Origin of the sequence: Pseudomonas sp. CH235, from assembly GCF_004368175.1 — a bacterium.
GTDB lineage: Bacteria > Pseudomonadota > Gammaproteobacteria > Pseudomonadales > Pseudomonadaceae > Aquipseudomonas > Aquipseudomonas paraglycinae.
Genome location: NZ_RRZJ01000001.1, coordinates 288,358 through 517,962 on the forward strand (window position 1 = coordinate 288,358; position 229,605 = coordinate 517,962).

Consider the following 229,605-nt stretch of genomic DNA (forward strand, 5'->3'; position numbering starts at 1 on the left):
CCGTGACGAAATCAGCCGATCAAGAACAGCTTCACCCTGCTCCTCTTTGACGGCAAAAGCGTTGCATATGCATCAAATGGAACAGGCACTGCCACCGTGCTTTTCAAGGTGGCGCTGATGTTCTTCATCTGCCTTTTGAAACTCACCCAGTGGCAGGATCACCGTAGCCACTGGCTTGTCCAACTGGCCACTGGAGTCCAGTTGCTGCCTGGCGACAAGCGCCAGTCGGGCCTGTTCGGCACTGTTGAAAAACAGCGCGGAACGGTATTTCGCCCCGACGTACGCACCCTGCCGGTCGATTGACGTGGGATAATGAAGCTTCCGCTCCCCAGAAACAGCCGGCACCCAATGTCGCCTGCTCTGACAGGACGTCGCCTGAAAAATCACTCATGCGCGGCCTCCTCACCATTTTGATAGTGCAGGTGCAAATGCAACTGGGCGATATGCTCCGGGCCGATTCCACAGCATCCGCCGACAATGCTGGCCCCTGCGGCAACCCATGACTTCGACCAGTCCAGGTAGGACTCGGGGCCCAGATCACGCCGAATTTCCAACAAATCGCTATTGGCCTCGGCTTTGGCACTGACAGGGGGGAAAGCATTGGCATAAACCCCCAGTTCGACAGGATGATCCAGGTTTTCAATCACAGCGCGTGCCTCAATCAAAGCCGCGGCCATCACTTCCGGCTGGCTGCAATTGAAGAGCACCGCCTTGGCCCCCAGCTCAGCCGCCACCCGAACCGCATCGGCAACGGCCTCGTTTGAGCGTAATCGCGGCTCCCGCCCCTCTTCGTCCAACAGCGTGAACGATACCCAAAGTGGCGCGGGATCCGTTCCGAGGGCTTCGGCCACCGCCCGCACTTCAGCAATGGAGCTTTGCGTTTCGGCCAGCCAAACATCGACGTGCGTTCGCAATCCGGCAATCAGTTCGCGGTGGATCGCTACTGAACGCTGATGATCGAACAGATCCGGCCGGTAGGACCCCAACGCCGGCGGCAACGAACCGGCCACGGTGACCGCATCGGTACTTTCGCCGGCGGCCTGCCGCGCCAGCCGTCCGGCGCGCTCAGCCAGCGCTCTTCCCTGCTCGGCAAATCGCTCGTCGCCAATATGAAAAGGCACCACCGCATAGCTGTTGGTGGTGATGATCCGCGCGCCCGCTTTCACGAACGCCTGATGCGCCTGCAGCACATACTCGGGCGCTTCGATCAGCGCGAGGGCCGACCATTCCGGTTGACGGAACGGCGCGCCGATTCGCTTCAACTCCCGCCCCATGCCGCCATCGAGCACACGTACGTTCGCTCTGGTCATTGGGCTGAACTCATTTGCTGCGCCTTTCCTGCAAACCACTGGTCAACAGTAGAAGGGTTGGCTTGAACCCAGGCCTTGGCGGCGACGTCTGCTGGCTGTTTTTCCTTTTCGATCTTCTGGATCAGTCCGTTCAACTGTGCCGGGTCGATGGCGAAATTGTGCAGAAACTCGGCAATTTTCGGTGCGCGCTTTTGCAGTGCGGTGGAAGCCAGGACGTACACCTTGGCATCCGGGAAGGCGCAGGTGATGTGGCTCTTGTTCAGCCAGTCAGGATCGACGGTCGGGCTGACAAATTTCCAGCAGCCATCCGCCTTGTAGAGAGGATCTTCTTTTTTGTTGTCCTGGGCGTAGCCATCGAACGCGGGTTCTTCCAGGCGACGCAGATCATAGGCCGAGAAAATCCAGTCAGGGGTGTAGGCGTAGAACACCACGCCGCGTTGCGCCTTGTAAGCCGAGGCCAGTTTGGCGTAGGTCACCGAGGCTTCCGTCGACACGGACTCGAATTTATCGGCGAAGCCGTAATCCTTGGCCTTGATCTGGCCGATATAGGTCGACTCCCAGCCCGCCGGCCCCACCAGCAGTTCGGCCTTGCCGCCGCCCACTGGCTCGAAGAGCTTGGCCACTTCCGGTTTTTTCAGGTCGTAGATCGATTTGACGCCGTACTTGTCTTGCAGATAACCGGGAATGTAGAAGCCTTGTTCGCCGGCATAAGGGTGAGCATTGGGCACCAGTGAGCGGGTGCCGCCGGTGACGTACTTGGCCCACGCCGCCGACTGATTGGGCAGCCAGATGTCCGTCAGCACATCCACAGAACCGTCGCCCTTGGCCGCCGCACTGAAAAGCACCGGCACGTCCCCGGCCAGATACGACACATCACCGTCCAGACGGGTTTTGATCACCTCACCTAAAATGTGTTGAATGGCGATGGCCCCCGTCCAGTTCTGCTCGCCAATGACAATTTTGTCCTTGGCCATCACGCTGGCCGGCACGATCAGGGAGGCCAGCACTGCAGCCGCACTCAAGTTACGCAATAGATGTTTTGCCACGATAAGTCTCACTGTTCAGTTATGCAGATGGTCTTGCTTGCGCAAGCTCGATTGAATGATTCGATCGGGGATCAATGCACACAGCACGATCGCCACGCCGGCCAGCACGCCCTCGCCGCCCTTGATATTGCGCAACGCCGTCATGACGTCGTAACCCAGTCCTCCAGCGCCGATCAGGGCAGCAACCACGACCATCGACAGGCTCATGACAATGGTCTGATTGATCCCGAGTAACAGAGATCGTCGCGCCAGCGGCAGTTGCACCTTCACCAGGGTTTGCCAAGGGTTCGCTCCATGGGCGATTGCCGCTTCCACGGCATCCTTCGGGACTTCCTGAATGCCCAGGGACGTCAGACGAATCATCGGTGCCAGGGCAAAAATCACCGTCGCAATGACCGCCGGGGTCTTGCCCACCGAAAAGAACGCCACAGCGGGAATCAGATAGACAAAGGTCGGCAGGGTCTGCATGACATCCAGCAAAGGCGTGAGCAGCCTGCGGGCAAACGGCCGCTTCGCCAGCAAAATGCCGGTGGGTACGCCGATCACCAGTGCGATCAGCACCGACGAACCAACCAGCGCCAGCGTGGCAATTGTCCGCTCCCAAAACCCGAACAGGCCGATATACAACAACGCTGCGCTGCTGGTGAGCGCCAGGGCCATGCCCGCCGAGCGCCAGGCCAGCAATACCAGCGCCAGCGCGCAAACCGGCCAAGGCAGCCAACCAAGCAGGGATTCGATTCCTTCAATGACCGTGCGAACCGCAACGATCACGCCGACAAAAGCGCTCTCGAATGTCACCTGTGACCAACCAATAAAATCATCCAGGCTCTGTGCAGTCAGTAACAGCGCCTGGCGGCTGGCCGGGAACTGCAAGAACGCCTGGGTGGTATCGGGCGTCAACACGCGCCAGATCACCAATGCCTGACTGACCAGCAGCACCGCCAGCGGCAACGCCCAACTCGAAACGGCGCGCCGCACCGGTTGACGGCTCAGCGAATACGCGGTGAAACGACTGGCCGCCAGCAAGGCCAATCCCACCACGACCGATATCCAGGATGCGCTCGCGATGCCCTGCACCGCAGTGGCCAGAGCCGCGAGCTCTGCGGCGAACCCGAGCCAGAACAACCCGCCTCGGCCCCGCGCCGCCAGCGCTGCCGGCCCGAGCAACAGGGCTTGCCAGCCGCGCAAGCCCGGCTGAACCGGTTGCTCCTTCGGTGCCGTTTCGGGATCCTGACGTACCGCGCCACCGGCATCGTGCAATACCGGTGCGGCTGGAAGGCAATCGCGGAAAAAATCCGCGACCTCAGCATCGACCGGCGTCTCGAGCAGCTGTTTCGGGGTGCCCGACTGCACCAGACGTCCCTGGCGCAATACCGCTATCCGATCAGCGAGACGGACCGCTTCGGCAGGATCGTGGGTGACCAGCAACGTGGTGATCCCGCGCTCGCGTACCAAGGCCAGAAAATGCCTTTGCAGGTCTCGCCGGATGGTCGGATCCAGTGCGCTGAAAGGCTCGTCCATCAGGAGAATATCCGGATCAGTCACCAATGCCCGCGCAAGACCGACCCTTTGCTGCATACCGCCGGACAACTCGTGGGGATAATGCTCGCCCCATCCCTCAAGGCCCATCGCCTGTAACTGTCGGGTGGCCGCTGCGTGCCGGACGGCCTCGGATTCGCCGCGCAACTCCAGAGGCAGCGCAACGTTGTCCAGCACCGTGCGATGGGGCAAAAGACCAAAATGCTGGAACACCATGCCGATTCGCCGCGAGCGCAAATCCCGCAACGCTTTGTGGCTCAGGCCGCTGATAGCCTGACCTTCAATCAAGACCTCACCGCTGGTGGGTTCGATCAAACGATTGATATGGCGAAGCAAGGTCGATTTGCCGCTGCCGGAGGTGCCCATCAGGCACAGCACTTCGCCGCGCCGGACCTTCAAGCTGACGTGGTTGACAGCCGGCAACGGCGATCCGCCCTTGCGCAGATAAGCTTTAGTGACGCCTCGCAGTTCGAGGACAACATCGCCCTCCTCGGCGCTATCGTCGATGGGTGGGGCCAATCGTTCAGGCAAGTCGATCTGTACCGTTGCCAAAGAGGTTTGAATAAGTGTCACGAGGGCTCCCGGCAACGAACCGCTGACGGCCAGATATGTGGCCGTTCCAGGGTAAAAAATGGACAAAAGCCTCGGGCGATGACCGCGGACAGGGTTGGCCTGAGGCAAAAAAACGCCGCAAGCGAGGCGCTGCACGTTTCTTTTGTTAAAAGCTAAACGATCTTAAAAAGATTAAATAAATATCTTTTTGGAATGAGCTTAGGCCTTCCCGCCCGGTTCCCGGAGGTGCTTTTCAAAGCGATGTGGTTTGTTGCGTGCCGACCGCCGGACGTGCTGCACAGCGACAACGATCCTGTATCGCAGGTCCCGCGTGGTTCATCTGCGGTCCAATCGGGATACGAGGATTTTTCTCGCAAGCATTGGCCATTCGGATGGCCGGGCTTCGCAGATTGACTGACGGTTGGCTGCTTCAGGGAACTGCCGGTGCCAGGCATCGTCCGAGCTTAAGCGTTTAAGCAAACTGCTCGCCACGAGGTTTCCGTTTGAAAGCTGCCATCGTCAAAAAATACCGCCTGATCATCAAGACCCTGGGCTACGTGGGCTGGTCTCTGTTCTGGTTGCTGCTGTGGGACATCGCCGTCACCGTCGACTTCATGCTGTTTCTCAACGCCAAGCTGAACCTGCCGCTGATGCCGCTGACCTTGCTGGGTTCGGCGTTGATTGTATTGATCAGTTTTCGCAACAGCAGCGCCTACAACCGCTGGTGGGAAGCGCGGACGTTGTGGGGGGCGATGATCAACAACTCCCGCAGCTTCGCCCGGCAGGTGCTGACGCTGCTGGACGACGCCGGCGGCGAGGTGAATCCGGTCAAATCCACTCTGCTGCGTCGCCACGTCGCGTATGTGAACTGCCTCGCCGCGCATCTGCAAGGCCAGCCTTGTCCTGACGAGGTGCGGGCGTTTATTCCCGCCGAAGAGTTCGCCCGCAGTGGCACGACCAATAACTTTGCCAACGATATTCTCACCGGCTCCGCGACTTTGCTCGCCAAGGAATACAAGGCCGGGCATCTGGACAGTATTCGCCTGGCGCGGCTCGAGTCGACGCTGGTCGACCTGTCCAACAGTCAGGGCGGCATGGAGCGGATCGCCAATACCCCGCTGCCCTACCCTTACGTCTATTTTCCGCGGCTGTTTATTTCGCTGTTCTGCCTGATCGTGCCGGTGGGACTGGTCGAATCCCTGGGCTGGTTTACGCCGCTGGCGTCGACCGTGGTGGGATTCATGCTGCTGGCCATCGAACGCATCGGCACCGATCTGCAAAGCCCGTTTCGCCACAGCGAACACCAGATTCAAATGGAAGCACTGTGCGAAACCATTGAAAAGAACTTGCAGTCGATGCAACGTGATTCGTTGGGTGATGTGCGCAGGCTTGAAGAGCACGCGTGAGGCGCTGCTTTAGCAGCAGCGCGATAGCGGGTCTCCCCTTTTCCTTATCAGGTGCAGAGCGACTATTGATGAGACGAGCGGATTAACTGACCTGTGTGCGCTCCAGGCCAGCCTTGGTGTTTCAGTTCGCGATCCTCGGCGCCTTCTCTTCATCGTCATAGTGGCGGCGAAGAAATTCGCGGACCAGGACGGCAGTTCGTCCAGCGCTGGTCACCACAAAGAAATGTCCCTCGCCCTCCAGAAGGCGAAGTTCTGAACGTCGGATTGTGCGGCGCAGGATATGGCCGTTGTACGCCTGTATTAACGGATCGCGGTCGCCGGCAAGAATCAGCGTGCGTTGAAGCAGCCGGGACAAGCGAAGCAGGCTTGTCCATCCGATCAAGGCTGCGAGCTGGAAATAGTAGGTTCGCGGATTAACAGAGAGCATGCCTTTCATCACACCGAACCGCAGCAGCGTCTGAACTGAATGGCCGGATCTTTCTTGCTTGTGCGGGATGGGAGGTAAGGGGTCAACCCAAAGCCGTGTCGAGAAACATCATGACCCCGAAACCGAGCATCAACCCCAAGGTTGCAGGTGTCTCATGACCGTTGCGATGGGTCTCGGGAATGACCTCATGGGACACCACAAAAATCATCGCGCCCGCCGCCAGACCGAGCGCTATGGGATATCCCAATGCGAAGCTGCTCGAAATCCCCAAGCCGACGATGGCGCCTATGGGCTCCATCAACCCTGAGCCCACCGCAATAAGCGCAGCGCGAAGCGCTGAAATCCCGGTCACGCGTAACGCAAGGGCCACAGCCAGGCCTTCGGGAATGTCTTGAATGGCGATGGCAGTGGTTAGCGGCAATCCCACCTTCATGTCGCCATTGGTAAAGCTCACTCCAATGGCCATCCCCTCCGGCAGGTTATGCAGCGTGATTGCCAGAACAAACAGCCATACGCGATTGATGCGCTGCACCTCGGGCCCACGGCGACCGCTTTTCTCATGTTCGTGAGGCACGAAGCGATCCAGACCGATCATCAGCGCTACCCCCAATCCCAATCCTGCAACGACGACACAGGCTGCGAGCAGCTGGTTACCGCAGAGCTCCTGGGCGGCTTCGATACCCGGAAGAATGAGCGAAAACGAACTGGCGGCCAGCATCATCCCGGCAGCGAAGCCCAGCATGATGTCCTGCGTTCTGGCGGCGATATCACGTAACGCGATCGCTGCCACCGCACCTATGGCCGTCGCAGCGAAGCCTGACATGCCGCCGAGAAATGCAAAGTGCAGATTTTGTTTGTTGGCGCCGACGAAGGCACCATACCCGCTGATCAGCAAGTAAAGCGTCACGCCAATCAGAATTGACCAGAAGGCTAGCCCGCCCCATCCGGATTTTGAGAACCGAACAAACCGTGAGCGAAGTGTTGCGCCATATGAGGTCAACGGCTCGGACATCGCACCCTCCTGTTGTCTTGAGATGAAAAAACCGCACGCCCTTTGGCGTGCGGTCACGTCGTTAAGGTTGTGGTTCGCCTTTCACACCCGCCCCCAGGTCCGCACCCGTGATCGGATTGCTGTCTGGGTCGGACATCGCCCTGGCTTCGTCGGCAATAGACATGAGCTGAATGACCTCAGTGATAATCCTCACCGGCGACCGCACGCAGATAGGCCGCATCTGCCTCCCTTCTCAGGTCACGCCATTCGGAATCGGTCAACATACCCAACCGATGCATCTCATCAGACTGGCGCAATAGTTCCTCGTGATAGGCATCGGGACACTCCATGCGTAACGCTCGGTTCTCCAATGCACGATGCCAGGCATCCAGGGCTTTCAATCTGGATTCCTGCTCAAGCGTCAGTTGATTCTTGAAAGCATTCATTTCACCCACCCCGTACATTTCCCGGTTGAGCAACAGTTTTCGAATTAGGTTCAAAAGGTCTGACGAAGCACAGCCTTTCGGTAATCTCGATGGAACGTTGCGCCAGGCCCCGTCCTCTATCGCAACACCAGCGAATCTGAGGATTTCATCATGATCGACCCAGCAACCGGTATGAAGGCAGGCGAGCGCTACACCATAGACAGTCTCGAACGCACGCGACATTTCCCGGGTTTCTTCCTCGACGGAAAATATTATCTTGGCCCGGAATTGATGACGGCCATAGGTTGGCTGGAAGGAAAGCAGTTTTATTACGATGAACTTGATCCCACGGGTGAGCCGGTGTTTCCCGATCGACTCGCCGGGACTGTCGAGGACCTCACCCTGACTCTCGCGGACGGTGCGCGTTTGCCCTTGAACGAAATGCCGTACAGGGCAGATGTCGACTCCCCTGCCAGTCCAAGCAGTCTTAATCCATCGCCATCACGGAATCGACCTGCTCCGGCAAGCGATCAACTCGGAGTCGAGGGCGTCCGGATGTCAGGTAAACATCCGTATCCAATCCTCCTGGCGGCAGGCGCTGCGTTAATGCTGGGAATACTGCTTGGAGTCAAACAAGCCAATCGCCTTCCTGCCCGAAAACCTAGATAGCCGTCCTTGCTGAATTTTTGGAGAAGTGCTCTTTGAACGGTCGGAGACAGGAATGCATCCAGTGACACCAGACGGTCGCTACTTTGTTGTCAAAGGCCAGCTATGGCGATGTTCCAACCCGTCTTTGGATGAAGATGTGCGCCAGCGTCTTGTCGATGCGCTTATGGCCGCTCGACGAGAGGTCAAGAACGCTAAGAGTGCGCAAGACGGGTCGCAACTCAAGCGCGCTCGGGAAAAGGTACAAATGGCCAAAGTGGCCCTCGGGGAACGGGGGCCTGTCTGGTGGGCTGATGGAAGCGCTGACTTCAACCGGCGGCTGGTCGTCAACTCCCCTTATGCCGAATGGTTCAGCTCGCTCCAAGAGCCTGATTAACTCTCGGCGTAAGGTGCGATTCGGATGACGTTCCAGTGTTGCTCATGATCGACGAACCGAGGCATTGGATGCACCCAATACAACCGCTGGCCCTCTGGCATTTGTACGACGTAGCCAAGTTAACGCTGCGGTGGCTTGGCATAAGGTGCCCAGCCCTTGACTCAACGCATGCTTAGAGAATTCTCGTCATCAGCGACGTGCAGTCCTTCCGCGAGTTACAACTGACCAGCATCGCGCGCAGCAACGGCAACGGTGGTCGGTGAATCGGAAAGCTTGACGAAGCGCCGAGTTGCACCATCCAGCGCATCGATGCAGCCCGCCTCGATGTCATAGACCCAGCCATGCAAATTCAAGCGTCCTTGCTCAAGCGCAAGCGCCACCGATGGATGGGTGCGCAGGTTCGCCAGTTGTGCGATCACGTTTTCACGAACGAGGCCATCGAGCTTGTCGCGTGGCGTATCGAACTCATGCGCCGCATTGATCGCTTTCGCAGCGTCCGAGTGCCGAAGCCAGTTGGCAACTGCCGGAAGATGATCCAGACACGTGCAGCGTGAAATCGCGCCCATCGCTCCGCAATCCGAGTGGCCGCAGATCACAATGTCCCGTACCCCGAGCACTGCAACCGCATATTCGACGGTAGCCGAAACACCACCCGGTTCAGGACCATATGACGGCACAATGTTGCCGGCGTTGCGGATCACGAACAGCTCACCCGGCTCACGCTGTGTGAGCAGTTCAGGCACTACACGACTGTCCGAGCATGTGACAAACAACGCCTTTGGGTTTTGCTCTGTCGCGAGCTGCCTGAAAAGCTCGACGCGTTGTGGATACACCTCGCGCTGAAACCGCAGAAAGCCATCAATAATGTCACGCATAAAGTCCTCCAAAGCCTGATTCCGGATGCCGAGACGAGCACTCGATGCCTTCGCGCCTCAGTGGGGCGTCATTATCGCAGACGTTGCAGGCGAGTGCGCGACCTCACACCGCTCAAGCTTCGTTTCAAACCTGTCAGGACCAAAACCCTCTGTGCGGTTCAGCGGCCTCCCCCTCCAACATCGGCCCCAGCACGCTGACCTTGCGTTGCCCCTTGGCGAACACTTCGCGGCACGGCAGCGAGAACGTCGGGTTCTCCGGGTGGTCCCCCGTCAAACCCAGCAAGGCATGCTCCGACAAGGCATAGACCACCCGCCCGATCCCCGTCCAATACACGGCGCCGGCGCACATGCAGCAAGGTTCGGCACTGGTGTACAGCGTGCACAGTTCCAACTCCTGCGGCGACAGCAGTTTTGCCGCTGCCGCCGCTGCCACCAACTCGGCGTGCTGCGTCGGATCACCTTCCGGGGGCATCGAGTTGTTCCCCGCTTCGACAATCACCTTGCCGTTGCGGTCGGCCACCAATGCCGCGAACGGATGGCGACCGCGTTGCTTCGATGCCTCGGACAAGGCGATGGTCTGGCGCAGTAATTTCAGATCAAGCGCGCTGATGCCAGCCGGGATGAGATCAGTCAATTGATTCATGGGTAACTCCAGGGCAGTGGAAAACAAAAGTCAGTCGGCCAGTTCAGCCGATGTAGCGCCGATGGTTTCGGTCGATTTTTTTTCATCGTTGAGCAGAACGTTGAGGACGATGGCGGTGATCGCTCCGAGGAAAATTCCACTGTCGAGCACCAGTTTCAGGGTCGGGCCGACGTGTTCGAACAGCGCCGGAAAGGACATCGGCAGCACCCCGACACTCACTGACACGGCGACGATAATGCCGTTGCGCGTACCCTCGAATTGCACCCGTGACAGTTCCTGAATCCCCGCCACCGTGGTCATGCCGAACATCACAATCGCGCAGCCACCGAGCACCGGCGTCGGCACCGCGGCGATCAACGCGCCGAGTTTCGGGAACAGGCCCATCAGCACCATGATTGCCCCGGCAGCGGCCACGACGAAGCGGCTTTTCACGTTGGAAAGCGCAATCAAACCGGTGTTCTGGGTGAAGGCGTTGTAAGGAAAGCTGTTGAACAAGCCACCGAGCATGGTCGACAAGCCGTCGGCGCGAAATGCGTTGCCGAGGGTGTGTTGCGTGGTCGGTTTTCCGGTCAATTTGCCGATCGCCAGGCAGTTGCCGGTGGTCTCGGCCATGATGACCAGCATCGCCAGGGTCATGATCAGAATCGGCACCGGCGCGAACTCCGGCGCGCCGAACGCCATCGGCGCACTCAGCTCAAGCCACGCCGCTTCGCTGACCCGATTGAAGTGAGTCATGCCGCAAGCCGCTGCGATCAGGCTGCCGACAAACAGGCCAATCAGCACGCTGAGGTTGCCGATGAAGCCCTTGAATTTGGCGTAGATCACCAGCGTCACACTGACCGTGGCCAAACCGAGCAACAGGTTTGCGGGATTGCCAAAATCGGCCGCATCGGGATTGCCACCGCCCAGCCAGTTCGCCGCGGCCGGCATCAGCGAGATGCCGATAATGGTGATCAGGCTGCCAATCACCACCGGCGGAAAGAACCGCAGCAATCGGCTGAACACCGGTGCCAGCGCAATGGTGAGAAAACCCGCCGCGATCACCGCGCCGAAAATCTGACTGAGGCCAAACTCCTTGCCGATCATGATCATCGGCGCCAGGGCAATGAACGAACAGCCCTGAATCAGCGGCAGGCGGGCGCCGAACTTCCAGAAACCGAGGGTTTGAATCAGCGTCGCCACACCCGAGGTCAACAGGTTCGCGTTGATCAGCAACACCACCTGTGCCGAGGTCAGCCCCATCGCACTGCCAAGAATCAGCGGCACCGCCACCGCTCCCGCGTACATCACCAGAACATGCTGCAAGCCAAACGTGAACAACTGGCGCAGTGGCAAAACCTCGTCCACCGGATGAATGCGTTGTGTGGTCATTTCACACGCTCCTGAAAGTGCGGCATCTGTTGAGATAGCGGGCATGCTCGGGGCGTTTGAAAGGAGGATCCGCCCCGGAGATCGTTTTGACGCGGGGCCATATTTGAACGTTTATTGCGATGAAACAAATTAGCAACCATCGCTTTTTCCGATGGCATGAATCTGGCATCTGCTAGCCACTCCAAATCTTCATTTCGAACCGGGAGTTCAACGCTTGCGCTTCTCACTCGATCAACTGCAGATGTTCGTCCAAGTGGTCAAAAGCGGATCGTTTTCCGCCGCCGGGCGCAAACTGGGCAAGACCCAATCGACCATCAGCGCAGCGATTGCCAACCTGGAAACCGACCTTGGCGTCGACCTGTTCGATCGCAGCAACCGCAGCCCTGCCCTCACCGCCAGCGGTCACAAATTACTGGTGCAGGCCGAAGCCGTGCTCGAACGCTGCATGACCTTCGAAGCCCACGCCGACTGCCTCTCGGACAACGTAGAGCCCAGCCTGACATTGGCCATTGAAACGCCGTACGGCCCGATCATGCCGGTGCTCAAAGCTTTCGAAGCAGCATTCCCCTTCGTCGACCTGATCATTCGTCATCCGGTCCATGGCGACGTCAGTGAACTGGTCAGCAGCGGCGAAGCGGTACTCGGTGTGGCGTTCTCGCAGCCCGGCTACCCCAAGGAGCTGGCGTTCCAGCAACTGGGCAAACTGATCATGCTGCACGTCTGCCATCCCCGGCACCCATTGGCGCAACTTGAAAACGTCACGTTCGAGGACCTGCACGTCCATCGCCGCCTGGCCTTCAGCGCCCACGCGAGCAAACTGCCGAGCAGCGAATACCTGCGTTCGACCCAGTTGTGGCAGGCTGAAAGCTATCTGGCGTTATTGGAAATGGTCCGCGCCGGACTCGGCTGGGCCACCCTGCCCCGCCAGCTCATTCAACGTGAACTGGCCGAGGGTGAGCTGGTGGAACTGCAGCTCTCGGCGTATCCGCATACGGACTGGCAGATTGGTGTGGATTTGCTTTGGGCGCGGCAGCGGCCGCTGGGTAAGGCGGAGCGGTGGTTGAAGGAAAAATTGCAGGGCAACAAAGTGTATGAACTGGATCGCAACGGGCAGACCACCACGCTTTGAGGTTTGTACATGACGCCCAATACTTCGCCGATCGCGCCAGCATCAGTAACTGAAGTCATGCCCCAACTCACGCTGCATCCATTCCAGAAAACGCCTCACCCGGGGAAACCCCGCATGCGCCCTCGGGAAAACCAGGTGGTGCGCGGTAATCGGGGCACTCAGCCCGGGAATGACTTCAACCAACTCGCCGCGCGCCAGATAGTCCTGCGCCAGCAGCGTGCTTTCCAGTGCAAAACCAAGACCGTGACTGGCGGCCTCGAGGGTCATGTAGGAGCGGTCAAAGCTCAAGGTATAGGGGCTGTCAGGGCGCGACAGCCCGTGTTGAGCAAACAGTTGCGGCCACTTGATCAGCGTCGCTTCCGACAGGATCAGGTTGCAGTCCAGCAAGTCGGCGACGGCGCGGATGGGGCGTTTTTCCAGAAGCTTGGGTGATGCGAGGACTGCGATTTTTTCGTTGCGCAACGTGCGCACTTCGAAACTTGGCCAGTTCGGCATGCCGTGGCGGATGTCCACGTCGATCTTGTCCCGACTGAAGTGCAGCGATTCATAGGAGCATGAGAGATTGAGCTGAATGTCGGGATGGCTCTCGCGAAACTGTTCCAGGCGCGGCATCAGCCACAACAGGCCGAAGCTGGGTGACGAATGCAATCGCAGGCAGTCGAGGCTGACATCACTGGTCGCACGCTCTGTTGCCACCGCCAGGCTGTGCAGGATGCCGGATATCTCGGACAGGTATTGCTCGCCCACGGGCGTCAACGTCACTCCCCTCGCCGTTCTGAGGAACAGCTGTCGCCCGATCATCGCCTCGAGTTTGGCCAGTTGGTGACTGACTGCCGAGGGCGTCAGGTCCAGCACTTCGGCCGCACGTGCGACGTTGCCAAAGCGCGCAGTTTGCTCAAAGGCCTGAATGGCTTTCAGCGGTGGCAGGATCGGCGGTGCTTCGCCAGATGAACTCATGATGATGGTTATTCCGCTGCAAGTGGCTGAGGCCGGGCGTTCGGCTATTCAAACACCGCAATCGCATGTTGGCGAGTGCTGAATTTTTTTCAGCATCCAGTGAAGTTTGCGTTATTGCTCAGGGTCGTTACGGGAGACAAGCTGAGTCATCGGTTCTGCACGGACCGACTCAATAACAACAATCAGAGGTTTTTTCCCATGCTTCTTCAAGGCAAAGTCGCGATCATCACAGGTGCTGCCTCCGCACGTGGTATCGGCCGCGCGACAGCTACGACCTTCGCTCAACATGGCGCCCGGGTGGTGATTCTGGATCTGGACGCATCCGCTGCCCGCGATGCCGCTGCCTCTTTGGGCGAGGGTCATCTCGGCCTGGCTGCCAACGTCGCCGACGAGTCTCAGGTACAGCAGGCTGTCGCCACCATCATCGAACACTTCGGCCGGATCGACATACTGGTCAACAATGCCGGCATCACCCAACCCCTCAAGACCCTCGATATCCGCCACGGTGATTACGACAAGGTGCTGGACGTCAGCCTGCGCGGTACGTTGCTGATGTCCCAGGCGGTGATTCCGCTCATGCGCCAGCAAGCCAACGGCAGCATCGTGTGCATGTCTTCGGTTTCCGCGCAGCGCGGCGGCGGCATTTTTGGCGGGCCTCATTACAGCGCCGCCAAGGCCGGTGTGCTGGGTCTGGCCAAGGCCATGGCGCGTGAACTGGGGCCGGACAACGTACGCGTCAACTCCATTGCTCCCGGCCTGATTCACACCGACATTACTGGCGGCCTGATGCAGGACGAACGCCGCCACGCGATCATCGACGGCATTCCGCTGGGTCGTCTGGGCGAGGCGCAGGATGTGGCCAATGCGGCGCTGTTCCTGGCCAGCGACCTGTCCTCCTATCTCACCGGCATTACCCTGGATGTGAACGGCGGCATGCTGATTCACTGACACACGTGGCGGGCCTCGCGGCCCGTGCGGTTCTGGATCGATGATACGGCCGGGCATTCTTGCCCGGCGGTCAATAAAAACAAGAGATCAGACCATCATGACTACCCTGTCGCTCGAAGCCGTTTCGGCGGTGCGTTCCAACGCCTACCGTAAAACCGCATGGCGCCTGATGCCGTTCCTGATGCTGTGCTACCTGTGCGCCTACCTCGATCGCGTCAACGTCGGCTTTGCCAAACTGCAAATGATGAACGATCTGGCGCTCAGCGAAACAGTCTACGGACTGGGCGCCGGCATGTTCTTCATCGGCTACTTTCTCTGCGAAGTGCCCAGCAACATCATCCTGCACAAGGTCGGCGCGCGAGTGTGGATCGCGCGCATCATGATCACCTGGGGCATTGTCTCCGCCCTCTTCGCCTTCGTCGAAACCGCCTGGCAGTTCTACGCCCTGCGCTTTCTGCTGGGCATTGCCGAAGCCGGCCTGGCGCCGGGTCTGCTGCTGTACCTCACCTATTGGTTTCCGTCCTACCGGCGTGCGCGCATGACGGTGTTGTGGTTCATCGCCATCCCGTTGTCGGGCATGGTCGGCGGTCCGCTCTCCGGGTGGATCATGAACCACTTCGCCGGTATGCACGGCTGGGCCGGCTGGCAATGGATGTTTGTGCTGGAGGCTGTGCCTACCGTGGTTGTCGGCCTGCTGGTGCTCAGCTACCTCAAGGATGGCGTGCATCAGGCCAGTTGGCTCAACGACGATGAAAAAGCCTTGATCGCTCGTGAGCTGGCGGAGGACGACCAGCAGAAAGTGACGCATGCGTCCGTGGGCGAATTCATTCGTGACCGTCGCCTCTGGCTGCTCGCGGGGATCTATTTCTGTGTGGTGATGGGGCAGTACGCAATCACCTTCTGGCTGCCGACCCTTGTGCGTAATGCCGGGGTCTCCGATCCGATGAAGATCGGCCTGCTGACCAGCCTGCCGTACCTCTGTGCCATCGCCGCCATGTTGCTGGTCGGACGCAGTGGCGACAAACATCGCGAACGCCGCTGGCACCTGATCGTGCCGATGATCGCCGGGGCCATCGGCCTGACCCTCGCGGCGCTGATGGGAGGCAATGTGATGCTGTCCATTCTCAGTCTGTGCCTGGCGGCTTCCGGCATCCTGTCCGCGACCTCGCTGTTCTGGATGCTCCCGACCACGCTGCTCGGCGGTGTTTCCGCCGCGGCCGGCATCGCCGCCGTCAACAGCTTCGCCAACCTTGCCGGCTTCTGCTCGCCCTACCTGATTGGCTGGATAACCACACTCACCGGCTCCAGCGCTATCGGCATGTATCTGATCACCGGCGTATTGCTGATCGGCGCCTCGCTGGTTCTGCGCATACCCGCCGCTCTGGTCAATCGTTGATTCACAGGAGAATTCACCATGACTGCCAACCTTTCATTCACAACACCCCAGACGCTGGCCGAGCGCGCCCACAACATTCGCCGCCATGCCTTGCGCATGGGCCAGGTGCAAGGCCAGGGCTACGTCGGTCAGGCCCTCGGTGCCGCCGACCTGCTCGCGGTCGCCTACTTCCATGCGCTGAGCTATCGCCCCGAAGACCCGGCGTGGGAGCCGCGTGATCGTTTCTATCTGTCGATCGGTCACTACGCGATTGCGCTGTACGCGGCGCTGATCGAAGCCGAGATCATTCCGCTCGATGAGCTTGAAACCTACGGCTCGGATGACAGCCGATTGCCGATGTCGGGCATGGCCGCCTACACGCCGGGCATGGAAATCACCGGTGGTTCGCTGGGTCAGGGGCTGGGCATCGCCGTCGGGGCCTGCCTGGGTCTCAAACGCAAGGGCTCGACATCGTTCGTCTACAACCTGCTGTCGGACGGCGAGCTGAACGAAGGTTCGACCTGGGAAGCCGTGATGTCGGCCTCGCACTGGAAGCTCGACAACCTGATCGCCATCGTCGACGTCAACAACCAGCAAGCAGACGGCCATTCCAGCGAGATCCTGTCGTTCGAACCCATCGTGGATCGCTGGCAAGCGTTTGGGTGGTTCACCCAGCGCGTCGACGGCAATGATCTGGGCGCACTGGTCGAAGCCTTCGATGCCGCCCGCCACCACCCTGGCACCCAACCCCGGGTGATCATCTGCGACACCACCATGGGCAAAGGTGTGCCCTTCCTCGAAAACCGCGAAAAGACCCATTTCATCCGCGTGGACGAACACGAATGGGATCTGGCACTGACCACGCTTGAAGAAGGAAAAAACCAATGAGCAACGCCGCCAACACACCGACCTCGACTGGCGAACCGATCAAGAAGCGCCTGACCACCTCGGCGATGATTGCCTCGATTGCCTCCGAAGGCCAAGCCACCCGCTCAGCACCTTTTGGCCATGCATTGACCGCACTGGCGGATCAGCGTCCGGACATCGTCGGCCTCTCCGCTGACCTGTCCAAGTACACCGACCTGCACATTTTTGCCAAGGCCCATCCCGAGCGCTTCTATCAGATGGGCATGGCCGAACAGTTGCTCATGAGTGCGGCCGCAGGCATGGCCCGAGAAGGCTTCGTACCGTTCGCCACCACGTATGCGGTGTTCGCCTCGCGTCGCGCCTACGACTTCATCTGCATGGCGATTGCCGAGGAAAACCTCAACGTCAAAATCGTTTGCGGATTGCCCGGCCTCACCACCGGTTACGGCCCCAGCCACCAGGCCACCGATGACCTGGCGATCTTCCGGGCGATGCCCAACCTGATGATCGTCGACCCTTGTGACGCATTGGAAATCGAACAGGCCGTGCCTGCCATTGCCGCGCATCAGGGACCGGTCTACATGCGGCTGCTGCGCGGCAACGTGCCGCTGGTGCTGGATGAATACGGGTATCAATTCGAGATCGGCAAGGCCAAGACCCTGCGCACCGGCAACGATGTCCTGATCATCTCGACCGGTTTGATGACCATGCGCGCATTGGAGGCCGCCAAGGCGCTGCAGACTGATGGCGTCGATGTCGCCGTGCTACATGTGCCGACGATCAAACCGCTGGATGAACAGACCATTCTCGCCGAGGCCCGCAAGTCTGGCCGGCTGGTGGTTACCGCAGAAAACAGCTCGATTATTGGCGGGCTGGGTGAAGCGGTTGCCGGGGTACTGCTGCGCAACGGAGTGACGCCGACGTTCAGGCAGATCGCGTTGCCCGACGCGTTCCTCGACGCCGGCGCACTGCCGACACTGCATGATCGCTACGGCATTTCCACCGACGCCGTCTGCGCGCAAATCAAGTCCTGGCTTTGACTGCTGGCTGATCGGGGCGCTTACGGATGAGCGCCCCGATCAGCTGGATTCTCTTGGCCGATCCGCCTGGCATCCCTTCGAACCGCCTGCGGCGGAACGCCAAACCCTCGCATGAATACTTCGCGCATGTGGCGACGGTCTCGAAACCCCGTTTCCTTCGCCACGCGATCCAGGCTGTGACGACTTTGCTCGATCATCACGCGAGCGGCCTCCAGACGCAGGCTTTCAACAGCCTTGGCCGGTGACTGGCCTGTCTCGGCAGTAAATACCCGGGTGAATTGTCTGGGACTCAAGTGCACGACGTCGGCAAGTTCCTCCACGCTGAGCGGGCGGTCCAGGTGCGTGCGCGCATACTCCAGCGCACTTTGAATACGGTCCGACTTTGGAGCAAGCGTAAGCAGTTCCGAATGCTGGGACTGCCCACCCGAACGCCGTTGATGCATGACCAGTTTGTGCGCCACCGACCTGGCCATGTCGGTGCCCAGATCCTTTTCCACCATGCCCAACGCCATGTCCAGCGCGGCTGTCATGCCTGCCGACGTCCAGACGGGACCGTCGACGATAAGGCTTCCGGCATTGGCCGCGCTTTGGCCGAGGCATTTCACCAGCGCGGCAATCAGGTCATCATCGCGGGCCGTCGCCAGGCCCTGCTGGATGAGATTGCTCGGGCCAATCCGGGAATCGACACCGTCCAGCTGGACATCAATGACCCGCAGCAAATCAAGGCCGTCGCCCAGGAAGTCATAGAGGAGGACATCTGAAGGCGATAGACGACGAGCGCGCTGAGGACCAAATCAGCAGCAACGCGTCGTGCATTGCCGTCCGCCGTAACGGGCTTTTTGCCGCTCCTCGAAAAACTCTTTGTAGGTCATTACCGGCTCGCCTGGATGACTGGCGGTTCGGAGTGCCACATAGTTATCGTAATCAGGCATGCCCACCATCAAGCGTGCCATCTGGCGTACCCAATTGTTGAAGAGATTCAGCTTGAACTTCATTTGCGCGTTTCCTTCTGGACTGGCGTTGCAGATGTGCCGTCCCATTCTGCAAGGCATTTGTATCTGGCATGTGTCTGAGTGCCAGATCGACACCCCTCTATTCTCGTTCGTGGGTAACGTCCACCAAGGGAATGGGCTCAATCGCCCAAGCGCGAACATGACGACGTTCGGGGCTGGGAACTGCGCACGCCATACGCCCCGTAAACGTGCGCGCAAGACGTTCTTCATCGATTCGCCAGCCACGCAGTTCCAGTGCCTGCACGCCTCTGCGAAAGGCAATTTGCAGCGCATCGGATTTCAATGAAACCTCCTGCTGAAACGAGTCCGGCACGCGCTCGGGCCGAACGTTTTTCAGCACCGCGTGATCTTGCTCGAAAATACGGATATTGCTGGCAATGAACCTGCGATCAAGCAGTCGGGAACGCAGGAATGTTCTGCCCATCATCCACCAGGTTCGCGTGCGATTGGCGTCAATCGGGACATGCGCCGAGACGATGTAGATCCGCCATCCATTGGGTAATTCAAGCTCCAGCGTCGTGCACGGGCCAGAAAAATGAAACCCCGGCACAGTGACCACACTGACAAACTCGGTGGATGATTTTCGCCGTAACAGCCCTTTGCGCGCAGGCCTGCGCATGAGCATTTGTGCGCTGCCGCTCCACATATCGCTTTCGACTTCAAACGATTCAATCTCGGGGTGATCCGGATCGCCGAAGGTTGAGCCATGAACAAACGGCGCATGCGCAAAATCAAGACCGTTTTCAATAATCCGGTCCCAACTGGCCTCCCAGTCAAAATGGCCTGATACCACCCGCACGGCAGGATCGTCGAGCCAGTCGAGTGTGGGTAGCGGCGGACGCTCAGGCTCAGGCAGGTCCCCTAGAAATACCCAGATCCAGCCGTAACGCTCCAGCGTCGGATAGGCGTCCACGCGGGCCTTGGCAGGAATTCGCAGGTCCGGCTGCGCAGGTATATGCGTGCAAACTCCATCCGCACCAAATCGCCAGCCGTGATAGGGGCATTGCACACTGTTGCCCACCCTTCTGCCGCCCGACAACGATCCGCCGCGATGCACGCAAACATCCGAAAGCACGTGAGCGACGCCAGCGTCATCACGGAACGCAACAAAAGGCTGTCCGAGCAAACGAACCGGCATCAGTCCGTCAGTCAACTGCGACGATGGAAGAACGACGTACCAGAGATTGGTGAGCATGAATGCGTGCGACCTGTCAGGTTGGAAAGATAAAACAGAGACAACGTCCGCCCCTGAGATACAGCAGATTATCCCTTGTCGACTTCAAGAACGGCATATTTCGACTGAGCCCTTTTGTTAGCTTATTCAAACCACAGGGCACCGCATGTACCGGTGCCCTGGCGCCGCTCTTCCCTCCCTCCCCCTGCTGTTAACAGCCCCCATCAGTCCTTTAAGGAGCTAGTTGGATGACAACACAATCTTCGAATACCTACCCCGTGGATTCGCATACGTCTCGACAGTTTTATATCAATGGTGGCTGGTGTTCGCCGGCAACGCCTGGCAGTTTGCCCGTGGTCAATCCGGCGACTGAAAGCGTTGTTGCAGAGGTCGCCAGCGGATCGGCCGAAGACGTTGATCGGGCCGTCGCTGCAGCGCGGGCGGCGTTTCCTCGCTGGTCTGCGACTTCCGCCGAAGCGCGCGCGGGTTTTCTTGGCAAGATTTACGACCTGATCCTTGAGCGAAAAGAGTCGCTTGCGCAGGCCCTTTCTCTGGAAATGGGTGCTGCCATCGGTTTTGCCCGAGCGATGCAAGTGCCCTTGGCGGCCGAACACGTTCGGATTGCCCGTGATCTGCTGTCCACCTATCGCTTCCAGACGGTTGAAGGCGGCACCGCGATTGAACGCGAACCCATCGGTGTCTGCGGTCTCATCACCCCCTGGAACTGGCCGCTTTATCAAATCACCGCCAAGATGGCTCCAGCGATTGCGGCCGGATGCACGGTGGTGCTGAAGCCCAGCGAACTGTCACCGTTGAGCGCCCTTCTTTTCGCCCAACTGGTGCATGACGCCGGCCTGCCACCGGGTGTCTTCAACCTGGTCAATGGCACGGGCCCCGAGGTCGGCGGCGCCATGGCTGCGCACCCGGATATCGATATGATTTCGATCACCGGTTCAAACCGCGCAGGTGCGCTGGTCGCACAGGCGGCCGCTCCTACAGTGAAACGCGTCACCCAGGAACTGGGCGGCAAGTCACCCAACGTGCTGCTGCCCGATGCCGACTTCGCCAACGTCGTGTCACTGGGCGTGATGACGGCGTTTCGCAACGTCGGGCAATCCTGCAGCGCCCCGACCAGAATGATCGTACCCAGGGACCGGCTGGCGGAAGTCGAGGCACTGGCCGCCGCAACCGCCAACGCGATCATCGTGGGGGATCCACAATCGGAAGAGACAGTACTCGGCCCAATAGCCAATGAGGCCCAGTTCAAGCGTGTGCAAGCCATGATCGAATCGGGCCTGAATGAAGGGGCCAAACTCGTCTGCGGCGGACCAGGACGGATGCCTGGTCATGAAACGGGCTTCTATGCCCGACCGACGGTATTTTCCGAGGTTGATTCGAGCATGCGCATTGCCCAGGAGGAAATCTTCGGACCAGTGCTGTGCATCATTGCCTATGAAACGCTCGATGAGGCTGTCGCGATAGCCAACGACACCGTGTACGGACTGAGCGCTCACGTTCAATCCCGCGACCTTGATCATGCACGCGCCGTTGCCTCACGCATCCGCGCAGGACAAGTACTGCTCAACCACCCGGCCTGGAATCCCATGGCCCCGTTCGGTGGCTACAAACGATCCGGAAATGGTCGTGAATTCGGTGTCTACGGCTTTGAGGAATATCTGGAAACCAAAGCCATCGTCGGCTTTGGTGGCTAGCACACAATGGGGGACAGTCAGCTGTCCCCCATTGGTTCGCACCTGATGGATGTAGGGAGCTTCAGTGCCGCAACAACTTGCGCAACGGCACACCGTCCTTGAGCACCGGGGACTTGATAACGATGTAGCTGAAGTACTTGGAAATGCCGATGTTTTTATCCAGCAGGCTTTCAATCACTTCCTGATAGTGCTGAATACTGCGCGTCATGAAACGCACCAGATAATCGTAACCACCGCTGATCAAATGGCACTCGAGCACTTCATCCACCAGCCGGATATTCGACTCGAACTTGGCGAAGTCTTCGCGCTTGTGGTCACTCAGGGTGATTTCGGTGAAGACCGTTACCGATTCGGTGATCTTCGCCAGGTTCAGGTGTGCCTTGTAGCTGGAAATGTACCCGGCCGATTCCAGCCGCTTGACCCGTTGCAGACAGGGGCTGGCCGACAATCCCACGGCATCGGCCAGGCTGACATTGGTCATGCGCCCGTCCCTCTGCAACTCAACCAGGATACTGATGTCGATGCGGTCCAGTTTGACTAAACCTTCCATTGCGAACCTCTTGACTGCCATTTGTAGGACAATCTACTAGCAAAATCAGCGCCGTAAACACTGCTGATGCTGTGCGACCAGATCAGCCATGCTGTTGATGCAATAATCCGCAGCGCATGGGGTCGGCTGTTGGCCCCGTTCGCGACCGATCAGACACACATCGCTCAGCGCCGGGCCACGGGCGGCGGGTCGGGTCACCCGCAGAATGTGCTCCGGCTTCAGCTCGTTGGCATTCAACCAGTCCTCGTCCCGCAGCGGATCGCTGGCCAGCGAAATAAAGTCATCGGCCACAATCCCCAGATGCTCGCACAACACGGCGCGATCCTCGGCATCCCGGTCGCCCACCACCAACAGGCGATAAAACTTGCGCAAGTACAGCATCGCTCCCGGTGCGTCTTCGAACAATGACCAGTTGGCAGCAGAGCGCGCGAAACTCATGCCCTCCTCCCAACTGGCTTTCAAGCTCCAGCGCTCGGCCAATTGGCGATGGGCAAAACACAGCAATCCACTGAAGCCCAGTTCGGCAAAGCGCGGATAGAGCCCCTGCACCACCTCGCGAAATTCGCCCAGCACCTGTTCCTTGTCCGGGCGCCCGCCCCGGCTGTCGAGCAACGGCTGCAGCGCTGTCCAGACACCCGAATCACGGTCAACCAGGACTTCGTCGCAATCGATGAGCAGTGCTCGATAATCAGTCAGCCCCATGGTGTACACAGCCTCCGATGATGCGTTTCATCAATCCGTGCGCCAAAAAGGTTCAGCGACGCTGGCCAGCGACCGCGCCGCTGAACCCGGCGGACATCAGTTCAATACCCGTGCCAATGCAGCCTGCAGAATCTGCAACGCTTCGTCGATCTGCGCTTCGGTCGTCACCAGTGGCGCGAGGAAGCGCAGGACGTTGCGATAGACGCCGCACTTGATCACCAGCAAGCCACCTTTGCGCGCTTCATCGATCACCCGCTGGTTCAGATCAGCGTCCGGGGAGCGCGCTTCATCGTCTTTGATCAGCTCGATGGCCAGCATGAAACCGGTGCCGCGTACGTCACCGATCTGCGGGTGGCGGCGCTGCAACTGCAGCAAACCTTCACGCAGACGCTTGCCCAATGCATCGCCACGTTCGAGCAGTTTCTCTTCTTCATAAGCGTCGATCACCGCAAGGGCCGCGGCGCAGGAAAGTGCATTGCCGCCGTAGGTGCCGCCGAGGCCTCCGGGCAGTGGCGAATCCATGATTTCAGATTTGCCGACCACGCCCGACAACGGTAGCCCGCCGGCCAGACTCTTGGCGACGGTGACCAGATCAGGCTGGATGCCGGCGTGCTGGAAACCGAACCACTTGCCGGTGCGGCCGAATCCGGTCTGGATTTCATCGAGGATCAGCACGATGCCGTGCTTGTGGGTCAACTCGCGCAATGCCTGGAGGAATGGTGCCGGCGCCGCAAGGAAACCACCGTCGCCCTGCACGGGTTCAATGATGATCGCCGCAACCCGCTCCGGCGCAACCTGGGTGGCGAGCAACTCGTCCAGCGCCTTGAGCGCCATCTCACTGGTGACGCCGCGATAGGCATTGGGATATGGGGTGTGAAACACCTCCGGCGCGAATGGCCCGAAGTTCTGTTTGTAGGGCTGGCTCATGCCGGTCAGCGTGGTGCCGAGCAAGGTGCGTCCATGGAAACCGCCGCGGAAGGAGATCACCGCAGAGCGGTTGGTGTGAGCGCGGGCGATTTTCACCGCGTTCTCCACGGCTTCGGCGCCAGAGGTGAAGAACGCCGCTTTGTAATGTTCCTCGCCACCTATCATTTCGCACAAACGCTGGGCCAGATCCAGATACGGCTTGTAGGCCACCACCTGAAAGCAGGCGTGCGAGACTTTTTGCAATTGGGCCTGCACCGCTGCAACCACTTTGGGATGGTTATGGCCGATGTTCAGCACGCCGATGCCGCCGACGAAGTCCAGATAACGCTGGCCGTCCACGTCCCACAATTCAGCCCCTTGGGCGCGATCAATCACCAGTGGGTGAGCGGTGACCAGTCCGCGTGGCACGAACTGATCACGCTGACGGAGTAAATGAGGCGTTTGGTCGACTTGGCTGTTCATGGCATTTCCCTTCGTGAGTCCGGCAGCCCGGAGTGAATGCAGGAGGTGGTTACACAGGGTCTTAAGATTAAGACTTGTGCGTAACGAACTACGCCGAACTTGGCCCCTGAGAAATCCGGATCGACTGTTTTCACCCTGCCAAACGGCAGATTCCTTCAGGCCGCCGAATCTGCCGGGCGCGTGCGTATATGAGGTGACGCGCAGTGTTCGCAGCGCTGCTTTCGACAGATCCTGCTCTGGGGTTGGGCGATGATGGGAGCACCTTCAACCTCCTCAGGAATTGACCATGGCCCTGCTCTACAAAGCTGACCCCGTGCGCGGCGAACGGTGGAAAGCACTGTTCGCCGAACATGCCCCGGACATCGAATGGCGCGCCTGGCCGGACATCGGCGATCCCGCAGACATCAAATACCTGGCGGCGTGGCAGGCGCCAGAAGATCTGCAGACGGTGCTGCCGAATCTGCAGGTGTTATTCGCGTTGTCGGCCGGCGTCGATCAACTGGACCTGAGCCGTGTCCCGCCAAGTCTTCCGGTGGTGCGCCTGCTCGATCCCGGGATCACCCAAGGCATGTGCGAGTACGCCAGTTTTGCCGTGCTCGCTTTGCACCGGGACATGTTGCGCTATCGCCAGCAGCAGATCGCGCGGTGTTGGCAGGCGCACCTGCTGCAGCCGGCGCATCAGCGTCGGGTGGGGGTGATGGGCCTCGGTACTCAGGCGCAGCAGATTCTCGCCACCTTGCAGCCCCTGGGCTTTGCCCTCAAGGGCTGGGCGCGCAGTGCGCATCGGATTGCCTGCGTCGAGTGCTTTGCCGGTCGCGAGCAACTGCCGGCGTTTCTGAGCCAGTGCGACATTTTGATTTGCGTATTGCCGCTGACCGAGCAGACCCGTGGCATTCTCAATCGTGAGTTGTTTCGGCAATTACCGCGTGGCGCGGCCCTGATCAACATGGGGCGCGGTGGGCATCTGGTGGAAGAAGACTTGCTCCAGGCGCTGGACAGCGGGCAACTCAGCGGCGCGGTGCTGGATGTGGTGCAGAACGAACCGGCGCCGGCAGATCATCCTTTCTGGGGCCACCCGCAGATTCTGCTGACGCCGCATATCGCGGCAATGACCCAGCCGGAAAGTGCATTTGCTGTCCTGCTGGAAAATATCCGCAGCTTCGAACGCGGCGAGCCCATGAACGGTCAGATCGACCGCAACAAAGGCTACTGATTCAGACCCTCTGCACGAGCGAGCAGGCTCACTCGTGCAGAGGATGACGATGTTTCAGAGGAACTCGGCGATGGCCCTGCCGACATCCTGGGTCGAGCCCTTCCCGCCCAGGTCCGGGGTGATCGGGCCCTCGGCGATCACCCGCTCGATCGCCTGCAGGATCCCATCGTGTGCTGCGCGATAACGCTCGTCACCGTTGCCCAGGAAATCGAGCATCAGCGCCCCGGACCAGATCATCGCAATCGGGTTGGCGATGTTCTGCCCATAGATGTCCGGCGCCGAACCATGCACCGGCTCGAACAGTGACGGAAAGCGTCGCTGCGGATCAAGATTGGCCGACGGCGCAATGCCGATGGTTCCGGCACACGCCGGCCCCAGGTCGGAGAGGATGTCGCCGAACAGGTTCGACGCCACCACCACATCGAACCGATCCGGTTGCAGAACGAAGCGCGCGCACAAGATATCGATGTGCTGCTTGTCCCACGTCACCTGCGGGTACTGCGCGGCCATCAGTGCGGTGCGCTCGTCCCAATAAGGCATGCTGATCGAAATGCCGTTGGACTTGGTCGCTGCGGTCAGGCGCTTGCGTGGCCGGGTCTGGGCCAGGTCGAAGGCAAACTTGAGAATCCGGTCGACACCCCGGCGGGTGAAGACCGATTCCTGCAGCACGAACTCATGCTCGGTGCCTTCGAACATCTTGCCGCCGACCGATGAATACTCGCCTTCGGTGTTCTCGCGAATCACCACGAAATCGATATCCCCCGGTTCGCGTCCGGCCAACGGGCATGGCACCCCGGGGAACAGGCGCACCGGGCGGATATTCACGTACTGGTCGAAGTCGCGACGGAATTTCAGCAGCGATCCCCACAGGGAAATATGGTCCGGCACTTTCTCCGGCCAGCCCACGGCGCCGAAGTAAATCGCGTCGAAGCCCTTGAGCTGCTCGAACCAGTCCTCGGGCATCATCTGCCCGTGTTCCAGGTAATAATCGCAATGCGCCCAGTCGAGCACTTCAATGCTCAAGTCCAGCTGCCATTTTTTCGCGGCCTGCTCCAGAACCCGCAGCCCCTCGGGCAGCACTTCCTTGCCAATCCCGTCGCCGGCAATCGCGGCGATCTTGAAGACCTTGCTCATCAGTTGTGGCTCCCCGTTGTTGTGAAGTTACAAGCCGCCGATGTGGAAGGCTTTGACTTCAAGGTATTCGTCAAGACCGTATTTGCTGCCTTCACGGCCCAGCCCCGATTGCTTGATGCCGCCGAAGGGCGCGACTTCCATGGAGATGATTCCGGTGTTGAGGCCAACCATGCCGAACTCCAGCGCCTCGCCGAAACGCCATGAGCGACGCAAGTCTTGAGTGAAGTAATAGGCACCGAGGCCAAACGGCGTGGCGTTGGCCAGCGCCAAGGCTTCGGCTTCGTCGGTGAACCGCATCAGCGGCGCGACCGGGCCGAAGGTTTCTTCGTTGGCCAGGAGCATGCCGGCATGGGCATCGCCAAGCACCGTCGGTTGGACAAATTGACTGTCACCCTCGGGAACGCCGCCGCAGAGCAACTGCGCGCCCTGGCTCAAGGCATCATTGATGTGGCGGGCCACCTTGCTCACGGCAGCCTTGTTGATCAGCGGGCCAATGGTCACGTTGTCCTGCAGGCCATTGCCGACCTTGAGCTTGCCGACCTCCTCGACCAGACGCTGGGCAAAACGCGGGTAAATGCCGTCCTCTACCAGAATCCGGTTGGCGCAGACGCAGGTCTGCCCGGCGTTGCGAAACTTGCTCAGCATGATGCCGTTAATCGCCTGCTCAAGATCAGCATCATCAAACACAATGAACGGTGCGTTGCCGCCCAGTTCCAGGCTCAATCGCTTGATGTGTTCGGCACTCTGGCGCATCAGCAAACGGCCCACCGCGGTGGAGCCGGTAAAGGAAATCTTGCGCACCGTCGGGTTACCGGTCAGCTCTTCGCCAATCCCGGTGGGCATGCCGGTCAGGACATTGAACACCCCGGCCGGAATGCCGACGCGCTCAGCCAACACCGCCAACGCGAGCGCCGACAGCGGCGTCAGATCCGACGGCTTGACGATGATCGGACACCCTGCCGCCAGGGCCGGTGCACACTTGCGGGTAATCATCGCGTTGGGGAAATTCCACGGTGTGATCGCCGCGCAGACACCCACCGGTTGCTTGAGCGTCAACAGTCGGCGGTCGCCGCTGGGCGCCGGCATGGTTTCGCCGTAAATCCGCCGAGCCTCTTCGGCAAACCATTTGACGAAACCCGCGCCGTAGCGGATTTCACCTTTGGCTTCATTCAGCGGCTTGCCTTGTTCGCAAGTCATGATCAGCGCCAGGTCGTCGAGGTTGTCGATCATCGCCTGATACCAGCGCTCCAGCAGCGCCGCACGTTCGGCGGCCGGTCGTGCCCGCCAGGCGGGCCAGGCCTGTTCGGCGGCGTCGATGGCGCGTCGGGTTTCCACGCCTTGCATGGCGGGCACGCGGCCGATCAATTCGCCGCTGGCCGGGTCGACGACATCCAGGGTCGCGCGGTCATCGGCGCCGATCCACTGGCCGTTCACATAAGCGAGTTCTGCGAGAAGACCGGGGTCTTTCAAACGATTCTTGAGCATGGTCGAGTCCTGATCCGAGACAGATTCCAGTCTAGGGAGACTCGACGGATAAGGATGCTGAAAGCGCGTAGCGGACAGTGTCGGCTGCTGAAATTGGCGGTGGAACAGCAGAATTGCTGTTTCCTATCGTTTCAACGAACCGAGCAAACCCTCCAGAAAGCGCTCCCCCGCTTCCATCTGACTGATCTCGATAAACTCGTCGGGCTTGTGCGCCTGCTCGATCGAACCTGGCCCGCAGACAACCACCGGCACATCCAGACGCTGCTTGAACAACCCGCCTTCCGTACCGAACGAAACCTTGGACGTCGCAGTATCCGGCGCCGCGAAATTTTTCAGGAACCGTACCGCTTCGACGCTCGGATGGGTGTCCAGTCCGGGATAGATGTTGACCGTTTCAATCTCGATGGCTGCCACACTCGAGAGCTTCTGCGCCTCGCGCACGATCACCTCGGCACGCTCCTGCATCTGCGCGAGGATCTGTTCCAGATCATCGGCCGGCAAATTGCGCACTTCAAAATCCACCGTGCACAGATTCGGCACGATATTCAGCGCCCGGCCACCGCCGATCTGGCCCACGTGCACGGTGGTGTAAGGCACGTCGTAATCGGCATCCCGGGCGCCCTGCTCCTGCAGTTGACGCTGGGATTCACGCAACGCTGCAATGAAATCGCAGGCCACGTGGATCGCGTTGACCGAGCGCGGCGCCAGCGAAGAATGCGCCTCCAGCCCCCGACAATAGGTGCGGTACGAGCCCTTGCCCTTGTGCCCCAGCACAAACTGCATGTTGGTCGGTTCGCCGATCAGGCACAGGAACGGCCGCACCGGCGCTAGGTGCAGCACATCGAGCAAACGCCGCACGCCAACGCAGCCGATTTCCTCGTCGTGTGACAGCGCCAGTTGCAGCGGACGGCTGAGGGAATGTTCAGCAGCCTCAAGCATGGCGTCGATGGCCAGCGCGATAAAGCCTTTCATGTCGCAACTGCCGCGCCCGTAAACCCGCCCGTTCTGCTCCGTCACCTGGAACGGTGGAACCGTCCACGCCTGCCCCGCTGCTGGCACCACGTCGGTGTGCCCGGACAGCAGAATGCCCGGTTGGTCTTTCGGGCCGGTGCTGGCAAACAGATTGGCCTTCTTGCCGCTTTCGTCCTTGACGATCAGCGACTCGATGCCCTTGCTCAGCAGCAACTCGCGAACGTACTCGATCAACGCCATGTTCGACTCCGACGACACGGTATCGAACGCAATCAATCGTTTGAGAATCTCCAGTACACGGGGTTTCATGAGGCTTTGCTCCGTTGTTCGGCCAAGGGGGCGAACCGGCGTATGGAAAAGGGTTCGATCAACGTGGAAGTGCTGCCGGTGCTGATCAGCTCAGCCATGACGTCACCGACGCCCGGCCCCAACTGGAAACCATGACCGCAGAAGCCGAACGCGTAATACAGGCCATCGACCGTACCGCTTGGCCCCATGATCGGCAGCGAGTCCGGCAGATAGCTTTCGATGCCGCTCCAGACCCGGATGATGTTCAGATTGCCGACACCCGGCAACAGTCGGCGCATTTGCCGGATCTGGTTGAGGATGCTGCGCGGCTCGACATAAGCGCGGCGATTGAGCATGTCCGGTTTGCTGCGATAGCCGCCGCCAATGATGATGTTGCCGCGCGGAATCTGCCGGAAATAAATGACTTCCTCAGGTATCTTGGTGAACACCCCAATCACCGTCGGCAAGGCGTATGGCACCGGTTCCGTCACCGCCATCTGCGGGCCATGGGTGTCCAGCGGAACCGGTTCGCCGAACTGCGCGGACAGTTTCTCGCCCCAGGCGCCGGCAGTGATCAGCAGTTGTGCGGCGCGATATTGCCGGCCATCGGTGGTGGTGACGCTGAACTCGCTTCCGATTTTCTGCACTTCGGCCACTTCGGTCTGTTCTTCGATACGCGCACCGATCCGCCGCGCCGCCCGAGCGAATGCCGGCGCCGCCAGACGCGGGTTGGCGTGACCGTCGTGCGGCGCGTAGGAGCCCCCCTTCACGTCCGGCCCAAGAAACGGAAAGCGCCGATGCAGTTCAGCGCCGCGATAGACCTGCAGATCCAGTTGGGCCGCCTCCGGTGCAGCGGCATACGCCTCGAGCTCGGCAATTTCGTCTTCGCGGTAACACACACGCATGTGGCCGCTGGCGATGAATTCCAGATCGTCGTCAATCAGCTCCGGCAAGCGCTTCCACAGCGCAAACGAACGGTTGGCCAACTCCAGTTGCCCCAGATAACGACCCTGACGCCGCACGTTGCCGAAGTTGACGCCGCTGGCGTATTGGCCAATCTGGTCGCGCTCGAGCAGCGTCACGGAGTGCCCGCGCTGACGCAGGAAAAACGCTGACGCCGCACCCATGATGCCGCCGCCGATAATCAATACATCACTTTTCTGCGAGTTCATGACGGCTCCTCGATGATGACCATCGGCAACGGTTTGACGGGGGCCTGACCGCGTTGGCGACCGACCTGTTGCACACTCACGCCAGCCGCGGCGGCAATCACTTCGGCGCCGGCCTGCGAGCAGTAGCGGCCCTGGCAACGGCCCATGCCGACCCGACTGAAAGCTTTGGCCCGATTGACTTCGCACGCACCCTTTTCGCTGACCGTACGGCGCAGTTCGCCCGCGCTGATCATCTCGCAGCGACAGACGATCGCCGAATCCGGCAACGCCCCGGCCTGTTCGGCGGGCCAGGGAAATGCCTGCGCCAGACCGAGGCGGAACTGATCCATTACCGCCAGTACGCGCCGTTGCTCTGCGCGAAAACCGGCATCCACCGGTTGTTGCTGATCCTCCAGCAGCGCCATCGCCACCAGGCGTCCGGCATGTTCAGCTGCATCGGCACCGCGAATCTTGGCCCCGTCGCCGGCGGCGTACACACCGCTGACCGAAGTACGGCCCTCTTCATCAAGCGCCAGCCACCACTGGCCGGACGCTTCATCAAAACGCATGCGACACCCGGCCAGATCGGCCAGCTGGGTTTCCGGACGCAAGTGATACCCCAGGGCCACGGCATCGCAATCGATGTCCAGGGTTTCGCCTTTGGCTGAGCGCACGCGCACGCCACTGACGCCGCTAGTGGCATCTCCCGATATGAGCTCCGGCTTGATCCCCAGATGCACCGGTATTTTCGCCTGATACAACTGCGCCAACAGTTTCATCCCGGTGAGCAACACTCCAGGCCGCGCGAGCATCTTCGGCAGCGCGACAATGCGTTTGCTCATCGGCGATGTATCAAGCACCGCAGTGACGTTGGCGCCGGCCTTCACGTACTGGCTGGCCACCAGATACAGCAGCGGACCACTGCCCATGAACACCACGCGATGGCCGATGGAAACCGCCTGCGACTTGAGCGCGATCTGCGCCCCGCCGAGGCTGTAGGTGCCCGCCAGCTGCCAGCCTTCAATGGGCATCAAACGGTCCGTGGCGCCGGTACACAGGATCAACGCGTCGAAGTCCACCGTCGTATGGTGACCCTGACTGACGCAGCTCAACTGCCTGGGCACCAGATTCCACACCAGCGTGTCGGGCCGGTAATCGATGTGTGGGCGCAAGCGCTCGAAACTCTCGTGCAGGTCGCGCGCCTTGGCCGCTTCAGTGCCGTACAGCGCGCGGTAGTCGCGGGTGAAACCTTCGGGTTGGCGACGATAGATCTGGCCGCCGTCGCGGCGATTTTCATCGATCAGGACCGGTTTGATGCCGGCCTTCACCAACGTCTCGGCGCAGCGAATCCCCGCAGGGCCGGCGCCGACGATAACTACCCGTGCAGTGGCCATGTCGCCTCCGGTTGTGTGGTGACGAGATCCAGCCCTTCACGGACTTCATTGGAGCACGCACGCAGACGTTCGCCGCTGCGCGTCCACACCCAGCAATCCTGGCAGGCGCCCATCAGGCAGAACCCGGCACGTCGACCGGCATCGAATTCCGACTGGCGTAGCGCATCGCCCTGAGTGAGCAATGCGACCATCAGTGTGTCGCCCTGCAACGCCTTGATGGGCACGCCATCCACGGTCAACCCGACGGTCACCCGGCCCTGCTCGGCCAGTCTCACAAAACGAGCGCTCATGCATAGGCTCCCTGATTGAAGGTGGTCACGTCCCGCTGGGTTTTCAGCAGTTCGACGCTGTCGTGGTGGCAAAGAATTTCACTGCCACCGTCGATGATTCGGCGGTTGGGTGCCGTACGGTTGCACAGGCCATCGACGCGCACCGGGCAGCGATTGAGGAAGGTGCACAGCTCGGCGACATTGGCTTTGGGCCCGATGGGCGGCAGTTCGCCGCAAGTCGTCCCGCAGGTTTCCAGCCAGCCCTGGCGCAGCTCCGGCACCGAGTGAATCAACAGATCGGTGTAGGGATGGAACGGCGCCTGCGCAAACGACTGGCGGCTGCCGGCCTGAACCTTGTGGCCGCTGTACATCACCACCACGTCATCGCACAGCGCGCGCACGGTGGAGATGTCATGACTGATGAACAGGTAGGACACGCCGAGCTGCTCACGCAAGTCGCGGAGCAATTCAAGAATCGCTGCACCGACCACGGTGTCCAGCGCCGAGGTCACTTCATCGCAAAGGATCAGATCGGGTTTGGCCGCCAGTGCCCGCGCCAGGTTCACCCGCTGTTTCTGCCCGCCGGACAACTCGCTCGGACGACGCTCGGCCAAGGCTCGCGGCAGGCGCACCAGATCCAGCAATTCGCCGATACGCTCGCGCAACGCCGCGCCTTTGAGGTTGAAATACATCTTCAGCGGCCGACTCAGAATCGTGCTGATGCTGTGCATCGGATTGAGCGCCGTGTCGGCGTTCTGGAACACCATCTGGATTCGCCGGAATTGCTCGTCGCTGCGTTCGGACAGACAACCGCCCAGCGGTTGCCCGTCAAAGGTCAGCCCGCCCAATGCCGGCGTCAGCAAGCCGGCCACCACGCGGGCCAGCGTTGACTTGCCCGACCCCGACTCGCCGATCACACCAATCGCCTGGCCCCGGCGCACGGTCAGATCAATGTCTTCCAGTACACGAATGGCCGGCATGCCCTGGGTGTTCTTGTTGCCGTAACCGGCGGTCAGGCCGCGAATGGTCAGCAGCGGAGTTTCTTCGGCAATTCCGCAAGGTGGGCGGATCGTCGTGTCCGGCCGCGCGGCCGCCAGCAGACTGCGGGTGTATTCATGACTCGGGCCTTTGAGGAGCGCCGCCGTAGCGCTTTGTTCGTATATCTGACCGCCATTGAGCACGACGATCTGATCCGCCATTTGCGCCACCACGGCCAGGTCATGGGACACATACACCGCTGTCGCGCCACGGTCACGCACCACGCGCTTGAACGCACGCAACACGTCGATCTGGGTCGTCACATCGAGCGCCGTGGTCGGTTCGTCGAGGATGACCAGCAACGGATCACTGATCAGCGCCATTGCCGCCATCACCCGCTGCAGTTGCCCGCCGGACACCTGATGCGGGTAACGCTGGCCGATGTGATCCGGGTCTGGCAGGGCCAAATCGCGGAACAGCTCAATGGCCTTGGCCTCAAGGGTGGCGCGGGTGCCGAGGCCGTGAATCAAGGCGCCCTCCACCACTTGGTCGATCAGCTTCTTCGCCGGGTTGAAAGCCGCCGCAGCGCTCTGCGCGATATACGACACCCGATTACCGCGCAGGCCCTGCAATTGCTGCTCGCTGAGCGCGAGCATGTCGTGCTCGCCGACCTGTACCACGCCGCCGGACAACCGACAGCCCCGTCGGGCGTACCCCAACAGAGCGAGGGCAATTGTGGTCTTGCCCGAGCCCGATTCGCCGATCAACGCCAGCACTTCACCTTGTTCCAGGGCAAAGCTCACGCCTTTGACGATTTCGGTTTCCCCGTGCTCGCCGCAAGCGACCACGCGCAGGTCTTCAACTCGAATCAATTGGGTCATTTCAATGGCCTCCCGTGCGGCGACTACGTCGCGACGACAATCTGTCGATAAACAGATTCACGCCGATGGTCAGGGTGCCGATGGCCAGCGCCGGGATGACGATGGCCGGGGCGCCCTGATTGAGGCCGCCGATGTTTTCCCGCACCAGCGAACCGAGGTCGGCATCCGGCGGTTGCACGCCCAGCCCGAGAAAACTCATGCCGCTGAGCAGCAGCACGATGAAACCGAACCGCAAGCCCAGGTCAGTCAGCACCGGGTTGAGCATATTCGGCAGGATCTCCACGCAGGCGATGTACAAGCGCCGCTCGCCACGGGTTCGGGCGACCTGCACATACTCCAGCGCTTCGATGTTCACCGCCATGCTGCGGGCGATACGGAACGCGCCCGGGGCGAAGCTCAACACCGCCGTGCTGATCAGCAGGGTCACTGAAGAGCCGAACGCCGAAACCATGATCAACGCGAGCATCTTGCTCGGGATCGAGATAAAAGCGTCCATCAAGCGGCTGATCACTTCGTCCAGCCATTTCGGCGACACCACCGACAGCAGCGCACAACCGGTGCCCAGCGCACTGGCCAGCACCGCCGCAATCAACGCCAGGCCGACAGTGAAGCGCGCGCCGACGAGCACCCGGCTGAGCATGTCGCGGCCCAGATAATCAGTGCCGAACGGGTACACCGCGCTGATGTTGTCAAACACGTTGCCCGAGACCACCTCGCCGACCGGATGCGGCGCCAGCCACGGGCCGAATAACGCAACCAGCAACCAGATAACGCAGATGGCCGCGCCGATGAGTCCCAGCCACACGGGACCGTGAGACACCTTGCCGGCTGACAGATCGGGGGCCGCAGGCGTCGATTTCACAATGAGATTGTTCATTGGTTTCTCAGCCTCGGATTGGACAGAATCGCGCACAGGTCGGCAATCAGCACCAGACCCAGATAAGCCGTACAGAACAACATGGTGCAGGCCTGCACCAGTGCCATGTCACGGTTGGTCACGGCATCGACCATCAGGCTGGCGATGCCGGGATAGTTGAAGATGGTTTCAACAATCACCACCCCGCCGAGCAGATACGACAGGCTCAGCGCAATCGCATTGGCAATCGGCCCGATGGCATTGGGCAAAGCGTGGCGCAGTACGATGCGCATCGGACTGACGCCTTTGAGCCGGGCCATTTCCACGTAGGGGCTGTCGAGCTGGTCGATCACTGCCGCGCGTGTCATCCGCGCCATTTGCGCAACGATCACGCAGCACAGCGTCATCACCGGCAAGGCGTAGGTGCGCATGAATTGCCACGGTGAAGTGATGTCACTGGCATAGGACAGCGCCGACAACCAGCCCAGGTTTACCGCAAAGATCAGCACCGCAAGGGTCGCCACCAGAAACTCCGGCACCGCGACCATGGCCAGGGTGGTGAAACTCAGGACACTGTCGATCCGCCCGCCCCGGCCCATCGCCGAGCCGATGCCGAGAACCAGCGCCACCGGCACCGACACCAGCGCCGTGGCGGCCGCCAGCATCAGGGTGTTGGGCACACGCCCGGCCATCAGCTCGACAACCGGCATCGCGTTCGATACCGACACGCCCATATCGCCACTGAGCAGGCTCATCAACCAGTGCAGGTAACGCACCACACCGGGTTGATCGAGCCCCAGTTTCAGGCGCAGCGCCGCCACCTGCTCCGGGGTGGCAAACTGGCCAAGGGATTGTTGTGCCGCGTCTCCAGGCAGTACCGCCGTGATCGCGAACACGACCATCGATACGATCAACAAAGTCACGATCGCGGCGCCCAGCCGTCGACCGATCAACCACAGTGTGCTGCTATTCATCGCCTACCCTCCTGCACCTGGCTTGCCGTTCATTTCGACGGCTCTGTTCAAGCGTCCAGCCAGACCTGCTCGGCGAACATGTAACCCATGAAGCCGCCGAGCGGGTTGCTGCCGTAGCCCTTGATCCGTTGATCGACGCCGTCGATGTTGCTGATGAACACCGGAATGCCGATGCCACAGTGGTCGTGCACCAGGGTCTGCATGTCTGCGTACATCTTGCCGCGCTTGGCATCGTCGGTTTCGCCGCGGGCGAGCATCAGCAACTGATCGAACTGCTCGTTCTTCCAGCCGGACTCGTTCCACGGCGCCTTCGACTGGAAGAACTGCGAGAACATCACGTCGGCGTTCGGACGTGGGTTGATGTTGCCGAAGCTGATCGGGTGCTTCATCCAGTGGTTGGACCAGTAGCCGTCGCTCGGCAGGCGCTTGACGTCGAGTTTGAGCCCGGCCTGTTTGGCCGACTGCTGCAACAGCACTGCGATATCGACGGAACCCGTTGCGGCAGGCGACGCAAACAGCTCCATGCTGATGTTTTCCATGCCCGCTTTTTTCAGCAGGAACTTGGCTTTTTCCGGGTCGTAGACCGTTTGCGGCAGGTCGCTGTTGTAGTAGCGCGAGCCGGGCGCGATCGGATGATCGTTGCCGACCACGGCAAAGCCGCGAAACACCGCCGACTTGATCTGTTCGCGATCGAGCAGGTACTTCATCGCCTGGGTGAAATCGGCGTTCTGACCGGGCAACTGATCCTGACGGATGATCAAATCAGTGTAGTTGCCCGACGGCGCATCAACGACCCGGTGTTTGGCGCTGGCCTTGATCCGGTCGGTGGAGCGCGGGTTGACCTCATTGATCATGTGCACGTCGCCGGACAGCAGCGCGTTGACCCGCGACGGCTCGTCGCCGATGGCAATGAATTCGATTTCGTCGAGGTACGGCAGGCCAGGCTTCCAGTAGCCGGTGTTGCGTGCGGCCACCGAACGTACGCCCGGTTTGAACTCCTTGACCTTGAACGGTCCGGTACCAATGCCCTGGTTGAAGTCGGTGGTGCCTTCGGGAACGATCAGCAGATGCGAGACGGCCAGAATCGACGGCAATTCGGCGTTCGGTGCAGTCAGGCGAATCTGTACTTCGTTGGCCCCCGTGGCCTTGATTTCGGCGAATTGCTCCATCAGTGGCATGACTTTGGAGCCGGTCAGCGGATCCTTGTGTCGTGACAGCGAGAACACCACGTCGGCCGCGCTGAGGGTTTTGCCGTTGTGGAAAGTCACGTCCTTGCGCAGGGTGATCGTCCACAGGGTCGCGTCGGTGTTGTCGATGCGCTCGGCCAGCTCCAGTTGCGGCACCAGGTGCGCGTCGAAACGGGTCAGGCCGTTATAGAACATGTAGTGCCGCACATAATCGGTGGACAGCGCGCCTTTGGCCGGATCGAGGGTGTCGGCGGTGGAGCTGGACATGCCGGCGACGCGTATCCGCCCACCTGGCTTGCCTCTGCCCGGCGTCGCCGTATCATCGGCCAGCAGTTTGCCGGCAGCACCAAACAGGCTGCCGGCGCCGGCAGCCGCTACGCCGGCCACACCGAGCATTTGTAACGCGTGACGACGTGACATGCCGCGATTGAGGCCTTCGAATACCCGCAGGCTTGCTTCGCCTGAGATCAATGGTGAGTCGTTCTTGTGATCAGTCATTTCAGTGCTACCTGTCGAAATTAAGAAGGCTCAAGTGTTCCGGTTGGCCGGAACGTCCTGGAAACGCAAACGACGGTAAAGCCACAACATCAGCTCAATGCAAATAGTCCTGAAAGCGGTAATAGGCGCCCACGAAAGGCAGGAACCACGGCTTGCCGAAATGCCCGGGGATCGCCGGCCAGTCGAGTTCACGCCAGGGGTTGGCCTCGGCATTGCCGGCCATCACATCGGCCATCACCTGCCCCATGTGCACCGACATCTGCACGCCGTGGCCGCTGTAACCCATCGAGTGGAACACGCCGCCGTGCTGGCCGGCTCGCGGCAAACGGTCGGAGGTCATGTCTACCAGGCCGCCCCAGCAGTAATCGATCCTGACGCCGGCCAGTTGCGGGAACATCTGGACCATCGCCGCCTGCAGCACCTTGCCGCTCTTGGCATCGTTGACACTGTCGGACATGGCAAACCGCGCGCGCCCGCCAAACAGCAAACGGTTATCCGGGGTCAGGCGGAAGTAGTTACCGATCATTCGACTGGTGACATAAGCGCGGCGCCCCGGCAGCAACTGATCGATCAACGCCCGCGGCAGGACCTCGGTGGCAATCACGAAACTGCCCACCGGTACGATTCGCCGCCGATACCAGCCCAGACTACCGTGCTGACAGGCACCGGTCGCCAGCAGAACCTGCCCGGCGTGCAGCGAACCCTTGCTGGTGTTGACCTGATAACCGCCGGCCCGGGCTTTCCAGTCGAGCACCGAGGTGCCCTCATGGATCAGTGCACCGTGACGCACCGCCGCTTCTGCCAGACCGATGCCGAAACGCCCGACGTGCATCTGCACGCCATTGCGCTGCAACAGGCCGCCATGGAACTGCGCAGAGTTGACTTCGGTGCGGGTCTGTTCGGCAGACAGCAATTCAACATCGGCATCGACTTCGTTGCGGATCAGCTCGCAGGTGCGGGCCAGGCCTTCGTAGTGCAACGGTTTTGCCGCCAGTTTCAGCTTGCCGTTGCGCAGCAGGTCACAGGCGATCTGCTCCTGCTCGACCAGCGACACAACGCTTTGCACGGCACTTTCGTAAGCCTGGTAATAGGCTTTCGCCCGGTCGGCACCGAGGCTGGTGCTGAGGCTGGCGTAATCCTGCGCCACCCCCGTGTTGCACTGCCCGCCATTGCGTCCCGAAGCCTCGCCGATCACCCGCCCGGCTTCCAGCACCACCACACTGGCGCCCTTGAGCGCCAGGGCCCGGGCCGCCGCCAGCCCGGTGAAACCGCCACCGACGATGGCCACATCGACTTGCCCGGGCAAACCGCCGAGCTGTGCGCCGGTGAAGGCCGGTGCGCTGTCGAGCCAGTAGGATTCACTGCCCATGTTCAATCCCGCCTTTGCCACTGAGGATGTCGTTACAGGCCGACCAGTGCGGCCAGACCGCCGATGTCCGGGATCTGGTGGTAGCTGTAGAAGGCGTTGCCCGGTACTTCGTGACCACGGGCGACGAAGGCCTTGTTCTTGATCTTCATGTCGTGGGCCGGCATCAGGTCGTAACGGAAGCTGGAGGACACATGCAAGATGTCTTCCGGGCCGCAGTTGAGGTTGTCGAGCATGTACTCGAACGCCGCCAGACGAGGTTTGTAGGCTTGTGCCTGTTCGGCCGTGAAGACTTTGTGAAAAGGTGCGCCGAGTTTTTCGACGTTGGACATGATCTGGCTGTTGCTGGCGTTGGAGAAAATCACCAAGGGAATCTTGTCGGCGATTTTCGACAGGCCGGCCGGTACGTCCGGGTGCGGGCCCCAGGTCGGAACAGCGTCGTAATACAGCTGGCCTTCTTCGCGGTATTCGATTCCCCAACGCTTGCAGGTACGCGCCAGAGCGGTCTTGAGAATCTCGTCATACGGCATCCAGTCGCCCATGACCTGGTCCAGGCGATAGGCCGAGAAATCCTTGACGAACTGATCCATCTGCTCAGCGGGAACGCGATCGGCGAAGAGTTCGCGGGTCATTGTGCCCATGTGGAAATTGGTCAGCGTTCCGTAGCAGTCGAAGGTAATGAATTTGGGGCGAAGAAAGCTCATTGAGTGCGTTCCTGAAGTTCGTTGAGGTCAATGGCGCTACAAGCATTTGCCTGGTTTGCGCAGTAGCGATGCAACGCTGCAGCACACCGTCATTACAACACCGTGAAATCAGCAGATGGCGTTAAAAGCGACCTCCGTTCGATACAAATCACCGTTTTGGTCATTCCACTCAGCAGACTTTGCGGTGCGCTCCAGCCTTGGGCAAAGCCCCTGTTTATGCGCACTTATGGGCCTTTATCTGGCGCTTTTGATTTCCGACAGCGACTTTGCCCGCAGAAACTGCGCCCCATCGCAGCCTTGGCATCAGTTGCTGCGGCGCCTGTCAGCCCGGTTCTGAATCGAGGCGATTGAACCTACATCCTGCGCCTGAGCGACGAGACTCGGTACAAGCCTTTTATAGGGTAAAAAGGCCCAAGCATTTGCTGCCGACACAAGGCCCGGATTAAGTAGTAAGTGTGGTCTTCGGGACCGTGCTTCGCGGAATCTGCCGAATATTCCCTGCCCCCTTGTCAGGCTTTCATCTAGATGGGATACAGGCTTCACCTCGGCGCAAAACCCGGCGCCAGCGCACACTCTTGATCGGAGAATCGCCATGTCCACCCCGCTCCCTTCCTACGTCTATCGGCCGATGACTGCCGACGACCTGCCCAAGGCTCATGCACTGTCCGTGCAATTGAAGTGGCCCCATCGACTTGACGACTGGGCCATGCTGCAACGGGTCAGCAAGGGCTTTGTCGTACTCGATGGCGAGCGTTTGATCGGCACCGCGTTTGCCTGCCCGCAAGGTGATTTCACGACCATTGGCCTGGTCATTGTCAGTGACGAATACCAGGGCCAGGGCATCGGGCGAAAGCTCATGGAACACGCGCTGCAGGTTTGCCAGTCAAGCACGGCGATATTGAATGCAACCGTGGCCGGCGCACCGCTGTACGCCAGTCAGGGTTTTGTCGAGTTTGGCCGGATTCAGCAGCACCAGGGCCAGGCGCAAGCCCCCGTGCCCGGGCCATTGGCAGACGGTGAAGAATGCCGCCCATTGCGCGAGTCGGATCATGCGCGGGTGCTGGAACTGGCCAATGCCGGGAGCGGACTGGATCGGCGAGCGGTGCTTACCGATCTGTTCGCCGTCGTCGAGCATTCGGTGGGCATTGTGCGTGACGGTCAGTTGCAGGCCTTCGCCCTGCTGCGCCCATTCGGTCGCGGTCGTTGCATCGGCCCGCTGATCGCCGAAAACCTTGAGCAAGCCCAACACCTGATCGCCACATTGCTGGCCGGGATACCGGATGCCTTTGTGCGCATTGATATTCCAGCGGATTGTGGCCTTTCCGACTGGCTGGAAGCAGCCGGCCTGAAGAAAGTAGACACCGTGGCACAAATGTCCCGCGGTGCAGCACCGCAAGCAAACAATGGCGTTCGGCAGTTTGCCCTGGTCACTCAAGCCATCGGCTGACTATCGCGCTGGCGCTGGTCGCCCCCCAAGAAATCCCCTCAAGACCTGGAGCTTCACCCGTATGTCCGAACCTTGCATCATGCTGTTGGCTCGTGCCGATGGCAGTCGCGTCGACACCGCTTTCAAACAGCAACCCTTGAACGCCGCAGACCCTTTCCCGACCGGACGTCAGGTTGCCTGGTCAGGGAGCGACGGCATATCTGCAGGCATCGTCGAAGCAGGCGCAAGCCTTGATATCGAGGATTTCCCGCACACCGAGGTGATCGTAGTCCATGCGGGGCATGTGACGTTGAAAACCCGGGAGCGGACGCTGGAACTGGCCGTCGGCGCCAGCGCGGTCATCGGCCGGGGCACGGACGTGCGGATCGAAGCACAGACCGGCACCCGGTGGGCGTTTTGCGCCATGGCCAGCGGAGCCGCGACACCCGGCCTGACGTTGCTTGACCCGCTGGCACACCTGTCTCCCTCCGCCGCGCCGGAGCAACAGATTCTGATCGGTCCGACACCGCAATGCCGGTCACGTAATGCCTTCGAAGACGCCACAACCGATCTGCGTGTCGGCGTGTGGGACTCGACGCCCTATGAACGTCACGGTCGCCCGCACAAGCTCAATGAGTTGATGTACCTGATCGAAGGCAGCGTAACGTTGCAGACGCCTGAGGGTTTGAGCGTGACCGTCAATACCGGCGACAGCGTGTTTGTTGCGCGCGGGGCACCGTGCGCGTGGAAAAGCACGCGCTATGTACGCAAAGTGTATGCGGTCAAATAGCGTCAGCCATGAAGCGCCTTGTCGAAGCGGAACGAAGCCCCATAGGCCGAGGCTGGCAGGTGGCTGGAGTGATCTGCCCGTAACCGCGAACGGACGGTGCCGCTTTGCGGTTGAGTCCGGTACAGCCCACGCTTTTGCAGTTCGGGAATCACCAGTTCGACAAAGTCCTCAAGGCTGCCTGGGCTGATCAACGGGTTGAGCATGTAGCCGCTGGTGCCGGAAATTCGCGCGTGTTCTTCAATGCGATCGGCGACTTGCTGCGGTGTTCCGACGAGAATCAGGTCGCTGCCACGGGTAACGCTGGCGAAGCGCTTTTTCACATCACCCGCCGTCAGCGGCTTGCCACTGCCATCGGGGCGCATCACATAAGAGGTCAGGCCTTCGGTGTGCGTCGAGAGTGCATCGCTGTCGGCGTAGCGGCTGATGTCGATGCCGGTGTCGCCGGCGTAACTGACCAGTTGTGCCTGCAAGTGATAGTTGCTTTGCAACTCGTCGTATTTGCGCTGGGCTTCGATTTCGGTTTTGGCCGTGACGATGCGCAGTACCGTCAACGATTTCACGTCTTCACGTTGACGCCCCCGCGCCTCAGCCTGGGCCCAGATGTCTTCCAGGCCCTGACGGATTTCCTGCGGGTTGGATTTGGCGATGAAGATCAGTTCCGCGTGCTTGGCGGCGAACTCTCGACCGCGTCCCGACCAGCCCGCCTGAATCAGCAACGGGGTGCGCTGCGGGGACGGTGCGGTCAGGTGCGGCCCGGCCACGCGATAGTGCGCACCCTCGTGATTGATCGGTCGCACTCGGTCGCCTCTCGCATACAGATGGCGGGCCTTGTCGGCAACCACGGCGTCATCGGCCCAACTGCCTTCCCAGAGTTTGTACACCACATCGAGAAACTCTTCGGCGCGCTCATAGCGATCGTCATGCTTGATCATTTGCTCCAGCCCGAAATTGCGGGCGGCGCTGGACAGGTAAGAGGTGACGATGTTCCAGCCCACTCGCCCATTGGTGAGGTGATCAAGCGTGCTGAAGCGCCGGGCGTGGGTAAACGGGTGCTCATAACTGGTGGTCACCGTGACACCAAATGCCAGGTTTTCCGTCACGGCCGCCAACGCCGGAATGATCATCAACGGATCGTTGGCCGGTGCTTCCACCGCCCATTTCACTGCCGCATCGGCGTTGCCACCCAGCACATCGTAGAAGCCCAGCACATCACCAAAGAACAACATATCCAGGTGCGCCTGATCGGCAATCCGCGCCAGGTTTGACCAGTAGCCCAGCGAGTTGATCGCCAGGCGTTCGTCAGCCGGGTGCGTCCACAGACTCGGCGCACCGCCGCACCCGACGCTGGCTTGTTCATAGAGTGCAAACAGCAGAGGTTTAGGATCGGACATCTTGGTTCCTGCAAGAAATCATTCAACGGAATGGCTCAGCGCTGATGCTTGAAGCCTCTGCCGTAATGGCGTTCGAGGCGATGCTGGATCAGTTCGAGACCGATGGATAACAGCCAATAGATGGCGGCTGCGGTGGTCAGCATTTCGATGTAACGGTAGGACGAACGCCCGTACGACTGCGCCAGAAACATCACTTCCCAAACACCCATGACCGAAATCAGGGACGAGTCCTTGAGCATCGAAATAAACTGGCTGGTGGTCGGCGGAATGATCGTGCGCATGGCTTGCGGCAGGATGATATGGATGAACGTCGCGGCCGGCCTCAGGCCCAATGCGGCGGCTGCTTCGCGCTGACCCGGGGCAACCGCGAGGATGCCGGCACGAAAAATCTCACTGAGATAAGCCCCGTAGTTGAGCGACAGCGCGATGATCCCGGCGCTGATCGCGCCTGGCACCACGCCCAGCTGCGGCAGCCCCAGATAGATCAACAGGATCTGGATCAACAACGGCGTGCCGCGAAAGAACGAGGCGTAGAAGCTGGCGATACCAAACGCCACGGCGCTGCTCGACAGCCTGGCCAACGCGGTGACAAAGCCCAGCAATAACGAAAACCAGATCGAGCAGAAACACAGAAATATCGTCAGCGCAGCGCCCTGCAAGAACCCGTTCGGCCCCAAATGCAGGCCGACCAGGTTTGGCCACTTCTCCAGAATGATCGAAAACTTCAGATCGAAGCGCATGAAAAACCACACGCCCAGACCCGACAGCGCCGCCCACGTCAGATACAGGCGCGTGCGAAAGCCGAACAGCTGACGTGTCAGTGGCGGCTGCTTTTGCGGGCTGACAGCCACTTTGGCCGGATGCGGATTGATTGCTGTCATTGGCTGATATCAGAACCGATCCACTTGCGGGATATTTTGCTCAGCGTGCCGTCAGTCTTGAGTTGTGCGATGACCTCGGTGACTTTCGCATTCCATTGCGCATCGCCTTTTTCGACCGCCACGACGTTCGGTTCGGCATACAGTGGATCTCCGGCAATCTTGAAGCGCGGATCCTGAGCGATGCGTTCACGCGCGGTGATCAGGTTGGTGACCATAGCGTCCAGGCGCACGCCGGTACCGAGTGCGAGATCCTGGAAGGCGACGGTTTCATTGTCGTAAGGCGCGATCTGGACATTGTCGAACGGATAGCTCAACGGTTTGTCCTCGGCGCCTTCAATGACCAGATCCTTGTTCAGATAGGCCTCATAAGTCGACGCACTGATCACACCGACTTTTTTGCCGGACAAGTCCTTGCCAGTGGCAATGTCCTTGTCCTTTGCATTGACCACGATCACCGCCGGTGACTGGTAATACTCCACGGGAAAATCGAACACTTCGGCCCGCGCCTTGCTCGGCGTCATCGAGCACACGCAGATGTCGTATCGACCGTTCCAGTGCCCGGCGGCAATCACGTCCCAGGAAGGCGTTTCAAGTTTCAGCTTGACCCCAAGGCGCTCGGCCACAGCTTTAGCGACATCCACATCAAAGCCGTCGAGCTGGTTCTGGTCATTGAGAAAAGAGAACGGCGGGTAACTCTCCATCAGGACACCGGTGAGTTCACCTTTTTGCGTCACGCGATCAAGGGTTGGCCCCGCAAATGCTGCAGCGCAACTGACGGCGAGCGCGAGGCCAAGTGTCAAATGTGTCGGGATCTTCAAGTGCGAATGCTCCAATCTGGGAAAGCCTGATTAGATTAAAACGCACTATAAAATTAATATGAACTTCGTTTTATGCATAAAAAGCTTCGCTTGGGCTATATCGATTCCACCACTATGGAGCGAAGGCCTTCATCTCCAAGCTCGACCAGAGCTGGATAATAATTCACTTGTACGATGTCCTATCACGGGCTATTACTGCGTCTCCAAAAAAAAATAAAACCACGGAGATCGCTACATGGACTCATCCCTGTCCGCCAAGCCTGACAACCTCGAACAGGTAAAAGGCAATACACGCCGCAGCTTCCTGAAGAAGTCCCTCGCTGTTTCCGCCACGCTTGCCACCGGCAGCGCCTTGCTGCCCAGTCTCTCTGAAGCTGCCGAACCATTGAGTCAACGCTACCCGGATCCACTGATTCACATCCTCGACGACAGCTTCCTCGACCTGCGTATTTTCAACGCCAGCGTGGAAAAACTCGCCACCGGCATGCGCTGGGCCGAAGGGCCGGTGTGGGTGGGTGACGGCCGCTATTTGCTGGTCAGCGACATCCCCAATAATCGCATCATGCGTTGGGATGAAATCACCGAAACCTTCACCGTGTACCGTGAACACTCGAACTTCTCCAACGGGATGTGCCGGGATCGCCAAGGGCGGCTTATCGTCTGCGAAGGCTCTACCACCACCAGCGAAGGCCGCCGCGTCACGCGCACCGAATACAACGGCACGATCACCGTGCTGGCCGACAGCTTTGATGGCAAGCACTTCAACTCGCCCAACGACATCGTCTGCAAAAGTGACGGATCAATCTGGTTTACCGACCCGCCATTCCAGACTGGCAACAATTACGAAGGCCACAAAATCACCCCGAGCCAACCCCACGCCGTTTACCGCATCGACGGTGAGAGCAGAAAGGTCACCCGGGTCATCGACGACCTTAACGGCCCCAATGGTCTGTGCTTTTCTCCCGACGAGAAAACCCTGTATGTCGTCGAAGGTCGCGCCAAACCCAATCGCCTGATCTGGGCCATTGCCGTGAAGGAAGACGGCGCACTGGGCGAGCGCCGCAAGCACATCGAGGGGCTGGACTACGCTGCAATCGACGGTATCAAGTGCGACGAAGCGGGCAACCTGTGGTGCGGCTGGGGCGGCAATGGTGATCCCAGGGCCGATCTGGAAAAACTCGACGGCGTGCGTGTTTTCAATCCACAGGGCAAGGCCATCGGCCATATTTCGCTGCCAGAGCGCTGCCCGAACCTGTGCTTCGGGGGGCGCGAAGGGAACAGGCTGTTCATGGCAAGCAGTCACTCGATCTACTCGCTTTTTGTGAATACTCGCGGGACTACGTTCGCTGTGTAAAAACGCCGTTCATCTCGCGGTCGCTTCGTGAGTATCGAAACAATATCTCGCCGCGCAGCCAGGGATGCGCGGCATTCAATCCCGCTCGCCATCCCTGAATCAACGAGGCTGCCTGCGGTCTTTCAACCGATAAGTTCCTGAGCCGTTGCTGCCAGCTGACTACCGACGCGGTCTTTCAGGCTATCGATAAAGCGAGTGATTTTTGCATCGACGAACTGTCGTGACGTGTAGACGGCATAAACGTTGCGCTCGTACGTATGGTAGTCAGGCAGAACCCGCACCAATTTTCCGCAGCGCAAATCATCGATGGCAGTAAATCCGGCCAACAAGCCGATTCCGGCCCCTTCCCGAATGGCAATAGCCATCGCGTCCATGTCATTCACGCTGAAGCTCGGTCCGGTGGGAACGAAGGTCGCGTCACCCGATTTGCTCTTGAGCTGCCACTCATCCCGCACATAGTCCACCGTTCCCAGTAGCAAGCATTGATGACCGCTGAGTTCGTCAGGCGTGACCGGGGTTCCGTGCTGCGCCAGATACGCTGGCGACGCTGCCAGTACGCAATGACTGACGCCGATCTTCTGACTGACATACGCTGAATCCGGCAGCGTACGAGCAATCAGGATCGAGACATCCAACTGGTCCTCGAGCAGGTTGGGCATGCGTTGCGAGAGCATCAAATCCACGGTGACGTCCGGAAATTCATTGCGGTACGCCAGCACTGCGCCGGTCACCAGGTGCCGAGCGAGTCCAGGTACGCAGTGCACGCGCAAGGTTCCTCTGGGCTTCAAGGCTGCATTGCTCGCTTCGGCTTCTGCACTTTCCAGGTCAGCCAGGATCTTGATGCATCGCTCGTAGAACCGACGACCCGCGTCGGTCACCGAAAGACGTCGGGTAGATCGTTGCAACAGACGCGCATCGAGCACATTTTCAAGTGCCGAGACGGCGCGCGAGACATTGCCGACAGTGGAGTCCAGATGGTTCGCAACGGCCGTGAAACTGCCCATCTCGACCACTTTTATGTACACCGACATATTTGAAAGTTTATCCATCCTGATCGTCCTTCAGACCTGCAATCCGCTCGAGACAAGTGCGGATGCTACACCCTCCCCCCCGGCAACCGATATTACCTCTGGGGACAACAATGATTCCCTCGTGGCCGGCTAAATCAAGCGACTCACCTTCCATAGACTTGGTTTCACGGAGCGCTTGCCCGTCCCTGACAACCAACCAAAGGCCACACCATGAACAACTCCTACGATCAGCTTTATCTTTTCATCGGTGGTGAATGGATCGATGCGCAAGGTCGCTCTACGGCAGCCGTCGTCAACCCTGCGACCGGGCGTGAAATCGGACGTGTTCCCCTCGCCACTGCGGGCGACCTTGACCGCGCCCTGGAAGTGTCCCGAGTGGGCTTCGAACAATGGCGGCAGACGGTGCCGGACCAGCGCGCGAAAATCCTCAAGCGCGCCGCCGATCTGATCCTGGAACGAGCCCCGCACATTGCAGCGCAGATGACCCTGGAAGAAGGCAAGCCACTGAGCGAAAGCATGGATGAAGTGGTGCGAGCCGCAGAGTATTTCGAATGGTTCGCCGAAAGCGCTCGGCGCATCGACGGCCGTGTTGTACCTGCCAACCGCCCCGGTGTACTGCAACTGGTCAAACGCCAGGCCATTGGCCCGGTCGCAGCTTTCACGCCGTGGAATTTTCCGGCCATCACGCCTGCCCGCAAACTGTCGGCGGCCCTGGCGGCGGGTTGCAGCGTGATTCTCAAACCCGGAGAAGAAAGTCCCTCCACCGCGCTGGCCCTGGCACGGGCGCTGGACGACGCAGGCCTGCCCAAAGGCGTGCTGCAAGTGGTCTTCGGCGTACCGGATCAGGTGTCCAGCCAGCTCATTGCTTCTCCGATCATTCGAAAAGTGACATTCACAGGCTCCGTGCCCATTGGAAGGTTGCTCTCGGCCCGCGCCGCCGAGGGCGTGAAGCCCATTACCCTTGAGCTGGGAGGTCATGGCCCGGTGTTGGTATTCGCCGACGCTGATGTCGAGAAAGCCGCAGTAGAGGGGGTCGCAAACCGCTTTCGCGGTACCGGCCAGGTGTGCATCTCGTCGACCCGGTTCATCGTTCAGCGTGGCGCCTATCAAGCGTTTGTCGATCACTTTGTCGCGGCCACCAAAGCCCTGAAAATCGGCGACGGCTTCGATCCACAGACTCAGGTCGGACCGCTCGCCAACCCAAGGCAGTTGGTCAAGATGGAGCAATTGATAGCCGATGCCGTCGAGAAAGGCGCACGGGTCTTGGTCGGTGGCGAGGCGCTTCCCGGAGACGGCTTTTTCTTCCAGCCCACCGTTTTGGCAGACGTGCCCATGAACGCCCGAATCATGCACGAAGAACCTTTCGGCCCCATCGCCGTGTTGATGCCTTTCGACGAGCTGGCCGACGGCCTGCAAGAAGCGAATCGATTGCCGTATGGCCTTTCGGCCTATGCGTTCACTTCCAATGCACGAACAGCCATCGACGTGGCCGACGGACTGGAAGCCGGAATGATCGGGATAAACCAGTACCGCATCGTCGCCACCGAGCTTCCGTTCGGCGGCATGAAAGAAAGTGGTCACGGCTCCGAAGGCGGTGTTGAAGGCATCGAGCACTACCTCACCCACAAATTCATCAGTCAGGTTTAAGGGAGCTCCCATGTCCACGATCAATTTCAGCAGTCCTCGCGAAGCGGCCCGGGCCTTCACGCCCAAGCTGTCGGATTTCGTCGACGCAACGCTTTATCCGCAGATCTGGGCCGATCCTGCCTTGTCACTCCGCGACCGCAGCCTGATTACCGTGGCGGCGTTGATCGCCGGCGGTCACTCAGAAGAATTGCCCGCTCACTTGCGCCGGGCAATCACCAACGGCGTCAGCCTGGACGAAATTGCCGCAGCGATTACCCACCTGGCGTTTTATGTGGGTTTTCCCGGCGCCATCACTGCATCGGCCATCGCCAATGCCACGTTTTCCGACTCGGAGAAGAACCCGCTATGAAAGCGATCAACATCAGAGAATTCGGCGCCGCAGATGTCCTGGAACTCGTCGATGCGCCCAACCCCGAAGTCCGCCCCACCGACCTTCTGGTGCGGGTTTACGCCGCTGGCGTGAACCGTGCCGACCTGACCCATCGCACCGGTGGTTATGGGCATCCGAATTTCGGTGACTCGCTGATCATCGGACTGGAGATCGCTGGCGAGGTGATCCAGACAGGCAGCGAAGTGACCGGCTACGCCGCAGGAGACCGAGTGATGGGCGTCGTTGGCGGTGGCGCCTATGCCGAACTGGCGCGCATCGACTACCGCATGGCCATGCCGATCCCCGCGCAACTGGATTATGTACACGCAGCGGCTATCCCGGAGGTGTTCGTCACCGCCCATGAAGCGATGATGCACCTGGCTCGCCTCAAGTCCGGCGACTCGGTGTTGATTCATGCGGCGGCCGGCGGTGTCGGCTCCGCAGCCGTGCAACTGGCCTACGCCACCGGCGCCACGGTGTATGCCACCACAGAGGGCAGCAAGTTATCGCGTGTCGAACATCTGGGGGCTGACGTCGCGATTGACTACAAGACCCAGGACTTCGCCCAAGTCATTGCCGACAAGACCGAGGGTCGAGGGGTCGATGTTGTCATCGACTTCATCGGCGAACCCTACTTCGCACGCAACATTGCCTCGCTTGCTCACGGTGGCCGACTGGTGCAAGTCGGGATTCTCGGCGGTGGCGGCCAGGTAAGCGTGGAGCTCGAACACATCCTCTATCGGCATCTGCAAATCATCGGCACGGTGATGAAATCCCGCACACAACCGGAAAAGCACGCCATGATCCAGCGCTTCCGTGAGCATTGGCTCGATCGTTTCGACGGCGCAGGGAGCCTGGAACCGGTGGTGGACAGCACATTTGCGCTAGCGCGGGCTGCCGATGCTCACCGGCGAATGGAGTCTTCAGAGAATGTCGGAAAAATTATCCTGACCATGCGTCCGGAGGATTCGCCGTAACACACCCGAAGCGTTCAAGGATGAACATTCATTCATCGAAAACAGGATTCGATGCGTCTAGTCTGCGGGTTACGACATAGTGACTACAGGAGTAACCCACCATGTTCTCGCACGAAAGCATCCCACTGATCATCCTTTTCACCATCCTGCTGCTCGGCGTACTCACCGCCGTCCTTCATCCCGTGCATGCGTTCTACAGTTGGCTCCAGAGGCGCAGGGAAAGATCCGCTGCCGAGGCTGCGAGCGAGGCCGATTCGCACTGATGTGCATGACTGGCCCGGAGGAATCCGGGCCTTTTTCCGCCTGCTGGCGACAGCACCGCAAACCACAGTGAACACTATTCGCGCCCTCTCCCCGCTACCCAGGCAAGCCTTCAACTTGTGATGTCGGTTCTGCGCATTTGCGCGAAAAAATTGCCGCTTGATTGTCAGGTGGCTTTTTTCCGCCTATCGTGAACAAAACCTATACAGAAATACCGTCCTCGTACAATTATTTGGGGTGCTGATCCGCCATGTCGCGCAACACTGCAGCGGGAAAGCGAAATTAGACGGCCGCAACCCTGTACGCGCGCTTCATGGCGTATAAGAAACCCTCTCCAGCGCGGTCCCTCGACCCCCTCTGCCATCAGGGAGTAAAGCAATGACTCGATTAGTGCTGTTACTGACACTGCTACTCAGCATCGCAAGCTGCACCAGCGTGGATGTCACCCACTATGCCGATCAACAACCGGCACTCGATCTGCAGCGTTTTTTCAGCCAGCCCGTCAAGGCCTGGGGAATGTTTCAGAAGCGCGGCGGCGAAGTGACCAAGCGCTTCGAAGTCAACATTGTCAGCCGTCGCGAAGGCAACAACCTGATTCTCGACGAGCGTTTTCTGTACAGCGATGGCACCCGCCAGCACCGCGTATGGACATTGACGCCCGAGGGCCAGGGACGCTGGAGTGGTCGCGCCGGTGATGTCGTAGGGGTTGCCCAAGGCCAAGTGGCTGGCAACACATTTCACTGGCGTTATCGCCTCAATGTACCGGTCGACGATTCGACCTATGAAATGAGCATGGACGACTGGATGTACCTGATGGACGAGGACACGTTGATCAACCGCACCAGCATGTCCAAGTTCGGTGTGGAAGTCGGCCAGGTGACCTTGTTCTTCCGCCGCCAGGGCGCCGAAGCAAGCCAATGAACCGTAAAATGGACACTACCCGCCGCTTGTGCCTGGTACTGGGCGACCAGTTATCGTTCGACCTGGCTTCCTTACAGGCACTCGATGCCGAGCGCGACACGGTGTTGCTGGTTGAGGTCATGGAAGAAGCCAGCCACGTGCCCCACCACCCGCAGAAGATTGCCCTGATCTTCAGCGCCATGCGCCATTTCGCCCAGGCGTTGCGGGATCAGGGTGTGCGTGTTGAATACGTCAGGCTGGATGATTCGGATAACAGCGGTTCGGTGCCGGGTGAATTACATCGATGGCAAACGCTGTTGCAGGCCGAAGAAGTGCACGTCACCGAGTGTGGCGACTGGCGGCTGGAGCAATCGATGAAGGAATGCGGTTTGCCAATTCACTGGCACGCCGATACGCGTTTTCTGTGCGGTCGCGAAGAGTTCGCCGCTTGGGCCAAGGGCAAGAAACAACTGCGAATGGAGTTTTTCTACCGGGAGATGCGTCGCAAGAGCCGGTTGTTGCTCAATGGCGACGGCTCGCCGGTGGGTGGCGCATGGAACTTCGATGCCGAGAATCGCAAGGCCCTGCCCAAAGGCGTGAAGGCACCCTACCCGGCGCGCTTCAGCAACGACGCAATCACCAGCGAAGTATTGGCACTGGTCAAGGCGCGTTTCAGCCAGCACTACGGTGCGCTCGATGACTTCAACTATCCCGTCACCCATGCCGATGCGCAGGCTCTTTGGGCGTACTTTCTCGATTACGGTCTGGCCGGGTTTGGCGATTACCAGGACGCCATGGCCAGTGATGAGCCGTTCCTGTTCCACGCACGCGTCAGCGCAGCACTCAACATCGGCCTGCTGGATCTGCGCCAATTGTGCAGCGACGTGGAGTCGGCGTACTGGTCCGGCAGCATTGCGCTCAATGCTGCCGAAGGCTTCATCCGGCAATTGATCGGCTGGCGTGAATACGTGCGGGGCGTGTACTGGCTGAAGATGCCTGATTACGCACTGGGCAACTCGTTTGGCAACACCCGGCCGCTGCCCGAGTTCTACTGGACCGGCGACACGCAAATGAACTGCATGCGCCACGCCATCGGGCAAAGTTTGCAACACGCCTACGCGCATCACATTCAGCGGCTGATGGTCACCGGCAACTTCGCCCTGCTCGCCGGCATCGCGCCGAGCCAGATCTGCGAGTGGTATCTGGCGATCTACATGGACGCCTTTGATTGGGTCGAGCTGCCCAACACGCTGGGCATGGTCATGCACGCCGATGGCGGTTATCTCGGTTCCAAACCCTATTGCGCCAGCGGCCAGTACATCAATCGCATGTCGGATTACTGCCGCGGTTGCGCGTACAAGGTCAGCGAAAGCACGGCGGACAATGCCTGCCCGTTCAACTCGTTGTATTGGCATTTCCTGATGCGCCACGGCGAACTGCTGCGCGGCAATCAGCGCATGGCCATGATGTACAGGAACCTCGACCGCATGCCGCAGGCCAAGCAAGAGGCACTGTGGCAACGCGGCCAGTCGTTGCTGGCCCGCCTGGATGACAGCGAATCGATTTGAAATCAGCGTTCACCCAAAACGACCTTGCTCCATCAGTGAAACTTAACGACGAAGCAACCTGTCAACGGATCAGCAGCCACAACGCTTCCCGATATTGACGGCACCTGTCGGGCATGCCCGACACTCTGAATCGGCCCCTGAAAAATTCAACCAAGAAGGCGAGATGGACACCCTCAAACACCTTAGTCGCGAAGCGCTCGAGTCCGAGGTCAAGCGATTACGCGCCGCCTTGCAGAGCACTGAAGCCGACGATGAGCGCGACATCACGGCGCGACTGCAAGCCAGTCAGGCCGCGCTCGCTCGTAGTGAGGCGCGGCAGCGGGCGGTTTTCGAGAGTGCAGTGGATTTCGCGATGGTCGTCACTGACCTTGGCGGATACATCACGGAATGGAACTGCGGCGCGACCAACGTGCTGGGCTGGTCCGCCGAAGAGGTTCGCGGTCAGAGCGCATCCTGCTTTTTCACCCCTGAAGACCGCGCCGCCGGCCGCGTCGAACAGGAAATGCAGCGCGCCCTTGTCGAAGGCCGTGCCTACGATGAGCGATGGCATTTGCGCAAGGACGGCGAGCGATTCTGGGCCTCTGGCGAGCTGATGCCGCTCTACGATGAAGACCAGACTCATTTGGGCTTCGTGAAAATTCTCCGCGACCGTACTCAGGAACATCTGTTCGGGCGCGCCATAATTGAAACCAAGGAACGCTATCGACTGGCCGTCATGGCGACCAGCGATGCGGTGTGGGACTGGGACCTGCAAACCAACCAGATCATCTGGAACCAGGCGTTGCAACAGGCGTACGGTTTCGCGCTGGAGAACGTTGATCCCAGTGGCGACTGGCGGTTCGCGCGGATCCATCCTCAAGATCAGGCGCGGGTGCTGACATCGATCCGCGCCGCCATCGATGGCGACGGCACGACATGGAGCGCGGAGTATCGATTCTGCTGTCAGGATGGCTCCTATGCCGAGGTGCTCGATCGAGGTCACTTGATCCGCAATCAATCCGGCAAGGCCGAACGCATGATCGGCGCGATGCTTGACCTCACGCGCTCGCGCAGTGCCGAAACGGCGTTGCGCGAGAGTGAAGAGCGTTTCAGCACCATTCTGGAAACCATCGAGTCGGCGTTTGCCATCGTCAAAGTCAAATTCGACGCCAACGACGAGCCTGTCGACTACTACTTCGTTGAAGCCAACCCGGCGTTCGAGCGCCAGTGCGGGGTCAACCTGCGCGGTAAATGGGTGACCGAATTCGCGCCCAATCTTGAGCGCTTCTGGTTCGAAACCTACGGCCATGTGGCCAAGACCGGGGAGCCGGCGAACTTCGAGAATTACGCCAATACCTTCGAACGCTGGTTCGATGTGCGTGCCGTGCGGGTCGGCGATCCGGCCGACCGGCAGATCGCGATCCTGTTCAACGACGTCACCGAACGGCGCGACGCCGAGGAGCGCTTGCGCGCCAGTGAGGCGATCGCCCGGGAGAACGTCGAGCGCGTGCAACTGGCCCTCGCCGCCGGCGCCATTATCGGCACCTGGCACTGGGATCTGCTGACCGACCGTTTTGCCATCGACGAAGGCTTCGCCCAGGTGTTCAACCTCGACCCGAGTCTGGGGCGCGAAGGCCTCAGCCTCGAACAGGTGATCACCAGCGTGCACCCCGACGACCGCGATAGCCTGACCACGGCGATCGACGAAGCCATTGGCCGCGGTGGCGCCTATTCCCATCAGTACCGTGTGCGCCGCGCGGACGGCAGATACCAGTGGATCGAAGCCAACGGTCGCGTTGAGTGTGCCGATGACAACAAACCACTGCGCTTCCCCGGCGTACTGATCGACGTCGAGGAACGCCGCACCGTCGAGGCAGAGCGCGACGGGGCTATCGCCGCCTTGCGTGCGCTCAACGACACACTCGAACAACGGGTGTCAGCGCGCACCGCCGAGTTGATGCAAGCGGAGGAAAAACTGCGTCAGTCGCAAAAGATGGAAGCGGTCGGCCAACTGACCGGAGGCCTGGCTCATGACTTCAACAATTTGCTGGCCGGCGTTTCCGGTGCACTGGAATTGATGAGTACGCGGATCAGTCAGGGCCGGTTGAGCGAAGTCGACAAATACATGGTCACCGCACAGGGCGCGGTCAAGCGTGCCGCCGCCCTCACCCACCGCCTGCTGGCGTTCTCCAGACGCCAGACCCTCGATCCGCGACCCACCGACGTCAACATGCTGATGACCGGCATGACCGAACTGATCCAGCGCACCGTGGGCCCGAGCATTCTTCTGGAAACCATTGGCTCGCCGGTGCTCTGGCCGACACTGGTGGATGCCAGTCAGCTGGAAAACGCATTGCTCAACCTGTGCATCAATGCCCGCGATGCGATGCCCGACGGCGGACGCATTACCATCGAAACGGCCAATCGCATCATGGACGCCGAGACCGCCGGCGCGCTGGATATGCCCGAGGGTGAATATGTGTGCCTGTGCGTCAGCGATACCGGCACCGGCATGTCGGCGGATGTGATCGCCAAGGCCTTTGACCCGTTCTTTACCACCAAGCCGCTGGGCCAGGGCACGGGGCTGGGCTTGTCGATGATCTACGGGTTTGCCAAACAGTCCGGCGGTCAGGTGCGCGTGCACTCGCAGGTCGATCGGGGCACCACGATGTGCATCTACCTGCCTCGTCACCGTGGCGATCCCGTGCAGAATCACGATGACAAGCATAACGCGCCGGCGGTAGTACCCAAGGCCAGCGAGACCATTCTGGTGGTGGACGATGAACCGACCGTGCGAGCCTTGTTGACCGAAGTGCTTGGCGATCTCGGCTACAACTTGCTCGAAGCAGGCGACAGCGTCGCCGGGCTGAAGGTGCTGCAATCGAATGTGCATATCGACTTGCTGATCACCGACGTCGGCCTGCCGGGTGGCATGAACGGCCGACAACTGGCAGACGCCGGGAGAGAGATCCGGCCGAATCTGACGACACTTTTCATTACCGGATACGCAGAAAACGCAGTGATCGGCGCCGGCCAGTTGGGGCCCGGCATGCAGGTGCTGACCAAACCTTTCGCGGTCGACACGCTGGTGGCGCGGGTCAGTGAACTGATGTGCTCAAGATCCGAATGAACGACCGCTGCGGCGGAATAAACCAGGCAGACTGGCTGCGGCCAAGGAGTGATAAATGGTGAATTTCCTGATTTTTCTGATCGCCTGCGGTGCAGCGGCCACCACCGGCATGGTTTTCAAGCCCGGCCAATGGTACGCGCAGCTCAACAAACCGAAGTTCACCCCACCCAACTGGGTGTTTCCGGTGGCGTGGACGACGATCTATCTACTGCTGGCCTGGGTCGGTTACCGTTTGACGATGATTCCCGGCAGCGAAATGGTCCTGGCGTTGTGGGCGGCGCAGATTGCCCTGAACACGCTGTGGACGCCGGTGTTTTTCGGTGCGCAGCGGATCGTTGCCGCGATGATCATTCTCGTGCTGTTGTGGTTGGTCGTCGCCGTGATGGTGGTCCTGGCCCTGCGCCTGGATGTGATCACCGGGTTGATCCTGTTTCCTTATCTGGCCTGGCTGTGTGTCGCTGCAGCGCTTAATTTTTCGATCATGCGCAACAACCGGGTGGGTCTCGGCTCATGACCGTAGTCCAGGAGCATAAAGCGCCGCTCAAATCCGATAGTACTGGCGATACCAACTCACAAACTGCGCCACACCCTCTGCAACTTCCACTCGTGGAGAAAACCCGATCCATTGTTCCAATGCCGAAACATCAGCCCAGGTCTTGATGACATCGCCTGCCTGCATCGGCAACAGATTGCGCTGGGCTTTTATGCCCAGTGCCTGCTCGAGGCAGTCGACGAAATCCAGTAACGCGACCGGTTTGCCGCGCCCCAGGTTGAAAATCCGGTTGACGCCACTCGCCTCCTTCTCCGGCGCTGGCGGTTTCGGACACAGGCGGACGATGCTTTCGACAACGTCATCGACGTAAGTAAAGTCCCGCGCCATCTGACCCTGGTTGTAGATGTCGATCGGTCGTCCCTGAAGAATGGCTTCGGTAAATTTGAACAGCGCCATATCCGGCCTGCCCCAGGGCCCGTAAACCGTGAAAAAGCGCAGGCCGCTGGCCTTCAAGCCGTAAAGATGGCAGTAGCTGTCGGCGAGAAGCTCATTGGCTCGCTTGGTGGCGGCATAAAGCGATACAGGGTGCTCGACCGCATCATCGACGCTGTATGGCAACTTGCTGTTGGCCCCATATACCGAGCTGCTCGACGCGTAGACCAGATGCGCGGGCGGATAATGTCGGCAGGCTTCCAGCACATTCAGAAACCCCACCAGGTTCGATTGCGCATAGGCATCCGGGTTGTCGAGCGAATAGCGCACACCCGCCTGAGCGGCCAAATGCACCACCTCGGTGAAATCGTGCGCTTTGAATAACGCCATCAAGGCAGGCTTGTCGACAATATCCAGTGTTTCAAAACTGAAACTCTGCAGACCGCTCAACTGTTCAAGCCGCGCCTGTTTGAGATCCACACTGTAGTAATCGTTAAGGTTGTCGATACCGACAACTTCCTGGCCTTGCTGCACCAATCGTTTGACCGCGTGATACCCGATAAAGCCCGCAGCGCCTGTAACAAGAACGGTCATAATCCCTGCTCCACACAAGCCGACAGGCGATAAGTTATAGCGCTGGATGACTTATTCAGTCCAGGCTTTATAACAGCACCCAATAGTGGGGAAAGCTTTCGATCTAAATAATAGTCGCGACCATAACAGGCAGAAAAAGTTTCTACCGTTCAGCCAAAAGAATAAGTCATTAAAAAACAGTTGGTTATCCATCGGTAGAACCATTACTGGATGGATGGCGTGTTTTTTGACTGCTAACGTTTGACAGACCGTAAAGTCTGGCCGATAACTACCAAGGTTGATTTTTTACAGGGCGCGAGCAATCACTTACTCGCGCCCTGTCGCTTCAGGGACAACTACTTAGTTACCTAACCTTAAGCCTGCATGAACAGACCGTGCGGTAGCTTTGCCTTCTAAAAAGTTGAACCGATAATTCCTCCAGAGGTGCCGCATAACAGAGCAAAACTTCACTGCTCGATGCACACCAATGAAACACTTTGTGATTCAACATTGAAACACTTCACAAACCCATAATAAAAAAAATACTTCCGCTGACTGCCCTTACTTAGCCCTCAATAGAGCTTCTGCCTGCCATAAACTTTCGATCATCAAAGAGTTTACAAGCATGCCAGTCATCAGCTCGGACCAACCTAATTGGTACCTTTTACAATGCAAGCCACGTCAGGATGAGCGTGCCCACCTCAACCTGCTGCAACAGAATTACGTGGTCTTTCACCCCCAACTCGTCAGTGAACGCGTCATTCGCGGGAAACGACAGCGAGTCCAGGAATCCCTCTTTCCCGGATACTTGTTCATCCAACTCAGTCGTGACGACAACTGGGCACCCTTGCGCTCTACTCGGGGAGTCAGTCGTTTCGTCGAATTCAACCATGGTCCCGCAACAGTGGCCGAGCACGTCATCGAACACCTGCGTGCACGTTGCCTCGAATCAACGTTGTCGGAGCCGGATGAAGCGCTGAAACCCGGAGAGAATCTGCAGATCGTCAGCGGCCCGCTCGCGCCACTGGAGGGCGTGTTCCTCGGATTGCACGGAACCGACCGCGTGATGATCCTCCTGCAGTTTCTCAACCGTGAGCAGCCGGTCTGCCTGCCACTCAGCGTGATTGAACGACAACAAGCCGGTTTTCACCCCTACAACTAACGACTTGCCTTATATGCCCTTGCTCAGGAGCTATAACATGGCTTTGAAGTCACGATGCCCCGTCGCACTGATGATGGCCTGTCTCTATCCCGAAATGGCCTGGAGCATCAATCCGCAAGCCATTGATGTGTATGGATTCGACTTCACGCCATCGTTCCTGTTTTCGGAAAGTTATGACGACAACTTTCGCGAACTGGAAAACAGCAAACAGTCCTCCATGGTCACCAAACTGGCGCCTTCTTTCGAGCTCAAGGCCGAGGATCGCAACAGTGCCACGCGACTGATCTGGCAACCCACTCGCTACATTTATCACGACGAGTCGGATGCCTCGAACACGGCACAACGCGTGCGTGCGGACAGCATCATGGAGTTCACTGACCGGCATCGTCTGAAGCTCGACGCTGAATACCGCAAATGGGAGCGCACGTAATCGACGGCAGTCGAAGGCATCAACGACAAACTCAACAACAAACGGGTGGGCGGTCTCTACACCTTCGGGGCGAAAAGCGCTGACAACCAAATCGATCTCGGGGCCAGTTACGCACAACTGCGCTACGACAACGCCGATGGCATCAACGACGACAAGGAACGCAATACCACTGCCCTGACGAGCACCTGGTATCACCGCATCGGCAGCAACACGCGGGGTCTGGTGGAATATAACCACACCGACTTTGATTACCAGCAGGCCAACAGCCCGCGCAGCAGTAAATCCGACGCCGTCATGGCCGGTGCCGTATGGGATTTCACGGCACGCACGACGGGTAAAGTCCGCGTCGGTTACGAGAAAAAGAACTTCGACAACAGTGAATCCAAAGACCTCGACAACCCGACATGGCAAGTCGATCTGCAATGGAAACCGCGGACCTATTCGACATTCACCTTCGTCGCTCGCCAGGCCCTCGCCGAGGGTGACGACGGCGCGGATGCCGTGAAGTCGACGTTTACCCAGGTCGGCTGGCGTCACGGCTGGACTGAACGGATTACTACCGTGGCCCAGGCCGGTTACGGGCGTTATGTCTACGAAGGCCAAAGCCGTACCGACAATCTTCAGGACTACAACCTGGCCGTGGTGTACGCCATGCGCCGTTGGCTGGATATCGAACTGGGCTATCGGTACCGCGACAACGATTCCGATGCCGACAATGAAAGCTTCACCCGCAACGTGTTCCAGATCAGCTTCAACGTCAGCCTTTAAGAGGGTCTCGACATGAACACTCGCACACTTGTCCTTTTGTTCGCGTTGTTTCTCTTGCCCCACACCTATGCGGCAGATCCCGATACGCAATACAAACTCGCTGCCGGCGACGTGTTGCGAATCATCGTTTTCGGTGAGCCGGAATTGAGCATGAAAAAGATCCGGCTCAGTGATGCCGGCACCTTTTCCTACCCGTTCCTCGGCGAAATATCCGCCAAGGGACTGACCCCCGGTCAGGTCGAGAAAATCATCGTCGACGGGCTCAAGCAGGGTTATCTGATAGACCCGAAAGTCAGTCTCAGCCAGATCGAATACCGCTCGTTCTACATCAATGGCGAAGTGAAAAAGCCCGGCAGCTATCCGTTCGTGCCCGGACTGACACTGGAAAAGGCCATCGCGCTGGGCGGTGGCCTGACCGAACGGGCCTCGATGAAGCGAGTGACCATCTTGCGCGGCGATGGTGGCGCCACCGTGACCGACAACATCACGCGAAGCACCACGATCGCCCCCGGCGATACCATTTCCATTGCACAAGGCTTTTTCTGATCATGGACAACAGCCCAAGCAACTACGTCGAACGTCCTCTTCAAGCGCATCTGCATCCTCAGCACGGCGAAGACAAGGACACCCTGGATCTGCTCAATCTGTGGAGGGTCATCTGGCGCGCCAAATGGAGCATCGGCTGGCTGGTTCTGCTGAGCTGCGCACTGGCGGCCGCCGTAGTTTCCAGCATCACGCCGCAATACATCGGCAGCACCACCCTGCTGTTCAACGACAAGACACCTCCGCTGATGTCCTTCCAGCAAGTCAAGGAATCAGGCAGCAGCGGCACTGATTACCTGCAGACCCAGCAGGCACTCCTGCAATCGCGGGACCTTGCCGAACGCGCGGTGAAAAAACTCGGTCTCACCACCCACCCGGTCACCGACCCGCGCCAGCAGCCAAAGCCCTGGTTTGCTCCGCGCCAATGGCTGGCCGATCTGGACCTTGATCAATGGATCCCGGGGCTAGGTCGATATCTACCGCAAAAGAAAGAGCCACTCACTGAAGCAGACGTTTTCAACCAGGTCACGCAGAACCTCATGCTGCACACCAGCGTCAAGTTCGTTGGCAAAAGCCAGTTGCTCGAAATCGAAGTCGAGTTGCCAGACCCTGTTCTCGCAGCGGCGGCGGCCAACGCGCTGGCTCAGGGCTTTACCGACAGCCAGCTCGATACCAGCGAGAAATCGTCGCAAACCACCACGGCCTGGATGAACACACGTCTGATCAAGCTGCGCGACAACCTGCGGGCGGCCGAGAAAAAGCTCCAGGGTTACCGCGAAGAGCAGGGGCTGGTGGATGTTGGCGGTGTTGCCACCATCAGCGCCAACGAACTGGAAATGACCGGTAACCGCATGGTCGACGCCCGGCGCAACCGTGCTGAAGCCGAGAGCGAGTACCGGCAGGCCAAGGCCCTGGGCAACGGCGATCTGAGCCGGCTCTCCAGCGTGCCTGCGGTCTTGAGCAATCCCCTGGTGCAGAAATTCCAGGCCGATCGCGCTGTGGCTCAAGCCAAGGTTGATGAACTGGCGGGCCGCTATGGTCCGAAGCACCCCAGCCTGATTTCCGCACAAACCGAGTTGCGCACCGCCACCACCAGCCTGCAATTGCAGGTGCAGCAAGTGGTGGCCGGTATCGAGCGGCAATACCAGCTCGCCACCGCGAGTGAAGCGTCGCTGCGTCAATCCTTCAACAGCAACAAGGCGCAAATCCAGGACATCGCGCGCAAAGAGTTCCAGTTGCGCGAGTTCCAGCGTGAAGTCGACAGCACGCGCGCACTGTATGAAACCTTCGTCACCCGCCTGAAAGAAACTACGGCCACCGCCGACATGGACTCGACGAAAGTGCGCATCGTCGACCCGGCCATTGTGCCTGTCGACGCCAGCAAGCCCCGCAAGACATTGATTGTCGGGATCGTCGGGCTGATCGCTGCGGTCATCGGCGTCGGGCTGGCACTGCTCTTCGAGAGTCTGAGCAATACCTTCAAAACCGATGAGACGGTCGAGAGCGTGTTGAATGTTCCACTGCTCAGCGTCGTGCCGTTGGTGGTGAAAAAAAGTCGCCGGCAACTGGCGCGCCTTTTCGAAGACAACGACAACCCGCGTTTTTCCGAGACCATTCGCAACCTGCGTACCTGGCTGATGCTGCAAAGCAGCGAAAAGCCCTCACAAGTGGTGCTCGTGACCTCCACGGTTGCCGGCGAGGGCAAAAGCACCATCGCCACCAACCTCGCCAGTTCGCTGACACCGCTGGAACGCGTGTTGCTGATCGATGCCGACATGCGTCAGCCAACCCTGTCGCTGAACTTCGATTTCCCACCGGACAGCCCCGGACTGGCGAATGTCATTGCCGGCACGGCCAGGCTTGAAGACTGCATTGTTTCAGTGGGCAATCTGGACATGCTGCCGGCCGGGAAGGTCTTGCCACCGTCGCTGGATATGTTCGTTGCGCCACGCCTGCCGTCCCCTGGCGATCCGCTCAACCCGGTTCAGCCGCCGCCACAGGATTTGCTCAGCTCGCCGCGCATGGCGCGCATGCTCGAGGCGCTCAGATCAAGGTATCGCCACATCATTATCGACTCACCTCCTGCGGAGATGATCAGTGACGCGCTGTTGCTGGCCAGACATTCCGATGCGGTGATCTATGTCGTCAAGGCTGACAGCACCTCGATCAGCCAGGTTCAGCGAGGGATTGCCATGTTGCAACAAAGCCATGTGCCGGTCTTTGGCACGGTGCTCAATCAGGTCGACCTGCGCAAGGCGCGCAAGTACGGCTACCACCATTCCCGGGCGTTCTATAACTACGATTTCGCGCCCAGGTAACCATCGGGCGCATACGCCCGCCGCTACGCCCTCTTCTGCCAACGCACTACTCGCTTCACCTCCGCCGAGCTACGGAAAAGCCATCGGGAGGCACGCCGTGCCTGCTCGATTCGCGCTGATGCATGAATGCTGCCTTGAGGTTAAGCCCATGACTTCGCTCTATACCGCTCACATGACACACCGCCGAGGCCTGACGTTCTGGGGCCAGTGGCTGTGCGCGCTGTCGCTGGTGACGGCGCTGTTGATGTTGCTCGTGCAGTGGCGCGTCGGCAGTCTGACCAGTGAATACCGCATCCTGATCATTCTGACGGTGCTCGGCTCGGTGCCGATCTACAGCGTGATGCAGGTCTACCACAAACGCCATGGCCTGCTGGTCGGGCTTGGCAGGTTGCTGGCCGGGTGGTTGACCCTGCTGGCCGTACTGGCAGCAATTGCGTTCTTCACCCAGACCAGCGCCATTTATTCACGCCAGGTGATCATGGTCTGGGCGGTGCTGGGTTTCATGGTTCAGGCCTTGAGCTTTCTGCCCCTGCATTACCTGGCCCGCCTGTACTCGCGCAAGGTCTGCAACGGGCGCCGTTCGGTGATCATCGGTACCTGCCCGACGGCCCATGAACTGGCGAAAAAACTGTCCCGACCGAACCGCGCGCTGGTGCTGGGATTCATTGCCGCCGAGGACAGCTGCGGCCCTGCCCCCAGCATTCTGCCGTTGCTCGGCCACGTTTCCGCCATCCGCGAGATCATCACGGGCCAGGAAGTGCGCCGCGTCTATATCGTGCTGCCGATGGCCCATGCCGCCACCATCGAAGCCCTCTACATCGACCTGCTGGACATGAACGTCGACGTGGTGTGGATCCCGGATTTCGGCAGCATGGTGTTGCTCAACCATTCGATCTCGGAAATCGAGCGGATGCCGGCCATCTACCTCAACGAGAGCCTGATCAGCTCGCACCCTGCCAGCCTGTTTTGCAAGGATCTGTTTGAGCGAAGCCTCGCCGCCCTGGCGATTATTCTGCTCAGCCCGGTGCTGTTGGTGGTGGCCATCGCCGTCAAGCTGACCTCCGCCGGCCCGGTGCTGTTCAAGCAGAACCGTCACGGTTGCAACGGCGAAGTGATCAAGGTCTGGAAGTTTCGCTCGATGCACGTCCACGACGACCAGCAGGTACGACAGGCCACCCGCAACGATGACCGGCTGACGCCGATCGGTGGTTTCCTGCGCCGCAGTTCGATCGACGAATTGCCACAGCTGTTCAATGTGCTGTCCGGCCGCATGGCCCTGGTCGGCCCGCGTCCGCACGCCGTCACCCACAACCTTTATTACACCGGCAAGGTGCGCGCCTACATGGCCCGTCATCGCCTCAAGCCGGGGATCACCGGCCTGGCTCAGATCACCGGCCATCGTGGCGAAACCGAGACCGTGGAAAAAATGCAGCTGCGCGTCGCCCAGGACCTCAACTACATCAACCAATGGTCGCTGTGGCTCGACATCAAGATCCTTATCAAGACCCCCTTCACGCTGTTCTCGAAAAACATCTACTGAGCCCTGCCCCGCGCCTGCCGCTCCCCTGCCCGACCGTTGATAACCGTCACGACGACCTGAGGTTCGACCATGAATGTGAGCGTATTCGGTATTGGTTACGTAGGCCTTGTCCAGGGTGCTGCACTGGCCGAGGTCGGCCACAACGTGCTCTGCGTCGACGTCGACGCCGGCAGGGTCGAGGCGCTGAAAGAGGGCACGCTGCCAATCTACGAGCCAGGCCTGAAAAGCCTGGTGCGCGACAACTACCAAAGCGGCCGGCTGCGGTTCGGCACAGACCTGGTGGACGCCGTTCACCATGGCGATGTGCTGTTGATCGCCGTCGGCACACCGCCCGACGAAGACGGTTCAGCGGATCTCCAATACGTGCTGAGCGTGGCGCAGACCATCGCGCTGAACATGGATCGGCACCAGATCATCGTCGACAAATCCACCGTGCCCGTCGGTACGGGCGATCGGGTGCGAGCCTGTATCGAGCAGGTATTGGCCGACAACGGTCGTAGTCACCTGACGTTCGACGTGGTTTCAAACCCGGAATTTCTCAAGGAAGGCTGTGCGGTCGAAGACTGCATGCGCCCGGACCGGATCATCATCGGCACCGACAGCCCGCGTGCCGAAGAAGTCATGCGCGAACTGTATGAGCCGTTCAATCGCAGCCGCGAAAAAATCATTGTCATGGACGTTCGCAGCGCTGAACTGACCAAGTACGCCGCCAATTGCATGCTGGCAACCAAGATCAGCTTCATGAACGAAATGGCCTGCCTCGCTGAAAAGCTCGGCGCCGACATCGAAAAGGTGCGCCACGGCATCGGCGCCGACCCGCGCATCGGTTACCAGTTTATCTACCCAGGTCTGGGCTACGGCGGCTCGTGTTTTCCCAAGGACGTGAAGGCGCTGATACACGCGGCCGACGGTGTCGACATCGACGCCCGGGTGCTCAAGGCCGTGGAGGCGCGCAACCAGGAACAGAAAGCCAGCCTCTATCGCAAAGTATTCGATCACTTCGACGGTCACCTTCGCGGCAAGACGTTTGCCCTGTGGGGGCTGAGTTTCAAACCCAATACCGACGACATGCGCGAGGCCCCCAGCCGGGTACTGATGGAGGCCTTGTGGCAAGCCGGCGCCAGCGTGCAGGCGTTTGACCCGAAAGCCATGGAAGAGGCCCAGCGCCTTTACGGCTCGCGCGATGACCTGACCCTGACAGGCACCAAGGAGGCGGCGCTGAAAAATGCCGACGCCCTGATCATCGTCACCGAGTGGCAATCGTTCCGGGCGCCGGATTTCGACCGGCTCAGCCAGTTGCTCAAACAGCCGTTGATTTTCGACGGACGCAACCTGTTCGATCCGCAGCGCTTGAGCAAACGCGGTTTCACCTACGTCTCCGTGGGTCGGCAGACCCCTTCAGTTCTCTGAAAGGAGCCGCGCCATGTTCAAACTGGAGATAGTCGGGCAGTACTCGGCGAAATTACTGGAGGCCAACCAGGCCTATTCCTTCATCAACTTTGCCTCGATCGGCAGCTTTTTCGAGCAGAACCCGAGCAGCGTTGCCTATTTTTGCGACGGCATGCTGATGTCGACCTTCATGTCTCGCATCACCGGCAGACCGATTGGCCGGGTCAGCTTCGACTTCACCTCGATAGCCGACGTCGTGCTGCGCAGCGCCGAGCAACAGGGCAAACGGGTTTATTTCGTCGGCGCCCGACAAGCCGAACTCGACCTGTTCATCAGCAAGATCAAGAGCCTTTATCCGCAACTGAGCATCGCCGGCTATCACAACGGCTATTTCGACGCTGCCCAGGCCGAAGACATTCGGTACGACATCTGTCGCAGCGCAGCGGACATTCTGATCGTCGGCCTGGGCGCCGGACGGCAAGAGCAGTTCGAGCAGGATGCCCTGCGCGCAGGCTTTCGCGGGGTCGCCTTCAGCTGTGGCGGGTTCATCCGCCAGGAAGCTTTGGCCACGCGGCAGTACTACCCGGCGCTGATCAATCGCCTGCACTTGCGCGCGTTCTATCGCATGTACCGCGAGCCCCACACGATCAAACGCTACCTCATCGATTACCCGAGCAACTTCCTGCACCTGCTGAACATGATCGTTCGACACAAAGTCGCCATCAGCGTTGGGGAATGACCATGCACATCCTGTTTACCCTCAAGGATTTCAAGCCGGGCGGTGGCGTCGAGCGCGTTCAGCAGCGGCTGTCCGAGCAGTTTCTCAAGGACGGCCGGCGCGTGAGCTTTTTCGTCATGAACGCAGACATGCCCGACGCCCGGGACATTCAATGCTTCAGCGGTGGCGGCAGCGGCCTCGTCGGCCTGTTCAAGTCCATCGTTTTGCTGCGCCGGCTCATACGGCGTGAAGGTGTCACCCACCTCATTTCCGCCAAGGAGCAGGCCAACCTCTGCACGTGGTTCGCCACCCTGGGCAGTGCCTGCAAGGTCATCTACAGCCGCCATGCGACCCTCGACTGCAGCGAACAGAAAACCGGCCCCTCAAGCCTGCGTCTGCTCTACGCCTTGTACCTGTGTGGCAGTGGCAAGGTGGTGACGGTGTCCTCGGCGTTGCGCCAGACCCTTGCCGATGCCGTGCCTTGGGGGCGGCAGCGCATCCGTTATTGCCCCAACGCGGTCGTCACCGATCAACTGTTTCAAGCCGCCCGGGCGCCCCGGCCCGCCGACTTGCCCCGCAACTACTGGCTGAGTCTGGGGCGTCTGGTCGAACCCAAAGGGTTTCATCTGCTGCTCGATGCCTACGCGTTGGCGCTGCGCAGCGCGGCGCTGCCGGATCTGGTGATCGTCGGCGATGGCCCATTGCGCGAAGCCTTGGTCACCCAGGCCAGGCAATTGGGTATCGCACAACGGGTGCACTTCAGTGGTTTTCTGAGCAATCCCTATCCCGTGCTCAGGCAGGCCCGACTGTTCATTCTGAGCTCCCTGCAAGAAGGCATGCCGACCGTGCTGATCGAGGCTTTGGCGCTGGGCACGCCGGTGCTGGCCTGCGATTGCGAGACCGGGCCCAGAGAACTGCTGGACCATGGCCGACTCGGTGAACTGGTGATCGTCAACGACGTACAGGCACTGGCCGACGGCATGCTGCGCAACCTGACCTCAGGTCACATCGCTCCCGGCGAAAAGACGCTCACTGCCACCCTGCGCCCGTACACCAGTCAGTACGCGGCGCAGGCGTATTACCAGGTCTGGAATCAATGAAAAAGTTACTGATCATCCTCCATGACCTCAGCGCCGGCGGTGCTGAAAAAATGATGGCGCGGCTCGCCAAGGCACTGGTGGATGCGGGCAATGACGTGACATTGCTGATGCTCACCGGCGGCGGCCTTCACGCAGCGCATCTCGACCCGCGCGTGAAAAAGATTGAATTGCACAGTCCGCGCAGCGTCCGTGCGGTGCCGGCACTCACGCGATTCCTGCGTGCCAATCGCTTTGATGCCCAACTGGCAGCCCTCACCCACGTCAACGTGGTGGCGATCATCGCGGCGGCACTGTCCGGCACGCTGGCCCGGCTGCACGTCAGCGAGCGCAATGCCTTTTCCCATGACCGGCACGTGAACCCCGATTTCATGGTGCGCATGGCATATCGGGTGGCACCGCTGCTGTATCGGCTGATTCCCAATCCGGTGATCTGCGTTTCGCGCGGCGTCGCTCAGGATCTGGTCGATACCACCCTCGCCCGACGCCAGGACGTGACCATTGCTGACAACCCGGTGCTCGACAACGACTTTCGCGAGAGGCCACCGGGACTGCCCCGCCACCGCTGGCTGCTGGAAAAGTCCGGCACGGTGATCGTCGCCGTGGGGCGCCTGGCACCGCAAAAAGGTTTCGACACGCTGATCACAGCATTCGCCGCACTGCCGGATCGCGATGCCCGCCTGATCATTTTTGGCGAAGGCGCCCTCCGGGCCGAACTGCTAGAACAGGCGAAACAGCTGGGGGTGGCGGAGCGCTTCGATCTGCCGGGCTATGCCGATGATCCCCTGACAGAAGTGGCAGCAGCCGACTGCTTCGTACTCTCGTCGCGTTTCGAGGGCAGCCCCAACGCGCTGGTCGAGGCGTTATCCACGGGTACGCCGGTGGTGGCGACCCGCTGCCCCCATGGCCCTCAGGAGATTCTCGGCGGCGGCGTGGTGGCGCCGCTTGTCGCTGTCGATGATCCAATCGCCCTGGCCCAGGCCATCGCCGAGCAACTGTCCATTCCGCGCGATCTGCAGCGTCAGTCACGCCTCGATGCAGCCGCGCGATTCATGAGTGCCAGCGCGGTGCAGACCTACCTTAAAGCGTTGATCGGGAGCCCGTCATCATGAGCACATTGACGATCAGGTATTCGACGTTACGCGACGCCTTCACCGTGTTCGGGATCCTGTTTTACATACAGGTGATCACTTTTGTGCTCGGTCTGGGCAGTGCCGCGAGCTTTGGCGACATCAATAAAGACCTCGAAGGCAACGTCGCCAATCAGGTCTGCGGCCTTATCACGCTGCTGGTGCCGCTGTTCTTTTTCATCCGCAACAAGGTATTCCTCAGCAAAACCTTTTATCGCAGCAACTTCTTCCTGCTGGTTTTTCTGCTCTGCGTCATCGCGTCGATCGGCTGGTCCCACGACCCGATGCTCAGCCTCAAGCGGTTCATCGCCCTGCTCGGCGTGGTGTTTTTCGCCGGTTTTCTTGCCTATAACTACTCCCTTGAAAAAATCACCTTCATGCTCGGTTGCGCCATCGGCATAGCGGCGCTGATCGGGTTGTTGCTCGCTGTGGTCATGCCTGAAGTGGCGTTTTTCTCCGGGGGGATTCGCGACGGCGCATTCAAAGGCGTTTTCGCTGAAAAGAATGCCGGCGCCCGGCTCAACGCGATCGCCATCGTGCTGTTGCTGCCGATGATCCGGCAGCGCAATCGCTGGGCGCTCTTCTGTTCGTTCTTTTCGCTGGTCGCGATCCTGCTTGCCCAGTCAGCCACCGGCGTGGCGCTGATCATTTCCGGCACGATCAGCTACTGGTACTTCCTCACAATGATCCGCCTGGGCATCAATCGCTCACAGCTGCTGTTCCTCGGATGCACCCTGCTTTACCTGCTGGTTTGCCTGTTTCTGTACAGCAACTTTGCGGTGCTGCTGGAAATGGCCGGTCGCGACCCGTCACTGACCGATCGCACCTTGATCTGGGAATTGCTCGCGCCTTTCATCGACAGCCAGTTTCTCAAGGGCTACGGCTTCGGCGCCTTCTGGTCCAGCCCTGATGCCGATGCGTTCATCACCCGCTGGGGTTATATCGGCAACGCCCACAGCGGCTACATGGAGACCCTGCTCAACGGTGGCCTCATCCAGCTGACGGCGCTGGCGCTGATGTTGGGTGAAGCACTGTTCAAGCAATACCGCGCCGTGACGGCGAATCAGGCAGCCCGGTTTCGCGCCAGTGCGCTGGTCATCATCGGCCTGTTCGCCATCACCAATTATGTGGCCTACGTGATTCCCAACTACCGCTCCGCCGAGTTCCTGGTGTTCTGCACGCTGGCCCTGACCTTCCGGCACCACCACGCGACCTATCCCGAATCCTCACCGGCAGCGCTGCGTCAGCGTTCGTCGGGCAGCGCACTACCGCGCGATTCCGCCCGCGCGTAACCCAAGGAGAATCACCGTGCCAAACCAAGCTCCCCGTTCAGCAGATTCAGTGTGCGTCATCATTCCGATGTACAACGGCGCCGAAAGCATCGAGCAGACACTGACCTCCCTGGCCCGGCAAACCCGACTGCCCGATCACGTCATCGTCATCGACGACGGGTCCACCGATGACGGACCACAGCGGGTCAGAGACTTTGTCGCGCCGTTTCGCTTGACGCTGTTACAGCAACCCAACGAAGGCCAGGCCAGCGCCCGTAATCATGGGATGCGGCACTCCGAAGAAACGTTTGTGGCAATGCTCGATGCCGATGACCAATGGCATCCGCGAAAGTTGGAGTTACAGCTGGCACTGTATGACGAACTCACCCGCCAGGGCCGGCCGGTGGGGCTGATCGACTGCTATGCACAAGTCAATTACAGCGATGGCAGGCGCCAGCTGGACGACCGGTTGAAGAACGGCAGGCACTTCTACGATTTCATCCATGCCAACGTCGTCAATGGCGTCTCTACCGCGCTGGTCAAACGTGACGTGATCATGCAACTGGGCGGCTTCGATGCCAGCCTGCGTTATTCCGAAGACCGTTTCATGTGGACCCGGATCGCCGAGCATTGGGAGATCCACACGGTGCCGGAGGTGTTGCTGGAGCGCACGGTCAATGGCGGCAACATGACCGCGAATCCGAAAAAGTACTACCAGAACAAAATCCGCTTCATCGAGGTGTACCTCGCCCGCTACGGCGCGCAGTTGACCCGGCAGCAGCGGATCGATTTCGTGCTGGGCAACCACACCGACTTTCTCGAGGCGTTTTCCCGACGCGGCGAGCATGACCAGGTCCTCGGCGTGTACCGGCGAATGCTGGATTGCTCCTGGCAGGCCCTGATCTTCGCCAGCGGCAAACCGACCTTGCGCTACCTCTATGCCCGCGCCAGAACCTTGCGCAAGGCAACGGCGTCAACCACGGCTCATTGATACGGTATCCGCCATGGCCAACCACCGTCTGACGACATTGACCTGGATCTTCACCGAGAAATTCGGCCTGATCCTGCTGTCGATGATTACCTTTGTCGCCTACGCCAGGCTGCTGTCGCCTGCCGAGCTGGGTGTGGGCACGGTCATCATTGCCATCGTCGAACTGATCGGACTGGTGTACTCGTCGGTGCTGGAAGACCCGCTGGTACGGCTTGAGCGGCTGGAAGACAAGCACATCTGCACCGCCTACTGGGCGGCGGTGCTGGTCAGTCTGGCGAGCATTGGCGTCATTTCGGGCGCGGTCATGCTGTACACCCCCGACCCGGTGCTGCAATGGATGACGGCGATAGCCTCGATAAAGATCCTGTTCACCATGATGGCGCGGGTCTACGTGGCGCAGATGCGCCGCAGCAGCAACTTCAGGATGCTGGCTTCGCGCACATTGCTGGGCAAAGTGGCGGGGGGAGTCGGTGGCATTGCCGTTGCGCTTTGGGGGCTGGGTGCGTGGGCGGTCATTGCCCAGGCGCTGATCATGGAATTGATGTCGATCATTGTGTTGATGCGCGCCGACCCGCGACGTATCCCTTTTTACATCGATGGTCCGATCCTGCGTGAATTGTTGAGGTCAGGCGCACCGGTGGCCATTAACGCACTGAGCTCGCAAACCCTGCAGCGCGGGGTCAACGTGGTGCTGGGCATCACCGCCGGGGCGAACGCTGTCGGCATGTTCAACATGGCGATGCGCATCATCGAACTGCCACGCACCGCAATCTACAACGGCTTGCTGAGCTACGCGCTGCCGGCGTTCTCCCGGCGCAGCGCAGAGCCCAGACGATTGATCGGGATCGTTGGCGATTCTACCGCCGTCAGCGGGTTTGTGTTGACGCCCCTGTTCATCGGACTCGCACTCACGGCAAACGACCTGATCCTGTTGATCTTCGGCGCCAAATGGGCAGAGGCCATCCCGCTGCTGCAAGTACTGGCTTGCACGGCCGCCATCGGCAACAGCGCCATGTACGCCACCACCGCACTGGTGGCGGTCAACCGCAGCCACCTCACGATCAAGGCCGAAGTGCTGACCACCGCGCTGGCCCTGGCGCTGGTCTACACCCTCGGCAACCTGTACGGCGGCATGGCCGCAGCCGTCGCTCTGCTGGCGCGCATGCTGGTCATCACGCCGTTGCAAATCCGCGGCCTGAACACGGCGATCGGCTACAGCTGGCGCGGCTTTTTCGAAGCCAGTTACCGCAGCGTGATCGCTTCCCTGGTCATGGCTGCAACCGTGCTGCTGGTGCTACCGCAGCTGGGTCTCCAGGGTTACCTGCATTTGATCGGCAGCGTCGTGCTCGGCGCACTGAGTTATGCCGTGGGTTACAGCGCCCTGCACCCGCACTGGCCACAGGAATTCAAATCGGTTTTCACCTCCCGCTGAGTTCAGCCCTGAGACAGGAAGGCCTCACCATGCGCAAAACCACGTTGATTACTGGCGGTGCCGGCTACATCGGCTCGCATACGGCTCTGGCCCTCATTAACGCCGGCCACAAGGTGCTGGTGCTCGACAACCTGTGCAACAGCTGTCGAGAGTGCATCCGGCGCCTCGAGCAACTGACCCTGACCCGCGTCGACTTCATCAAGGGCGATATTCGCGACCCGGTCCTGCTCGACGATATCTTCAGCCGATACAACATCGACGCCGTGGTGCACTTTGCCAGTCTCAAATCCGTCGAGGAAAGCGTGCGCAAGCCGCTGGACTACTACGTCAACAACGTTGCCGGCACGCTTGGCCTGTGTCAGGCGATGGCCCGCAATAACGTATTCCGGCTGGTGTTCAGCTCGTCAGCCACGGTGTACGGGGAGCCGACGCGCACGCCGATTGCCGAAGATTTCGGCACCGGCAAACCGGTCAATCCCTATGGCCGCACCAAGCTGATGATCGAGGAGTTGCTGACGGATCTGTGCGACTCCGATCCGCGCTGGAGCATTGGATTGTTGCGTTACTTCAACCCGATCGGCGCCCACGAAAGCGGAATGATCGGCGAAGACCCGCGGGGCCGCCCCAACAACCTGTTGCCGTGCCTGACCCAGGTTGCCATAGGCCGGATACCCGAACTCACGGTGTACGGCAGCGACTATCCCACGGTGGACGGGACCTGCGTGCGCGACTACATCCACGTGGTCGACCTGGCCATCGGTCACCTCAAGGCCCTGCAGGTGCTGCAGCACGCCAACGGCATTCACTACTGGAACCTCGGAACGGGCGTTGGCTACAGCGTGTTGCAAATCATCCACAGCTTCGAAGACATCACCGGCATCAGCATTCCCTACCGTTTCGTCCCTCGACGCGCGGGTGACATCGCCAAGTGCTGGGCCGATCCCGCCAAGGCAGGACGCGAACTGGGCTGGAGCGCGCTGCGTGGCCTGGAACAAATGATCACCGATACCTGGCGCTGGCAGTCGTGCAATCCGCAGGGATATCAATCTTCATTCAAGATTCCGGCACCCATTGCGGTGAAGTGATGCCGATGTTCAAAGAATGTCTGTTGGCCGTGCTGTTTTCAGTTTCGCTGATCAGCAACGCCGCGCAGGCACCTCCTGCGGTGCCGACCACCGGGCTCATGTTGTGGCTGGACGCGGCGGATGCGTCAACAGTGACTCTGGATGCGCAGAACCGTCTCCAGCGCTGGAGCGACAAGTCAGGCAAGGCCAATGACGCGACCGTCGATGGCGCTTCTTCGCCGCCACAACGGATGGAGAACAGCCTCAATGGCCATTCGGTGGTGCGCTTGAGCGGCAACTCTGGATTGCTCGGCCGGACCCTGCGCACGGCGAAAGGGCCTGCGACTGTACTGATCGTGTCCCGGCGGTTGCCGGAACAGGCCGGGGTCGATCCCTGGCAACGTTTGTTCAGTTCACGACCGCAGGCCGCCAGCAACGATAACGTGCTGCCGAATTTCGCCGTGAGCCTTCCGCAAACCGGTGCTTATGAGCCGACGGTTTCTGTCCTTGAGCTGCAGGACGTCCCGCTGGGACCGTATGGCGTGGGGCGCAATGCCGTCGGCAATGCCGAAAACTTTCGCGGCGACATCGCCGAAGTCCTGGTGTATGACCGGCCGTTTGCATCGCTCGCGGAGCGCCAGCGCGTATTTCGGTACCTGGCGGACAAGTGGTCCGTGGCCATACCGGTTCAGGCCGATACCTGGACACGTGTCGGCCCGCTGGACGCTCTGCCGTCCCACATCAATCCGGATCTGCCGTTGTCCGATCAGGCCAATGCCGGCCGGTGGTTGCTCAACACCACGCTGTCCGACGAGTTCGATGGCACCACCCTCGACCGCACGCGCTGGCACGTCAACAATGCTATCGGCAACGAGTCGCTGGGACGCAAGCCGGCGTTGTTCACCGAGCGCAATGCCAGCGTCGGCAACGGCTATCTGAAGATTGTCTTTCGCAAGGAAACCCTGCCGCCGAAATACGTGCAGCTAGGTTTCAAGGATTACACCTCGGCGATGGTTCGTACCCTCGAACGTGGCTTCTACGGCTATTACGAAACACGAGCCAAACCCATGAACTCTGCGGCTTCCAGCGCGTTCTGGCTGGCGTGGACAGGCATGGCCGACAACGCCACCGAAATCGATATCTTTGAAATCGGCGGCAAGACCAAAGAGGCGGCCTCGGACCGCGCCTACAACATGAACGCCCACCTCTGGGCCACGCCACAGAGCACCGAACATATCGCCGACGGCAGCACCTGGACCAGCCCCTGGCGGCTGGCCGGCGACTTTCATGTCTACGGCTTCGACTGGCAGCCCGACACCCTGCGCTGGTACGTCGATGGCGTACTGGTCAGGGAGTCGAAGAACAAACACTTTTTCTACCCCATGCAGATCGTCTTTGACAGTGAGGCCATGTGGAAATGGTTCGGCGTGGTCGACGATGCTGACCTGCCCTCCACGTTCGAAGTCGATTACATCCGCATGTGGCTACGCAGTCCTTGAGCACCCTACGCCGCTTTGGCCTTGAGTCGGATGTCACACGACACAGTCCTCAGTGATCGATCCGCGCTGACGAGTCTGGAGCGCCTGTACATGAACAAGCGACGACTGAACGAACTGGACTTGCTGCGCTTCCTCGCCGCGATCGCCGTGGTGTTTTTTCACTATGCGTTTCGCGGCTATGCGAGGGGCGATATGTCGGTAATGCCCTATCCGCTATTGGCTGACGTTGCCAAATACGGTTACCTGGGCGTCGAACTGTTTTTCATGATCAGCGGATTCGTGATCCTGATGACGGCTTCGAACAACGATCTCAAAGCGTTTTTCATTTCCCGCGTCATCCGCCTCTGCCCGGCTTTCTGGGTGTGCTGCACGATCACTTTTCTCGTCACGCTGGCCATTGGTCAGCCAAGATTTTCGGCTGATTTTTATCAATACATGATCAACATGACATTCCTCGGCGACCTGATCGGTGTCCCACCCATCGACGGGGTCTACTGGTCACTGTTCGTCGAAATAAAGTTCTACCTGATGATCGCCGTCCTGTTGGCCTTCAAGAAGATAGAGAAAATAGAAAACTTCCTTGTGCTCTGGCTGCTGATCTCGGCCGCAGCGGAAGTCTTTGCTTTCGAAAAACTGCGCTCGGTCCTGATCACCGACTACGCGGCCTATTTCATCGCTGGCGCGACGTTCTACATCATCTGGGACAAGGGTTTTACCAAATCCCGTATTTCCCTGCTGGCAGCCGCGCAGGCATTGGCCAGCTTCAACGCGATCAAGTGGGCCGAGTCGATTGAACTGAAATATTCGACCGAATACGATTCCTTGATTATCTGCGGTGTCATTGCCCTGTTCTTCATGACGTTTCTTTTTATCTCGACGCATAAAACGTCAGCCATCGGGAGGTTCGACTGGACAGCGTTGGGCGCCCTGACTTACCCGCTTTACCTGCTGCATCAAATGATCGGCTTCATGATCTTCAATATGGCTTATCCGGCTGTGAATCCTCACGTGCTGCTGTGGGGCACCCTCGCTTTGATGATAGGTGCCTCCCATGTCATCCATAAAGAAATAGAAACCCCGATGGCCAGACTGATGAAAAGATCCCTTTCATCCTCCTTCAAACGTCTCAGAGTTGGTTAGTCGGCTGCGCAACAGGCTTGGCAACATCGGCCTATCGATAAATGAAAAAGACGGGAGAGATTTCGGCGAATACCGAAACCTCTCCCGTCTTTTTTTTGTGGTGCAGAGTGCCCGTCACATCGACGATGAGCGCTTCAAGGTCTCGCTCGGCAACTCCTTGAACATCGCCCGGTAACTGCTTGAAAAACGGCCCAAATGCCAGAACGACCAGTTCATTGCGACCTCCGCCACCGTCGTATCTGCCGGCGAGCGTTTGAGCAATTCCCGCCGCGCACTGTTGAGCCTGCGCAAACGCAGCCAATGGCTCGGCGACATCCCCGTGTACGCCTTGAAGGTCTGCTGCAACTGACGCAGGGAAACCCCGGCCACCCGCGACAGCTCCAGCAGATTGAGGGTTTCTTCCGGTGAATCCGCCGCCCACTCCCCTACGCGTTTGAGGGTGATTCGCTCTTCGGCGCGACGCTGCAAGCCACCACCGTCCAGGCACACGCTCGCGTTGTCGAGTATGAACAGGCAGTCCTCGAGCAATTGCTGGGTCAGCGCTTCTTTGCTTGGCTGATCAAGGGTTTGCGACAACTTCGTGAGAGTGGAGCTTAACCAGCGGCTGAACAATCCATTCTGCGCGCCATTGAGCGGAGCCATGAACAGACCTTCCAGCTTGGCCACGTCCAGGCCGTTGCGCTGGACGAATTCCGGGCCGAACACCACGGCGATTTCCTGATAGTTCTCCGGGGTGATCCAGATGTTGCGGCTCTCTTCATTGAGCAGATAGAGCGCGTTGTCGCTGCGATCGAAACAGAACGCCAGCGAGCCTTCCGGCGCGCTGAAATTCTGCTCGACCCGGGTGTTCATCTGTTCTTCGTAAACCTCCACACCCTGCAAATCCAGATAACGGATCTGCCCGGCGAAATGCCCCGGCGACATCTGCTGGTAATGCTGAACCCAACCCGGCGTGGCGCGGATCTGTTCGGTGACATCGGCGGTATTGAACGCTTGAACCTGTAGCGGATTACACGTTGTCATGGGAGACCTTGCGCACTCTTTTGGTGCGCTTTGGTGCTGCTGAAAGTGGATAGATGGAACGTCAAGGCCCGCCCAAGATAGTCGTCAACGCGCCACAGGGGAAGCCTGCGAAAGATGAAATCGCTTTTCCCCCGCGTCAACAAAACCAACGACGAGGTCTTTATGAATGCCCCTTTCGATCAGCTGTTCACGTGGCTGAAAGATCACAAGATTACCGAAGTGGAATGCGTGGTCAGCGACCTGACCGGCATCGCCCGCGGCAAGATCGCACCGACCAACAAGTTCCTGCATGAGCGAGGCATGCGCCTGCCGGAAAGTGTGCTGCTGCAAACGGTAACCGGGGATTTTGTCGACGACGACATCTACTATGATCTGCTCGACCCGGCCGACATCGACATGGTCTGCAAGCCGGTGAGCGACGCGGTGTACGTGATTCCATGGGCCATCGAGCCGACTGCCATCGTGATCCACGACACCTTCGACAAGTTCGGCAACCCGATCGAACTGTCGCCGCGCAACGTGCTGAAGAAAGTCCTGCAGCTGTACACCGACAAAGGCTGGAAGCCGATCGTGGCGCCGGAAATGGAGTTCTACCTGACCCAGCGCTGCGAAGACCCGGACTTGCCGCTCAAGGCACCGCTGGGCCGTTCCGGTCGCGCCGAAAGCGGTCGTCAGTCGTTCTCCATCGACGCCGCCAACGAATTCGATCCGCTGTTCGAAGACGTCTACGACTGGTGCGAACTGCAAGGCCTGGACCTGGACACGCTGATCCACGAAGACGGCCCGGCGCAGATGGAAATCAACTTCCGCCACGGCGACGCGCTGGATCTGGCCGACCAGATCACCGTGTTCAAACGCACCCTGCGTGAGGCGGCGCTCAAACACAACGTGACCGCGACCTTCATGGCCAAGCCGATCGGCGATGAGCCCGGCAGCGCCATGCACCTGCACCAGAGCGTGGTCGAGATCGCCAGCGGCCAGCCGATTTTCGCCAATGCCGACGGCAGCATGAGTGACCTGTTCCGCCATCACATCGGCGGCCTGCAGAAATACATCCCGAAAGTGCTGCCGATGTTCGCGCCGAACGTGAACTCGTTCCGCCGCTTCCTGCCGGACACCTCGGCACCGGTCAACGTTGAATGGGGCGAAGAAAACCGCACCGTCGGCCTGCGGGTGCCGACCTCCGGCCCTGAGGCGATGCGGGTTGAAAACCGTCTGCCCGGCGCCGACGCCAACCCGTATCTGGCCATCGCCGCGAGCCTGCTGTGCGGCTACATCGGCATGGTCGAAGGCATCGAACCGAGCGCCGCCGTCGAAGGCCGGGCTTACGAGCGCCGCAACCTGCGCCTGCCGATCACCATCGAAGAAGCCCTGACCCAGATGGAAGAGTGCGACACCGTCGCGCAATACCTGGGCAGCAAGTTCGTGCGCGGCTACGTCGCGGTGAAACGCGCCGAGCATGAAAACTTCAAGCGCGTGATCAGCTCCTGGGAGCGGGAGTTCCTGTTGTTGAGCGTGTAACCAACACCCACGTTTCCTGTGGGAGCTGGCTTGCCAGCGATAGCGGTGGGCAGTCTATAGAGATGTTGACTGTGCCGACGTCATCGCTGGCAAGCCAGCTCCCACAAGGACCGTACTCGCCTGAAAAATCCAATAATTCGAAGAGGTGTCGATATGCGTCTGTTGAAATCCATGATCCCCGCCGCGCTGGCCCTGGCGTGCAGTGCCGGTGCCCTCGCCCAACCCCAGGTCAGCGTCTACAACTGGACCGATTACATCGGCGAAACCACCCTCGCCGACTTCCAGTCCTCCAGCGGGATCAAGGTGATCTACGACGTCTTCGATTCCAACGAAACCCTCGAAGGCAAACTGCTCGCCGGGCGCACCGGGTATGACGTGGTGGTGCCGTCCAACCACTTTCTCGCCCGTCAGGTAAAGGCCGGCGCCTTCCTTAAACTGGACCGCTCGCAACTGCCGAACTGGAAAAACCTCGACCCGAAACTGCTGGCCCTGCTTGAGAAGAACGATCCGGGCAACGAGCACTCGGTGCCGTATCTGTGGGGCACCAACGGCATCGGCTACAACGTCGACAAGGTCAAGCAAGTGCTGGGCATCGATCACATCGATTCCTGGGCCGTGCTGTTCGAACCGGAGAACCTGAAGAAACTCACCCAGTGCGGCGTGTCGATGATGGACTCGGCCGATGAAGTGTTCCCGGCGATTCTCAACTACATGGGCATGGACCCGCGCAGCGAGAAACCCGAGGACTACAAGAAGGCCGAAGAGAAATTGCTGAGCATCCGGCCGTACATCACCTATTTCCACTCCTCGAAATACGTGTCCGATCTGGCCAACGGCGACATCTGCGTGGCCTTCGGTTATTCCGGCGACGTGTTCCAGGCCGCCAATCGCGCCAAGGAAGCCAAGAACGGCGTGAACATCGCCTATTCGATTCCCAAGGAAGGCGCGAACCTCTGGTTCGACCTGCTGGCGATTCCCGCCGATGCCGGCAACACCAAGGAAGCCCACGCCTTCATCAATTACCTGCTCGATCCGCAAGTGATCGCCAAGGTCAGCGCCTCGGTGGGTTACGCCAACCCGAACCCGGCGGCCAAGCAATACATGGATCCGGAGCTGGTCAACAATCCCGAGGTCTATCCGTCTCAGGAAGTCCTCGACAAGCTCTACATCTCCTCTACCCCGCCCCAGTCGATCATGCGTCTGATGACCCGGTCCTGGAGCAAAGTGAAGTCGAACAAATGAATCAGTACACCCAGGAACACGCCCGCTCCTATTACGCCGCGTCGGCCCGGGCCAGCACACCTTATCCGGAACTGGCGGGTGACCTGATCGCCGATGTCTGCGTGATCGGTGGCGGTTTCACCGGCGTCAACACGGCGATTGAACTGGCGCAGCGCGGACTCTCGGTGATTCTGCTCGAAGCCCGGCGCATCGGCTGGGGCGCTAGCGGGCGCAATGGCGGGCAGTTGATTCGCGGGATCGGTCATGACGTCGAAGGTTTCGCCCGGCATGTCGGCAGCGAAGGCGTGCGCTACCTGCACCGGGCCGGGATCGATTCGGTGGAGCTGGTGCGCCAGCGCATCACCGACAACGCCATCGAGTGCGACCTGCGCTGGGGCTTCTGCGAGCTGGCCAACACGCCGGCACAGTTCGACGCCTTCAAGGCCGAGCAGGACAGCCTGGCGCAGCTGGGTTACCGCCATGAAACGCGGCTGGTCGCCCCCGAAGACATCCGCCGGCAAGTGGTGAACGCAGGTGTCTACAAGGGAGGCCTGATCGACATGGGCTCCGGCCACTTGCATCCGCTGGATCTGGTGCAGGGTGAAGCGCGGCTGGCGGCGTCCCTCGGGGTGCGGATTTTCGAACAGAGCCCGGTGCTGGAAATCGTCCATGGCGCGACCGTTCAAGTACGCACCCAAAGCGGCACCGTGCGCGCCGGCAGTCTGGTGCTCGGCTGCAATGCGCACCTGGACGAACTCGAACAGCAACTCAGCGGCAAGGTCCTGCCCGCCGGCAGTTACATCATCGCCACCGAACCGCTGTCGGCGGAACGCGCCGCCGAGCTGATTCCGCAAAATCTGGCGCTGTGCGACCAGAAAGTCGGCCTCGATTACTATCGGCTTTCGGCGGACCGGCGCTTGCTGTTCGGCGGCGCCTGCCATTACTCGGGACGGGATCCGGCGGACATCGCCGCCTATATGCGACCGAAGATGCTCAAGGTGTTCCCGCAACTGGCGGATGTGCGCATCGACTATCAATGGGGCGGCAAAATCGGCATCACCGCCAACCGCTTCCCGCAGGTCGGCCGTTTGAAGCAGCACCCGAACGTGTTCTACGCCCAGGGCTATTCCGGCCACGGCCTGAACGTCACTCACTGGTGCGCCAAGCTGCTGGGCGAGGCGATTCATGCCGGCCACAGTCAGGGCATGGATGTGTTCAGCGGCGTGCCGCACATGACCTTCCCCGGCGGCCCGGCGCTGCGCTCGCCGCTGCTGGCACTGGGGATGTTCTGGTATCGCCTGCGGGAACTGCTGGGATGAGGCCTGCCGGTTAAAGCGCCCTGCACATTTGCTCTATCGCGAAGCACTTCTATATTGATGAAGTGCTTTTGCGTTCCTGACGCTCAGTGCCCAACACACCCTGGAGGTCATGGATGGAGTCGTCAGCCGCCGATCAACCGCGAGCGCCCGGCCAGGCGCCGGTCAAGACCCGGCGTTTCAGCATCTCGCTGGTGTGGATCGTGCCGATCATCGCGGTGCTGGTGGGCATCTCGCTGGTGGTGCACAACCTGATGCAGGAAGGCCCCAGCATCATCGTCACCTTTAAAACCGGCAGCGGCTTGACCGCCAACAAGACCGAAGTCAAATACCGCAACGTGGTGATCGGCCAGGTCACGGACGTCGAGCTGAGCGACGATCAGAAAAGCGTCAACGCCACGATCAAACTGGCCAAACAGGCCGAAACCTTTACCCGCGAAGACTCGCAGTTCTGGGTCGTGCGCCCGCGCATCGGTGCAGGTGGCGTCTCAGGCATCGACACGCTGCTGTCCGGTGACTACATCGGTGCAGACATCGGTCAGTCCAATTCGCGCGCCAAACACTTCAAAGGCCTGGAAAACCCGCCGCCGATCACCTACGGCGAACCGGGCAAACGCTTCAACCTGCACGCCTCGGACCTCGGTTCGCTGGACATCGGCTCGCCGGTCTATTACCGCAAGATCCCGGTCGGCCAGGTCGTGGCTTACGCGCTGGACGCCGATGGCAAAGGCGTGAACATCGAAGTGTTCATCCATGCGCCAAACGACGCCTACGTCACGGAAAACACCCGGTTCTGGAACGCCAGCGGGATTGACGTTAACGTCGGCGCCAACGGCTTTGCGGTGAAAACCGAATCGTTGTCGACCTTGCTGGTCGGCGGCATCGCCTTCCGCGCGCCGGAATACAGCCCCAACGATGTCGCCGCCGCCGAAGAAAGAACCTACGACCTGTTCGACGACCAGCAAACCGCCCTCGCCCCGCCCAACGGCAAGGCGCAATACCTGACCCTGCGTTTCGATCAGGCCCTGCGCGGGTTGAAAGTCGGCGCACCGGTGGAGTTTCTCGGCATCGAAATCGGCCGGGTAGTGAGCGTCAACCTGGACTTCGATCCGAAAAAACGCAGCTTCCCGCTCAACGTCGGCATCGTGATCTACCCGCAACGCCTCGGTCAGGCTCACGTCAAGATGCTTAAGGTACTCGAGCACAATCCGGACGACGAAGCCGCCGCCGTGCGCCTGATCGGCACCTTTATCGACAACGGCCTGCGCGCCCAGGCCCGCAGCGGCAACCTGCTGACCGGGCAGTTGTATATCGCGCTGGATTTCTTCCCCAAAGCCGAAAAAGTCGCGTTCGACCCGACCGCCCGCCCGATCAGCGTTCCGACCGTCCCCGGCAGCCTCGAACAGTTGCAGGAAAAACTCGAAGCGATGATCGACAAGCTCAACAAACTGCCGGTGGAACGGATTGCCGGCAACCTCGACAGCAACCTCGTGGAATTGCGCAAAGGCCTGACCCAGTTCAATGCCAGGACCCTGCCCGGCGTGCAGAACACCCTCGCCGACCTGAGCAAGACCCTGCAGTCGGCCAGCTCGACCCTGGCCGAAGATTCGCCGCAACGCGAACAACTGACCGAGACTCTCGACGAGCTTGGGCGCATGTCGCGTTCGTTGCGTGAACTGTCCGATTATCTGGGCCGTCATCCGGAATCGTTGATTCGCGGCCGCCCCGACAACGCCGCGCCGCTGGACCTCAAAGGGCCGCCGCGCAATTGAGCACAGGAGCTGTCCCATGGCTTTACCGCTGAAGTTCACCGTGCTCGCGATCGGCCTGCTGCTGGGCGCCTGTAAAAGCGCCCCGATCAGCTTTCACACCCTGACACCGACGCAACCGATGACCGGCCGCGCCGGTTCGGAAATCGCCATCGAAGGCATCAGCGTGCCGCCGCAGGTCGACCGGCCGCAAATCGTGATCCGCCAGGGCAACAGCGGCCTGGCGATCCTTGAGACCGAATGGTGGGGCGCCAGCCTCAGCGATGAGTTGCGCAGCGCGCTGGTGGATCAGCTCAGTAATGCCGGCGGGCCGCGCAAAACCTCCGTGCGCATTGATGTGCAACGCTTCGATTCGATTCCCGGGCAGTACGGGCTGATCGACGTCAAATGGCGCCTGCGCCAGGCCAACGCCGGAGACGACACCCTGCTCGCCTGCCGCTCGCTGCTGCAAACCCCGTCCGGGCCGACCATCGATGATCTGGTGGTGGCCCAGCAGAACAACGTCAAGCGCCTGGCTGCGTTGATCAGTCAGGCTTCCACCGGCTCACGCGGCTGCCCGCCCGCCTCCTGATCGAAACGCGATGTCTACAAGTCGAAACGATCCACCGCGCGGCGCCGCTCGTTGTCGTCTCGCACGTCGTAATTGGCGGTTGTCTGGATATTGCTGTGATGCGCCAGTTTCTGGGCGATCGACAGGTCATGCTCTTCGATCACCCGAGTGATGAACGAACGGCGGAAATCATGGGGCATGATCTTCACTCCGACCTGAGTACCGCGCTGGCGGGCGATGTAATAGATCGCGTGCTTGGTAATGCGCTCGCGGGTGATATGGCTGCCACGGCGAATACGGTTGAACAGAAACGCGTCGTCGCTCTCGCCTTCCTTGAGTTCCGAGCGACGGAACTCCAGCCAGGCATTGAGTTTGGCGAACGCCCAGGCCGGCGCGTACTTGATCAGTTGTTTATTGCCCTTGGCGGTGACAAAGAGACTGCGTTCGGTGAAGTCGACCTGATTCAGGTCAAGATCCACCGACTCCGACTTGCGCATCCCAGTGCCGTACAACAGCGCAATCACCGCCGCATCACGCAAACCCTGTGGTCGCGGATCGGCCGCGCAGACTTCCATCAATTCATGAATCAGCGTGCGCTTCAGATTGCGCCCCTGAGACAGTCGCGTGCCGCCAATGCCTTTGACCGAGCGCATCTTCAATAGATGGTCCTGGCTGATAAGACTCATGCGCCAGGCTTCATTCATCACACCGCGAATTGCGTTTACATAAAGCGAAGACGTATTCGGCGCGTAATTGTCGGCGCGCAATGCGGCGACTAACGCAACGACATCTTCCGGTTGCAGCCCATGCCAGGGAATGTCCTCAAGGTTCACGTCTTCGAACCCGAGGCGGTCGGCAGCGTCCTGCAACACGTAACGCATGGTCAGTTGGCTGGAGGGCGCCAGGCGCGCCAGATAAACAGTCAGCGGATTGCTGTTGGAGGGTGAGGATTCAGTACTCGACAAGTCAATCAAACGAAACGGCCTTGAATAAGAAACAGTTCAACAAAACAACTAAAAACGGCAACAAAACTTAAATAAGACGGGGCACTTCTGTAGGACTTTTCTACTAAAAACGCCGATGAGCGGAAGAAGTCTGAACGGTGGCTGTATAAGTTTCAGATAGACGATTCGCCAACCGCTTTTTCATGTTCCTTTCACAAAAACGCGCATAACCTTACTTGCATCCAGTGGGCCCCGAATGGCTCACAACGTGCCGTCCGGGGACGCAAAAGTCAATCAGGCATTCCCCGGGTGGTACTTCAAACCCTTGAAAACACGTGTTTTTCAGACAATTGGCTGAAGGAAGGCTGTCGCCCCGAGGTTCTTATGAGTCAAGCGTTTCTCCCGTTTTCCCGCCCCAGTATCGGCGAAGAAGAAATTGCCGCCGTCGAACAAGTATTGCGTTCGGGCTGGATCACCACCGGGCCGAAGAATCAGGCATTGGAAGAACACTTCGGCAACTACGTCCGTAGTCGTCACGCCGTAGCACTTTCCTCGGCCACCGGTGCCATGCATGTAACTTTACTGGCGCTGGGAGTCGGCCCCGGCGATGAAGTCATCACCCCGTCGCAGACCTGGGTGTCCACCGCCAACATGATTTCCCTGCTCGGCGCCACGCCGGTGTTCGTCGATGTCGACCGCGACACCCTGATGACCGACGCCGCGCGCATCGAAGCCGCCATCACGCCGCGCACCAAAGCGATCATTCCCGTGCATTACGCCGGCGCTGCTTTCGATCTCGATCCGCTTTACGCCCTGGCCGACAAGCACGGCATCACCGTGATCGAAGACGCCGCCCACGCCGCCGGCACCCGCTACAAGGGCCGTCACGTTGGCTCGCGAGGCACCGCGATCTTCTCGTTCCACGCGATCAAGAATATGACCTGCGCCGAAGGGGCGATGTTCGTCACCGACGACGAAGCCCTGGCCAACCGTGTGCGCATGCTCAAGTTTCATGGCCTCGGCGTCGATGCCTACGACCGCCTGACCCACGGCCGCAAGCCCCAGGCCCAGGTAATCGAGCCCGGTTTCAAATACAACCTGGCCGACATCAACGCCGCGATTGCCCTGGTGCAACTGGAGCGTCTGGACGCGATCAACGCCCGTCGCACCGAACTGGCCACGCAATACCTGCAAAAACTCGAAGGCCTGCCGGTGCAACCGCTGGCCGTCCCGCCATACGCCCAACAGCACGCCTGGCACCTGTTCATCCTGCGCATCGACAGCGAGCGCTGCGGGATGGACCGCGAAGCCTTCATGAAGGGTTTGCAGGAGCAAGGCATCGGCACCGGCATCCACTTCATCGCCACCCACCTGCACACCTGGTATCGCCAGCGTGACCCGCACCTGTCCCTGCCCGACACCGAGTGGAACTCGGCGCGGCTGTGCTCGATTCCCTTGTTTCCCGACATGACCGACCAGGATCTGGACCGGGTCGTCGGGGCCATTGAACACCTGATGGGGAAACGCCCTTGAGACCTTATCCGATTCATTGCGTGTCGATCGTCATCCCGGTCTACAACGAAGAAGACAGCCTGCCGGAACTGCTGCGCCGCACCCAGGCCGCCTGCCAGCAATTGCGGCATGACTACGAAATCGTGCTGGTCGACGACGGCAGCCGCGACGCCTCCGCGCAATTGCTCGAAGACGCCGCGTCCGTCGTGGACAGTCCGTTCGTGGCGGTCATCCTCAACCGCAACTACGGTCAGCACGCGGCGATCATGGCCGGTTTCGAACAGTGCAAGGGCGACGTGGTGATTACCCTCGACGCCGACCTGCAGAACCCGCCGGAAGAAATCCCGCGGCTGGTGGCCGAGGCCGAAAAGGGCTTTGATGTGGTCGGCACCGTGCGCGGCAATCGCCAGGATTCGGCCCTGCGCCGTTATCCGTCGAAACTCATCAACCTCGCCGTGCAACGCTCCACCGGCGTCGCCATGAGCGACTACGGCTGCATGCTGCGCGCCTACCGCCGCACGATCATCGACGCGATGCTCGCCTGCCGCGAACGCAGCACGTTCATTCCGATCCTCGCCAACAGCTTCGCCCGACACACCACGGAAATCCCCGTGGCCCACGCCGAGCGCGAACACGGCGATTCGAAATACAGCCCGATGCGCCTGATCAACCTGATGTTCGACTTGATCACCTGCATGACCACCACGCCCCTGCGCCTGCTGAGCATCGTCGGCTTCGCCATGGCCGGCCTCGGCGTGCTGTTCGCGGCGGCGCTGATTGTCCTGCGCCTGGCCTTTGGCGCCGGATGGGCCGGCGATGGCCTGTTCGTGCTGTTCGCCGTGCTGTTCGTGTTCACCGGCGGCCAGTTCATCGGCATGGGCCTGCTGGGCGAATACCTGGGGCGCATGTACAGCGATGTGCGCGCCCGCCCGCGTTTTTTCATTGAAAAGGTCCTGCGCGGGCACCCCGCCACGCCGGCCCCCGCCATCACCGTTGACGGCCTTACTTCCAACTCCTCGTCTGATCAGGTTCTCTCATGAGCGCAAAAACCGTTGTCTTCGCCTACCACGATATTGGCTGCGCCGGCATTCAAGCCCTGCTCGACAGCGGCTACGACATTGCGGCGGTGTTCACCCATGCCGATGACCCGCAGGAAAACGCGTTCTACGCCTCGGTGGCGCAACTGTGCGCCAACAAAGGCATCGCGGTTCATGCACCGGAAGACGCCAACCACCCGTTGTGGATCGAGCGGATTGCCAAGCTCGATCCGGATTACATCTTCTCCTTCTACTATCGCAACCTGCTGAGCGAGCCATTGCTGGCCACCGCCAAAAAAGGCGCGTTCAACCTGCACGGCTCCCTGCTGCCGCGCTACCGTGGCCGCGCCCCGGCCAACTGGGTGCTGGTCAACGGCGAAACCGAAACCGGCGTCACCCTGCATCGCATGGTCAAGCGTGCCGACGCCGGCGCCATCCTCGCCCAGCAACGCGTGGCCATCGAACGCAGCGACACCGCGCTGAGCCTGCACGGCAAACTGCGGATCGCCGCCAGCGACCTGCTGCGCGATGCACTGCCGGCGATGCTGCACGGCAAACTGCGGGAAACCCCGCAGGACGAATCCCAGGCCACGGTGTTCGGTCGTCGCACCCCGGCAGACGGCAAACTGGTCTGGGCGCAACCTGCCGAAAAACTGTTCAACCTCGTGCGGGCCGTGACTCAGCCTTACCCGGGCGCCTTCTGCGCCGTGGGCGAGCACAAGCTGATCGTGTGGAACGCCGACGTGGTCAAGGGCAACGAAGGTCAGGCGCCGGGCCGCGTCATCAGTGTCGATCCGCTGCGCATCGCCTGCGGTGAAGACTCGCTGGTGATCAACGCCGGCCAGCGCAACGACAACGGCCTGTACCTTAGCGGCCCGCAACTGGCCAATGAACTCGGTCTGGTGGACGGCTCGCTGCTGCGCGGCGCCGAATCCGGTCGTGGCCCGCGCCGTACACGGGTGCTGATCCTCGGCGTCAACGGTTTCATCGGCAACCACTTGTCCGAGCGTCTGCTGCGTGGCGAGCGCTACGAAGTCTATGGCCTGGACATCGGCTCCGACGCCATCGACCGCCTGCGCAGCCACCCGCGTTTTCACTTCGTCGAAGGCGACATCAGCATTCACTCGGAGTGGATCGAGTACCACATCAAGAAATGCGACGTGGTGCTGCCGCTGGTGGCCATCGCCACGCCGATCGAATACACGCGCAACCCGCTGCGGGTGTTCGAGCTCGACTTCGAAGAAAACCTGAAACTGGTGCGCTACTGCGTCAAATACAACAAGCGCGTGATCTTCCCGTCGACCTCGGAAGTCTATGGCATGTGCCAGGACAAGCACTTCGACGAAGACCGCTCGAACCTGATCGTCGGCCCGATCAACAAGCAGCGCTGGATCTACTCGGTGTCCAAGCAACTGCTGGACCGGGTGATCTGGGCCTACGGCGCCAAGGGCCTGAACTTCACCCTGTTCCGTCCCTTCAACTGGATGGGCCCACGCCTGGATCGCCTTGACTCGGCGCGCATCGGCAGCTCCCGCGCCATCACCCAATTGATCCTCAATCTGGTGGAAGGCACGCCGATCCGCCTGTTCGACGGCGGCGAACAGAAACGCTGCTTCACCGACATCGCCGACGGCGTCGAGGCGCTGGCGCGGATCATCGATAACGACAACGACGTCTGCAACGGCCAGATCATCAACATCGGCAACCCGGACAACGAAGCGAGCATTCGTCAGTTGGGCGAAGAACTGTTGCGCCAGTTCGAGGCTCATCCGCTGCGTTCCAACTTCCCGCCGTTCGCCGGTTTCCGCGACGTGGAAAGCAAGGCGTTCTACGGCGCCGGTTACCAGGACGTCGAGCACCGCAAACCGAGCATCGCCAACGCCAAGCGCCTGCTGGACTGGACGCCGACCGTGGAAATGCGCGAGACCATCGGCAACACGCTGGATTTCTTCCTGCGTGAGGCCATGGCCGAAATCGAGAGCAAGCGCTGATGCAGGCCGGTTTGCGCATCGACGTCGACACCTTTCGCGGCACCCGCGAAGGCGTGCCGCGCTTGCTGGAAATCCTCGATGAAGCGCAGATCAAGGCGACGTTTTTCTTCAGTGTCGGCCCGGACAACATGGGCCGGCATCTGTGGCGCCTGATCCGTCCGCAGTTCCTGTGGAAGATGCTGCGCTCCAACGCCGCCGGCCTGTACGGCTGGGACATCCTGCTGGCCGGCACGGCCTGGCCGGGCAAACCGATCGGCCGCGACCTCGGGCACCTGATGCGTCAGGCCCGGGCCGCCGGCCACGAAGTCGGTCTGCACGCCTGGGATCACCACGGCTGGCAGGCCAATGCCGGGCGCTGGAGCGATGCGCAACTGGTCGAGCAGATCCGTCAGGGCGTCGACACCTTGAGCGACATCCTCGGCGAAAAAGTCATGTGTTCGGCCGCCGCCGGTTGGCGCGCGGACGAGCGTGTGATCGAAGCAAAGCAGGCCTTCGGCTTTCGCTACAACAGCGATTGCCGTGGGCAGCGGTTGTTCCGACCGTTGCTGTCTGACGGTTCGGTCGGTGCGCCGCAGATTCCGGTGGACTTGCCGACCTTCGATGAAGTGGTCGGGCCGAGTGTGGCGGCGAAGGATTTCAACGCCTTCATCCTCGACCGGTTCCGCCCGGACAACCTCAACGTCTACACCATTCACGCCGAAGTAGAAGGGATTCTGATGGCCGAAGATTTTCGTCGACTGCTGGCCGACGCACGCCAGCGAAACATCAACTTTCAACCGCTGGGCGACTTGCTGCCCGAGTTTCTCAACACCCTGCCCGTCGGCCGTGTGCAACGCGGTGCCCTCGAAGGCCGCGAAGGGTGGCTGGGAGTGCAAGGCGCATGAGCAAACGCTGGGCATTGCCGCTGTTGCTGGGGATTTTCCTGCTCGCCTATCTGCTGCCGCTGGGCAGTCATGGCTTGTGGATTCCCGATGAAACCCGTTATGCGCAGATCAGCCAGGAAATGCTGCTGAGCGGCAACTGGGTTTCGCCGCATTTCATGAGCCTGCGTTACTTCGAAAAACCGGCGGCCGGTTACTGGATGATCGCCCTCGGGCAGGCCGTGTTCGGCCAGAACCTGTTCGGCGTGCGGTTTGCCTCGGCCCTGAGCACCGGGCTGAGCGTGCTTCTGTGCTTCCTCATCGCTCGCCGTTTGTGGAATGACCCGCGCAGAAGCTTCGTCTGCGCCCTGCTCTACATGAGTTTCGTCATCGTCGCCGGCCAGGCCGGTTACGCCAACCTCGATCCGCAATTCACCTTTTGGGTCAACCTGAGTCTGGTGGCGCTGTGGTTTGCCCTCGACAGCCGCTCCAACGGTCAGCGGCTGGCCGGTTGGGCAGTGCTGGGACTGGCCTGCGGCATGGGCTTCATGACCAAAGGCTTTCTCGCCTGGCTGCTGCCGGTGCTGATCGCCTTGCCGTGGATGCTCTGGCAAAAGCGCTGGAAAGAATTGCTGCTGTACGGCCCGGTGGCCATCGCGGTAGCGATCATCGTCAGCCTGCCGTGGGTGCTGGCGGTGCACGGTCAGGAACCGGATTACTGGCGGTTCTTCTTCTGGCACGAACACATCCGCCGCTTTGCCGGTGACGATGCCCAGCATGATGCGCCGTGGTGGTTCTATCTGCCGCTGCTGGTGGCGTTCAGTCTGCCGTGGGTCGGGATGTTGCCGGTGGCATTCAAGCAGGCGTGGCAGACCCGCCGCGAAACCGGCATCGCGTTTCTCGGCCTGTGGCTGCTGATGCCGCTGCTGTTCTTCAGCCTGAGCAACGGCAAGTTGCCGACCTACATCCTGCCGTGCCTGCTGCCGCTGGCGTTGCTGCTGGGCCACGCGCTGGCCGATCGCTTGCGTCTGGAGCAAGGCCGGGCGCTGGGCCTCAATGGCCTGCTGAACCTGTTGCTGGGCATCGTCACGCTGATCGGGCTGGTTTACGTGCAGCTCAAGCGTCCGCTGTACGACCACGAACTGCACAGCCTGGTGCTGGTGTTCATCGCCCTGACCGGCTGGATCATCAGCAACCTGCTGCAAGCCTTCCGCCCGTTGCAATGCTGGGCGGCACCGGCGGTGGGCAGCCTGCTGCTGATCGCGCTGCTGCCGGCGGCACTGCCCAAATCGGTGGTGGCGAACAAGATGCCTGACCAGTTCGTGCTCGCCCACCAAACAGAACTGGCGGCCACCACGCACCTGTTGAGCAACGACCTGGGCGCCGCGTCGGCCCTGTCCTGGCGGGTCAAACGCCCGCAGGTGGCGATGTACAACACGATAGGCGAATTGAAATATGGCCTTGCCTATCCTGATGGCATTCAACAGCGGGTTGATACCGATCAGGTGCAACAGTGGATGCGCGAAGCCCGCAAGACCGGTTCGGTCGGCGTGGTGATGCGGGTCAAGGGGCAAGACGAACTGGACGAACTCGACAGACTGCCCAAGGACGGCGTTCGTTATGAGCAAGGCAATCTGGTGATCGTGATTCTTCCGCAGGAGGCGTCATGAGCCTGTGGCTGCTGTTGCTCGCCTGCCTGCTGACCTGCCTGGGCCAGGTCGCGCAGAAATTCGCCGTCGAGAGCTGGCGCGGCGCGAGCTTGCCGTGGTCGCGCAAACTGCGCTCGCCGTGGTTGTGGCTGGCCCTGTTTGCCCTCGGCACCGGTCTGCTGGTGTGGCTGCTGGTGTTGCAGCGCCTGCCCGTCGGCATCGCCTACCCGATGCTCAGCCTCAATTTCGTGATCATCACCCTGATCGCCCGCTTCGTGTTCAAGGAGCCCGTCGACGTTCAACACTGGTTCGGCGTGTTTCTGGTAATCGGTGGCGTGGCGCTTTTGGGGCAACAGTCATGAACCAGGGTCGTGGAATCTTCTTCGCCCTGGCCAGCGTGCTGCTGGTCAGCGTGGCGCAACTGAGCATGCGCTGGAGCATGACACGTCTGCCCCGGCCGGATCAGTGGCTGTCCGTACAAAGCGTCGATTCAGTTGCGCTGGCCGTGGTGCTCGCGGCGATCTTCGCCTATGCGCTGTCGATGCTCTGCTGGCTCGCCGCCCTGCGCGATCTGCCGTTGGGGCGGGCCTATTCGCTGCTGAGCATCAGCTACGCGCTGGTGTACCTGCTGGCGGCCAGTCTGCCGCTGTTCAACGAATCCTTCAGTTTCTCTAAATCACTGGGTGTGGCTCTGGTCATGCTCGGGGTCATCACCATCAACACTCGTCCGGCCCGTGCGCCCGAATTGAGGAGTTCGCCATGAAAATCACAGTGTTTGGTAGCGGTTATGTCGGCCTGGTGCAGGCCGCCGTGCTGGCCGAAGTCGGCCATGACGTGGTGTGCATGGACATCGACGAGAAGAAAGTCGAGCTGCTGCGCCAGGGCCACGTCAGCATCTTCGAGCCGGGGCTGGCCAGCCTGGTCCGCGAGGGCCTGGACGCCGGGCGGCTGCAATTCACCTGCGATGAAAAACTCGCTGTGCAGCACGGCAAGGTCGCGTTCATTGCAGTCGGCACCCCGTCGAAAGAAGACGGCTCGGCAGACCTGCGTTACGTGCTGTCGGTAGGCGACGCCGTGGCCCGGCATCGTGAACAACCGCTGATTCTGGTGGAGAAATCCACCGTACCCGTCGGCACCGGCGACACCTTGCGCACCCACCTGGACAAGGCGCTGATCAAGGCCGGGCGCCTGTTGCAGTTCGATATCGTGTCCAACCCGGAATTTCTGAAGGAAGGTTCGGCGGTCGCCGATTGCCGCCGGCCGGACCGGATCGTCATCGGCTGCGAGCGCGAAGAAGTGCGCGACGTGATGCGCGATCTGTATTCGCCGTTCAACCGCAACCACGACCGCATCATGTTCATGGACCTGCGCAGCGCCGAGCTGACCAAGTACGCCGCCAACTGCATGCTGGCGACCAAGATCAGCTTCATCAATCAGATCGCCGAGCTGGCCGAACACCTGGGCGCGGACATCGAATCGGTGCGCCAGGGCATCGGCGCCGACAGCCGCATCGGCTACCACTTCATCTACCCCGGTTGCGGTTACGGCGGTTCATGCTTCCCCAAAGACATGCGCGCGCTGATCCACAGTGCCGAAGAGGCGCACTGCTCCAGCGATTTGCTGCAAGCGGTGGAAGCGATCAACCAGCGGCAGAAGCACAAGCTGTTTGAACGCATCAACGCATTCTACAAGGGCGAACTGCGCGGCAAGACTTTCGCCCTGTGGGGGCTGGCCTTCAAGCCGAACACCGACGACATGCGCGATGCGCCGAGCCGGGTTCTGCTGGAATCGCTGTGGGCCGCTGGCGCCAATGTGCGGGCGTTCGACCCGGAAGCGATGCAGGAAACCCAGCATCTGTACCCGGACGAATCGAAACTGATGCTGATGGGCACCCCGGAATCGGTACTCGCCGGTTCCGACGCGCTGATCATCTGCACCGAATGGCAGCAGTTCAAGGCGCCGGATTTCGACCTGATCCAGCAACGCCTCAAGGCCCCGGTGATCTTCGACGGTCGTAACCTGTACGACGCCGAACGCCTGGCCCGCAACGGCTTCCATTACTTCCCGATGGGCCGTGGCGAATCGCGCTCCCTGCCGATTCCTTTGCAACAATGGCCACACGCCTCGGACGTGGCTTGATCGGTTTGACCCCTGCCCTGCGCCGGCAGTCCCTGATCGCAGGGCTGCTGGCGTTTCTGCTGTTCATCGCCGGCGTGTACGGGCAGGCGCCCATCGGTTTCGACTCGCGCTTCGTGTTGTTCGCCCAGGAAATGCTGCGGCACGGGCCCAGTATTTTTCCCACCACTTATGGTGAGCCTTACGCCGATTATTCGTCGCTCTCGACCTTGTTCATCTGGCTGTTGTCGTTGCCGTTCGGGACGGTCAACAGCCTGACGGCGTGGCTGCCGAGCGCTGTCGCCGGCGCGGTGATCGTGGCGTTGATGTATCGCTTGCTCGCGCCCGCATCCGTGCGCTGGGCGGTGGTCAGCATCGCGCTGCTGATGCTCACCAGCACCTTCATCAGCGAAACCCGCGCGGTGTCGCAGGACCTGATGCTCGCCGCCGTGGCGTTTTCGGTGTTCTACCTCGGCTATGCCCACGACCATTTCGCTGCCGCTCGACGCTGGCCGCTAGTGTTCATTCTGTTGCTGCTGGGGTTCGGCATTCGCGGGCCGATCGGGCTGGTGGTGCCGACCGGCATGCTGTGCAGTTACTACCTGCTGGATCGCCAATGGTCGCGCCTGTTGACCTTCGGTGTGCTGGCTTCGCTGTTGCTGGCGGCCTGCGTCGGGCTGTTGTTGTGGCTGGCGGAAGTCAGCGGCGGGCCGGCGTTTCGTCAGGACGTGATCCGCATGCAGTTCATGGGGCGCATGGACGGCAGCGAAGGCGTCAGCGGTTCGCTGTATTACTTCACCAGCTCACTGGGCAACTACGCGCTGGCGTATCCGCTGGCCTTGCTGGCACTGGCGGCGGCGTGGCTGAGCAAGCCCCGGCAACGCGGCCCGGCCTTGCGACTGGTGCAGTATTGCGCCGCGGCGGGGTTGATCGTGATGCTCGGGCTGTCGATTCCGCAGGCGAAAAAGGCCCGTTATCTGCTGCCGATGCTGCCCATGGCGGCGATTATTGCGGCGTATCCGTTTCAGGTGTTGCATGGTCGGGTGTTTGCCTGGCTGCGCGTCGGCATGCAGGGATTGTGGTTGTTGATTCCCGCATTGTTGATCGTCCTGTTATGGGTGGCGAAACGACGGTTTCCCGAGTCCTTGACCGACCTGACGCCAGTACTCAGCGTGCTAGGATTGCTGCAACTGGCCGCGTTGTCGCGGTTGTGGCTACCGCGCTGGCGAACCGAAGTCCTCGCGTTCAGCGCTGTTTTGGCGGTCTGGTCGGCGTACGCGCTGGTGTTCGAGCCGGTGGAGCGCCAGCTCTATGACACGCGGACCTTCAGCCAAGCGGCACTGGCGCGGATCCACGAGCAACCCGCGCCGCTGGTGCTGCACGGCATGGGCAAGGACGCCAAGGCGATCAAGTTCATGGTCAACGTCGAGCAGGATCTGCAACCGCTGTTCACTGAAACCACGCAAGCGCTCGAAGCGCTCAAGGGGCCGGCGTGGCTGATGATGGATCGCAGCGACTTCCAGGCGTTGCAAGGCACACCGCTCGGTGCGCTGCAGCCGGTCTTGAGTGGGCGTTTCGACAAAAACGATTATGTGTTGCTGTGGCTGACGCCTTAACCTGCGCGACGTGATTTCGACAGGGACCGCTGACTGATGACCTTTACTGTGCGACAGGCCCTGGCAGCCGATGCCACCGCCCTCCCCGCCATCGAGCGCTCGGCCGCCGCGCTGTTTCGCCTCGACCCTTCATTGGCCTGGCTGGCGGATGCCGCCGTGCCGCAGGCCTCGGCGCATTTACCGGCCATTGAACGGGGTGAAATGTGGATGGCGGAAAACAACGACGGGCAACTTGCAGGTTTTTTAAGGGCGGTGACTGTCGACCAACAGTTGCACATTGAGGAACTGTCCGTCAGCCAACACTTTCAGGGCCGGGGCGTCGGTCGCAAGTTGCTGTTGGCGGCGATTGAACAGGCGCGTCTGTGGCAACTTCGGGCGGTGACGCTGACGACATTTCGCGATTTGCCGTGGAATGCGCCGTTCTATCAACGCATGGGTTTTGCGCTATTGAACACCGAAGACACGGACGCACGTCTGCGCGATGTATTGCGCGATGAAATCACTCACGGATTGCCCGGTGAGCGACGTTGCGCCATGCGCCTGATACTCACGCCGTCGGCTTGAGATCAACCCCCAGTGCCTGGGCGAACGCCTTGACCAACGGACTGCGCACGGTGTTGTGCCGCAGGATCAGATTGAACGGCGTGTCGAAGTGGATCAGCTCCGGGCACACCGCGCGAAACTGCCCGGCGGCCACCAGCGTGGCGGCGTAGTGCCGGGGCAGAAAGCCCACGAAACGCCCGGTCTTGATCAGCAACGCCACCGCTTCGACCTGGGTCGCCGAGGCGGAAAAACTGTCGTAGCGGGCAAAGTTGAGCTTGTCGCGATGGATCGCATAGCGGTGGTTGATGCACTCGTAATCCTGCAGCACGTTGCCACCCATCTGCTCCGCCGGCATCTCGAACAACGGATGGCCGACGGCGCAGTAAGCCTGCGAGCGTTCCTCATAGAGCGGGTAATAATCGAACTCTTCACGCTTTTGATAAACCGGGACTATTCCGGCAACCAAGCGCCCTTCAACTACGCCTCTTTCCACTTCATCCAATTGGGTGGCTTGAAGTTGAAATCTTACTTTCGGCGAATGTTCATTTATCTTTCTGAGCGCAGCAACTAACGGCGAATTATCGTCACTGATCGTATTATCGATCACCCCCACTCCAAGATCGCCGATAAGTTCGTTCTGCGCCGAACTAAGCCGGTCACGAAAGTTGTCGACCGAAGCAAACAGATCGATCGACGCCTGATACACCAGACGCCCTTCTTCGGTCAGGTGAAACCCTTCGCGCCCCCGGGTACACAGGCGCATGCCGATGCGGATTTCCAGGTCGGAGATCTGCTTGCTGATCGCGGCCAGGCCCACGTTCAGCTCGTTTTGCGCCGCGCTGAAGCCACCGGCCTCGACCACCGCCTTGAACACCTTGAGCAGTTTGAAATCCAGTCCGCTGAGGGCCAAAGGTGCCCGGTGAGCGGTTTTGACCGGTGGGTTTCCGGAATTGGAAAGTGGGGTTTCCATAATGCTGATTTACCTCTGGCGCAATGTTCAACAATCTGTGTCCAACAACAAAAACATCGCCGGCTAATAATAATGATCACAGAAAACCAGCCTTGGCAACCGCCAGAAAATTCCGAACATCAGTGCCAACTCACTGATCGCCAAACATTAAAAGCTGACACTTCGATCAGCTCTTGTCTCTTTGCAACTGCCCTCTTGAAAACTGCTTTGGCCTGATTCCGTCTGCTCACTTTTCAGCGTGTTCGACAGGCCTGGCACATCGATTTCAGTTCGCGTTACCGACGAGGAAAACAACAAATGTCTCAAACCACCGACCGTCTCTGGGGTGCCCGTTTCAAAAGCGGCCCGTCCGCAGCCCTGGCGGCCCTGTCCCGTTGCCCCGAGCGCTATTTCCGCCTGACGCCTTACGATCTGGCCGGCTCCAAGGCCCACGCCGGGGAACTGCAACGTGCCGGCCTGCTCGACGAGCAGGAAACCCGCACGATGATCGAAGCCCTGGACGGCATCGGTGCCGATTTCGCTGCCGGGCGCATCGCCCCGACCCTGGACGACGAAGACGTTCACACCTTTATCGAGCGCTTGCTGACCGAGCGCCTCGGCGCACTGGGCGGCAAGCTGCGCGCCGGCCGTTCGCGCAATGACCAGACTGCCAACGACCTGCGCCTGTTCCTGCGGGATCACGTCCGCACCTTGGCCGTGGAAGTGCTGGCCCTGCAAACAGCGCTGGTGGATCAGGCCGAGCAGCACGTCGAGAGCATCTGCCCGGGTTTCACCCACTTGCAGCAGGCGCAACCGATCGTGTTCGCCCATCACCTGCTGGCCCACGCGCAGTCGATGTTGCGTGACGTACAGCGTCTGGTGGATTGGGACGCGCGCACTTCGCTGTCGCCCCTCGGTGCTGCGGCCATGGCCGGTTCCGCGATCGCTCGTCAGCCGCAGCAGTCAGCCAAGGAAATGGGTTACGCCGGGGTCTGCGAAAACTCCATCGACGCCGTGGCCAGCCGCGATCACGTCGCCGAATTCCTGTTCATCGCCAGCATGCTCGGGATCAACATCTCGCGTCTGGCCGAAGAGTTTTGCCTGTGGTCGTCGCGCCAGTTCCGCTGGGTCGATCTGGATGACGCCTACGCCACCGGCAGCTCGATCATGCCGCAGAAGAAAAACCCCGACATCGCCGAACTGGCCCGGGGCAAGGCTGGGCGTCTGATCGGCAACCTGACCGGTCTGCTGTCGACGCTCAAATCCCTGCCGCTGTCGTACAACCGCGACCTGAGCGAAGACAAGAACGGCGTGCTCGACAGCGTCGACACCCTGCTGCTGGTGCTGCCGGCGATGGCCGGGATGGTCGCGACCATGACCGTCAACGTCGAGGAACTGCGCCGTCAGGCACCGCTGGGTTTCACCCTCGCCACCGAAGTTGCCGACTGGCTGGCGGTGCGCGGCGTGCCGTTCAAGGAAGCCCACGAAATCACCGGGGCACTGGTGCAGGCCTGCGAAAAACACGACCTCGAATTGTGGGAAGCCTCGCCGGCGTTGCTGGCCGAAATAGACCCGCGCCTCACGGCAGACGTGCGTGACAGCCTGACCCTGGAAGCCGCCATCGCTGCCCGCAGCGGTTGGGGCGGCACCGCGCCGCAGCAGGTTCGCGAGCAGATCGGCCGCCTGAAAACCGCCCTCGCCGCGCAACAACAGTGGACCGAAAACTACCAGGGCTTCCGCCTCTAAGCCGGGTCCCCCTCCCACCGGGAGGGGGTTGATCGACAAGTACAGTGTACGGAGAAACACCATGAGCCAGACTCAGGCAGAACGACTCCAGGCGGAGCGCAAACTGGCGGAGAACCAGTTCGACATTACCCAGTACCAGCATGTGCCACGGCGTTATTACGGGCGGATCTTCTTCGCCACGTTGATTGTGATCGCCATCATCGGCCTGGTGCGGGCCTTCGCCGAAGGCAAGATCGAATGGTCGTACATCGGCCAGTTCCTCACCTCCGAAGCGATCATGTGGGGCCTGTTCAACACGATCATCATGGCCGTGCTGGCCATGGCGCTGGGCATCGTGTTCGGGGTGATCACCGCGATCATGCGCATGTCGGCCAACCCGATCCTGCGTTACGTGGCAGTGACCTACACCTGGCTGTTTCGCGGTACGCCGCTGATTCTGCAACTGCTGTTGTGGTTCAACCTGGCGCTGATCTTCCCCACCATCGGCATTCCCGGCCTGTTCGAACTCGACACCGTGAGCCTGATGACCCCGTTCGTGGCCGCCCTGCTCGGCTTGAGCATCAACCAGGGCGCCTACACCGCTGAAGTGGTGCGCGCCGGCCTGCTCTCGGTGGACACCGGCCAGTACGAAGCCGCCAAGTCGATCGGCATGCCGCGCCTGCAAGCGCTGCGCCGGATCATCCTGCCCCAGGCCATGCGGATCATCATTCCGCCGGTCGGCAACGAATTCATCGGCATGGTGAAAATGACCTCGCTGGCGAGCGTCATCCAGTACTCGGAACTGCTCTACAACGCCCAGAACATTTACTACGCCAACGCCCGGGTCATGGAGCTGCTGATCGTCGCCGGTATCTGGTACCTGGCCACCGTCACCGTCCTGTCCTTTGGTCAAAGCCGTCTGGAGCGTCGTTTCGCTCGCGGCGCCGGCAAGCGTTCTTGAGGAGTCGAACATGAGAAACATCGTCAAGGCCGTGAGCCTGAACAAATATTACGACCAGTACCACGCGCTCAAGGACATCAACATCGAGGTCGAGCAAGGCGAAGTGCTGTGCATCATCGGCCCGTCCGGCTCGGGCAAGAGCACCCTGCTGCGCTGCGTCAACCAGCTGGAAAAGATCGACAAGGGCGGCCTCTGGGTCGACGGCGAACTGGTCGGCTACCGCGTGGTCGGGCACAAGCTGCACGAACTCAACGAGTCGCAGATCGCCCGCCAGCGCCTGGCCACCGGCATGGTGTTCCAGCGCTTCAACCTGTTTCCGCACATGACTGTGCTGCAAAACATCATCGAAGGCCCGTGCCAGGTGCTCAAGCGTTCGCCCAAGGAGGCGCACGAAGAAGCCCTGGAACTGCTGGCCCGGGTCGGCCTGGCCGACAAACGCAACAGCTACCCGATCGAGTTGTCGGGCGGTCAGCAGCAACGGGTGGCGATTGCCCGCGCACTGGCCATGCGACCCAAGCTGATGCTGTTCGATGAACCCACTTCGGCACTCGACCCGGAACTGGTCGGTGAGGTGCTGTCGGTGATGCGCGATCTGGCGCAGACCGGCATGACCATGATCGTCGTCACCCATGAACTGGGCTTCGCCCGGGAGGTTTCCAACCGCATGGTGTTCATGGACGGCGGGCAGATCGTGGAGGCTGGAAGCCCCGAAGAAATACTAATAAGTCCGCAAAACCCGCGCACCCAAAGCTTCATTTCTGCCGTTCGAACCTGAGGCCCCTTTGGCCTTCACAACACTCATAAGAGAACGTCCATGAAGAACTTCGTCATTCCAGCAGTACTCACCTCCCTCATGTCTTGCGGTTTCGCCGTGGCCGCCGAGTTGCCGGCCAGCATCAAGGAGAAAGGCGAGATCGTCGTCGCGATCATGCCCAACTATCCGCCGATGGATTTCAAGGACCCGGCCACCAACAAGCTCACCGGCCTTGACTATGACCTGGGCAACGCCCTGGCCGAACGCCTCGGGGTGAAGATCAAGTGGCAGGAAACCGGCTTCGAGCAAATGATCAACGCCCTGACCACCGACCGCGTGGACATGGTCCTGTCGGGCATGACCGACACCGCCGAGCGCCAGGCCAGCGTGACCTTCGTCGACTACTTCACAAGCGGCCCGCAGTTCTACACCTTGCAGAAGAACGCAGCGACCAACGAGATCATCGACCTGTGCGGCAAGAAAGTCGGCACCAGCCGCCGCACCACGTTCCCGGCGGAAATCGCCGCGTGGAGCAAGGAAAACTGTGAGGCCGCCGGCAAACCTGCGATCAACGTGATCGGCACCGAAGGCTCGGCCGACGCCCGTGCCCAACTGCGCCAGAGCCGCATCGATGCGGCGATGCAGGGCAGCGAAACCCTGTCGTACCTCAAGACCCAGGAAAAGGACATGTACAAGACGGTCGGCCAACCGATCTCCGTGCAGTTCACCGGCCTGGGTGTGAGCAAGAAGAAGCCTGAGCTGAGTGAAGCGGTGAAGGTGGCGTTGCAGAGCATGGTGGATGACGGCAGCTATAACGCGATTCTGAAGAAGTGGGATCTGGAGTTGGGTGCGATCAAGGATGTGACCATTAACGCGGGCAAGTAAGGCTCGAGATCGCTCCCCCTCACCCCAGCCCTCTCCCCCAGGGGGGCGAGGGGGAAAGGGAGCAGATCTTCATGCTGTTCAAAGCCTGCGTACGACTTGGCTTTTCAGAATCTGAATTTGACTTGATTTTTTCAGGTCCTGAGTTCGATTCGTTTTTTTAGAGCCTGAGTTCAACTCGATTTTTCAGGTCGATGTAACCCTGAAGAACACCCTGATCGGCTCCCTCTCCCTCCGGGCGGTCCGACGTTTCGGGAGGGCTGGGGTGAGGGCTCGATCTGATCAACACCCAGGATCCAACTGACCAAACCCCGGAGCGTCACAACAATGTCCGCCCCCCAACAACCCACCTGGCCCGACCAGCACCACGCCTGCCTCGCCCTGGCCTTCGACCTCGACGGCCCGACCGGCGATGCCATGCTCAACAACTCGATCTGGCACAAACCCGAATACTTCGGCTTCGGCGGCTACGGCCCCTACCGCGCCCTGCCGCGCCTGCTGGATCTGCTCGACGCCTTCAAGATCCCGACCACCTTTTTCGTCCCCGCGTGGGTCGTGGAAAACTGGCCGAAACAATGCCAGGCCATCGTCGAGCGCGGTCATGAAGTCGCCTACCACGGCTACAAACACGAATCCTTCTACGCCCTGACGCTGGACCAGCAGCAGGCCGTGATGAACAAATCCCGCGACGTCTTCTGGCAATACCTGCACATCCGCGCCGAGGGGTTTCGCACTCCGTCTGGCGACTGGCGCGCCGAAACCCCGGCAATGCTGGCCGACAACGGCGTCATCTATTCCAGCAGCATGCGCGGCGACGACCGCCCGTATCTGGTCAACGTCCCCGGCCACGACACGCCACTGGTGGAAATCCCCGGCCGCTGGGAAATGGACGACTACGCCTCCCTCGCCTACACCCGCGCACCGAACTTCCCGTCCGGGCTCGACCGCACCGCCAGCTACGAGCTGACCCTCGACAACTGGCAACGCGAGTACGACGGAGCGATGGACGAAGGCCTGTGCCTGACCACCCTGTTCCACCCGAAAATCACCGGCAAACCGGGGCGCATCCTGTTGCTGGAGAAACTCTTCGAACACATGCGCCAGCGCGATGACGTGTGGTTCGCCACCTGCCGCGACGTCGCCCGCTGGTGGCTGAAGGAGCATCACCATGGCTGACGCTGACAACCTCTGGCCCGCCGGCAAACGCTGCGCGGTGGTGCTGACCGTCGATTACAACGACATCCACGGCATTCTCACCCAGGCCCCGGAAGTCGCCGGGCGCGACAAGACGCTGTCGGTGTGGCGCTACGGCACGCAACGGGGCGTCGAGCGTTTGCTCGGCCTGTTCAGGGAACTCGGGGTGCGCAGCAGCTGGTTCGTGCCCGGCATCGTTGCCGAGGAAAACCCGCAGCACATCGCCGCGATTCTGGCTGACGGCCATGAAATCGCCTGCGCCGGCTACCGGCATCAGGATTACGACACGCTGGATCTGGCGGCGCAAAGTGCGGAAGTCGCCAAGGGTTGTGCAGCGCTGGAAACGTTGACCGGCGTGCGTCCGACCGGTTTCCGGATTCCTGCGGGTAACGGAGCGCCGGGCTTCATCGAAGCCTTGAAAGCTCACGGCATTCTCTGGTCGTCATCTTGGCGTGGCGATGACCTGCCGTTCTTGCATCCAACTGCGCCTGAAGTGGTCGAGTTGCCGCTGCATTACGAACTGGAAGACGAGCCTTACTTCGCATTCAATCTGAGCCCGGCCGTGCCGCCGGCGCAATCGCGGATCGCCTCCTACAGCCATACCCTGGGCAACCTGCAAATGGACTTCGCCGGATTCCACCGTTTCGGCCTGTGCTACGTGCTGCGCCTGCACCCGGAAATCATCGCCACGCCGGGGCGTATCGGTGTGCTGCGGGAATTGCTGCAAGGCATTCAGCAGCATGACGGCGTGTGGATCGCCACCGGTGCCGAAGTCGCGCAGTGGTGGGCGCAAACGGCGGCGCCGGTCGCGCAGGATCATCCGGCGTCGGTGTATGAGCGCCACTATCGGGACTACCTCGTATGACCGAACGCATGCAGCGGCTGGCGCAGTTTTGCGTCGACACACGGTTTGAAGATCTGCCGCCAGCGTTGGTGGAACAGGCCAAGCGACACATTCTCGACACCTTCGGCGCAGCACTGGCCGGGGCCGACAGCGCGGTGGCGCTTCAGGCGCGGCAGGTGTTCGGCGCCGAACCCGGCACTGCGTTGGTCTGGGGTTCATCGTTGCGGGTCGGCGCGGGGCATGCGGCATTGCTCAATGGCATCGCCGCCCATGCGCTGGAGCTGGACGACACCGGCGGTTGCGATCATTCCGGCGCGGTGGTGTTGCCGGCGGTGATGGCGGCGCTGTCGCTGGTGGATAGGCCGGTGGACGGTCGCGAATTCATCACCGCCGTGGTCATCGGCTACGAAATCGGCCGGCGGGTGCTGGAAGCCTGCGGCAGTTATTCGGCGCACAACGGCGCCGGTTGGCATTCGACCGCCACTTGCGGCGTGTTCGGCGCGGCGGCGGCCTGTGCACGGATCTTTGCGCTGGATGTCGGGCAAACCGTGTCGGCACTGGGCATCGCCGGCAGTTTCAGCGGCGGGTTGTGGGCGTTCATCCATGACGGTTCGCAAAGCAAGAAACTGCACAGCGGTCGTGCGGCCGAGGGTGGTTTGCTCGCAGCGCGTTTTGCCCGTGAAGGCGTCAGTGGGCCGTCGGTGTTGTTCGAGAATGTCTGGGGCGGGTTTCTCAAAACCCTGGCGCCGGGCAGCGCGCAGCCGGATGCGCTGGATGCCGAATTGGGAAAGGTGTGGAAACTCGCGCGCTGCTCGATCAAACCCTACGCCGCCTGCCGTGGCACCCATTCGGCCATCGATGCGCTCGGTTTGTTGCTGGAACAATTGCAGGTCGGCGCCGATCAGGTTGAAGACGTCCAGGTGAACCTGTGCGGGTTTCTGCTCGACATGTGCGGCGGTCGCGACACCCAAAGTCTGGCCGCCGCGCAGATGAGCCTGCCCTATGGCCTCGCCGCGCGACTGGTGCATGGTCATTGCCGATTGGAGGCATACGACGAACAGCCGCGCAACGATCCGCGCATCGCTCACTGGCTGACGCGCATTCGCCTTGAAGTGGATGAGCGACTGTCGGAGGATGGCGAGCCAGTGGTCGTTGTACGAACCCGCGACGGGCGTGAGGCGAGTATGTGTGTCGATGTGCCGCTGGGGGCGCCGGGCAATCCGCTGAGCGAGGAGGCGCTGGAGGAGAAGTTTTTCAGTCTGGCGTTGCGGGTCATTTCACCGGTCAAGGCTGAGCCTTTACTGGCGCAGCTGCGGCAACTGCAAACACTGGATTCCGTGCGCGATCTCGAGCACCTGTTAACCGAATAAGGACATTTGATTTTCCGTGGCCACCTACTCGCTCGTTATCCGCCGCCTGATGATCGTCTCGCTGACCATCGTCGTCAGCCGCGCCATCACCAGTCCGTTGCTCACCCTGTTTTTGAGCAACAAGCTCGGCCTCAACCAACAGGATGTCGGGTTGTTGCTGGGCATCGCGGTGTTCATCGCCACCCTGCTCGCACTGTACGGCGGCTACATCATCGACCGGCTGGAAAAGCGCCGGTTGCTGATTCTGGCGATGCTCTCCAGTGCCATCGGCTTCGTGCTACTGACCTTCGCCAAAGACCTGTACCTGACGACCGCCACCCTGGTCATCACTGAAACCGCCTCGGCGTTGTTCCTGATCGGCTCCAAGGCGATCCTCAGTGAAAACCTGCCCATGGGCCAGCGGGCCAAGGCGTTTTCCCTGCGCTATACGCTGACCAACATCGGCTACGCCACCGGCCCGATGCTCGGCGTGGTAATCGCCGGGGTCTACCCGATTGCGCCGTTCCTGATTGCTGCCGGTATCGCTTTCGGCAGCATCTTCCTGATGATCGGCATTCCGAAGGACGCCAGTCCGGTCGCCGCCATCGGCCAACCGCAAAGCTTTCTGAAAACCCTGATCACCCTGAAAAACGACCGCACGCTGATCATGTTCACCTGCGGCTGTCTGCTCAGCACAGTGGTCCATGGCCGCTTCACCCTGTACCTGTCGCAATACCTGCTGGTGGTCGAGGATTCGCAGCGCGCGTTGCAAACCATGGCCGCCCTGCTCGCCTGCAACGCCATCGCGGTGATCCTGCTGCAATACCAGATCGGTCGTTTCCTCAACCGGGAAAAACTGCGCTACTGGATCGCCGCCGGCACCAGCCTGTTCATCCTCGGTTTGATCGGCTTCAGCCTCGCCGACAGCCTGGTGACGTGGTGCATCGCGATGTTCATCTTCACTCTCGGCGAAATGATCATTTACCCGTCGGAATTCCTGTTCGTCGACACCCTGGCCCCGGAAGAACTGCGCGGCAGCTATTACGGCGCGCAGAATCTGGCGGCGCTGGGTGGCGCGCTGAGCCCGGTAATTTGCGGCTTCCTGCTGATGCACACGCCGGCGCCGACCATGTTCTACGCCCTCAGCGCACTGACCGCGATGGGTGGGTTCCTGTGCTTCATGAGCGGGCGACGCGTGGCTTTACTGCATAAATAATGCACTGAAACTGCATTTATATGAATTTGTCAGCATCGTGATTGCTTGGCACACTGTACGCGTTCCTCCCCCAATAGTTGGAACACTTCGAAGGACTTTCCGCGTTTACGGACAAGTCCTTTTTTTTGCCCTGAATTTCGCAAAGGATCGATTCTGCATGCTCGCTCGCTGGTTGCCCGCCGCCATCAACACCCGCCCCACCGAATGGAGCCGCGCCGCCATCGGCATGGCCCTGGGCACGTTGTTCAGCGTGTGGGCATGCAGTCAGGTGTTCGGCATTGAAGTGGCCTACCACCTGATCGGCCCGCTGGGCGCTTCGGCGGTTTTGCTATTCGCGGTGTCGTCCGGCGCCCTCGCCCAGCCATGGTCGATCATCGGCGGCTACCTGTGCGCAGGCGTCGTTGCGTTGCTGGTGGCCCACGTCCTCGGTCGATCCCTCGGCAGTGCGTGCCTCGCCGCCGGCATGGCGCTAATCCTGATGTGCTGGCTGCGCTGCCTGCACCCACCGGCCGGCGCCGTCGCGTTGACCATGGTGCTGGCCGACCCGATGACCATCGCCATGGACTGGAAAGCCCTGGAACCGGTGATGCTCAGCGCCGCGTGCCTGCTGCTGGCCGCACTGGCCTACAACAACCTCACCCGCATCCGCTACCCGAAACGCCCTGCCGAACCCGCGCCGGCTGTGGCCCCGGTGGATATTCAGTCCATCACGGCTGAAGACCTGAAACGGGCGCTGGCGGACATGGAAGCGTTCATCGACGTCACGCCGGAGGATCTGGAGCAGTTGATTCATGCCAGTGAACTGCATGCCAAGCGGCGCAGCATTGGCCAGGTGTTCCGCTGAGTCCGGAGCCAGTCCCTGTCAGCGTTGTCGATTGAAAAGAAGCCGCGATCCCGTGCATTTGGCCTAAGGTAAAAATGCAGACAGCCCGTGCACATATCCCCGTTGTACACGGCAAATTTGCACTGTTACGATCCGGTAACGCTCGCGCGCGAGCTTCTCGAATAAAGACAATAAAAGCAGGGAGTTAGTGATGACTGCTCAGGCTTCATCTCCGCGGACTTCGTCCATGGATGCCACGCCGCACGAAGTGCTGGCCGAGGTTCGCAATCACATCGGTCATCTGACCCTCAACCGCCCCGCCGGCCTCAATGCCCTGACCCTCGACATGGTGCGCCAGCTCCAGCAACACCTGGACGCCTGGGCCGCCGATGCCGATATCCACGCCGTCGTGCTGCGCGGTGCCGGCGAGAAAGCCTTCTGTGCCGGTGGCGACATTCGATCCCTGTACGACAGCCATAAAAGCGGCGACACGCTGCACGAAGATTTCTTCGTCGAGGAATACGCCCTCGACCTGACGATCCACCACTACCGCAAACCGGTGCTGGCGCTGATGGACGGTTTCGTCCTCGGCGGCGGCATGGGTCTGGTGCAAGGCGCCGATCTGCGGGTGGTCACCGAGAAGAGCCGTCTGGCGATGCCGGAAGTGGCGATCGGCTATTTCCCGGATGTCGGCGGCAGTTATTTCCTGCCGCGCATTCCCGGCGAGCTGGGGATTTATCTGGGCGTCAGCGGCGTGCAGATCCGTGCAGCGGATGCGCTGTATTGCGGCCTCGCCGACTGGTATCTGGACAGCAGCAAACTCGGCACTCTCGACGAACAGCTCGATCACCTGGAGTGGCACGACACGCCGCTCAAAGACCTGCAAAACCTGCTGGCCCGCCACGCCGTGCAAACCCTGCCGGATGCGCCGCTTGAGGCCTTGCGCCCGGCCATCGACCATTTCTTCGCCTTGCCTGACGTGCCGAGCATCGTCGAGCAACTGCGCGCCGTCACCGTCGCCGACAGCCACGAATGGGCGACCACCACCGCCGACCTGCTGGAAACCCGCTCGCCGCTGGCCATGGGCGTGACCCTGGAAATGCTGCGTCGCGGCCGGCACCTGAGCCTGGAACACTGCTTCGCCCTCGAACTGCATCTGGATCGCCAATGGTTCGAACGCGGCGACCTGATCGAAGGCGTCCGCGCCTTGCTGATCGACAAAGACAAATCACCACGCTGGAACCCGCCGACCCTGGCTGCACTGCACGCCGAGCAGGTCGAGAGTTTCTTCCACGGTTTCGAAGAGAGCGGGAGCTGAGCCATGCACGATCTCGAATTGACTGAAGACCAGGTAATGATCCGCGACATGGCCCGGGACTTTGCCCGCGGCGAAATCGCCCCCCACGCGCAAGCCTGGGAAAAGGCCGGCTGGATCGATGACGGTCTGGTGGCAAAGATGGGCGAACTCGGCCTGCTGGGCATGGTGGTGCCTGAGGAATGGGGCGGTACTTACGTCGACTACGTGGCCTATGCGCTGGCGGTGGAAGAGATTTCCGCCGGTGACGGCGCCACCGGCGCGTTCATGAGCATCCACAACTCGGTGGGCTGCGGGCCGGTGCTCAACTACGGCAGCGAAGAACAGAAGCAGACCTGGCTGGCGGACCTGGCCAGCGGAGCGGTGATCGGCTGCTTCTGCCTGACCGAGCCCCAGGCCGGCTCCGAAGCACACAACCTGCGCACCCGCGCCGAACTGCGCGACGGGCAATGGGTGATCAACGGCGCCAAGCAATTTGTCAGCAACGGCAAGCGGGCAAAACTGGCGATCGTGTTTGCGGTGACCGATCCGGATCTGGGCAAGCGCGGTATCTCGGCGTTCCTGGTGCCGACCGATACGCCGGGTTTCATCGTTGATCGCACCGAACACAAGATGGGCATCCGCGCCTCCGACACCTGCGCGGTGACGCTGAGTAATTGCAGCATTCCTGAAGCGAATCTGCTGGGTGAACGTGGCAAAGGCCTGGCGATTGCCCTTTCCAACCTGGAAGGCGGACGCATCGGTATTGCCGCGCAAGCATTGGGCATCGCCCGAGCGGCGTTTGAAGCTGCGCTAGGTTACGCCCGTGATCGGGTGCAGTTCGGCAAGGCGATTGTCGAGCACCAGAGCATCGCCAACCTGCTGGCGGACATGCAGATGCAGATCAACGCAGCACGCTTGATGATTTTGCATGCGGCGCGGCTGCGTACGGCGGGCAAACCGTGTCTGTCGGAGGCTTCACAGGCCAAGCTGTTTGCTTCGGAAATGGCCGAGAAGGTGTGTTCGTCAGCGATTCAGATTCATGGCGGGTATGGGTATCTGGAGGATTACCCGGTTGAGAAGTACTACCGGGATGCGCGGATTACCCAAATTTATGAGGGATCTAGCGAGATACAGCGGATGGTGATTGCTCGGGAGTTGAAGAAATATCAGTTGTGACCGTGTCGGCCCCTTTCCCTCACCCCAGCCCTCTCCCGGAGGGAGAGGGAGCCGACCGAGGTGTCTCAGGTCTGACATCGACCTGAAACATCCAGGTCGATTATGGAATTGCCAAACGAAGACACCAATCCCGCGCTATTCAAGCCTGAGTTCAACTCGGTAGCTCAGGTCGGTGCAACTCCCGAAAACAACTCGGTCAGTCCCCTCTCCCTTTGGGAGAGGGTTAGGGTGAGGGGGCTTTTGAGGGCGCCGCGTTATTTGCCTTGAAATTTAGCAGGCCGCTTAGCCACAAACGCCGCCATCCCTTCCTTCTGATCCTGCGTCGCAAACGCCGCATGGAACACCCGGCGCTCAAAGCGCACGCCTTCAGTCAGATTCACTTCAAACGCGCGGTTGACGCTTTCCTTGACCATCATCGCAATCGGCAGCGATTTGCTGGCGATCACCGCCGCGACTTTCAGCGCTTCATCCAGCAACTCGGCAGTCGGCACGATCCGCGCGACGATGCCGCAGCGCTCGGCTTCCACCGCGTCGATCATGCGGCCGCTCAGGCACATTTCCATGGCCTTGGCCTTGCCCACCGCGCGGGTCAGGCGCTGGGTGCCGCCCATGCCCGGCAGCACGCCGAGGTTGATTTCCGGCTGGCCGAATTTGGCGTTGTCGCCGGCCAGGATGAAGTCGCACATCAACGCCAGTTCACAGCCGCCACCCAGGGCAAAACCGTTGACCGCCGCGATGATCGGCTTGCGGCGGTTGGCCACGCGATCGCTGTCGCTGAACAGGTCGTCCATGTAGATCTGCGGGTAGGTCAGATCGGCCATTTCCTTGATGTCGGCGCCGGCGGCGAAGGCTTTGGTCGAGCCGGTGATGACGATACAGCCGATGTTCGCGTCGGCTTCAAAACCATCGAGCGCGCGATTCACTTCGCTGACCAGTTGCGCGTTGAGCGCATTCAGCGCCTGCGGGCGATTGAGGGTGATCAAGCCGACGCGGCCATGGGTTTCCAGCAAAATCGTTTCGTAACTCATGTGCAGATTCCTTCTCAAAGATTGCGCGAAATGACCATGCGCTGAATGTCGCTGGTGCCTTCGTAGATCTGGCAGACCCGCACGTCGCGGTAGATGCGCTCCAGCGGGAAGTCGTTGAGGTAACCGTAACCGCCGAGGGTTTGCAATGCCATGGAGCAGACCTTTTCGGCCATTTCCGAGGCGAACAGTTTGGCCATCGACGCTTCGACCAGCGCTGGTTGGCCGCTGTCGCGCAGGGCGGCGGCGTAATGCACCATCTGCCGCGCCACGGCGATCTGGGTGGCCATGTCCGCCAGGCGGAACGCCACGGCCTGATGCTCGATGATCGGCTTGCCGAAGGTGTCACGTTCACGGGCGTAATCGCGTGCCGCTTCGAACGCGGCGCGGGCCATGCCCACCGATTGCGAAGCGATGCCGACACGGCCGCCTTCGAGGTTGGCCAGGGCGATCTTGTAGCCCTCGCCCTCCTCGCCCAACCGGTTGGCCACCGGCACTTTCACGTCTTCGAACAGAATCTGGCAGGTGTCCGAGGCGTGCTGGCCGAGCTTGTCTTCGATGCGGGCAACTTTGTAGCCCGGCGAGTCGGTCGGCACGATGAATGCGCTGATCCCGCGTTTGCCGGCGCTCGGGTCGGTCACCGCAAACACGATCACGATTCCGGCGTTTTGCCCTGAGGTGATGAACTGTTTGCAGCCGTTGAGCACGTAGTGATCGCCTTCCAGCCGCGCGCGGGTTTTCAGGCTGCTGGCGTCGGAACCGGCCTGTGGTTCGGTCAACGCGAAAGCGCCGAGCATTTCGCCGCTGGCCAGCGGTTTGAGAAAGCGCTCACGCTGGTCGTCGTTGCCGAACTTGAGGATTGGCACGCAACCCACCGAGTTGTGCACGCTCATGATCGTCGAGCACGCGCCGTCGCCGGCGGCGATTTCTTCCAGGGCCATGGCGTAGGCCAGGTAACCGGTGTCGCAACCGCCCCACTGCTCCGGCACCAGCATGCCGAAGAAGCCCAGCCCGGCCATTTCGCCGATGGCTTCTTTCGGGAAGCGGTGCTCGCGATCCCACTCGGCGGCGAACGGTTTCAGCCGTTCCTCGGCAAACTGCCGGGCCATGTCGCGGATTTGTTGCTGGTCGTCATTGGGAATCATGGCAAATCCTTAACTCGGGTTCAGACGCACTCGACGGCCATCGCCGTGGCTTCGCCGCCGCCGATGCAGATCGCCGCGACGCCGCGCTTCAGGCCCTTCTGGCGCAGGGCCGAGAGCAAAGTCACCAGAATCCGCGCGCCGGACGCACCAATCGGATGGCCCAGGGCGCAGGCGCCGCCGTGGATGTTGAGCTTGTCGTGAGGGATTTCCAGGTGGGTCATCGCCGCCATGCCGACCACGGCGAAGGCTTCGTTGACTTCGAACAGATCGACCTGATCCAGCGACCAGCCGGTTTTCTTCATCAGTTTCTTGATCGCGCCAATCGGCGCCACCGGGAACAGGCCCGGAGTATCGGCAAACGCCGCGTGGCCGTGAATCACCGCCAGCGGTTTCAGACCCTGTTTCTGCGCTTGCGACTGACGCATCAGCACCAGCGCAGCGGCGCCGTCGGAAATCGAGCTGGAGTTGGCTGCGGTTACGGTGCCGCCCTCGCGGAACGCCGGTTTCAGCGAGGCGATCTTGTCCAGTTTGGCTTTTGGCGGCTGCTCGTCGTTGCTGATCACAACCTGTTCTTTGCCAACGGTCACGGTCAGCGGAACGATCTCGGCCTTGAAGCTGCCGTCCTTGATCGCCTGCTGGGCGCGGGTGGTCGAGGCAATGGCAAAGGCGTCCTGAGCCTCGCGGCTGAAGTCGTTGGTTTCGGCGCAATCCTCGGCGAAGGTGCCCATCAGGCGGCCCTTGTCGTAGGCGTCTTCGAGGCCGTCGAGGAACATCGAATCCAGCACCCGGCCGTGGCCCATGCGGTAACCGGCACGGGCGCGATCCAGCAGATACGGCGCGTTGGACATGCTTTCCATGCCGCCGGCGATCACCACATCGGCGCTGCCGGCCAGCAGCATGTCGTGGGCCAGAATGGTGGTTTCCATGCCCGAACCGCACATCTTGTTGACCGTGGTGCAGCGGGTGGATTTATCCAGCCCCGCGCCCAGCGCAGCCTGACGCGCAGGCGCCTGGCCGAGACCGGCCGGCAATACGCAGCCGAACAACACTTCATCGACCGCATCGGCGGCCACACCGGCACGTTCGACCGCCGCCTTGATCGCAGCGGCGCCGAGTTGTGGCGCGGTCAGGCTTTTCAGTTCGCCCTGAAAACCGCCCATCGGGGTGCGGACGGCGCTGACGATGACAATCGGATCGTTGGAGATGGTCATGGGAAATCCTCCTTACTTGGCGGCCATGCGCAAGGCACCGTCGAGACGGATCACCTCGCCGTTGAGCATGCTGTTTTCAATGATATGCCGCACCAGCGCGGCGTACTCGGCAGGTTTGCCCAGACGCGGCGGGAACGGCACGCCAGCCGCCAGCGAGTCGCGCACTTCCGGGGTCATGCCGGCCATCATCGGGGTTTCGAAAATGCCCGGGGCGATGGTCATCACGCGGATGCCGAAGCGCGCCAGTTCGCGGGCGGCAGGCAGGGTCAGGCTGGCGATCGCGCCTTTGGATGCAGAGTACGCCGCCTGGCCGATCTGGCCGTCGAACGCAGCGACCGATGCGGTGTTGATGATCACGCCACGTTCGCCGTCAGCGTTGGCTTCGCTTTCGACAATCGCTGCCGCTGCCAGACGCAGCATGTTGAAGCTGCCGATCAGGTTGACGTTGATCACCTGCGCGAAACTGGACAAGGCGTGCGGGCCGTTCTTGCCGAGGATTTTCTCGCCGCGAACGATGCCGGCGCAGTTCACCAGACCATTCAGACTACCGTAGGCTTTAACGGTCGCCTGCACGGCGGCTTCGGCGGCGGCTTCGTTGCTGATGTCGGCCACCACACTCTGCGCACCGAGGCGCTGGGCCTGGGCGGCGACGGCGTCGGCGTTCATGTCCACCAGCATCACTTTGGCGCCGGCGCTCACCAGCAATTCAGCGGTGGCGGCACCCAGGCCGGATGCGCCGCCGGTGACGATAAAAACCTTGTTCTCGATCTGCATGACTGTTTCCTTGGATTCAAGCTGAAACGTTGTGCGCCGCGGCCTCTTGAGCCTTGGCGATTTCCTGGTTGCGCAAGATAAAGCGCTGCAATTTGCCGCTCGGGGTTTTCGGCAACTCGCTGACAAATTCGATTTCACGGGGGTACGAATGCGCGGCCAGACGTTTGCGCACGTGTTGGCGCAGTTCTTCGGCCAGCGCCGGTTCGGCGCGGTATTGCGGGTTGAGCACGACGAAGGCTTTGACCAGTTCGGTGCGCTCCGGATCGGGCTTGCCGACCACTGCTGCCTCGACGACGGCCGGGTGTTCGATCAGTGCACTTTCCACGTCGAACGGGCCGACCCGGTAGCCGGACGTGGTGATCACGTCATCGCTGCGGCCGACGAAGCTGATGCTGCCGTCCGGGTTCCACTCGACGGTGTCGCCGCTCAGGTAGTAATTGCCGACGAAGGCCTTGGTCGGCGCGCCTTGGTAACCGGCGAACCAGCACATCGGCGATTGTGTGCGGTCGATGGCGAGGATGCCGGGCTGGCCGACGCCGAGTTCGTTGTTCTGCTCGTCGAGCACCACGATGCGATGGCCCGGCGAGGCGAAACCGGCGGCGCCGAGGTGGATCGGGTGTTCGAGGCCGTGGTGATTGCACAGGACCATGCCCAGTTCGGTCTGGCCGTAATGATCGTGAATGACCACGCCGAGGTTGTCGGCGAACCAGCGAATCACTTCCGGGTTCAACGGCTCGCCAGCGCTGCTGACGATGCGCAGCTTGCCCTTGATCGACTTGGCGAACTCGTCGCCGCCGGCAATCAGCAGGCGATACGCCGTCGGCGAACCGGTGAGGTTGGTGATTCCGTATTTGTTGATCACCCGGCAGGTGCTTTCGAGGGTGAACGGGCCATCGTAGAACGTGATCGGATGCCCCATCGACAACGGGCCGGTGACACCGAAATAAATGCCGTAGGCCCAGCCCGGGTCGGCGACGTTCCAGAACGCATCTTCCGGGCGCAGATCCACGGCATCGCGGGTGTAGCTCTGGAACGCCACGACGGCCTTGAGCGGCACCGACAGCGCTTTCGACGGGCCGGTGGTGCCCGAGGTGAACATCAGCAGGAACGGGTCTTCGCCGGTCAGCATCACCGGTTCGCAGACATTGGAATGGTTGGGCAGCTCGGCCCAGAAACTGAAATCGCCACGGACGATGCCCTGGCCTTTCGGACCGCCGACGGTGACCAGCGTCGGGCAATCAGCGACTTCGCTGAGTTTCGGCCGGTTGGCGGCGTCGGTCACCACGACTTTGGCGCCGGAGCTGTTCAGGCGATGTTCGAGAGCTTTGGGGCCGAACGCGGTGAACAGCGGTTGATACACCGCGCCGATGCGCCAGGTGGCGAACACGGTGATCAGCAATTCGATGTTGCGCGGCAGCAGGCCGGCGACCTTGTCGCCCTTCTGCACGCCCTGGGCGAGAAGGAAATTGGCGAAACGCGCGGCTTTGTCCTGCAGGTCGCTGAAGGTGTACGTCGCACTGGCGCCGTCGCGGCCTTCCCAGAACAGCGCGATGCGCCCCGGCAGCGCGTGCCGGTCACAACATTCGACGCAGGCGTTGAGCGCCTCGAGCGTGCCGCTGAGGGCGGCGTCCACGGTGTGCTGATAATCAAACTGTGCGGTGGCAGACAAGTAATCGCGCATTGCCAGAATCCCTCTGTTCTTATTAGGTTGGGGAACCGTAAACAACAGAGGAATACTCGCGCCGCACGCCGTCTGCGGCAATGGTCAAAGCCCTCAAAGTGGATGACTGGTTTGGCCAAGGTTTGCGTGGATTCGAGGATGTGATCGTTCCCACGCTCTGCGTGGGAATGCAGCCCGGGACGCTCCGCGTCCCTTCCAGAGCTGGAACGCGGAGCGTCCCTTGAGGCATTCCCACGCAGAGCGTGGGAACGAGAGTTGGCGGTGGGCGGTGAGTCAGCGGTGGATCAGACCGCTTCGTTGAGGATCAAGCTGCGATAGTGCCCAGGATTGGTCCCCGACCACTTGCGAAACGCCTTGTAGAACGAGCTTGCATCGGCAAACCCCAGCCGCGTGGCGATCTCGGCAAAACTGATCGAAGGCTCCGCCAGCCAAGTAATCGCCAGTTCCTTGCGCACGCTGTCCTTGAGGCCCTGATAGGTCTGCCCTTCTTCCGCCAGACGCCGGCGCAGGGTCGAGGCCGACATGCACAACTGCTGGGCCAGCGCGTCGGTTTCCGGCCACTTATCTGCGGATAATTGCCGCAGATCCTGCTTGATCCGGCTCGCAAGGCTTTCCGGGTCGCGGTACTTCACCAGAATGTTGGCCGGGGCATGGGCCAGAAAGCGCTTCAATTCCTCGGCGCTGCGCTTGATCGGCAGATCCAGCACGTCGGCGGCGAAGATCATCCGCGTGCGCGGCCGGTCGAAACGCAGGTTTTCCGAGAACATCACCCGATAGTCATCACAGAAATCCGGCGCCGGGCAGCGCAGCTCGATGGCCAGGATCGGAATCCGCCGCCCCGCCAGCCAGCACGCCACGCCGTGGACGATCATCCAGTAAGTGAAATAGGTGAAGGCGCGGCGCGGTTCCGGGTCGTCTTCCAGCAACACGATTTCCGCCAGACTCTGCTGGTGCACCAGTTGCGCCGGCATGCGCTCGAGCATCAGCGACAGGAAATTCAGACCGCTGCTCAGCCCGGCCGCCAGGTTCGGCTGGGCCATGGCGCTGCGGCAAAGAAACTCCAGGCTGCCGGATTTCAGCTTGCGCGGGTCCATGCCAAAGAATTCGTCATCGCCGCGCCGGGCCAAAAGGCGCCACAACCGCGCGTACTGGCTGGCCGGGACGCGGGCGTCGTCGGTGGCCAGCAACGCCGGATCGATCCCGACCTTGCTCAAGACTTCTTCCGTGGCCACGCCCGGGGCACAACTTTGCAGCAGTGCTTCGCGCACCAGTTGAATGGCGATGGTGTCTTTTTCCGACATGGAACGCGCGCAATCCTGTTGTTGTTCGAGTGGCGGGCATCTTAGCGCAGCTGACTCGGTGGCGTGGATGTTCAGACTCGTTCAGCTCCGGTTCAGCTAAATGTCAATGAATGCCATGTGAGAATGACTTTCATTATGTTACAACTTGTAACCTCATTTCGTTACACAGTGATCGTCGAATGCTCGTTCCCTTTTTGATCATGTTGCGCGAAGGCATCGAAGCCGCGCTGATCGTTGGCATCATCGCCAGCTACCTGCAACAGACCGGCCGTGGCCAGTGGATGCCGGCGGTGTGGATCGGGGTTTTTCTCGCCGCCGCGCTGGCCTTGCTGGTCGGCGGTGGCCTGGAACTGGTCAGTGCCGAATTCCCGCAAAAGCAGCAGGAACTGTTCGAAGGCGTGGTCGGGCTGGTGGCCGTGGGGATTCTCAGCTCAATGGTGTTCTGGATGCGCAAGGTGGCGCGTTCGATCAAGCATTCGCTGCAAGCGTCCCTCGATCATGCGCTGACTTCTTCGAAACATCAGGTCATCGCGCTGATCGCCATGGTGTTCTTTGCCGTGGCCCGGGAAGGTCTGGAAACCGTGTTCTTCCTGCTTGCCGTGTTCCAGCAGAGCGAAGGCGCGGCCGCGCCGATCGGCGCCCTGCTCGGCCTGATCCTGGCGATTGTCGTCGGCTTCCTGATCTACAGCGGCAGCATGCGTTTGAACCTGTCGGCGTTCTTCCGCTGGACCGGGCTGTTCATTCTGGTGGTCGCTGCCGGGATTCTCGCCAACTCGGTACAGGCCCTGCATGAGGCCGGGGTGTGGAACCACCTGCAAACCGTGCTCTTCGACTTCAGCGCGACGCTGCCGATGGATGGCCCGCTGGGCTCGGTGCTGGCCGGCATGTTCGGTTATCAGGACGCGCCGACCGTCAGCACCCTCGGCGCCTACCTGATTTATCTGCTGGTGGCGCTGGTCATGTTCTTCATGCCGGCACCCAAGCCCGCTGCCCAATCGTCTTCCGTTTCCAGCCAATAAGGGCCTTCATGTCAAAGCCTAATACTCCTCAGGCCTCGCCTCCCCGCGCCTTGCGCTGGGCGGTGGCCGGTTCGGTGGTCGTGATGATCGCCGCCGGTGGCCTGTTCTACTACGCCTCGAAAATGGCCGCCGCCAAACGTCAGCACAACCGTGACGAAGTGGTGGTGAACATCCATCCGCACAGTTGCGAGCCGAACGCCCTGACGGTGCCGGCCGGCCACGCCAGCTTTCGCATCGTCAACCGCTCCGACCGGGCGGTGGAATGGGAAATCCTCGACGGCGTGCTGGTGATCGAAGAACGCGAGAACATCGCGCCGGGCCTGAGCCAGGTGATCAACGCCAACCTGCAACCCGGCGACTACGCCATCACTTGCGGCCTGCTGAGCAACCCGCGCGGCACCCTGCGCGTGACGCCGACCGCCGCGTCCGATGCCGCCGCCAAGGCCAAGCCGTCGATGGTTGCCTTCGTCGGGCCGCTGTCGGAGTTCCGCGTGTATCTGGCCAGCCAGGGCAGCGCGCTGATCAAAGCCGTGACGGCGCTGAATCAAGCCATCGACAGCGGCGATCTGGCCCAGGCCCAGGCGTCGTATTTGCCGGCCCGCGCCGCGTACCAGCGTCTGGCCCCCGCCGCACAACGTCTGGCGGAGCTGGACAACAGCATCAACGCCCGCGCCGATTACTTCGAAAAACGCGAGCAGGATCCGGCCTTCGTCGGTTTCCACCGCCTCGAATACGCGCTGTTCCAGCAACGCAAACTCGACGGGCTGACACCGATTGCTCAGGGCTTGCTCGACAACGTCACCACGCTGAAACAACAGCTGCTGGCCCAGTCGCTGCCGCCGGAGCAACTGGTGGAAATCGTCGTGCGCAACCTCAACACCCTCGCCGACGTTCGCGCCGCCAGCGGCGAAGAGGAACGCTACAGCCACAGCGATCTCAACGGCTTCGCGGCCAATCAGGAAACCGCGCACAAAGCCGTCGAACTGCTGCGCCCGCTGCTGAGCAAATCCGCCGCCGACCTGCTGCCGAAAATCGACGGCGCGCTGGCTGATTTCGATACCACGCTCAACGGCTTCAAGGTCAAGGACGGCTACGCCAGTTACGACACCGTCAACGGTGAGCAACGCAAGCAGATCGCCGACAAGGCCAAGGCCCTGGCCGACGCCCTCGACAACATTGATCCCGCCCTCGGCCTCTCCGGCCTGTAGCAGAAGACGAATACCGATGAACGATTCCGAACACTTCAACCTGCAACGTCGCCGAGTACTGATGGGCATGGGCGCCGCTGGCGTCGCACTGGCCGGCACGGCGTTGAGCTGCCCGGCGATGGCTGCTGCCCCTGCGCAAGTCACCGAAGCGCCGAGCAGCGACAAGACCCAGGATCACCACGACTTTCACGGCGTGCACCAGAGCGGCATCGTCACCCCGCGTCCGGCGGCCGGCATGCTGGTGTCGTTCGATGTGCTGGCCAGCGACCGTGAAGACCTGGAGCGGCTGTTCCGCACCCTCAACGAGCGCATCTCATTTCTGATGAAGGGCGGCCCGGTGGCGCAGATCGATCCGAAGCTGCCGCCGCCGGACTCCGGCATCCTCGGCCCGGTGGTGACACCGGACAACCTGACCATCACCGTGTCGGTGGGCGAATCGCTGTTCGACGAGCGCTTCGGCCTCGCGTCCGCCAAACCCAAGCGTCTGGTGCGCATGGTCGGTTTCCCTAACGATGCGCTGGAAGCCGATTGCTGCCACGGCGACCTGAGCCTGCAGTTCTGCTCCAACACCGCCGACACCAACATCCACGCCCTGCGCGACATCGTGAAAAACCTGCCGGACCTGCTGCTGGTGCGCTGGAAACAGGAAGGCAGCGTGCCGCCGCAAGCCCCTGCCAAACCCGGTGTGCCGGCGCAATCGGCGCGCAACTTTCTGGGTTTCCGTGACGGTTCGGCCAACCCGGATTCCAACGACGGCAAGGCCATGGACCGCATCGTCTGGGTGCAACCGGGCAGCGACGAACCGGCCTGGGCGGCCCACGGCAGTTATCAGGCGGTGCGGATCATCCGCAACTTCGTCGAACGCTGGGACCGCACGCCGTTGCAGGAACAGGAAAGCATCATCGGCCGGGTCAAAACCACCGGCGCGCCGATGGGCGCCAGCCATGAAACCGAAGTCCCGGATTACAGCAAGGATCCGGAAGGCAAGCTGACCAAACTCGACGCGCATATCCGCCTGGCCAACCCGCGCACCGCCGCGAGCCAGGCCAACCTGATCCTCCGCCGTCCGTTCAACTACTCCAACGGCGTGAACAAGAATGGCCAGCTCGACATGGGCCTGCTGTTCATCTGCTACCAGGCCGACCTGGAAAAAGGCTTCATCACCGTGCAGACCCGCCTCAACGGCGAGCCGCTGGAGGAATACCTCAAGCCGGTCGGCGGCGGTTACTTCTTCACCCTGCCGGGTGTCACGGGCGACAAGGATTTCATTGGTCGCTCGCTGCTCAACGCTACTCAACCAAAAACAACTGCATAGCATTCAACAGGAGCCGCCCCCATGAAAAAGACGCCACTTGCGTTATTGCTCACCCTAGGTTTGCTCAACACCCCGCTGTCGGCGTTCGCCGCGACCGCGCCTCTGGATCTGGTGGGGCCGGTGTCGGACTACAAGATCTACGTCACCGAACAACTGGATGAACTGGCCAGCCACACCCAGCAGTTCACCGACGCGGTGAAAAAAGGCGACCTGGCCACCGCGCAGAAGCTCTACGCGCCGACCCGCGTTTATTACGAGTCGATCGAGCCGATCGCCGAGCTGTTCAGTGACCTCGACGCCTCCATTGACTCCCGCGTCGATGACCACGAGCAAGGCGTGAAAGCCGAAGACTTCACCGGCTTCCATCGCATCGAATACTCGCTGTTCTCGGAAAAAAGTACCAAGGATCTCGACACCCTGGCCGATGGCCTGAACAAGGACGTGAAAGACCTGCAGACCCGCGTCGCCGGCCTGACCTTCCCGCCGGAAAAAGTCGTCGGCGGCGCCGCTGCGCTGCTCGAAGAAGTCGCCGCAACCAAGATCTCCGGTGAAGAAGACCGCTACAGCCACACCGACCTGTACGACTTCCAGGGCAACATCGACGGTGCGAAGAAAATCGTCGACCTGTTCCGTCCGCAGATCGAGAAACAGGACAAGGCCTTCGTCGCCAAAGTCGACAAGAACTTCGCCACGGTGGACAAGATCCTGGCGAAGTACAAGACCAAGGACGGCGGTTTCGAGACTTACGACAAGGTGAAGGACAACGACCGCAAGGCGCTGGTCGGCCCGGTCAATACCCTGGCCGAAGACCTTTCCACATTGCGTGGCAAACTCGGGCTGAACTGAATCCGCGCATAAAAAAATCCCCCGGACGCGTGCTGCATTCGGGGGATTTTTTGTGGGCCGGTTTTAGAGAATGCGATAGAGCAACCGCTCGACCCGCACCCGGCTCACACGCTTGAGGAACTTGGCCACGCCCGCCGGGTAGTCCGGCAAGGCTTCCAGGTCCTGGAAGCGTGCGATTCGCGTGGTGTGAACGAAGATGTTCTCCAGCTCCGCACGGCGCGGCTCGAGCCACTCGCCTTTCGGGTCATCGATCAGCAAGGCGTTTTCCAGATCGAGACGGAACGCCCGCGGATTGAGGTTGTTGCCGGTCAGCAGCGTATAGCGCTGGTCGATCCACATGCCTTTGAGGTGATAGCTGTTGTCGCCTTCACGCCACAGATGCAGGTTCAACTGGCCGCTGTCGATGTTGCGCTGATGACGCTTGGCGAAACGGCGCAGGCTGATCTCGTACAGATACGGCAGCGCGGCGATCACCTTGAACGGCTCGGTCGGCGGGATGTAGAAGTCGTTGGCGGTCTTGTCGCCGACCACGATGTCGATCTTCACGCCACGCGCCAGCGCCCGGTTGATCTCGCGGATCACCCCCAGCGGCAGGTTAAAGTACGGCGTACAGATGGTCAGTTGCTTCTGCGCGCTGGCGATCAGTTCCAGAATCACCCGGTTCAGCGGGTTGTTCTTGCCCACGCCGAGCAACGGACTGACCGACAGGCCGGTATGCGCCGTGCTGCCGGCACTGGTGTCATACGCCGCGTATTTGAGGCGGCTGCGCAGATCGCCGATGTCGTTGCGCAGGCTGCGGGTGGTCGGCAGGTTCGGCAGGTCAAGGCGATGCACCGCTTTCGATTCGATCAGGCCGTGCTTGACCAGGTGGTGCATCGAGTCCGCCAGTTCGCGGCTTTGCAGCACGTGATAACGGTCGAAACGGTACTTGTCGAACTTGTGCAGGTAGACGTTGTTCAGGCTGGCACCGCTGTAGACCACGCAATCGTCGATCACGAAGCCTTTGAGGTGCAGCACGCCGAACAACTCGCGGGTCTGCACCGGCACGCCGTAGACCGGCACCACGCTCTGGTGGGTGCGGGTCATTTCCTGATACCACGCCGAGTTGCCCGGCTGTTTGCCGGCACCGATCAAGCCGCGCTGGGCCCGCAGCCAGTCGACGACCACCGCGATTTCAAGCTCGGGACGCTTGAGTTTGGCGGCGTGCAAGGCATCGAGGATTTCCTGGCCGGCTTCATCGTTTTGCAGATAAAGCGCGACGAGGTAGATGCGCTGAGTCGCCTGGGCGATTTTCTCCAGCAGGCAACGGCGGAAATCGGCGGCGCCGGGCAGGATCGTCACGGCCTCGGCGGTCAGCGGAAAGCTGCGCAGTTTGGGCAGCAGAGAGCGTTTGAAAAGCAACGGCATAGGGCTCGCAATGGGTCGAATCCGAAGAACCGAGAGCTTACACCATCAACTCCTTCGGGTCTTCCCGCCTGATTGATCGTTCCCACGCTCTGCGTGGGAACGCAGCCCGGGACGCTCCGCGTCCCTTCCAGAGCTGGAAAGCAGAGCGTCCCTTGAGGCATTCCCACGCAGAGCGTGGGAACGATCAAGTAGAACGCGAGAGCGATCATAAAATAACTGCTTGACCAAGGAGAACGATCGTTCTACTGTTCGCCACATGAACGAAATCACCAGCAACGACACGACCCGAGACATCATTCTGGATGTCACCGAAAAGTTGATCTACAAAAGTGGCATCGCTGCCACCGGTATGGATCTTCTGGTGAAAACCGCCGGCGTTTCCAGAAAGAGTATCTACCGCTACTTCGCCAACAAGGAGGAGCTGACCGTCGCCGCCCTGCAACGACGAGACGTGCGCTGGATGCACTGGTACAGAAGCGCCGTCGATCAGGCCGAAACCCCGGCCGATCGTCTGCTCAACCTGTTTACCGTGCTCAAGGGCTGGTTCGCCTCGGAAGGTTTCCGGGGCTGTGCCTTCATCAACACCAGCGGTGAGACCGGCGATCCCGAGGATCCGGTTCGCCTGGTCGCCAAAGACCACAAACAGAAACTGCTCGACTACCTGTGCGAGCTGTGTACCGAACATGGTGCCGAGGATCCGCAACTGTTGGCCAAACAGCTGCTGATACTGATTGACGGTGCCATTACCGTAGCGCTTGTGATGGGTGATCACAGTGCCGCCGATAATGCGCAATGCATGGCGCGAAAGTTATTGGACCTGTAACGCCTTAATAAGCCTGACAAGTTGTTTAACTGTTAATAGATCGGGAGACAAACATGTCTACTGCAGCCGAAGTTCGTCCGCCATTGCCACCGTTCAACCGTGAATCGGCCATTGAAAAAGTTCGTCTGGCCGAGGATGGCTGGAACTCCCGCGACCCGGAGCGCGTGTCGCTGGCCTACACCCTGGACACCAAATGGCGTAACCGCGCCGAATTCGCCAACAACCGCGAAGAAGCCAAGGCTTTCCTGACCCGCAAATGGGCCAAGGAACTGGATTACCGCCTGATCAAGGAACTCTGGGCCTACTCCGACACCCGCATCGCCGTGCGCTACGCCTACGAGTGGCACGACGACTCGGGCAACTGGTTCCGTTCCTACGGCAACGAGAACTGGGAATTCGACGACAACGGCCTGATGTTCCAGCGTTACGCCTGCATCAACGACATGCCGATCAAGGAAAGCGAACGCAAGTTCCACTGGCCGCTGGGCCGGCGCCCGGATGATCATCCGGGATTGTCCGAGCTGGGTCTGTAATTAAGTAGCCGATCCCTCCTGCACAGTGTGCAGGAGGGATTTTCAGGCGAATTCGGCAGTCCGGGCCGATTGCGCTTTAGCCTCAAGTTCCCGCACCAGCGGCAACACCCGCTGACCGAAATACTCCACCTCTTCCTGAAAATGCAGGAACCCCGCCAATACCAGATCAACCCCCACCGCTTTCAACGCGACGATGCGCTCGGCAATCTGCTGCGGCGTGCCGATCAGGTTGGTCTTGAAGCCGTCGTTGTACTGCACCAGATCTTCAAAGGTCGATTTGGCCCAGTTGCCCTCACCTTCCGGCGACGCCCTGCCCGCCTGTTTCGCTGCATCACCGAAGGCATTCACCGCTTCCGGGTCAGCCTGATCGATGATCTGCGCCAGCACCGCTTTGGCTTCTTCTTCGGTATCTCGGGCGATCACAAAAGCATTCACCCCGATTTTTACTGAATGATGGTTTGCCGCCGCTTTGGCGCGAATGTCGTCGACCTGTGCCTTGATGCCCTCGACGCTGTTGCCGTTAGTGAAATACCAATCCGACACCCGCGCCGCCATGTCACGTGCGGCACGGGAGCTGCCGCCCTGAAAGATTTCCGGGCGGCCCAGCGGTTTCGGTTTGAGGCTGTAATTGTCGAAGCGATAGAAATCGCCACGGAAGGTGAAGTTGTCCTGACTCCAGATCCCTCGCAATGAACGGATGAACTCTTCAGAACGACGATAGCGCTCGTCGTGCTCCAGCCAATGCTCGCCAATCGCCTGGAATTCGCCCTTGAACCAGCCGCTGACGATGTTCACCGCAATCCGGCCGTTGGTGAGTTGATCGATGGTCGCCAATTGTTTGGCCGCCAGCGCCGGTTGCCACGGGCCGGGCAAGATGGCGGCGATGACTTTGAGTTGGCTGGTGGCCGCGAGCAGCGCGTGGCTGAAGGCAACCGATTCATGCTGAAACTCGGCGCCGTAACCGGCGGTGAAGCGGATTTGCGTCATGGCATATTCGAAACCCGCCGCCTCGGCCAATTGCGCCAGTTTGCGGTTGTAGTCGATGCCCCAATCGGTGCGTTGCTCGATCTTGCTGACCACCAGGCCACCGCTGACGTTCGGCACCCAGTAGGCAAATTTCACGGCTTGCTGACTCATTGGCGTGTCCTCGGGACAGTTGATGAAGGTGATCAAGCCAGAGCAGCAAGCGTGCCAGCGGCGGGAGACCCGGTTTTATTGGTTTCTCCGGAAATCGGCATGCATGGTGAGAGGGTGAATTGTTGGGTGCGTGTTGGGTGGGCAACAGTTGAGCCGTCGCTGGTCGAGTCTTATGGGTCGCCGCAACATTCGGAAATGAGTAACATGACTGCCCTCCCCGCAGCCCAGCTCTGCGCCCTGCCGAAATAAGCCGATTCCATGCCTTTCGAACTCAGCGTTGACCTCACCACCCTGGCCGTTCTGGCCCTTGTCGCTTTCATTGCCGGATTCATCGACGCCATCGCCGGCGGTGGCGGTCTGTTGACCACGCCTGCGTTGCTCACCGCCGGCCTGCCGCCGCACCTGGTGCTGGGCACTAATAAACTGAGTTCGACCTTCGGTTCGGCCACCGCCAGTTTCACCTTCTACCGACGCAAGCTGTTTCACCCACGGCAGTGGATGCACGCCATCGTCGGCACGCTGGTCGGTGCGCTGACCGGCGCCGTCGTCGCCCATTACCTGCCCGCCGAATGGCTGAACAAGATGCTGCCGGTGATCGTCTTCGCCTGTGGCCTGTACCTGTTGTTTGGCGGCACGCCGAAAGCGCCGCTGGACAGCGACGCACCGATCAAGAAGAAGTGGCAATCGACCCAGGGCTTCAGCCTCGGTTTCTACGACGGCGTAGCCGGCCCCGGCACTGGCGCGTTCTGGACGGTCAGCAGCCTGCTGCTGTACCCGATCGATCTGGTCAAGGCCAGCGGCGTGGCGCGCAGCATGAACTTCGTCAGCAACATTGCGGCGCTGTCGGTGTTCGTGTTTTCCGGGCAGGTGGACTGGATCATCGGCCTGAGCATGGGCCTGTCGGTGATGGTCGGCGCATTCTTCGGGGCGCGCACCGCGATCAGCGGCGGCGCCAAGTTCATTCGTCCGGTGTTCATCACCGTGGTGCTGGGGTTGACCGTGCGTCTAGCCTGGCAGCACTGGTTCAGCGTGGCCTAAGCGCCGCGCCACGTAGACGTCGATCAGATAACGGGCAATCGATTTGGACGCCGGCAACGGCGGCAGATCGTGCACGTTGAACCACTGGGCGTCTTCGATCTCGTCTTCCTGACAGACAATCTCGCCACCGGCATATTCGGCATGGAAGCCGAGCATCATCGAATGCGGGAACGGCCAGCACTGGCTGCCCATGTATTGGATGTTCTTCACCTCGATCTGCACTTCCTCGCGCACTTCGCGAATCAGGCAATCCTCGGCCGACTCACCCGGTTCGGCAAACCCGGCCAGCGTGCTGTAGACCCCGGTGACGAAACGCGGTGAACGCGCCAGCAGCACTTCATCGCCACGGGTCACCAGCACGATCATGCTCGGCGAAATCCGCGGATAACTGCGCAGATCGCAGGGCTGGCAATACATCGCCCGCTCCCGCGGCACCTGGGTCATGGCCTGACCGCAGTTGCCGCAGAAACGGTGTTCGCGCGCCCAAGTACCAATCTGCGCCGCATAACCCAGCACTTTGTAGATCGTGTGATCGCCATCGAGCATGAACGCCCGCAGGCCTTTCCAGCTGCAACCCGGCACCTCGCTGGTGCTGCGCAGTTCCAGCAGATACACCGGCTCGCCATCGAGATGACCGATACCGTGCTCGGCAAGGATCGACAAGTCCTGGCGCTTGAGCCATTCCCGCGGGAACAGCGCGCCGTTGTCATCGAACAGGAAACCCTCGGGGCTGCGCGCCACGGCCCAGCCGCCGGGTTGATCGGTGTCCAGTACTGCAGTGGTCCAGCGAGATGTCATGGTTTCTCAATCCAGAAATTCGGGTTTCTGTTTGCTCATATGGGCGGCCATGGCCACGCGCAAATCGTTGGATTGCAGCATGGCGGCGTTCCAGGTGGCAACGTACTCGAGACCGTCGTCGATGCGATGGTCGCGCATGTAGCTGATCATTTCCTTGGTGCCGGTGACCGCGATCGGCGACTTGCCGGCGATGTCCCGGGCAATGTCCATCACGCCTTCGATAAGGCTGTCCTTGTCGCTGTAGACGCGATTGACCAGACCGATGCTGCGCGCTTCTTCGGCGCCAAAGGTGCGACCGGTGTAAGCCAGCTCACGCAGCATGCCGTCACCGATGATCCGTGGCAACCGTTGCAAAGTGCCTACATCAGCCGCCATGCCGATATCGATTTCTTTAATAGAGAATTGCGCGTCTTCGGCGGCGTAGCGCATGTCGCAGGCTCCGATCAGGTCGATGGCGCCGCCCAGGCAGTAACCCTGGATCGCCGCGAGTACCGGTTTGCGGCAATTGTCGACCGCATTGAAGGATGCTTGCAGGGTCAGGATCTTCTTGCGCAGCAGGCGCGCATTGCGGCCGACGTCCTTGCCCAGCTCATTGGCCACGCCGGCTAGCATCATCAGGTCGATGCCCGAGGAAAAGTGTTTGCCGGCGCCGCTGAGCACCACCACCCGCACTTCGTCGGTGTCGTCGATCCACTGGAACACCTCGACGATTTCGCTCCAGAACGCGGCGTTCATCGAGTTGATCTTTTCCGGACGATTGATCTGCACATGGGCGATGTTGTCGGCCAGTTCGACGCTGAAGGCGGTGTATTGAGTCATGGCAGAAGTCCTTTACCGGGCTGAAAATGAGGCCCGAACTATAACAAGGCATCAGCACGGCGGTTCGGCCAAATGCGGGACTCTAGCCGTTCTTCACCGCGACGAAGGCGGCGGTCTCGTAAGGCACCGTCACCACTTCCCTGCCCCGCAACTGCGGCTCGCCGGCAATCAGTTGAGCAATCTGCTCGTCGATCTTCGCACGTTGTTGGTCACTCAACGCCGCAATGAAACTGGTGGAGCGCACCCGGTTGAAAATCACATCCTCCGGCGAGCCGGTATGGCCATGCTGAAAGTGCTGCGCCTGCAACGGCCCGAACGCCGGATGGGGAAAGGCCTTGCGCCATTCGCCGGTGTAGAAGCGCGGTGTGTCACCTTCCAGCGCATTGACGATGGCGTCCAGCTTGGGCACCCAGTCGATCCGGGTGTCGCGCAGGTTCCAGATCAGGCCCAGCTTGCCTCCCGGTTTAAGGACCCGGGCGATTTCATCCAGCGCTTCTGTGCTGGCAAACCAGTGAAAGGCCTGGGCGCAGACCACGGCATCCACCGAGGCGTCGGGCAGCGGCAAATCCGTCGCCGTACCGCTGACGGCCAGCACCTGCGGCCAGGCCAGCGACAGTTTTTCCAGCATCTGCGCCACCGGTTCCACGGCGATCACCTGGGCGCCGGTCGCCACCAGCCGTCCGGTGAACTTGCCGGTGCCGGCGCCGAGGTCGATAACGGTCTTGTGGCCATCGAGGCCCAGTGTGCCCGTCAGCCATTCACTGACGGCCGGCGGATAGTCGGGCCGGCCTTTGACGTAGGTGTCGGCAGCGGTTTTGTAGCCGCTGGCGGCCGAGTGGTGAACCTGATCTTTCATGGCCAAACTCCCATGGTAGAACTGCAGATCGACAACGAGTGCTGACGAGCATAGCGCCGGAAAAAGGGCTTTCCTTTAACAAAGCCTGACAAAGCAATGAATAAATTTTCACCCTGCGGTGTTCAAAGTGAAACATGACCCCCTGTGGAGCCTTGCCCATGACTATCCGTTCCGTTATGTTCGCCGCCCCGTTGCTGGTGGCCGCCGTTTTCGCGAGCCCCCTCGCCTTCGCCAATGGCGATGAAGAGGCGCCGGTGCAGAAACCCAACTGCCCCAAAGGCCAGGTATTCGACACCAAGACCCAGAAGTGCGTGATGCAGACCAGCCATCTGGTGCCCGACGCCGACCGGACCGACTACGCCTACCGTCTGGCCAAGGCCGGCCGTTATGAAGAAGCCCTGGCCCTGCTCGACACGCTGGAACAACCGAACACCGCCAAGGCCCTCAACTATCGCGGTTACGCCACGCGCAAACTGGGGCGCACCGACGAAGGCATCGGTTACTACCTGCAATCGGTCAAACTTGATCCGCAGTACGCGCAAGTCCGCGAATACCTGGGCGAAGCCTATGTGATCAAGGGCCGCGTCGATCTGGCGCAGGAGCAGTTGCAGCACATCCAGAAGATCTGCGGCACGACCTGCGAGGAATACCGGGACCTGGCCGAAGCCATCAACGATTCATCGAAAACCTGACACGACACGCGGAGGCGAACATTTTCAGCGATCAGGCCTTCAGAGCCGAACTCGGGCAACACCTGGCGCGCCTGTGGCGCTACGGCTTGCTGCTGTCGCGCAATCGGCACGTGGCCGAGGATCTGGTACAAGCCACCTGCGTGCGGGCGCTCGAACGTTCGGGCCAGTACCTGGCCGGCACCCGTATGGATCGCTGGCTGCTGAGCATTCTGCATTCGATCTGGCTCAACGAAGTGCGCGCCCGCCGGGTGCGCCAGGGCCAGGGTGTGGCGGATGCCGAAAGCCAGCTGACATTCGATGGTGAATACGCCGCGCAGACTCATGTGATGGCAGCGCAGGTGATCCGCCGGGTCGATGCGTTGCCGGAAACCCAGCGCGAAACGGTTTATCTGGCCTACGTCGAAGGCCTGTCCTATCGCGAAATCGCCGAGATCCTGCAAGTGCCGATCGGCACGGTCATGAGCCGGCTGGCCACCGCGCGCCTGAAACTGGCCGAATACCCGCCGCTGCAAGCGGTACCGAACACCCCCGCAGGAGACCGGCAATGAATGCGCCTTCCGACGAGCAACTGGTGGCGTATCTGGACGATGAACTTGACCGCGAACAGCGCAGCCAACTCGACAGCCTCATCGCCGACGATCCGCTGCTGAGTTTGCGGGTGCAATGGCTGAGTCGCAGCAACCTGCCATTCAAGGCTGCCTACGACGAACTGGCGCAACAGGCACCGCTTGATCGCTTGCAGGCCCGGCTCGATGCCGCGCCGTCACCGCAGAAGCCCGGTTTGAGCCGGCGCTGGTTCATAGGCGCCGCAGCAGCGGGCGTGGCGCTCGCAGGTGTCGCGGCGGACCGCTTGCTCCTGGCCTGGCAAACGCAGCAATCGCACAACTGGCGCGAGCTGGTGGGCGATTACATGGCGCTGTATGTGCCGCAGACCCTCGAACATCTGCCCACCGACGAAGCCTCGCAACTGGCGCAGCTGCGAACCGTCGATGCGCGGCTGGGCGTGAGCCTGTCGCCGGCGAAACTGAAACTGCCGGGCGCACAGTTCAAACGCGCGCAATTGCTCGAGTATGACGGCGTGCCCATCGCCCAGATGACCTGGCTCGACGCCACCCACGGCCCGCTGGCGCTATGCGTCACGCGCACCAACAGCGGCAGCCAGCCGCTGGCCCATGAACGCCGGCACGGGATGAACGTGGTGTACTGGACCGAACGCGAACACGCCTGGATGCTGATCGGCCACCACCCGGCTTCCGAGCTGGAGGACATGGCAAAAATGTTTAAGACCCGGCTGAACGTTTAAAGAATTTTGTCACTATGCTGCTCGGGTGATTTTCCACGAAGGATGGATTTATGCCGATTTCTCCACGCACAGCCCTGCTGGTCATCGACGTGCAGAACGACTTCATTCCCGGCGGCCAGTTGGCCGTGCCCGAAGGTGACCTTATCGTTCCGCTGATCAACCGGCTCGCCGGGCAGTTCAAGCAAGTGGTCATTGCCCAGGACTGGCACCCGGCCGGGCATGCTTCGTTTGCTTCCAGCCATCCAGGCCGCCAGCCTTACGATGTGATTCAACTGCCGTACGGTGAGCAGACGCTGTGGCCGGATCATTGCATTCAGGGTTCACGCGGTGCCGAGTTTCACTCGGGACTCGATCTGCGCCACGCGCAGTTGGTCATCCGCAAGGGCTGCAACCCGGACATCGACAGCTATTCGGCGTTTCTGGAAGCGGATCGCGTCACGACCACGGGTCTGGCCGGTTATCTGAAGGAACGCGGGATCGAAACGGTTTACATGGTTGGCCTGGCGCTGGATTTCTGCGTGATGTTCTCCGCGCTGGATGCACGGGCGGCGGGGTTCAATGCGTTTGTGGTGCTGGATGCTTGCCGGGCGATTGATTTGAACGGCTCGCTGGCGTCGGCGATCGAGCGGATGCAGGTAGCTGGGGTTGGGTTGATCCAGTCCACTGAACTGCTTTGACCCACTTGCTGATCGTTCCCACGCTCCGCGTGGGAATGCATACGGTGACGCTCTGCGTCACAAAGGACGCGGAGCGTCCTGGGCGGCATTCCCACGCAGAGCGTGGGAACGATCAGCGCTCTGGGTGGGACCTCAGCGATCATCAGGTCGGGGTTGGCAGCCAAAGCCTGAAACGCGCCCCGCCCAATGGCGAACCCTCCACCGTCAACGTCCCGCCCTGCGCTTCCAGCGCCCGCCGGCTGATCGCCAGCCCCAGGCCAAACCCGCCGGTCGCCCGATCGCGACTGCGATCCAGTCGATAGAACGGCTCGAAAATCCGCTCCCGCTCGTCTTCCGGAATGCCGATGCCGTCGTCATCCACCCAGATCTCGCAGCCTTTCGGGCAGACCTGCACACCGATCTGAATGCGTTTCTCGCAGTAGCGCATGGCGTTGCGCAGCAGGTTCTGAATCGCGCGGGCCGTCAGGCGCGGGTCGAGGGAGAAGCGTTCCAGCTGATTGTGCAGCAGCACATCGATGACGATTTCCGGGGATTCCAGTTCTTCATCGACGCTGCCCAGAATGCTGTCGATGAACTCGTCCAGCGACACTTCGACCTGCTCCGGCAACTTCGCCGGATTCTGCAGGCGACTGTAGGACAGCAACTCCAGCACCAATTCATCCAGTTCGCGAATGTGCGCGACCAGCCCCTGCAGGCGTTCGCGGCTGGCTTGCGGCAAGTCATCGGACAGCGCCAGCGCCAGGCCGAAGTCCAGGCGGGTCAGCGGCGTGCGCAATTCGTGGGACACGGCGTTGAGCAGGTCCCGCTGCTGGTTGAGCAGGTTTTCGATATCGCCGGCCATGGTGTCGAACACATTGGCCAGACTGCCGATGTTGGAGCTTGCGCCAATCTGCGTGCGCTCGCTCAAATGGCCCTTGCCGAAACGTTCGGCCGTGCCCTTGAGGCGTTCCAGATCGCGCCAGTGCGGGCGAAACCAGAGCAACAGGCACGCCAGCAGACTGGCGCCGATCAGCACGTTGATGCTCCAGTACAACAGGTTCACGTCCATCGGATCCGGCGGCACCACCATCTGCACCGCCATTTCGTCGTTGAGCGGCGTGACCGCCAGCGTGCGCCAGCCCCAGTCGCCCACCCGCACCATGTTCTCACCACGCCGCAGCCGCTCTTGCTCGATGGCGGTGAAGCCAGGGTCATCAATACGGGCGAGCACGATGTGCAGCGGTTGAAAATCCTTGTCCATCGATGCTGCCAGCGCCGGCCACTGATCCTGCGGCACCGCGCGAAACTGCTTGGTGATCAGCGATTGCAGGCCTCGGGAATAGTCGAGGTTGTAAGTGACGAATCGCTGCTTGAACGCCATCACTACCAGATCCGGCACCAGATAGATCGCCGCACTGTAGGAGACGATCGTCACCAGATAGAGGCGAAACAGGATTCTGAACATCGAATCAGCATTCCCACTCGGAACGGCTGAACAGATAACCCTTGCCCCACACGGTCTTGATCTTGCGCGCCTCGCCGGCGTGGTCGTCGAACTTGCGCCGCAGCTTGGAAATCGCCACGTCCACCGAGCGGTCGGTGCCGTTGAATTCGATGCCGCGCAGGCGTTGCAGGATCTGGTCGCGGCTCAGCACTTCGCCGGCATGACGGGCCAGCACCACCAGCAGGTTGTATTCGCCGCTGGACAGCTCGACCGGTTGCTCGCGCCAGGTCACCGTGCGTTCCGACAGGTCGATGCACAGATTGCCCATCAGGATCCGGTCGTTGGCGGTCATCGGCTCGCCGAGGCTGCTGCGCCGCAGTAAAGTCCGGACCCGCGCCAGCAGGACGCGCGGCTCACAGGGTTTGGTGACGTAATCGTCGGCACCCATTTCCAGGCCCAGCACCTGATCGTGGCTGTCATCGCGAGCGGTGAGCATCAGGATGGGTAGCGTTGCCGAGTCGGCGCGCAGCAATCGACAGACCTGTAAGCCATCCAGGCCCGGCAGCATCAGGTCGAGAATCACCAGATCCGGCGGATTGAGCCGCGCCCGCTCGCGCACATGGTCGCCGCGGCCGATCACGCTGACGGAGTAACCGTTGCGTTCGAGGTAACTGGAGATCAGTTCGGCGAGGGCGGTGTCGTCTTCGACCAGAAGAATGTTGGGCATTGAGGTGATCCAGAAATACAGTGGCGACCCATCGTCCGCTATCGCGAGCAGGCTCGCTCCCACATTTGGAATGCAATCCCTTGTGGGAGCGAGCCTGCTCGCGATGCTTTATCTGTCGCAATAAATATCAAGGCGTAAAGGATATACGCCCTCACTCGTCCCGGAGCAAAACCCTTACACAATTTCACACAGCGCCTACAAAGCTTCACCGCTACCCTCGGCGACTGTCCGTAGGATGCGCAGATCAATATTGGGGGTTGTACATGTCGAAGAATCTGCTGGCCGGGCTCGGCCTGATCGCATTGGCGCTGACGCTGAGTGCCTGTGATAAATCCTCGAACGCCGAGGAACAGGCGCCGCCGGCCACCGTGCGGATCGAAACCCTTGAGGCGCGCCCCCTGTCGATCAGCAGCGAACTCAGCGGGCGGATTGCCGCGCCGCGCATTGCCGAAGTCCGCGCCCGGGTAGCCGGCGTCGTGCTGCAACGCACCTACCGCGAAGGCAGCGACGTGAAAAAGGGCGATGTTTTGTTCCGCATCGATCCGGCACCGTTCAAGGCTGACCTCGATAGCGCCGAAGCCGCCCTGCGCAAGGCCGAGGCCAACGCGTTCCAGGCAAAACTGCAGGAACAGCGCTACGCCCAGTTGATCGACGACAAGGCTATCAGCGCACAGGATTACGACAACGCCCGCGCCAATGCCCGGCAGACTGCCGCCGACGTGGCCGCCAACAAGGCTGCCGTCGAGCGCGCGAAGTTGAATCTGGGGTACGCCACCGTCACCGCGCCGATTTCCGGCCGCGTTGGTCGCGCGCTGGTGACCGAAGGCGCACTGGTGGGCCAGAACGAAACCACGCCCATGGCGCTGATCCAGCAACTGAACCCGATCCACGCCGACCTGACCCAGTCGACCCGCGAACTCAACGAACTGCGCCGGGCATTCCGGTCCGGCCAGTTGCAGCAGGTCGGCCAGGATCAGGTCAAGGCCACGCTGATCCAGGACGACGGCAGCCTTTATCCGTTGCCGGGCAAATTGCTGTTCAGTGACATCACCGTCGATCCGGGCACCGGCCAGATCATCCTGCGCAGCGAGTTTCCCAACCCGGATCTCGATCTGCTGCCCGGCAGCTACGTTCGCGTGCGCCTGGAACAAGGCTTGATCCAGCACGGCCTTACCGTGCCGCAACGCGCGGTGCAGCGCGACAGCGCCGGTGTGGCCCAAGTGCTGACCATCGACGATCAGATGCGCGTCGCCCAGCAGCCGGTTCAGCTTGGTGCCGTGCAGAACGACCGCTGGATCGTCACCGGCGGCCTGAAGGCCGGCGACCGCATTGTCATCGAAGGCCTGCAACACGCCCGTCCGGGCGAAGTGGTGCAGATCGACGACACCCCTCTTCCACTTGCCCAGACCTCTGGTCAGTAAGCAGGACGCTCTTCTATGCCGCAGTTCTTTATCGACCGCCCGGTGTTCGCCTGGGTCGTCGCGCTGTTCATCCTGTTGGCCGGTGCACTGGCCATCCCGCAATTGCCGGTGGCGCAATACCCCGACGTCGCGCCGCCGCAGATCGAAATCTATGCCGTGTACCCGGGCGCCTCGGCGCAGACCGTCGACGAAAGCGTGGTCAGCCTGATCGAGGAAGAGCTCAACGGCGCCGATCACCTGCTGTATTTCGAATCGCAGAGCAGCCTCGGCAGCGCCACCATCAAGGCCACTTTCCAGCCGGGCACCAACCCGGAACTGGCGCAGGTCGATGTGCAAAACCGTCTGAAAGTGGTCGAGTCGCGCCTGCCGCAAGCGGTCAATCAACAAGGCTTGCAGGTGGAAAAAGTCTCCGCCGGTTTCCTGCTGCTGATCACTTTGACCTCCAGCGACGGCAAGCTCGACGACGTGGCGCTCAGCGATTACCTGGCGCGCAACGTGATGAACGAGATCAAGCGCATCGACGGCGTCGGCAAGGCCCAGCTGTATGGCGCCGAACGGGCGATGCGGATCTGGGTCGACCCGCAGAAGCTGATCGGTTTCAACCTGACGCCGGCCGACGTCAACGCCGCCATCGTCGCGCAGAACGCCCAAGTGTCGGCGGGTAGCATCGGCGATTTGCCGAACCCGAGCACTCAGGAAATCACCGCGACGATTCTGGTCAAGGGTCAGCTTTCGACGCCGGAAGAGTTCGCCGACATCGTGCTCAAGGCCAACCCGGACGGCTCCACTGTGCGCATCAAGGATGTGGCGCGGGTCGAGATCGGCAGCCAGGAATACCAGTTCGGCACCCGTCTGAACGGCAAGCCATCCACCGCCGTCGGCGTGCAACTGGCGCCGGGCGCCAACGCGCTCAGCACCGCCACTTTGATCCGGGCGAAGATGGATGAACTGTCGCGCTATTTCCCGGCGGGCGTGGAATACAAGATTCCCTACGACACGTCGCCATTCGTGAAGGTCTCGATCACCAAAGTGATCTATACCCTCGGCGAAGCGATGCTGCTGGTGTTCGCGGTGATGTTCCTGTTCCTGCAGAACATCCGCTACACACTGATTCCGACGCTGGTGGTGCCGGTGGCGTTGATGGGTACTTTTGCGACGATGCTGGCGCTGGGTTTCTCGATCAACGTGCTGACCATGTTCGGCATGGTGCTGGCCATCGGCATTCTGGTGGACGACGCCATCGTGGTGGTGGAGAACGTCGAACGGATTATGGCCACCGAAGGCCTGTCGCCGAAAGAAGCGACGCGTAAGGCGATGACCCAGATCACCGGCGCGATCATCGGCATTACGCTGGTGCTTGTCGCGGTGTTCATTCCGATGGCGTTCATGCAGGGTTCGGTGGGCGTCATCTATCGCCAGTTCTCACTGTCGATGGCCACTTCGATTCTGTTCTCGGCCTTCCTCGCCCTGACCTTGACCCCGGCACTGTGTGCAACCTTGCTCAAGCCGATTGCCAAGGGTGAACACCACGAGAAAACCGGGTTCTTCGGCTGGTTCAACCGTCGCTTCGAGCAACTGACCGATCGCTATCAAGGCTGGGTCGGTTACGCGCTGAAACGCACCGGTCGTTATCTGCTGATCTACGTTGTGTTGCTGGTGGGTCTGGGCCTGTGCTTCGCGCGCCTGCCCTCCTCGTTCCTGCCGGTTGAAGATCAGGGTTACACCATCACCGACATCCAACTGCCGCCCGGTGCGAGCAAGAACCGTACGGTGCAGGTGGTCGAGCAGATCGAAGCGCACAACGCCGGCGAACCGGGCGTGGGCGACAGCACTGTGATTCTCGGTTTCAGCTTCTCCGGCAGCGGGCAGAACGCCGCATTGGCGTTTACCACGCTCAAGGACTGGTCGCAGCGTGGCGGCGACGACTCGGCAAGTTCGATTGCCGACCGCGCCAACATTGCCCTCAGCCAGATCAAGGACGCCGTGGCGTTCGCCGTGCTGCCGCCGCCGGTTGACGGTCTCGGTACGTCCAGCGGCTTCGAGTTCCGCCTGCAGGATCGTGGCGGCCTCGGCCATGCGACCTTGATGGAGGCGCGCACCCAGTTGCTGGAAGCCGCCGAGAAAAGCCCGATCCTGATGAACGTGCGTGAAAGCGCACTGGCCGAAGCGCCGCAAGTGCAACTGGAAGTGGACCGCAAGCAGGCCAACGCCTTGGGGGTTTCGTTCGCCGATGTTGGCAACGTGCTGTCCACCGCCATTGGCTCTTCGTACGTTAACGACTTCCCCAATCAGGGGCGGATGCAACGCGTTGTCGTGCAGGCTGAAGGTGACCGTCGCAGTCAGGTCGATGACCTGCTGAAAATGCATGTGCGCAACGACGCCGGAAAAATGGTGCCCCTGTCGGCGTTCGTCAAAGCCACATGGACCCAGGGCCCGGCGCAGCTGACCCGCTACAACGGCTACCCGGCGATCTCGATTTCCGGTGAGCCGAAACCCGGCCACAGTACCGGCGAAGCCATGGCGGAAATCGAACGGCTGGTCGCTCAGGGGCCGAAAGGCCTGGGTCAGGAATGGACTGGTCTGTCGTTGCAGGAACGTTTGTCCGGCAGTCAGGCGCCGATTCTGCTCGGGCTGTCGCTGCTGATCGTGTTCCTGTGCCTGGCGGCGTTGTACGAAAGCTGGTCGATTCCAACATCGGTGTTGCTGGTTGTACCGCTGGGCGTACTCGGCGCGGTGCTGGCGGTGACTTTGCGCGGGATGCCCAACGACGTGTTCTTCAAGGTCGGCCTGATCACCATCATCGGCCTGTCGGCGAAGAACGCGATCCTGATCATCGAGTTTGCCAAGAGTCTTTATGACGAAGGGCATGACCTGATTGACGCCACGCTGCAAGCAGCGCGCCTGCGGTTGCGGCCGATTGTCATGACTTCGCTGGCGTTCATTCTGGGCGTGGTGCCGCTGGCGATTGCCACCGGCGCAAGTTCGGCGAGCCAGCAGGCGATCGGTACCGGAGTGATTGGCGGGATGATTACCGCGACGTTGGCGGTGATTTTTGTGCCGGTGTTTTTTGTGGTGGTGGTGAAAGCCGTAACCCGATGGGCCGGCAAAAAATGAAGTTTCGCTATAAGTCGATCGGTTTTTACACCTGTCAAAGTTGACAGGTTCGCCAATTGCTCCAAAAACTTAGGCTAGCTCCTGTCACGTTTGACTTAGCGGTTTGACTTGAATCAGGAGCTTCTCATGACGAATGTAAAGGGCAATGCAGATGGCAAATTCACAGCCACCACGAGCGATCCCGAACTCCGGAATTTTAACGCAGAAGAAAAGTTCTACTCATTGGGTATCGGCCGCTCCCTTCAGGGGTGGGCCTCGTTGGTGCAATGGCCGAATGAACGCAGAAACATTGCCCTGAATTTCATAAACAAGGGCGATATGGAAAACCAGACCTTCGATTTCGCCGATCCTGATCGCCAAGCGTCAGGCAGCTGGTGGAAAAGTACATCAAGCTCTGTCGAGGCGCCTTTCTTTGCGCAAAGCGGCACAGTCACTGTCACCGTGGACGCCGCTAAAGATGAAGCCATGGCAACGTTCGACTTCGTTGCGGTGTCGCAGGATGGAAAGGAGAAAGTGACTGTCAACGGAGAACTGCATCTGGTGCCGAACGACCAAGGGAGAGCAAAACCATGAGTGCTGCTCAACCAGTGTCCGAAGGTAGCTTGACCGCTGACGTCGATGGCCTGGAGCCGCCAGTGAAGGATAGCTACACGGCAGAAACGGTTCTCCTCACGACTCAATACGATCAACTTTTCAAACAAGAGGCCTGGTCAGCCAGGGGAGAATGGTGGATTGATGGCCCGAGTCGTCCTCAACGGAGTCTGAGTATTGTTCTGAATGTGGTGCAAACCGCCAGTTTGAATACCCCCTACGACTTGAATACGGATGTCAGTCTGGTCAGAGCGGTTTTCGTGGAAAGACTCGCGCTTGGTATCGATCCTTTTTACAAAGCGATTCAAGGGACAGTCACCTTTCTCAGCTTCCCTGTTGCCGGCTCGGAGAAGGGGCAAATTGAAGCCGAGTTCGACTTCCTCGGCCAGAACGGTGACGCTGTTCCAAAAACCGTGACAGTCTCCAAAGGCAAGCTTCAGATCCATAACTGATCCAGCTTCCCGCCCATCCTTCTGAAACATAAAAACCTTGGGCTTCTTGTCGATGCTGACAGAGTCACAAGGTTTCTTTTTGCAGTCCTCCGCGCCAGCCAGAACCCACACCCATGCTATGGTTTGCTCGACGCCGTCAACAAAGAGCCGCCCATGCGCTTCCTCGCCCGCACCCACCCTCGCCTCTCTGCCGCGTTCCTGGTCGGCCTTGCCGTCGGCCTTCTGGTACCCGCCGATTCCGTCATCAGTAAAATACTCATTGGCTGGAATGCCGGGGTCTGGACCTACCTGGCGCTGATGCTCTGGCTCACCGCCAGGGCCAAGGCGCCGGACGTCAAGCAGATCGCCGTCGTCGAAGATGAAAACGCCGGGCTGGTGCTGTTCGTGGTGTGTATTGCGGCGCTGGCCAGCCTGGCGGCCATCACCCTGGAACTTGTCGGCAGCAAGGATCTGGATACCCACCACAAATTGATGCACTACGGTTTTACCGCACTGACGGTCATTGGCTCATGGCTGCTGATCGGGGTGATTTTCTGCGTTCACTACGCCCGGCTGTTTTACACCTGGGACGGCAAAGAGCCGGCGCTGCGCTTTGCCGAAGGCCTGACGACGCCCAATTACTGGGACTTTCTGTACTTCTCGTTCACCATCGGCGTCGCGGTGCAGACGGCGGATGTCGGCGTGGCCACGCGGGAGATCCGCAAGATCGTGCTGGCGCAGTCGCTGATCGGTTTCGTATTCAACACAGCGATTCTGGGTTTCTCGATCAACATCGCCGCCGGATTGTTTGGCTGAGGGCTGGCGTCAGTGGCTATTCGCTCACAGATTTCAAGGGCTGTAACCTGTCAAGTCTGACAGTGTACAGATCGCCTGAATCGCGCTTTTATGATGCATCCAGAGTTAGGGCCCAATGGCCTTTGGATACTTCCCCAAAGTGAACGGAGATCCAATTCATGAACGCTGTGATCAGACGCACCAGTTTTGCCCCCGGTAATTTTGTGACCGCAAAAGCTTTCGCCAACGGTGGAGCCCCTGTCGCGGACTTCACTGCCTCTTCCCGACTGATTGAAACCAAAAAGGTCGGCCCTGACAAAATCGACGCGGTAGAGATAACCGCCATTGATCGGCCACCTTCGGGCACGAAAGCCAAAACAAACCCGGCACGTGAACTTACCCTGATCGTCCCCGATGGTTTCCCGATCGGGAAACATGTCTTGACCAGCCGCTCTGACGTAGCCGTCAGCTATAAAGACGGCACTGCGATCAGTGAAGGCATTTCAGGTGACATCGAGATCAAGCCTGCGAGCGATCAAAAGAATGTCGCGGCCGATTTCAATGTGACGCTGGAGAACGCCGATGGCACTACCTTCCAGTTGAAGGGAGGTTTTCAAGTCTTGAAGTGATGCAGCCGCAGGCACAAAAAAGGGAAGCCATCGCTTCCCTTTTTAGTTTCCGTTCCCTCAAAACCTGTAATGCGCCCCCATGTTCACACCGAAGTCTTTGGTGACGTTGTCGCCCTTGCTGGTGTCCAGCTCCGCGTGCAGCTGCCAGCGGTCATTCAGGGTCCAGGATGCGCCGGCGGCCACTTCGAAGCGCGTGCCGGAAAGATCATTGTTGAACTTGTTGTCGTTGACCCGCACTTCGTTGGTTTTGACGAACTCATGTACGGCAGCCACCCGCACGTGGGGTTGCAGGACACTGCCATCCGCCAGTTTCATGCCTCGCCCTAAGTTCAGGCCCGCCTTGCCCAGCATGGAACGGGTTGTATCAGCGTCGACACTCAGACCATTGTCCAGACGAAAATCCTTGCCTTGCACCGAGGCTCCCTGCCATTGGGTGAACGGTTCGATGTAATAGCCATCCGCGAACTCAATATGCTTGCCGAACTCCACCGACGCGCTTGCACCCAGACTGTTGTAACTGCCTTTGGTTTTGGTGTTGTCACTCAGCATCACGTCGGCCTTGTTGCGAAAGTGATTGAGCTTGGCCACCGTGTCCAGGTAGTAACCGCTGTCGCCCAGCCAGGTGCCGTAAAGACCGAGTGAGGTGCTGCCGATTTCCCCGGAGCTGCCGCGGCTCAAATCCAGATCGGATTTGCTGTAACCGGCAAACACACCGAGCAGTACACGCTCGCCGGCGATTTGCACCGGCGTATCGACGCCCATCGAGAAACCATACTGTCGTTGTTTGTAACCATTTCCGTAAGCATTGTTACTGATGCTGTACTGGCTGCCGAAAGAGCGCACCCATCCGCCCGTTTGCCCGCCATTGACCCGCAAATCACCCATGCGGTTGTTCAGCAGAACCGTTTCGCCATAGGTCACTGTCGGGGCTGTACCGGCAATGGCCAATGCGGCGCGTGTCGGTGTGCTGACAACAGTCTTGTCCGGTTGCAGGAACCAGTCATCTCCCTTCTTCACCAGAAGATAAGTGAATGCGCCTACGTCGACACGGTTGTTCACCAGGCCGTACTGCGCGCCTGACGCCACGCTCTGCACCACTTTGATGGACGAGTCATTGATCGGATCAAGACCGGAACTGGTGACCAGCAACTGATGGTAGCCGGAAGCACTGCGCGTGACATTCAGCAGATCGCTGAGACCCTGATTGAAGTCGGTGCCCATCCGGAACGTGCCGTTGCCCGACAGGTTGGCGACGTTCAATTGAAAGTATTGCTGAGGAGTGCCGAAACCTACCGTGCCGCCATTGCCCAGCGACAGATTGTTCACCGATTGACTGCCGGTCATCTGCCATAGCGCCTGATTGTTGATCGCAAAATTGGCGACATTGTTCACCTGGCCGGTGAGCGTGGCAGCATTGTCCAGCGTCAGACTCGAAGCACTATTGGCAGAAGCATTGACGTCACCGTTCATGACGCTCTGATTGTTGATCGTCACCGTGGCGACGTTGCCGAGATTGCCGGTCAGGGTCGAGCCGTTGTCGAGCGCCACACTCGAAGCACCGAGCACATTGCCGGTCATGCGCGCCTGATTGTTCAACACCGCGGTCGTGACGTTTTGCAGATCACCGGTCAGCGACGCATTGTTCTGCAACGTGACATTCGCGGAACTGCCCGAAACCACCGTGACGTTACCGGTCAGGTCACTGTTCTCGACGAGGAATCCAGCCGAAGCACCTTGTCGGACTTCAAGCAACGTGTTGTTGCCGGCCACCAGCGTCGAACGGTTACGCACTTCGATGTCTGCCACTGTCGGGAAATTCGGCGCGTTGATGCCGACCACCAGTGCCGAGCCGGTCTGGCCTTCGACACGAGTGCCGTCCAGAATTATTTTGGTCGGGATAACGGCGTTCACCTGAGTGTCAGTGCCAACCGTCACGCCATTAAGACCGCCGCTAATCGTACTGCCGGTGGCCGACAGTGAACCTTCCAGCATCCTGATCCCGAAGCTGTTCGCACCAGTGCCTTCGGCGGTGGAGTTTTGCAGACTGATGACGCTGAATCGGTTGCCCGCAATGCCCCCCGTCAAGCCCTGAACACCTGAGCCATTACGCAGCGTCACGCTTGAACCGCCTACGCTGTTGTTATTGCGTACTGCCGAAATGCCGATGCCAGTGGCATTGTTAACCGTTGAGTTGTCCAGAGTTGCGCTGGCGTTGACCAGTGAAATCCCCGAGACCGCTGCGGCGTTGACATTCGAGCCCGTCAGATTGATCAGGCCACCGGGATTGCTGTTCATTTCCAGTGTCGTGGCATTGGTGGCATTCAGGATGGCGTTGTCTTGAAGTTGCCAGATTTGCACCGGCGTCGTGCCGTCAATGGCAAGCATGGTACCCGCCGGAACGGTACCCGCCTGGGTGAGCGGCGAATTCATCAATAGGGGCAGCAGGGACAAAATTCCCAAGCTGATCGAGGTTTTCTGAAACGGGGTGTTCAATTTGGGCGACATGGTTGAGTCCTACTCGATTACATTCCGTGAGGAACGAGCGTCCGACTCAAACGAGTTGCGAGCCGGAACTGAAGCGGTCGCCAGACTACGGATAACTTTCCGAGGGATATGTAGGACTAATCTCCATCTTCGTACGACTTATCCCCTTGTCCCGTAAGAGCACCCGTATCTGACTTCGATTCCCACGATGGGGACGGTATTGACTGCCGTCCCCATCGCAGGAAACTTCACTCGAAGTACTGTTGATGCACGATCAAGGACGGTTCTGGTCGCAATACACCAGGCTCGAGTTCAAGAGCGCGACAGGGACGATGACCGACGCTGTAATGCCGTTGACCCCATACTCGATGTACGCATATTGAGTCGCCGGACGCTGGCCAGGGCCGGGGCTCGGCAGCTGGATCGGACGGACATTGGTGTATGGCACGTCAAATTCCAGAGGGCCCGTTGCAGGCATGGGCTTGGAATCTGTGAATGGCGTGTTGGGTATCACCGTCCCGCCAGCTCCGTTGGTCGTCCGCCCCTCAAATTTTAACGCAACCGTTGCACCTGTCGGGATGTTGGCATCCCGCTCGACCCTGATCCGCAGTCTGCGTGTAGCCTCATACGGCGGCATCGGTCCGTTCGCGACAGCCGGGTGATCCAGACACGGGCAGTTGACGGACATCAAGAAGCTCTCGGGAACCACCGCACCGGTGGGGGTTCTGAAAGCCGAAACGACAATCTTCGGCGCCGGCAGATTGATCACGATCGCTGTCACGTTGACACGCGTAACAGGCGTCTGCGTCATCGCGTTTGAACTGCCGGGGTAGGAGACAACAATGTAGGCCTCGCGCGCGGTAGCGCCGGTGCCGTTCCCTTCCAACAGAATCTCGGCCCAAGGCAATCGCGTGGTGACCCTCGTCGCGCCAACCTGCACGCCCACAGGCTGACCCACTTGTTTGCCCTGATAGAAGAACGTGACGATTTCTCGACCGGTAATCGGCCGCAGAGGATTTGTCCACAAGTTCCAGATCATGGTTGCATCAAGACCGGCCTGAGCCGGGCCAAGCGTGTTGGGTGCAGGCACAGGCGTGCCGCCACCCTGAACGATCACCGGGATGGCATTGGGGTTTTCCAGTTCAGGAAGGTTCGGCTGCTCATCCCCGGCGTATGCAAAATCGACAGTAGCAAATTGCTGAGGCGTGGAAACCGGATTCGGTGTAATCGTCGAGCGAATCAATTCGTACCAGTACTCGACCTGCTCTTCGGTGTCCCGGTTAGGGTCGCCGAAGACCACCGCCCAAAAGGCGTAATCAATCACGAATTTCAGCGGCCCGGCAGTGCCTGGCGCCGGGATTGTCTGTTCCGCAAGATCATGGACAATACCCTTCGAATCCATGATATGCGGCAGGATTCGGTCATCTTGCAACGAGTTGGTCGGGAAATCGATCTCCATTACCACTGCATCTGGATCAGATTTGAATGATGCGAGCGTAATGGGCGTCTGACCGTTGATACCGGTCGCCGGAATCCTTGGAATACCCAGCACCGGGGCCGGTGCGCTGACCCGATTGAACAGCAGCGTGATGGGTGCGTTGTTGCTGATATTGCCCGCGGCATCCTCTAGGTTGTAGGAGTAAAAATACGCGCCATCCTTCAACGCTTGCAGAATGACCAGTGAAATATTGATAACGCCGTCAGGCCGCACCGGCAAATCTGCAACAACAGCGCCCTCACCTTGCATGCCGGTGAATGTGGTGAGTTGGGAGATGAAGAAGTTGACCAGATCAAGGCCTGGTTCGAATTTTGTCCAGCCCGTTGGAATGGTGATGTTCAAGCCGCCAGCGTTGGCAGGGTTGTTCAACCAAGCGTCATCGATGAGGGTTGGCAAACCTGTCAGGCTGATCTGCGGCGGCCGATTGCCGGTGCCATTGCCAGTGCCGGGTTGGCGCTGCCATTGTGCAGTCAGGTCGATGAGGATCACGAGATGCGGTTGAGAGTTGTCGAGGTTCCCGAATGCGTCAATGATAACGAACGCTGCAAAAAACTTGTTGTAATCCCCGCTAGCCGAGAACTTGTCGACGAAGATACTGAGCTGCGTGTCGGTCCGGTCAAAACTGACCGGAAAAGTCCAGTCACCTCCTGGCTGGCTGGCTTTAAGCTTAGTGTCCACTAAATAAGTCGGATCTCCCGGTATCAGCTGCGCCCCTTCCGGAAAGATATACAGTTGAATTTGGTGCGCACCATCCGGAGTTTTGTCATCAACGTCCGCCAACTGAAAGGTCACTTTTTTATCAACTTTCAGTTGTTGATACGTCAGTCGACCATCTGCCAACTGATCCACAATCGTTGGCGGCAACGCCAGAGCACCACCACCCGTTTTAGCCTGCATATTCATGTTCGTGAACTCCATCGATGAGTGTGTTGTTGAACCATCAACGTTGTTTCCCAATGAAGAATTTCGCGACTGCGGGCTGCGTGTTCCTGGGATTGACGTTCTGCCAACGTTTTGTTGGATCTATCGCTTTTCACTGCTTTTTTGGACTGCTTGATTCAAGGACCGCAAGGCGGTTTCCCGGAAAGGCGCCTGTCGATCTTCACGAATTCCGGATATGAACTGGCCAGCGCAACACCGTTTCGGTAGTGGGTGTAGGTGCACATCGCAGATCCGAATTCGATCGGTTTGATGTATTGGACGTAGTAGCTACTGTCGAGTCTGAAATCGAACCCTTGGGGAGAGGTCGCTTCCTGTTGCGACAGCGTTTTTCGAATTCGTAGCGCTGTGCCCGGAATTGGGTTGACACCGTTCAGGCTCGTGCAGCCTTCCCAATTCAGTACGCACTCATCATTCGCCAGAAACGTTCCCGGTTGCGCCGGAACCCGCACGACCACCACATCCCAGATCGCCGGGAATGTTAAACACATGAGCCAGCCCCAAAGGTTCGCGTCGGGATAAACCACCTCTTTCAATTTGACCGGAACCGGGCGCTTGAGGATGAACACTTGCGGTATCGAGTCATCTTCATTACTGGTGTCGCCGGAGGTCACCCGGTACCTCAACGTGATGTCGCCTGTCTGTTGCAAGTACTGCGCAGGCAGGTGGATCGTGCCCGGAAAGACCACCGGAACCGGAAACAGGTTGTTGTAGAAACGCGTCTCGGATATTGCCCCGGGCTCAAGTATCCAGATCTCCAGCAAATCACTTTTGCCGGGGATGATCGAAGGTGCAACCCACGGCGACATGCGCAGTGTGACGCCGTTGATATGCGCATCCAGAGGCAGCACTTTGTCGGCACCCACCCCTTCGATGGTCAACGGCAAGGCGAATGTCCCGATGGATTTTTTGGCGCTCATCCACTGTTCTCCAGAGGCGTAAAAAACACTTTGCTTCGGAAGAAATTAAACGCAGTAACCGCGCTTTCGCCTACTGTCAGATCTGACAGGTTTGATGACCGCTGGTCGGAATTGACCCTTCAGCTGTTTCTGATTCAGATCCTCTCGGGCTTGACGAAGCGATGGTTAATGCGGTTATCTGAAACCGGTTTCAGCCTTGCCGTGCTGACTCGAACAATTCCAATAAAAAGGCTTTTTCAACCGTGAACGATTTCTCCGCCGCCCAGCGCAGCCGCGTGACCATGCTCGATGTCGCCGAACACGCTGGCGTGTCCAAGGCCAGCGTCTCGCGCTTTATCGGCGATGACCGCGCCCTGCTCTCCGATGCCATTGCCCAGCGCATCGAGCAGGCGATTGCCGAACTCGGCTATCGCCCCAATCAAATGGCCCGTGGTTTGAAACGCGGCCGCACCCGCCTGATCGGCATGCTGGTGGCCGATATCCGCAACCCTTATTCGATTGCCGTGATGCACGGTGTGGAAACCGCCTGCCGCCGGCACGGTTACAGCCTGGTGGTGTGCAACACCGACCGCGATGACGAGCAGGAACGCCAGCACCTGGCGCTGCTGCGCTCGTACAACATCGAAGGGCTGATCGTGAACACCCTGGGCCATCATCGGGATGAGCTGGATGGGCTGAAGCGGGAAATGCCGCTGGTACTGGTGGATCGCAAGGTCGAGGGGCTCGACAGTGACATGGTCGGATTGAACAACCCGCAGGCCATCGAGATGGCGCTCGAACATCTTCAGCAGCGTGGCTATCGCAATGTGCTGCTGGTGACCGAACCCTATGACGGCACCAGTTCGCGGATCGAGCGGGTCAGCAGTTTTCAGCAGCAGATTGGTCAGCGCAAAGACATGCGTGGCGCGGTGCTGGAAACCGGTTCGAGTCTTGCGAACGATCTTCAAACCTTTTTGAACGCACCTGATTCGGGCCCGAAAGCCCTGTTCTGCGCCAACGGCGTGGCGGCGCTGGCTTGCACCCTCGCCTTGCGCGAGATTGGCGGCCGGTTGTTCGAGGATGTCGGGTTGATCGCGCTGGATGATCTGGACTGGTATCCGTTGGTGGGCAGCGGGATTACTGCCCTCGCTCAGCCGACTGAGGAGATTGGTGCGCGGGCGTTTGAGTGCTTGCTCAAGCGGTTGCGTGGGGATGATGAAGCGGCGCGGACGCTGGATTTTGCACCGGTGCTGATTGAGCGCGGTTCGACGCGCAGCAAGGCAGAATAAGGCCCTGCGGGGCCACCCAAAATTTTTTGAACAAAAATGAAACCGGTTTCAGAGGTAGATAACAATGAATAAACCTGCCGTTTCCATCAGCCTGTCCAGCTACGGCGCCGATCTTGTTCGCCGTCGCGGCCAAGGCTCTTTCATCGAAGTGCTGGCCGCTGCCGGCGCCCATCGCATCGAATGGCGCGAAGAGTTGCTGACCAACGAAGTCCCCGAGCAACTGGCCGCTGCCACACAGGCTGAAGGCCTGCAAAGCATCTATTCCTCACCGACCGAACTGTGGCTAGCCGGTCAGTCGCGGCCCAATCCGGAACTCATCACCGCGCTGCAAAACGCCGAAGCGTTCGGCTCGAGGTGGCTGAAGGTTTCCCTTGGTTTCTTCACTGACAACAACGATCTGCAGACGCTGGCGCAAATCCTTGCGCAAAGCCCGGTACAACTGCTGGTGGAGAACGACCAGACCTTGCACGGCGGCCGCATCGAACCGTTCCAGCGTTTCTTCGCCGCCGTTGAGCAACACAACCTGCCGATCAAGATGACGTTCGACATCGGCAACTGGCAGTGGCAAGACCAGTCCGCCACCAGTGCCGCACGCCTGCTGGGCCGTCACGTCGGCTACGTGCATTGCAAAGCCGTGGCCCGCCGTGCCGACGGCAAACTGGTCGCGGTGCCGCCCGCCGCCACTGACCTGCATCTGTGGGAACAACTGCTGCGGCACATGGCCCAAGGGGTCATGCGCGCCGCCGAATACCCGTTGCAGGGCGAAGACCTGGTGCAACTCACCACCGAACACGTCGCCGCCCTCACCCGCCTCGGCCAGTCCCGCCTGGAGCCTGCTCATGTCTGAGATCGATATTCTGTCGTTCGGCGAAACCATGGCCATGTTTGTCGCTGAACAGAGCGGCGATCTGGCCTCCGTCGAGCAGTTTCACAAGCGGATTGCCGGGGCCGACAGCAACGTCGCCATCGGACTGTCTCGACTGGGCTTCAAGGTGGCCTGGCTGAGCCGTGTCGGTGCCGATTCGCTGGGACGATTTGTCGTCGAAACCCTGGCCCGCGAAGGCCTGGATTGCAGCCATGTCGAAGTCGACAACGCGCACCCGACCGGTTTTCAGCTCAAGTCGCGCAACGATGACGGCAGCGATCCGACGGTCGAATACTTCCGTCGCGGCTCGGCAGCCAGTCATCTGTCATCGCAGTCGATCAACCCGACGTTATTAAGCGCCCGACACCTGCACGCCACTGGCATTCCGCCGGCGCTGTCCGCATCGGCCCGGGAAATGTCCCGTGAACTGATGACCCGCATGCGCAACGCCGGGCGCAGCGTCTCGTTCGACCCGAATCTGCGCCCGAGCCTGTGGGCCAGCGAGCGAGAGATGATCCGCGAGATCAACCGCCTCGCCGCCCTCGCCCACTGGGTGTTGCCGGGGTTGAGCGAAGGCCGGCTGCTGACCGGATTTGAAGATCCGGCGGATATCGCCGCGTTCTATCTCGATCAGGGTGCCGAAGCAGTGGCGATCAAGCTCGGGCCGCAGGGTGCGTATTACCGCACGCATCTGGATCAGGGTTTTGTCGCCGGGGTGCCGGTTGAAACCGTGGTCGATACGGTCGGTGCCGGCGATGGATTTGCGGTCGGGATGATCAGCGCCCTGCTGGAGCATCAGAGTTTTCCCGAAGCCGTCAGACGCGCCAACTGGATTGGCAGTCGTGCGGTGCAGAGCCGTGGCGACATGGAGGGTTTGCCGACCCGATCCGAACTCACCGCTGATCGTTCCCACGCTCCTGCGTGGGAATGCAGCTCGTGACGCTCTGCGTCACATGGGACGCCGAGCGTCCCCGGAGGCGTTCCCACGCGGACGGTTCGACGCCTCGACGTGGGAACGAGCAAGCAATAAACCATTGAACCTGCTGCGACAAAAACAACAAGCTCAGGAGCAAGACCATGAAAACCGCAACCCTCGCCACCCGCCGCTGGTGGTACATCATGCCGATCGTGTTCATCACCTACAGCCTGGCGTACCTCGACCGCGCCAATTACGGCTTCGCCGCCGCGTCCGGGATGGCCGCCGACCTGATGATCACCCCGGGCCTGTCCTCGCTGCTCGGCGCGCTATTCTTCCTCGGTTACTTTTTCTTCCAGGTGCCCGGCGCGATCTACGCGCAGAAGCACAGCGTCAAGAAGCTGATCTTCGTCAGCCTGATCCTCTGGGGCGGGCTCGCCACCTTGACCGGCGTGGTTTCCAACGCCTATTGGCTGATCGTCATCCGCTTCATGCTCGGCGTGGTCGAAGCGGCGGTGATGCCGGCGATGCTGGTCTATCTCTGTCACTGGTTTACCCGCGCCGAACGTTCGCGGGCCAACACCTTCCTGATCCTCGGCAACCCGGTAACGATGCTGTGGATGTCGGTGGTTTCGGGCTATCTGGTGCAGCATTTCAGTTGGCGCTGGATGTTCATCATCGAAGGCTTGCCGGCGGTGCTTTGGGCATTCATCTGGTGGAAACTGGCCGACGATCGTCCGGCCCAGGCCAAGTGGCTCAGCGAGCAGGAAAAGCACGATCTGGAAAGCGCGCTCGCTGCCGAACAGGTCGGCATCAAAGCGGTGAAGAACTACGCTGAAGCCTTCCGTTCGCCGAAGGTGATCATTCTGGCGCTGCAATTTTTCTGCTGGAGCATCGGCGTCTACGGCTTCGTGCTGTGGCTGCCGTCGATCCTCAAGGCCGGCGCGCAAATGGACATGATCGAGGCCGGCTGGCTGTCGGCGCTGCCGTATCTGGCGGCAGTGATCGGCATGCTGCTGGTGTCGTGGGGCTCGGACAAACTGCAAAAGCGCAAACGCTTCGTCTGGCCGCCGCTGCTGATTGCTTCGGTGGCGTTCTACGGCTCCTACGCTCTGGGCGCGGAGCATTTCTGGTGGTCGTACACGCTGCTGGTGATTGCCGGCGCCTGCATGTACGCGCCTTACGGGCCGTTCTTCGCCATCGTCCCGGAGATTCTGCCGGCCAACGTTGCCGGCGGCGCCATGGCGCTGATCAACAGCATGGGCGCCCTCGGTTCTTTCGGCGGCTCGTATCTGGTCGGTTACCTCAACAGTTCTACCGGTTCGCCCGGCGCTTCGTACCTGTTGATGAGCGGCGCGCTGATGCTCTCGGTGGTGCTGACGATTTTTCTCAAGCCCGGCGCCAGCGACCGGGTGACGGCCAAGCGCGTCGCACCGCGTCCGCTGCCGGCCCATTCCTGAATTGATAAAGAGATGACTGCGATGAAAAAGCAGGTTGTGTTGTACAAGAAACTGTCGCCGGCGCTGATGGCGCGCCTTGAGGAACAAGTCGATTTGACGCTGATCGACAGCCTCGACGCCGACGGCCTGATGAAACTGCGCGACGCTCTCCCCGGTGCTCACGGCCTGCTCGGTGCGAGCCTGAAACTGGACGCGGCGCTGCTCGATCTGGCGCCGAAGCTCGAGGCGATTTCCAGCGTCTCGGTGGGCGTCGACAACTACGACATCGACTACCTGACCCGGCGCAAGGTCATGCTGACCAACACCCCGGACGTGCTCACCGAAACCACTGCCGACACCGGTTTCGCACTGATCCTGGCCACTGCCCGGCGGGTGGTGGAGCTGGCGAACATGGTGCGCGGCGGTCACTGGCACCGCAGCATCGGCCCGGCGCATTTCGGTACCGATGTGCATGACAAGACGCTGGGCATCATCGGCATGGGGCGAATTGGCGAGGCGTTGGCGCAGCGCGGGCATTTCGGGTTCGGGATGCCGGTGATCTATCACAGCCAGTCGCGCAAACCGGCGGTTGAAGAACGTTTTGATGCGAAGTACCGCAGCCTGGAAAATCTGTTACAGGAGGCGGATTTCATCTGTCTGACCTTGCCGTTGACGGCGCAGACTGAAGGTTTGATTGGCGCGGAACAGTTTGCGCTGATGCGGCCGGACAGCATCTTCATCAACATTTCCCGGGGCAAGGTGGTGGATGAGGCCGCGCTGATCGACACCTTGCGCCATAACCGGATTCGCGCGGCGGGGCTGGATGTGTTCGAGCGTGAGCCGCTGAATCATGACTCGCCGTTGTTGCAGCTGAACAACGTGGTGGCGACGCCGCACATGGGCTCGGCGACCCATGAGACGCGCGAGGCGATGGCGCGGTGTGCGGTGGAGAATCTGTTGGCGGCGTTGGCCGGTGAAAAACCCGCCAACCTGGTGAATTCTCTACACTGATGATCGTTCCCACGCTCTGCGTGGGAATGCCTCAAGGGACGCTCCGCGTTCCAGCTCTGGAAGGGACGCGGAGCGTCCCGGGCTGCATTCCCACGCGGAGCGTGGGAACGATCAGGAGGAAACCCTCAGGCGCTGCGCACCTGGAGAAGCTGCGCAGCGCACAGTGCAATCCGCGAACACGCATCCGCCAGTTTTACTCTATCCACCACCAGCCCGATGCGAATATGCCCCGCCGCACTCGGCCCGAACGCTTCGCCTGCCAGCACCGAAACCCCATAACCCTCCAGCAATCGCTCGGCAAAATCCTGCGCGCCGAGCCCGGTCTGGCGCACGTCGACCATCACGAACATCCCGCCATCCGGTTTGATCGGGTACAACCCCGGACAACCACGCAACCGCTCGCACACCAGATCCCGACGCAACCGGTATTCCTCGCGCATCTGCGTTACTTCCGGCAGATCTTTCTCCAGCGCGATCTGCGCCGCTTTCTGCACAAAGTCCGGCAGACCGAACAACATGCTCAGCGACAGATTCACCAGATGCTCGGCCAACGGTTTCGGCCCGATCATCCAGCCGATCCGCCACCCGGTCATCGCATGGGATTTGGACAGACTGTTGATGGTCGCGGTGCGCTCGGCCATGCCCGGCAGGCTCGCCGGGCTGACGTGCTCGCCTTCGTATAACAATTCGCTGTAGACCTCATCGCTGATCAGCCACAGGTCATGGCGGATGCACAACGCCGCCAGCTCCTGCCAGATCAGCAGCGACAGACTCGCACCGGAGGGATTGTTGGGACTGTTGAGCAACATGGCTCGCGTTTTCGGAGTGATCCGCGTCGCGACATCCGCCGGATCGACCCGGAAACCGTTTTCCGGGCGAACCGGCACCGGCACCACGGTTGCGCCACAGGCACCGAACACGCCTTCGTAGGTCACGTACATCGGTTCGGCGACGATCACTTCATCGCCCGGATCGAGCAGACACTGCGCCACCGAATACACCGCGCATTGCGCGCCGGGCAGCACGATCACATGCTCGGCATCGACGTCCTGGCCGCTGCGTTGCCGATGGTGCTCGGCGATGCGCCTGCGCAACTCCAGCCGGCCGCGCACTTCGGAATAATGGGTATCGCCCGCCAACAGGCTGTCGATGGCGCCGTGGATGATCGGCAGCGGCGTATCGAAATCCGGATCACCCACCGACAGCAGCAACACATCGACCCCTTCGGCGCGCAGCTCCAGCGCTCGGTCGTGAATCCGCCAGGCTGCTGCTCCCTCCCCGGCGATTCGTTGGGTCAAGGCTGAATAGCGCATGTACGTCTCCTGATTGCGCGGTCTCCAGCCTTCACCCTAGGTCAAATCACAAAGCGCGCCACCATCGCATTCAAATCCACCGCCAGACGCGACAGTTCGTGGGTCGCGGCGCTGGTTTGATTCGCGCCGGCAGCTGATTGGGTGGCCAGGTCGCGGATGTTGACCAGGTTGCGATCGACCTCGCGGGACACCTGTGCCTGTTCTTCTGAAGCGCTGGCGATTACCAGGTTGCGCTCGTTGATCTGGTGAATCGATTGGGTGATCTGCTCCAGCGCCACGCCAGCGGCGCGGGCCATTTCCAGAGTCGACTGAGTGCGCTGGTTGCTCTGTTGCATCGACTCGACCGCTTCGCCGGTGCCGTTCTGGATGCCGGCGACCATTTTTTCGATTTCCTGGGTCGACTGCGCGGTGCGATGGGCCAGGGCGCGAACCTCGTCCGCTACCACCGCGAATCCGCGTCCCGCTTCACCGGCACGGGCCGCTTCGATGGCGGCGTTGAGCGCCAGCAGGTTGGTCTGTTCGGCGATGGCGCGGATCACGTCCAGCACCTTGCCGATGTCGCGGCCCTGAGCGGCCAGGCCTTCGATCATTTGCGCGGTGTTCTGGACGTCGTGGGTCATGGTCTGGATCGCATCGACGGTTTTCACCACTTGGTCGCGACCTTCACGGGCAGCGTGGGTCGACTGGTTCGAGGCTTCGGAAGTCGACACCGCGTTGCGTGCGACCTCTTCCACAGCAGCGGTCATTTCGTTGACGGCGGTCGCGGCCTGTTCGATTTCGTCGTTCTGCTGTTGCAGGCCACGGGACGCTTCTTCGGTCACGGCGCTGAGTTCTTCGGCAGCAGCGCCCAGCTGCGTGGCGGAGCCGGCGATTTGTTCGATGGTTTTGCGCAGGTTGGTCTGCATCGCCGCCAGCGCTTCAAGCAGGCGCGCCGGTTCGTCCTTGCCGTCGATTTCGATGACTTTGGTCAGGTTGCCGCCGGCGATGGTTTGCGCGGCAGCGACCGCGCGGTTCAGCGGGGTGACGATGCTGCGGGTCAACAGCCAGGCCAACAGCACGGTCAGCAACGCGGCAATCACGGCCACGGCGACGATGCCGGTAATGGCACTGTTGTAATACTCACCCGCCTGAGTGGAAGCGGTCTTCGCGTCGGCGGCATTGATTGCAATCAGCTTGTTGAGCTGTTCGCCCATCTTGTCGGTGCCGTCCTTGATCTTCGTGTTGATCAGGGCGCGCATCTCGTCGAGCTTGTCCTGGCGCGACAGCTCCATCATCTGGTTCTGCGCTTGCACATAGTTGTCGAGAGTCGTCGAAAACTCCTGATATAACGCGCGTTCCTCCGGGCCGGCCGGCAGTACTGCATAACTGGCCTGGGCAGCGCGCACCTTGTCCACCAGCACACCGATGCGGGTCTGGGCTTCCTGCAAACCGGCCGGTTCGCGGTTGACCAGAATGCGGAACGAGAGAATGCGCAGACGCAAGACGTTTTCCGTGACCACGGCGAGTTGCGTGACGCTTGGCAACTGCGTCGAGTCCATCTCCAGGGAAGCCTGACGGATGATCGACATGCGGTTGACGGCGAACACGCCAAGCACGATCACCAGCAAGGCAATAAAAGCAAAACCGAGGAAGGCACGGGGCGCGATATTCAGATTACGCAAGGACATAGGAGGACTCTCGGATGATTGAAACTACGAGCGTCCATGCCGTGATCACTGGCCCTTGGGGCGGGCTTCAGTCCGGCGTCACTATTTTAAGAAGTCTTGTGTGCGCCTGACTTCTGTATCGGCCAGGCTTGAGGAAGTTTGCGGGGAAAGATGAAATATTTTTCAAAGTGTTGCGGGTGTTTCAGCGGTGAAACACCCTTCGCTTCAGATGATGACTGACAGGTCAGGCTGGAGCTGCCATACCCCATACGCGAGCAATATCTGTTGCACGTTCACGCAACAGGCGCGGGGCTTCGGCGCAGGCTTGTTCCAGGGACATCGGGCCGCTGGTGACCGCGAATGCAGCGTCGATGCCGTGATCGTAGAGCGCTTGATAGCCCTCGCCCAACGTACCGGCTATGACGATTACCGGTACGCCGTGTTGCTTGGCGATCCGCGCCACGCCAAACGGGGTTTTTCCGCGCAGGGTCTGGGCATCGAAGCGCCCTTCTCCGGTAATCACCAGATCTGCGCCCTTCACTGCGTCGGACAGTCCGACCAGTTCTGCGACGACTTCGACACCGGCCTGGAAGCGTGCGCCGAGAAACGCTTTGGCGGCAAAGCCCAACCCACCTGCGGCACCACTGCCCGGTTCATCGCGTACGTCCTTGCCCAACGCCTGCGCGCAGAGTCCGGCGAAGTGGCCGAGGGCCTGATCCAGTTGTTGAACTTGCGCCGGTGATGCGCCCTTTTGTGGGCCAAAAATCGCCGAAGCGCCGTGGGGGCCGCACAGTGGATTGTTGACGTCAGCGGCGATGTCGAAACGGACGTGAGCCAGACGCGGGTCGAGTTCGCTCAGGTCCAGACGTGCGAGTTGCGCCAACGCCAATCCGCCCGGCACCAGAGCTTGCCCTTGAGCATTCAGCAGTTTCACGCCCAGCGCCTGCATCGCGCCGGCGCCGCCGTCATTGGTGGCGCTGCCGCCGATGGCCAGAATGACGCGATGTGCGCCGGCATCCAGCGCAGCGCGGATCAGCTCACCCGTGCCGAACGTGCTGCTGATGCACGCATCGCGTTGCCCCGGCGGCACCAATTGCAGGCCGCTGGCTTCAGCCATTTCGATGATTGCGGTGTGGTTATGCGGCAACCAGCCCCACGCAGCTTCAACTGCTGCGCCCAACGGGCCACGCACGCGGGTGCGGCGCAACTCGCCTTCGCACGCGGCGAGAATCGACTCCACCGTGCCTTCGCCACCGTCGGCCATCGGGCACTTGACCAGCGTCGCCTGCGGCCAGACCTGCGCCAGGCCCAGCGCAATGGCTTCTGCAACGCCTTGGGCACTCAGGCTGTCCTTGAACGAATCGGGGGCGATGACGATTTTCATGCGAATTCTCCAGTTCCAGTGCCCCTCATGCTGCCAGTCGCCTTGCCCGTTGACGCCTGTCCGCTGCACAAGTCGTGCAGGCGTTTATTGTTCATTTCGACAAATCGTCGGGTTGTGGCAGCAATTGCACCCCCAGATACAACGCCAGCATCCCGTCGAGCTTCAGCGGATCGACCCCGCTCAACTCTGCAATCCGCTCCATCCGGTAGCGCAGGCTGTTGCGGTGAATGCCCAAGGCATCGGCGCAGGCCTGGCTCTGCCCGTCGTGATCGCACCAGCTGCGCAAAGTCGCGAGCAACTGGCCGTTGCTGTCTTTGGCGATGACCTTGCGTAACGGTTTGAGCAGTTCATCCAGTGCATCATCGTTGCGATGACGCCAGAGCATGACCGGCAAACGATAGCGATTGAGGGTCAGCAGCCGTGAACGCGGCAGCACTTCGCGGCCATAGGCGAGCAAGTCGCCGACGCGCCGATAGCAACGGCGTAACCCGGCCAGCCCATCGGCCTGCCCGCCGACGGCAATGCGCAGGATGTTCCAGCCCAGGCCATCGAGTTTTTCCAGCAGGCGATCATGCTCAACGTTCTGACTCGCCGGCCGGCACCAGAGCAGCGACGACTTGGCCGAACTCACGCACCAACTGTCCGGATAGCGCGACATCAACCAGGCACTCAGCGCCTCGACGGTCTGCCCCGGCCCTTGTTCCAGGCCCAGCTCGAACAGATACGGCACTCGCGTCAGTTGCGGTTTGAGCCCGAGTTGCTGGGCCTCGTCGACCAGCCTTGGCGAATCCCCCGCTTCGCTCAACAGCAACGCCAGCAAGTCATCGCAACGCTGCCGCCGCCATTGCTGTTCGGATTGCTGGTTGCGCTGGCCCACCAGCATTTCAGCGGTCATGCGCACCAGCTCGGCGTAAGTACGCAGCTGCTCCGGCTCGCCGGTGATGCCGAGTACGCCGATCAAACGCTGATCGAGCAACAGCGGCAGATTGATCCCCGGCTGCACGCCTTTCAGATGCACCGCCGTCTGCGCGTCAATCTCCACCACCCGCCCGTTGGCCAGCACCAGTTGCGCGCCCTCGTGGCGGGTGTTGATCCGCTCCGGCTCGCCGCTGCCGAGAATCAGCCCCTGGCTGTCCATGACGTTGACGTTGTACGGCAAAATGGCCATGGCCCGGTCGACGATGTCCTGGGCGAGGTCGTGATCGAGTTCGAACATAAGGGCTGGAATCCTTGAAAACAGGCGCGGACGGTTGTTCACCCGCACAGGGTCTGGCAACAAACCCTGTGCTCAGGCACAAAGACAATCCGGCCAAAGGTGGCCGAGACTCTCAGGGCGATCAACGTTACCCTTTGCATCGCAAAAAATCATAATAAAGAGAGAGCCGCCATGTCGCAGAGCGCCGCTGCCGCCCAGACCATCGATGACGATAAAAACGCCGTCTACAAACGCATCACCCTGCGTTTGATCCCCTTCATCTTCATCTGCTACCTGTTCAACTACCTCGACCGGGTCAACGTTGGATTTGCCAAACTGCAGATGCTGGATGCGCTGAAATTCAGCGAAACCGTGTACGGCCTCGGTGCCGGTATCTTCTTCATCGGCTACGTGCTGTGCGGCGTGCCGAGCAACCTGGCGCTGACCAAATTCGGGCCACGGCGCTGGATCGCGCTAATGATGATCACCTGGGGCACGCTGTCGACCTGCCTGCTGTTCGTCACCACGCCGACCGAGTTCTACACCTTGCGTTTGTTTACCGGTGCCGCCGAAGCCGGGTTCTTCCCGGGCGTTGTGCTCTATCTCTCGCAATGGTTCCCGACCTTCCGCCGTGGCCGGATCATGGCGTTGTTCATGTCGGCGATCCCGGTGTCCGGCCTGCTCGGCAGCCCGTTTTCCGGCTGGATCCTCAATCACTTCGCCGCAGGGCAAGGTGGCCTCGCCGGTTGGCAGTGGATGTTCCTGCTGCAAGGCATTCCGACCGTGGTCTTGGGCGCACTCGCCTACTTCCTGCTCAGCGACAACTTCGCCAACGCCAAGTGGCTGACCCCTTACGAGCGTTCGGTGCTGGAAGCGGATCAGGCCGAAGACCTGGCGAACAAACCGAAAACCACCTCCGATTCGCTGATCGCGGTGTTCAAGAACCCGGCCATCTGGGCGTTTGGCCTGATCTACTTCTGCATCCAGAGCGGCGTGTACGCGATCAACTTCTGGCTGCCGTCGATCATCAAGAACCTCGGCTTCAGCGACAACCTGGTGATTGGCTGGTTGAGTGCGATTCCTTACCTGCTGGCCGCCGTGTTCATGCTGGTAGTAGGTCGCTCGGCAGACCTGCGTAAAGAACGTCGCTGGCATTTGGTGGTGCCAATGTTGATGGGCGCTGTCGGCCTGTTGATTGCGGTGAACTTCGCGGCGAATCCGGCGATTGCGATTCTTGGTCTGACCATTGCGACCATGGGCGCGCTGACCGGTCTGCCGATGTTCTGGCCAGTGCCGACTGCCATGCTGAGCGCGGGTGCTGCGACGGGTGGGTTGGCGTTGATCAACTCCATGGGGCAGATGGCGGGGTTCTTGAGCCCTTACCTTGTTGGTTGGGTGAAGGACAGCACTGGGTCGACGGATGCGGCGTTGTATCTGCTGGCGGGGGTGATTGTTGGCGGGAGTCTGCTGGCGTTGCGGATGACGCGGACGTTGCGGGCGTAAGCATTAGTCGAAATACAGAAACGGCCCTTTTCGGGCCGTTTTTCTTTTGGATCTAGCTACAGCGGTGCTTCAGTCTTGAGTTCCAGATTATCCAGCGCCCGGTTCACCGCCAGTTCACTCAGCATGATCAGTTGGGCAATGCCCAGCAATACGTGCCGCTGCGAGCCGTCCACCAGTCCGGCGAAATCGGTGGCCATGGTTTTGGCGCAGGTCAGGGTTTCAGAGGCGTCGGCCAGCAGTTCTTCACTGTCGATGCCGGGGGCGATGAGGTAGCGGGTGTTGGGTTTGAGCAGCGGTTTTCTGGGGAGCAGCGGATTGAGGTAGTGATCGAGGGCGCGTTCGGCGGCTTCGTGGAAGGTCTTGGAGTCGAGGGATTCGTAGGGTGAGGTTGTATCGGTTTCGGGTGGGTTGGGTGTTGGTTTGATCATGGTGAAACTCCTAAGGCGCTTATTGGAGCCACCACACTCGCTACCAAACGATGGTGGTGGCCAGACGCAGGTTGGTAGACCGGGCCTTAGGAGAAACGGCGCACCCGAAGGTGCCCTGCGAATGACCACCATAAAACAGAGACAAAAGACTCTACAAAATGGAGCACTCTGCACTTAAAGACCCGGGCTACCAAACCCGATCGCTGTTCTTTTCAGCGACGGGACAACGATAAAACCCGGCCCTTGAGCGCACAAGCCGGCGGATTCTGGCTTAGTCGTAGGCAACGGCGCAAGGTCGTGTAGCCTGGGTGCGTGTCTGGAAGTGTCCTTTAAACGCATGGTTTAAACACTGCGGTGTACTTGAGAACCTACCCCCTCACCCCAGCCCTCTCCCCCAGGGGGGGCGAGGGGGAAAGGGAGCCGATCTCGGTGCTTTTCAAGGCCGGCGTTCGACTCAATATCCCACGTCGGTATAAGTCGTGAGGTGTGTTTTTCTAAGCCTGAGTTCAACTCGGTATTTCACGTCGGCGTAACTTGTGAGAACACCTCGTTCGGCTCCCTCTCCCTCCGGGAGAGGGCTGGGGTGAGGGCGCTCTTGATTCTAACCACCCGATTTCGCGTCCAACTCAAGAACCACTCCCCCCGGCATCTGCACAAAAATCTGCCAGACCCCGTCCTCCGGCACCTGCGCCACCTGATACGGCAACCCACTGCCCTGCACCCGCTTCAAAACCACCGCCGCGTCTTCATCAGTACGAAACGCGATGTGGCTCAAAGCAGCGTCCTCGGACAAAGGCTGCTCAATCACATGCACCAACGCCTCCCCATCCTGATACAACCACCGCCCGGGAAACGGAAACGGCGGCCGGCGCCCCGGCGTCAATCCCAACAACCCACCAAAAGCGTCCTGCAGCGCCTGACCGTCAGCGGTGTTGAAAGCAAGATGATCAAATGTCCACGTCATGTCTGTCTCCTGCGGTTATTCAGGATTTCAGTATCTGCGCTTGCCAATCCCGGAAAAATCCCGCAAAACGCCAAGGATCTTCAACGGATTTTTACTAATGAGCTCAATCCTCGATCTGGAAATCTTCGTCCGCACCGCCGACTCCGGCAGCATCTCCGCCGCCGCTCGGGCGCTGGAGCTGACGCCGGCAGCCGCCAGCATCGCGTTGAAACGCCTGGAAACCCGCCTCGGCATACGCCTCTTCGCCCGCTCCACCCGCAGCATGCGCCTGACCGAAGAAGGCCGGCGCTATCTGGAAAGCGTGCGTCTGGCGCTGGCGACACTGGCCGAGGGCGAGCAGGCACTGAAGCAGCAGACCGAAGGCTTGAGCGGCGTGCTGCAACTGGCGGCGCCGTCGGACTTCGGGCGCAATGTGTTGCTGCAGTGGCTGGACGATTTCAAGCGCGAGCACCCGCACATTCAACTGCAATTGCTGCTCAATGACCGGCATGCGGATCTGTTTCGCGAAACGGTGGACGTGGCGCTGCGCTTCGGCGTGCCGAGTGATTCGACGCTGGTGGCGTTGCCGATTCTGCCTGAGCATCGGCGTGTGGCCTGCGCCAGCCCCGCGTATCTGGAACGTCACGGTACACCGTTAAACCCTGCCGATTTAAGCGAGCACAGCGCCCTGCTCTACCTGCGCAACGGTCGGCCTTACAACACTTGGCGCTTCCATCGCGAAGACGAAACCGTCGAGGTCGAAGTACGCGGCGACTACCTCAGCGACGACGGCGAAGTCGCCCGCCGCTGGGCCCTCGTAGGGCACGGAATCGCCTACAAGGCCTGGCTCGACGTGGCCGAAGACGTGCGTGCCGGGCGACTGATGACACTGTTCGATGACTGGCATGGCGAGAGTGTGCCGTTCAATCTGTTGTGCCCGCACCGGGTGCAGGTGTCGGAACGGGTCAAGGTGCTGCAGGTGTTTTTACGCGAGCGCTGCGAGGCATTGCGTCGATAAATTCACTTTGCCGCGCCGGGCGCTTCTGGTATTTGATGGAAGCTTTCCCACCGACAAAAGGATTTCGGCATGAGCTATCGCACACTGGGTCACTCGGGATTGCAGGTGTCCACCCTCACCCTCGGCACGATGATGTTCGGCGAACAGACCAGCGCGGAAGACTCGCTGCGCATCATCGACAAGGCCTGGGATCAGGGCATCAATTTCATCGACACGGCCGACGTCTACACCAACGGCCGCTCGGAAGAGATCGTCGGCGAAGCCATCGCCCGTCATCGGCATGAATGGGTGCTGGCGACCAAAGTCGGTTTCGGCCCGGTGGATGGCGTGCCGAACCGCAGCGGCTTGAGCCGCAAGCACATCTTCAACGGTCTGGAGGCCAGCCTGACCCGGCTCGGCACCGACTACCTCGACATCTATTACCTGCACCGCGAAGACCACAATACGCCGCTGGAAGTGACGATTTCGGCGATTGGCGATCTGATTCGCCAGGGCAAAATCCGTTATTGGGGCCTGTCGAACTATCGCGGCTGGCGGATTGCCGAGGTGATTCGCGTGGCGGACAAACTAGGTGTCGATCGCCCGGTGATCAGCCAGCCGCTGTACAACATCGTCAACCGTCAGGCCGAAACTGAGCAGATCACCGCCGCCCAGACTTACGGCCTTGGCGTGGTGCCTTACAGCCCGCTGGCCCGTGGCGTGCTCAGCGGCAAGTACGCACCGGACGTGACCCCGGACGCCAACAGCCGTGCCGGGCGCCAGGACAAACGGATTCTGGAAACCGAGTGGCGCGTGGAGTCGTTGCGCATTGCCCAGCAGATTCAGCAATACACCCAGGAGCGTGGGGTCGGGATCGTTGAATTCGCAATTGCCTGGGTACTGAACAACAGCGCGGTGACGTCGGCGATTGTCGGGCCGCGTACTGAAGAACAGTGGGATGCGTACACCAAGGCGCAGGCGGTGAAGATTACGGCTGAGGATGAAGCGTTTATCGACTCACTGGTGACGCCGGGGCATGCTTCTACGCCGGGGTTTAATGATGTGAGCCATTTTGTGTCGGGGCGTAAACCGCATCAGGCTTAAGCACCTATGCTTCGACACAGGTCCGTGCTCTCACCGGACCTGTGTCGAATGTTGGAAATATTGATCACTCGGCCAATATTCAGCACAAAAACCACGTATCCTGCGCGCCCCGTTTCACCATCACCCCCGCGAGGACAGTTTGTCTAAAGGCATTGCTTTATCGGTGACAGCATCGACGCTGTTTGCCGTCATGTATTACTACACCTCGTTGCTCACCCCGTTGAGCGGCGTGGAAATCTTCGGTTGGCGGATGTTGCTGACCGTGCCCTGCATGACCGTGTTCATGCTGGTTTCCGGCGAATGGCGGCGGGTGCTGGAGCTGCTGCGCCGGATCCCTGCGCTGCCGAAGTTGATCGGCGGCCTGATTCTTTCGTCAGCGCTGCTGGGCGTGCAGTTGTGGCTGTTCATGTGGGCGCCGCTCAACGGCTACAGCCTTGATGTGTCGCTGGGTTACTTCCTGCTACCGTTGTCCATGGTCCTGACCGGACGCATCGCTTATGGCGAAAACCTGTCATACCTGCAAAAAGTCGCGGTGTTTTTTGCCAGCCTCGGTGTGTTGAACGAGTTGTATCAGGTCGGCGGGTTTTCCTGGGCGACGCTGGTGGTGGTCGTCGGTTACCCGCTGTACTTCGTGCTGCGCAAATACCTCAAGACCGACAACCTCGGCGGTTTGTGGGTCGACATGACCCTGATGCTGCCGGTGGCGTACTGGTTTGTGCGCGGCGGCGAACAGGGTTTCGGCGTGTTCGATCAGTACCCGGCGCTGACATGGCTGATTCCGTTGCTCGGTCTGATCAGTGCATCGGCGCTGGTGGTGTACATCATTGCCAGTCGCCTTCTGCCGTTCAGTCTGTTCGGTTTGTTGAGTTATGTAGAGCCAGTGTTGTTGCTCGGCGTGGCGCTGCTGCTGGGTGAGAGCATCAAGCCCGGAGAATGGCTGACCTACATCCCGATCTGGCTCGCCGTGGTGGTGCTGGTGTTTGAAGGCTTCAAGCATCTGATGCGCCAACGGCGCCCGTAAGACGCGCAATAAAAAGCCCGGCCTGCATTTCTGCAGGCCGGGCTTTTTTACAGCTGATGCGGATTACTCGGTAGCGAGTACACCGCGACGCACTTGGTCACGCTCGATCGATTCGAACAGTGCCTTGAAGTTGCCTTCGCCGAAACCATCATCGCCCTTACGCTGGATGAATTCGAAGAACACCGGGCCCATCAGGGTTTCCGAGAAGATCTGCAGCAGCAGACGCTTGTCTTCTTTATCCGACGCACCGTCGAGCAGGATGCCGCGCGATTGCAGTTGATCCACCGGCTCGCCGTGGTTCGGCAGGCGGCCTTCGAGCATTTCGTAGTAGGTGTCCGGCGGCGCGGTCATGAAGCGCATGCCGATCTTCTTCAACTGATCCCAGGTCTTGACCAGGTCGTCGGTGAGGAACGCCACGTGCTGGATGCCTTCGCCATTGAACTGCATCAGGAACTCTTCGATCTGCCCGGCGCCCTTCGACGATTCTTCGTTGAGCGGGATGCGGATCATGCCGTCCGGCGCGGTCATCGCTTTCGAGGTCAGGCCGGTGTATTCGCCCTTGATGTCGAAGTAACGGATTTCGCGGAAGTTGAACAGCTTCTCGTAGAAGTTCGCCCAGTAGGCCATGCGACCGCGATACACGTTGTGGGTCAGGTGGTCGATGATCTTCAGGCCGGCACCGACCGGGTTGCGGTCAACGCCTTCGAGGAACACGAAGTCGATGTCATAGATCGAGCTGCCTTCGCCGAAACGGTCGATCAGGTACAGTGGCGCACCGCCAATGCCTTTGATCGCCGGCAGATTCAGTTCCATCGGGCCGGTTTCGATATGGATCGGCTGGGCGCCGAGTTCCAGTGCGCGGTTGTAGGCCTTCTGCGAATCCTTGACCCGGAACGCCATGCCGCAAACGGACGGGCCGTGCTCGGCCGCGAAGTACGAAGCAACGCTGTGGGGTTCGTTGTTGAGGATCAGGTTGATCGCGCCCTGACGATACAGGTGCACGTTCTTGGAACGGTGGGTCGCGACCTTGGTGAAGCCCATGATCTCGAAGATCGGCTCCAGGGTGCCAGGTGTCGGCGATGCGAACTCGATGAACTCGAAGCCCATCAGGCCCATTGGGTTTTCGTATAAATCTGCCATGGTTGGCGCCTCATCATTCTTATCAATTAACCAGAGTTATTTGTCAGTAATGCTGAGACCGGTGGGTGGCGCACAGGAGATGCCACGCACACTGCGGGCGAGGAAGTCACCGTAGATCAGTTGAAACCCGAATATCTTCATTGTCGACCCAAGGCTCTTGCGGGCGAGGCTTCTGCTGCCAGAAGACGATTATTATTGTATGCGTAACCCGATTCTACACAGCGTAAATAGGGTTGTCTGCCCTCTCTATAAAATCCGCTTTTTTCCGGCCGGTGCAAGGGGTTTGTTGCACAGCCAGATGCCCGCCAGAATCAGCACGCCGCCCAGGCACATGGCCAGCGTCAGCTGTTCACCCAGCAGGATTGCACCGGCCAGCACGGCGGTCAGCGGATTGAGCGCAATGAACACGCCGGAGCGTGTGGCGCCGATTTTACGGATGCCATCGTAGTAACCGATGTAGGCCAGCGCCGAACCGAGTACGCCCAGATAAGCCAGGCTCAGCCATTGGCGTGTGCCAAGTGCCGCCAGCGCTGCAACGTCCACTTCGCCCCGGCTCAGGGCCAGCGCCCACAACATCAGGGTGCCCAGCAGAATCGAAAAGGTCACGGTCTGCACCGGACCGATGCTCTGGTTCAGGCCGCGAGAGAACAGCGAATAGACGCCCCAGCTCAAAACGCAGCCGAGGATCAGCAGATCGCCAATCCACGCGTCCGGCGTTTCGCTCAACAGCTGCGGGTTGCGACTGACGATCACCACACCCGCCCCGCCGATGCAGATTGCGATGCCCATAACCTTGAGCCGGTTCAGCCGCTCCTTGAACAGCAGCCATGACGCCAGACCAATGACTGCCGGGTTCAGCGCCACGATCAACGAGGCCCGGGAAGCGTTGATGTATTGCAACCCGTAAAAGAAGCACAGGTTGTAGAAGAAAATTCCGAAGAACCCCAACAGGGCCAGTTGCAGCCATTGCCTGAACGTGGGCCGCGCCAACCGTATTCGAGCGAGCCTTAAACACACGAGCAACGCCACGCTGGCCAGCAGAAACCGCAGGCTGGCAGCAAACACCGGGCTCAGGCTGCCGGCCAAAAAACGCCCGGCCACCCACGTTCCGCCCCAGATCATGGTGACCAAGGCCAGGTTCAAATAGACGGGCATGTCCGAGGCGACCGGACGAACAGGTTCATGACAACTCATAACGCTCCAACGACGAGACTGACGGATGACGTATCATTCGATTGATTCCTCATCATCGTAAAATGAGTCTTTACTCATGACCCTGACCCAACTCGAAATCTTCTCGCTGGTGGCCGAACTGCGCGGCTTCACCCTCGCCGCCCATCGTCTGGGAATTTCCCAGTCAGCGGTGTCTCATGCATTGAAGTCGCTGGAACAGGAACTGGGCGTCGAGCTGCTGCGCCGGCATCAATCGCAAGTGGAACTGAGCGACATCGGCGAACAACTGCTGTTGCGGGCACGGGCGATGCTTGGGCTGGCGAACACCTTGCGTCAGGAGGCGGCGGATGCGCGCGGCATGAAACGCGGCACGCTGCGCATCGGCTCGTTCGGGCCGACGTCTTCGATCAAATTGTTGCCGCGGATTCTTCAGCAGTATCGCGAGGCGCATCCGGGGATCGAAGTGCACATCGATGAAGGCCCGGATCGGCAGGTCATTCAGTGGCTGGAGGAGCGGCGGATCGATATCGGTTTTGTGGTGCTGCCCGAGGAGCGCTTCGACACGTTCACCTTGATTGAAGATCAGATGGTCGCCCTTCTTCCGCTCGGTCACCCGCTGGCGGCGCACGACTCAGTGAGTCTTAAAGACCTGTGCAACGATCCGTTTGTGCTGACCGAGGCGGGTTCGTCGGAACTGGTTTCGCGCCTGTTCAACGCCGCGCGGTTGAGCCCCAACATCCGCTATCGCTGTTCGCAGCTGCTCAGCACGCTCGACACCGTGGGCCGGGGCGATGCGATGACCGTGGTGGCCGAAGGTTCGTTGCCTTTCGATCCGGAACCGCGATACATCAAGCGACCGCTGTCCCCCGTAGTCACCCGGCAGGTCGGCCTGGCGGTGCTGGACCAGCGCCAGGCATCGCCTGCCACGCTGGCATTCATTCAGCTGGCAACCCGGCTGGATTATCGTTGAGCGGCGCAGGTGTCATTGGCCATCTATCATGGGCTCAGACCTCGGGCTTTGCGCGCACGCTTCGCCTGCCATCAAGAGCCCCACTCCACCGCGACAGGATGCGCCCATGCCACTGACCGTCAGGCCCCGCCGCAAGCGCAGCACCCGGATTATCGTGACATTGCTGTGCGGCTTGCTGCCGATCGTACTCGGCAGCGTGATTCTTTATATGCAGGCCGGACGCGCCCTTCAGCAGAGTTCGCAACACACCGCCGATGAAGCCCTGCGGCAGTTCGAACTGATGCTCGACAACACTGCCCAGGCCGCCCGGGAGTTGCTGCCGCTGGCCGGCCAGACCTGCGAGACGGTTAAACTGGCCCTGCGCGAACAAGTCACCCGCCGCCCGTTTGTGCGCTCGACCAATCTGGTGTGGGACGACAACCTCTATTGCAGTTCGCTGTTCGGCGACTTCAAGGAAGTCGTGAATCCCGGCGACTACGCCCAAGGCAAGTTGTGGCTCATGAACGGCAACCCGGTGACGCCAAACACCGCGCTGCTGGTGTATCGCCTGAGCGAGGGACGCGGTGGCGCACTGAGCACGCTGGACGGCTATCACCTGAGCAACATCCTGCGCCTGATCGGCCGGCACACGTTGTTGTTGCTGCAAGTCGGCAACAACTGGCTCTCCGCCGACGGCAAAGTGCATCAGGGCGCCCTGCCCGCGTTGCCCGTGGCGCAAAGTATCTTGCACTCATCACACTATGCATTCTCGGTGACAGCGGCTTTTCCGGAAGGCGAAACCTGGCGCTACATGAAAGACGAGTATCCGCCGCTGTTCAGTCTGCTGATGTTCTTCGGCGCCGTATCAGGAACGATCGGCTACATCGTTCAGAAGCGCTCCACCTCGCCCAGCCATGAAATGCTTCGGGCATTGGAAGCAGGTGAATTCATTCCCTATTTTCAACCGGTGGTGCACGGCGACAGCAAACGCTGGTCGGGCGCGGAAGTGCTGATGCGCTGGAAACATCCCAAGGAGGGGCTGGTGCGTCCGGACCTGTTCATTCCCTTTGCCGAACACTCCGGGTTGATCGTGCCGATGACCCGCGCCTTGATGCAACAAACGGCTGTTGTGCTGGGGCCGCTGTCATCGACCTTTACCGCGCCCTTCCACATCGGCATCAACATCACCGCCAGCCACTGCCACGATCTGGAGCTGGTTGAAGATTGCCGTGAATTTTTGTCAGCGTTCCAGCCTGGCAGCATCAGCCTGGTACTGGAGCTGACCGAACGCGAGCTGATCGAGCCGTCCGACATCACCCATCAACTGTTCGCGCAACTGCGCGCAATGGGCGTGAAGATCGCGATTGACGACTTTGGCACCGGTCATTCAAGCCTCGGCTATTTGAGGACCTTCAATGTCGACTTCCTCAAGATCGATCAGACATTCGTGGCCATGATCGATAAAGATGCCCTGTCGCGGCACATTCTGGACACCATCATCGAGCTTTCTACCAAACTGGATCTGGGCATCGTGGCCGAAGGTGTGGAGACGCAAGCCCAGTGTGATTATCTGGCCGCTCACCATGTCAACTTTCTGCAAGGTTACCTTTTCGGCAAACCGATGCCGGCTGCAGACTTCATCGAAGCATTAACTCATCATTAACTTGGCGGGATAAATCCAGACTCGCCGACAGCGCGCACCAAATTGATACAAAACAGCGTTGTTGTTACATGAAGAAAAAGTCAGGATTTACTCTTGTCGCATTAACTACTACAATTTTTCTTACCTGTTGCAAGATGGGCAGGTGAGCCATTATCACCGAGTCGCTTCAAGGCTCTTGGCTTATAGCTTTGTTTGCGGTTGGTATCAGCCAAACACACTATTGGAGTAAAGATATTGTCCAGACTCGCTGAATTTCGTGCAGCTGAAAAGGCCCTTCAGGAACAGCTCAAGCAGCTGGAATCGCTGAAGAACGATGCCGGGCTCAAGAAAGAAATCGAATTCGAAGAAAAGCTCCAGGGGCTGATGAAAACCTACGGCAAAGGCCTGAAAGACATCATCGCCATTCTCGATCCGAACCCGGCGAAATCCGGTCTGCAATCGACCGCCGCACCTAAAACCCGCCGCGCTCGCGTGGTCAAGGTCTATCAGAACCCGCACACCGGCGAGCTGATCGAGACCAAGGGTGGCAACCATCGCGGCCTGAAGGCCTGGAAGGAACAATACGGTGCAGCTACCGTTGATTCCTGGTTGCGCGGTTAATCCCTCGCAAACATGAAAGCCCTGCATATGCAGGGCTTTTTTTTGGACAATATTTAACAAATACAACGATTTTTCTGGCGGGAAAGTTGAGTCTCAAACCGCTCTCGCACTGAAACTATGCTTCCGAATGTTGCCCCGTTAGCCGGAGATTAACTTTATGTTTAATCAGTTCCGGTATCTAACACAAGGCCGACCACGAACAGACGACTAGAATTTCAAGCTGTTTCGCGCAGCCACTATGTCGTCGCCGCTCGCCTTATAAACCTCTGCCTGCCCTGCATACGAAAGTACGTAAGCCTTATCCGCTTCGACCGCTGCAACCAATGTTTGCGACAACACGTGGCGGCCGTTTTCAGTCACCGTACAAGTGGTTTCAAGCGCGGTCAGCGAGCCCAGCGTACTCGCGTGAACCTTGTTGCAGACACTCTGATAACCGCTCTGGAAAAAGTCTTTCTGAACCGACTTGCGCATCTCCAGCAACACGCCCTGCAAGTTGACCTGATGGCCGCTTTCCACGTGGGTCATCGTCAACTCCATCACCATCACCTGATTGCCATCGGCGTCAGTCTTTACCGCGCGCTGACGGGAGACTTCAGGGGAGGTTTCGGGCAGCGCCTCGACTTCCCAGCCAGCCGGCCAGGTGATGCTCGGCGCCTCGGCAAAGGCAGGCAGAGCAAGCAGGGAAAAACCCAGGAAAACGAACAGCGATTTGAACGGTCGGATCATTACCAGAGGCACTCGCGGATTGAGCCGTAAAGTCTGAGGCCCGCCCGCTCACAGGGCAAGCCCGCGCTTTCGGTTTGGCGATGCTGCCAGGCATGCGTATCATTGCGCCCATTCACTCGCCCCAATTTGTTACGGAGGGCCCATGAGCCTGCAAGAACTGAACACCTTCCCTGGCGTCACCGCCACCCCGGACAGCGCAACCCGCAACTTCGTGTTCAACCACACCATGCTGCGCGTCAAAGACATCACCAAGTCGCTGGACTTCTACACCCGTGTATTGGGTTTCTCGCTGGTAGAGAAGCGTGATTTTCCGGAAGCTGAATTCAGCCTGTACTTCCTCGCCCTGGTCGACAAATCGCAGATCCCGGCCGACGCCGCTGCCCGCACCGAGTGGATGAAGTCGATTCCCGGCATCCTGGAACTGACCCACAACCACGGCACCGAAAACGACGCGGACTTTGCCTACCACAACGGCAACACCGACCCGCGTGGCTTCGGCCACATCTGCATCTCGGTACCGGACATCGTCGCTGCCTGCGCACGCTTTGAAGAACTGGGCTGCGACTTCCAGAAGCGCCTGACCGATGGCCGCATGAAGAGTCTGGCGTTCATCAAGGATCCGGATGGCTACTGGGTCGAGATCATCCAGCCGGCACTGCTGTAAAGCTGAACCTGGCTAGAAAGCACCCCCGCAAAGAAAAACCCCCATCATCACTGATGGGGGTTTTCTTTTTCAGGCCCGGGATTTACGCCGGAGCCGAAGTGCGGATCAGGTGATCGAAAGCGCTGAGAGAAGCCTTGGCGCCCTCGCCCACTGCAATCACGATCTGCTTGTACGGCACGGTGGTCACGTCACCGGCAGCGAAGATGCCGGGGATCGAGGTTTCACCGCGGTTGTCGACGATGATCTCGCCGCGCGGCGACAGCTCGATGGTGCCTTTGAGCCAATCAGTGTTAGGCAGCAGACCGATCTGCACGAAGATCCCTTCCAGCTCGACCGTGCGCAGCTCGTCAGTATTGCGATCCTTGTAGCGCAGGCCGTTGACCTTCTGGCCGTCGCCGGTGACTTCAGTGGTCAACGCACTGGTGATCACGGTGACGTTCGGCAGACTGTGCAGCTTGCGTTGCAATACGGCGTCGGCGCGCAGCTGAACGTCGAACTCCAGCAGGGTCACGTGGGAGACGATACCCGCCAGGTCGATGGCCGCTTCGACGCCGGAGTTACCGCCGCCAATCACCGCCACACGCTTGCCTTTGAACAGCGGGCCGTCGCAGTGCGGGCAGTACGCCACGCCTTTGTTGCGGTACTCCTGCTCGCCCGGCACGTTCATTTCACGCCACCGTGCACCGGTCGCCAGAATCACGCTCTTGGCCTTGAGGGTCGCGCCGCTGGCAAAGCGGACTTCATGCAGCTCGCCATTCTTGCCGGGGATCAGCTTGTCGGCGCGTTGCAGGTTCATGATGTCGACGTCGTACTGCTTGACGTGTTCTTCCAGCGCGGTCGCCAGTTTCGGGCCTTCGGTTTCCTGCACGGAAATGAAGTTCTCGATGGCCATGGTGTCCAGCACCTGACCGCCGAAGCGCTCGGCTGCAACACCGGTGCGAATGCCTTTACGTGCGGCGTAGATCGCCGCGGAAGCACCCGCCGGGCCACCGCCGACTACCAGCACATCAAAAGACTCTTTGGCGCTGATTTTCTCGGCCTGACGCTCGATGGCGCCGGTGTCGAGTTTGGCGAGGATTTCTTCCAGGCCCATGCGGCCCTGGCCGAAGTTTTCGCCGTTGAGGTAGATGCTCGGCACGGCCATGATCTTGCGATCATTGACTTCGTCCTGGAACAGCGCGCCGTCGATGGCGACGTGGCGGATGTTCGGGTTCAGCACGGCCATCAGGTTCAGCGCCTGAACGACGTCCGGGCAGTTCTGGCAGGACAGCGAGAAGTAAGTCTCGAAGTTGAAGTCGCCCTTGAGCGAGCGGATCTGTTCGATCACTTCGACACTGGCCTTCGAAGGGTGGCCGCCGACTTGCAGCAGGGCCAGCACCAACGAAGTGAATTCATGGCCCATCGGGATACCGGCGAAACGCAGGCTGATATCGGCACCCGGGCGGTTGATCGAGAACGACGGCTTGCGTGCATCGTCGCCGCTGTCGATCAAGGTAATTTGGTGCGAAAGACTGGCAACGTCTTTCAGCAGATCGAGCATTTCACGGGATTTCGCACCGTCGTCGAGTGAAGCAACGATCTCGATCGGCTGGGTGACCCGTTCCAGGTACGATTTCAACTGGGCTTTAAGATTGGCGTCCAACATACGGGCGATCTCCTGACTTTATTTGAGGCGAAAAAAAGCCCGAGCGAATCTCGCCCGGGCTTTTCTATTGGGCGGTGCAGCTTACTTAAGTAGGTGCGGAATCCCGCCCTGCATTGCGTGTGTCACAGACTTAGATCTTGCCGACCAGGTCCAGGGACGGAGCCAGAGTGGCCTCGCCGTCTTTCCACTTGGCCGGGCAAACTTCGCCTGGGTGAGCAGCGACGTACTGAGCAGCCTTGATTTTGCGCAGCAGCTCGGAAGCGTCACGGCCAACGCCGCCATCGTTCAGTTCAACGATTTTGATTTGGCCTTCAGGGTTGATCACGAAGGTGCCACGGTCAGCCAGACCAGCTTCTTCGATCAGCACGTCGAAGTTGCGGGAGATGACCTGAGTCGGGTCGCCGATCATGGTGTATTGGATTTTGCCGATGGCTGGCGAAGTGTTGTGCCAGGCAGCGTGGGCAAAGTGGGTGTCGGTCGAAACGCTGTAGATCTCTACGCCCAGTTTCTGGAAGGCGGCGTAGTTGTCAGCCAGGTCTTCGAGCTCGGTTGGGCAAACGAAAGTGAAGTCGGCCGGGTAGAAGAACACTACGGACCATTTGCCTTTCAGGTCAGCGTCCGAGACTTGTACGAAGTCGCCGTTTTTGAACGCGGTAGCTTTGAACGGTTTTACTTGGCTGTTGATGATAGGCATTGATGACTCTCCGTCAGGGTTGTGAATTCGATGGGTGAATCCTACCCAGTCACTCGACGGATGGCTCATTGGCAAACCTGATGCTGCTGATTTGTTTTCGCTATTAGCGGACTGTATTAATAGAAGAAAACGATATCTACGGCGACAGCGGCTTATCCGTAATCCGGGCCATCCCGTGAAAGGGGCTCGCTTCAACATAGCGCATGGCAGACTTCATATCCTTCCAGCCCACGTAACTCATCAACGATTTGAGATCCCAGCCGCTTTGGTGGGCCCATGTTGCGAAGCCGCGTCGCAGGGAATGGCTGGTGTAGCGCTCGGCGGAGATCCCGGCGCGCTCCAGGGCCTGGCGCAGCAACGGAATCACGCTGTTGGCGTGCAAGCCCTCCTCGCTCAGATTGCCCCAGCGGTCGACGGCGCGGAACACCGGGCCCCGTACCAGCGCCGCTTCAGTGATCCATTCGATATAGGCCTGCACCGGACATAGCTTGAGCAACGCCGGAGCCTGATAGGTCTGGCCGAGGTTTTCCCGATCACCCTTGCTGCGGGGCAGGTACAGGGTGATGCCGCTGCCGGCGTGCGCCTGCACATGCTCGATCTGCACACGACACAATTCATCGCTGCGAAAGCCACGCCAGAAGCCCAGCAGGATCAACGCGCGGTCGCGGCAAGCTCTTAGCAGCAGCGGCCGGTCCTGTTGTTCCCGGGCGTCTTTCATTTCCTGCTCAAGCCAGGCAACTGTCTGTTCAAGGTCGCGCAGCTGCAATGGCTCGGCCTGCTTTTCCTGCGCGGGATGCAGGGCGCGAATGCCCTTGAACACTTTGCGCACCACCGGCGACTTGGTGGGATCGGCGAAGCCCTGACTGTTGTGCCACTGCGCCAGCGCCGACAGACGCAACTTCAGCGTGTTGACCGACAACACGCCCGCATGCGCCACCAGATACCGCGCGATGCTGTCCGCTGTCGCGGGCAGGAACCCACCCCATACCGTTTCGAAATGCTCGACGGCCGCACGATAGCTGCGACGGGTGTTGTCACGGGTGGCGGCTTGCAGGTAGCGATCGATATCGCTCATGGGCTGATTTTCTCGTGGCGTACTGAGGGTTTGTGCGGAAACGGATTTTAGGGGTTTCACATGGGGTAATACCAGTATATCCCGCCCGTTTATCGGTGCTTGTTTCACTTTATTTTCAACATGGTACACTGTGTACTTTAGTGGCATGTACCACAGTACGAAATGTTAGGAGCAGATATGGCCCGTGGCGGCGTTAACAAAGCAGTAGTTCAGATCGCGCGCACAGCGATCCTCGCCCGTGGCGAACACCCCAGCATCGACGCAGTACGCATCGAGCTGGGTAATACGGGTTCCAAAACCACGATTCATCGCTACCTGAAGGAGCTGGATGACGGCAGCGAACCGGCCGATCCTTCAGCAGAACCCATCGATGACGAGCTGCTGGCACTCGTCACGCGCCTTGCCCAACGCCTGAAAGAACAGGCGCAGGAGCCGATTGATCAGGCGCGCGAGCAGTACGAGCAACAGCGTCAGGCACTGGAGGACGAGCTGAATCAGCTTCGTCAGGATCACGCGCAACTGGAGAAGAAGCACGACATTCAGGCCGCCGCGCTGGCCAAGGAATCCGAAGCCTTGAGCGATACCCGCTCGATGCTGCAGACCGAGCAGACTCGCAATGCCGGACTGAATCAGGCGCTGGCCGATTTTGAATTGCGCTTGCAGGACAAGGATGAGCAGATCCGCTCGCTGGAAGAAAAACACCTGCACGCCCGCGATGCACTTGAGCACTACCGCAACGCCATCAAGGAACAGCGCGAGCAGGAGCAGAGCCGTCACGAAAGCCAGGTGCAGCAGTTGCAGATGGAGTTGCGTCAGGCGCAACAAAGTGCGCTGGTACGTCAGGACGAGATCACCCAGCTGCACCGCGACAACGAGCGCCTGCTGACCGAAAATCGCGGCACCGTGCGTGAACTGAGCTTGGTGCAGGATCAGCTCAAGCACAGCAATCAGCGTCAGGATCAATTGCTGGAGCAAGCGTCCCGCGTCGACAGCGAACGCACCCTCCTCCAGGAACGCCTGCGCGTGGCGTTGCTGGAAAGCCAGACGCTCAAGCAAAACGTCGACGAACAGTCGCAGCTCAATCAGTCACTGGAAAAGGAATTGACCAAGGCGCAAGACAGTCTGCGCCTGGCCACCACCGTTGCGGCAGCGCCAGACGCAGCAGAACCGAAAAAGACTTAAGCGCCGACCGGCGTACGCATGGTGACAAATTCTTCGGCCGCCGTCGGGTGCACCCCGATGGTGTCGTCGAAGTCACGCTTGGTGGCGCCAGCCTTCAACGCGATTGCCAGACCTTGCACGATCTCGCCAGCATCCGGCCCGACCATGTGACAGCCCAGCACCTTGTCGGACTTGCCATCGACCACCAGCTTCATCAGCGTGCGCTCCTGGCAGTCAGTCAGGGTCAGCTTCATCGGCCGGAAGCGGCTTTCGTAGATCACCACGTCATGACCCGCGTCCCGCGCCTCTTCTTCGGTCAGGCCGACGGTGCCGATGTTCGGCAGACTGAACACTGCTGTCGGGATCATCTTGTAATCCACTGGGCGGTATTGCTCAGGTTTGAACAGACGCCGTGCCACTGCCATGCCTTCAGCCAGCGCCACTGGCGTCAACTGCACACGACCGATGACATCGCCCAGCGCCAGAATTGACGGCTCGGTGGTTTGATATTGCTCGTCGACTTTGATGAAACCCTTGTCGTCTAGCTGCACATCGGTATTTTCCAGCCCCAGGTTGTCCAGCATCGGACGCCGACCGGTGGCGTAGAACACACAATCCGCTTCCAGCACGCGACCATCCTTGAGGGTGGCCTTCAGGCTGCCGTCGGATTGCTTGTCGATGCGGGCAATGTCGGCATTGAATTGCAGATCCAGACCGCGCTTGGTCAGCTCTTCCTTCAGATGATTACGCACCGAACCGTCGAAACCACGGAGGAACAGATCCCCGCGATACAACAACGTCGTGTTGGCGCCCAGGCCATGGAAAATCCCGGCAAATTCGACGGCGATGTAACCGCCGCCGACGACCAGGACGCGCTTGGGCAGTTCTTTGAGGAAGAACGCCTGGTTCGAGCTGATCGCATGCTCATGCCCCGGAATCTCCGGGATCTGCGGCCAGCCACCGGTGGCGATCAGAATATTCTTCGCGGTGTAGCGCTCGCCGTTGACCTCAACTTCGTGCGGACCAACGATTTTCGCGTGGGCTTCATGCAGCGTCACACCGCTATTAACCAGCAGATTGCGATAAATGCCGTTCAGGCGATTGATCTCGCGATCCTTGTTGGCAATCAGCGTGGCCCAATCGAAATCCGCCTCGCCCAGGCTCCAGCCAAAACCCGAGGACTGTTCGAAGTCTTCGGCAAAGTGGGCGCCGTACACCAACAGTTTTTTCGGTACGCAACCGACGTTGACGCAAGTACCACCCAGATAACGGCTCTCGGCCACCGCCACTTTCGCACCAAACCCGGCAGCAAAACGCGCAGCCCGCACACCGCCGGAACCGGCACCAATCACATAAAGGTCAAAATCGTAGGCCATTTCTATCTCCTCGGCAGGCGATCAGCATACCCGCCGTCGTCCGTTGGGCAAGCACTCCTGCCGATATAGGGGCGGAAAATGAAAAAGCCACCCGAAGGTGGCTTTTTCGTACAGGCAGATCAGGCTTTATCAGTAAGCCTTGCCAGTCTTGTAGAAGTTCTCGAAGCAGAAGTTGGTTGCTTCGATGTAGCCTTCAGCACCACCGCAGTCGAAACGCTTGCCCTTGAACTTGTAGGCCATTACGCAGCCGTTCTGGGCTTGTTTCATCAGGGCGTCGGTGATCTGGATTTCACCGCCCTTGCCTGGCTCGGTCTGTTCGATCAGGTCGAAGATGTCCGGGGTCAGGATGTAGCGGCCGATGATCGCCAGGTTCGACGGCGCGTCTTCCGGCTTTGGCTTCTCGACCATGCTGTGTACGCGATAGATGTCGTCGCGGATCATTTCGCCAGCAATCACGCCGTACTTGCTGGTTTCCTGCGGATCGACTTCCTGGATGGCAATGATCGAGCAGCGGAACTGCTTGTACAGCTTGACCATCTGGGTCAATACGCCGTCGCCTTCGAGGTTGACGCAAAGGTCGTCCGCCAGCACCACAGCGAACGGTTCGTCACCGATCAATGGGCGACCGGTCAGGATCGCGTGACCCAGGCCTTTCATTTCGGTCTGACGAGTGTAGGAAAACGAGCACTCGTCCAACAACTTGCGGATACCGACCAGGTATTTTTCCTTGTCGGTGCCCTTGATCTGGTTTTCCAGCTCGTAGCTGATGTCGAAGTGGTCTTCCAGGGCGCGCTTGCCACGGCCGGTCACGATGGAGATTTCAGTCAGACCAGCGTCCAGAGCTTCTTCGACGCCGTACTGGATCAGTGGCTTGTTTACCACCGGCAGCATTTCTTTGGGCATGGCCTTCGTCGCTGGGAGGAAGCGAGTACCGTAACCGGCTGCTGGGAACAAGCATTTCTTGATCATATAAGTCCTTGAAAGGGCTGTGTGTACGAGTTTCGGCGCAGTCTAATCAGGCGGCGTGCACCTTACAATGCCCCGCACTGGCTAACCGATGTCAACATAGAGAAATAATCTGGCAGATAGTTCAATCCGCACACGGAGGCTGCGCATTCAGCGTAGCCCAAATATGCCGCAACACCGCATCGACCTGCGCCCGTTCGCCGATTTACCGTTATCATGACGCCTTTGAACCAGCCAACGAGGCCGCTAGATGTCCGCAGCAAAAATCATCAATGGGTACACCGTCGCCAAGGCGAAAGATGGCCAGTGGCGAATCACCGCCGCCAACGGCGAAGATGTGTCCGGTCCGTTGCCCACTGAAGCGATGGCGATTGAAGTGGCCGCGGTGCTTGATTACACGCCTCCTTCACCGAAGCGTCGCGGCAAGGATCAAGACTGATCGACGACTGCAAATCACGGCCCTGCCTTCGCGCAGGGCTTTTTTTTGGGCTTCGCACAAAGAACTGGCCAATCGCTATAACCTTTTCATGTCGGCGCTGTCATAGCGTCTAGCCCTCTCCCTCTCGAAGACGACATCGCCATGATCAACCGCCCCTGCATCAACTTCCTGCCCTTGATTGCGCTCGTGGCTCTGGCCGGTTGCGCTACCTCGCAGACCACCTACCTGAACAACGGCGAACAAGGGTTGAGCATCGACTGTTCCGGTGAAGCCAATTCCTGGGCCACCTGCTATGAAAAGGCTGACGCGTCCTGCGCCGGAACCGGCTACCGCATCGTCGGGACCGACGGCACACCGGCGCCCAAGGAAGACGACAAGACACTGGGCGTCGACGTCGGCAACTACAAAAACCGCAGCGTGGTGGTCGTGTGTAAATAGCCTTACATATGAATTTCGGCGAACTTGATCCCCAGCCCGCGCACGACCTCGATCAGGTCGTCGAGCCGGTTGAAGGACTCGACTTCGTCGTTATCGTCGACCAGGAAGTAACTGCGGCCGGCGCTCTTCTTGAAAAACACGATCCACTCCCCCGGATTCGCCGGGTTCTGGATCACATGGGTCGCCGCAATGAGCCCTTCCTTGTGTCGCTCCCGCACCTGCTCTCTCTTCATTCACCTCTCCAGAAATGACAATGCCGCCACAGCAACGCTGTGACGGCATCAATGCTGACTGCTGACAGTCTATCAGCCGGAAATACAGGCCGTGGCGGCTTTGCGCACATCCCAGGGGCGCAGCGGCACATTGGACATTCGCTCATGCAGCTTGATGCTGCTGCCGCCGGAGCGATCCTCGATGTCAAATACCGCGGCCGGACCCGATCCCAGCTTGCCTGGAACGATGACCCGAACCTCATCCTTGTGTCGCTCGACCTGCAAGGCACCCCGGCTGTCGGACAGCTTTTCGGCCAGGCACTCAGCATATTCATGGGGTTTCTTGCCGGAAATGACGTTCATGGTTGGCAGCGTTTCATTGATTTCCGAAACGCTTGCGCAACCACCCATTGCCAATGCCAACGGCAGAATCACCACACCCCATTTCATACAAAACCTCCAATAAAGACCCTCCGACAGCACGAATGCCGTTTTTCTCCGAGGCTCACTGCATTTAACCCACATCAAATCGTGAATATCTGTTTTTAATTGTCAAAGCGGCGCCCGACGGCCGGATAATAACCCGTCCGGGCTGATAAACTGCGCCAATCGACAATGCTATCGTTTTGATTTTGTAGAAAAAGCCCTTCTGGAGGCGCCCATGAAATTCATTCACCAGCGCGAGCACCTCAACGAAGACGACATCGTCGTCATCCAATGCTCGCAAACCTGCAACATCCGCTTGATGAACGACGCCAACTTCCGCAGCTTCAAAAATGGCGGCCGTCACACCTATCACGGCGGCGCTTTCGACACGTTCCCGGCCCGTATCACCGCGCCGAGCACCGGTTTCTGGAACATCACCATCGACACCGTCAACCGCCGCGCGATCAGCGTGACTCGCAAACCGACCTTGACGCACTCGATCAAGATCATTCGCCGCTCGAGCTCCAAACTCAGCTGAGCGGTTCCGCCAACGCAGACAGGTAAGCATCAACGTGGCCCAAACGACCAAATACGTGATCAAGTACAAACTCAACGGTGAGCGCCGTTTCGAGTTCGCCCAGCTGGAAAATGGCACGCCGGAAGAAGCCAAAGCTGCACTGGATGCTCTGCACGGCCAGAGCGACGATGTGATCAGCGACATCCGCGTCAGCAAGGCCCTGTAAGACCCGGACGAAATTCGACCGCAAGCGGCGGAGTGTTGCGGCCGGGTGGACGACCCAGACTGATACCTGAATGTACGCCAAGGAATCAGCATGTCACCCTCACCCGCCTCCCCGCTCGATGCGCTCGACTGGATCGCCCTGGAGCAGCAACTGGATCAGGACGGTTGTGCTGTCATCCGCACGCTGCTGCGCCCGGACACCTGTGATCGGTTGAGTGCGCTTTACCCGCACAGCGAACCGTTTCGGTCCCAGGTCATCATGGCTCGCCACGGTTTCGGGCGCGGGGAATACAAATACCTGCGCTATCCGCTTCCGCCCGCTGTGGAACGCCTACGCAGCGCGCTTTACCCGCGACTCGTGCCACTGGCCAACCGCTGGCATGAACGAATGGGCCTGCCAGCGCGCTTTCCAGAGCAACACCGCGAGTTTCTCGAGCGCTGCCACGCCGCCGGTCAACTGCGACCCACCCCGCTCTTGCTGCAATACGGCCCGCAGGACTACAACTGTCTGCATCAGGACCTGTACGGCGAACATGTCTTTCCGCTACAAGTGGCGATTCTTCTGTCAGAACCTGGCGAAGACTTCACCGGCGGTGAGTTCGTCATGACCGAACAGCGTCCGAGAATGCAGTCCCGGCCGCTGGTAATGGACCTGAGAAAAGGCGATGCGCTGATCTTTGCCGTCAACCAGCGCCCGGTCAAAGGCGTGCGCGGCGACTATCGGGTGACCATGCGCCACGGTGTCAGCCGACTGCACAGCGGAACACGGCATACTCTGGGCATCATCTTCCACGACGCGACCTGACGATCATGCAAACCACCTTCGATCTGTTCGCCGACACAGAATCCGAGCAACCCCGGCGCGCCGAACAGATCGGCGAGCAGTCCTGGGTGCTGCGCGGGTTTGCCCTGCCGCAAATCGAGCAATTGTTGCCGGCCCTGGAATCGATCATCGCCTGCGCCCCGTTGCGCCACATGATGACGCCCGGGGGCTTCAGCATGTCGGTGGCCACCAGCAGTTGCGGCTTACTGGGCTGGATCACCGATCGGAGCGGCTACCGCTATTCATCCGAAGATCCCGTGAGCCACCAACCCTGGCCAGCCATGCCCGAAGTGTTTCGCGAGCTGGCCCAGGCCGCAGCGAAACGCGCCGGATTTGCCGACTTCATGCCGGATTCCTGCCTGATCAATCGTTATGTCCCAGGCGCGAAGATGTCGTTGCATCAGGACAAAGACGAAAATGCCTACGACGCGCCGATCGTTTCTTTGTCATTGGGCTTGCCGGCAACGTTCCTGTTTGGCGGTTTCGCACGCGGCGACAGGAGCCAGAAAATCTCGCTGCTGCACGGCGACATGGTGATCTGGGGCGGCGTAGACCGGCTGCGCTATCACGGCATCCTGCCGATCAAGCCTGGCCGGCACCCGCGCCTGGGAGAACAACGCTTCAACCTCACGTTTCGCACCGCCGGATAATCCTGCAAAGTTTGACCGCAAGGGTCGGAGTGTTCCGGCCGGTGGCACTGGTTAACCTGAAATTCAACAGGTCAACGGACTCTCCATCATGAAAACGCTTTCCACCTCGCTGAACACTGAAGACGATCCACGCTGGGCCGCTGTCGTCGCACGCGACCCTCGGGCGGACGGCCAGTTTGTCTATGCCGTGAAAACCACCGGCATCTATTGCCGCCCCAGCAGCCTGGCGCGCTTGCCGAAACCGCAGAACGTCGAGTTCTTCGATACCGCCGAGGACGCCGAAGCCGCGGGCTATCGCCCCAGCAAACGGGCGAGCAAGGATCAGACCGAAGTCGCCGCGCAGCATACCGCCACTGTCGCGGCAGCCTGTCGCCAGATCGAGGCTTCGGACAGCCTGCCGGCGCTCAACGATCTTGCCGAAACCGCCGGTCTGAGCGCCTTTCACTTTCATCGTGTCTTCAAGGCCGCAACCGGCCTGACGCCAAAGGGCTATGCCGCCGCGCATCGCTCGCGCCGGGTTCGTCAGCGTCTGGCCGACGGCGGCTCGGTGACCGAAGCGCTGTATGACGCCGGCTTCAATTCCAACAGCCGTTTCTACGAGGCGGCCGATCAGGTGCTGGGCATGAAACCCGGCGACTTCCGGGCTGCCGGCCAGAACAACGACATCCGCTTCGCTGTCGGCCAGTGCTCGCTCGGCGCCATTCTGGTGGCACAGAGCGAGCGCGGGATCTGCGCGATTCTGCTGGGCGACGATCCGCACCAATTGGTGTGCGACCTGCAGGACCAGTTTCGCCGGGCAAATCTGATCGGCGCCGATGCCGAGTTCGAGCAACTGATCGCGCGCGTCGTCGGCTTCATCGAGGCGCCTGCCATCGGACTGGATTTGCCGCTGGATGTGCGCGGCACAGCATTTCAGGAACGGGTGTGGCAGGCGCTGTGCGAAATACCGGTCGGCAGCACCGCCAGCTACGCGGACATCGCCCTGCGAATCGGTTCACCAAAAGCCGTGCGCGCAGTGGCCCAAGCTTGCGGCGCCAACAGCCTCGCGGTGGCCATTCCGTGCCACCGCGTGGTGCGCAGCGACGGCAATCTCAGCGGCTACCGCTGGGGCGTGGAGCGCAAGCGTGAATTGCTCGAGCGTGAAGGCAAACCCCGACAGTAATCAGCGATTCACATCAACGACAACCCGCCCCCGGAGCTGCCCCGCCAGCAACTTCGGTGCCGCGTCGATAGCTTCGCCAAGGCCGATTTCATGGCTGATCAGCGGCAACAGGGCAAAATCCAGATCCTTCGCCAAGCGATCCCAAGCCTCGATGCGGCGCGCCTTGGGTTGGGTCACGCTATTGATCCCGGCCAGCGTCACGCCACGCAGAATGAACGGCGCCACGGATGCCGGAAAATCCATGCCCTGAGCCAGACCGCACGCAGCCACGGTGCCTTCGGCCCGGGTGCTGGCACAGGCATTGGCGAGCGTGTGGCTGCCGACCGAATCGATGACGCCCGCCCAGCGCTCCTTGGCCAGCGGCTTGCCGGGTTCGGACAGGGTGGCGCGATCAATGATTTCACTGGCACCCAGTTGTTTCAGGTATTCGTGTTCCGACACCCGACCGGTCGAAGCGACCACGCGGTAGCCCAGCTTGCTCAGCAATGCGATGGCAAAACTGCCGACGCCGCCGTTGGCCCCCGTCACCAGCACTTCGCCCTGTTGCGGGGTCACGCCGTTGCGCTCCAGCGCCATGATGCACAGCATCGCCGTATAACCGGCTGTGCCGATGGCCATGGCTTGCGCGGCGGTAAATGCCTTGGGCAGCGGAATCAGCCAGTCACCGTTCAATCGCGCTTTTTGCGCCAGACCGCCCCAGTGGTTTTCACCGACGCCCCAGCCGTTGAGCAGAACCGCATCGCCAACCTTGTAGTCCGGGTGCGAGCTGACTTCAACGGTACCCGCCAGATCGATCCCCGGCACCATCGGAAACTTGCGCACCACCGGGCTACTGCCGGTGATCGCCAGGCCGTCCTTGAAGTTCAGCGTGCTGTACGCGACGCGAACCGTCACATCGCCCTCGGGCAACTGCTCGTCGTTGATCTCATGCAGGTTGGCGCGATAACCGCTGTCGTCTTTGTCGATCAAAATGCCTTTGAACATGACTGCCTCTCACGGGTGGAATTCAGGATGTCGAGGCATTGGAATACCACACTGCAACATTTTGCCCCACTCGACCTTTAGCCAATCGGGCCCGAACACCGAGCCAGCACCGGCTGTTCAAGCTACAAATCTGTGCTGGTCATGGGGGTGGCTTTGCGTTAAAAAACCGGCTGCTACCGTCCCTGCCCTGTTTTGTCGTCGGAGAAGCTATTCCATGAGCCAATGGCCTGATACCCGCATTCTTGACCTGTTCGGCATCGAACTGCCGATCATCCAGGGCCCCATGGCCGGTGCCACCAACTCATCCATGGTCATCGCAGCGTGCAACGCCGGTGGCCTGGGTTCGATGCCGGCCGCGATGCTGACCATCGAGCAACTGCGCGAAGAGCTGAAGACCATTCGCCAGGGCACGAACAAGCCATTCAACGTCAACTTCTTCTGCCATCAACCGCCGGCTGCCGATGAACAAAAGGCCCGCGACTGGAAAAACCTGCTGGAACCCTACTATCGCGAACTGGGTGTCGATTTCGATGCACCGACGCCGGTGTCCAACCGCGCGCCCTTCGATGCGGCCGCCTGCGAAGTGCTGGAAGAATTTCGCCCTGAAGTGGTGAGCTTCCACTTCGGCCTGCCGGAAAAATCCCTGCTGGATCGGGTCAAGGCCACCGGTGCGAAAATCATCTCGTCGGCAACCACCGTCGACGAAGCGATCTGGCTGGAGCAGAACGGTTGCGACGCGATCATCGCCATGGGTTACGAGGCCGGCGGCCATCGCGGGATGTTCCTCAGCGCTGACCTGAGCAGTCAGGTCGGTACGTTTGCGCTAGTGCCGCAAGTGGTCGACGCGGTGAGTGTGCCGGTGATCGCTGCCGGTGCGATTGCCGATGCGCGCGGCGTGGCGGCAGCGTTCCTGCTCGGAGCTTCGGCGGTTCAGGTCGGCACGGCGTATCTGTTTACCCCGGAAGCGAAAGTCAGTGCGTCGCACCACAAGGCCTTGCGCACCGCCAAGGAAAGCGAGACAGCGGTGACCAATCTGTTTACCGGGCGCCCGGCGCGGGGGATTCTCAATCGGGTGATGCGCGAGCTGGGCCCGATGTCGGACAAGGCCCCCGCCTTTCCGCTGGCCGGCGGTGCCTTGATGCCGTTGCGCACGAAGGGTGAAGCCGAATTCAGTAACCTTTGGGCCGGCCAGGCCTTCACACTTGGTAAGGACCTCGGCACCGCCGAACTGACCCGGCAACTGGCGGAAGGCGCACTGGCGAAACTGACGCGATGATGAACCCGAACGGGTGAGGAGCGTGGCGCTCTCACCCGGTTTAAAAGCAGTGCTTCCCGTTTGGCGGCATTTCGCTATATATTTCTCTATATAGCGTTTCACTCCCTCGCATCGGCGCAGTCTACCTTCCAATAACAACTGCCCACTGCACTTGCCATCCACGGAGCCGTTACATGATCAATCGTGCCTCACGTTTTGCCCCTGCCCTGCTCGCGGTATTCGCCATCGGCGCCGCGCAGGCCGACGAAGTGCAAGTCGCTGTTGCGGCCAACTTCACCGCGCCGATCCAGGCGATTGCCGCCGATTTCGAAAAAGACACCGGGCACAAACTGGTCGCTGCGTACGGCGCCACCGGCCAGTTCTACACCCAGATCAAAAACGGCGCGCCGTTCGAAGTATTCCTTTCGGCGGACGACACCACCCCTGAAAAACTCGAAAAAGAAGGCGACACCGTCAAGGGTTCGCGCTTCACCTACGCCATCGGCACCCTGGCGCTGTGGTCGGCCAAGGAAGGCTACGTCGATGCCAAAGGCGACGTCCTGAAGAAAAACGAGTACCAACACCTGTCCATCGCCAACCCGAAAGCCGCCCCTTACGGTCTGGCTGCCACTCAGGTGCTGGAAAAACTGAAACTGACCGACGCCACCAAGGCCAAGATCGTCGAAGGCCAGAATATCACCCAGGCCTATCAGTTCGTGTCCACCGGCAATGCCGAGCTGGGCTTCGTCGCCCTGTCGCAGATCTACAAGGACGGCAAGGTCAGCAGCGGTTCGGCGTGGATCGTTCCGGCGAGCATGCACGACCCGATCAAGCAAGACGCAGTGATCCTCAACAAGGGCAAGGACAACGCCGCTGCCAAGGCGCTGGTTGATTACCTCAAAGGCCCGAAAGCCGCTGCGGTCATCAAGTCCTACGGTTACCAGCTGTAAATGGCGCTGACGAGTGCCGATTTCGCGGCGATCTGGCTGACCCTGAAACTGGCGTCCCTGACCACCGCGATCCTGCTGGTCGTCGGCACGCCGATTGCCCTGTGGTTGTCGCGCAGCCGTTCCTGGCTGCGTGGCCCCATCGGCGCGATTGTCGCGCTGCCGTTGGTGCTGCCACCGACGGTCATCGGTTTCTATCTGCTGCTGGCCCTCGGCCCCAATGGCTTCATTGGCCATTTCACCCAGTGGCTGGGGCTTGGTACCTTGACGTTCAGCTTCACCGGCCTTGTGATCGGCTCGGTGCTCTATTCCATGCCGTTCGTGGTGCAGCCGTTGCAAAACGCTTTCTCCGCGCTCGGCACTCGCCCACTGGAAGTGGCCGCGACCTTGCGCGCCAATCCTTGGGACACCTTTTTCAGCGTGATTCTGCCCCTGGCGCGTCCCGGTTTCATCACTGCAGCGATCCTCGGCTTCGCCCATACCGTCGGCGAATTCGGCGTGGTGCTGATGATCGGCGGGAATATTCCTGACAAGACCCGGGTGGTTTCCGTACAAATCTACGACCACGTCGAAGCCATGGAGTACGCGCAGGCGCACTGGCTGGCCGGGGCGATGCTGGTGTTTTCGTTTCTGGTGTTGCTGGCGCTGTATTCCAGCCGCAAGACCCGCGCGGGCTGGAGCTGATCGATGATTGATGCACGTCTGAAACTGGCTTGGTCGGGCTTCAGCCTCGATGTCGATCTGCAGATGCCCGGTCGCGGTGTGACGGCGCTGTTCGGTCAGTCCGGCTCGGGCAAGACCACATGCCTGCGCTGCATCGCCGGGCTCGAACGCGCGCCACAGGCCTTTATCCGCATCAATGACGAGGTCTGGCAGGACAGCGAGAAAGGCATTTTCGTGCCGCCGCACAAACGCGCGCTCGGCTATGTCTTTCAGGAAGCCAGCCTGTTTCCGCATCTGTCGGTGCTGGCCAATCTGCAATTCGGCCTCAAGCGCATTGCCAAGGCACAGCGCCGGGTCGACATGACCCAAGCCACAGAACTGCTAGGGATCGGCCACTTGCTCGATCGTCATCCGCAGCACTTGTCCGGCGGTGAGCGCCAGCGTGTCGGCATCGCTCGCGCGCTGTTGACGAGCCCCAGACTGCTGCTGATGGACGAGCCTTTGGCGGCCCTCGACAGTCAGCGCAAAAGCGAAATCCTGCCCTACCTGCAACGCCTGCACGACGAACTGGAAATCCCGGTGTTGTATGTCAGCCACGCTCAGGACGAAGTGGCCAGGCTCGCCGATCATCTGGTGCTGCTCAGCGACGGCAAAGCGCTGGCCAGCGGTCCGATTGGCGAAACCCTGGCGCGGCTTGACCTGCCCTTGGCCATGGACAACGACGCCGGCGTGATCATTGAAGGCCAGGTCAGCGGCTACGATGCCGACTATCAATTGCTCGCCCTGCAACTGCCGGACTCGTCACTGAATATCCGCGTGACCCACGCGCCGATGACGACGGGCCAGAAACTGCGCTGCAAGGTTCACGCGCGAGACATCAGCCTGACCCTGCAAAACAGTGAGTTCAGCAGCATCCTCAATCGCCTGCCGGTCACGGTCGTCAGCGAACAACCGGCCGACAACGCCGCGCACGTGCTCATTCGCCTCGATGCCGGCGGGACACCGTTGCTGGCGCGCATCACTCGCTACTCGCGGGATCAGCTTGGCGTGCATCCGGGCCAGTCATTGTGGGCCCAGATCAAGGCCGTCGCGGTGTTGGCGTAAATCCGCGGGCACGACCGTCATGGCGTGCGGTCAATGGCTTTAACAGCCTGATTTGACGCGAAGGAAGTCCGCCATGCCCGATACTGCGCTCACCGAAGTGTTGCCTTCGGATCTGCATTACGTCGATGACACACAGCCCGGTATCACCCGAAAAAAACTGCGCGGAAAATTCGCCTATTTCGACCCCGCAGGCCAGCGCATCACCGATCCTGACGAGATCAAACGCATCAACGCACTGGCTGTTCCGCCGGCCTACGTCGACGTGTGGATCTGCGCCGACCCGCGCGGCCATCTGCAAGCCACCGGCCGGGACGCACGTGGGCGCAAGCAATATCGCTATCACGCTCGCTGGCGCGAAGTGCGCGACGCGGACAAGTATTCGCGTCTGCGTGAGTTCGGTCTGGCGCTGCCCAAACTGCGCAAACAGCTGGAGGCGCTACTGGCCTCGCCGGGCTTCAGCCGCGACAAAGTCATGGCGACGGTCATCACGCTGCTCGACGCCACGCTGATCCGCGTCGGCAACACGCAATACGCGCGGGACAATCGCTCCTACGGCCTGACCACCCTGCGCAGCCGGCATGTCGAGGTCAACGGCAGCGCGATCCTGTTCCAGTTTCGCGGCAAGAGCGGCATCGAACATCAGATCACGGTGAAGGACCGGCGACTGGCGCGGATCATCAAGCGCTGCCTGGAAATTCCGGGGCAGAACCTGTTTCAGTATCTGGATGAAAATGGCGAGCGGCATACCGTCAGCTCTTCTGACGTCAACACCTACCTGCAAACCCTGACCGGCGCGGATTTCACCGCCAAGGACTACCGAACCTGGGCCGGCAGCGCCCTCGCTTTGGCGGTTCTGCGGGAGCTGCAATGGGAATCCGAGACCGAGGCCAAGCGGCATGTGGTCGAGATGGTGAAGGGCGTCGCCCGCCAACTGGGCAACACGCCGGCGGTCTGTAGAAAGTGCTACATCCACCCGGCGGTGGTCGAGCATTTCATGCTCGGCGCCTTGGCCGAGCTGCCGAAGCCGCGCATCCGCAAAGGCCTGCGCAAGGAAGAAGTCGCATTGGCGCTATTCCTTGAGCGGATGGTCGAGCAGGCAGGCACGCCTTGAAGCCTTCGGCCGTCTCGACTAGGCTACGCCCTCCTACCTCCCCGGGACGACCGCAGAAGTGAACAACTAAGCCTTCAAAAATGTAATCGCGACACGCCATTCATGGCGCGTGTCAGTGTTCACGACATTTTCTGGAGGTGCCGATGACTCACGTCTCGCGTACGCCTGCTCTCGTCTCCCTGAATCAACTGGGTTTTCAGTTCGCCAATGGCGAGACGATTTTCACTGCACTCAATCTGAAATTCGATCACACCCCGACCGCCATCGTCGGGCGCAATGGCGTTGGCAAAAGCGTACTGGCGCGCCTGATCGCCGGAGAATGGCAACCCACCAGCGGCAGCGTGACGCGCGCCGTGGCGACAACCTACGTGGCGCAGAGCTTTGTCGCTGCACCCGGCGAGACGGTCGCCGAGTCCACCGGCAGCGCCGCGATTCTTCAGGCTCTGGACCGAATGAACCGGGGCTGCGGATCAGTCGAGGATTTCGATCTCATTGGCGAACAATGGGATCTGGCGGACCGTCTGCGCCGCCTGCTCGATGACGCCGGCCTGGCCGAAGTCGCCTTCACCGACGAGACCGGAAACCTCAGTGGTGGCCAGCAAGCGCGCATCGCACTGATTGGCGCGTTTTTGAGTCAGGCTCCGCTGCTGGTTCTCGATGAGCCGACCAACCATCTGGATGCACCAGGACGACAATGGCTGATGAACTTACTGGAACGCTGGCACACTGGTTTGATCGTCGTCAGCCATGATCGGCAGCTGCTCGACCGGATGCTGCGGATTGTCGAGTTGAGCGCGTCGGGGGCTATCGAATTCGGTGGCAATTACTCGGCATTCCGCGAGCATCAGCGGATCCATCAAGCCGCGGCGCAGGCACGCCTCGACCACGCCAGAAGCGAACGCCAGCGAGAGCGGATTCGGCTACGGCGCGAACACGACACGATACAGCGCCACGCCGCCAACTCGCGGCGCAACGCCGAAACCGCCAACATTGCCAGTTTCGAATACGTGGCGATCAAGGGCGCCGCGCGAGAGATCATGGGGCATGTACGTCAGGGTCATCAGGCCCGCAAGTCAGAGCTCGATGCCCAGGTGCGCGAGGCTTACGCCAAGGTGCAACCCGAGGACAGCGTGCTGATCAACCTGCCCGGGAGCGCGGTGCCGAACAACCGCCAGATCTGCTCGCTGGTTGACGCTCGGCTGCCCTGGCTGTCAAACGGCGCACTGAGCCTTACGATCCACGGCCCGATGCGCATCGCTGTCAGCGGTCCCAACGGCTGTGGCAAATCAACCCTGTTGAAAGCGCTCGCCGGGGAACTGACACCCGTCGATGGAACCGCCACGACTCACGTGCCATTCGCATTCCTGGATCAGCAACTGGCGCAACTGGACGATCAGCGTTCCATCACCGAACAGCTGATGATGCAAGGAACTGCACTGACCGAGGGCACCCTGCGCAGCTATCTCGCACACTTGCAGCTGGATGCAAGCCGCGCCACGGCTCCCTGCGTTTCGTTGAGCGGTGGCGAGCGCCTGAAAGCCGCACTGGCGCTGGCCTTGTGGCGAACGGATCCTGCGCAGCTGTTGCTGCTGGATGAGCCGACCAACCATCTGGATCTGCCGTCGGTGGAAGCGTTCGAACGGGCGTTGCAGTCATTTCCGGGTGCCATTGTCGCCGTTTCCCACGATCAGGACTTCCTCGAGGCGTTGAATCCGACTCACCATCTGCGCTGGCACCCATTAGGCTGGCAACTGCACCCGACGAACTGACTTGGCTATTTTTTGCACGATTGCTCAGGGCTTCTATAGTTGATCTGGTACGAATCAGCCGCGGTGACGCCATGGAAGACATATTCGTCGTGAAGCGCTGCAACAAGATCGTCATCCACGGCCGGCGCGCCGGAGAGACTCTCCATGAGCCCGCAGAAGCCCTGGGCTGGTATCGCATCTGCGACACGCGAACCGGCGGTTTCATCGGCGATGGCTACGATCGGGAAGAAGACGCCCGCAAGGAATGTCATCGGCTCAACGCCGCCAGCTCGCGAGTGACCGCCCCCGAGTCGTCGGGCTGATAGCTGTCATTTACGGGTCTATACTCAAACCAGCTGAAGGAGCAGCGCCCCAACGGCAGAAAGCTCGCCCTTCGCGGGCTTTTTGCTGCCACCGAGCGGATTAATGAACGGAGGTGTTCCATGTCCGAAAGAGAGTCCATCACCACTCTCCTCACCTTGCTCGATGCCCGCGAAGCACGCCTCGCCGCGGCCTGCAAAGAGATCGCCGACTGGGTCGACCATCAAGGCGGGCACCCCACCGCCCTGCGCATCCGCGACCGGCTGAACGATATCGAAAAGGATACCCCGCTGATTCGCAGCACCCTGTCATCGCTCAAACCGATCGACCGGCCGTTGCCACGCTTCAGGTAGGCCATCGATTCACGGTGCGCGAATAAAGAACGTCCTTGGTCGTGAGAGGTCAATACCTTTACACGTCACCGAGGAGACGTCTTATGGTCATTCATTTCAAAGTCGACGGGCACCTGGCCTGCGGGCACAAGGGCAACAACCTCTCCGCCAGCAGCGAACTCAATCGTGTGAAGTGCCGCAGCTGCCGCAATACCGACGCATACAAGGATGCGCGCAAAGACCAGCGCAATGCGGCGCGGCGCGCGGCTCGCCACTCCAGGGCTGCACACTCCGCGTCCGACTGGCGTTCGGAGTGGATCGAGCGGTTGACCGCGATGGCCGGACTTCAGCGCTTGCCTAGAGGGTTTACTGGGCAAACTTTTGTCTGAGCAAAAAAATGGGCCGATTAAATCGGCCCATTTTTTTTGTTTGCTCAACGCCCCGCTGATCATTGCTTATTAATGGAACAACCCGAATTACTTTGTTTCCTTCACCTGACAAACCCCATTGGCTTTGTTCTTGCCCGTGTAAGAAACATCAGGTGAGCCGTCGGGCATGATCGTCAGCGAGATGGTCACGCCACTGCCTTTGGCTTCGAAGGCGTTATCGTTGAATTTCTTCAGTTTCCCTTCTTTACCGTTGATATAGATCGGGCCGCCCTTGTCGGCATGGACCTCGATATTGCCCGGGCATGTTGCGTTCAACAGCGGGATGCCGGCTTTAGCAAAGCCTGAAGACATCAGCAAAACGCTCAATAGCAGTCGCTTCATCATCATTGTCCTGTGTTCGGTTGAGCCAGAAAGAAACACTAGCTCACTTCGCTCGCAATGACCGAAAAGTACACCTGGGATAGGAAAGGGAAAAAGGTGGTGGCTTTTCAAAACAGCGTTCAGACAAGAATCATGCGCATAAAAAGCCCGGCTCGGTGGCCGGGTTTTGGATGTTTTCAAACTCAGTATCGTTCTAACTGCCTTGTCTCGGTCTTGTTACACCGGATGCACGAAAGCGTTTTATGCGTATCGTTACGGGAGACCTCAGTCATGTAGTGGTCCTCCTTCTTCACCTGAGTGAAGCCGCATCTGATGCATTTTTCCTTCACCTTGCAAAAATCATCCGTGCCCATCTCGACGAAATCTTCATGCTTCACCTTTGAATCTTCGTGGTCGCAATGTACGCAGTTGCGAATCATCGTACAGGTATGATGGTTCTTGTAGGTAAACTCACCAAACTCATGCTTGTGTTTGGTCAAATGCTCAAAACAGTCAGGGCATGTTTTTTCCAGCAAACACGCCGGGCCACTAACAGCCTTGACATAGTCTCCGGCGTGAATGCCGACTCCGCATTTAGCTTTGAGAGCCAGCTCCTTGACCTTGTCGAAAAATCCCATTTTTTCCTCCGGCGTATTGTTCTTAACACCACTATGTCGTCTGCAAAGCTGAAATCTTTAATACAAACCCCGACGCTAGGCCGAGTTAAAGAAAGCCGTGCGCGTTTCGCGATACTTGTGCGCTATGGAAAACAAGGAGCAGCTCGGGCACACCACCGAAGTGTCGACGGAGAATGAAACCCGGAAAAGGATCGGCAAGAAAGTCACCCCGACCAAGTGAGTTGCGGAGCAGGCTCCGAAATTGCGGAGCGCAAATGATAAGGGCCTGCATGAGTAAACTCACGCAAGCCCTTGATATTCATGGTGCCCGAAGCCGGAATCGAACCGGCACGCCCTTACGAGCGGGGGATTTTAAGTCCCATGCGTCTACCAGTTTCGCCATTCGGGCGGTAGCGCGGTGTTGCTTGGTTCTGATGACGATTCACAGTCCTGACAGGAACTGCATGTCGGCGGCAGAGGGGGAAATATATACATCACTTCCCGGTGAAGCAAGTTTGCAGTTGCCGTTTCAAAGACTAAATCTTTCAGTGCAACGCAAATAAAAAAGCTCCGTAAATCATGGATCTACGGAGCTTGTTTATAGTGGAGGCCGAGGTCGGAATCGAACCGGCGTAGGCGGATTTGCAATCCGCTGCATAACCATTTTGCTACTCGGCCTCAAAACATTTGCTGTCAGTAGCGCAACAACAAACGTTGTACAAACTTGGAGCGGGAAACGAGACTCGAACTCGCGACCCCGACCTTGGCAAGGTCGTGCTCTACCAACTGAGCTATTCCCGCTTGGTGTGGCGCATTCTATAGATTCCAGATGCCCCGTCAACCCTTTGATTCAAAAAAGTTTTATTTCTTTTCAACATCGGTCTTCAGATGTGGCCAGGCAGCGCGGAGGTATTGAACCATCGACCACAGGGTCAGGCCTGCAGAGACCATCAGCAACGCATAACCGACCAGAACCCAAAAGCTGAAATCTTTTGGATTGGCCAGCAGGATCACCAGCGCGAGCATCTGTGCAGCAGTTTTCCACTTGCCCAGATTCGACACGGCCACATGGGCCCGCGCACCAAGCTCGGCCATCCACTCACGCAATGCCGAAACTACGATCTCGCGACCGATGATGACAGCCGCCGGAAGTGTGAGCCAAAGATTGCCGTGTTCTTGCACCAGTAGCACCAGGGCAACGGCAACCATCAGTTTGTCAGCGACAGGATCCAGAAACGCACCAAACGGCGTGCTCTGCTCCAGGCGTCGCGCGAGATAGCCGTCCAGCCAGTCCGTTGCCGCCGCAAAGGCGAATACCGAACTTGAGGCCAGATAGCTCCATTGGTAAGGCAGATAGAACAACAGAATGAAGATCGGGATGAGCAGGACGCGGAGAACGGTAATCAGATTAGGGATATTCATCGGCACAACTGGCTACGAGGTGAATGGGCATTCTACTCACTATGCAGGTTTGCATAAATCGACTCTGCTAGCTTTTTGCTGATCCCCGGTGCTTTGGCGATCTCTTCGATGCTTGCACGAGACAGCTCCTGCAATCCACCAAAATGTTTCAACAGGTCCCGACGCCGGGTTGGCCCGACGCCTGCTACGCCTTCCAGCGTTGACGTGCGGCGGGTCTTGCCGCGGCGTGCGCGGTGGCCAGTGATTGCAAAGCGATGGGCTTCGTCACGAATCTGCTGGATCAGATGCAGCGCCGGCGAATCACCCCGCAAGGTGAACTCGTGCGCCGCATCATTCAGATACAAAGTCTCGAATCCCGCCTTTCGCGTGGCACCCTTGGCGACCCCCAGCAAGATCAGATCCGGGACAGCCAGCTCGTTGAGCACATCACGCGCCATCGACAGCTGCCCCTTGCCGCCGTCCACCAACAGGATGTCCGGCAATTTGCCCTCGCCCTCCTTCAACTTGCTGAAGCGTCGGGTCAGGGCCTGATGCATGGCGGCATAATCGTCGCCGGCGGTCACGCCTTCGATGTTGTAGCGACGGTAATCCGACTTGATCGCCCCTTCCGGGCCGAACACTACGCAGGAAGCCACCGTGGCTTCACCGCTGGAGTGGCTGATGTCATAGCACTCCAGCCGTTGCGGCGGCTCATCGAGGTTCAACACTTCTGCCAATGCCTCGAAACGCGCAGCAACGTGCTGACGGTTGGCCAGCCGGGCGCCCAGCGCCTGTTCGGCATTGGTCACAGCCAGTTGCTGCCAGCGCGCCCGTGTACCGCGTACCCGATGGCTGATAGTCAGCTCACGTCCGCGCAGCGCCTGAATGGCCTCGATCAGCGCAGGGAAGTCTTCGTGCACAACGTTGACGATCAGCTCGCTCGGCAAGTCGCGCTCCGGGCTGCTGATGAAGTATTGCCCGAGGAAAGCGGCCATGACCTCGGCCACTTCTTCTTCAATCCCGACTTGTGGGAAGAAGTTCTTGCTGCCAAGCACCCGCCCTCCCCGCACGCTGATCAGGTGGACACAGGCACCGCCCGGATTGACGAACGCAGCGATCACATCGATGTCGCCGGTACCGCCCTCCATGCTCTGTTGATCCTGCACCCGACGCAGCAAGGCAATCTGGTCGCGCAGTTCGGCGGCGCGTTCGAATTCGAGGTTGATTGCTGCCTCTTCCATCGCCGTCGACAGCTCATTGGTCAACGCATGACTGCGCCCTTCGAGGAACATCACCGAGTGACGCACGTCCTCGGCGTAAACCTCAGGCTCGACCAATCCGACACAAGGCGCCTTGCAACGCTTGATCTGATATTGCAGGCACGGCCGGGTCCGGTTCTTGTAGTAGCTGTCCTCGCACTGACGCACGAAGAACGTTTTCTGCAGAAGACTGAGACTTTCGCGAATCGCCCCGGCACTCGGATAGGGACCGAAATACTTGCCCTTGGCCTTTTTAGCCCCGCGATGAATGCTCAGGCGCGGGAATTGCCCGTCAGACAAAAAGACATAGGGATAGGATTTATCGTCGCGCAGCAGGATGTTGTACGGCGGCCGCCACTCCTTGATCAGGGTTTGCTCAAGCAGCAACGCCTCTGTCTCGTTGGACGTGATGGTGGTTTCGACCTGGGCGATACGCCCGACCAGTGCCGCGGTTTTCGGCGCCAGGCCTGTCTTGCGAAAGTAACTGGCCAGACGTTTCTTGAGGTTCTTCGCCTTGCCGACGTACAGCAGACGCGCATCGCTGTCGAACATGCGGTACACGCCGGGGCGCCCACTGACGGTCGAAAGAAAGGCGCCCGAATCGAATGCTTCAGTCATGGTCAGAGGCTGGCATCAACCATGCCGTGTCGAACCGCCAACAGCGTCAGTTCGACATCGCTGCTGATCGAGAGCTTCTCGAAAATGCGGTAGCGGTAGGTGTTAACGGTTTTCGGCGAAAGGCACAATTTGTCGGAAATGATCTGAACCTTCTGACAGCCGACAATCATCAGCGCAATCTGGATTTCCCGTTCAGACAACGCATCGAACGGTGAATCGTTGGTCGGCTGAAAGGATTTGATTGCCAGTTGCTGGGCAATTTGCGGGCTGATGTAGCGCTGGCCGGCAAATACCAGGCGAATGGCCTGAACCATTTCCGGCAATCCGGCGCCCTTGGTCAGATACCCCGCCGCACCGGCCTGCAACAACCGTGTGGGAAACGGATCTTCCTCGCACACAGTGACCGCGACCACTTTGATGTCGGGATGACTTCGCAACAGTTTGCGCGTGGCTTCGAGACCGCCGATGCCTGGCATCTTGACGTCCATCAGCACCACGTCGGGCTTCAACTCACGAGCCTTGATGAGGGATTCTTCCCCGGACTCGGCCTGGCCTACCACCTGCAGGCCATCGATATCGGCCAGCATCCGTGTAATGCCTGTACGAACGAGATCATGGTCATCGACCACTAGCACCCTAATCAAGCAGACACCTCGCGATATGGTCTTATTGGGATGCCGGACACCTTAGCAAAAAGTGCCGGGCAGACCTAGCGGCAAGCAACATATAAAAAGTTTCAACTTTTCATCGAGAGCTTGCCAGCCGTGGGTTTCAGAGCACAGGTGTACTGAAATCGAGCTGCATTCGCAGGAAACACTCGTCCTCGCCCTGCACAATCATTCCTTTTCTTCGATACAGGTTTTGCGCCGGATTATTTTTGAAAACTGTCAGGCGCAAGGCCGGGCGGCTCTCACGCCGAGCCATCGCAACAACCTGATCGATCGCCCAGGATCCCGCGCCCTGGCCTTGAGCGCTTTCGACGATCTGCAATTCTCGGATGTACACAGCCCGCGCATCTCGACTCAGACTGAAATACCCCGTCAATTCGCCATCACGAAGGATCAACCAGCTTTCGCGGCCAGCCCAAGCGACATCAAACGCCTCGTCCTGCCACAGCAAGTCATAGTGAATGTAGTAGCGGAGCATGTTTCGGCAAGTCAGCTCTCGTACAAACGACAGGTCGGCGGACGTTGCCTGGCGCAACTCAAGACTCATTCCTGCCTCGATCTTAGTCAAGTTCATGCACCTTCCTTGAGCGCAAGTTGAGAAAGCAGAGTGTGTCACACCTTTGCAGGCGCTCAACCCATAGAGGCCCTCTTACGCGTTCAATAGCATTTTCTGATTGCTGACGCGCAGCAGCCTCTAGTAAGCTCGGCGCATTCTTTGGAGACAGTTCATGTTCAACGCCCTTTCACAGCTTCGTACTGCCAGCGCCTCGCGTTCGGTTGCGGCTGCCCGGGCGAATGGCGTCTGCGCTGCTCCTGCAAGCTTTTATTTTGGGTATTGGTTTAGCCACTGGCGCGCCTGATACCCAACCGGCGCCCATTTGAACGGGTCGCCTACCAGAGATTTCTCAACCCCCGGTCGGCCTCCCGACCGGGGGTTTTGTTTTTTCAGGCCCTAATTTTTTCAGCAACACACCAGACACTTTGAGGATTCAACCAATGAACTACGCCACTTATTACCGTTACGACAGTTTTACCGCCTGGCGATTTACCAGCCTCCGCTCGGGACAGCCTGCCGCCTCCGATCGGTCACCCACAGGTGGCAAGCCAACACACGTAGCCAATCCGGCCAATTGTCGAACACCCCAGTAGGGCCGAGTGAGCGGGAAGCACCCGCCGTCCGCCCAGGAAGACCGAATATGAACTCGTCCGTTTCTGCTCTGCCACTGTCCACCCTTAACCCTGCCAACGAAGCATTGACCCTGCGTCTGCCGAGTTCGCTGCAACTCAAACAGCAATTGCCCCTGAGCAGTGCGCTGAACCAGCAAGTCGTCGCCCACCGCCAGGCGGTTCGCGCGATTCTCGATGGCCATGACCCGCGTTTGCTGGTGATCGTCGGCCCCTGCTCGATTCACGACCCCGAGTCCGCGCTTGAATACGCCAGCAAACTTTCGCGCCTGGCCGAAGAAGTCCGTGATGACATGCTGCTGGTGATGCGTGCCTACGTCGAAAAACCTCGCACCACCGTCGGCTGGAAAGGCCTTGCCTATGACCCTCATCTGAATGGTAGCGACGATATGGCTGCCGGCCTCACGCTGTCGCGCGAACTGATGCTGGAAATGATCCGCCTCGGGCTCCCGATTGCCACCGAACTGCTGCAGCCCATGGCTGCCGGGTACTTCGATGACTTGCTGAGCTGGGTCGCCATTGGCGCCCGCACAACCGAGTCACAGATCCACCGGGAAATGGCCAGCGGACTGAGCATGCCGGTCGGCTTCAAGAACGGCACCGATGGCGGTGTGACCGTCGCCGTTGACGCAATGCGTTCGGCAGCCCATGCCCATCGCCATTTCGGCGTAGACAGCCAGGGCCACCCGGCGATCATCCAGACCCCGGGCAACCCGGACACCCACCTGGTGCTGCGTGGAGGTCACCAAGGGCCGAACTACGACCGCGAAAGCGTTGCCGTCATCAATACCGAGTTGAACCGCCTGAAAATTCCGAGCCGGATCATGGTCGATTGCAGCCATGCCAACAGTGGCAAGGACCCGCTCCGCCAGCCGGGCGTGTTCAACGATGTGCTGGAGCAGCGACTGCAAGGTAACCGCTCGTTGATCGGCATGATGCTCGAGTCGCACCTGTTCGAGGGATGCCAGCCCCTGAGCGAGTCGCTTCGTTATGGCGTTTCGGTGACCGATGGCTGCCTCGGGTTCGATGCAACAGAACGCTTGTTGCTGGATGCCGCGCAACGCATTCGACAACAGTCCTGACAGCCAAGCCGCCCTCCGGTGTGTCATTCACCCGGAGGGCCAGCCGATGCTCAATGTCCACACATCAACCCTTTACTCGCAGCAGTTTCACACCGGACATTTGACTCACATCATCAAGCCTCTCGACCGAATAGGACACTTGCACAAGGGTGTCCACATGTTCGCGCCAGAATCGATACGGCACGATGAAAACCAACGGCTGCATCGCCATTCCGTTGATTATTTCGCGATCATCGCGGTGAAAGAATGACTCGCCGTCGCATTTGAGATAAACCAGCTCACCCTCTTCCACCCGCGCATCGCTGATCAGCACACTCACGCCGTCGATTGCATCCTCCACGTTGAGCACTCCGTCATCGGCTTCGAGTACTTGGGGCGCCGCCAATACACCTCTTTCAAGAGGAGCGATGCTGATTCGAGTCTCACCTGATTCTCGAATCGCGCCGCTCTGCTGTTCGACACAGTATCGGACCACCACCTCCCCGCCGAGATGCGGCGTGATGAATTCGGGCGCGATCCCCAGCACCAGAGGCCGACCGACAGCAAAGGACTCGACGATCAGCGTGTCTCGAAGTGATGCTCCCTGCACGGCCCCCTCCCAGATCAACCGCACCCGGTCGCCAGCACTCATACCCGCATAAGGCTGAAGCGTGACCGATGTCCCATCGATCACACGTGCGGGGTCGAGGCTGCCCCCAACGGCATCCTCGAGAGTGGCTGGCAGCAGGCTGCACCGAACGTCTCCGACATCCAGTTGCCTGCGCAAGGAAATCACTGGTTCCGGCCGCGCGGCACTGGTCAATGTCCAGAACATCTCCAGCGAACCTCCGTCCAGCGCTGCCACGTGTGCGCCCCGGACGACCAGAACGATCGCCCTTCCCAGTTGGGCTTCGCTGATAAATCGCGGTATTTCATGGTGATAAGGCAGACCTTCGATATCGTGGCCACGCCAGCTCAACACGATCCGGTCCCCGCATGCCATACCCGGATAGGGAGCAATCCGCACGACAACCCGGCTCAGTGAGGGATCAAGGACAGCACCCTCCAACGAATCGATTGAGGGTACGGGCAGTGATAAAGACTGCTCGCGTGCATGACAATGCTCGAACGCCCCGACTCTTTCAGCATCCATCCCATTGGCTCGCTCCCGCGAAGCTGTTGCCTGTGCATCCGTCATGTTCATTAGCTGCTCCATTCCCTGGAAGTGACACGCCGCCGAAGAGCAGCGTGAAAGAGCCTCTATTTAACGCGCTTCATCGATCACCCGATGTCAGCCCCACACCCGGCGGGACAGGGTTAACTGCACTGAAGCGAGTAGGCAAAAAAAGGAAAAACACGCTTGATAAGGCGAGAACCCTCCAAATATTCAGAACGGGACCTCATTCAAAAGTGAAATTTCATACACACACTGATCCAGATTCCAACGCATTAGGAGGATTCTTCAGGCATCGCAAGCGCAGCGACTGTTTTAGAGTGGCACGCAGACAACTTCGATGAATCTCTGCGATCAAGGACGAAAAATGCAACGAAATGCAACGACTCTTTATCCCGTTCTGCTGGTGCATGGTCTGTTCGGATTCGAGCGCATCGGCCCTTTCGAACTGTTCCATGACGTCAAACAGGCACTCAAGGCCGCCGGAGTACAGGTATTCGTGCCGCACTTGTCGGCCGTCCATGACAACGAAATGCGAGGCGAGCAACTGTTATCGCAAATCGAATGTGTGCTAAGAGGCACAGGTGCCACCAAAGTCAACCTGATCGGGCACAGCCAGGGTGCACTGTCTGCTCGATATGCTGCAGCGCTTGCCCCAAACAAGGTCGCGTCCGTGACTTCGGTCAGCGGCCCCAACCACGGCTCGGAGCTGGCAGACTTCCTGCGCAAGGCGTTGATCCCCGGACGACTGCCGGAGGCCGTTGCCCAGAACGTTGCCACGCTGTTTGCCGACTTTCTGTCATTGGTCAGCGGGCAAGAACAACTGCCTCGCAATGCGCTGGCTGCACTCAACGCGCTGACGACAGAGGGCGTTGGCAAATTCAATGACAAATATCCGCAGGGCCTTCCCGATACCTGGGGTGGCCAGGGTGCCGAGCGGGTCGATGGCGTTCGCTATTATTCGTGGAGTGGCGTTGTGCCGGAATTGACCGTGCAGTCCCTCGACCCGGTGCAAGGCATCTGCCTGGCCCTGTCGGAATATTTCATTACAGAACCCGCACAGAACGACGGTTTTGTCGGCCGTTTCAGCTCTCACCTCGGCACCGTGATCCGCTCCGATTATCCGCTCGACCATTTGCGCAGCCTGCGTCGGGGCATCGGCCAGCGCACCACAGAAAACGATCCCGTCGAGCTCTACATCGAACACGCCCTGCGCCTGCAAGCAGCTAATCTCTAGGGGCCGGTATCAGACGAGCGAATGGAACTTTGGCGAGAAATCGGCCACTGAATCCGGTAGGCTCCCCCCTTTACTGATTTGATTGGAGAGTTTCCCCATGGCTAAAGCCACTGCCCGCCACATCCTGGTTTCCAGCGAAGCCAAGTGCAACGAACTCAAGGCCCAGATCGAAGGTGGCGCTGATTTCGCCGAAGTGGCCAAGGCCAACTCCACTTGCCCGTCCAGCCGTCAGGGCGGCGACCTGGGTTCGTTCGGTCCTGGCCAGATGGTCAAGGAATTCGACACCGTGGTATTCAGCGCACCGATCAACGTCGTGCAAGGCCCGGTGAAGACCCAGTTCGGCTACCACCTGCTGGAAGTCACCAGCCGCCAGGACTGATTTCAGCCCGACCTGCTGTGCAACGGCCCGCCTGATGGCGGGCCGTTTTGTTTTGGTTACACCACACCGCTGGCGAACGGCGCGCCGCTCGCGTACAAATTGCGCTTATCGATTACCCGGCTTTAAGGCTGACAATGCGACTGGCTTTCCCGACTTTGATGTTCACTGCCGTGACCCTGCTGCTCGGGATCACCGGTGTGGACGCCGCACCGCAGCATGCGATGACCGTCTATGGCGAACCGGCAAAATACCCGCCCGGTTTCAGTCACTTCGATTACACCAACGTCCGGGCGCCCAAGGGCGGGACGATGCGCCGCTCGGCCATCGAGATCGGCCACTTCGACCATGTCCTGCCGTACATCGACAAAGGCATCGGCGTCAGCCAGATCGACGGCCTGCTGTATTCCCCGTTGGCCCAGCGCTCGCTCGACGAGCCCTACACCGTATACGGCCTCGTGGCGCAGAAAATGGAACGCTCGGATGACGGCCTGTCGTTGCGCTTCTTTATCAATCCCAAGGCCCGCTTCGCCGATGGCAAGCCGATTACCGCCGAAGACGTGCGCTACACCTATGATTTGCTGATGACCCAGGGCAGCCTGCGTTATCGCACCCAGTTCGCCGACGTCAAAGGCGTCGAAGTCGAAGCCCCGCTCACCGTACGTTTCGATTTCAAGAGCAACGAAAACCGCACCCTGCCCCTGGACATCGCGACCCTGCCGGTATTTCCCGAGCATTGGTGGAAGACCCGTGATTTCGCCGGCGGTGGCGGCTATGAACCGCCGCTGGGCAGCGGCCCGTATCGGGTAGGCAAGGTCGACTCCGGGCGCAGCATCACCTTTGAACGCAATCCCGACTGGTGGGGCAAGGACCTGCCGGTCAGCCGTGGCCTGTACAACTTCGATCACTTCAGCATCGAGTACTTCGGCGACACCGACGTCGCCCGCCAGGTCCTGCGCGGCGGCGCCTACGACTACAACCGTGAGTTCTCCGCCACCGGCTACTCCATCGGCTACGAGAGCCCGGCCCTGAGCGACGGTCGTCTGCAAAAGGCTCATCTTGCCACCGAAGCACCGCAGTCGGCACAGGGCTTCGTGTTCAACCTGCAAAAGCCGATATTCCAGGATCGTCGCGTTCGTCAGGCACTGGCCATGCTCTGGGATTTCGAATGGAGCAACCGGCAGATGATGCGCAACATGTACATCCGCCAGCAGAGTTACTTTTCCAATACTGATCTGGCCGCCCGCCAGTTGCCGGATGCCGCCGAACTGAAGATTCTCGAACCCTTGCGCGGACAGATTCCCGACGAAGTGTTCACTCAGGTCTTCGAAGCACCGAAGACCGATGGCAGCGGCATTATTCGCGACAAACAACTGCAAGCGCTGGAGCTACTGGAACAGGCCGGCTGGAAACCCGATGGCGACCAGTTGGTCAACGACCGCGGCGAGCCGTTGAGCTTTACTTTTCTGGTCAGCCAGAACGGGATGGACCGTCTGCTGCTGCCTTACAAGCGCACGCTGAAACAGATCGGCATCAACCTCGACATCCGTCGCATCGACTCCTCGCAGTACGTCAATCGCCTGATGAGCCGCGACTACGACATGATCGTCACCGGTTACCCGGTCACCACCTCCCCCGGCGGCGAACTGTTGAACTACTTCGGTTCGGCATCGGCCAACGATCCCGGCGCCAACAATTACATGGTGCTGAAGAACCCGGCGGTCGACACCTTGATCAACGGCCTGATCCGCGCCTCGACCCAGGCCGACATGCTGCGTTATGCCCATGCGCTGGACCGGGTGCTGCAATGGAACTACTACTGGATTCCCAACTATTACCCGCCGGGCACGTCGACCGTGTGGTGGAACCGCTTCGGCATTCCCACCGTGCAGGCGAGCAATGACGAAGCGATCGAGAGCTGGTGGGAAATCAGCAGCACGCCGCTGACCAACCAGCAGATGACGGCCGAGAAAATCAGCCGTGGCAGACCCGGAGGGCCGCACTGATGTGGGCTTACATACTGCGACGCCTGCTGCTGATCATTCCAACGCTGGTGATCATTCTGCTGGTGAATTTTGTGATCATCCAGGCCGCGCCGGGTGGTCCGGTCGAACAGGCCATCGCCCACCTGCAAGGCATCGGCGGCGCCAGTGTCGGCGGCGGTGCGAGCGAGACCATGAGCGGCACGTCCCGCGCCAGTCGCGGCCTCGATCCGCAGCTGATCAAGGACATCGAAAAACAGTACGGCTTCGACAAACCCGCCCATGAACGCCTGTGGCTGATGCTCAAGAACTACGCGCAGCTGGATTTCGGCAAGAGCTTCTTCCGCGGCGCCACGGTCACCGACCTGATCCTGCAGAAAATGCCGGTGACCATTTCCCTCGGCCTGTGGGCGACGCTGATCACTTATCTGGTGTCGATCCCGCTGGGTATCCGCAAAGCCGTGCACCACGGCAGTCATTTCGATATCTGGAGCAGCACGGCAATCATCATCGGCTACGCCATGCCGGCATTCCTGTTCGCGATGTTCCTGATCGTGGTGTTCGCCGGTGGCACCTCGCTGAACTGGTTTCCGGTGCGCGGTCTGGTGTCCGATAACTTCGAATCCCTGTCGACGCTGGGCAAGATCACCGACTACTTCTGGCATCTGGTATTGCCGGTCACGGCGCTGGTGATCGGCGGCTTCGCCACCCTGACCATCCTCACCAAGAACTCCTTCCTCAATGAGATCACCCGCCAATACGTGGTCACCGCTCGCGCCAAAGGCCTGAGCGAAAACCGGGTGCTGTACGGGCATGTGTTCCGCAACGCGATGCTGCTGGTGGTGTCGGGCATTCCCCAGGCGTTCATCAGCGTGTTCTTTGCCGGTTCGTTGCTGATCGAAGTGATCTTCTCGCTCGACGGCCTCGGGCGCATGAGTTACGAAGCAGCCGTGTCCCGTGACTATCCGGTGGTGTTTGGCTCGCTGTTCATCTTCACCCTGTTCGGCCTGCTGATAAAACTGATCGGCGACCTGTGCTACACGCTGGTCGACCCGCGCATCGACTTCGCCGCGAGGAACGCCTGATGTTCAAGCTCTCGCCTCTGGGCCGTCGCCGCTTCGAACGCTTCAAGAAAAACCGCCGGGGCTGGTGGTCGCTGTGGCTGTTTATCGGCCTGTTTCTGCTTAGCCTCGGCGGCGAACTGATAGCCAACGACAAGCCATTGGTCGTCAGTTATCAGGGCCAATGGTACTTCCCGGTATTCAAGCGACACACCGAACAGGAGTTCGGCGGACAACTGCCGTTCCAGGCCGACTACCGCAGCGACTACGTGCAGAAGCTGATCCGCAAGGACGGTGGCTGGCTATTGTTTCCGCCGATTCCATTCAGTGACGACACCCCGAACTACGACCTCAACAAACCGGCACCGAGCCCGCCGACTTCGGTCAACTGGCTGGGCACCGACGATCAGGCGCGTGACGTACTGGCTCGGGTGATCTTCGGCGCGCGGGTGTCGATCCTGTTCGCCCTGATGCTGACCTTCGTCAGCGCCCTGATCGGCATCGCGGCCGGCGCCCTGCAGGGCTATTACGGCGGCTGGGTCGATCTGCTCGGCCAGCGATTGCTGGAGGTCTGGTCAGGACTGCCGGTGCTTTACCTGCTGATCATTCTTTCGGGATTCGTCGAGCCGAACTTCTGGTGGCTGCTGGGGATCATGGCGCTGTTCTCCTGGCTGGCGCTGGTGGACGTGGTACGCGCCGAGTTTCTGCGCGGTCGTAATCTCGAGTACGTCAAGGCTGCCCGAGCCTTGGGCTTGAGCGATCGCAAGGTGATTGTCCGGCACATCCTGCCCAACGCGATGAACGCAACCCTGAGCTATCTGCCCTTTATTCTGACCGGGGCGATTTCGACCCTGACCGCGCTGGATTTCCTCGGCTTCGGCATGCCCGCCGGCAGCGCGTCACTGGGCGAGCTGATCAGTCAGGGCAAGCAGAACCTGCAAGCGCCGTGGCTCGGGTTGACCGCGTTTTTCACCCTGGCGCTGATTCTTTCCCTGTTGGTATTCATCGGCGAAGCGCTGCGCGATGCCTTTGACCCGCGCTCATGAACGGATATTTGATATGACTGACAACCTGATCGAAATCCGTGACCTCAGCGTTGCCTTCCATGGCCAGACCGTAGTGCGCAACCTGTGCCTGGACATCCGCCCCGGCGAGTGCCTGGCACTGGTCGGCGAATCGGGCTCGGGCAAATCGGTGACGGCCCACTCGATCCTGCAACTGCTCCCCGAATGCGATGCCCGGACCACCGGCAGCATCCGCTATCGTGGGCAGGAACTGGTCGGCGCCGATCCCAAGACCCTGCGCGACCTGCGGGGTAACCGCATCGCCATGATTTTCCAGGAGCCGATGACCTCGCTCAATCCGCTGCACACGATTGAAAAGCAGATCGGCGAAACCCTGTTGCTGCACCGTGGCCTCGGTGGCAAGGAAGCTCAGGCGCGGATCCTCGAACTGCTCGAACTGGTGGGCATCCAGAAACCGAAAGAACGGCTGAAGGCTTATCCGCATCAACTTTCCGGCGGTCAACGCCAGCGGGTGATGATCGCGATGGCCCTGGCCTGCGAACCTGAATTACTGATCGCCGACGAGCCGACCACCGCCCTCGACGTGACCGTACAGCGCAAGATCCTGTTGCTGCTCAAGTCCCTGCAACGGCGCCTGGGCATGTCGCTGCTGCTGATCAGCCATGACCTCAATCTGGTGCGCAGCATCGCCCAACGGGTGTGCGTGATGAAGGCCGGGGAAATCGTCGAGCAGGCACCGTGCGAAACCCTGTTCACCGAACCGAAACACCCTTACAGCTGCGTGTTGCTCAACGCCGAACCGGAAGGCGAAGCGCTCCCGCGGGACGAACGCGAAAACGTGCTCGAAGTCGATGACCTGCGGGTTGATTTCACGGTCGGCGGCGGGCTGTTCCAGCGCAAGCAATACCTGCGCGCGGTGGATGGCATCAGCCTGAACATCCAGCGCGGCAAGACGCTGGGCATTGTCGGCGAGTCCGGTTCGGGCAAGTCGACCCTCGGCCAGGCGATTCTACGGCTGCTCGACTCCAAGGGCAGCATCCGCTTCCAGGGCACGGCCCTCGACGGCCTCGACCAGAAACAGATGCGGCCGTGGCGCCGGCAGATGCAGGTGGTGTTCCAGGATCCGTTCGGGAGCCTCAGCCCGCGCATGTCGGTGGCGCAGATCATCAGCGAAGGGCTGGAGGTGCATTGCCAGTCCACCGCCGAGGAGTGCGACGATCAGGTGATCCGCGTGCTCAAGGAAGTAGGGCTCGATCCCGAAAGCCGTCATCGCTATCCCCATGAGTTCTCCGGTGGCCAGCGTCAGCGCATTGCCATCGCCCGGGCATTGGTACTCAAACCCGCGCTGATCCTGCTCGACGAACCGACCTCGGCACTGGATCGCACCGTGCAGAAACAGGTGGTCGCCCTGCTCCGCCAGCTTCAGGAAAAACATGGCCTGACGTATCTGTTCATCAGCCACGATCTGGCCGTGGTGCGGGCGTTGGCCCACGACATGATCGTGATCAAGGACGGCAAGGTGGTCGAAAGCGGCGCCAGCCATGACGTGTTCGACTCACCGCAGCATCCCTATACCAAAGAGCTGTTGGCGGCGGCGCATCCGGGATAGGCATAATCGCGCCACCTGACTTCCGCCAATGGACGCCGCCATGAACACCACCGAAAGCCTCAAGGATTACCAACGGGTTCGCACGCTGGCGATCCGTTCGTTGTTCGAGATCATCGAGCAATCCAGTGAAGGCACGGTGATTGTCGACCGCGACGCGAACATCGTCTGGATGAACGAGCGCTATGCCCGGCGCTTCGGGCTCGACTCCGCCGCCGGGGCCATCGGCAAGCCTTGCGAAAGCGTGATCCCCGGCAGCCTGCTGCGCGAAGTGGTGCGCACCGGGCGGCCGATTCTGCTGGACATGCAGGACACCCCGAAAGAACCGCTGGTGGTGATGCGCCTGCCGATTCATGACGACGCCGGCGCGGTGATCGGCGCCATCGGTTTTGCCCTGTTCGACGAACTGCGCACGCTGTCACCGATGCTCAAGCGCTACCTGAGCATGCAGGAAGAGCTGGCCTCGACCCGCTCGCTGCTGCGTGCCCGCCAGACCAAATACAACTTCGCCCACTTCATCGGCACCAGCGCTGCCAGCCTCGAGGTCAAGCGCCGTGCCCGTCGCAGCGCCAGTGCCGAGTCGCCGGTTCTGTTGCTGGGCGAAACCGGCAGCGGCAAGGAATTGCTGGCCCAGGCGATCCACGGCGCTTCACCTCGGGCGCACAAGGCGTTTGTCAGTATCAATAGCGCGGCGATTCCCGAGGCGTTGCTTGAAGCCGAGTTCTTCGGCACCGCGCCGGGCGCTTTCACCGGCGCCGATCGCAAGGGCCGCACCGGCAAGTTGCAGATTGCCCAGGGCGGGACGCTGTTTCTCGACGAGATCGGCGACATGCCACTGCCGCTGCAAAGCAAATTGCTGCGGGTGTTGCAGGAAAAGGAATTCGAGCCTGTAGGCTCCAACGACGTGATCCAGAGCGATGTTCGGGTGATTGCCGCAACCTCGACGGATCTGGAAGCGGCAATCAAGCGCGGCGAGTTCCGCGCGGATTTGTATTACCGGCTCAACGTGCTTCCGATTCAGGTGCCGCCGCTGAGGGAGCGGCTGGATGATCTGCCGGCGCTCAGTGAGGCGATTCTTGAGGAGTTGCGCAGTCAGCACGAGTTGAACCGTGAAGCGCTGGAGCTGTTGGGTCAGCATGCCTGGCCGGGGAATATCCGCGAGCTGCGCAATGTGCTGGAGCGGGCGGCGCTGCTCAGTGATGACTTGATGCTGACGGCGGATGACATTCGGGCGGCGATTGGCACGTTTACTCCGGTTGAGCGAACGCTGACGCCTCTGTCAGAGCCGGCAACCAACGAGACTTTCAGTCAGGCCCGCGAGCGGTTTGACCGACAGTTCATTCAATCGACCCTCGCGCAATGCGGGGGCAAGGTGATTGAAGCGGCTGAGCGGCTGGGGCTTGGGCGGTCGACGCTTTACAAGAAAATGATTGCGCTGGGGATCGCAGAGTCTCAATAAGGAGACACAATTCTCCAAATCAAGACAACATCCAAAGCATCGCGGACAAGCCCGCTCCCACAGGGGAATGCGTTCAACTGTGGGAGCGGGCTTGCCCGCGAAAGCGTCCACTCAGTCATAGAAGTCTCCAAACAGAGATAAATCCTCGAAAGCCATCACCAAAAATCAAACTAATTCCTTTTTATTTCAAAAACTTAACCATCTGGCACAGATCTCGCTATAGCCCTCCCCACACCCGTTCCACCCACAAAAATAACAATCGAAGGAGCACACCATGAGTGTGATCATCGCCTTGGCAGCCCTCGCGCTGCTGATGCTCGCGGCCTACCGTGGCTACAGCGTTATCCTTTTTGCCCCGATCGCCGCCCTCGGCGCCGTCCTGCTCACCGACCCGTCTGCCGTCGCCCCTGCTTTCACCGGGGTGTTCATGGAGAAGATGGTCGGTTTCATCAAACTCTACTTTCCCGTATTCCTGCTCGGCGCCGTGTTCGGCAAGCTGATCGAACTGTCGGGTTTCTCCCGCTCGATCGTCGCGGCAGCGATTCGTCTGCTCGGCACCCGCCAGGCGATGCTGGTGATCGTGCTGGTCTGCGCCCTGCTCACCTACGGCGGCGTTTCGCTTTTCGTGGTGGTGTTCGCGGTCTACCCGTTCGCAGCGGAAATGTTCCGCCAGAGCAACATCCCCAAGCGCCTGATTCCGGCGACCATCGCCCTCGGCGCGTTTTCGTTCACCATGGACGCCCTGCCCGGCACGCCGCAGATCCAGAACATCATCCCCAGCACCTTTTTCAACACCACGGCGTGGGCAGCGCCATGGCTGGGTGTGATCGGCACGATTTTCGTGTTCTGCGCCGGCATGCTGTTCCTGCAGCGCCAACGCAACAAGGCGCAGCGTGCCGGTGAAGGCTACGGCACCGAACTGCGCAACGAACCGGAAACCGCCGAAGACCTTAAGCTGCCGAACCCGTGGATTGCCCTGTCGCCGCTGCTGGCGGTGGGCATCATGAACCTGCTGTTCACCCAATGGATTCCGCAGTGGTACGGCAAGACCCACAGCCTCGCGCTGCCGGGAATGGCCGCGCCGGTCACTACCGAGATCGCCAAACTCACGGCGATCTGGGCGGTGCAGGCAGCCCTGTTGGTCGGCATTCTGATGGTGCTGGCATTCGGTTTTAAAGCGATCAAAAGCAAGCTCGCCGAAGGCAGCAAAAGCGCAGTCAGCGGTGCGCTGCTGGCGGCGATGAACACTGCGTCGGAATACGGTTTCGGTGCGGTCATCGCCTCGTTGCCGGGTTTCCTGGTGCTGGCCGACTGGCTCAAGAGCATTCCCAATCCGCTGGTCAACGAAGCGATTACCGTGACCCTGCTGGCCGGTATCACCGGTTCTGCTTCAGGCGGCATGAGCATCGCGCTGGCAGCGATGTCGGAGCAATTCATCAGCGCCGCTCACGCCGCCAACATTCCGCTGGAAGTGCTGCACCGGGTGGCCGCGATGGCCAGCGGCGGCATGGACACCCTGCCGCACAACGGCGCCGTGATCACCCTGCTCGCCGTCACTGGTCTCACCCACCGTGAGGCCTACAAGGACATTTTCTGTATTACGCTGATCAAGACCCTGGCGGTTTTCGTGGTGATCGGCACTTTCTACGCCACTGGCATTGTGTGAGGTATTGATGACGACTCTTTCTGGCAAGACCGCACTGGTTACCGGTTCCACCAGCGGCATCGGGCTGGGCATCGCCCTGACGCTGGCCAAGGCCGGCGCCAACTTGATCCTCAACGGTTTTGGCGACGCCTCCAAGGTGATCGCCGAAGTCGAGCAGTTCGGCGGCAAGGTCGGCCATCACCCGGCAGACGTCAGCGATCCGGCGCAGATCGCCGACATGATCGCCTACGCCGAGCGCGAGTTCGGCGGCGTGGACATTCTGGTTAACAACGCCGGCATCCAGCACGTTGCGGCGGTGGAAGAATTTCCGGTGGAGCGCTGGGATTCGATCATCGCGATCAACCTGTCGTCGGTGTTTCACAGCACTCGCCTGAGCCTGCCGGGCATGCGCGCCAAGGGATGGGGGCGGATCGTCAACATCGCCTCGGTGCACGGCCTGGTCGGCTCCACCGGTAAAGCTGCGTATGTGGCGGCCAAGCATGGCGTGATCGGCCTGACCAAGGTGGTCGGCCTGGAAACCGCCGCCAGCAACGTGACCTGCAACGCGATCTGCCCGGGCTGGGTGCTGACGCCGCTGGTGCAGAAACAGATCGACGATCGCGCAGCCAAGGGTGTCGACCCGCAGCAGGCGCAGCACGATCTGCTGACCCAGAAACAGCCGTCGCTGGAGTTCGTCACCCCGGCACATCTGGGTGAGCTGGTGTTGTTTCTGTGCAGCGAGGCCGGCAGCCAAGTGCGTGGCGCCGCGTGGAATATCGATGGCGGGTGGCTCGCGCAATAAGCTTGCAATTGATCGCTCCCACGCTGTCGTGGGAGCCTTCTGACAAACAATAAGAGGCAACCCATGTCCGACATTCTCTGGCAGCCCGATGCCAAACGCATTGCCCGGTCCCGCATGGACGGCTTTCGGCACTTCATCAATCAACGCCATCACCTGCACCTCGACGATTACCCGGCCCTGCATCAATGGTCCATCGACCAGCGCGAAGCGTTCTGGCAGGCGATCGTGGATTTCTTCGGCATCAGTTTTCACACCCAACCGGACGCCGTTCTGCGTGGAGGCCTGAAAATGCCGGGTGCCGAATGGTTTCCCGGCGCCACGTTGAATTTCGCCGAACACCTGTTGAGCCGACGCGACGATGCCATCGCCGTGATCGCTATCGGGGAAAACGGCCAGCGTGAGCTGCTGACCTGGGCCGAACTGGCCCAGCAAGTCGCCGGTTTTCAGGCCAGCCTGCAAGCGGCCGGCGTCGTGGTCGGCGACCGGGTTGCCGCCTGCATGCCCAACACCTGGCAAACCCTGGTGGCGATGCTCGCGACCACCAGTCTCGGCGCAATCTGGTCGTGCTCATCGCCGGACTTCGGCACCCACGGCGTGATCGACCGCTTTGGCCAGATCGAACCGAAAGTGCTGATCACCTGCGCCGGTTACCGCTATGCCGGCAAAGAGATCGACCAGACCGTCAAGATCAATGAAATCCTCGAACAACTGCCGACCTTGCACCAGTTGATCATCGTGCCCTACGCGCGACCTCAGGCCCATGCCACGGATTACCGGACACCCGCCAACGTCACGCTGTGGGACGACTTCTATGAACCGGGCGATGAGCCGCAGTTCGTCCCGGTGCCGTTCGATCATCCGCTGTACGTGCTGTATTCCAGCGGCACCACCGGCGTACCGAAGTGCATTGTTCACAGCACCGGCGGCGTGTTGCTGCAACACGCCAAGGAGCACGGGCTGCATGTCGACCTGGGCCCCGGCGACCGTCTGTTCTACTACACCACCTGCGGCTGGATGATGTGGAACTGGCTGGTCTCGGCACTGGCGGTCGGCAGCGCGGTGGTGCTGTATGACGGCTCACCGTTTTATCCGGACAACGAGCGATTGCTGGAGCTGCTCGACGACGAGCAGGTCAGCGTGTTCGGCACCAGCCCGAAATTCCTCGCGACCCTGGAAAGCAGCGGCATCAAGCCGCGCGAAAGCTACGACCTGAGCCACCTGAAAACCCTGCTTTGCACCGGCTCCGCGCTGTCGCCGCAGAGTTATGACTTCGTTTATCGCGACTTCAAACCGGACGTGTGCCTGTCCTCGATGTCCGGTGGTACGGACATCGTGTCCTGCTTCGTCAACGGTAACCCGATGTCGGCGGTTCGCCGGGGCGAGATCATGGGCAAGAGCCTGGCCATGGCGGTGGAAGTGTGGAATGACGCCGGGCAACCGGTGATCGGCGAAAAAGGTGAATTGGTATGCACTCGACCATTCCCGGCGATGCCCATCGGACTCTGGAACGATCCCGATGGCGAAAAGCTGCGCAAATCCTATTTCAGCCAGTTCCCCGGCGTCTGGGCCCAGGGTGACTATGCCGAACAACTGCCCCACGGCGGGATGCTGATTCACGGCCGCTCCGACGCTGTCCTCAACCCCGGCGGCGTGCGCATCGGCACGGCGGAGATCTACCGGCAGGTGGAAAAAGTCCCGCAAGTGCTGGACAGCGTCGCCATCGGCCAACAGTGGCAGGATGACGTGCGGGTGGTGCTGTTCGTACGCCTCAAGGACGGCCTAACGCTGGATGAGGCGCTGCAACAGCAGATCCGCCAGGTGATCCGCGCCAACACCACGCCGCGCCATGTACCGGCGAAAATCGTCGCAGTCACCGACATTCCGCGCACCATCAGCGGCAAGGTGGTGGAGCTGGCCGTGCGCAATGTGGTGCACGGTGATCCGGTGAAAAACACCGATGCCCTCGCCAATCCGCAAGCGCTCGAGCAGTTTCGCGATCGGGTCGAACTTCGCGACTGACGCCTGTCAGTCCATCAGTCCCCACTCGCCGGTCGAGGGCGGTGGGGACGGCATGGTGTCGGCGTGCAGCTTCAGACGCAGGCGCAGGTTATTCACCGAATCAGCATTTTTCAGGGCCTCGTCTTCATCGATCACCCCTTCTGCTACCAGCGCGAACAGTGCACCGTCAAAGGTCTGCATGCCCAGTTCCGCCGATTTTTCCATGATGGTTTTCAGCTCACCAAAATCATTGCGCCGGATCAGGTCGGCAATCGTCGGCGTGCCCAGCATCACCTCGGCGGCGGCCCGTCGCTGACCGTCCCGGGTTCGCACCAGACGCTGGGAGACGAACGCCTTGAGGTGATTGCCCAAGGCATGCAGCAATTGCGGGCGACGCTCTTCGGGAAAGAAATTGATGATCCGGTCCAGCGCCTGATTGGCGTTGTTGGCGTGCAATGTCGACAGCACCAGATGCCCGGTTTCGGCGAAGGCCAGCGCATGTTCCATGGTCTCGCGATCACGGATTTCGCCGATCAGCACCACGTCCGGCGCCTGGCGCAGAGTATTTTTCAGCGCAGCGTGAAAGCTTCGGGTATCGACCCCGACTTCGCGCTGGTTGATGATTGATTTTTTGTGGCGATGGATGTATTCCACCGGGTCTTCAATGGTGATGATGTGCCCGCTGCTGTGGCGATTGCGATGATCGATCAATGCCGCCAGCGAGGTCGACTTGCCCGAGTCCGTAGCACCGACAAACAGGATCAGCCCCTGTTTGAGCATCACCGTTTCCAGCAATACCGCTGGCAATTTGAGGTCTTCGAATCGCGGAATGTCGAGTTTGACGTTACGAATAACGATCGACACGTCATTGCGTTGTTTGAAAATATTGACCCGGAAGCGGCCGATCCCGGTGCGGGAAATCGCCAGGTTCATTTCCAGATCCCGGTCGAACTCCCGGCGCTGCTCGGCGTCCATCAGGGAGGCGGCGACAGTTGCCACTTCGCCGGGTTTGAAGGGTTGCTCGCTCAAGGGCGTCAGCACCCCGTCGAACCGCGCACTGGGCGGTGCGCCCGTGGACAGGAACAGATCCGAACCGTGACGGCTCGCCAGTTGTTTGAGCAGTGCGTCGATTTCCATGGCCAAAAGCACCTGCGAAGCTTTCAATGAACACAAGACCGCGCCGTGACGCGACGTGCCTTACAGCGTCTACCGCACTAGGATAGTAGACGCCGCCTCACCGACCGACGCCCAGGATTGATGTGATGAACGCTGTACCGAACACCAACGACGCCCAGGCATTGATTGCCCGCACCGACTGGAGCCGCAGCCCGCTGGGCGCCGCTGGCACCTGGCCACAGAGCCTGCGCACCGCGGTGGACATCGTGATTCACTCGCCGATGCCGATGCTGCTGTTGTGGGGCCCGCAACTCACCCAGATCTATAACAACGGCTTTGCACTGCTCGCCGGGAGCAAGCATCCGCACGCTTTCGGACAACCGGCGCACCAGATATGGCCGGAACTTAGAGACTTTACCGACCCGATTTACAGCGCCGTCCTACAAGGCCAGGTGCGAACCTACAGCGAACGGCGCTTTACCCTGCAACGTGACGGCCAGGACTCCGACTTCTGGCTGGACCTGACCTACAGCCCGATCCGCGACGAAAGCGCGCAAGTGGCCGGGATTCTGGTCACCGCCATCGAAACCAACGAACGCCGGCGCATCGCCCTGGAACTGCAGCAGCGCTCCGAAGACAGTCTCAAGGCCCAGCGCGAAAGCGAAGAGCGCCTGCAACTGGCGCTGGCGGCCACCGATGCGGTCGGCACCTGGGATTGGGACATTGGCGAAGACCGCTTCATCGCCGATGCGCATTTCGCCCAGTTGCACGGTGTCGATCCGGCCCTGGCCGGTCAGTTGCCGATCAGCGAGTACCTGCACGGCGTGCACCCCGAAGACCGCGCTATGATCGCCCGCAGTATCAAGCATTGCATTACCCACGGCACCGAATACGCCGAGGAATACCGCCTGCTGCAAGCCAATGGCGAGCTGCGCTGGGTGTTCGCCCGCGGGCGCTGCTACAAGGATCATCACGGCCGGCCGATACGTTTTCTCGGCGCGGCGCTGGACCTGACCGAACGCAAGCACACCGAACAGGCACTGCGGCAAAGCCAGACCGAGCTGCAACTGATCATCAACGCCATGCCGATCCTGATCAGCTATGTCGACCACGAAGAACGCTTTCGCCTGAACAACGCCGCGTACCTCGACTGGTACGGGCTCACGCCGCAAGAGCTGTACGGTCGCACGATCCGTGAGGTGATCGGCGAAGAGGCCTATTTCCTGCGGGCGCCGTACATCGCCGAAGCACTCGCCGGTCGGCCCTGCTCGTTCAGCCTGTACACGCCGCACCGTGATGGCAGTCAGCGGCACGCCTTGATGAACTACCTGCCGCGCCACGGTGCGGATGGAGCAGTGAACGGTTTCTACATCTTCGTGATCGACGAAACCGAACGAAAAAAGACCGAAGAAGCCCTGCGCAACCTCAATGAAACTCTTGAGGAACGCGTCAGTGCGCGCACCGAACAACTGGCCCAGGCCAACCAGCGCTTGCAGAACGAAATGTTCGAACGCGAGCGCGCCGAAGATGCCTTGCGCCACGCGCAGAAAATGGAAGCGGTCGGCCAGCTCACCGGCGGCATCGCCCATGACTTCAACAACATGCTGACTGGCATCATCGGCAGCCTCGACCTGATGCAGCGCTACATCGCCAATGGCCGCGCCGATGAGATCGGCCGTTTCACTGACGCGGCGGTGTCCTCGGCCAACCGCGCGGCGGCACTGACCCACCGTCTGCTGGCGTTCTCCCGGCGTCAGTCGCTGGATCGCAAGACCCTCGACGTCAACGAGCTGATCCACTCGCTGGAAGACCTGATCCGCCGTACCAAGGGTGATCCGATCGAACTCAAGTTGCGCCTGGCCGACAACGTATGGTCCGTCAGTACGGATGTCAGCCAACTGGAAAACGCCCTGCTCAACCTGGTGATCAACGCCCGCGACGCCATGCCCGACGGCGGCGAGCTGTTGATCGAAACGGCCAACGTCTACCTCGACGGCAACGACATCACTACCCTCGAACCGGTCAAGGCCGGTGATTACCTGATGCTGGCGGTGAGCGACAACGGCACCGGCATGACGCCTTCAGTACGTTCCAAAGCGTTCGATCCGTTCTTTACGACCAAACCCATCGGGCAAGGCACCGGGCTCGGCTTGTCGATGATTTATGGCTTTGCCCAGCAATCGGGTGGGCACGTCAGCCTCGACAGCCTGCCGGGTCAGGGCACCTGCGTGCGTCTGTACTTGCCACGCTTGTATGCACTGGAAGCGGAGCTGCCGGCAATCGAAGCGGTTGCCGAGGCCCCCGCTGTCGCCACCGGCGAAACCGTGGTGGTGGTCGAGGACGATCCGGCGGTGCGCATGCTGGTCATGGACCTGCTCAAGGAGCTGGGTTATCGCGCCCATGAGGCCGAAGACGCCAAGGGCGCCCTGCCGTTGCTCGAATCGGATCTGCGGGTGGACCTGCTGGTAACCGATGTCGGCCTGCCGGGCATGAACGGCCGGCAAATGGCGGAGATCGCCCGGCAGCATCGTCCGGGACTCAAAGTGTTGTTCATGACCGGGTACGCGCAGAAAGCCGCCGAGCGTCAGGGCTTTCTTGAGGACGGTATGGACATGGTCGCCAAACCGTTTTCCATCGAACAGCTGGCCGGCAAGATCCGAACGATGATCAGCCAAAACCCGTGACTTGAGGCATAATCCGCGCCCCGCCGTCACCCCGCTACAGGTATTGCACGATGAAAGCCCAAGCCCGCCACATTCTGGTGAAAACCGCCGAAGAGGCTGAAAAACTCAAACAACGCATCGCCAACGGTGAGGCGTTCGATGTGCTGGCGAAGAAATTTTCGACTTGTCCATCCGGCAAGCGCGGCGGCGATCTGGGTGAAGTGCGGCCGGGGCAGATGGTCGGTGCGATCGATGCGGTGATTTTCAAAAAACCGCTGCGCACCGTGCACGGGCCGATCAAGAGCAAGTTCGGGTATCACCTGGTACAGGTGTTTTACCGCGACTGATCCAGTGCCCGAAGGCGCGGCTTTCGGCAGCGCCTTCAGGGATCGGCATCAATCCCTGGGGATCAACGCCCCAGGCACTTGAATGACCTGACTGGCCAAGCGATGCCCCGCCTCCGCCGCCTGCACAGGGCTTGCGCCGGACAAGCGACTCGCTAGATACGCCGCACTGAACGAATCCCCCGCTGCCGTGGTGTCCACCACCTTCTCGACCTTCTGCGCCGGGACTTCGAACGCTTCCCCGTCGCAACGGATCAGACAGGCTTCAGCGCCACGCTTGAGCACCACTTCCGGCGTGCCGATCTGCGCGTACGCTTCAAACACCGCGTCACAGTCTTCGAAATGGAACAGCGCCTGTTCGTCGTCCACCGTCAGCAACGCCAGATCGACATGGGGCAACACGCTGCGATACGCCGCCCGCGCCTCTTCCACCGAAGCCCACAGGCGTGGGCGGTAGTTGTTGTCGAAGACGATTCGCGCGTCACGCTGACGGGCTTCGATCAAGGTCTCGATCAGTTTTTCCCGCCCCTGCGCACCGAGTACCGCCAGCGTGATACCGCTGAAATACAGCACGTCGTAATCCGGCAGCGCCGCCAGAATCGGCGCGGCCGCCGGCGTGGTGAAGCAGTCGCGAACGGCGGCTTCGTTGCGCCAGTACAGAAAACGACGTTCGCCGGCGGCGTCGGTCTGGATGCAATACAGACCCGGCAGACGACCGGGTAAACGCTGGACCATATCCAGACCAATGCCTTCGTCGGCCCAAATGCGGCACATCGCGTCACTGAAGCTGTCATCACCCAGCGCCGTGACGTAATCGACCTGCGCGTTGTCGCCCATGGCGCGGGACAGATAGACCGCCGTGTTCAGCGTGTCACCGCCAAAGCTCTGTTGCAGGCTGCCATCGGCACGTTGCTGGAGTTCGATCATGCATTCGCCGATCAGGGCGATGCGCGGGGTGTTCGGACCCAATGCACTGAGCGAGTTCATCAGAAGCAGGTTTCCATGGTTTCGATCACCGACAGCTGCTCGTCCACCAGCAGCCCCACGCGCCACTTGTCGAAGGTCAGGCATGGGTGCGAAGTGCCAAAGGAAATGATGTCGCCGACGCGCAATTCCACGCCGGGCGCCACGGTCATGAACGCGTGCTGGTCCATCACCGCCGTCACCTTGCAGGCGCCGACATCGTCGCCCACTGCCGGCAGCACGCCGGCCTTGTAACGCAGCAACGGCACCGGCATCCCGGCATCGAACGCCACGTCACGCTTGCCCAGGGCAATCACCGCAAACCCCGGCTCCGGCAGCGACTGCACGTGCGCCCAGACTTCCAGCGCCGGGCGCAGGCCTTCGTGCAGGTCGCTACGACGGTCGAGCACGCAGCACTGCGCCTCTTTATAGATGCCATGGTCGTGAGCGACATAACTGCCGGGACGCAGCACGCTGAGGAAACGCCCGCCAGCGTTCTGCGCTTCGAATGATTCGGCGATCAGGTCGTACCACGCCGAACCCGACGCGGTGATGATCGGCTTGGCGATGGCGAACGCGCCGCTGTCCTGCAACTGCACCGCCAGGCGCACCAGCGAGGCCGCGAATTCACGGATGCCGCTGACGGCGTGATCGCCATGGATCACGCCTTCGTAACCTTCGATGCCGGTCAGGGCCAGCGCTGGTTGCGCGCCGATGGCCTTGGCCAGTTCGATGACTTCCTGCTCGCTGCGGCAACCGCAACGGCCGCCGACCACGCCGTATTCGATCATCACGTTAAGCCGCACGCCGCGCGATGCGAAATAAGCGCCCAGATCGGCGACGTTGTCCGGGTGATCGACCATGCAATAGAAATCGAAGCCGGAATCGGCCGCCAGCAGATCGGCGATCAGCGCCATGTTCGGTGTGCCGACCAGTTGGTTGGCCATCAGCACCCGACGTACGCCGTGGGCGTATGCAGCGCGGGTCTGGGTGGCGCTGGCCAGGGTGATGCCCCAAGCGCCGGCGTCGAGCTGACGACGAAACAGCGCCGGGGTCATGCTGGTCTTGCCGTGGGGCGCGAGTTCGGCGCCGCTGTCGCTGACGAATTTCTGCATCCAGCGGATGTTGTGTTCCAGCGCTTCGCGGTGCAGCACCAGCGCCGGCAGGCTGATGTCACGCACCAGTTGCGCGCCGACGGCGGCATCGCCCTTTTCCACGGCAGCAGTGTTGTTGGCAGTCGTCATGGTCGAACTCCTCACAGTCGCGCCCGCAGGCAGGCGCGGTTATTCGTTGATTCGCCGGGCGAGGCTGTTGGCACTCTCGATCAAGACCCGGCGATAGTCGTTGTAATTAGTCTTGGCATCGGCGCGCGGGGCGACGATGCACAGGGTGCAGATGGCCACGCCTTGAGGGTCTTTGACCGGGGCGGCGAAGCAATGGGTAAAGGTGTCGGCGACACTGTCGAAGGAGAAGAAACCGTCGATGCCGGCCTGACGGATTTCCGCCAGAAACGTCTCCATCGGCAGGCGTTCGCCACCCGGCAGAATGAAATCGTCTGGGTCGATCAGGTCACTGATCTGCTGATCGCTCAAGTGCGCCAGCAGCAGGCGCCCGGACGCGGTCCACGGGATCGGCGCGTTTTCACCGATATCGGAAGAAATGCGGAAATGCCGCTCGCCCTCCTTCATCAGCGCCACCGTGTATTTGCGCCCGTTGAGCAGGCACATCTGCGCCGTTTCCCGGGTCTGGCTGACAATCTCCTGCAACGCGTGATCGGCCTCGCGACTGAGGTCGAAATGGCGCAAGTGCGCCTGGCCAAGGAAGTACAGCTGACGACCGAGATAGACGTGACCGTCCTTGCCCACCGGCTCCAGAATCCGCCGCTCGAGCAATGACGCCACTAGCTCGTAGACCGTGGATTTCGGGCTGCCGATGCCGTTAGCGATGTCGTTCGGGCGCAGTGGCTGGCCGATTTCCTTGAGGAAATCGAGGATATCGAACGCCCGGTCCAGACCGCGTGCCCGGCGCTTGATGGTGTCTTCGGTCATTTCTGTTGTTCCCATAAAAGATGCCGGGGATGGTAACTGGCCCTTGGCGTTGTGTCAGTTGGATCGCAGCCCTCACCCCCCGCCCTCCCGAAACGTCGGACCGCCCGGAGGGAGAGGGAGCCTGACCGTATCGATGCAAATGCCATCGTCTGGCACAACAATCTGCATCGATAGAGATCAGTCCCCTCTCCTGGGGGAGAGGGCCAGGGTGAGGGGGCTATGGCCTCAGCGACGCCACATCACTCAAGCCTTCTTCTTGTACGCAATGCAGTCGATCTCGACCTTGCAGTCGACCATCATGCTCGCCTGCACACAGGCCCGGGCCGGTGCGTGTTCGGGCTTGAAGTACTCGCCGAAGACCTTGTTGAAACTGCTGAAATCCCGCGGATCGTCCAGCCACACGCCGGCGCGTACCACGTCTTCCAGGCCATAACCGGCCTCTTCGAGAATCGCGATCAGGTTCTTCATGGTCTGGTGCGTCTGCTCGACGATGCCGCCCACAATGATCTCGCCATCCACCGCCGGCACCTGCCCGGAAACGTGCAGCCAGCCATCGGCCTCAACAGCGCGGGCGAATGGACGTGGCTGGCCGCCAGCGGCGGTGCTGCCGGTGCCGTAACGAGTAATGCTCATGGGTGTTTCTCCTGATTGAAAAAGTGAAAAGTCAGAACCGCGTGCTTTTGAGAAATTCCGCCAGCCGCGGCGATTGAGGACGCTCGAACAGTTCCTTGGGAGGCCCCTGCTCTTCGATGCGCCCCTGATTCATGAAAACGATCTTGTCCGAGACCTCGAACGCAAAACGCATTTCGTGGGTCACCAGCAACATGGTCATGCCGTCCTCGGCCAGGCCCTTGATCACGTTCAGCACTTCGCCGACCAGTTCCGGGTCGAGGGCCGAGGTGACTTCGTCGAACAGCATCAGGCTCGGGTTCATCGCAATCGCCCGGGCAATCGCCACGCGCTGCTGCTGACCGCCGGACAACTGGCCGGGAAAGTGATTGCGCCGCTCCAGCAGGCCGACTCGCTCCAGCCATTTCTCGGCCAGGACCACGGCTTCGTCCTTGTGCATCTTTTTGACTTTCAGCAAGCCGAGCGTGACGTTCTGCAACGCGGTGAGGTGCGGGAACAGGTTGAATTGCTGGAACGCCATGCCGGTCATCGCACGATGACGGGCAATGACTTTTTCCGGGTGGCGCACGCGCTTGCCGTTGAGTTCGTCATAGCCGATGGATTCGCCATCGAGCAGGATCTGCCCGCCCTGGAATTCCTCCAGCATGTTCACGCAGCGCAGCAGCGTGGTCTTGCCCGAGCCGCTGGAGCCGATCAGCGTCACCACGTTGCCGCGCTGCATGCTCAGGTCGACGCCCTTGAGCACTTCGACCGCGCCGTATTGTTTGTGCAGGCCACGGATGTCCAGCAGCGGCTGAGCGTTCTGGACGTTGGAAACTTGAGCTTGAGTCATGGCAGGGCCACCCGCTTTTCAATGTGCCGGCCGAGTAATTCGATGCCGTAGTTGATGACGAAGAACAGAAAACCGGCGAACAGGTAAAACTCCAGGGTCATGAACGTCCGGGCGATGATCTGCTGGGTGCTGAGCAACAGCTCGGCCACGCCGATCACCGACAGCAAGGTCGAGGCCTTGACGATTTCGGTGGACGAATTGACCCAGGTCGGCAGGATCTGCCGCAGTGCCTGAGGCAACAGGACGTAACCAAGGGACTGATAGAACGTCAGGCCGATGGCCTTGCCGGCTTCCATCTGCCCGCGTGGCAACGCCTGCAACGCACCGCGCACGATCTCGGCAACGTGGGAGCCGCAAAACAGCGTCAGCCCCAAGGCACCCGCCTGAAACGCACTGATCTGCCAACCGAGCGCCGGTGCCATGTAGAAGCACGCCAGCACCAGCACGAACACCGGCGTGCCGCGAATCAGATCGACATAAAAGCGGAACGGCGCGCGCATCCAGAACTTGCCGTAGGTCAGCACCAGCCCGGCGAATACGCCGATAAACGTGCCGAACAGAATCGCCAGCGCCGACACCTGCACGCTGGTCAGAAAGCCTTGCCACAAGGCTTCGCGAGCGATCCACAACTCATGCAACCAACTGGGAGATTCGTACATCGCAGCCTCCTATCGGCGGATCGCCAGACGCTGCTCGAGGTAACGCAGCAGCATGGCAATGAGGTAACAGGCCGCGACATACAACGCCGTGGTCACCAGCCAGGTTTCGATCACCCGGTAGCTTTCGACGTTGATCTTGCGCGCGTAATAGGTCAGCTCCGGCACCGCGATCGCGGCGGCCAGCGAGGTGTCCTTGAACAGCGAAATGAAGTTGTTCGACAGCGCCGGCAGCACGTTGCGCAACATCACCGGCACGGTGACGTAGGCTTTCACCTGCCACTCGCCCAGACCGATAGCCAGCCCCGCTTCGCGCTGGCCCTTGGGAATGCTCAACAAACCGCCGCGGAACACTTCGGTCAGGTACGCCCCGGCATACAGCGAAAGCGTGATGATGAACGACGGGATCTTGTCCAGCCGGATTCCCAGGCTTGGCAACGCAAAGTAGATCAACAGAATCAACACCAGAATCGGCGTGTTACGGATCACCGTCACATACACCGATGCCAGCACCCGCAAGGCGCGATGCCTGGACAGCAAGGCAAACGCCATCAGCAGGCCGATCACGCAGCCGATGGCGATCGACACCAGCGCCAGTTCGAGGCCCAGACCGAGCCCCGCCAGCAAGGTGTCGAAATCGCGCCACACGGCGGCAAAGTTCAACTGATAGTTCATGGTCGGCAGTACCTTGAGCGAGGCGCATCAGGGCGCCCCACTCTCACGGGATCATTTGAATTCGACAGGGAAACCGATGGCCGGCGATGGCAGATCCACGCCGAACCATTGCTTGAACGACGCGGCATAAGTCGGGAACTCGACGCCGGTCATGGCCTCATGAAGGGCGGTGTTGACGAAGTTCAGCCAGTCCTGATCGCCACGTTTGACGGCGCACGCGTAGGTCTGCGGGCTCCAGGCGTACGTCGGGCTGCGGTAGCGGCCAGGGTTCTGCACCATCAGGTATTTGACCGAAGACTGGTCGGTGGCGGCGGCATCGGCGCGACCGGAGTTCACCGCCTGGTACATAAGATCAACGCTGTCGTACTGATCGACCTTGGCCTTGGGCAGCGCCTGATGCACCAGCTCCTCGGCGTACACGTTCTGCAGCACGGCCACGGTCACGCCGTCACCACCGGCCTGCAGGTCTTCGATTTCCTTGTATTTGCTGTTGTTCGGCAGCAGCAGGCCGACGCCTTCGCGGTAGTACGGCAGGGTGAACGCCACTTGCTGCGCACGGCTGGCGGTGACGGTGATGAACTGGCAGCTCATGTCGACCTTGTCGGTCAGCAGGTTGGGAATCCGCGCATCGGAAGACTGCACAACAAACTCGACCTTGCTCGGGTCGTTGAACAGACCTTTGGCGACGATCCGGGCGATGTCGATATCAAAGCCCTGCAACTTGCCGTCCGCGCCCTGGAAGTGCCACGGCGCATTGGTGCTGCCGGTGCCCACAATCAGTTTTCCACGGGCCAGGACGCTGTCGAGCTTGCTGTCAGCCGCCTGGGCCATACCCACGACAGCGGACGAAGCCGCGAGAACAAAAACACACGCTTTGAACAAGGAAGGTCGGCGATGCATGGCAAGCACTCCAGGAAGTTGTTTATTCCGCTATACCGGAACACGGTTTGTTACTACGGAATAGACAGCAGAAAGTGTGCCACAGGATTCGCGGGGAATCTGCAATGGATTGAAAATTCTGAGGAATCAAAGAGATATGTAAAAAGAAAAAATAGAGGAACAGTGAGAGAGCGGAGCGTGCGCTACCGTTGGCTACAACAATGCGGGTAGCAGGTTCCCAGTCGGTGCACGGGTGATCGATTCAGGGGCAGTGTTTATTTCCGAGAACCAAGCTCAAAAGTCGTCTATCGAAACTTTTATGGTCGGATCATTTTCCCGCTCCTTGCAGAGAGCTATCAGCTCCAGATCCTCAAGGCGATTCATAAGCTCCTCATCAGTTTGTACTACGGAAACTGCTTTAAAACCTGCGTCGCTGCCCATCAGGAGCTCCTTTGATAAATGTCTGAAAACGATACCAGCTGCTTGGCCTCCGCGGATCTGAGTCTTCTGAGGGAATGCTCTTGCATCAAAGTAGGACGAAATCATCCTTTGTAGGACCTACCTGTAATTTCTGACAGTAGACCGCCGTTTTGCCCTGCTTTAACGTCAAAGGCCTTCCAGACTCATTGAAAAGGAGGCTCCAATGAGAACCCGTCCCCCCCACACAACGTTGCACCCCGCCTACCGCAAAGTGTTGAAGGGATGGCGTCCAGTGATTCTGTATTTCTACAGCGAGCACTGCGGTGCCTGTACCTATGCCAGCCCGGTTTTTCGTGAAATCGCGGAGCCTTATCGACTTCGGGCGAACATCTACATGCTCGAAGCGGAAAAGTCGCCCAATATTTCTCATGTCGACGGATTCCCTACGGTGCTTTTCTTTCAGGACGGGAAACTGCGGAAAAAACTCAAAGGCATTGGAGATGAAAGATCCCTTCATGAGCATTTCGCCGAACACATCGGCAAGGTGAAAGCACCCGCCACTTGCCGCAAACCCCGACACACCCTCTCCTGGCTGCACCAAACCCTCAGCACCCTCTGCACCATCCCCCGCGCAAAACGATGGAACTTTTCCTGAAAGTGCCACCTAAGAGCCATCAGGAAATGGCACCGTCGTTCCAATTGATCTGTAACAACTAGCCTCGAAGCCGGATTGGACAAGCTCCCATCCGGCTGCTTTTCTTTATTTCTCAGAAAGAGATAAGTGCTGCCGGCCCTTTGGCCGCGGCCTTGCTTCGTCCCAGGAGGGGTCAATGTCCTTTAATGTCATGATGGTTTTCGGTACTCGCCCGGAGGCCATCAAAATGGCCCCGCTGGCCCGGGTTCTGCGTCAGTGGCCCGACATCACACTCAACATCTGTTCCAACCGCCTCTACGCCTGGCTGAGCGCACGCTCGGCGGCGGGTAAAGGGGTATGAGTCTGGGTTGGGTCGATTTTTTCGCGTATGTGCTGTTCGGTCTCAAATATGTGGCGATTGCCCTCGCCCTGTTGATGTTCATCCTCGGCCTCGATGACCTGTTCATCGACCTCGTTTACTGGAGCCGCAAATTCATCCGGCGCTGGCGGATCTACGAGAAATTCAAGCGTGCCGACGAGGAACGCCTGTATTCGATTCCCGAGAAACCGCTGGCAATCATGGTGCCGGCGTGGAACGAAGTCGGCGTGGTCGGTGAAATGGCGCGTCTGGCCGCCTCGACCATCGACTACGAGAACTATCAGATTTTCGTCGGCACCTACCCCAACGATGCCGAAACCCAGGCCGATGTCGACGCGGTGTGCCAGCACTACCCCAACGTGCACAAAGTGGTGTGCGCCCGCCCCGGCCCGACCAGCAAGGCCGACTGCCTGAACAACATCATCGACGCGATCCTGCGCTTCGAGAGCGAGGCGAAAATCCAGTTCGCCGGGTTCATCCTGCACGACGCCGAAGACGTGATTTCGCCGATGGAATTGCGCCTCTACAACTACCTGCTGCCGAACAAAGACCTGATCCAGATACCGGTCTATCCCTACGCGCCGGAGTGGAAAGGCTTCACCGCCGGGCACTACGTCGATGAGTTCGCCGAGAACCACGGCAAGGACGTGATCGTCCGCGAAGCCCTCACCGGCCAGGTGCCCAGCGCCGGCGTCGGCACCTGCTTCAGCCGTAAGGCCATCAGTGCCCTGCTGGAAGACGGCGATGGCATTGCCTTCGATGTGCAGAGTCTCACCGAGGACTACGACATCGGTTTCCGCCTCAAGCAGAAAGGCATGAAATGCATCTTCGCCCGCTATTCGGTCAGCGATCCGAAACTGGCATTGGAGCAACCCTGGGTATTCGGGATGAACCGCGAGTTCTCCCAGGTGATCTGCGTCCGCGAACACTTTCCCCGCGACCTGCAACATGCAATCCGGCAGAAATCGCGGTGGATTGTCGGCATCGTGTTCCAGGGCACCAAGAACCTCGGCTGGAGCCGCAAGGGTCTTCTCAACTACTTCCTGTGGCGCGACCGTCGCGGGCTGATCGCCTACCTGCTGAGTTTTTTGGTGAACCTGCTGTTCCTGGTACTGCTGGCGATGTGGGCGGTGACGATCATTTCCCCGGACTCGTGGCGCTATCCCTCGATTCTCGCCGACAGCTCGCTGCTCTCAGTGCTGCTGTGGCTCAACGGCCTGATGCTGCTCAACCGCCTGTTCCAGCGCGGCTGGTTCGTCACTCGTTACTACGGATTGGTTGAAGGTCTGCTGTCAGCGCCGCGCATGATGTGGAGCAACTTCGTCAATTTCTTCGCCAACCTGCGCGCCTTGCGTCAGGTCATGGAAATGGGCGATTCGCGGCGTGTGGCCTGGGACAAGACCACCCATGAATTCCCGGCGCTGACCAAGGCACAGCGCACGCCGCTCGGCCATCGACTGGTGGAAAAGGGTCTGCTTACCGAAGAGCAACTGGAAGCGGCAATCACCAGCCCCGTACGCCGTCGACTCGGCCGCGAACTGTTGCTGCGTGAGTACATCGACAGCACTCAGCTGGTTCAAACCCTCGCCGAGCAGCTTGATCTGGAATGGGCGCCGCTCAATCCGTTCAAGCTCGACAAAGGCCTGATCGATGCCGTACCGCGCCGGGTCGCCTCCCATTACGGCATTTTGCCGGTGGCCGAAGAAGGCGACACCCTGATTCTGGCCTCCGAAGGCCCGGTCAGTCAGGTCTCGCTCGGCGCCATCAGCCGTCAATTGAAACGCCCGGTGCGCAGCCGTCTCGCACCTCAGGGCCGAGTCACATTGGGGATTCGTTACTGGTACGCCAGCCCCCGCCAGAATGAGGAAGTGCGTCATATGCTCGAAGTGCTTGAGCGCCATCAGGACGATGAAGCCCTGCTGGAACGGGTCAGCCGCCATCAAGTGCTGCTGGGCAATCTGTTGCAGGTGCGCGGCATGGTTCCGCCGACCCTGTTCAATCAGGCGCTGATCGACTTCGATGCCGAGAAGATGTCACTCGGTGAACACCTGATTTCCCGGGGCATGATTACCCAGGAAGTACTGGAACAGGCCCTGGCCGATCAGGCCAGCGAACAGCAAGCCGCCTACCGCATTGTCCGGGAGGTCGCATGAAGCCTGTGCATCGTCAAACCTTGCTGATGGGCAGCCTGCTGCTGGGCCTGAGCACCGCGTATCCGCTGCAGGCTGCACCGCTGAGCGACTTTGAACAGTTCCGCAGCTACCCCTACATGGACCGCAGCTATCGCGAGGCGAAAAAGGGCAACTGGAAAGAAGTCGAACGACTGATGCGCCACTTGCTGGAAAAGGTCCCGAAAAACGATGAGGCGCGGGCACTGCTGGTGGAGTCACTGGCCAATCAACGCCGTTACAAGGAAGCGCTGCAAGCATTGCCGGACAACAGCGATGCCCTGCTCGACCTGCGCCTGACCTGGATCGAACAGGATCCGCCGACCAGCACGCAAGTTGAAAGCTGGATGGCCACCAGCAGCCTGAATGACCGTGTGCGTCTGTGGCAGGCCTACAGCCTGAGCCTGGCCAAGTTCGGCGGCGCGGCCAAGGCCCATGACTGGTTGGCACAACTGGCGCCCAAGGGTGACGACAACATCTTGCGCCTGGCCCGCGCCAACTGGTCGGAGCAACTGCGCGACTGGAGCGGCACCATCGACCAACTGGCGCCGCTGGCCGCACGCAAACAACTGGACGCCGAAGGCTGGCAACGGCTGGCCAACGCTTACGTGCAGCGTCTCGATGAAAAGCCGCTGCAGCAACTGCTGCAACAGGCGCCGAGTCCCGAGGCCGCACGCAACATTCGCCTGGCGATGGTCGACCGCGCCATCGCCATGGGCCACGAGCAACAGGCCCAACGCTGGATGCAGTCGTTGCCGGCCAGCGATCTCGCCGATCCGGCGCAACGTCAGCGTCTGTGGGAACTGGCACGCAAGACCGAAGACGTGCCCACCGTGCAGCGTCTGAGCAACGATCTGCAACGGCCTTGCCTGGAAACCGCGGAATGGCTGTCGCGCCAGGATCCGGAAGCCGCGCTCAAGCAACTGCGCAGCTGCCCGCCGACCGACGACCCACAGACCTGGCTGGTACTCGCCCAGCGCCTGCAAGCCACGGATCTATTGCAAAGCACCCGTCTGCCGGCACCCTGGGACAGTCGACGACAAACACAGGTGCTCGACATCTGGCAGGAGCAAGGTCGCAGTGCCGAAGTCAACGCCTGGCTGGCCGGTCAGAAACAGACGCCCGATATCGTCAAGCGCCGTGCGGAACTGACGCAGCGCATGGGACGGATGATCGAAGCGGAGACCCTGTGGGAACTGCATTACCGACAGACCGACAATCTTTCCTCGCTCAATCAGGCCACCTATCTTGCGGTGAATGCCGGCGACCGCGCGCACGCTCAACAGTTGCTGGAATCCGCGTTCGATCGTCATGGCGGGCGTTTGCCAGCGACGGCGTTGCAGCGTCTGGCCGGCTTGTATGCAGCAGCGCCCTCCACGACGCCGGAGCAACAGCGACGCATGGCGCTCCTGCTCAACCGGGTGGACGGTGCCACGCGCGGCCAACTGCTCGCGCAACTTGCGGAGACCGGCCAGTGCGACGCCGTGCAGCAAGCCATCGGCAGCCACCCGCAAGCGGCTGGCGATTACCGCGCGCTCGGTCGCTGCGCCATGCCTGATCGCCCGGGTGAAGCCGTCGTCTATTACCAGCAGGCTGAAAAGCTCGGCGATCGCGGCAGTCGTCTGCCGCTGGCCTATGCCCTGGAAGCGGCCGGTGATTCTGCCGGTGCACTGACGATCTGGCGCAGCATCCCGACCGCCGAACTCAGCGACAACGCGCGTCTGACAGCCAGTCGCAGCGCCCTGAATGTTGGTGACAGCCAGACCGCCGAAACCTACTGGCAACAGAGCACCACTCGCGGTGCCAATGAATGGGCCCTCGGCGCAGCCATCGCCGACGCACGGGGTGATCACGCCCAGGCACTGCAACGTCAGCGCCAGGCCCTGCAGCAGGCACCGGATGCCGGGCACTTCTACGCCGCGTCGGTCACCGCGCAAAAGGCCGGTGACCTGCCGCAAAGCACTGCATGGCTGGCCGAAGCGGTACGCCGCGAGCCGAACAATCCGCGTTATCGCGCCGACTACGGTATGCGTCTGGCCGGCGCCGAAACCCGCGAAGAACGCGCCACGGCGATTCCGTATCTGCAACAGGCCACCCGCGATTTCCCCGAGGATTACCGCCTCGGCGAAACCCTGGCCTGGCGCTACGACGAAGTCGAAGACAGCGCCTCCGCGCGCAAGGAACTGCGCCGGGTGATCGATCTGGAGCAGAACCCGGTGGCGGCCGATGGCGAAGACGGCAGCATGGAGGCCCGCCGTTATCGCCAGCGCCGTGCCCATGAAACCTTGTCACGGCGTGACAGCCGGACGATTGCCAGCACCTGGTCGCCGGCCGGGATCTCGACCAACGACTTCGTGCGCCCGGACGACAGCAAAGGTTCACGCCGTCGCTCGGATTCGCAGAATGTGCAATTGGCAATGTGGGACCACGCCTTGGGCGAAGAACCAAGCCGCGCCGGCAGCACGCTGTCGGTGTACGGTCGCGTCCTGCTGGGCGGACAAGGTCGCTCAAGTTACGCCGAGTCCCTCGCCGCCGGTGTCGGCCTGCGCTACAAACCGTGGGGCACACAGAACATCAACTTCTACGGCGAGATCTACAAGCAGAGCCAGCTCGACGATGACGACAGTCACAGCCTGAGCCTCGGCCAGATGCTGGTGCCGGAAAAGCTGTTCGATCAGGTCAACGATCACCGCAAGGACGGTCACACCACCACTGATTACCTGCTGCGCGCCACCGCCTCATTCCTCGATCAGGGCAAGTACCGCAACGACTGGCGGGTCGATGAAAACGATTGGGACGAGCGTTTTCTCTACCTCGACGCCGCGTGGTGGACCAAGGCCGGCGATCACCAGTGGCTGTCGCGCTTCCAGCAAGGTCACGCCTGGAAACTTCTCGACAGTGGCGCCCAGACGATCATGCCTTACGGCTTCCTCGAGTTTGCCAGCCAGGACCCGAGCAACGACTGGCGCCAGGACCTGCGCACCGGTGTCGGTCTGCGCTGGCAATGGTGGTACGACGAGGATCGTTACAACGCCTACCGGTCGAAACTGACGGTTCGCACCGAATATCAACAGTCGCTGGGCGGCAATCTGTATGAAGGCGGCAACGGTGTGCTGCTGGGCGTGGAGTGGAATTTCTGATGGCTCGATGGATGTTGTGTTTGTGTCTGCTGATGAGTGCCACTGTCGCCAAGGCCGATGAGCGTGTCTTCTATCAGCCGCTGAATGTCGATGCCGGCCTGACCCAGGCGCAGTGGCAGAAGGTCTGGCAAGACACCGCGAAACAAGGCA

The 229,605-nt window shown here is 60.3% G+C and carries 214 protein-coding genes, 3 tRNA genes and 2 pseudogenes (1 of these 219 only partly in view); 129 read left to right on the top strand and 90 right to left on the bottom strand.

Features of this window, described 5'->3' with window-relative positions; all coding sequences use genetic code 11:
* Positions 1-72: 72 nt before the first annotated feature.
* From EIY71_RS01130 to EIY71_RS01145, 4 genes are all read right to left on the bottom strand, one after another.
* Complete coding sequence (locus EIY71_RS01130) at positions 73-387, bottom strand: peptide-methionine (S)-S-oxide reductase (RefSeq protein WP_372239276.1); 315 nt, start codon at positions 385-387, stop codon at positions 73-75.
* Positions 384-1,310: a homocysteine S-methyltransferase family protein gene (locus EIY71_RS01135; RefSeq protein ID WP_134020033.1), complete on the bottom strand. Its 927-nt coding sequence runs from the start codon at positions 1,308-1,310 to the stop codon at positions 384-386. Before EIY71_RS01135 ends, EIY71_RS01130 begins: the two co-directional genes overlap by 4 nt.
* Positions 1,307-2,284: a glycine betaine ABC transporter substrate-binding protein gene (locus EIY71_RS01140; protein ID WP_256661071.1), complete on the bottom strand. Its 978-nt coding sequence runs from the start codon at positions 2,282-2,284 to the stop codon at positions 1,307-1,309. The genes EIY71_RS01135 and EIY71_RS01140 overlap by 4 nt, the downstream gene beginning before the upstream one ends.
* Before the next feature lie 87 nt (positions 2,285-2,371).
* Positions 2,372-4,432 (bottom strand): ATP-binding cassette domain-containing protein, encoded by a 2,061-nt coding sequence (locus EIY71_RS01145; RefSeq protein WP_134020317.1) that lies wholly within the window; start codon positions 4,430-4,432, stop codon positions 2,372-2,374.
* Between the two features lie 518 nt (positions 4,433-4,950).
* On the opposite strand from EIY71_RS01145, the gene EIY71_RS01150 reads away from it, so the two are divergent.
* Positions 4,951-5,853: a bestrophin family protein gene (locus EIY71_RS01150; protein ID WP_039768508.1), complete on the top strand. Its 903-nt coding sequence runs from the start codon at positions 4,951-4,953 to the stop codon at positions 5,851-5,853.
* 121 nt (positions 5,854-5,974) lie between these two features.
* On the opposite strand, the gene EIY71_RS01155 is transcribed toward EIY71_RS01150, so the two are convergent.
* The 3 genes from EIY71_RS01155 to EIY71_RS01165 form a co-directional block, all read right to left on the bottom strand.
* Positions 5,975-6,289, bottom strand: a complete 315-nt coding sequence (locus EIY71_RS01155; RefSeq protein ID WP_256661066.1) for an alpha/beta fold hydrolase — start codon at positions 6,287-6,289, stop codon at positions 5,975-5,977.
* A gap of 73 nt (positions 6,290-6,362) precedes the next feature.
* Entirely contained in the window at positions 6,363-7,292 is a 930-nt protein-coding gene (locus EIY71_RS01160) for a ZIP family metal transporter (protein ID WP_134020039.1), read from the bottom strand.
* A gap of 176 nt (positions 7,293-7,468) precedes the next feature.
* Positions 7,469-7,717 (bottom strand): hypothetical protein, encoded by a 249-nt coding sequence (locus tag EIY71_RS01165; protein WP_129974203.1) that lies wholly within the window; start codon positions 7,715-7,717, stop codon positions 7,469-7,471.
* Positions 7,718-7,867: 150 nt separating this feature from the next.
* Here EIY71_RS01165 and EIY71_RS28880 point away from each other — a divergent pair, with 150 nt between their 5' ends.
* Both EIY71_RS28880 and EIY71_RS28710 read left to right on the top strand, forming a co-directional pair.
* On the top strand, positions 7,868-8,365 hold the full coding sequence (locus EIY71_RS28880; protein ID WP_102716820.1) for a short chain dehydrogenase: 498 nt from the start codon (positions 7,868-7,870) through the stop codon (positions 8,363-8,365).
* Positions 8,366-8,417: 52 nt separating this feature from the next.
* Entirely contained in the window at positions 8,418-8,738 is a 321-nt protein-coding gene (locus EIY71_RS28710) for a hypothetical protein (RefSeq protein ID WP_134020043.1), read from the top strand.
* Between the two features lie 215 nt (positions 8,739-8,953).
* On the opposite strand, the gene EIY71_RS01180 is transcribed toward EIY71_RS28710, so the two are convergent.
* The 3 genes from EIY71_RS01180 to EIY71_RS01190 form a co-directional block, all read right to left on the bottom strand.
* The gene (locus tag EIY71_RS01180) at positions 8,954-9,613 is read right to left on the bottom strand and encodes a carbonic anhydrase (protein WP_085745657.1); all 660 of its coding nucleotides are present in this window, start codon (positions 9,611-9,613) and stop codon (positions 8,954-8,956) included.
* Positions 9,614-9,746: 133 nt separating this feature from the next.
* Positions 9,747-10,256 carry a nucleoside deaminase gene (locus tag EIY71_RS01185; protein WP_134020046.1) on the bottom strand — a complete coding sequence of 170 codons (510 nt, stop codon included), beginning with the start codon at positions 10,254-10,256 and terminating at the stop codon, positions 9,747-9,749.
* 30 nt (positions 10,257-10,286) lie between these two features.
* Positions 10,287-11,627: a nucleobase:cation symporter-2 family protein gene (locus EIY71_RS01190; RefSeq protein WP_134020049.1), complete on the bottom strand. Its 1,341-nt coding sequence runs from the start codon at positions 11,625-11,627 to the stop codon at positions 10,287-10,289.
* 214 nt (positions 11,628-11,841) lie between these two features.
* On the opposite strand from EIY71_RS01190, the gene EIY71_RS01195 reads away from it, so the two are divergent.
* Positions 11,842-12,756, top strand: a complete 915-nt coding sequence (locus EIY71_RS01195; RefSeq protein WP_134020052.1) for a LysR family transcriptional regulator — start codon at positions 11,842-11,844, stop codon at positions 12,754-12,756.
* A 42-nt stretch (positions 12,757-12,798) separates the two neighbouring features.
* Here the strand turns inward: EIY71_RS01195 and EIY71_RS01200 are convergent, their stop codons facing one another.
* Complete coding sequence (locus EIY71_RS01200) at positions 12,799-13,713, bottom strand: LysR substrate-binding domain-containing protein (RefSeq protein WP_134020056.1); 915 nt, start codon at positions 13,711-13,713, stop codon at positions 12,799-12,801.
* A gap of 198 nt (positions 13,714-13,911) precedes the next feature.
* On the opposite strand from EIY71_RS01200, the gene EIY71_RS01205 reads away from it, so the two are divergent.
* From EIY71_RS01205 to EIY71_RS01220, 4 genes are all read left to right on the top strand, one after another.
* Positions 13,912-14,661: an SDR family NAD(P)-dependent oxidoreductase gene (locus EIY71_RS01205; RefSeq protein WP_134020059.1), complete on the top strand. Its 750-nt coding sequence runs from the start codon at positions 13,912-13,914 to the stop codon at positions 14,659-14,661.
* Between the two features lie 97 nt (positions 14,662-14,758).
* Positions 14,759-16,057: an MFS transporter gene (locus EIY71_RS01210; RefSeq protein WP_064596576.1), complete on the top strand. Its 1,299-nt coding sequence runs from the start codon at positions 14,759-14,761 to the stop codon at positions 16,055-16,057.
* A gap of 18 nt (positions 16,058-16,075) precedes the next feature.
* Entirely contained in the window at positions 16,076-16,924 is an 849-nt protein-coding gene (locus tag EIY71_RS01215) for a transketolase (protein ID WP_134020062.1), read from the top strand.
* The gene (locus EIY71_RS01220) at positions 16,921-17,943 is read left to right on the top strand and encodes a transketolase family protein (RefSeq protein WP_134020064.1); all 1,023 of its coding nucleotides are present in this window, start codon (positions 16,921-16,923) and stop codon (positions 17,941-17,943) included. Before EIY71_RS01215 ends, EIY71_RS01220 begins: the two co-directional genes overlap by 4 nt.
* A 20-nt stretch (positions 17,944-17,963) precedes the next feature.
* On the opposite strand, the pseudogene EIY71_RS01225 reads toward EIY71_RS01220, so the two are convergent.
* Positions 17,964-18,506: pseudogene (locus tag EIY71_RS01225) on the bottom strand (GlxA family transcriptional regulator); the annotation flags it as partial.
* Positions 18,507-18,518: 12 nt separating this feature from the next.
* Between EIY71_RS01225 and EIY71_RS01230 the strand changes: the two are divergent.
* Positions 18,519-18,689 (top strand): annotated as a pseudogene (locus tag EIY71_RS01230) (SDR family oxidoreductase); the annotation flags it as partial.
* A gap of 48 nt (positions 18,690-18,737) precedes the next feature.
* Here EIY71_RS01230 and EIY71_RS01235 read toward each other — a convergent pair.
* Both EIY71_RS01235 and EIY71_RS01240 read right to left on the bottom strand, forming a co-directional pair.
* On the bottom strand, positions 18,738-18,938 hold the full coding sequence (locus EIY71_RS01235; RefSeq protein ID WP_085745650.1) for a YbdD/YjiX family protein: 201 nt from the start codon (positions 18,936-18,938) through the stop codon (positions 18,738-18,740).
* 97 nt (positions 18,939-19,035) lie between these two features.
* On the bottom strand, positions 19,036-20,151 hold the full coding sequence (locus EIY71_RS01240) for an aromatic ring-hydroxylating dioxygenase subunit alpha (protein ID WP_134020067.1): 1,116 nt from the start codon (positions 20,149-20,151) through the stop codon (positions 19,036-19,038).
* A gap of 227 nt (positions 20,152-20,378) precedes the next feature.
* Here EIY71_RS01240 and EIY71_RS01245 point away from each other — a divergent pair, with 227 nt between their 5' ends.
* The gene (locus EIY71_RS01245; protein ID WP_134020070.1) at positions 20,379-21,842 is read left to right on the top strand and encodes an aldehyde dehydrogenase family protein; all 1,464 of its coding nucleotides are present in this window, start codon (positions 20,379-20,381) and stop codon (positions 21,840-21,842) included.
* Between the two features lie 61 nt (positions 21,843-21,903).
* On the opposite strand, the gene EIY71_RS01250 is transcribed toward EIY71_RS01245, so the two are convergent.
* The 3 genes from EIY71_RS01250 to gabT all read right to left on the bottom strand — a co-directional run bounded on the left by EIY71_RS01250 (position 21,904) and on the right by gabT (position 24,483).
* On the bottom strand, positions 21,904-22,392 hold the full coding sequence (locus tag EIY71_RS01250; RefSeq protein WP_039768527.1) for an Lrp/AsnC family transcriptional regulator: 489 nt from the start codon (positions 22,390-22,392) through the stop codon (positions 21,904-21,906).
* A 45-nt stretch (positions 22,393-22,437) separates the two neighbouring features.
* Complete coding sequence (locus tag EIY71_RS01255; RefSeq protein ID WP_134020073.1) at positions 22,438-23,094, bottom strand: 2-haloalkanoic acid dehalogenase; 657 nt, start codon at positions 23,092-23,094, stop codon at positions 22,438-22,440.
* 96 nt (positions 23,095-23,190) lie between these two features.
* The gene (gene gabT, locus EIY71_RS01260; protein WP_129972893.1) at positions 23,191-24,483 is read right to left on the bottom strand and encodes a 4-aminobutyrate--2-oxoglutarate transaminase; all 1,293 of its coding nucleotides are present in this window, start codon (positions 24,481-24,483) and stop codon (positions 23,191-23,193) included.
* Between the two features lie 286 nt (positions 24,484-24,769).
* Here gabT and EIY71_RS01265 point away from each other — a divergent pair, with 286 nt between their 5' ends.
* A complete protein-coding gene (locus EIY71_RS01265; protein WP_134020076.1) occupies positions 24,770-25,696 on the top strand; it encodes a glyoxylate/hydroxypyruvate reductase A in 927 nt (308 codons plus the stop codon).
* Between the two features lie 54 nt (positions 25,697-25,750).
* On the opposite strand, the gene EIY71_RS01270 is transcribed toward EIY71_RS01265, so the two are convergent.
* From EIY71_RS01270 to EIY71_RS01325, 12 genes are all read right to left on the bottom strand, one after another.
* Entirely contained in the window at positions 25,751-26,830 is a 1,080-nt protein-coding gene (locus tag EIY71_RS01270; protein ID WP_085745644.1) for a tartrate dehydrogenase, read from the bottom strand.
* 27 nt (positions 26,831-26,857) lie between these two features.
* Positions 26,858-28,315 carry an NAD-dependent succinate-semialdehyde dehydrogenase gene (locus EIY71_RS01275; protein ID WP_134020079.1) on the bottom strand — a complete coding sequence of 486 codons (1,458 nt, stop codon included), beginning with the start codon at positions 28,313-28,315 and terminating at the stop codon, positions 26,858-26,860.
* Between the two features lie 123 nt (positions 28,316-28,438).
* Positions 28,439-29,596, bottom strand: a complete 1,158-nt coding sequence (gene argE, locus EIY71_RS01280; RefSeq protein WP_134020082.1) for an acetylornithine deacetylase — start codon at positions 29,594-29,596, stop codon at positions 28,439-28,441.
* On the bottom strand, positions 29,593-30,747 hold the full coding sequence (locus EIY71_RS01285) for an FAD-binding oxidoreductase (protein WP_134020085.1): 1,155 nt from the start codon (positions 30,745-30,747) through the stop codon (positions 29,593-29,595). The genes argE and EIY71_RS01285 overlap by 4 nt, the downstream gene beginning before the upstream one ends.
* Positions 30,744-32,120, bottom strand: coding sequence for an NAD(P)/FAD-dependent oxidoreductase (locus EIY71_RS01290; RefSeq protein ID WP_134020088.1), 1,377 nt, complete (start codon positions 32,118-32,120; stop codon positions 30,744-30,746). The genes EIY71_RS01285 and EIY71_RS01290 overlap by 4 nt, the downstream gene beginning before the upstream one ends.
* Positions 32,102-32,410: a (2Fe-2S)-binding protein gene (locus EIY71_RS01295; protein WP_085745639.1), complete on the bottom strand. Its 309-nt coding sequence runs from the start codon at positions 32,408-32,410 to the stop codon at positions 32,102-32,104. The genes EIY71_RS01290 and EIY71_RS01295 overlap by 19 nt, the downstream gene beginning before the upstream one ends.
* Positions 32,407-34,248, bottom strand: coding sequence for an ABC transporter ATP-binding protein (locus EIY71_RS01300; protein ID WP_085745638.1), 1,842 nt, complete (start codon positions 34,246-34,248; stop codon positions 32,407-32,409). The genes EIY71_RS01295 and EIY71_RS01300 overlap by 4 nt, the downstream gene beginning before the upstream one ends.
* A gap of 1 nt (position 34,249) precedes the next feature.
* Entirely contained in the window at positions 34,250-35,125 is an 876-nt protein-coding gene (locus tag EIY71_RS01305; protein ID WP_085603597.1) for an ABC transporter permease, read from the bottom strand.
* Positions 35,122-36,078 carry an ABC transporter permease gene (locus EIY71_RS01310; protein ID WP_039768548.1) on the bottom strand — a complete coding sequence of 319 codons (957 nt, stop codon included), beginning with the start codon at positions 36,076-36,078 and terminating at the stop codon, positions 35,122-35,124. Before EIY71_RS01310 ends, EIY71_RS01305 begins: the two co-directional genes overlap by 4 nt.
* Positions 36,079-36,125: 47 nt before the next feature.
* Positions 36,126-37,763, bottom strand: coding sequence for an ABC transporter substrate-binding protein (locus tag EIY71_RS01315; RefSeq protein WP_134020091.1), 1,638 nt, complete (start codon positions 37,761-37,763; stop codon positions 36,126-36,128).
* A 94-nt stretch (positions 37,764-37,857) separates the two neighbouring features.
* Entirely contained in the window at positions 37,858-39,132 is a 1,275-nt protein-coding gene (locus tag EIY71_RS01320) for an FAD-binding oxidoreductase (RefSeq protein WP_085745636.1), read from the bottom strand.
* 32 nt (positions 39,133-39,164) lie between these two features.
* Positions 39,165-39,833: a haloacid dehalogenase type II gene (locus EIY71_RS01325; RefSeq protein ID WP_039768553.1), complete on the bottom strand. Its 669-nt coding sequence runs from the start codon at positions 39,831-39,833 to the stop codon at positions 39,165-39,167.
* A gap of 592 nt (positions 39,834-40,425) precedes the next feature.
* Here EIY71_RS01325 and EIY71_RS01330 point away from each other — a divergent pair.
* Together EIY71_RS01330 and EIY71_RS01335 are read left to right on the top strand one after the other, a co-directional pair.
* Positions 40,426-41,280 carry a GNAT family N-acetyltransferase gene (locus tag EIY71_RS01330; protein WP_134020094.1) on the top strand — a complete coding sequence of 285 codons (855 nt, stop codon included), beginning with the start codon at positions 40,426-40,428 and terminating at the stop codon, positions 41,278-41,280.
* A gap of 61 nt (positions 41,281-41,341) precedes the next feature.
* Entirely contained in the window at positions 41,342-42,049 is a 708-nt protein-coding gene (locus EIY71_RS01335; protein WP_134020097.1) for a cupin domain-containing protein, read from the top strand.
* Positions 42,050-42,051: 2 nt separating this feature from the next.
* On the opposite strand, the gene EIY71_RS01340 is transcribed toward EIY71_RS01335, so the two are convergent.
* The 3 genes from EIY71_RS01340 to EIY71_RS01350 are packed head-to-tail and all read right to left on the bottom strand — an operon-like array spanning position 42,052 to position 45,139.
* Positions 42,052-43,440 (bottom strand): LLM class flavin-dependent oxidoreductase, encoded by a 1,389-nt coding sequence (locus tag EIY71_RS01340; RefSeq protein ID WP_134020100.1) that lies wholly within the window; start codon positions 43,438-43,440, stop codon positions 42,052-42,054.
* A gap of 35 nt (positions 43,441-43,475) precedes the next feature.
* The gene (locus EIY71_RS01345) at positions 43,476-44,321 is read right to left on the bottom strand and encodes an amino acid ABC transporter permease (RefSeq protein WP_085745632.1); all 846 of its coding nucleotides are present in this window, start codon (positions 44,319-44,321) and stop codon (positions 43,476-43,478) included.
* Positions 44,318-45,139 carry an ABC transporter substrate-binding protein gene (locus EIY71_RS01350; protein WP_102716800.1) on the bottom strand — a complete coding sequence of 274 codons (822 nt, stop codon included), beginning with the start codon at positions 45,137-45,139 and terminating at the stop codon, positions 44,318-44,320. Before EIY71_RS01350 ends, EIY71_RS01345 begins: the two co-directional genes overlap by 4 nt.
* Positions 45,140-45,374: 235 nt before the next feature.
* Here EIY71_RS01350 and EIY71_RS01355 point away from each other — a divergent pair, with 235 nt between their 5' ends.
* Positions 45,375-46,493 (top strand): SMP-30/gluconolactonase/LRE family protein, encoded by a 1,119-nt coding sequence (locus EIY71_RS01355; RefSeq protein ID WP_134020103.1) that lies wholly within the window; start codon positions 45,375-45,377, stop codon positions 46,491-46,493.
* 122 nt (positions 46,494-46,615) lie between these two features.
* Here EIY71_RS01355 and EIY71_RS01360 read toward each other — a convergent pair whose 3' ends face one another.
* A complete protein-coding gene (locus tag EIY71_RS01360) occupies positions 46,616-47,542 on the bottom strand; it encodes a LysR family transcriptional regulator (RefSeq protein WP_134020106.1) in 927 nt (308 codons plus the stop codon).
* 192 nt (positions 47,543-47,734) lie between these two features.
* Between EIY71_RS01360 and EIY71_RS01365 the strand changes: the two genes are divergently transcribed.
* From EIY71_RS01365 to EIY71_RS01395, 8 genes are all read left to right on the top strand, one after another.
* Positions 47,735-49,171 carry an NAD-dependent succinate-semialdehyde dehydrogenase gene (locus tag EIY71_RS01365; RefSeq protein ID WP_134020109.1) on the top strand — a complete coding sequence of 479 codons (1,437 nt, stop codon included), beginning with the start codon at positions 47,735-47,737 and terminating at the stop codon, positions 49,169-49,171.
* 10 nt (positions 49,172-49,181) lie between these two features.
* Positions 49,182-49,520 (top strand): carboxymuconolactone decarboxylase family protein, encoded by a 339-nt coding sequence (locus EIY71_RS01370; protein ID WP_085745627.1) that lies wholly within the window; start codon positions 49,182-49,184, stop codon positions 49,518-49,520.
* A complete protein-coding gene (locus EIY71_RS01375; RefSeq protein ID WP_134020112.1) occupies positions 49,517-50,518 on the top strand; it encodes an NAD(P)H-quinone oxidoreductase in 1,002 nt (333 codons plus the stop codon). The genes EIY71_RS01370 and EIY71_RS01375 overlap by 4 nt, the downstream gene beginning before the upstream one ends.
* 101 nt (positions 50,519-50,619) lie before the next feature.
* Positions 50,620-50,781, top strand: coding sequence for a hypothetical protein (locus EIY71_RS28505; protein ID WP_165369533.1), 162 nt, complete (start codon positions 50,620-50,622; stop codon positions 50,779-50,781).
* Positions 50,782-51,157: 376 nt separating this feature from the next.
* Positions 51,158-51,700: a DUF3833 domain-containing protein gene (locus tag EIY71_RS01380; protein WP_134020115.1), complete on the top strand. Its 543-nt coding sequence runs from the start codon at positions 51,158-51,160 to the stop codon at positions 51,698-51,700.
* A gap of 8 nt (positions 51,701-51,708) precedes the next feature.
* Complete coding sequence (locus EIY71_RS01385; protein ID WP_134020118.1) at positions 51,709-53,247, top strand: cryptochrome/photolyase family protein; 1,539 nt, start codon at positions 51,709-51,711, stop codon at positions 53,245-53,247.
* 163 nt (positions 53,248-53,410) lie between these two features.
* Positions 53,411-56,356, top strand: coding sequence for a hybrid sensor histidine kinase/response regulator (locus tag EIY71_RS01390; protein WP_134020120.1), 2,946 nt, complete (start codon positions 53,411-53,413; stop codon positions 56,354-56,356).
* Positions 56,357-56,414: 58 nt separating this feature from the next.
* Positions 56,415-56,870 carry a TspO/MBR family protein gene (locus EIY71_RS01395; RefSeq protein WP_085745856.1) on the top strand — a complete coding sequence of 152 codons (456 nt, stop codon included), beginning with the start codon at positions 56,415-56,417 and terminating at the stop codon, positions 56,868-56,870.
* Between the two features lie 27 nt (positions 56,871-56,897).
* Here EIY71_RS01395 and EIY71_RS01400 read toward each other — a convergent pair whose 3' ends face one another.
* Positions 56,898-57,875 carry an NAD-dependent epimerase gene (locus EIY71_RS01400; RefSeq protein ID WP_085745623.1) on the bottom strand — a complete coding sequence of 326 codons (978 nt, stop codon included), beginning with the start codon at positions 57,873-57,875 and terminating at the stop codon, positions 56,898-56,900.
* Positions 57,876-58,479: 604 nt separating this feature from the next.
* On the opposite strand from EIY71_RS01400, the gene rfaH reads away from it, so the two are divergent.
* From rfaH to EIY71_RS01475, 16 genes are all read left to right on the top strand, one after another.
* Positions 58,480-59,016, top strand: a complete 537-nt coding sequence (gene rfaH / locus EIY71_RS01405; RefSeq protein ID WP_085745622.1) for a transcription/translation regulatory transformer protein RfaH — start codon at positions 58,480-58,482, stop codon at positions 59,014-59,016.
* A 37-nt stretch (positions 59,017-59,053) separates the two neighbouring features.
* Entirely contained in the window at positions 59,054-59,446 is a 393-nt protein-coding gene (locus tag EIY71_RS28715; RefSeq protein ID WP_256661067.1) for a hypothetical protein, read from the top strand.
* A gap of 18 nt (positions 59,447-59,464) precedes the next feature.
* Positions 59,465-60,214, top strand: a complete 750-nt coding sequence (locus EIY71_RS28720) for an outer membrane beta-barrel protein (RefSeq protein ID WP_372239279.1) — start codon at positions 59,465-59,467, stop codon at positions 60,212-60,214.
* 12 nt (positions 60,215-60,226) lie between these two features.
* Entirely contained in the window at positions 60,227-60,760 is a 534-nt protein-coding gene (locus tag EIY71_RS01415; RefSeq protein WP_085745621.1) for a polysaccharide biosynthesis/export family protein, read from the top strand.
* A 2-nt stretch (positions 60,761-60,762) separates the two neighbouring features.
* Positions 60,763-63,075, top strand: a complete 2,313-nt coding sequence (locus EIY71_RS01420) for a Wzz/FepE/Etk N-terminal domain-containing protein (RefSeq protein ID WP_085745620.1) — start codon at positions 60,763-60,765, stop codon at positions 63,073-63,075.
* Between the two features lie 148 nt (positions 63,076-63,223).
* Entirely contained in the window at positions 63,224-64,615 is a 1,392-nt protein-coding gene (locus EIY71_RS01425; protein WP_129972912.1) for an undecaprenyl-phosphate glucose phosphotransferase, read from the top strand.
* Positions 64,616-64,684: 69 nt separating this feature from the next.
* Entirely contained in the window at positions 64,685-66,025 is a 1,341-nt protein-coding gene (locus EIY71_RS01430; RefSeq protein ID WP_134020123.1) for a UDP-glucose/GDP-mannose dehydrogenase family protein, read from the top strand.
* Between the two features lie 13 nt (positions 66,026-66,038).
* Positions 66,039-66,743 carry a WecB/TagA/CpsF family glycosyltransferase gene (locus EIY71_RS01435; RefSeq protein ID WP_134020126.1) on the top strand — a complete coding sequence of 235 codons (705 nt, stop codon included), beginning with the start codon at positions 66,039-66,041 and terminating at the stop codon, positions 66,741-66,743.
* Between the two features lie 2 nt (positions 66,744-66,745).
* Positions 66,746-67,822, top strand: coding sequence for a glycosyltransferase (locus EIY71_RS01440; RefSeq protein ID WP_134020129.1), 1,077 nt, complete (start codon positions 66,746-66,748; stop codon positions 67,820-67,822).
* Positions 67,819-68,931 (top strand): glycosyltransferase, encoded by a 1,113-nt coding sequence (locus EIY71_RS01445; protein WP_102716789.1) that lies wholly within the window; start codon positions 67,819-67,821, stop codon positions 68,929-68,931. Before EIY71_RS01440 ends, EIY71_RS01445 begins: the two co-directional genes overlap by 4 nt.
* Positions 68,928-70,241 (top strand): O-antigen ligase, encoded by a 1,314-nt coding sequence (locus tag EIY71_RS01450; protein ID WP_134020132.1) that lies wholly within the window; start codon positions 68,928-68,930, stop codon positions 70,239-70,241. Before EIY71_RS01445 ends, EIY71_RS01450 begins: the two co-directional genes overlap by 4 nt.
* Positions 70,242-70,290: 49 nt before the next feature.
* Positions 70,291-71,211: a glycosyltransferase family A protein gene (locus EIY71_RS01455; protein ID WP_256661069.1), complete on the top strand. Its 921-nt coding sequence runs from the start codon at positions 70,291-70,293 to the stop codon at positions 71,209-71,211.
* A gap of 13 nt (positions 71,212-71,224) precedes the next feature.
* Complete coding sequence (locus EIY71_RS01460; protein ID WP_134020134.1) at positions 71,225-72,643, top strand: oligosaccharide flippase family protein; 1,419 nt, start codon at positions 71,225-71,227, stop codon at positions 72,641-72,643.
* Between the two features lie 29 nt (positions 72,644-72,672).
* Complete coding sequence (gene galE, locus EIY71_RS01465) at positions 72,673-73,728, top strand: UDP-glucose 4-epimerase GalE (protein WP_134020137.1); 1,056 nt, start codon at positions 72,673-72,675, stop codon at positions 73,726-73,728.
* On the top strand, positions 73,728-75,206 hold the full coding sequence (locus tag EIY71_RS01470; protein ID WP_085745611.1) for a family 16 glycosylhydrolase: 1,479 nt from the start codon (positions 73,728-73,730) through the stop codon (positions 75,204-75,206). The genes galE and EIY71_RS01470 overlap by 1 nt, the downstream gene beginning before the upstream one ends.
* A 90-nt stretch (positions 75,207-75,296) precedes the next feature.
* On the top strand, positions 75,297-76,346 hold the full coding sequence (locus EIY71_RS01475) for an acyltransferase (protein ID WP_102686115.1): 1,050 nt from the start codon (positions 75,297-75,299) through the stop codon (positions 76,344-76,346).
* 114 nt (positions 76,347-76,460) lie between these two features.
* On the opposite strand, the gene EIY71_RS01480 is transcribed toward EIY71_RS01475, so the two are convergent.
* On the bottom strand, positions 76,461-77,369 hold the full coding sequence (locus EIY71_RS01480) for a helix-turn-helix domain-containing protein (RefSeq protein WP_134020140.1): 909 nt from the start codon (positions 77,367-77,369) through the stop codon (positions 76,461-76,463).
* A 162-nt stretch (positions 77,370-77,531) separates the two neighbouring features.
* Here EIY71_RS01480 and EIY71_RS01485 point away from each other — a divergent pair, with 162 nt between their 5' ends.
* The 5 genes from EIY71_RS01485 (at position 77,532) to EIY71_RS01505 (ending at position 83,767) form a co-directional block, all read left to right on the top strand.
* Positions 77,532-78,890 (top strand): glutamine synthetase family protein, encoded by a 1,359-nt coding sequence (locus tag EIY71_RS01485; RefSeq protein WP_007951306.1) that lies wholly within the window; start codon positions 77,532-77,534, stop codon positions 78,888-78,890.
* 153 nt (positions 78,891-79,043) lie between these two features.
* Entirely contained in the window at positions 79,044-80,132 is a 1,089-nt protein-coding gene (locus tag EIY71_RS01490; RefSeq protein ID WP_007951305.1) for a polyamine ABC transporter substrate-binding protein, read from the top strand.
* Positions 80,129-81,430, top strand: coding sequence for an FAD-binding oxidoreductase (locus EIY71_RS01495; protein ID WP_134020143.1), 1,302 nt, complete (start codon positions 80,129-80,131; stop codon positions 81,428-81,430). Before EIY71_RS01490 ends, EIY71_RS01495 begins: the two co-directional genes overlap by 4 nt.
* 113 nt (positions 81,431-81,543) lie before the next feature.
* Positions 81,544-83,199: an intermembrane transport protein PqiB gene (locus EIY71_RS01500; protein ID WP_134020146.1), complete on the top strand. Its 1,656-nt coding sequence runs from the start codon at positions 81,544-81,546 to the stop codon at positions 83,197-83,199.
* Positions 83,200-83,215: 16 nt separating this feature from the next.
* On the top strand, positions 83,216-83,767 hold the full coding sequence (locus EIY71_RS01505; protein ID WP_085745604.1) for a membrane integrity-associated transporter subunit PqiC: 552 nt from the start codon (positions 83,216-83,218) through the stop codon (positions 83,765-83,767).
* A gap of 14 nt (positions 83,768-83,781) precedes the next feature.
* Here EIY71_RS01505 and xerC read toward each other — a convergent pair whose 3' ends face one another.
* On the bottom strand, positions 83,782-84,627 hold the full coding sequence (xerC, locus tag EIY71_RS01510) for a tyrosine recombinase XerC (RefSeq protein WP_256661072.1): 846 nt from the start codon (positions 84,625-84,627) through the stop codon (positions 83,782-83,784).
* A gap of 447 nt (positions 84,628-85,074) precedes the next feature.
* Between xerC and arnB the strand changes: the two genes are divergently transcribed.
* From arnB to EIY71_RS01560, 10 genes are read left to right on the top strand one after another with little or no spacing between them, the layout of a single operon-like run.
* Positions 85,075-86,223 (top strand): UDP-4-amino-4-deoxy-L-arabinose aminotransferase, encoded by a 1,149-nt coding sequence (arnB, locus tag EIY71_RS01515; protein ID WP_134020149.1) that lies wholly within the window; start codon positions 85,075-85,077, stop codon positions 86,221-86,223.
* Entirely contained in the window at positions 86,220-87,242 is a 1,023-nt protein-coding gene (gene arnC, locus EIY71_RS01520) for an undecaprenyl-phosphate 4-deoxy-4-formamido-L-arabinose transferase (RefSeq protein WP_134020151.1), read from the top strand. Before arnB ends, arnC begins: the two co-directional genes overlap by 4 nt.
* Positions 87,239-89,230 carry a bifunctional UDP-4-amino-4-deoxy-L-arabinose formyltransferase/UDP-glucuronic acid oxidase ArnA gene (gene arnA / locus EIY71_RS01525; RefSeq protein WP_085745600.1) on the top strand — a complete coding sequence of 664 codons (1,992 nt, stop codon included), beginning with the start codon at positions 87,239-87,241 and terminating at the stop codon, positions 89,228-89,230. The genes arnC and arnA overlap by 4 nt, the downstream gene beginning before the upstream one ends.
* Entirely contained in the window at positions 89,230-90,114 is an 885-nt protein-coding gene (arnD, locus tag EIY71_RS01530; RefSeq protein ID WP_085745599.1) for a 4-deoxy-4-formamido-L-arabinose-phosphoundecaprenol deformylase, read from the top strand. The genes arnA and arnD overlap by 1 nt, the downstream gene beginning before the upstream one ends.
* On the top strand, positions 90,111-91,760 hold the full coding sequence (arnT, locus tag EIY71_RS01535; protein ID WP_085745598.1) for a lipid IV(A) 4-amino-4-deoxy-L-arabinosyltransferase: 1,650 nt from the start codon (positions 90,111-90,113) through the stop codon (positions 91,758-91,760). The genes arnD and arnT overlap by 4 nt, the downstream gene beginning before the upstream one ends.
* The gene (gene arnE, locus EIY71_RS01540; protein WP_085745597.1) at positions 91,757-92,101 is read left to right on the top strand and encodes a 4-amino-4-deoxy-L-arabinose-phosphoundecaprenol flippase subunit ArnE; all 345 of its coding nucleotides are present in this window, start codon (positions 91,757-91,759) and stop codon (positions 92,099-92,101) included. Before arnT ends, arnE begins: the two co-directional genes overlap by 4 nt.
* Positions 92,098-92,502 (top strand): 4-amino-4-deoxy-L-arabinose-phosphoundecaprenol flippase subunit ArnF, encoded by a 405-nt coding sequence (gene arnF / locus EIY71_RS01545; RefSeq protein ID WP_085745596.1) that lies wholly within the window; start codon positions 92,098-92,100, stop codon positions 92,500-92,502. The genes arnE and arnF overlap by 4 nt, the downstream gene beginning before the upstream one ends.
* Complete coding sequence (locus EIY71_RS01550; RefSeq protein ID WP_134020154.1) at positions 92,499-93,878, top strand: UDP-glucose/GDP-mannose dehydrogenase family protein; 1,380 nt, start codon at positions 92,499-92,501, stop codon at positions 93,876-93,878. Before arnF ends, EIY71_RS01550 begins: the two co-directional genes overlap by 4 nt.
* On the top strand, positions 93,851-95,470 hold the full coding sequence (locus tag EIY71_RS01555; RefSeq protein WP_178083775.1) for a glycosyltransferase family 39 protein: 1,620 nt from the start codon (positions 93,851-93,853) through the stop codon (positions 95,468-95,470). The genes EIY71_RS01550 and EIY71_RS01555 overlap by 28 nt, the downstream gene beginning before the upstream one ends.
* A 36-nt stretch (positions 95,471-95,506) precedes the next feature.
* Positions 95,507-96,034 (top strand): GNAT family N-acetyltransferase, encoded by a 528-nt coding sequence (locus EIY71_RS01560; RefSeq protein WP_085745594.1) that lies wholly within the window; start codon positions 95,507-95,509, stop codon positions 96,032-96,034.
* Here the strand turns inward: EIY71_RS01560 and EIY71_RS01565 are convergent.
* Positions 96,018-96,983: a LysR family transcriptional regulator gene (locus EIY71_RS01565; protein ID WP_134020160.1), complete on the bottom strand. Its 966-nt coding sequence runs from the start codon at positions 96,981-96,983 to the stop codon at positions 96,018-96,020. The two genes, EIY71_RS01560 and EIY71_RS01565, sit on opposite strands and share 17 nt — an antisense overlap.
* A 297-nt stretch (positions 96,984-97,280) precedes the next feature.
* Between EIY71_RS01565 and argH the strand changes: the two genes are divergently transcribed.
* From argH to EIY71_RS01620, 11 genes are all read left to right on the top strand, one after another.
* Positions 97,281-98,708: an argininosuccinate lyase gene (gene argH / locus EIY71_RS01570; protein WP_085745592.1), complete on the top strand. Its 1,428-nt coding sequence runs from the start codon at positions 97,281-97,283 to the stop codon at positions 98,706-98,708.
* 61 nt (positions 98,709-98,769) lie between these two features.
* Entirely contained in the window at positions 98,770-99,648 is an 879-nt protein-coding gene (locus EIY71_RS01575) for an amino acid ABC transporter permease (RefSeq protein ID WP_085610364.1), read from the top strand.
* Positions 99,649-99,658: 10 nt separating this feature from the next.
* Positions 99,659-100,423, top strand: a complete 765-nt coding sequence (locus EIY71_RS01580) for an amino acid ABC transporter ATP-binding protein (protein WP_039768627.1) — start codon at positions 99,659-99,661, stop codon at positions 100,421-100,423.
* A 39-nt stretch (positions 100,424-100,462) separates the two neighbouring features.
* Positions 100,463-101,287, top strand: a complete 825-nt coding sequence (locus tag EIY71_RS01585) for an ABC transporter substrate-binding protein (protein WP_085603455.1) — start codon at positions 100,463-100,465, stop codon at positions 101,285-101,287.
* Between the two features lie 324 nt (positions 101,288-101,611).
* Positions 101,612-102,460 carry a polysaccharide deacetylase gene (locus EIY71_RS01590; RefSeq protein ID WP_085745591.1) on the top strand — a complete coding sequence of 283 codons (849 nt, stop codon included), beginning with the start codon at positions 101,612-101,614 and terminating at the stop codon, positions 102,458-102,460.
* Positions 102,453-103,343, top strand: coding sequence for a polysaccharide deacetylase (locus EIY71_RS01595; RefSeq protein ID WP_134020163.1), 891 nt, complete (start codon positions 102,453-102,455; stop codon positions 103,341-103,343). Before EIY71_RS01590 ends, EIY71_RS01595 begins: the two co-directional genes overlap by 8 nt.
* A complete protein-coding gene (locus EIY71_RS01600) occupies positions 103,340-104,692 on the top strand; it encodes an MmgE/PrpD family protein (RefSeq protein ID WP_134020166.1) in 1,353 nt (450 codons plus the stop codon). Before EIY71_RS01595 ends, EIY71_RS01600 begins: the two co-directional genes overlap by 4 nt.
* A gap of 16 nt (positions 104,693-104,708) precedes the next feature.
* Positions 104,709-105,887 carry an MFS transporter gene (locus tag EIY71_RS01605; RefSeq protein ID WP_064596823.1) on the top strand — a complete coding sequence of 393 codons (1,179 nt, stop codon included), beginning with the start codon at positions 104,709-104,711 and terminating at the stop codon, positions 105,885-105,887.
* 157 nt (positions 105,888-106,044) lie between these two features.
* Positions 106,045-106,731 carry an HPP family protein gene (locus tag EIY71_RS01610; protein WP_085745588.1) on the top strand — a complete coding sequence of 229 codons (687 nt, stop codon included), beginning with the start codon at positions 106,045-106,047 and terminating at the stop codon, positions 106,729-106,731.
* A 190-nt stretch (positions 106,732-106,921) separates the two neighbouring features.
* Positions 106,922-108,028: an enoyl-CoA hydratase/isomerase family protein gene (locus EIY71_RS01615; RefSeq protein ID WP_085745587.1), complete on the top strand. Its 1,107-nt coding sequence runs from the start codon at positions 106,922-106,924 to the stop codon at positions 108,026-108,028.
* Positions 108,029-108,031: 3 nt separating this feature from the next.
* Positions 108,032-109,183, top strand: a complete 1,152-nt coding sequence (locus EIY71_RS01620; protein WP_134020169.1) for an acyl-CoA dehydrogenase family protein — start codon at positions 108,032-108,034, stop codon at positions 109,181-109,183.
* Between the two features lie 254 nt (positions 109,184-109,437).
* On the opposite strand, the gene EIY71_RS01625 is transcribed toward EIY71_RS01620, so the two are convergent.
* The 6 genes from EIY71_RS01625 to EIY71_RS01655 all read right to left on the bottom strand — a co-directional run bounded on the left by EIY71_RS01625 (position 109,438) and on the right by EIY71_RS01655 (position 116,320).
* Positions 109,438-110,211, bottom strand: coding sequence for an enoyl-CoA hydratase (locus tag EIY71_RS01625; protein WP_134020172.1), 774 nt, complete (start codon positions 110,209-110,211; stop codon positions 109,438-109,440).
* Between the two features lie 14 nt (positions 110,212-110,225).
* Positions 110,226-111,353, bottom strand: coding sequence for an acyl-CoA dehydrogenase (locus EIY71_RS01630; RefSeq protein ID WP_007951274.1), 1,128 nt, complete (start codon positions 111,351-111,353; stop codon positions 110,226-110,228).
* Between the two features lie 20 nt (positions 111,354-111,373).
* Positions 111,374-112,564: an acetyl-CoA C-acyltransferase gene (locus EIY71_RS01635; protein WP_085745585.1), complete on the bottom strand. Its 1,191-nt coding sequence runs from the start codon at positions 112,562-112,564 to the stop codon at positions 111,374-111,376.
* Positions 112,565-112,576: 12 nt separating this feature from the next.
* Positions 112,577-113,338, bottom strand: coding sequence for an SDR family NAD(P)-dependent oxidoreductase (locus EIY71_RS01640; protein WP_134020175.1), 762 nt, complete (start codon positions 113,336-113,338; stop codon positions 112,577-112,579).
* Between the two features lie 16 nt (positions 113,339-113,354).
* A complete protein-coding gene (locus tag EIY71_RS01645) occupies positions 113,355-115,019 on the bottom strand; it encodes an AMP-binding protein (protein WP_134020178.1) in 1,665 nt (554 codons plus the stop codon).
* 284 nt (positions 115,020-115,303) lie between these two features.
* A complete protein-coding gene (locus EIY71_RS01655) occupies positions 115,304-116,320 on the bottom strand; it encodes an AraC family transcriptional regulator (protein WP_134020180.1) in 1,017 nt (338 codons plus the stop codon).
* 179 nt (positions 116,321-116,499) lie between these two features.
* On the opposite strand from EIY71_RS01655, the gene efeU reads away from it, so the two are divergent.
* The 4 genes from efeU to efeO (EIY71_RS01675) are packed head-to-tail and all read left to right on the top strand — an operon-like array spanning position 116,500 to position 120,708.
* A complete protein-coding gene (efeU, locus tag EIY71_RS01660) occupies positions 116,500-117,339 on the top strand; it encodes an iron uptake transporter permease EfeU (protein ID WP_129972939.1) in 840 nt (279 codons plus the stop codon).
* Positions 117,340-117,347: 8 nt separating this feature from the next.
* Positions 117,348-118,547: an iron uptake system protein EfeO gene (efeO, locus tag EIY71_RS01665; protein ID WP_134020183.1), complete on the top strand. Its 1,200-nt coding sequence runs from the start codon at positions 117,348-117,350 to the stop codon at positions 118,545-118,547.
* 16 nt (positions 118,548-118,563) lie between these two features.
* Positions 118,564-119,862, top strand: coding sequence for an iron uptake transporter deferrochelatase/peroxidase subunit (gene efeB, locus EIY71_RS01670; protein ID WP_102688069.1), 1,299 nt, complete (start codon positions 118,564-118,566; stop codon positions 119,860-119,862).
* Between the two features lie 21 nt (positions 119,863-119,883).
* The gene (gene efeO / locus EIY71_RS01675; RefSeq protein ID WP_102688068.1) at positions 119,884-120,708 is read left to right on the top strand and encodes an iron uptake system protein EfeO; all 825 of its coding nucleotides are present in this window, start codon (positions 119,884-119,886) and stop codon (positions 120,706-120,708) included.
* A 63-nt stretch (positions 120,709-120,771) separates the two neighbouring features.
* Here efeO (EIY71_RS01675) and pssA read toward each other — a convergent pair whose 3' ends face one another.
* Positions 120,772-122,115 (bottom strand): CDP-diacylglycerol--serine O-phosphatidyltransferase, encoded by a 1,344-nt coding sequence (pssA, locus tag EIY71_RS01680; RefSeq protein ID WP_085687126.1) that lies wholly within the window; start codon positions 122,113-122,115, stop codon positions 120,772-120,774.
* 256 nt (positions 122,116-122,371) lie between these two features.
* Between pssA and EIY71_RS01685 the strand changes: the two genes are divergently transcribed.
* Both EIY71_RS01685 and EIY71_RS01690 read left to right on the top strand, forming a co-directional pair.
* Positions 122,372-122,938 (top strand): TetR/AcrR family transcriptional regulator, encoded by a 567-nt coding sequence (locus tag EIY71_RS01685; RefSeq protein ID WP_007951264.1) that lies wholly within the window; start codon positions 122,372-122,374, stop codon positions 122,936-122,938.
* 53 nt (positions 122,939-122,991) lie between these two features.
* Positions 122,992-123,471 (top strand): nuclear transport factor 2 family protein, encoded by a 480-nt coding sequence (locus tag EIY71_RS01690; RefSeq protein WP_085745578.1) that lies wholly within the window; start codon positions 122,992-122,994, stop codon positions 123,469-123,471.
* 42 nt (positions 123,472-123,513) lie between these two features.
* Here EIY71_RS01690 and sfnG read toward each other — a convergent pair whose 3' ends face one another.
* The gene (gene sfnG, locus EIY71_RS01695) at positions 123,514-124,608 is read right to left on the bottom strand and encodes a dimethylsulfone monooxygenase SfnG (RefSeq protein WP_134020186.1); all 1,095 of its coding nucleotides are present in this window, start codon (positions 124,606-124,608) and stop codon (positions 123,514-123,516) included.
* Between the two features lie 258 nt (positions 124,609-124,866).
* Here sfnG and EIY71_RS01700 point away from each other — a divergent pair, with 258 nt between their 5' ends.
* The gene (locus EIY71_RS01700) at positions 124,867-125,646 is read left to right on the top strand and encodes a TSUP family transporter (RefSeq protein WP_007951261.1); all 780 of its coding nucleotides are present in this window, start codon (positions 124,867-124,869) and stop codon (positions 125,644-125,646) included.
* Here the strand turns inward: EIY71_RS01700 and nudC are convergent.
* The 3 genes from nudC to EIY71_RS01715 all read right to left on the bottom strand — a co-directional run bounded on the left by nudC (position 125,614) and on the right by EIY71_RS01715 (position 128,119).
* Positions 125,614-126,444: an NAD(+) diphosphatase gene (gene nudC / locus EIY71_RS01705; protein ID WP_085745576.1), complete on the bottom strand. Its 831-nt coding sequence runs from the start codon at positions 126,442-126,444 to the stop codon at positions 125,614-125,616. The two genes, EIY71_RS01700 and nudC, sit on opposite strands and share 33 nt — an antisense overlap.
* Positions 126,445-126,450: 6 nt before the next feature.
* Positions 126,451-127,263 (bottom strand): crotonase/enoyl-CoA hydratase family protein, encoded by an 813-nt coding sequence (locus tag EIY71_RS01710; RefSeq protein WP_134020189.1) that lies wholly within the window; start codon positions 127,261-127,263, stop codon positions 126,451-126,453.
* Between the two features lie 82 nt (positions 127,264-127,345).
* Positions 127,346-128,119: a class I SAM-dependent methyltransferase gene (locus tag EIY71_RS01715; protein ID WP_102688065.1), complete on the bottom strand. Its 774-nt coding sequence runs from the start codon at positions 128,117-128,119 to the stop codon at positions 127,346-127,348.
* Between the two features lie 158 nt (positions 128,120-128,277).
* On the opposite strand from EIY71_RS01715, the gene EIY71_RS01720 reads away from it, so the two are divergent.
* From EIY71_RS01720 to pncA, 4 genes are all read left to right on the top strand, one after another.
* Positions 128,278-128,811, top strand: coding sequence for a tetratricopeptide repeat protein (locus EIY71_RS01720; RefSeq protein WP_007951256.1), 534 nt, complete (start codon positions 128,278-128,280; stop codon positions 128,809-128,811).
* A 62-nt stretch (positions 128,812-128,873) separates the two neighbouring features.
* On the top strand, positions 128,874-129,359 hold the full coding sequence (locus EIY71_RS01725) for an RNA polymerase sigma factor (RefSeq protein WP_134020192.1): 486 nt from the start codon (positions 128,874-128,876) through the stop codon (positions 129,357-129,359).
* Positions 129,356-130,114, top strand: coding sequence for an anti-sigma factor (locus EIY71_RS01730; protein ID WP_134020195.1), 759 nt, complete (start codon positions 129,356-129,358; stop codon positions 130,112-130,114). The genes EIY71_RS01725 and EIY71_RS01730 overlap by 4 nt, the downstream gene beginning before the upstream one ends.
* A gap of 50 nt (positions 130,115-130,164) precedes the next feature.
* A complete protein-coding gene (gene pncA, locus EIY71_RS01735; protein ID WP_134020198.1) occupies positions 130,165-130,791 on the top strand; it encodes a bifunctional nicotinamidase/pyrazinamidase in 627 nt (208 codons plus the stop codon).
* Positions 130,792-130,933: 142 nt separating this feature from the next.
* Here the strand turns inward: pncA and EIY71_RS01740 are convergent, their stop codons facing one another.
* The gene (locus EIY71_RS01740) at positions 130,934-132,235 is read right to left on the bottom strand and encodes an ATP-binding protein (protein WP_085745569.1); all 1,302 of its coding nucleotides are present in this window, start codon (positions 132,233-132,235) and stop codon (positions 130,934-130,936) included.
* 4 nt (positions 132,236-132,239) lie between these two features.
* Positions 132,240-132,941 (bottom strand): response regulator transcription factor, encoded by a 702-nt coding sequence (locus tag EIY71_RS01745; protein ID WP_007960391.1) that lies wholly within the window; start codon positions 132,939-132,941, stop codon positions 132,240-132,242.
* 263 nt (positions 132,942-133,204) lie between these two features.
* On the opposite strand from EIY71_RS01745, the gene EIY71_RS01750 reads away from it, so the two are divergent.
* The 6 genes from EIY71_RS01750 (at position 133,205) to EIY71_RS01775 (ending at position 139,922) form a co-directional block, all read left to right on the top strand.
* Positions 133,205-134,362, top strand: a complete 1,158-nt coding sequence (locus EIY71_RS01750) for an efflux RND transporter periplasmic adaptor subunit (protein ID WP_085745568.1) — start codon at positions 133,205-133,207, stop codon at positions 134,360-134,362.
* Positions 134,363-134,377: 15 nt separating this feature from the next.
* On the top strand, positions 134,378-137,476 hold the full coding sequence (locus EIY71_RS01755; RefSeq protein ID WP_134020201.1) for an efflux RND transporter permease subunit: 3,099 nt from the start codon (positions 134,378-134,380) through the stop codon (positions 137,474-137,476).
* 126 nt (positions 137,477-137,602) lie between these two features.
* The gene (locus EIY71_RS01760) at positions 137,603-138,049 is read left to right on the top strand and encodes a hypothetical protein (protein WP_129972949.1); all 447 of its coding nucleotides are present in this window, start codon (positions 137,603-137,605) and stop codon (positions 138,047-138,049) included.
* Positions 138,046-138,519 (top strand): hypothetical protein, encoded by a 474-nt coding sequence (locus EIY71_RS01765; RefSeq protein ID WP_129972950.1) that lies wholly within the window; start codon positions 138,046-138,048, stop codon positions 138,517-138,519. The genes EIY71_RS01760 and EIY71_RS01765 overlap by 4 nt, the downstream gene beginning before the upstream one ends.
* Before the next feature lie 153 nt (positions 138,520-138,672).
* A complete protein-coding gene (locus tag EIY71_RS01770; RefSeq protein WP_085745564.1) occupies positions 138,673-139,314 on the top strand; it encodes a DUF1345 domain-containing protein in 642 nt (213 codons plus the stop codon).
* 158 nt (positions 139,315-139,472) lie between these two features.
* Positions 139,473-139,922, top strand: a complete 450-nt coding sequence (locus tag EIY71_RS01775; RefSeq protein ID WP_085745563.1) for a hypothetical protein — start codon at positions 139,473-139,475, stop codon at positions 139,920-139,922.
* 57 nt (positions 139,923-139,979) lie between these two features.
* Here the strand turns inward: EIY71_RS01775 and EIY71_RS01780 are convergent, their stop codons facing one another.
* The 3 genes from EIY71_RS01780 to EIY71_RS01790 form a co-directional block, all read right to left on the bottom strand.
* Positions 139,980-142,427, bottom strand: a complete 2,448-nt coding sequence (locus EIY71_RS01780) for an autotransporter outer membrane beta-barrel domain-containing protein (protein WP_134020204.1) — start codon at positions 142,425-142,427, stop codon at positions 139,980-139,982.
* Positions 142,428-142,680: 253 nt separating this feature from the next.
* Positions 142,681-144,807, bottom strand: coding sequence for a hypothetical protein (locus EIY71_RS01785; RefSeq protein ID WP_129972952.1), 2,127 nt, complete (start codon positions 144,805-144,807; stop codon positions 142,681-142,683).
* 155 nt (positions 144,808-144,962) lie between these two features.
* Positions 144,963-145,763, bottom strand: a complete 801-nt coding sequence (locus EIY71_RS01790; RefSeq protein ID WP_085745560.1) for a hypothetical protein — start codon at positions 145,761-145,763, stop codon at positions 144,963-144,965.
* 242 nt (positions 145,764-146,005) lie between these two features.
* On the opposite strand from EIY71_RS01790, the gene EIY71_RS01795 reads away from it, so the two are divergent.
* The 5 genes from EIY71_RS01795 to EIY71_RS01815 all read left to right on the top strand — a co-directional run bounded on the left by EIY71_RS01795 (position 146,006) and on the right by EIY71_RS01815 (position 151,262).
* Positions 146,006-147,031 (top strand): LacI family DNA-binding transcriptional regulator, encoded by a 1,026-nt coding sequence (locus tag EIY71_RS01795; RefSeq protein WP_129972954.1) that lies wholly within the window; start codon positions 146,006-146,008, stop codon positions 147,029-147,031.
* 64 nt (positions 147,032-147,095) lie between these two features.
* Positions 147,096-147,878, top strand: a complete 783-nt coding sequence (locus EIY71_RS01800) for a sugar phosphate isomerase/epimerase (RefSeq protein ID WP_129972955.1) — start codon at positions 147,096-147,098, stop codon at positions 147,876-147,878.
* Positions 147,871-148,836, top strand: a complete 966-nt coding sequence (locus EIY71_RS01805; protein ID WP_129972956.1) for a sugar kinase — start codon at positions 147,871-147,873, stop codon at positions 148,834-148,836. The genes EIY71_RS01800 and EIY71_RS01805 overlap by 8 nt, the downstream gene beginning before the upstream one ends.
* 137 nt (positions 148,837-148,973) lie before the next feature.
* Complete coding sequence (locus EIY71_RS01810; protein ID WP_102688049.1) at positions 148,974-150,272, top strand: MFS transporter; 1,299 nt, start codon at positions 148,974-148,976, stop codon at positions 150,270-150,272.
* Positions 150,273-150,293: 21 nt separating this feature from the next.
* The gene (locus tag EIY71_RS01815; protein ID WP_134020207.1) at positions 150,294-151,262 is read left to right on the top strand and encodes a D-glycerate dehydrogenase; all 969 of its coding nucleotides are present in this window, start codon (positions 150,294-150,296) and stop codon (positions 151,260-151,262) included.
* 125 nt (positions 151,263-151,387) lie between these two features.
* On the opposite strand, the gene EIY71_RS01820 is transcribed toward EIY71_RS01815, so the two are convergent.
* The 4 genes from EIY71_RS01820 to EIY71_RS01835 form a co-directional block, all read right to left on the bottom strand.
* Positions 151,388-152,575 (bottom strand): pyridoxal phosphate-dependent aminotransferase, encoded by a 1,188-nt coding sequence (locus EIY71_RS01820; protein ID WP_134020210.1) that lies wholly within the window; start codon positions 152,573-152,575, stop codon positions 151,388-151,390.
* A 41-nt stretch (positions 152,576-152,616) separates the two neighbouring features.
* Positions 152,617-154,242, bottom strand: coding sequence for a methyl-accepting chemotaxis protein (locus EIY71_RS01825; protein ID WP_134020213.1), 1,626 nt, complete (start codon positions 154,240-154,242; stop codon positions 152,617-152,619).
* A 223-nt stretch (positions 154,243-154,465) separates the two neighbouring features.
* Complete coding sequence (locus tag EIY71_RS01830) at positions 154,466-155,605, bottom strand: glycerate kinase (RefSeq protein WP_134020216.1); 1,140 nt, start codon at positions 155,603-155,605, stop codon at positions 154,466-154,468.
* 91 nt (positions 155,606-155,696) lie between these two features.
* Entirely contained in the window at positions 155,697-156,821 is a 1,125-nt protein-coding gene (locus EIY71_RS01835) for a sugar diacid recognition domain-containing protein (protein ID WP_134020219.1), read from the bottom strand.
* Positions 156,822-156,992: 171 nt separating this feature from the next.
* Here EIY71_RS01835 and EIY71_RS01840 point away from each other — a divergent pair, with 171 nt between their 5' ends.
* Complete coding sequence (locus EIY71_RS01840; RefSeq protein ID WP_134020222.1) at positions 156,993-158,303, top strand: MFS transporter; 1,311 nt, start codon at positions 156,993-156,995, stop codon at positions 158,301-158,303.
* 56 nt (positions 158,304-158,359) lie between these two features.
* Here the strand turns inward: EIY71_RS01840 and EIY71_RS01845 are convergent, their stop codons facing one another.
* On the bottom strand, positions 158,360-158,731 hold the full coding sequence (locus EIY71_RS01845; protein ID WP_134020225.1) for a DUF6124 family protein: 372 nt from the start codon (positions 158,729-158,731) through the stop codon (positions 158,360-158,362).
* 601 nt (positions 158,732-159,332) lie between these two features.
* Complete coding sequence (locus EIY71_RS01850) at positions 159,333-159,695, bottom strand: hypothetical protein (protein ID WP_129973251.1); 363 nt, start codon at positions 159,693-159,695, stop codon at positions 159,333-159,335.
* Positions 159,696-159,792: 97 nt separating this feature from the next.
* Here EIY71_RS01850 and EIY71_RS01855 point away from each other — a divergent pair, with 97 nt between their 5' ends.
* The 3 genes from EIY71_RS01855 (at position 159,793) to rarD (ending at position 162,796) form a co-directional block, all read left to right on the top strand.
* The gene (locus EIY71_RS01855) at positions 159,793-160,692 is read left to right on the top strand and encodes a LysR family transcriptional regulator (protein WP_134020228.1); all 900 of its coding nucleotides are present in this window, start codon (positions 159,793-159,795) and stop codon (positions 160,690-160,692) included.
* Positions 160,693-160,761: 69 nt separating this feature from the next.
* Positions 160,762-161,775 carry an aldo/keto reductase gene (locus EIY71_RS01860; RefSeq protein WP_085745547.1) on the top strand — a complete coding sequence of 338 codons (1,014 nt, stop codon included), beginning with the start codon at positions 160,762-160,764 and terminating at the stop codon, positions 161,773-161,775.
* A gap of 139 nt (positions 161,776-161,914) precedes the next feature.
* Positions 161,915-162,796 carry an EamA family transporter RarD gene (gene rarD, locus EIY71_RS01865; protein WP_103385188.1) on the top strand — a complete coding sequence of 294 codons (882 nt, stop codon included), beginning with the start codon at positions 161,915-161,917 and terminating at the stop codon, positions 162,794-162,796.
* 63 nt (positions 162,797-162,859) lie between these two features.
* Here the strand turns inward: rarD and hppD are convergent, their stop codons facing one another.
* Positions 162,860-163,936, bottom strand: coding sequence for a 4-hydroxyphenylpyruvate dioxygenase (gene hppD, locus EIY71_RS01870; protein ID WP_007958955.1), 1,077 nt, complete (start codon positions 163,934-163,936; stop codon positions 162,860-162,862).
* A 246-nt stretch (positions 163,937-164,182) separates the two neighbouring features.
* On the bottom strand, positions 164,183-165,130 hold the full coding sequence (locus tag EIY71_RS01875; RefSeq protein ID WP_134020231.1) for a DMT family transporter: 948 nt from the start codon (positions 165,128-165,130) through the stop codon (positions 164,183-164,185).
* A 76-nt stretch (positions 165,131-165,206) separates the two neighbouring features.
* Here EIY71_RS01875 and EIY71_RS01880 point away from each other — a divergent pair, with 76 nt between their 5' ends.
* The 3 genes from EIY71_RS01880 (at position 165,207) to EIY71_RS01890 (ending at position 168,321) form a co-directional block, all read left to right on the top strand.
* A complete protein-coding gene (locus tag EIY71_RS01880) occupies positions 165,207-166,079 on the top strand; it encodes a LysR family transcriptional regulator (protein WP_085745544.1) in 873 nt (290 codons plus the stop codon).
* A 106-nt stretch (positions 166,080-166,185) separates the two neighbouring features.
* Entirely contained in the window at positions 166,186-167,721 is a 1,536-nt protein-coding gene (locus tag EIY71_RS01885; protein ID WP_129973255.1) for an EAL domain-containing protein, read from the top strand.
* Positions 167,722-167,955: 234 nt separating this feature from the next.
* Positions 167,956-168,321 carry a histone-like nucleoid-structuring protein, MvaT/MvaU family gene (locus EIY71_RS01890; RefSeq protein WP_011334329.1) on the top strand — a complete coding sequence of 122 codons (366 nt, stop codon included), beginning with the start codon at positions 167,956-167,958 and terminating at the stop codon, positions 168,319-168,321.
* 207 nt (positions 168,322-168,528) lie between these two features.
* Here EIY71_RS01890 and EIY71_RS01895 read toward each other — a convergent pair whose 3' ends face one another.
* The gene (locus EIY71_RS01895; RefSeq protein WP_102688036.1) at positions 168,529-169,047 is read right to left on the bottom strand and encodes a DUF4946 domain-containing protein; all 519 of its coding nucleotides are present in this window, start codon (positions 169,045-169,047) and stop codon (positions 168,529-168,531) included.
* Positions 169,048-169,189: 142 nt separating this feature from the next.
* Here EIY71_RS01895 and gloA point away from each other — a divergent pair, with 142 nt between their 5' ends.
* The gene (gloA, locus tag EIY71_RS01900; protein WP_134020234.1) at positions 169,190-169,711 is read left to right on the top strand and encodes a lactoylglutathione lyase; all 522 of its coding nucleotides are present in this window, start codon (positions 169,190-169,192) and stop codon (positions 169,709-169,711) included.
* Between the two features lie 82 nt (positions 169,712-169,793).
* Here gloA and ahpF read toward each other — a convergent pair whose 3' ends face one another.
* The 3 genes from ahpF to EIY71_RS01915 form a co-directional block, all read right to left on the bottom strand.
* Positions 169,794-171,356: an alkyl hydroperoxide reductase subunit F gene (gene ahpF, locus EIY71_RS01905; RefSeq protein WP_102688035.1), complete on the bottom strand. Its 1,563-nt coding sequence runs from the start codon at positions 171,354-171,356 to the stop codon at positions 169,794-169,796.
* 130 nt (positions 171,357-171,486) lie between these two features.
* A complete protein-coding gene (ahpC, locus tag EIY71_RS01910; RefSeq protein WP_134020237.1) occupies positions 171,487-172,050 on the bottom strand; it encodes an alkyl hydroperoxide reductase subunit C in 564 nt (187 codons plus the stop codon).
* 136 nt (positions 172,051-172,186) lie between these two features.
* A complete protein-coding gene (locus tag EIY71_RS01915; RefSeq protein WP_129973257.1) occupies positions 172,187-173,125 on the bottom strand; it encodes a site-specific integrase in 939 nt (312 codons plus the stop codon).
* A 177-nt stretch (positions 173,126-173,302) separates the two neighbouring features.
* On the opposite strand from EIY71_RS01915, the gene EIY71_RS01920 reads away from it, so the two are divergent.
* A complete protein-coding gene (locus EIY71_RS01920) occupies positions 173,303-174,307 on the top strand; it encodes a DNA-binding protein (protein WP_102688033.1) in 1,005 nt (334 codons plus the stop codon).
* Here the strand turns inward: EIY71_RS01920 and gorA are convergent.
* Together gorA and galU are read right to left on the bottom strand one after the other, a co-directional pair.
* Positions 174,304-175,662: a glutathione-disulfide reductase gene (gene gorA / locus EIY71_RS01925; protein ID WP_134020240.1), complete on the bottom strand. Its 1,359-nt coding sequence runs from the start codon at positions 175,660-175,662 to the stop codon at positions 174,304-174,306. The two genes, EIY71_RS01920 and gorA, sit on opposite strands and share 4 nt — an antisense overlap.
* 129 nt (positions 175,663-175,791) lie before the next feature.
* Entirely contained in the window at positions 175,792-176,631 is an 840-nt protein-coding gene (gene galU, locus EIY71_RS01930; RefSeq protein ID WP_007912230.1) for a UTP--glucose-1-phosphate uridylyltransferase GalU, read from the bottom strand.
* A gap of 247 nt (positions 176,632-176,878) precedes the next feature.
* On the opposite strand from galU, the gene EIY71_RS01935 reads away from it, so the two are divergent.
* Positions 176,879-177,067, top strand: coding sequence for a hypothetical protein (locus tag EIY71_RS01935; protein ID WP_134020243.1), 189 nt, complete (start codon positions 176,879-176,881; stop codon positions 177,065-177,067).
* A 141-nt stretch (positions 177,068-177,208) separates the two neighbouring features.
* A complete protein-coding gene (locus EIY71_RS01940; protein WP_085745536.1) occupies positions 177,209-177,505 on the top strand; it encodes a hypothetical protein in 297 nt (98 codons plus the stop codon).
* Positions 177,506-177,507: 2 nt separating this feature from the next.
* Here EIY71_RS01940 and EIY71_RS01945 read toward each other — a convergent pair whose 3' ends face one another.
* Both EIY71_RS01945 and EIY71_RS01950 read right to left on the bottom strand, forming a co-directional pair.
* The gene (locus EIY71_RS01945) at positions 177,508-177,738 is read right to left on the bottom strand and encodes a hypothetical protein (RefSeq protein ID WP_011334337.1); all 231 of its coding nucleotides are present in this window, start codon (positions 177,736-177,738) and stop codon (positions 177,508-177,510) included.
* Positions 177,739-177,810: 72 nt separating this feature from the next.
* Positions 177,811-178,167 carry a hypothetical protein gene (locus EIY71_RS01950; protein WP_085745535.1) on the bottom strand — a complete coding sequence of 119 codons (357 nt, stop codon included), beginning with the start codon at positions 178,165-178,167 and terminating at the stop codon, positions 177,811-177,813.
* A 211-nt stretch (positions 178,168-178,378) separates the two neighbouring features.
* Between EIY71_RS01950 and EIY71_RS01955 the strand changes: the two genes are divergently transcribed.
* From EIY71_RS01955 to ada, 5 genes are all read left to right on the top strand, one after another.
* Positions 178,379-178,681: a DUF1883 domain-containing protein gene (locus EIY71_RS01955; protein ID WP_007958929.1), complete on the top strand. Its 303-nt coding sequence runs from the start codon at positions 178,379-178,381 to the stop codon at positions 178,679-178,681.
* Positions 178,682-178,715: 34 nt separating this feature from the next.
* Complete coding sequence (locus tag EIY71_RS28510; RefSeq protein WP_166673412.1) at positions 178,716-178,886, top strand: hypothetical protein; 171 nt, start codon at positions 178,716-178,718, stop codon at positions 178,884-178,886.
* 90 nt (positions 178,887-178,976) lie between these two features.
* The gene (locus tag EIY71_RS01960) at positions 178,977-179,690 is read left to right on the top strand and encodes a 2OG-Fe(II) oxygenase (RefSeq protein ID WP_102688030.1); all 714 of its coding nucleotides are present in this window, start codon (positions 178,977-178,979) and stop codon (positions 179,688-179,690) included.
* A 5-nt stretch (positions 179,691-179,695) separates the two neighbouring features.
* Positions 179,696-180,358: a DNA oxidative demethylase AlkB gene (gene alkB, locus EIY71_RS01965; RefSeq protein WP_372239277.1), complete on the top strand. Its 663-nt coding sequence runs from the start codon at positions 179,696-179,698 to the stop codon at positions 180,356-180,358.
* Between the two features lie 88 nt (positions 180,359-180,446).
* Positions 180,447-181,520 (top strand): bifunctional DNA-binding transcriptional regulator/O6-methylguanine-DNA methyltransferase Ada, encoded by a 1,074-nt coding sequence (ada, locus tag EIY71_RS01970; protein ID WP_134020249.1) that lies wholly within the window; start codon positions 180,447-180,449, stop codon positions 181,518-181,520.
* Here ada and EIY71_RS01975 read toward each other — a convergent pair whose 3' ends face one another.
* Entirely contained in the window at positions 181,521-182,504 is a 984-nt protein-coding gene (locus EIY71_RS01975; RefSeq protein WP_134020252.1) for an MDR family oxidoreductase, read from the bottom strand. It lies immediately after the preceding gene.
* Between the two features lie 214 nt (positions 182,505-182,718).
* Between EIY71_RS01975 and EIY71_RS01980 the strand changes: the two genes are divergently transcribed.
* The 9 genes from EIY71_RS01980 to EIY71_RS02020 all read left to right on the top strand — a co-directional run bounded on the left by EIY71_RS01980 (position 182,719) and on the right by EIY71_RS02020 (position 190,374).
* On the top strand, positions 182,719-183,780 hold the full coding sequence (locus EIY71_RS01980; RefSeq protein WP_134020255.1) for a nitronate monooxygenase family protein: 1,062 nt from the start codon (positions 182,719-182,721) through the stop codon (positions 183,778-183,780).
* Positions 183,781-183,953: 173 nt separating this feature from the next.
* Positions 183,954-184,709 carry a molybdate ABC transporter substrate-binding protein gene (gene modA, locus EIY71_RS01985; RefSeq protein ID WP_127798291.1) on the top strand — a complete coding sequence of 252 codons (756 nt, stop codon included), beginning with the start codon at positions 183,954-183,956 and terminating at the stop codon, positions 184,707-184,709.
* Complete coding sequence (gene modB, locus EIY71_RS01990) at positions 184,710-185,390, top strand: molybdate ABC transporter permease subunit (protein WP_134020258.1); 681 nt, start codon at positions 184,710-184,712, stop codon at positions 185,388-185,390.
* Positions 185,391-185,393: 3 nt separating this feature from the next.
* Positions 185,394-186,473, top strand: a complete 1,080-nt coding sequence (gene modC, locus EIY71_RS01995; RefSeq protein ID WP_134020261.1) for a molybdenum ABC transporter ATP-binding protein — start codon at positions 185,394-185,396, stop codon at positions 186,471-186,473.
* Positions 186,474-186,546: 73 nt separating this feature from the next.
* On the top strand, positions 186,547-187,584 hold the full coding sequence (locus EIY71_RS02000; RefSeq protein ID WP_085745527.1) for a DNA topoisomerase IB: 1,038 nt from the start codon (positions 186,547-186,549) through the stop codon (positions 187,582-187,584).
* Positions 187,585-187,727: 143 nt separating this feature from the next.
* A complete protein-coding gene (locus EIY71_RS02005; protein ID WP_085745526.1) occupies positions 187,728-189,353 on the top strand; it encodes an ABC-F family ATP-binding cassette domain-containing protein in 1,626 nt (541 codons plus the stop codon).
* Between the two features lie 71 nt (positions 189,354-189,424).
* Positions 189,425-189,655, top strand: coding sequence for a hypothetical protein (locus tag EIY71_RS02010; RefSeq protein ID WP_007958903.1), 231 nt, complete (start codon positions 189,425-189,427; stop codon positions 189,653-189,655).
* A gap of 120 nt (positions 189,656-189,775) precedes the next feature.
* Entirely contained in the window at positions 189,776-190,006 is a 231-nt protein-coding gene (locus EIY71_RS02015; RefSeq protein ID WP_007958902.1) for a hypothetical protein, read from the top strand.
* 83 nt (positions 190,007-190,089) lie between these two features.
* Positions 190,090-190,374 (top strand): hypothetical protein, encoded by a 285-nt coding sequence (locus EIY71_RS02020; protein ID WP_134020264.1) that lies wholly within the window; start codon positions 190,090-190,092, stop codon positions 190,372-190,374.
* 87 nt (positions 190,375-190,461) lie between these two features.
* Here the strand turns inward: EIY71_RS02020 and EIY71_RS02025 are convergent, their stop codons facing one another.
* The 9 genes from EIY71_RS02025 to EIY71_RS02070 form a co-directional block, all read right to left on the bottom strand.
* Positions 190,462-190,755 (bottom strand): hypothetical protein, encoded by a 294-nt coding sequence (locus EIY71_RS02025; protein WP_134020267.1) that lies wholly within the window; start codon positions 190,753-190,755, stop codon positions 190,462-190,464.
* A 182-nt stretch (positions 190,756-190,937) separates the two neighbouring features.
* Complete coding sequence (locus EIY71_RS02030; protein ID WP_007958899.1) at positions 190,938-191,372, bottom strand: hypothetical protein; 435 nt, start codon at positions 191,370-191,372, stop codon at positions 190,938-190,940.
* Positions 191,373-191,673: 301 nt separating this feature from the next.
* Positions 191,674-191,760 (bottom strand) — tRNA-Leu (locus EIY71_RS02040).
* 195 nt (positions 191,761-191,955) lie between these two features.
* Positions 191,956-192,029 (bottom strand) — tRNA-Cys (locus EIY71_RS02045).
* A 47-nt stretch (positions 192,030-192,076) separates the two neighbouring features.
* Positions 192,077-192,152: transfer RNA gene (locus EIY71_RS02050), tRNA-Gly, on the bottom strand.
* Between the two features lie 60 nt (positions 192,153-192,212).
* A complete protein-coding gene (gene pgsA, locus EIY71_RS02055) occupies positions 192,213-192,773 on the bottom strand; it encodes a CDP-diacylglycerol--glycerol-3-phosphate 3-phosphatidyltransferase (protein ID WP_085745522.1) in 561 nt (186 codons plus the stop codon).
* A gap of 32 nt (positions 192,774-192,805) precedes the next feature.
* Positions 192,806-194,629, bottom strand: a complete 1,824-nt coding sequence (uvrC, locus tag EIY71_RS02060; RefSeq protein ID WP_085745521.1) for an excinuclease ABC subunit UvrC — start codon at positions 194,627-194,629, stop codon at positions 192,806-192,808.
* Between the two features lie 2 nt (positions 194,630-194,631).
* Positions 194,632-195,273 (bottom strand): UvrY/SirA/GacA family response regulator transcription factor, encoded by a 642-nt coding sequence (gene uvrY, locus EIY71_RS02065; RefSeq protein ID WP_032829778.1) that lies wholly within the window; start codon positions 195,271-195,273, stop codon positions 194,632-194,634.
* 127 nt (positions 195,274-195,400) lie between these two features.
* Positions 195,401-195,844, bottom strand: a complete 444-nt coding sequence (locus EIY71_RS02070) for an N-acetyltransferase (RefSeq protein WP_134020326.1) — start codon at positions 195,842-195,844, stop codon at positions 195,401-195,403.
* A gap of 649 nt (positions 195,845-196,493) precedes the next feature.
* On the opposite strand from EIY71_RS02070, the gene EIY71_RS02075 reads away from it, so the two are divergent.
* Complete coding sequence (locus EIY71_RS02075; protein WP_085745520.1) at positions 196,494-197,564, top strand: 3-deoxy-7-phosphoheptulonate synthase; 1,071 nt, start codon at positions 196,494-196,496, stop codon at positions 197,562-197,564.
* A 64-nt stretch (positions 197,565-197,628) separates the two neighbouring features.
* Here EIY71_RS02075 and EIY71_RS02080 read toward each other — a convergent pair whose 3' ends face one another.
* Positions 197,629-198,747: a hypothetical protein gene (locus EIY71_RS02080; protein WP_102718107.1), complete on the bottom strand. Its 1,119-nt coding sequence runs from the start codon at positions 198,745-198,747 to the stop codon at positions 197,629-197,631.
* A 337-nt stretch (positions 198,748-199,084) separates the two neighbouring features.
* On the opposite strand from EIY71_RS02080, the gene EIY71_RS02085 reads away from it, so the two are divergent.
* The 10 genes from EIY71_RS02085 (at position 199,085) to EIY71_RS02130 (ending at position 211,929) form a co-directional block, all read left to right on the top strand.
* Positions 199,085-199,954, top strand: coding sequence for a triacylglycerol lipase (locus EIY71_RS02085; protein WP_134020329.1), 870 nt, complete (start codon positions 199,085-199,087; stop codon positions 199,952-199,954).
* A gap of 97 nt (positions 199,955-200,051) precedes the next feature.
* A complete protein-coding gene (locus EIY71_RS02090) occupies positions 200,052-200,333 on the top strand; it encodes a peptidylprolyl isomerase (protein ID WP_007952068.1) in 282 nt (93 codons plus the stop codon).
* Positions 200,334-200,467: 134 nt separating this feature from the next.
* On the top strand, positions 200,468-202,336 hold the full coding sequence (locus EIY71_RS02095; RefSeq protein WP_085745517.1) for an extracellular solute-binding protein: 1,869 nt from the start codon (positions 200,468-200,470) through the stop codon (positions 202,334-202,336).
* Positions 202,336-203,397: a microcin C ABC transporter permease YejB gene (locus tag EIY71_RS02100; RefSeq protein ID WP_007952064.1), complete on the top strand. Its 1,062-nt coding sequence runs from the start codon at positions 202,336-202,338 to the stop codon at positions 203,395-203,397. Before EIY71_RS02095 ends, EIY71_RS02100 begins: the two co-directional genes overlap by 1 nt.
* Positions 203,397-204,419, top strand: a complete 1,023-nt coding sequence (locus tag EIY71_RS02105; protein ID WP_085745516.1) for an ABC transporter permease — start codon at positions 203,397-203,399, stop codon at positions 204,417-204,419. Before EIY71_RS02100 ends, EIY71_RS02105 begins: the two co-directional genes overlap by 1 nt.
* Positions 204,420-204,432: 13 nt before the next feature.
* The gene (locus EIY71_RS02110) at positions 204,433-206,007 is read left to right on the top strand and encodes an ABC transporter ATP-binding protein (protein ID WP_134020270.1); all 1,575 of its coding nucleotides are present in this window, start codon (positions 204,433-204,435) and stop codon (positions 206,005-206,007) included.
* Between the two features lie 40 nt (positions 206,008-206,047).
* Positions 206,048-207,463, top strand: a complete 1,416-nt coding sequence (locus EIY71_RS02115) for a sigma-54-dependent Fis family transcriptional regulator (RefSeq protein WP_134020273.1) — start codon at positions 206,048-206,050, stop codon at positions 207,461-207,463.
* 274 nt (positions 207,464-207,737) lie between these two features.
* A complete protein-coding gene (locus EIY71_RS02120) occupies positions 207,738-209,129 on the top strand; it encodes a GntP family permease (protein ID WP_007952055.1) in 1,392 nt (463 codons plus the stop codon).
* Between the two features lie 7 nt (positions 209,130-209,136).
* Positions 209,137-209,910 carry a 3-hydroxybutyrate dehydrogenase gene (gene hbdH, locus EIY71_RS02125; RefSeq protein ID WP_134020276.1) on the top strand — a complete coding sequence of 258 codons (774 nt, stop codon included), beginning with the start codon at positions 209,137-209,139 and terminating at the stop codon, positions 209,908-209,910.
* 63 nt (positions 209,911-209,973) lie between these two features.
* Positions 209,974-211,929, top strand: coding sequence for an acetoacetate--CoA ligase (locus tag EIY71_RS02130; protein WP_134020279.1), 1,956 nt, complete (start codon positions 209,974-209,976; stop codon positions 211,927-211,929).
* 6 nt (positions 211,930-211,935) lie between these two features.
* Here the strand turns inward: EIY71_RS02130 and EIY71_RS02135 are convergent, their stop codons facing one another.
* Positions 211,936-213,045: a PilT/PilU family type 4a pilus ATPase gene (locus EIY71_RS02135; RefSeq protein ID WP_134020282.1), complete on the bottom strand. Its 1,110-nt coding sequence runs from the start codon at positions 213,043-213,045 to the stop codon at positions 211,936-211,938.
* A 125-nt stretch (positions 213,046-213,170) separates the two neighbouring features.
* Between EIY71_RS02135 and EIY71_RS02140 the strand changes: the two genes are divergently transcribed.
* Together EIY71_RS02140 and EIY71_RS02145 are read left to right on the top strand one after the other, a co-directional pair.
* Positions 213,171-215,708, top strand: coding sequence for a PAS domain-containing sensor histidine kinase (locus EIY71_RS02140; protein WP_134020285.1), 2,538 nt, complete (start codon positions 213,171-213,173; stop codon positions 215,706-215,708).
* 50 nt (positions 215,709-215,758) lie between these two features.
* Positions 215,759-216,034: a peptidylprolyl isomerase gene (locus EIY71_RS02145; RefSeq protein WP_007952044.1), complete on the top strand. Its 276-nt coding sequence runs from the start codon at positions 215,759-215,761 to the stop codon at positions 216,032-216,034.
* A gap of 48 nt (positions 216,035-216,082) precedes the next feature.
* On the opposite strand, the gene EIY71_RS02150 is transcribed toward EIY71_RS02145, so the two are convergent.
* From EIY71_RS02150 to EIY71_RS02190, 9 genes are all read right to left on the bottom strand, one after another.
* Positions 216,083-217,018, bottom strand: a complete 936-nt coding sequence (locus EIY71_RS02150; protein WP_134020288.1) for a sugar kinase — start codon at positions 217,016-217,018, stop codon at positions 216,083-216,085.
* Entirely contained in the window at positions 217,018-218,238 is a 1,221-nt protein-coding gene (locus tag EIY71_RS02155) for an amino acid deaminase (RefSeq protein ID WP_102718114.1), read from the bottom strand. The genes EIY71_RS02150 and EIY71_RS02155 overlap by 1 nt, the downstream gene beginning before the upstream one ends.
* A 39-nt stretch (positions 218,239-218,277) precedes the next feature.
* Positions 218,278-219,042, bottom strand: a complete 765-nt coding sequence (locus EIY71_RS02160; RefSeq protein WP_085745508.1) for an IclR family transcriptional regulator — start codon at positions 219,040-219,042, stop codon at positions 218,278-218,280.
* 243 nt (positions 219,043-219,285) lie between these two features.
* The gene (locus EIY71_RS02165) at positions 219,286-219,675 is read right to left on the bottom strand and encodes a RidA family protein (RefSeq protein ID WP_007912330.1); all 390 of its coding nucleotides are present in this window, start codon (positions 219,673-219,675) and stop codon (positions 219,286-219,288) included.
* A 31-nt stretch (positions 219,676-219,706) separates the two neighbouring features.
* Positions 219,707-220,504 carry an amino acid ABC transporter ATP-binding protein gene (locus tag EIY71_RS02170; RefSeq protein WP_134020291.1) on the bottom strand — a complete coding sequence of 266 codons (798 nt, stop codon included), beginning with the start codon at positions 220,502-220,504 and terminating at the stop codon, positions 219,707-219,709.
* Positions 220,501-221,163: an amino acid ABC transporter permease gene (locus EIY71_RS02175; RefSeq protein WP_102686074.1), complete on the bottom strand. Its 663-nt coding sequence runs from the start codon at positions 221,161-221,163 to the stop codon at positions 220,501-220,503. The genes EIY71_RS02170 and EIY71_RS02175 overlap by 4 nt, the downstream gene beginning before the upstream one ends.
* Before the next feature lie 9 nt (positions 221,164-221,172).
* Positions 221,173-221,835 carry an amino acid ABC transporter permease gene (locus EIY71_RS02180; protein WP_007960243.1) on the bottom strand — a complete coding sequence of 221 codons (663 nt, stop codon included), beginning with the start codon at positions 221,833-221,835 and terminating at the stop codon, positions 221,173-221,175.
* A gap of 51 nt (positions 221,836-221,886) precedes the next feature.
* Positions 221,887-222,735: a transporter substrate-binding domain-containing protein gene (locus EIY71_RS02185; protein ID WP_102686073.1), complete on the bottom strand. Its 849-nt coding sequence runs from the start codon at positions 222,733-222,735 to the stop codon at positions 221,887-221,889.
* A gap of 273 nt (positions 222,736-223,008) precedes the next feature.
* A complete protein-coding gene (locus tag EIY71_RS02190; protein ID WP_256578341.1) occupies positions 223,009-223,155 on the bottom strand; it encodes a hypothetical protein in 147 nt (48 codons plus the stop codon).
* A 202-nt stretch (positions 223,156-223,357) separates the two neighbouring features.
* On the opposite strand from EIY71_RS02190, the gene EIY71_RS02195 reads away from it, so the two are divergent.
* The 5 genes from EIY71_RS02195 to EIY71_RS02210 form a co-directional block, all read left to right on the top strand.
* Positions 223,358-223,789 carry a co-chaperone YbbN gene (locus EIY71_RS02195; protein WP_085745504.1) on the top strand — a complete coding sequence of 144 codons (432 nt, stop codon included), beginning with the start codon at positions 223,358-223,360 and terminating at the stop codon, positions 223,787-223,789.
* 175 nt (positions 223,790-223,964) lie between these two features.
* Positions 223,965-224,129 (top strand): hypothetical protein, encoded by a 165-nt coding sequence (locus EIY71_RS28515; RefSeq protein WP_158247720.1) that lies wholly within the window; start codon positions 223,965-223,967, stop codon positions 224,127-224,129.
* Positions 224,126-226,300, top strand: a complete 2,175-nt coding sequence (nrfB, locus tag EIY71_RS02200; RefSeq protein ID WP_134020294.1) for a cyclic di-3',5'-guanylate-activated glycosyltransferase NrfB — start codon at positions 224,126-224,128, stop codon at positions 226,298-226,300. Before EIY71_RS28515 ends, nrfB begins: the two co-directional genes overlap by 4 nt.
* Positions 226,297-229,455: a phage receptor gene (locus EIY71_RS02205; protein ID WP_085745502.1), complete on the top strand. Its 3,159-nt coding sequence runs from the start codon at positions 226,297-226,299 to the stop codon at positions 229,453-229,455. Before nrfB ends, EIY71_RS02205 begins: the two co-directional genes overlap by 4 nt.
* On the top strand, positions 229,455-229,605 hold the start of the coding sequence (locus tag EIY71_RS02210; protein ID WP_085745501.1) for a DUF4434 family protein. The gene runs 728 nt beyond the window's last position; the window shows 151 of its 879 coding nt (coding positions 1-151); its start codon is at positions 229,455-229,457; its stop codon lies beyond the right edge, outside the window. Before EIY71_RS02205 ends, EIY71_RS02210 begins: the two co-directional genes overlap by 1 nt.

Bases quoted from the DNA above. Each gene is read 5' to 3' on its own strand.
- xerC (WP_256661072.1), bottom strand. From the start codon at position 84,627: ATGCGTTACGTGTTGCAGGACGCTGCCGACCGCCTCGGGTTCGAAGAC.
- rfaH (WP_085745622.1), top strand. From the start codon at position 58,480: ATGCCAGTCATCAGCTCGGACCAACCTAATTGGTACCTTTTACAATGC.
- EIY71_RS01495 (WP_134020143.1), top strand. From the start codon at position 80,129: ATGAATCAGTACACCCAGGAACACGCCCGCTCCTATTACGCCGCGTCG.
- EIY71_RS01335 (WP_134020097.1), top strand. From the start codon at position 41,342: ATGTCCGAACCTTGCATCATGCTGTTGGCTCGTGCCGATGGCAGTCGC.
- EIY71_RS28515 (WP_158247720.1), top strand. From the start codon at position 223,965: ATGTCCTTTAATGTCATGATGGTTTTCGGTACTCGCCCGGAGGCCATC.
- alkB (WP_372239277.1), top strand. From the start codon at position 179,696: ATGCAAACCACCTTCGATCTGTTCGCCGACACAGAATCCGAGCAACCC.
- EIY71_RS01440 (WP_134020129.1), top strand. From the start codon at position 66,746: ATGCACATCCTGTTTACCCTCAAGGATTTCAAGCCGGGCGGTGGCGTC.
- EIY71_RS01625 (WP_134020172.1), bottom strand. From the start codon at position 110,211: ATGAGTTACGAAACGATTTTGCTGGAAACCCATGGCCGCGTCGGCTTG.
- arnB (WP_134020149.1), top strand. From the start codon at position 85,075: ATGAGTCAAGCGTTTCTCCCGTTTTCCCGCCCCAGTATCGGCGAAGAA.
- EIY71_RS01420 (WP_085745620.1), top strand. From the start codon at position 60,763: ATGGACAACAGCCCAAGCAACTACGTCGAACGTCCTCTTCAAGCGCAT.
- EIY71_RS01155 (WP_256661066.1), bottom strand. From the start codon at position 6,289: ATGAAAGGCATGCTCTCTGTTAATCCGCGAACCTACTATTTCCAGCTC.
- EIY71_RS28715 (WP_256661067.1), top strand. From the start codon at position 59,054: ATGGCTTTGAAGTCACGATGCCCCGTCGCACTGATGATGGCCTGTCTC.
- EIY71_RS01185 (WP_134020046.1), bottom strand. From the start codon at position 10,256: ATGAATCAATTGACTGATCTCATCCCGGCTGGCATCAGCGCGCTTGAT.
- EIY71_RS01250 (WP_039768527.1), bottom strand. From the start codon at position 22,392: ATGGAAGGTTTAGTCAAACTGGACCGCATCGACATCAGTATCCTGGTT.
- pgsA (WP_085745522.1), bottom strand. From the start codon at position 192,773: ATGAATATCCCTAATCTGATTACCGTTCTCCGCGTCCTGCTCATCCCG.
- EIY71_RS01270 (WP_085745644.1), bottom strand. From the start codon at position 26,830: ATGAGCAAGGTCTTCAAGATCGCCGCGATTGCCGGCGACGGGATTGGC.
- EIY71_RS01485 (WP_007951306.1), top strand. From the start codon at position 77,532: ATGAATGCCCCTTTCGATCAGCTGTTCACGTGGCTGAAAGATCACAAG.
- EIY71_RS02080 (WP_102718107.1), bottom strand. From the start codon at position 198,747: ATGAACATGACGGATGCACAGGCAACAGCTTCGCGGGAGCGAGCCAAT.
- EIY71_RS01290 (WP_134020088.1), bottom strand. From the start codon at position 32,120: ATGGCCACTGCACGGGTAGTTATCGTCGGCGCCGGCCCTGCGGGGATT.
- EIY71_RS01560 (WP_085745594.1), top strand. From the start codon at position 95,507: ATGACCTTTACTGTGCGACAGGCCCTGGCAGCCGATGCCACCGCCCTC.
- EIY71_RS02190 (WP_256578341.1), bottom strand. From the start codon at position 223,155: ATGGGCAGCGACGCAGGTTTTAAAGCAGTTTCCGTAGTACAAACTGAT.
- EIY71_RS02110 (WP_134020270.1), top strand. From the start codon at position 204,433: ATGACTGACAACCTGATCGAAATCCGTGACCTCAGCGTTGCCTTCCAT.
- EIY71_RS02175 (WP_102686074.1), bottom strand. From the start codon at position 221,163: ATGTACGAATCTCCCAGTTGGTTGCATGAGTTGTGGATCGCTCGCGAA.
- EIY71_RS01400 (WP_085745623.1), bottom strand. From the start codon at position 57,875: ATGACCGTTCTTGTTACAGGCGCTGCGGGCTTTATCGGGTATCACGCG.
- pssA (WP_085687126.1), bottom strand. From the start codon at position 122,115: ATGCCGTTGCTTTTCAAACGCTCTCTGCTGCCCAAACTGCGCAGCTTT.
- EIY71_RS02155 (WP_102718114.1), bottom strand. From the start codon at position 218,238: ATGACGACTGCCAACAACACTGCTGCCGTGGAAAAGGGCGATGCCGCC.
- EIY71_RS01850 (WP_129973251.1), bottom strand. From the start codon at position 159,695: ATGACGTGGACATTTGATCATCTTGCTTTCAACACCGCTGACGGTCAG.
- EIY71_RS02145 (WP_007952044.1), top strand. From the start codon at position 215,759: ATGAAAGCCCAAGCCCGCCACATTCTGGTGAAAACCGCCGAAGAGGCT.
- EIY71_RS01875 (WP_134020231.1), bottom strand. From the start codon at position 165,130: ATGAGTTGTCATGAACCTGTTCGTCCGGTCGCCTCGGACATGCCCGTC.
- EIY71_RS01765 (WP_129972950.1), top strand. From the start codon at position 138,046: ATGAGTGCTGCTCAACCAGTGTCCGAAGGTAGCTTGACCGCTGACGTC.
- pncA (WP_134020198.1), top strand. From the start codon at position 130,165: ATGCCGATTTCTCCACGCACAGCCCTGCTGGTCATCGACGTGCAGAAC.
- EIY71_RS01245 (WP_134020070.1), top strand. From the start codon at position 20,379: ATGACAACACAATCTTCGAATACCTACCCCGTGGATTCGCATACGTCT.
- nrfB (WP_134020294.1), top strand. From the start codon at position 224,126: ATGAGTCTGGGTTGGGTCGATTTTTTCGCGTATGTGCTGTTCGGTCTC.
- EIY71_RS02180 (WP_007960243.1), bottom strand. From the start codon at position 221,835: ATGAACTATCAGTTGAACTTTGCCGCCGTGTGGCGCGATTTCGACACC.
- EIY71_RS02090 (WP_007952068.1), top strand. From the start codon at position 200,052: ATGGCTAAAGCCACTGCCCGCCACATCCTGGTTTCCAGCGAAGCCAAG.
- EIY71_RS01480 (WP_134020140.1), bottom strand. From the start codon at position 77,369: ATGACAACGTGTAATCCGCTACAGGTTCAAGCGTTCAATACCGCCGAT.
- EIY71_RS01610 (WP_085745588.1), top strand. From the start codon at position 106,045: ATGCTCGCTCGCTGGTTGCCCGCCGCCATCAACACCCGCCCCACCGAA.
- EIY71_RS01330 (WP_134020094.1), top strand. From the start codon at position 40,426: ATGTCCACCCCGCTCCCTTCCTACGTCTATCGGCCGATGACTGCCGAC.
- EIY71_RS01555 (WP_178083775.1), top strand. From the start codon at position 93,851: ATGGCCACACGCCTCGGACGTGGCTTGATCGGTTTGACCCCTGCCCTG.
- EIY71_RS02070 (WP_134020326.1), bottom strand. From the start codon at position 195,844: ATGAGTCTTGAGTTGCGCCAGGCAACGTCCGCCGACCTGTCGTTTGTA.
- EIY71_RS01160 (WP_134020039.1), bottom strand. From the start codon at position 7,292: ATGTCCGAGCCGTTGACCTCATATGGCGCAACACTTCGCTCACGGTTT.
- EIY71_RS01800 (WP_129972955.1), top strand. From the start codon at position 147,096: ATGAATAAACCTGCCGTTTCCATCAGCCTGTCCAGCTACGGCGCCGAT.
- EIY71_RS01415 (WP_085745621.1), top strand. From the start codon at position 60,227: ATGAACACTCGCACACTTGTCCTTTTGTTCGCGTTGTTTCTCTTGCCC.
- EIY71_RS02135 (WP_134020282.1), bottom strand. From the start codon at position 213,045: ATGGAAATCGACGCACTGCTCAAACAACTGGCGAGCCGTCACGGTTCG.
- EIY71_RS02195 (WP_085745504.1), top strand. From the start codon at position 223,358: ATGAGAACCCGTCCCCCCCACACAACGTTGCACCCCGCCTACCGCAAA.
- argH (WP_085745592.1), top strand. From the start codon at position 97,281: ATGTCTCAAACCACCGACCGTCTCTGGGGTGCCCGTTTCAAAAGCGGC.
- gorA (WP_134020240.1), bottom strand. From the start codon at position 175,662: ATGGCCTACGATTTTGACCTTTATGTGATTGGTGCCGGTTCCGGCGGT.
- EIY71_RS01920 (WP_102688033.1), top strand. From the start codon at position 173,303: ATGGCCCGTGGCGGCGTTAACAAAGCAGTAGTTCAGATCGCGCGCACA.
- EIY71_RS01320 (WP_085745636.1), bottom strand. From the start codon at position 39,132: ATGGGCAGTGAATCCTACTGGCTCGACAGCGCACCGGCCTTCACCGGC.
- EIY71_RS02105 (WP_085745516.1), top strand. From the start codon at position 203,397: ATGTTCAAGCTCTCGCCTCTGGGCCGTCGCCGCTTCGAACGCTTCAAG.
- EIY71_RS01210 (WP_064596576.1), top strand. From the start codon at position 14,759: ATGACTACCCTGTCGCTCGAAGCCGTTTCGGCGGTGCGTTCCAACGCC.
- EIY71_RS01755 (WP_134020201.1), top strand. From the start codon at position 134,378: ATGCCGCAGTTCTTTATCGACCGCCCGGTGTTCGCCTGGGTCGTCGCG.
- EIY71_RS01830 (WP_134020216.1), bottom strand. From the start codon at position 155,605: ATGAAAATCGTCATCGCCCCCGATTCGTTCAAGGACAGCCTGAGTGCC.
- EIY71_RS01730 (WP_134020195.1), top strand. From the start codon at position 129,356: ATGAATGCGCCTTCCGACGAGCAACTGGTGGCGTATCTGGACGATGAA.
- EIY71_RS01200 (WP_134020056.1), bottom strand. From the start codon at position 13,713: ATGAGTTCATCTGGCGAAGCACCGCCGATCCTGCCACCGCTGAAAGCC.
- efeU (WP_129972939.1), top strand. From the start codon at position 116,500: ATGCTCGTTCCCTTTTTGATCATGTTGCGCGAAGGCATCGAAGCCGCG.
- EIY71_RS01460 (WP_134020134.1), top strand. From the start codon at position 71,225: ATGGCCAACCACCGTCTGACGACATTGACCTGGATCTTCACCGAGAAA.
- EIY71_RS01895 (WP_102688036.1), bottom strand. From the start codon at position 169,047: ATGATCCGACCGTTCAAATCGCTGTTCGTTTTCCTGGGTTTTTCCCTG.
- EIY71_RS01565 (WP_134020160.1), bottom strand. From the start codon at position 96,983: ATGGAAACCCCACTTTCCAATTCCGGAAACCCACCGGTCAAAACCGCT.
- EIY71_RS01740 (WP_085745569.1), bottom strand. From the start codon at position 132,235: ATGTTCAGAATCCTGTTTCGCCTCTATCTGGTGACGATCGTCTCCTAC.
- EIY71_RS01475 (WP_102686115.1), top strand. From the start codon at position 75,297: ATGAACAAGCGACGACTGAACGAACTGGACTTGCTGCGCTTCCTCGCC.
- EIY71_RS01215 (WP_134020062.1), top strand. From the start codon at position 16,076: ATGACTGCCAACCTTTCATTCACAACACCCCAGACGCTGGCCGAGCGC.
- EIY71_RS01355 (WP_134020103.1), top strand. From the start codon at position 45,375: ATGGACTCATCCCTGTCCGCCAAGCCTGACAACCTCGAACAGGTAAAA.
- arnF (WP_085745596.1), top strand. From the start codon at position 92,098: ATGAACCAGGGTCGTGGAATCTTCTTCGCCCTGGCCAGCGTGCTGCTG.
- EIY71_RS01295 (WP_085745639.1), bottom strand. From the start codon at position 32,410: ATGAGCGCTCGTTTTGTGAGACTGGCCGAGCAGGGCCGGGTGACCGTC.
- EIY71_RS01690 (WP_085745578.1), top strand. From the start codon at position 122,992: ATGTCTACTGCAGCCGAAGTTCGTCCGCCATTGCCACCGTTCAACCGT.
- EIY71_RS01840 (WP_134020222.1), top strand. From the start codon at position 156,993: ATGTCGCAGAGCGCCGCTGCCGCCCAGACCATCGATGACGATAAAAAC.
- modA (WP_127798291.1), top strand. From the start codon at position 183,954: ATGATCAATCGTGCCTCACGTTTTGCCCCTGCCCTGCTCGCGGTATTC.
- EIY71_RS02000 (WP_085745527.1), top strand. From the start codon at position 186,547: ATGCCCGATACTGCGCTCACCGAAGTGTTGCCTTCGGATCTGCATTAC.
- EIY71_RS28710 (WP_134020043.1), top strand. From the start codon at position 8,418: ATGCATCCAGTGACACCAGACGGTCGCTACTTTGTTGTCAAAGGCCAG.
- EIY71_RS01590 (WP_085745591.1), top strand. From the start codon at position 101,612: ATGTCCGCCCCCCAACAACCCACCTGGCCCGACCAGCACCACGCCTGC.
- EIY71_RS01325 (WP_039768553.1), bottom strand. From the start codon at position 39,833: ATGAGCTTTCTTCGCCCCAAATTCATTACCTTCGACTGCTACGGAACG.
- EIY71_RS01380 (WP_134020115.1), top strand. From the start codon at position 51,158: ATGACTCGATTAGTGCTGTTACTGACACTGCTACTCAGCATCGCAAGC.
- EIY71_RS01945 (WP_011334337.1), bottom strand. From the start codon at position 177,738: ATGAAGAGAGAGCAGGTGCGGGAGCGACACAAGGAAGGGCTCATTGCG.
- EIY71_RS02095 (WP_085745517.1), top strand. From the start codon at position 200,468: ATGCGACTGGCTTTCCCGACTTTGATGTTCACTGCCGTGACCCTGCTG.
- EIY71_RS01470 (WP_085745611.1), top strand. From the start codon at position 73,728: ATGCCGATGTTCAAAGAATGTCTGTTGGCCGTGCTGTTTTCAGTTTCG.
- EIY71_RS02130 (WP_134020279.1), top strand. From the start codon at position 209,974: ATGTCCGACATTCTCTGGCAGCCCGATGCCAAACGCATTGCCCGGTCC.
- EIY71_RS01340 (WP_134020100.1), bottom strand. From the start codon at position 43,440: ATGTCCGATCCTAAACCTCTGCTGTTTGCACTCTATGAACAAGCCAGC.
- gabT (WP_129972893.1), bottom strand. From the start codon at position 24,483: ATGAACAGCCAAGTCGACCAAACGCCTCATTTACTCCGTCAGCGTGAT.
- EIY71_RS01585 (WP_085603455.1), top strand. From the start codon at position 100,463: ATGAAGAACTTCGTCATTCCAGCAGTACTCACCTCCCTCATGTCTTGC.
- EIY71_RS01785 (WP_129972952.1), bottom strand. From the start codon at position 144,807: ATGAATATGCAGGCTAAAACGGGTGGTGGTGCTCTGGCGTTGCCGCCA.
- EIY71_RS02020 (WP_134020264.1), top strand. From the start codon at position 190,090: ATGGTCATTCATTTCAAAGTCGACGGGCACCTGGCCTGCGGGCACAAG.
- EIY71_RS02140 (WP_134020285.1), top strand. From the start codon at position 213,171: ATGAACGCTGTACCGAACACCAACGACGCCCAGGCATTGATTGCCCGC.
- EIY71_RS01255 (WP_134020073.1), bottom strand. From the start codon at position 23,094: ATGGGGCTGACTGATTATCGAGCACTGCTCATCGATTGCGACGAAGTC.
- EIY71_RS01345 (WP_085745632.1), bottom strand. From the start codon at position 44,321: ATGACAGCAATCAATCCGCATCCGGCCAAAGTGGCTGTCAGCCCGCAA.
- EIY71_RS01425 (WP_129972912.1), top strand. From the start codon at position 63,224: ATGACTTCGCTCTATACCGCTCACATGACACACCGCCGAGGCCTGACG.
- nudC (WP_085745576.1), bottom strand. From the start codon at position 126,444: ATGACATCTCGCTGGACCACTGCAGTACTGGACACCGATCAACCCGGC.
- EIY71_RS01600 (WP_134020166.1), top strand. From the start codon at position 103,340: ATGACCGAACGCATGCAGCGGCTGGCGCAGTTTTGCGTCGACACACGG.
- EIY71_RS01385 (WP_134020118.1), top strand. From the start codon at position 51,709: ATGGACACTACCCGCCGCTTGTGCCTGGTACTGGGCGACCAGTTATCG.
- EIY71_RS01305 (WP_085603597.1), bottom strand. From the start codon at position 35,125: ATGAACAATCTCATTGTGAAATCGACGCCTGCGGCCCCCGATCTGTCA.
- EIY71_RS01595 (WP_134020163.1), top strand. From the start codon at position 102,453: ATGGCTGACGCTGACAACCTCTGGCCCGCCGGCAAACGCTGCGCGGTG.
- EIY71_RS01190 (WP_134020049.1), bottom strand. From the start codon at position 11,627: ATGACCACACAACGCATTCATCCGGTGGACGAGGTTTTGCCACTGCGC.
- EIY71_RS02160 (WP_085745508.1), bottom strand. From the start codon at position 219,042: ATGACCGAAGACACCATCAAGCGCCGGGCACGCGGTCTGGACCGGGCG.
- modB (WP_134020258.1), top strand. From the start codon at position 184,710: ATGGCGCTGACGAGTGCCGATTTCGCGGCGATCTGGCTGACCCTGAAA.
- efeB (WP_102688069.1), top strand. From the start codon at position 118,564: ATGAACGATTCCGAACACTTCAACCTGCAACGTCGCCGAGTACTGATG.
- EIY71_RS01640 (WP_134020175.1), bottom strand. From the start codon at position 113,338: ATGCAGATCGAGAACAAGGTTTTTATCGTCACCGGCGGCGCATCCGGC.
- EIY71_RS01135 (WP_134020033.1), bottom strand. From the start codon at position 1,310: ATGACCAGAGCGAACGTACGTGTGCTCGATGGCGGCATGGGGCGGGAG.
- EIY71_RS01445 (WP_102716789.1), top strand. From the start codon at position 67,819: ATGAAAAAGTTACTGATCATCCTCCATGACCTCAGCGCCGGCGGTGCT.
- arnT (WP_085745598.1), top strand. From the start codon at position 90,111: ATGAGCAAACGCTGGGCATTGCCGCTGTTGCTGGGGATTTTCCTGCTC.
- EIY71_RS01790 (WP_085745560.1), bottom strand. From the start codon at position 145,763: ATGAGCGCCAAAAAATCCATCGGGACATTCGCCTTGCCGTTGACCATC.
- EIY71_RS01805 (WP_129972956.1), top strand. From the start codon at position 147,871: ATGTCTGAGATCGATATTCTGTCGTTCGGCGAAACCATGGCCATGTTT.
- EIY71_RS01615 (WP_085745587.1), top strand. From the start codon at position 106,922: ATGACTGCTCAGGCTTCATCTCCGCGGACTTCGTCCATGGATGCCACG.
- EIY71_RS01860 (WP_085745547.1), top strand. From the start codon at position 160,762: ATGAGCTATCGCACACTGGGTCACTCGGGATTGCAGGTGTCCACCCTC.
- EIY71_RS01390 (WP_134020120.1), top strand. From the start codon at position 53,411: ATGGACACCCTCAAACACCTTAGTCGCGAAGCGCTCGAGTCCGAGGTC.
- EIY71_RS01430 (WP_134020123.1), top strand. From the start codon at position 64,685: ATGAATGTGAGCGTATTCGGTATTGGTTACGTAGGCCTTGTCCAGGGT.
- EIY71_RS01820 (WP_134020210.1), bottom strand. From the start codon at position 152,575: ATGCGCTATTCAGCCTTGACCCAACGAATCGCCGGGGAGGGAGCAGCA.
- EIY71_RS01710 (WP_134020189.1), bottom strand. From the start codon at position 127,263: ATGACTCAATACACCGCCTTCAGCGTCGAACTGGCCGACAACATCGCC.
- gloA (WP_134020234.1), top strand. From the start codon at position 169,190: ATGAGCCTGCAAGAACTGAACACCTTCCCTGGCGTCACCGCCACCCCG.
- uvrC (WP_085745521.1), bottom strand. From the start codon at position 194,629: ATGACTGAAGCATTCGATTCGGGCGCCTTTCTTTCGACCGTCAGTGGG.
- EIY71_RS01620 (WP_134020169.1), top strand. From the start codon at position 108,032: ATGCACGATCTCGAATTGACTGAAGACCAGGTAATGATCCGCGACATG.
- EIY71_RS01745 (WP_007960391.1), bottom strand. From the start codon at position 132,941: ATGCCCAACATTCTTCTGGTCGAAGACGACACCGCCCTCGCCGAACTG.
- EIY71_RS01235 (WP_085745650.1), bottom strand. From the start codon at position 18,938: ATGAAGTTCAAGCTGAATCTCTTCAACAATTGGGTACGCCAGATGGCA.
- EIY71_RS01975 (WP_134020252.1), bottom strand. From the start codon at position 182,504: ATGTTCAAAGGCATTTTGATCGACAAAGACGACAGCGGTTATCGCGCC.
- EIY71_RS01955 (WP_007958929.1), top strand. From the start codon at position 178,379: ATGAAATTCATTCACCAGCGCGAGCACCTCAACGAAGACGACATCGTC.
- EIY71_RS01265 (WP_134020076.1), top strand. From the start codon at position 24,770: ATGGCCCTGCTCTACAAAGCTGACCCCGTGCGCGGCGAACGGTGGAAA.
- EIY71_RS02115 (WP_134020273.1), top strand. From the start codon at position 206,048: ATGAACACCACCGAAAGCCTCAAGGATTACCAACGGGTTCGCACGCTG.
- EIY71_RS01490 (WP_007951305.1), top strand. From the start codon at position 79,044: ATGCGTCTGTTGAAATCCATGATCCCCGCCGCGCTGGCCCTGGCGTGC.
- EIY71_RS01360 (WP_134020106.1), bottom strand. From the start codon at position 47,542: ATGGATAAACTTTCAAATATGTCGGTGTACATAAAAGTGGTCGAGATG.
- EIY71_RS01310 (WP_039768548.1), bottom strand. From the start codon at position 36,078: ATGAATAGCAGCACACTGTGGTTGATCGGTCGACGGCTGGGCGCCGCG.
- EIY71_RS02085 (WP_134020329.1), top strand. From the start codon at position 199,085: ATGCAACGAAATGCAACGACTCTTTATCCCGTTCTGCTGGTGCATGGT.
- EIY71_RS01825 (WP_134020213.1), bottom strand. From the start codon at position 154,242: ATGTCCTTGCGTAATCTGAATATCGCGCCCCGTGCCTTCCTCGGTTTT.
- EIY71_RS01915 (WP_129973257.1), bottom strand. From the start codon at position 173,125: ATGAGCGATATCGATCGCTACCTGCAAGCCGCCACCCGTGACAACACC.
- hppD (WP_007958955.1), bottom strand. From the start codon at position 163,936: ATGGCAGATTTATACGAAAACCCAATGGGCCTGATGGGCTTCGAGTTC.
- EIY71_RS01500 (WP_134020146.1), top strand. From the start codon at position 81,544: ATGGAGTCGTCAGCCGCCGATCAACCGCGAGCGCCCGGCCAGGCGCCG.
- EIY71_RS01140 (WP_256661071.1), bottom strand. From the start codon at position 2,284: ATGGCCAAGGACAAAATTGTCATTGGCGAGCAGAACTGGACGGGGGCC.
- EIY71_RS01720 (WP_007951256.1), top strand. From the start codon at position 128,278: ATGACTATCCGTTCCGTTATGTTCGCCGCCCCGTTGCTGGTGGCCGCC.
- EIY71_RS01180 (WP_085745657.1), bottom strand. From the start codon at position 9,613: ATGCGTGACATTATTGATGGCTTTCTGCGGTTTCAGCGCGAGGTGTAT.
- EIY71_RS01760 (WP_129972949.1), top strand. From the start codon at position 137,603: ATGACGAATGTAAAGGGCAATGCAGATGGCAAATTCACAGCCACCACG.
- EIY71_RS01645 (WP_134020178.1), bottom strand. From the start codon at position 115,019: ATGCGCGATTACTTGTCTGCCACCGCACAGTTTGATTATCAGCACACC.
- EIY71_RS01700 (WP_007951261.1), top strand. From the start codon at position 124,867: ATGCCTTTCGAACTCAGCGTTGACCTCACCACCCTGGCCGTTCTGGCC.
- EIY71_RS02075 (WP_085745520.1), top strand. From the start codon at position 196,494: ATGAACTCGTCCGTTTCTGCTCTGCCACTGTCCACCCTTAACCCTGCC.
- EIY71_RS02010 (WP_007958903.1), top strand. From the start codon at position 189,425: ATGGAAGACATATTCGTCGTGAAGCGCTGCAACAAGATCGTCATCCAC.
- EIY71_RS02205 (WP_085745502.1), top strand. From the start codon at position 226,297: ATGAAGCCTGTGCATCGTCAAACCTTGCTGATGGGCAGCCTGCTGCTG.
- argE (WP_134020082.1), bottom strand. From the start codon at position 29,596: ATGAAACCCCGTGTACTGGAGATTCTCAAACGATTGATTGCGTTCGAT.
- EIY71_RS01240 (WP_134020067.1), bottom strand. From the start codon at position 20,151: ATGCTCACCAATCTCTGGTACGTCGTTCTTCCATCGTCGCAGTTGACT.
- EIY71_RS01810 (WP_102688049.1), top strand. From the start codon at position 148,974: ATGAAAACCGCAACCCTCGCCACCCGCCGCTGGTGGTACATCATGCCG.
- EIY71_RS01885 (WP_129973255.1), top strand. From the start codon at position 166,186: ATGCCACTGACCGTCAGGCCCCGCCGCAAGCGCAGCACCCGGATTATC.
- efeO (WP_102688068.1), top strand. From the start codon at position 119,884: ATGAAAAAGACGCCACTTGCGTTATTGCTCACCCTAGGTTTGCTCAAC.
- EIY71_RS01880 (WP_085745544.1), top strand. From the start codon at position 165,207: ATGACCCTGACCCAACTCGAAATCTTCTCGCTGGTGGCCGAACTGCGC.
- EIY71_RS01275 (WP_134020079.1), bottom strand. From the start codon at position 28,315: ATGCTCAAGAATCGTTTGAAAGACCCCGGTCTTCTCGCAGAACTCGCT.
- EIY71_RS01935 (WP_134020243.1), top strand. From the start codon at position 176,879: ATGTCCGCAGCAAAAATCATCAATGGGTACACCGTCGCCAAGGCGAAA.
- EIY71_RS02015 (WP_007958902.1), top strand. From the start codon at position 189,776: ATGTCCGAAAGAGAGTCCATCACCACTCTCCTCACCTTGCTCGATGCC.
- EIY71_RS01220 (WP_134020064.1), top strand. From the start codon at position 16,921: ATGAGCAACGCCGCCAACACACCGACCTCGACTGGCGAACCGATCAAG.
- EIY71_RS02030 (WP_007958899.1), bottom strand. From the start codon at position 191,372: ATGGGATTTTTCGACAAGGTCAAGGAGCTGGCTCTCAAAGCTAAATGC.
- EIY71_RS02120 (WP_007952055.1), top strand. From the start codon at position 207,738: ATGAGTGTGATCATCGCCTTGGCAGCCCTCGCGCTGCTGATGCTCGCG.
- EIY71_RS01835 (WP_134020219.1), bottom strand. From the start codon at position 156,821: ATGTTCGAACTCGATCACGACCTCGCCCAGGACATCGTCGACCGGGCC.
- EIY71_RS01550 (WP_134020154.1), top strand. From the start codon at position 92,499: ATGAAAATCACAGTGTTTGGTAGCGGTTATGTCGGCCTGGTGCAGGCC.
- EIY71_RS01715 (WP_102688065.1), bottom strand. From the start codon at position 128,119: ATGAAAGATCAGGTTCACCACTCGGCCGCCAGCGGCTACAAAACCGCT.
- EIY71_RS01205 (WP_134020059.1), top strand. From the start codon at position 13,912: ATGCTTCTTCAAGGCAAAGTCGCGATCATCACAGGTGCTGCCTCCGCA.
- ahpC (WP_134020237.1), bottom strand. From the start codon at position 172,050: ATGCCTATCATCAACAGCCAAGTAAAACCGTTCAAAGCTACCGCGTTC.
- EIY71_RS01580 (WP_039768627.1), top strand. From the start codon at position 99,659: ATGAGAAACATCGTCAAGGCCGTGAGCCTGAACAAATATTACGACCAG.
- EIY71_RS01815 (WP_134020207.1), top strand. From the start codon at position 150,294: ATGAAAAAGCAGGTTGTGTTGTACAAGAAACTGTCGCCGGCGCTGATG.
- hbdH (WP_134020276.1), top strand. From the start codon at position 209,137: ATGACGACTCTTTCTGGCAAGACCGCACTGGTTACCGGTTCCACCAGC.
- EIY71_RS01940 (WP_085745536.1), top strand. From the start codon at position 177,209: ATGATCAACCGCCCCTGCATCAACTTCCTGCCCTTGATTGCGCTCGTG.
- EIY71_RS01685 (WP_007951264.1), top strand. From the start codon at position 122,372: ATGAACGAAATCACCAGCAACGACACGACCCGAGACATCATTCTGGAT.
- EIY71_RS02005 (WP_085745526.1), top strand. From the start codon at position 187,728: ATGACTCACGTCTCGCGTACGCCTGCTCTCGTCTCCCTGAATCAACTG.
- EIY71_RS01775 (WP_085745563.1), top strand. From the start codon at position 139,473: ATGAACGCTGTGATCAGACGCACCAGTTTTGCCCCCGGTAATTTTGTG.
- EIY71_RS01780 (WP_134020204.1), bottom strand. From the start codon at position 142,427: ATGTCGCCCAAATTGAACACCCCGTTTCAGAAAACCTCGATCAGCTTG.
- sfnG (WP_134020186.1), bottom strand. From the start codon at position 124,608: ATGAGTCAGCAAGCCGTGAAATTTGCCTACTGGGTGCCGAACGTCAGC.
- EIY71_RS01655 (WP_134020180.1), bottom strand. From the start codon at position 116,320: ATGTCGGAAAAAGACACCATCGCCATTCAACTGGTGCGCGAAGCACTG.
- EIY71_RS02025 (WP_134020267.1), bottom strand. From the start codon at position 190,755: ATGAAGCGACTGCTATTGAGCGTTTTGCTGATGTCTTCAGGCTTTGCT.
- ada (WP_134020249.1), top strand. From the start codon at position 180,447: ATGAAAACGCTTTCCACCTCGCTGAACACTGAAGACGATCCACGCTGG.
- EIY71_RS01285 (WP_134020085.1), bottom strand. From the start codon at position 30,747: ATGAACTCGCAGAAAAGTGATGTATTGATTATCGGCGGCGGCATCATG.
- EIY71_RS01370 (WP_085745627.1), top strand. From the start codon at position 49,182: ATGTCCACGATCAATTTCAGCAGTCCTCGCGAAGCGGCCCGGGCCTTC.
- EIY71_RS01980 (WP_134020255.1), top strand. From the start codon at position 182,719: ATGAGCCAATGGCCTGATACCCGCATTCTTGACCTGTTCGGCATCGAA.
- galU (WP_007912230.1), bottom strand. From the start codon at position 176,631: ATGATCAAGAAATGCTTGTTCCCAGCAGCCGGTTACGGTACTCGCTTC.
- EIY71_RS01375 (WP_134020112.1), top strand. From the start codon at position 49,517: ATGAAAGCGATCAACATCAGAGAATTCGGCGCCGCAGATGTCCTGGAA.
- arnD (WP_085745599.1), top strand. From the start codon at position 89,230: ATGCAGGCCGGTTTGCGCATCGACGTCGACACCTTTCGCGGCACCCGC.
- EIY71_RS01635 (WP_085745585.1), bottom strand. From the start codon at position 112,564: ATGACCATCTCCAACGATCCGATTGTCATCGTCAGCGCCGTCCGCACC.
- EIY71_RS01450 (WP_134020132.1), top strand. From the start codon at position 68,928: ATGAGCACATTGACGATCAGGTATTCGACGTTACGCGACGCCTTCACC.
- EIY71_RS01165 (WP_129974203.1), bottom strand. From the start codon at position 7,717: ATGAATGCTTTCAAGAATCAACTGACGCTTGAGCAGGAATCCAGATTG.
- EIY71_RS01365 (WP_134020109.1), top strand. From the start codon at position 47,735: ATGAACAACTCCTACGATCAGCTTTATCTTTTCATCGGTGGTGAATGG.
- EIY71_RS01960 (WP_102688030.1), top strand. From the start codon at position 178,977: ATGTCACCCTCACCCGCCTCCCCGCTCGATGCGCTCGACTGGATCGCC.
- arnE (WP_085745597.1), top strand. From the start codon at position 91,757: ATGAGCCTGTGGCTGCTGTTGCTCGCCTGCCTGCTGACCTGCCTGGGC.
- EIY71_RS01505 (WP_085745604.1), top strand. From the start codon at position 83,216: ATGGCTTTACCGCTGAAGTTCACCGTGCTCGCGATCGGCCTGCTGCTG.
- EIY71_RS01630 (WP_007951274.1), bottom strand. From the start codon at position 111,353: ATGATTCCCAATGACGACCAGCAACAAATCCGCGACATGGCCCGGCAG.
- efeO (WP_134020183.1), top strand. From the start codon at position 117,348: ATGTCAAAGCCTAATACTCCTCAGGCCTCGCCTCCCCGCGCCTTGCGC.
- EIY71_RS02150 (WP_134020288.1), bottom strand. From the start codon at position 217,018: ATGAACTCGCTCAGTGCATTGGGTCCGAACACCCCGCGCATCGCCCTG.
- EIY71_RS02170 (WP_134020291.1), bottom strand. From the start codon at position 220,504: ATGACTCAAGCTCAAGTTTCCAACGTCCAGAACGCTCAGCCGCTGCTG.
- EIY71_RS01575 (WP_085610364.1), top strand. From the start codon at position 98,770: ATGAGCCAGACTCAGGCAGAACGACTCCAGGCGGAGCGCAAACTGGCG.
- EIY71_RS01950 (WP_085745535.1), bottom strand. From the start codon at position 178,167: ATGAAATGGGGTGTGGTGATTCTGCCGTTGGCATTGGCAATGGGTGGT.
- EIY71_RS28880 (WP_102716820.1), top strand. From the start codon at position 7,868: ATGATCGACCCAGCAACCGGTATGAAGGCAGGCGAGCGCTACACCATA.
- EIY71_RS01315 (WP_134020091.1), bottom strand. From the start codon at position 37,763: ATGACTGATCACAAGAACGACTCACCATTGATCTCAGGCGAAGCAAGC.
- EIY71_RS01300 (WP_085745638.1), bottom strand. From the start codon at position 34,248: ATGACCCAATTGATTCGAGTTGAAGACCTGCGCGTGGTCGCTTGCGGC.
- galE (WP_134020137.1), top strand. From the start codon at position 72,673: ATGCGCAAAACCACGTTGATTACTGGCGGTGCCGGCTACATCGGCTCG.
- EIY71_RS02165 (WP_007912330.1), bottom strand. From the start codon at position 219,675: ATGAGCATTACTCGTTACGGCACCGGCAGCACCGCCGCTGGCGGCCAG.
- EIY71_RS01435 (WP_134020126.1), top strand. From the start codon at position 66,039: ATGTTCAAACTGGAGATAGTCGGGCAGTACTCGGCGAAATTACTGGAG.
- EIY71_RS28505 (WP_165369533.1), top strand. From the start codon at position 50,620: ATGTTCTCGCACGAAAGCATCCCACTGATCATCCTTTTCACCATCCTG.
- EIY71_RS02185 (WP_102686073.1), bottom strand. From the start codon at position 222,735: ATGCATCGCCGACCTTCCTTGTTCAAAGCGTGTGTTTTTGTTCTCGCG.
- EIY71_RS01845 (WP_134020225.1), bottom strand. From the start codon at position 158,731: ATGATCAAACCAACACCCAACCCACCCGAAACCGATACAACCTCACCC.
- EIY71_RS02100 (WP_007952064.1), top strand. From the start codon at position 202,336: ATGTGGGCTTACATACTGCGACGCCTGCTGCTGATCATTCCAACGCTG.
- arnA (WP_085745600.1), top strand. From the start codon at position 87,239: ATGAGCGCAAAAACCGTTGTCTTCGCCTACCACGATATTGGCTGCGCC.
- EIY71_RS01750 (WP_085745568.1), top strand. From the start codon at position 133,205: ATGTCGAAGAATCTGCTGGCCGGGCTCGGCCTGATCGCATTGGCGCTG.
- ahpF (WP_102688035.1), bottom strand. From the start codon at position 171,356: ATGTTGGACGCCAATCTTAAAGCCCAGTTGAAATCGTACCTGGAACGG.
- EIY71_RS01770 (WP_085745564.1), top strand. From the start codon at position 138,673: ATGCGCTTCCTCGCCCGCACCCACCCTCGCCTCTCTGCCGCGTTCCTG.
- EIY71_RS01855 (WP_134020228.1), top strand. From the start codon at position 159,793: ATGAGCTCAATCCTCGATCTGGAAATCTTCGTCCGCACCGCCGACTCC.
- modC (WP_134020261.1), top strand. From the start codon at position 185,394: ATGATTGATGCACGTCTGAAACTGGCTTGGTCGGGCTTCAGCCTCGAT.